The sequence below is a fragment of the Niabella pedocola genome, from assembly GCF_021044425.1.
Classification (GTDB): domain Bacteria; phylum Bacteroidota; class Bacteroidia; order Chitinophagales; family Chitinophagaceae; genus Niabella; species Niabella pedocola.
On record NZ_JAJNEC010000008.1, the window covers coordinates 1 to 230686 of the forward strand.

Sequence of the window (230686 nt, forward strand, 5' to 3'; positions counted from 1 at the left end):
CTAATGTTATTTGCTTTTTGACTTACCTTTTCGTTGTCACAATTTAATGTGACTGAATTGTGCTATTGCTTCCAAACTTTCAAAGATCTTTGCGTATTCATTACCCCTAAAAGGCAACTTCTACAACTTGCTAATACCACCGGATTTGAACCAGTATCGCGCCTTAATCGCTGTATCATCTTAAAAGAACTTTATCAACCAACCCGTTTCGTTATTTACACTCCGTTTCGGGGTTGCAAAGATATGTTTTCTTTTTCAAACCACCAAAAAATTTTAATTATTTTTTGATGTAACCAATTATGTGTGAAGAACTTACCCTTGAATTTAAAAGCTTATTTTTTGCTACCCTTTATTTTCAGGCGGACTGCAAAGATACAACTTTCATTTTGATTTTAGATACGATCAGTAAAATATTTTTTCAATTTTTTTCTAACCGTTCGGTAAGTATAAGCGGAATTTCCAGCAACAATTTACTGGTATTCATTATAGAGTAGATGCTTCTGAAACACAGACTGAATCAGTGTTTCAGCGTTTTGAATCTTTTATTTTTCTTCTCAGAGAACTCATCCGTTTCGCAAACGGAGTGCAAATATAGAACGTTTTTTTGAACCGCCAAATTTATTTGAAAAAAAACTGTCTTTTTTTTCAGTCCTCTGTCGAATGGCCTTGCTACGTTGTACCAGGCGCAGCATTTAGAACGTTACACAAACCAAGATCTTACCGCTTACAGGCGCCTATTCATCAGGCGAAGGAACAGGTAGCGGCTGCGCTGCGCCCGTGCTGCAAATCCGGTAATCTTATCCATCAGTGTCTGTCGTATTTACCACTACGCTGACGGATCCGTTAACCTTAAGCTGCCACACCCAAAGGAATTTTCAGTACACCGGTTTACAGATCATTGCGAAATATAAAACAAGTGCCTATGAGCCCCTCCTTTCGCATTTGTTTTATAAGCTGGGAATAGCTACCCTTTTTAGAAAACACCAGGGCCAGGGCAACCTGCCGCTGCTGTAAACGACTCGGCCGCTCCTCAAAGAAACAGCGGTATAGCACTATAAATAATAGATGAAAACGGGCTAACGTACCGGATAGGCTACCTGTGTAAGTGTAAGGCCATGCGCCGGCGCATCAAAATACGCAGATCCGCATACCGCTTTTTTTATGATCGCCTCGAAGGCCTCCATATCCAGAGTTCCGCGGCCTACCCGCAGCATGGTGGCTACCAGCGCACGCACCATCCCCCGCAAAAAACGGTTAGCGGTTACCTGGTATTGGTATACACCCGCTTCCAATACCCAACGGCTTTCCATCAGGTTACAATTGAATGTTTTTACCTGTGTGTTGGTCTTGGAAAAACTACCGAAATCCTTAAAGCTTTTGAGTAAGACGGCCGCTTCGTTCATTAACCCAAGGTTTAGGGGATAGGGATAAAAATATGCAGTGTCGGCAAGAAAGGCATTCTTGAACTGGTATACGGTATACCGGTAGCTACGGCTCAGCGCATCAAACCGGCAATGGGCGTCATCCGCCACCAGCCTTACCTCTTTAATTACAATATCTCCGGGAAGGATCGCATTCAGGTTATAAATCCATTTTGCATTAAAATCGCGATCCCAGTCGAAATGAAAAAAGTTCTGAAAGGCATGCACGCCACTGTCGGTACGGGAAGACCCGGTAAAAAGCGGGGCCTCCTTAAAAAAAACCATAAACGCTTTTTCGATCTCTCCCTGGATGGTGGCACCTGTATGCTGGATCTGAAAACCACTATATCGGGTACCCTTGTAGGAAACTTCTAAAAAATAACGCATCGTAACCGGGCGGCTAAGGCTGACAGCTTTTAGCCGCCAGTTTTCAGCACTTAACTATTTAATAAGACTGTTGAACTTTTCTTTGTAGTAGGTATCCTTGAGCTCGGATTGAAGCGTGCTGAAATTCTCGGGATCAGAAATATGTGTACGGGACGCTTCAAAGAAGTTATATTTTCCGGCATTGGATAAAAACATGCTGCTGATATACTTTACCTGTGCCGCCGTATAACATTTACTTTTAAAGGCCCGACGGGCTTCTTCAATCATCAGATCGTCGTTGTCCTTACCGGCCATATCCCTGCGCAGCTTAAGAAAATCACTTTCTGTAGCTACCGATTTACAGTTGCCTGATGCAGCTTTAGGCTCCTCCTTTACTTCTTTTTTATGAACAGCGGCTTTCTCCTGGGGAACGGCTGGTTTTTCCTGCACCGCAAATTGCTGATCGTTTTTTGCTGCAGGAACTGGTTTTTCTGCTGTTTCCTTTGGTGATTCCGGTGTTTTTTCCTCGGTGGTTTCAGCGGCAGGTATGGTAATTTCGATCTGCTCTGCGGCTCCATTGCTGCGGTCTTCATATACAACCACTGTTCCGGTTCCGGAAGAATGCTGCGACAACTTCACTACGGCATTTTTCCCGGTTTTAGGTGCATTGTTTGGTGCAGGCTGGGGCGTTTCTGCGGCCACCTGCTCCCGGGGTGCTTCCTCCTTTACCACGGGCTTTTCTTCAGGCTTGGGCTTCTCGAGCAATGAAGGATCGTTGGCGGCCTTCGAAAGTATTTTTGTAAAATCGCTCACATTGGCGTTCTCCGCCACAGGTTGCTGTTGTGCAGGCGGCGGGGTTTGTACAGCAGCTGTGGCTACCGGTTCCTGCTTGGGCGCTTCTTCCTTTACCACCGGTTTTTCTTCCGGTTTCGGCTGTGGTTTGGGTGCTTCGCGACGCGGTTGCGGCTTGGGCGCCTCCGCCTTTGCCAGTGCAGCGGCTTCCTCTGCGGTGAGCGGCTTCTGTACATCCATCGATTGAAGATCGAACAGGGACCAGCCCTCTGTCCCAAAATTTTTGATCAGATACCCTTTATCCTTTGAGTCGATCTTGAAACGGAAGGTCATTTCAGGGCTTTTATTATCCTGAAACCCCACCACCAGCCGGTAATCGCCATCCTTTAATTGCGGCAGAATAAGGTACCCCGACGAATTGGCTTCAATACGCTGGCCGTTGATTTTTATGTAAAAAGGTTGTGCAGGTTCGGTTTGCAGGTAAACAAAATATTTGGATTGAACCGAGTATTGAGCGAAAGAAACAAAGCCAGTCAGCAGAAAGACGATCGCCAGTAATAAACGCTTATTCATGTTGTATATATTGTTCTAAAATGATCCTATCTAAATGATTCTTTCAAACAAAAATAAACGAATAATGCGAGGTGGGAAAGTTTCTGGTTTAATGTTTCTTCAAAGAAATCCCTTGAACGGGTTTTAAGCGCTCAAGTTTAACGTTTACTATTGAAATCCGTTTGGTCGGCAGCGATCCGTCTTCAGCTTTCAGTTTTCAGCCGTTAACTATCCGTTATTAACCGGGAACGACAGTACAAATTACAAACCGGCACAGGGTGTACGACGCAATCGAACCGGGAACTTTAACCAGGCTCCTGAACAATTCTTCTTACCAACTGCCTCCGGCACCCCCGCCGCCAAAACCACCACCGCCGAAGCCACCAAAGCCGCCGCCACCTCCTCCGGACCAACCGCCACCACCACCGCCGCCTGACCAGCCTCCGGGTATGATCCAGCCGCCATTGCCGCGGTATCCCCGGCGCGAAACATAACCCCCACCTCCACTGCCGCCGCCGCTCATAAAGGCCACAAATACAATAACAACGATTACGATCAGGAGAATCGTTCCAAAGCCTATGCCTTTGCCCCGTTCATGGTATCCATCCGGCGCCTTAAACCGGCCGGCAGCTGCCTGTATCAGCGCATCGGTTCCTTCGTCCAGTCCGCGGTAATTGTCGCCCCGTTTAAAATCGGGGATCATGATCTGCTGTACGATCTGGTCTGCCACCAGGTCGGTAATGGCGCCTTCCAGCCCATACCCTGTTGCAATAAACATCCCGCGATCCCGGGTACCTGCATTCACCAGCACCACCACACCGTTGCTAAACTGTTTTTGTCCGCCCACGCCCCATTTTCTGCCCAATGCAATGGCATAATCATCCTTCGAGTATCCTTTCAAATCGTCTACGATCACTACCGCGATCTGATTGGAGGTGCTGTCGTCGTAGGCTACCAGCTTGCGTTCCAGCGTTTGTACCTGCTCGGCTGTTAAGAACCGCCCGGTAAAGTCGTTCACCAGCCGCGGCGGGTTGGGCGGATTCGGGATCACGGATTCGATCTGGGCAAAAGCCCCCACCGTAATCAGCAGAAAATATAGTAAAAAGAATTTCTTCATTGGGATCATTAACTTCCAAAAACGATATCGTCGGGGAGTTCGTTCTGGTCGGTAGCCCTGTCAAAAGGGAAATACTGATGCAGTCCTTCACCGATCTGGTGGATGTATTCGCTGATGCCGGTGGCAAAATGCTGCTGGTTAAAATGTTCCAGGATCTTTTTTACCAACCCGTTCCAGTACATGCTCCCGGTTCGCTGGTAAATACCTTCATCTCCAAAGATCGCCAGCTGCCGGTCTTTTACAGCTACGTACAGCAACACCGCGTTCCGGTCTGCCGTATGTTCCATCTTCAGCTTAAAGAATACTTCTGCCGCCCGATCAACAGGGTCTACATATTTATTATGACTTTCGATGTATACCCGTATCTCGCCACTGGTACGGCTTTCCGCCTGGCGGATGGCTTCCACGATCTGCTCTTTTTCAGTGCTGGTGAGCACTTCCTGGGGATGTCGGTTAAATAAGGAAAAAGCCACGTTATCTGAATTTAATTGCTACATTTTGATCAGCACCGGCTACTGCCTGAAATCCCTCCCGGGGTTTAAAGCCCAGGACCCCCGCAGCAATATTGCCGGGAAAACTTCTTACAGCGCTGTTATATACCGCCACTGCTGCGTTAAAATCATTCCGTGCTACCTTAATGCGGCGTTCATTACCCTCTAACTGGGTCTGCAATCCGCGGTAGGCTTCCGTTCCCTTCAGCGTTGGGTACCGTTCTATCACAGCAATGATCCGGTTGGAGGCAGCTGCCAGAGAATCCTGCAAATCCGACTGCCGGTTATAATTTTCCGGCGTCGGTTCCCCGCCCAACCCCTGTTGTGCACGGCCGCGGGCCTCCGCAATGGCTACCAGGGTCGATTGCTCAAACCCGGCAATCCCTTTAACGGTGCTCACCAGGTTGGGCGTAAGATCGAGACGGCGCTGATAGGTGTTTTGTACCTCACTCCATTGCTGCCGTACTTTCTCGTCCTTTTTTACAAACGAGTTATACGACACCAGGAAATAGATGCCAATAACCGCCAGCACCGCAACAAGGATCAGACCGGATCGCTTCATCTGTTACGGGATTAGAATTTTACATTTGGCGCTTTTTCAGCACCAGGATCTGCCTTAAAGCCTTCTTTGGCATGGAATCCGAAGATACCACCTAGGATATTCATCGGGAAAGAACGCACTTTTACATTATAGCTGTTAACAGCGGTATTGAACGTTTGCCGGGATGCACGGATATCATTTTCGATACCTTCCAGCTGCCCCTGCAACTGCAAAAAGTTCTGATTGGCTTTTAATTCCGGATAGGCCTCCACGGTAACCAGCAGTCGGCCCAGTGCGCTGGTCATCTGGCCCTGTGCAGCCTGAAATTCAGCCAGTTTTTCAGGTGTAAGATTTTCCGGGTTTACCTGAACCGATGTTGCCTTTGCACGGGCATTGATCACATCGGTGAGGGTTGATTTTTCAAAATTTGCAGCACCCTTTACGGTTTCCACCAGGTTGCCTACCAGGTCATTTCGCTTTTGATACTCACTCTGTACATTATTCCAGGCTTTATTTACATTTTCCTGCTCCTTTACGAGGCCGTTGTAGCCATTGCACCCCATAAAGCCGAGGATGACCAGCAGAACAACAATGATTAACGTAACTCCTTTCATGTGATTGTGTTTTTGGATTTGATGAAACAAATTTAAACGAAATAATACACCAAGTTATCAAATTATATTCCATATTCCTCATTTTCAAACGGTCAGATCGGCAAACCGGCCATAAATACCGGTCAAAGGGACGTAAAATGCGTCATATTGGATTCGAAATGTAAGCCCTGAAAGCTGTGTGACCGGGTTATGGAACCTTCTTATGGCAAATGAGTAAGCCAAATATTCAAGCGGTATTGCAAATGCAGCTAGGTTTTATATGCCGGGCTACCGGTCCTGAACAAATAACGGCCCTGGCATTGACAATTTTTTGATAGCCTCTTTATTAACACCCGAACAGATTAATGGCTCCTGCAAGCATTGAACAGCTCACAGAAGCCATCTCTTTTTTATTCAAATTCTGAATACTGCAATTTTCCCGGCTACACCATCTCCTGCATATCGACCAGTTTTTTATAGATGCCGCCCTGGATCTGCATCAGCTGCGTATGTGATCCACGCTCGGCAATTTCACCCTTATTCAATACAATGATCTCATCCGCATGCCGAACCGTGCTCAGGCGATGGGCGATGACCAGCGAGGTGCGGTTTTTCATCATATTGTTAATGGCATCCTGTACCAGCCGTTCACTTTCCGTATCCAGCGAAGAAGTGGCTTCATCCAGGATCAGGATGGGAGGATTTTTTAAAACAGCCCGGGCAATTGTAAGCCGTTGTTTTTCGCCACCGCTCAATTTAGCGCCCCGGTCGCCGATATTGGTATCAAACTGTTCGGGTTTATTTTCAATAAACCGGTATGCATTGGCCACTTTGGCGGCACTTTCCACTTCACTCATAGGAGCGTCTGGGTCAGAAAGCGTAATGTTATTGCGTATGGAGTCGTTAAAAAGGATGGGCTCCTGGCTTACGATACCAATTTGTTTTCGTATCGACTGCAGACTGTAGTCTTTAATATTGACCCCATCGAAAAGGATTTCGCCTGAAGTTACATCATGAAACCGGGGTACCAGGTCCGCCAGGGTGCTTTTTCCGGCGCCGCTGCTGCCCACCAGTGCTACCGTTTTCCCTTTGGGAATAAACAGGCTTACATTTTTAAGGATGGGGGTATCATTATAGGCAAAAGAAACATTCCGAAATTCGATCCCCTCGTTGAAGACTTCCAGCTTTTGGGTACCGGTATCTTCCACATTATCGGGCGTGGTCAGTATCGCTTCAATACGTTCGATAGCGGCAGCGCCCTCCTGAACCCTGAAGAACGATGCGGCCAGGGTTTTGGCAGGGTTGATCATCATTGCAAATATGGCAATAAACGCGATCAGATCACCAGGGCCCAGGGTATTTCCATTGAGGATGAGATTGGCCCCGAAATAAATGATCACGCAGAGAACCACAACGCCCAGTAATTCCGTTAGCGGGGAGGCCAGATCCCGGCGGGCCGATATCTTTTTGTTGATGCCCAGTAAGGTATTGTTGAGTGTTACAAACCGGTTGTTCAGTATTTTTTCAGCAGTAAAGGCCTTAATAATACGAATGCCCGTTAGTGTTTCATCCAGTATGGACAGGGTATCACCCACCCGGAGCGATGCTGCGTTGCTCTGCTTTTTAAGCGTACGGCTGATACGGCCAATGATAAAGGCCGTTGCCGGCAGGAGGATCAATAAGAAAACCGAAAGACCAGGACTGATGACAACCATTGAAACCAAATAGCTAACCACCATTACCGGGTCTTTGATCAGCCCTTCCATGGTATTTACAATGGAGCTTTCCACGAGGTTGGCATCATTGGTCATACGACTCATGATATCTCCCTTTTTTTGCTCGGAAAAATAGCCCACCGGCAGGCTTAGCACTTTAGCGTACAGGTCGTTTTTCAGGTGAATGGTGATGGAGCTTCTTACCGGTACCGAAATCAGCGAGGATATATACAGCAGCAGGTTTTTCAGAAAAACTGAAATGATCACCATTATACAACAGAGCAGTACGGCATGCATTTGCTGCCCGCTGTTAACCAGCTTTGTCAGTTCCTCGCCTATATAGTGCCCCCCCGGAATCTTGTTCAGGATACTTTGTCCTCCAATGCCATCCACCTTAAAAATAAGCGACATCAGCGGGGCCAGCATCCCGAGAGAAACCACAGATAAGGAGGATGCTATAATCGTAATAGAGATATAAAGGATGATCTTCCACTTGTAATAGCCAATATACTTAAATAACCGGCTGAATTTTTTTGACCCCATTTGCGTTCATTCATTAAAACGCGCAAAGTTACGAGAAAATACGGCATTTGCTGTTTTTACGGCGGAGCTGGTAAGATTTTGGCGGAAGTTTTGCTGCCACATCTACGGTAATCAGTAACTATAACCGCTAATCGATTGGCCTTTTTGTATTCGCGCCAGCCCCCAGGAGAGCGTTCACCCGTAGCAATCCGATACCCCGAAGCCGTTTAGTCAAATGCGTAGGCCGCAGAAACCAGAATAAAAATTCTGCAAGAAAATCACCGTTCGTTCGCCCTATCAATAAAATAGACGATTGGGATCATTGTATCTATTTTGCAATAACCGCTGATCCCCAGGGGTCACAAATGGGCACAAAGGGAATCCCCTCATTATGACAATAATCCGTAACCGCCTTTTTTACACCTTTATATTCATCATTATTATAATCATGAATTAAAATAAATCCTCCTTTAGATAACCTTGGATAAAAATATTTCAGGCCTTCAAAAATAGGTTGATATAAATCCGCATCAAGGGATACAAAAGCAAAATCATCTTCAAGTCCTTCCAGTGAATCCGGGAAATAGCCTTTTTTAATGATACAGTTATCAGGCTTGCTCATTTTATCCAATACCAATGCCACGTTGGTATCCGAAAAATCCTGGGTACCGGGGCTGTAATCATGTGCCTTTTCCACGAGTACATCCTTTTCTGAAAAACCACTAAACGTATCAAAGAGGTAAAGCGTTTTTTCCGGAAAAGCTTCATTGATATACTTGGCAAAATCACCACGATACACACCCAATTCTGCTACAGATCCCTCCACATTATTTTTCCGGATCTCCTCCGCTATAAGTTCAAGTGTACTGATCCGCACATATCCCAAATGAACCGGAACATAAAATAGCCGCTCCCTGCCCAATGCCTGCATGGACTCTTCAAGAACAAACTTATGCGCCTCTAAATAATCTTGTACCAGTTGTCTTTCCATTGTTTCACTTTTAACTGTTGTTTTTTTTTATACCTGGCCACCATACGCAAACGCACGTGTTACAACCAGGCGTTTTCAGCCAGTACCCTATTGCATATCTCCTGCCTATGGCGAAGACACCCAACTCACAAGGATAATCATCAAAAGAAGGATGCTCTATGGGCAACCTCTTTCAGATGAATCAAATTAATTTTCGCAATTATCTAAATGCGCCTGCTTGTTTCAAAACGCAGGGGAAAAACTACTTGTGTAAATTTCATTTTTCCATTAACTCGCTACAAAATAGTATTCTTCATTACTATCAAATAGCTGTCTTAGTTCGTTAATCGTTAAGGGCTTATTTTTATCCAGCCAGTTAGTTAAAGTATAAACTTCCAGTCCGCAATCGTTTAGCAATGCATAAAGTTTTTCTGGTGTTGTTCCATAAAACTCTGATGAACCCAAACCATGCTCGAAAACAATTACGGGTTTCCATTTTTTTATTGTATTGATTGCTCCCCGCATTACAGGCAGCTCGCCTCCCTCCACATCTATTTTTATTAAATGTACAGGATGATTTTTAGGCAACACATCATCCAGCAGATCCGTTTTTACCTGAATAAGGGTATCTTCTTCCTCTTCCCTGTCGTACCTTCTTTTTATAAGGCCACTATATGCCGGATTAGAAATGACATAGTTAAACGAGGACACGCCTTTTGTATCACTCAATGCCAGTTCAAATATTTTACAGGTTGTGTCTTTATACGCTGATGCGAGATTTTCGTATAGATCGGGTATTGGTTCAAATACGTAATGGGTACCATCGGGAGCATATTTTGAAATAATATTTAAAACATCTCCAACATTTGCTCCGATGTCAATACAGTTGCTGCTTTTTTTACAAACGCGCTTTATGATTCTTTCGGTTTGTACATCGTAAAGTTCACCTTTGGAAAGCGGGATCTCCACCTCTTCCTTCTGCTTCTTTCCGGAAAATATTCTCTCAAAAAAACGGGGCATGCTCATAGCGTTTGCAGCAATATATTTAAAGTAGTATAATATCCACAGCAGGATTCAAATAACGTAGTCTATTACAAAGCTTCTAAAGCTCTGCGCTCAACTCCGTTTTCGAACGTTGATAATGTCCGAACCCTGTTTTCTTTACGTAAGGATATATTAAATACTTTATCCAGGTCTTTGTAACATTTGTTTATTTCAAAGAACGTATTAAATGTTTCCTTTGCCTTTTCACTGATTTTGCTCCGGTATTTGTCATCGGTAAGCAATGATTGAATCCCATGTGCAAATTCCTCCGGACTATCGGCTCTCAAACACCCGTTACCATCTTTTATAGGTAGTCCATCCAATCCTCGTAAATTACAAACAATGGGCAACCCGTATGACATTGCCTCTACCACCTTTACCTTCACTCCCGTTCCATTCAACATCGGGCAAATAGCAAGCTTTGCCTTGTGATAGTATTCGCTCAAATCATACACAAACAAGTGCTTTTCCACATTAGGAAAGGAAGGAAAATAGTCACAAATTTTTCCTATAACGCAAATCCGTATATCCTTTGGCAGCAACGGATATACTGTATTAAAAAACCAGTTAATTGACTGTTGGTTATTGTCATTTTCGCTTCCAACATATATCAGATCATATTCCTGGCTCTCAACCAAGCTCGCACCCAAACTATTGTCTTTGTACATAATGGGCACAAACCGATGTTTGACGGGCAAAAACTGACTAAACAGATATTGCTCATCGGCAGATTGAGACCAGGTTTCATTGTATATGGACAATAATTTCATTTCCCGCTCAAACGTTTTCCCAAGCTGAAAACCGGCTCTACCTTTAAACTGAGCCGTCATAAAATCATGCGTATCGATAATCAATTTAACACCTTCCACATTAGGGTTATTTTCCAGCAATGTTGACCAGGTTACATAACTCATAATAATGCAATCGTATTTCTTCTTTTGCAGCAGCTCATTAAAGTTTTGATGAAGATGTACGGTAGTATAGTCGTCAATAACAGCGTTCCCGTTTCGTTTGGCTCTCTTTTTCCGCAGTTGATTGGGAAGCTTCGATTTAAAATAGTATCTAAAAATATTATCCTTGGGCATCCGCAGCTTAATCGTATGTAAATTACAGTGAGGGAAAAGTCTATTAAACTCTTCGTAGTCTGTATTATTCCAGTCGCCCCATTCTTTTACTCCCACATAATCCAATTCAACATATTCATGACGACTGTTGAAGTATTCCAACATTTGAAGCACATGCGTTCTATTACCAGCATCCCTTCTCGTAATAGGATCAGCCATAAAGTAAAGAATCTTTGTCTTATTGATCATACTATAATGTTTGATAGCTGGCGTTCAGCGGATCCATCTTACCTGAACACCCCCTGATAAATAATGTGGTTTTTCATTGCAAAGAACGCAGCTTCCTAATAAATCGCAACAGCTAGTTGCATATTATTTGTTAAAACTTCGCAAAACACTCCTTTATCAGCAGTTTAGCGCGTTCCCGATAATGGTATATAGGTTTTCTTTTTTATGATTTTTCTGAAAAAATGTCCCGGCTTGCAAACGCATTTCATTGTAAAAGTCGGGAGTTTGCAGGAGCTTTTGAATGGCTGCTGCAAAATCCGGGGCAGACGCCGCTACCACACACCCGTTCTCTGTTTTATTCAGCAAGCCATCCACCCCCCGCGGACTGCATACCACCGGCAGTGCATAAGACAATGCCTCAACAACCTTTACTTTTACACCGGTGCCACTCAACATAGGGCAAATAGCCAGTTTTGCCCGGGGATAATAATCCTCTAAATCTGCCGCATAAGGCACTTTATAAATATTTTCCCGGTCCGGAACATACCGGTGGATACTCCCAACCACACAATACCGCACAGATGCATCTAAAAGCGGATAAACTTCCTTAAAAAACCAGTCAGCAGCCTTGATATTATGCACATTATCTCCGCCCACATAAATAATATCATAGTTTTTCGCTACTGCTTCCATCATCGTGTGATCCTGCGCACAAAAAGGTACCAAAACCACTTTCTTATCTACAAATTGCTGAAAAAGATAACGTTCATCCGCAGATACCGTCCACACGGCATCAAACAGGCTTAATCGTTTTATTTCTTTATTAAAGGCACGTCCTACATTAAACTTTTTCCACACCCGCTCCTGCGCCGTCATAAAATCGTGCGTATCAATAATCAGTTTTGCATTCCCTGTATAACGGTTCTCCCGCACCAGGTTAGCCCAGTGTGCATAGCTTATTATGATATAGTCATACCGGTGCTTTTTGAGCATTTCATTGAACAGGTACTGATTGTATGTTGTAACAAAACTAGGCAGCGAACGTCCGGAGGATACATCACGCCCCAGCCGCTGAATCCTGTAAGCCAGCCAATGCCGCAGGCTCCGGATATTTTCAGGTTTCCTGTTCAGGTGATAGATATTACGAACAAGACCTGTCTGCTTTAAATCATCCACCTCCGTATCACTCATCGGTCCGCCCCAGGTATCATTACTGTGCACATAATCAACGTCCATATCCAGGTGATGAAATGCCTCAAGATAATTCCATGCCGTACGTATAGCTCCGGCATTGTTTTTCATAATATTGAACGGAATAAAATACAACAGTGACTTCTTGCTCATTTCAAAAACTGGATCATTAAAGTTTAATTTACCGGTTATAGCAGCCATTGATCCCTGGATCATTGCTCTTCTGCATACTCCAATGTGCTCCGTACTCCCGAATTACACGCTGCGCTGTATACAATAACAAAATAATTAACTGATAATTAAAATATTATGAGCCAATCGCTGATAGCGTTCACCGGGCTTCGTAGCAGTACCGGGCGGTAAAAGCCGACACCGTACCATGCATTATTACAAAAATACAGCCCAATAACGAAAATACGTTTACTGTTCCTTCAAAATCGTGAGCAGTAAACGTACCCTATGTACTAATGATTTTAATAAATCCGGCTAATTTAAAGGCACAGGCGTACAAAAAGATAACGCCCGCATTCACCAAAACAGACATCCTGCTGTACATACCCGGGGCTGCGGAGGCATCCCGATCCGGTCTGCTCTTTACGATTTATATAGCGGTAAAACAGGTTTGGGCCGGCCGGAACTTAGGCTTCCATATATCCATTAGCCCGGTAGCTGTATTTGAACTGCACTGTTTCGCGGTAGATGCTTTCATTGGTTCCCAGGTTAGCCCGGGAATTAAATGTATGAAAGATATGATAACCTACAGCTGCCAGTTTTACTTTCTTCTTTTTAACACCCAGGTTGATCAGGCGTTCTCCCAATTCAGAATCTTCCCTGCCCCAGCCCTCAAACCCGCTGTAGTATCCGTTTACCTTTACATAATCATCTTTCCAGAATGCCAGGTTACATCCTTTTACATTGTGCGATTTACGGGGATTTACAAAAAAACAGCCGGAGAACAGCGGAACCCGCAGGGCATTAAAACGGTTGTTGAGGCCCGCCATAAAAGAATGCAATCCTCCAATATTTTTAGTACGCAACAGTTCATGGCTTCTTCGCTCGTTGATCAGCGTACGGCTGCCCTGTACAAAATAACCCTCGCGCGCCGCTTTTACATGATCCGCAATGAACTCGCGGTGCATTACAATATCGCCATCAATCTCAATAATGTAATCCGATTCGATCTCTTTTATCGCTTTATTTACGATCAGACTTTTACGAAACCCCCGGTCTTCATGATACACATGCTTTACAGGTATCCCATGAATTTTTACAAAATCACTGATACACCATGCCGTGCGTGTGTCATCACCATCCTCCGCAATAATGATCTCATCGGGCCTCCGGCTCTGGTACAAAACGCTTTGCAATACCAGCTGCAGGGCTTCCGGCCATTTATAGGTTGAAATCAATAATGCTACCTTAAAAGGAGTTTTTTTCATATTTTTCTGTCTTTCTGCTTTTTTGGTTTAGACCGGCTTACTGAAACGATCATTTCCCCTCAAAACAACGTAAAAAACCGCTGTACCGCAACACCTTTTGCCAGTTTGATTTATTCTGGATCTCAAATTTATCAATTCTTTTACATCTTAAGGTTTCCTCCGGCACCGAGAAGACGGGCGATAAAACCTCTTTAAGCCTGCAACGTTTCCCTCTGTAGTTTCTGTTTAGCCCGCAAAGATAGTTTTTTTACCATATACGAGGTCCAGAAATCCCTTTTCGGGCAGCCGGATGCCCCCTTTATTTATCAAACTATCATTAAATTTGCCTTTTTATTATCTTGTTTTATGCAATTAACAGCCTTAGATAAATTCGATCAGCTTAGTCCGGAAGATTTTAAAAAGAACTATTATCAGCATAATAAACCGGTGGTGATCCGGGACCTGGCCCGCCAATGGCCTGCTTTTGACCGGTGGAACTGGGATTACTTTATTGATATTGTGGGCGATAAGGAAGTAGGTGTTTATAACAATGTGAAAAGCGACTCCTATACGCCGATTAACACGGCAGACGCCTATATGAAATTTGGCGAATACCTGGAGATGGTGAAAAAAGGCCCTGTTGAACTGCGGATCTTTTTATTTAACATTTTTCAGCATGCCCCCCAGATCGTTTCCGATTTTACCTGGCCCGATACCTACATGAAAGGTTTTGTAAAAAAGTTTCCCATGTTATTTGTAGGGGGACAGGGATCGGTTACGCATATGCACTTCGACATCGATCTCAGCCACATCCTCCACACTCAATTTCTCGGAAGAAAAAGGGTGTTGCTCTTTCCATTTGAAGAACAGCACAAATTGTACCGGAAACCCTGGGAAGTATTAAGCCTGGCGAATTTTGCGCAGTATTATGAAAAATTCGATTATGAAAAATTTCCGGCAGCCAAAAATGCCCGGGGATATGAAGTGATCCTGGAACATGGAGATACCCTGTTTATGCCGGCCGGATACTGGCATCATATGGAGTACATCGACGCGGGATTTGCGATGAGCTTACGGGCGTTGCAAAGCAGTGTGTCCGGCAAGCTAAAAGGCGTGTGGAACCTGTTTGGCATGCGTAATATCGACACACTCATGAAAAAAACAGCACCCAAATGGTGGTATGACCGTAAAGTGAGACAATTGTATACAGACGCAAAAAGAACGCTGGGGTGATTTGCCAAAGGATTTTTATCTCAAAAACCGGCGTCGCTTATCGTCAGATTTTCAAGATCATTACTTTACAGGCGTTAGCAGTATTTTGGCAGTATAGAGAATGAAAAACTCAGCATCAAACCGGGTTCCGACCTTGGGACCTTAGCTGTTCCAGATATTCCAGCTCAGTTCAGCCTGACCCACCAGCATATCATAGCCATTTTTTATAAGCGCCCCTCTTTGCTGGCCTTCTTTTAAAAACGCCGTCAGCGGCGGATTGTAAACCAGGTCATATAAATAATGCCGGGGAGTAATCAGCTCATAGGGCAATTCCGGTTTTCCTTCTGTTTTTGGATAGCTACCCAATGGGGTGGTATTGATAATTAATGGATATGCTTCCATAGTAGCCGCGTCCAGGTTATCATAACCTAATTCATCCTCGCCCGGAGTACGGGAAACATAGCGATAAGCGATCCCCAGTTTTTCCAGTGTATAACGCACCGCTCGTGCGGCGCCACCCGTGCCCAGGATCAATGCCTGCGTATGATGCGGCTGCAGCTGTTGCAACAAGGTGGTTTCAAAAGCCGCCGCATCCGTATTATATCCTTTTAATTTTCCGCCACTGATCCGGATACAATTGCAGGCCCCTATGGACGCCGCTTCTCCATCCAGCTCCTGCAAAAAGGCCATTACCTCCTGCTTGTACGGAATGGTTACATTAAATCCGGCCAGCTCCGGATGTTGCTGCAGCAACGCCGGCAGGTGTTGAATGGACGGCAGCTCAAATGCCTCATACCGGCAGTCTTCTACCCCTTCTTTTTCAAACTTCTCTGTAAAATATCGCTTGGAAAAAGACTGACTCAGCGGAAATCCTATCAGACCAAACAGTCGCATTAAAACGCGGTTTTATTATCCAGGTACAAATCAAATGAATCACCCCGCAAGCCGATGCGCATCGCCTCCAGCGCAATTACCTCGTTGGGAGGTATATTCCCCAGGTTTACATTGCACCCGATCAATTCCAGGAAATACAGCTGCTGGGCTTTCTGCGGTGCCTCCCAAATGATCTTTTCCGAAGGAATCTGAGTAAGGATCTCCTGTACCAGCCCTTCCCGCACTTCACCGGAGCCCCGGTAAATCCCTACATTCCCTGCTTCGCGGGCTTCCGCGATCACATAGGAGGACCCGGCTTCCAGTTCGGCTTTCATCAACTCGATCCATTTATAGGGGGGAATAATATGGGTGGCATCCTTACTGCCCACTTCACTTAACACCGTTCCGTGCTGTGTAAGTTTTTCGATGTAACCGCATTTTTCTGCATGCGGAATACTGATGGAGCCATCACTGACTTCCATATAATCGATGCCGAAGTGTTTACAGATAGCAATATAGTCTTCCACCTGGTTGCGTACAAGATAGGCTTCAAACAATGTACCCCCAAAATAAACAGGAATATCATAGGAGCGGTAAACCTCTATCTTCTTTTCCAGGTTTGGAGTTACCACCGCGGTACCAAATCCCAATTTCAAAACATCTACATGGGGATAAGAAACACTCATAAAACTCTTTGCCTCATCGATACTCAACCCCTTATCCATTACCATTGTGATGCCGTTTGTACGTGGACGAACGTACCGTTCCGGCATCTGCGTCAAATTAAACTTCATTCGGTATCAATTATTAATCGTCGCAAAAGTAACCATTTTGCGGAAGTTTGAGCCACCCATAAAATGCAGACTTCAGAAAAAGCATTGAAAATGAGTTATCAATTGATAAAACCGCCTTAAATTATCCCCGGAATTTCCGTTTATAGAAAGGCATTTACTTATTTTTGGTACCAGATTTAATTATACACACTTTATCATTGATATATGAAGAAATCCGTTCGTATTTTCTGGAGAATTTTTTTCATTTTATTCGGAGCGGGTATTTTAACCGTGTTATTGGCCAACTGGGGCGTATTTGGTAAAATGCCCTCGCTGGCAGAACTGGAAAACCCGGCCATTACGCAGGCTTCCGAGGTGCTTGCGGCAGATGGCACATTGATGGGAAAATACTACCTGCCAAACGGTAACCGTTCGCTGGTAAAATACCGCGATATTTCTCCCAACGTGGTGAATGCCCTTATTGCAACAGAAGACAAACGCTTTTACGATCACGCCGGTATTGATCTGAAAGGAACCTTGCGGGCGATATTTTTGCTGGGAAAAGAGGGCGGCGGCAGTACCATTACCCAACAGCTGGCATTAGCCTTATTTAATCAACGGGCGAGCAATAAAGCATTACGGGTGATCCAGAAACTAAAAGAATGGATCATTTCCGTTAAACTGGAACGCAATTTTACCAAGGAAGAAATCGTTGCTTTATACCTTAATGCCGTTCCGTTCAGCGATAACGTATACGGTATCCGCAATGCCGCCCGTACCTGGTTTCAAAAAGAGCCGGACCGGTTGAGTGTGGATGAAGCAGCCCTCCTGGTGGGTATGATCAACGGCCCCGGGATCTATAATCCACGGAGAAACCCCAAATTGGCTATTGACCGCAGAAACCTGGTTATAGCCCGTATGGTGGAAAATGGCAACCTGTCTTCCGCAGAAGGCGAGCGGCTTTCGGCCACCCCGATGAAGCTCAACTATAAAAAAATGGATGAGAACACCGGTTATGCCCCCTACTTCCGGGATGTATTGCGCGATGAATTAAAGACGATCCTGAAGGATCCGGGACTAAAAAAACCGGATGGCTCTTCTTACAGTCTTTATGAAGACGGGTTAAAGATCTATACGACGATCAACCCGCAGATGCAGCAGTATGCAGAAGAAGCGGTTTATATGCAGGTGCCCAACCTGCAGCGCGCACTGGTACGCCAGTCATTTATAAAAAGCGGGGCGGTATGGAAAGGAAGAGATAATATCCTGCTGCGGGCTATGAAGGAAAGCGACCGCTGGAGAAATATGGCAGATGATGGATTTTCTGATAAAGAGATCAAGGCCAGTTTTTATAAGAAAGTGCCCATGCGCATTTTTGCCTGGAACGCCAGCAAAGGGCGCGATACGGTAATGACACCGTACGATTCCATCAAATACCACCGTACCATGGTACAATCTGCCTTTATGGTAATGGACCCGGTAACGGGAGAGGTAAAGGCCTGGGTAGGCGGTATTGATTTTAAAACGTACAAATACGATCACGTAAACCTGAGAACCAAGCGCCAGGTAGGATCTACCATTAAACCGCTCCTGTATGCCGAAGCGATCGAAGAGCAGAATATGACTCCCGAATCGACGGTAGAAGATGTACAACAGAACTTCGGCAATGGCCAGCTGGTTCCGGCCACCGGAAGAACCTGTACCGGGCGCTCCATGACCATGGCCTCTGCACTGGCCTGGTCTCGCAACTGTGCTACAGCCTATATTATGAAGATCGTAGGCCCTGCCCAGTTCGTTAATTTTTTACAGCGCATCAATATCCCTACAAAAGTACCCGCCTTCCCTTCCATTGCATTGGGCGCCTGTGAGCTTTCGCTTTTTGAAATGCTTTGGGGCTACTCTATTTTCGGAGGCAGGGGCTTTTCTACCAAACCCTATTTCATCAGCCGTATTGAAGACCGGAACGGCAACGTGATCAAACGTTTTGACTACAGCGTGAACCGCAAAGAAGCCATCAGCGAATCCACCGCTTATACCATGAGCCGCATGATGCAGGGCATTGTAGATAAAGGAACCGCAGCAGGATTGCGCGCCCGCCTGGGTGCTGCTGAAATGGCCGGAAAAACCGGTACAACCAACGACAACAGTGATGCCTGGTTTATGGGCTTTACCCCTCAGTTGCTGGGCGGTGTTTGGGTTGGCTGCGACGACCGTTTTATCCGCAATGAAGGCCGGGGTGGTTTTGGTGGTGAAGCCGCACGTCCCATATGGGAAGCCTTCTTTAAAAAAGTATATGCCGACAAATCCTTAGGTATTAATAAAGATGAAAAATTTGCAGAGCCGGCCACTATGGAAAACGAAATACTCAGTGCCGATCCCTCGCAATATGTAACTTCCGAAAACCCGGAACCAACGGCTGAGGGAGCCGATGCCGGATTAGGCTCGGAACAGGATTACATGCAAAACAACAATGAGTACATCGGACCGGAATCCAAACCGGTTACCGATGAAAAAGGACCGGTTAAGGATACTACTAAAAAGGAACCTTCCAAAGCCGTACAGGGAAAACCTATCGGCTCTTCTGACGAACCTAAAAAGAAAAAAGGGTTCCTGGGCGGCCTCTTTAAGAAAAAAGATAAAACTAAAAATCAGGAGCAGGAAAAATAGCGCCAGATATCAGCTGTCAGCTGTCCGTTTTCAGCATTTTATTATTAGTCATCAGCCCGGGAACTTAGATACGGATTGCAGGAACCTAAGGTCTGGCAGCCAGTATCAGGCAACCGGCCGCACCCATACCTATTACCGGTTTTCCGGGGCCGTTTTCGGGCGACGGGAATACAGAAGACCGTTGTTTGGTCAAATCCGCTTTTATACCTAACGAATGGTCCCGGATGAGAAAGTTCAATGCCCTACACTCAAACCTGGTGGCTGATCGCTAACACCTGGTAGCGGTCTGACGCATGAACTATCGTATATTTGCGCATTATTTTATTTAAAATCGAATCATTATATGGCAGACATTTTTGAGCGGCTATTGAAAAATTACGGGCCCATTGGTCAACACCGGGAAAGAGCCCATGGTTATTTTGCGTTTCCTAAACTGGAGGGTGAGATCGGCAGTGTTATGAAATTCCGGGGTAACGATGTAATCGTTTGGAGCCTTAATAACTACCTGGGACTGGCCAATCATCCTGAGATAAGAAAGGCTGATGCCGAAGGTGCCGCTCAATATGGACTTGCATTACCCATGGGTGCCCGTATGATGAGCGGTAACTCTAACCTGCACGAACAGCTGGAAGCAGAACTGGCCGCTTTTGTAAGCAAAGAAGACGCCGTTTTACTGAATTTTGGATACCAGGGCATGGTAAGCATCATTGATGTACTGTGCAGCCGTCATGATGTGATCGTTTACGATGCAGAAAGCCATGCCTGCATCATCGACGGTTTGCGACTGCATCCGGGCCATCGCTTTGTATTTAAACACAACAATATTGAAGATTTTGAAAAGCAGATGGACCGGGCCACAGCGCTGGTTGAAAAACAAAAAGCCGGCGGCATCCTGGTGATCACCGAAGGCGTTTTTGGCATGGCCGGTGACCAGGGCAAACTGAAAGAAATTACCGCATTAAAAAGTAAATATGATTTTCGCCTGCTGGTGGATGATGCGCACGGGTTTGGTACATTGGGTAAAACCGGTGCCGGTGCCGGCGAAGAGCAGGGCGTACAGGACCAGATCGATATTTATTTTTCTACGTTTGCAAAATCAATGGCATCCATCGGTGCGTTTGTTGCCGGCGACCGTACGATCATTGATTATATCCGTTACAATATCCGCAGCCAGATCTTTGCAAAGAGCCTGCCCATGCCGCTGGTTGTAGGCAATCTGAAGCGACTGGAATTGTTACGTACCCGCCCTGAGCTGAAAGCCAAGCTGTGGGAAAATGCCTTAAAGCTGCAAAACGGTTTAAAAGAACGCGGCTTTGATATCGGCACCACCGACTCCGTAGTAACGCCTATTTATATGAAAGGTGGTGTGGAAGAAGCCACAGCGATGGTAATGGATCTGCGGGAACACTACCGCATCTTCTGCTCTATTGTAGTATATCCTGTAATTCCAAAAGGACATATCATTTACCGCCTGATTCCTACGGCCAGCCATACCGATGCAGACATTGAAGCTACGCTGGAAGCATTTTCCGCAGTAAAAGAAAAACTGGATATCGGCGCATACAAAACAAACGCCATTCCGGATATGGCAGAACGCTCCTAAATAAGGCACATAAAACATACAAAAGAGCGGTATCCCTTTTAAGGATACCGCTCTTTTTTTGCCGGCCTTGTTGCACTACGCAAAAAAAAGAGCTGCCTTTGCAGACAGCCCTTCCCGTTTTACAACGATTATTTACTGATTATTTTTTTACTTCGTCGATCACAACAATTTCAACCGTCTTTGAAGATTTGCTAAAGTTATATACTTTAACAGTGTTGTTTTTTACATCGCTTACTTCAAAAGTCAGCTTTACATCTGCCGGTAATTGGCTATCGAACCGGTAGTTACGTACGATCTTAGCACCAGAAACAGTTTCATTATATAACAGTTCACCGGTTTCGTCTTTGATCGCCACGGCGTAGGTACCTTTGCTCAGGTTGTTTAAACGCAGCTGGTAGATCGGCGACTCCATAGCAGCATTGTTGATGTATTTTAATTCAACAGGTGCTTCAACATTGTCGTTTGCAATAACATTGGTTGCAGAAATAGTAGTGGCCAGCGCTGCAGCTAAAACGATTGATAATACTTTAAATTTCATGGTAATTGTTTTATGATTTTTAATTAAGGTTCTGTTTATAAATACATCTATTTAATATAGATGTTCTTTGTGGTAATGGTATTGGAAAACAAGAGTCCCAATTGATAGGCTACATTTGCAGCTTTTGTTAATAAAGTTTTCATTTTACGTCTCCTTTTATTTATTCTTTACAATAATTTCTTCAATGGTCAATATCGCCGGGCGGCAAACAAAAACGAGACAAGCGAATCCTGGTTGCTGAGCTCAATGTGTAGTGCGGTGTAATGCACTTTTTTTAAATTGATAACACAAAGCTACGGTCTGCAAAACGCTGAATAAAACCAATATTTGGTCTTTTATAGGGTGGTTAGCAATACAAAAACAATCACAATAAACTAATAATCAATTAATTAAAAAAAAGCCTGCCATGATATCCAACCCAAAATAAAAGACAGGAAACTACGGTTCCTAACCCGCAAAAAGTTGCATCTTCCTGCTTATACGGGCCGCCGCCATTGTATTCAACCAATATTCCATATACAGAAAAATTGATCGCAGGTTTGCTAAAAACTGCAGTTGGCGCCCATTTCAAAAATGGATTCCTGTACCAGCCGCATCGGCCGCAAATCATCCGGCCCGCTCATAGATTGTTTTTTTATCATGCAACAGATTTCCCGTATCTTACGGCGCCGAAACGTATTCAGCCATGCTCAAACATAAAACCTCCGTATTGTTTGTTAATAACTCCGGTAAGGAAAAAAAAGCAATCCAGGTTCCAACGGCCCTGCTGTTATCATGGCGGAAATATTTAATTGGCGGCACCCTGCTCATCCTTCTTCTGTGTGCATCGCTTTGCTTCCTGATCTTCAAAAAAACAAGCAGTTTTTATACCCTTGCCTATAAAAACCGGCTGGAACATGTGAATCGTATAAAGGACGAGATCAATGTAGAAAAAGTAAAGGCCTCATTTAAATCGATCGATCAGCGTGTGCAACAGATCAATCAGCTGCTTACAGAAAGAGGATTATCGAAACTGGTGCTCAAAAATGCAGGTGGTCCGGAAACACTGGATCTGGCAGACATCGACGAAGCAGCCGCATTTTATGATACCGAACTGGTAAAGGCAGAAAATGTGCTCCGGCATACGCCCATAGGAAGACCTCATTTTGGTGAGCAGACCTCCGGATTCGGACACCGTTACAATCCGTTTGGAAGCGGGTCCGTAGAAAGTCACAGCGGCCTCGACTTCAGGGGCGAGATCGGGGAAACCGTAAAAACAACGGCAGATGGCACTGTTGTATTTGCCGGGGTAAAAGGCGGATATGGAAACTGCGTTATGGTTCAGCATCAAAATGGCTTTCAGACCTTATACGGGCATTTATCCAAAATCAATGTAAAAGAACGCCAACAGATCCGTTCCGGCGACAAGATTGGAGAAGTAGGCAGCACGGGCAGAAGTACCGGTCCGCATTTACATTACGAGGTCTTCATAAACGGAGTAAGAACCGATCCTTCTCGTTATACAAAACTGTAACGTTATGTTTCAAAAGAATACATCCAGGGAGAAAAAAACGAATTTAGACAACATCGCCATTAATACGGTGATTGATGAAGGCATGCTGATTAAAGGCGATATTTCGGGCGAAGGTGCCATCCGTATCGATGGAAAAATAGAAGGGAATATCGATCTGAAAGAAGGCATTATTCTCGGAGAAAAATCGGAGATCCGGGGAGCCGTTAAAAGCAGTATCGTTGTTGTACACGGAAAGCTGTACGGCAATATACAATGCCGGTACCTGTATATAAAAAGTACCGGCTTGATCGACGGTGATATCGAAGTAGAAGCGTTTGAAGTGGAGCTGGGTGGTCAATATAACGGTACACTAAAAATGACCAGCCCCGCACCGGTTATCAACGGTATTGCAAAATCGAAAAAAGCAGAAGCAGTGGCTTAATACCCGGCCACTTTTTTGCGACGATACGGCCTGGCAGCAACAGATGCGGGGATCGCATATGCCCTATTCATCTTCCCCGTACACAAAATAAAAACGATTTCAACGCAGGTACGTTATTAAATCGCCCTAATTTTATCATCCACGTTTATAAAACAACTTTATGCAGCACAAAACCCGGATTCTTTTTTCGGCAGCCTTTCTTCTCGCTTGCGGAACCGCAGCAGCAACAAACGATCTGCTTTTTTTGAATCCTCTTTTTGCAGATACATTACCGGCCGTAGAAAAGAAAGCGCCCAACAGCGATTACCGGCCCGCATTTGGCGGACAAACCCGGGTGAAGGGTGTAAAAACGATCAGCGGTTATAAGGCTGAAAAAATTGCGGAAAAGATTGGTGCACCTTTTGCCATTGTAGCAATGCCCGATGGCCGGCTGATGGTTACGGTAAAATCGGGCCGTATGGAAATACGCAACCAGAACGGAACACTGGCAAAGACGATCACCGGCTTTCCTGCCGTTGACCTGGTGGGCCAGGGTGGATTACTGGATGTGGCATTTGATCCTAATTACAGCCGCAATAAAATGATTTACTGGACCTACTCAGAAAAACAGGGAAAAGGCAACTTAACGGCTGTGGCCAAAGGAACCCTGAATGAAGCTGCGGGAAAAGTTGAACAGGTATCTGTGATCTTCCGTGCCACGCCGGCCTTAAACAGCAATCTGCATTTTGGCTCGCGGATTGTTTTTGATGCTTCAGGAAATCTTTTGGTTGCCGTGGGCGAACGGTCGATTTTAGAAGGCCGGGCACAGGCCCAGCAATTACAATCCGGGCTTGGAAAAATATTCAGGATCACTACCAGCGGCCGGCCGGCCAAAGGCAACCCGTTTGTGAATAAGCCGGGCGCCATGCCGGAAATTTATAGCTACGGGCACCGCAATCCCCAGGGACTGGATATAAACCCCGCAACAGGCGAGCCATGGGAAGCTGAGTTTGGCCCCCGGGGCGGCGACGAAATCAATATTATCCGCGCCGGAAGAAATTACGGCTGGCCGGTGATCACCTATGGCATCGAATACAACGGTTCCAAAGTAGGTGATGCCCTGCAAAAACACAAAGGCATGGAACAGCCGGTGTATTACTGGGATCCGGTTATTTCGCCCAGCGGTATCTGTTTTTACCGGGGCAATGCCATCCCGGAATGGAAAAACAATTTGTTTGTAGCTTCTCTAAGCGGGCAACATATTGACCGGCTGGTGATCAAAAACAATAAAGTAATTGGCGAAGAACGGCTGCTGGCCGACAAAGGCGAGCGTTTCCGGGATATTGCCTGTGTAAACGGCACGCTTTATACCATTACCGATAAAGGAAATATTTACAGGATCGGCAAGTAACCTTTTCCAGGTGTATTGGCGGGGAAAACCCGGGGAGTACAAAGATTCGCCGGGTAATGACAGTAATCGCTAACACCTGACGGCGGCAGTACCCAAAGACGATACAAAAACATTTTTTTATACCGGCAGCAGTAAAATACACCCTATACCGGCAGCAGCCGGATGCGGTGTTCGGCCAGGATTTGCCTCCGTCCTTGACTCCCGTTGAAAAAAGCGCTACTTTCGCAACCCTTGATGAAAGCAGAAGAAGCAATGAGCATACAAAAAGAAGCATCTCCTACAGGCAGCAACTGTATTGAAGTAGAATATTTTTTTGAAGAAGCCACCCATTTAATGGACGCCCTGATCCAGAATAAATGCGAGTATGAACTGCTGGCATTGATACGCGAGGTGGCTTCCCGGCTCAAACTCCGTGTAATTATCGAAACCGCACCGCAGCCGGAAAAGGGCTTCAAACGGCGCTTCAGGGTGGCGCTGAAAAAAGAAACCAAAACCGCAACCGCTGCCGTTACTATTGCCACGGCAGCACTGGTAGCCGTTGTAGCAGCGCCCCTGTCGGTTGCGGCGGGGGATAATGCCCGTAAGCTGATTGAGCAACTGATGGAGGCCCCGGAATTTATGCCTGCCGATAACGAACGGTTACGGCTGCAAACAGAAAAACTAAAGCTGCAACTGATGGCCAGCTGCGCAAACCTGGATACCAGTAATGTTATAAAGAAAAGACGGTCGAATTTCTTTGAACTGCTGACCCGGTACCCTAAAATCAATGGCGTTCGCTTTACAGCCCTGGAAGAGCATCAGGCCACTGCCACACAGGAACAACAATTATCACGCCCGCAATTTGGCACCTATATTCTTACTACAAATGTGCTGGAGCCCGAAGAAATCGATGATGTTGATATTGAAATCATTTCGCCGGTACTGAAAAAGAGCAGCTATAAATGGACCGGCATGTACCAGGGCCGCCCCCGCTCATTCAGCATGCAATCGAAGGAATTTAAAAAACTGGTCCAATCCGGAAAAGTGCAATTCAAAAACGGTACTTCTATCAATTGTCAGCTAACCATTCATAAAAAAATGAACAATGAAGGTACCGAGCGGATCACGGGTATTGACATTACCCGGGTGAATCATTATTTTGAAAATGACAAACCGGTTGAAACAGTGGAAGGGAAAAAACAGAAAAAACAACCCGAACCGGAAATTACACAGCTGGCGTTATTCATGTAACCCAGGTTGTTTCCAGCCTGTTCTTACCGTCAAACACATCGCACCGGTGGGCCTGCAGTCCGTTTAAGGAGCTATCATAACGGACTTTTGTGGCACCAGGGGATTCCCAAAAAGCAGTTAGCCTCGGCGAACCAACCGGGGTAAAGATACATACAGATACAGCGCGATGTGATCACTATTATTAGCGATGTCCCTGATAACAAAAATGCGTCTGCAATATTGCAAACGCATTTAAAATAAAAATATACAGGTATCCGCTCTTAACGCTGCTAAACTGGTTTTCATAGAGGGCTGTCTTTTCAGACAGCCCCTGTCATCCCGGTTTTTACTGCACCGTTAGCGAACTTTATTAGTTTTTAACCACGGCAACTACTTTAGAGTAGGTGCTGTGACCATCCGCATCTACCTGCGCAATGCGGATATAAGCTTTCTGGTTACCTTCTTCCGGAACGATTTCTGTGCTGTTCTTATTACAGGACACGGCCGCCATTCCAATGAGCACATAGCCCAATACAGCCGACATAAATACCTTCCGGTTCCTGCGGGCACCACCAAAAGCCAGGGCTACTACCGCCAGTGCAGAAAGACCCAGCAATACCGTGTTGCCACTTTTATCGATGCGTACCGCATAAGTAGTAGTGCCCGTAAATACCGCACCCGCGTGCTTGGATTTTACGGTAGCAATGGTTTCAAAATCGGTTCCATTCTCAGAAGCCTGAATATTAAAATGATCATTGTTGTTCTCACTCAGGGTGGTAAAATTCACCAGCAGGTCATTGCCACCTGTGGTAGCCGCAACCGATTCAAACGTTACCGGCAGCACCTGCAATATGGTCACTTCCACCCGGCCATTACCACCGGCCTGGCCTGCTCTGCTATTAGCTCCATTTACACGGTAACCGCCGCCGCCGCCACCACCGGGAACACCCCCCGCCGTAGCGTTTGTAGTGGTATTGGCCCCATCACCACCATTAGCGCCAATACCGGTGCCAGCGGCGCCGCCATTGGCACCGTTGCCGGTACCGTTGCCATTTGCGTTTCCATGGGTTCTGCCGGAGCCATCGTTTCCGTCGCCGCCCACACCTGCTGCCGCGCCGCCGCCGCCGCCATATACGGTGGCCGTCGTATTTCCATTTTCTCCGTCTCCACCGTCGTTAACCGTAATGCTTGTAGCCCCGCCCAACGCCCAGCCGAGTGTTACAAAGCCGTTTTGAGCGGCACCGCCGCCACCACCTGTGGCACTGAAACCACTTCCGGAACTACCCCCATTTGCAGTAATATTAAATCCGGGAGAAACTGTAAAAGACGAAGCATCACCGTTATTACCGGATGTACCAGCACCTCCTACATTGATCGTGTAATTACCGGGCTGTAATGTAATATTTACCTGGGAGTAAGCACCGCCACCACCGCCGCCGCCGGCATTGTTATTACCGGTAGTACGGGTACCACCGCCGCCACCGCCACCCCAAACCCGGATGGTTACCCGATTGGCCTGGCCGGTCGGCACCGTAAACGTTTGGGCCGCGCCTGTATAATTGTATGTTTGGGCTGATGCCGTAGCAAGCAGCAAGGATAAAGAGCCCACAAGAGTAGACCGGACACCCGTCCTGTTAAAAAACCATGATTTCATTTTGTGCAGTTTTAGAAATTATAAAAAAAGAATCAGTTACCAATGAATGACATCTGGTAAAGAGGGGCATTAAAAATTCAAAAAGATCCGGCACGCGTAAGGGCCTCAGAGATAGTTTTGAGTGGCAGTACCTGGATTTACTGCAGCAGCATTCATCAGGGCCATTTGCCTTGCGGAATGTAGCAGACCTGTATATCCATTGTTATGTTGGGGCTTTCAGAGGGAGCTCAGGATCCGCAGTGGATCGGCATCGGTTAGTTTGGAGGGTATATCTGTTAAGTCGTTTTCTAGAGTACCGATGCCGGCAAAAGTACAGCATCATGCAGCCCATGTCAATACCCCAAATAGGGTATTTTTAGAACCGCCGCATTTTTCATCACAAAAGTATACCCATAAAAAGAGGCTGCTTCTTTTTCAAGAAGCAGCCTCTTTGCGGCAACAGGTTTACATTTACCGCCAAGAAAACGTAGATTTATTTAAAGGATATCTGCGCCTGTAAAAAGCCGGGTAGGTTTCATAAAGGGCTGCCCTTTCAGACAGCCCCTGTCATCCCGGTTTTTACTGCACCTTAATCATTAACTACGGTTACAACCTTTGAATATTGTACCGTTCCGGATTTATCATATTGAGCGATCCGTACAAAAACGGTTTGATTACGGTTCACATCAACCGTTTGGCCATCTTTCAAACAAGAAGCGGCAGCTACTACTATTACAGCTATTGCCAGCACCTTTGCCCATCTGGACCGTACCAGCGTTAACAGGAACAGCCCTCCCAGTCCGATAGCAGCCAATGAGGCTGGTATGATTAATGCCAGGCTGTAATCGATCGGCAGATCCGAATTTCCGTCAACACCTTTTGAGTCCAGCTTACCGATCGCCGTCCAGTTCTTACCATCATTGGAAGCTTCCACTACAAATTCCTTACTGTTTTTTTCTGATAAGGTTCTCCAGTTCACTACCAGCCGGTCATTTGCTCTGCTTACAGTAATACCTTCAATGGCTGCAGAAAGTGGGCTGCAGGTATTTACGGCAGGAGTTACCAGTCCAAAATCTACATTCGTGGTAGTACCACCGTTGGTAATTTGAATACTGCGTACCACTACATAAAGATTTTTGATCCGGTCCGGGTTATTCGTGGAATAAGGTGCCGGATAAATGGCGGGCAGGTATATATGCGTTGCATCATTGGTTCCGCTTGCCGAGCTGAACGTTAGGGAACTGTTGGAAGCACCCTGTACAACGGTATACAATGTGGCACCGCCATCATAGATCTTGGTATCTGTAACGGAGTATCCTGCAATACCGTCGGTTTCCTGGTATACATCAAAAGCGAATTGGATGCTATTGCCGGTGCCATTAGCGGTAACGGTAAAGTTCAGGATATTCGGGCCGGGATTGCCACAACCGATCAGTGCTACCACAGAAGGATCTGCTGCAGAAAAAACAAAGCCGGGCAGTGCGCAGGCTACAATTTTACCATTATTATCCTGGGCAGACCATGAGTCACCTTTAAATAAAGGAGGTGCAGAGGAATTACAAGCCCCGGGCAGATCAATCACAATATTTTGAAATACAAAATGCGTAGCGGTTGAATTAGGAACAGGCGTTTTGGTAAACGTTACACCATCGGATGCATCCAGCACATTTACAGTGTTATCTGGCCCGTAGGTAGCCGACAAAACCGGATTCGGAGGTTGTTGAGAATAATCCAACGCCAGTGTAAACAGCGCGTTACCCAATATATTAGCACTGGTGGGCGCCTGGTTGCTGTACGTCCAGCTCTGGCCATTGTGATAACCGCCGGCAGTCCATACATGGATATACGTATACTTATTACCACCATTTACATCAATATCCACGGAAAGCGTAAGCGTCGTCCGGCAATACGGTTGCCCGTTAATGATTACGTTTGATGTGCCCTGTACTTGTATCAGTGGGCTTACAAAGGTACAGGGAGCAGCCACAGCGCTCTGTTGATTTAATAGAATCAGTGAAAAGAGTGTTGCAGTTAAAATTAAAAACCGAGTTTTCATCGTGTGCAGTTTTAGAATTAAAAAATAGGATCATGTTACCAAATGACATCTGGTAAAGAGGGAGGAATGATTCAAAAAATGTCGGATACCTACGGTGTATCGCAATAGTTTTGAGTGGGGTTACCGGCATATATCCGCCGCTACCACTACCGGGTCAGTAGCGGTTCAGGTACGGAAATAAAGCCCGTATAACCATACGGTTTGCTTTCAAGGTTCGCGGTCACATCCGCAACGGATGTTGTAAATTGGTTGGGAGGGTATAGGGTATGGACGAATTAAGCCATAGCAGCAGTTCTATACACAAAACTATTACATATACAGCACCCGGGAAATCCCCGAAAATAGGGATGCGCTTACGCAGATACGGAAAACGCTCGGGTCGGATTAATTATATGCGCTGGCATGCGCTGCTTCAGATCATCATCATATTGCAACCACCATTTTGTGGTTAACCGGTGCCCTCATCAAGAACGAAGCCTGCGCCCTGCCTGGCTGCTGCTAAACACAACACTTGTATACAAGCGCCATGCGATAGCTTTTCTATGCCAAATTTACTTATATACAAACCCCTTCTTATACAAATTCGACCAGTCCCCTGTTTTCATCGCCAGGTCGTTTACTCCGGAGGATAAAAACAGCATAAAAAAAAGGCTGTCTTTTCAGACAGCCCCTGCCGTTGCAACCGCTATGCTGCTTAATCATTAACCACTTTAATCACTTTTGAATACTGTACCCCTCCATCTTTATCATACTGTGCAACACGAATAAACCCTACCGCTCCGCTTTCTAGATCCACCGCTTTATCGTCCTTTAAACAAGCTCCGGCCGCAACAACAACCGCCGCCAGCGCCAGCACTCTTGCCCAGCGGGAACGTACCAGGGTAAGCAGGAACAAACCGCCCATACCCAATGCTGCAGCCGCAACAGGTAGCCCGATCACCAGGCTATAATCCAGGGGACCAGAGGAGGTTCCGTTAGCCGCTTTTGAATCCAGTTTTCCGATGGTTGTCCAGTTTACATTATCATCGGACCCTTCCACTACAAACCCCTTACAATTATTTTCAGAAGCAGTAGTCCAGTTTATCATGATCTGATGCTCCTTTTTTACAACAGTGATGCTTTCAAAGGCAACAGGCAGCGGATTGCCACCAATTACCACGGATGAATTACCACATTGCGCCGAACCGCAGGAACCGGTCCGCGGCACAAATACAGCTTTAAGCGTAGACAAACCGGTGCCGCAGCTGAGGCCGGTATATTGCATGGTACCATTGCCATTATGCTGAAAGCAGTCCTGCTTTATAAGCACGTTATTACAATAGATATTAACTTCAAGGGTTTTATTACCACTTGCTGTGAAGGCAATATCCAGCTGCCATGTTTGGCCATCATTGCTTGGATTTGAAAATGCAGCGCTGGTTACTTTTAAACAATTCTGCGCCGCGCTTAGTAATACCATAAAAACCCCGATAACAGAGAGTAAAAATCTGAATTTCATTTGTGCAGTTTTAAGAATTAAAAAATCAGTACCCGGAAAAACAGCTGGTAAAGGAGCTTAACGGAATTCAAAAATTCAGACACAAAAAGTATCATTACCATTTTTGAGTGGAGCATAGGTTCTTTACTTCTTAGTGCCCTAGTGTAGTGATTACAGCGGCACGGCATTACAGTACCTATTACAGATGTTTCATAGAAAGCAGTTACATTCGCAACGAATGTAGTCATTGATTTGGAGGGAATACAGCAATGAGCCATCAATTGTGCGATGCAGGTGCCCGCTGCCTTTTTTAAATGCGCACTAACGGTATTACCAATCTGTTTGTATGCAATAACAAGGCCCGCAGTACTGCTCTATATTGGCGTACCATCCGTCTTGTTTCGGGTCTGCCTGTTGTCCGGCGATCTGCCGGAACAACCATTCGCCTCATATCCGCTTTAATGTTCTGATTGCCTCTGACCCAAAAATAAACCTATATCGAGGTGGTAATTATTAAATTCGACGAGTACCGGCCGATATTCGTCGGAATCCCTGCAACCCGGGACAAAGCGGCTCCTAATAGAATGCTTCAAACAACACAAGCAGCAAAGCCCCTTCAACCCCGCACGGGTGCTGCTTTTTGTGTCCATACCCCCTGTTGCGGGTATTATGATGGCGTCCGCCTCCGGAAGAATATCCGGACATCCGCATTACCGGGTTTACGGGGATAAACGGGCCCTTCCCTTCCGGCATTATATTTTCATTAAACGGCAGAGCCGGAAAAAGCCATCACCGGATGATTATAATTGCTAGCATCGGATCGCAACCCGATGCATCAGCATCGATGGTTCCGCCCTTAATAGATAGATACTGAAGTAACACTCTCCGAACCGGAGGTATTTAAAACTCCTTAGTCTTTTTGAATGGTAATACCCACGGGTCCCTTCACTATCCCATCGGCCATATTGCTTCGCGCAATGATTAGTGTATAAACACCTTTCTTCAGGGTTTTATATTGCATGGTGCGGCCAAATGGTCCGTCGGTTTTTCCATCCGGCATTTCGATCTGGCTGATCCGCACATTCCGCTCACGTCCCTCCGGATTTAACTGCACTGCTAAATTCCGGGTGCCGGCTACCGGTACCTGTATATGTACCTGCTGATAATCTTTCTGTATATCTGCATGCAGCGTATCGCGGTTTCCCTTTGCCTCCAGTACAATAATAGAGTCGGCAGTTCCGGAGTTGTTAGCGGGCACGGAATCCTTTTCCGGAATACCGGATATGCTGTCTAATTGCGGCTTCTGTATAGCAGGAGCGCTATCGGCCGGTACCGGCTTCGGATCTCCGGTATGCCCACAGGCACACAGGCACCATGAAAAAGCGAGAACGTATCGGTGTATGCGTAGCATCATTTATAATTTTTGTAGGTTTACAAAAATATTGAATCTGCTATGAACAAGAAATTTATCCTTTCCACCACGGCTACCATCCATTTAAAAGGTGCTGAAATTGTAGAGTATTGCGGTATTGTATCGGGCGAAACAGTTATCGGGGCCAATATTGTACGGGACTTTTTTGCTGGTATCCGGGATATTGTTGGCGGCCGTTCTGGATCCTATGAAGAGGTATTGCGGGAAGCCAAAGACACGGCTATTAAAGAAATGCAGGAGCATGCGCTGCGCCTGGGCGCTAATGGTGTCATCGGCGTAGACCTGGATTATGAAACAGTAGGACAAAGCATGCTGATGGTGGCGGCCAGCGGCACCGCGGTGAAAATTGAAGGGATCTGATACCGGCCAGGCGCAGGATTCCCCGGTTGCAGCCGGAAACAGGTTTTAAGAAACAGGCAGCAGTACCGGCAAGCTGCGGCTTCAACCAGACGATTCGTGAACAAACAATCGTTCTTTTTTGATAAAAAATATTGATAACCAGACAACCAGGTTATCTGCACCTGCGTCTTATTTCCGATTGAATAATAAAGGTGGGACAAAAAAAATCCCCAACATTGTTACACGTTGGGGACCTTCATCAAAAACCATTAACCATTAAACCTTATCCTATGAAAATTCAATCTCAAATTTATAAACAATTTCCTATATTTCAAAAGTAATATTTTGAAGTGTGGGAAATTTTCACATTTTCTTATCAAATTATTTCCTGCCAAACCCCTAATAAGCTAAAAATCAATGAAAAGAAAAGTTGTAGTGGCCATTACCGGTGCAAGTGGCTCTATTTATCCTTTGCGGCTGTTATCCAAGTTTTTACAAATACAGGAGCAATGGGATGAAATTGGGGTGGTAGTAACCAACAACGCTAAAGAAGTATGGCAGGTAGAAACAGGCACTGCTTTTACACCGGAATCTTCCTTTTCCTACTATGCCACTACCGACTTTAATGCACCTTTTGCCTCGGGCAGCGGCCGGTTTGATACTATGATCGTTATTCCCTGCTCGATGGGTGTGCTGGGCCGGATTGCTACGGGTATTTCCAATGACCTCATCACCCGGGCGGCAGATGTTATACTAAAGGAACGGCGCAAGCTGATCTGTGTGGTGCGCGAAACACCTTACAGCCTGGTACATATCAGGAATATGGAATTCCTTACTCTTGCCGGCGGCATTGTTTGTCCCGCAACTCCCTCCTATTACAGCAATCCGTCAAGTATAGAAGCTGTGGCAGATACCGTAGTGGACCGGGTGCTGGACCTTGCGGGTTTTGACATTCCTTCCTATCGTTGGGGTAGCGCCGAACAGGATCTTTAAAAAATCCCCCCTTTTATTCCCCGGGCCTTCAAAGAATATACAGGGACCGAAAAATACCTGAATCGCTTTTTCGTTGCTCTGTTGACACCGGAAGCAACCGGGTAGCGCCGCTGTTCCCTTTCTTTGTGCAACTTCAGGATCCGGAAACCCTGGCGCAAGTATCTTCAAATAAAAAAAGCCATCTGTAACAGATGGCTTCCAATATTGTTAACTCCGTTTTTACCCAAGGGGAACGTTAAAAGGTACTTTCTTCGGCGGCAAACATTGCTTGTCATCGCAGGTCTGGTATTCCACCGTTCCGGAAAGTGCTGTTTTTGCTGCGGTCTTTAAAGTTACTTTCTGTACAAACGTCACGGTATTTGCATACTGATAGGCTGTGGAGTTGGTACTGGCATCATGGAATTTTTCCATTTTACCTACTTCCTTCACGTTACCCGCCCGCATGATCAGGGGATTATTGGTAAAACCTACTTTTGTAGGATATGCAATAGCATTCTTGGGCTGTGTTTGAGAATACAGGTGCCAGCCGCTTTTCAGCGTAGCTACCATTTGTACTTCATATACCTTGTCGCTGATTTTTTTTGCAGTAAACTTCCAGCTTGCAGGATCTACCTGTGCCCGGGCTGTAGCCAGGCTCAATACAGCCACCAGTGCCAATACGATACTTTTCATCTTTTCTGATTTTATTTTTTCAAACACAAAGGTACCTGCTCATTCGTTTATAAAAACCTAAAATGAGTATATAAAGGACGCAGGGCTTAAGAAACCAGTTGTCTGGCCATCAGCAGGGAGGTAAGGATTTTTTTACCATCTTCATTACCCAAAACAGCGCTGCAGGCCCGCTCCGGGTGCGGCATCATACCAAACACGTTCCGCCCTGCGTTGCTGATTCCGGCAATATTATCAATGGCTCCATTAGGATTGCTTTCAGGTGTTTCATTACCGGAAGCATCACAATACCTGAAAAGGATCTGGCCATTTGCTTTCAGCTCCTCAAGTGTTTGAGGATTGGCGTAAAACCGGCCTTCGCCATGGGCAATAGGAATTTTATATACTTCCTGAAAGCGCTCGGGATCATCCTTCAGTTGTTCTTTGTAAAACCCGTCGGGCTTAATGAAAAGATTTTTACAGATGTATTGCTGGCGTTCATTCCGCAGCAAAGCGCCCGGCAGTAAACCCGATTCGCAAAGAATCTGAAAGCCGTTGCACACACCATATACTTTACCTCCGTTATTGGCAAATTCGATCACCTGCTTCATAACCGGGCTGAAACGCGCAATAGCACCGCATCTCAGATAATCACCGTAGGAAAAACCACCGGGCAGAACTATGCAATCCTCTGTGGAAAAAGCACTGATATCTTCACTTTTATGCCAGAGCGGAACCACTTCCTGGTTCAGATCATATTGTAGAGCATCCAGCATGTCGCGGTCGCAATTAGACCCGGGAAATATAACTACTCCAAATTTCATTCGTATCTTGTTTAATCCAGATCGCAAAGATAACCTTATTTCCCTTGCGGGAATTTAGAATATCAAATGTAACCTATTAAATTTTAAAAGTGGTTCAGGGCCAGGTCTTCAACGTTAGTGGGAATTGAGAATCGAGAATTGAGAATCCAGAATTGAGAATTGAGAATTGAGAATTGAGAATCGAGAGCCCAGATTTCAGACGGCAAAGCGGGGCTGGTGGCGCTTTCAGTTATCAGCTTTCAGCTATCAGTTGTCAGATGTCTGTGTTCAGGTGATGCTGTAAAGGGGCCGGAGCCGCGCCGTTTACCGGAACCCCGCGATTTCTATCGCTATAATATATCCTACCGTTAACCAAAAGGCTATTACGGGGTATAGCCGCACTTCACTGTTCATATAGCCAAAGCCATGTACCGCCGCGCAGGGTACCAACACCAATACCCAATTGGTAAAACCGGGTCCCGGATTTACAAAGGCAATTCCCACTGCTGCAACAAAATACAGGAGAAAAAGAATCCACCCTTTCCGCACCTGGATCAGCATTTTTGAGGAAAGTGCATTGATGGCATAAATACCCGCCAGCAAGGGCAGTATCGTAAGGAACAGGGCGCCCGCAAACCAAAGTCGTTGCTTTCCAAGATGGATGCCTACCGAAAACGGCTCCAGCATGGTATAAACCAGGGGCCACTGGTTGGTCAAAAACAGGTAGATCAGGTAAAAATAATACGGGGTAAAAAAGCCCAGCAACAATAACAACCATTCGTTTATACGGAATGGTCTTAATATACCCAGCGCCAACAGTCCCCAGGCCAGGAAAAATACCGATGGCTGAAAAAACATCGTTGCCACGCCCAATACCATTCCGCAGTTAAAAATGAGGCCCTTTGCGTTGGGATGGTTATGTGCCTTGAAAATAAAAATAAACGACAACAAGAACAGGAAGGAAACAATAAGCGGAGCAGACAAATAATTGAATTCCGGTATAAAGGAAGATACCAGCATCAATGCCATGCCCGGCAAATAATTAGCCCGGCTTACAAGTCGCTGGTTATTGATAAAATTGGTAAGCAGGTAGGCCTGCCAAAATAAAAGCAGGAAGGCGGCCATTGCAAAAAAAGACGGGAATACCGCCACCACCGGCTCCAGAAAACGGAGCAGCTGGTCATAAAGAAACCCATCCTGCCGGCGGATGACCACGGCCTGTTTACTGTTTTGCGCAGCAGGCAGGAAGAACCAGGGCAATTTCAGCAATAGCCCCAGAATGAAAATCATAATAAGATTTCCCGGGTTCTTTTGTTTAAAAACTCCAATCACAGCAACAGTCAGTCATATTTAATTTTGAGCGTCCCTTATGGGTTAGAAGTCAACTTTTGCAAACGAAATATTCTTTTTGTATACATAAGGAATGATCATACTGCCGGGGCCAACCTGCTTACCATACCGGGGCATAAAGTCCACATATTTGTCTTTTGCCTCAATTGGCTCCGCTTCGGTTCTTTGTCCACCTTCGGTAATGATCACATCATCCAGATCTGAGATCTTGCCGGCGCGGTTCAAAATAAAGTGCATCCGGTCCCCGTCTACCAGCACCTGGTAAGAAATGGTGCCATCTGTTCCCACCTCCGACTGATTCTTGAAAATGACCTGGTCAGAAGTGCGGTTTCCGTCTTTATCGAAAGAGAATACACCTATATTTCCTGCATTGTACCGGGCATATCCGTCTCCGTATCCATAGCCGGCGCCCCACCAGTAACTCCGGTAAAAGAAAGGCGAATAATAATAGTACGGCGACCAGTATCCCCGGCCCCATGCACCCCAGCCGCCCCAGCCACCATAAAAACCGTAAGGACCGCCATAGAAACCATAGGGGCTACCCCAATAATTCCACCGGTCCCACATTCCACCGGCATTGGTGGTGTACAGTGCCTCCGCACCAATGGAAAAGCCACCGTTCTGATGAATGATAATATTGTTTATAAACAGGTCATTAAAGGCGGTTTTTCCACCACTCTTGCCACCCATTTTTTTCCTTAGGTCCTCGTTGAACGGGGTTACGGTTTCAAAGCGTTTTTCCCGGTCACCCAGCCCCAGGGCGTAATTATAGATACCGGCAATATTCCCTTTTTTCTGCTGCGCATAGAAGGAACTTAGTAAATAGCGGTTGTTTCCCTCATCGATCTTCAGTTTGATATCATCGAGGAACAGCTCATCCACTGCAAGCGGATATTCGTTATAAATATCGCTGTTTTCCGGTTTCACCATCAGCGCGGCCTCCTGGATATTACCGCTGTTAAGCCGGTTGTATTTCACAAAGGCAAAATCCCCGTTATTGGCCAGGCTGTAGCCACTCAGGAAATCGCCGCCTTTTACCATGGGTACCGTATAACGGCTTTCCTTGATCAGGTTGAGCTCACCGTCGTAAAGCCGGGTTTTGAACACATGATGTGCCGGGTCTTTTTTATTGATCTTGAACAGGAGGATCTTATTTCCATCGCTGCTTTTTACGGAACTGTTGATTTTGCGGTCTGCCGTATACGCGATAATGGTCGTGTCCAGCGTAACCGGTTCCTGGAGGATCTTCCCGTTCGCCTCTACCCGTACGGCATTACAGTAAACCACATTGCCCTTCTGAAACTGGTACAACAGGTAGGCGTAATTATGAAACGGGTAAAAGGTAAGATCCAGCAGGTCTTTTTTTTTGGGGAGTATGGTTATGGGCACCGATTCCAGCAGTTGCATACTTTCATTAAAAACATTGATCTGGTGGGCTCCTTTTACCTCTTTATAGATGAGATAGTTGTTGGCCAGCTTTCCTATGATTTCAAAATTCATCCGCTGCACGTCCGCCTTATTTACATCGGCGTACACAATACTTTGAGCACCTGCAACGTTTATAAGGCTGAAACTAAGTAGTAACAGACTAAAAATCAATTTTTTCATACACTTTCAATATTCAATTGCATAAAGTTACAGCTTTCTTTAATACCCAACCTGCTTTTAACAAAGCCTGTTATCAGGGGAAAAATATAATGAAAGGCGGTAATAAAATAAGTTTTTTGTTTATTAATCTTTATTTAAACTTTGCTGCTTTATCGCAGAAAAAAAGGACTCATAGCAAGTGAAAGCTTCTACAAACAAAATGACGGCCGCAGGCCTGCTAGTTGCATTGGGAATTATTTATGGTGACATCGGCACCTCCCCGCTTTACGTATTTAATGCAATTATCGGGAACCGCGAGGTGAACGAGTTGCTGGTGATCGGGTCCCTTTCATGCATCATCTGGACCCTTACCCTACAAACAACGATCAAATACGTAGTGCTTATTTTAAGGGCAGACAACCGGGGGGAGGGCGGTACCTTCGCCTTATTTGCCCTGGTCCGGCGGCGACGAAAATGGCTGGTCATTCCCGCGATGATTGGCGGTGCCGCCATGATCGCTGATGGAATTATTACCCCACCTATGACCATCACCTCGGCCATCGAAGGCCTGGCCATTCTCCCCTCGCTCAGACACCTATCTGCCAATACTATCGTTATTATCGTCCTTTGTATCCTGTGTGCGTTTTTTTTCCTGCAACAGTTCGGAACAGCTTCCATTGGTAAAATATTCGGGCCTATCATGTTCCTCTGGTTTACTATGCTGGCTGTTTTTGGACTTATTCACCTTTTTGACGATGTTTCGATATTCCGTGCGCTGAGCCCGCACTATGCCATCGACTTCCTGATCCGGTACCCGCACGGGTTCTGGCTGCTGGGTGCCGTTTTTCTCTGTACTACGGGGGCCGAAGCACTTTACAGCGACCTGGGGCATTGCGGAAGGGAAAACATCCGGGTGTCCTGGATGTATGTAAAACTCTGCCTGCTGCTGAACTATTTCGGACAGGGGGCGTACCTGTTATCCACTCACAACGGACTTACCATTACCGAATCGGTAAAGAAAACACTTGGCATCAACGCTTTCTTCAATTTAATGCCGGATTGGTTCATTGTACCCGGGGTCATTATTGCCACCACGGCGGCCATCATCGCCAGCCAGGCCATGATCTCCGGTGCGTTCACGCTTATCAGTGAGGCCATGCGGCTGAACCTCTGGCCCAAGGTAAAAATACGATACCCCTCGGAGGCCAAGGGACAGCTATTCATCCCGGCTATCAATACCCTGATGTTTGTAGGTTGTATCGGAGTGGTGCTTTATTTCCAGCAATCTTCCCGTATGGAGGCGGCCTATGGACTTGCGATTATTGTTACGATGCTAACCACCACGATCCTTTTTGCCAATTACCTGGTGTTGAAACGGGTCAAACCCATCTGGGTATATATTTTCATCATCGGCTATTCGGTTGTTGAAATAGCCTACCTGATCGCATTGCTGGCAAAATTTGTGCATGGCGGTTATATTACCATCATGATCGGCGGAGTTATGTTTATCGTGATGTACGTATGGTACCGCGCCCGCAAGATCAAAAACCGTTATGTGGAGTTTGTGCGCATGGAACACTATATTCCCAAAATGCAGGAATTGAGTGCCGACCGTTCCATTGCCAAATATGCCACGCACCTGATCTACCTCACCAGTGCCGATAATCCCCGGGAAATTGAGCATAAGATTATCTACTCCATTCTAAACAAGAAGCCGAAACGCGCCGATATCTATTGGTTTGTACATGTAGATACCCTGGATGATCCGTATACGGCCGAATATAAAGTAGAGCATATTATTCCCAACGATATTATCCGCATCGATTTCCGCCTGGGCTTTCGCATACAACCGCGGATCAATATCATGTTTAAGAAAGTAGTGGAGGACCTGGTGGTGAATAACGAGGTAAACATCATCAGCCGCTATGAAAGCCTGGCCAGCAGCAATACGGTAGGTGATTTCCAGTTTATGGTGATGGAAAAATACCTGAGCCCGGATAACGACCTGCCTTTTATGGAAAAGATCATTATGAAACTTCATTTCCTCATTAAGCAGATCAGCCTTTCTGAAGAAAAAGGCTTTGGGCTCGATCTTTCCAATGTAACGGTAGAAAAATTCCCGCTGATTGTGGCACCGGTTACCAGCGTTAAACTGAACAGGATCCAGGATCCGGAGTGATTTTTTGTTTCAGGTTTCATGTTTCAAGTTCCAGGTTAGATTTCGTTTTATATTCGATGATCTATTGCCTATTGCGCCTATTCACCATTCCCTTAATTTGGGACAGGGAGACCGGGAGGACCAGGATTTTTTCAGATACTTGCGATGGGGCAAATCCCCGATCCCTGCGCGTAATCGACTGAAGGAAGAAAGCCGTTTCAGGTTCAACGTTTCAGGCTCCATGTTAGATTTTTCATACCTGAAGATCTATTCACTATTGACTCATTTCCACATCTTCAAATTTTCAAATTACGCCCACCTTACCCGATGGGGATCACGTTCGGCGAGGGCTTTTTCTTTAGCTGCTCCGGTACGGCCGCCAGGATCTCTTCCCGGAGGGCCTTTACGAGTTTTTCCTTTAAAAAATCGCGGTGTACCGCCAGACTTACCTCCCGGACCGGTACGGGCTTTTTGAAATGCCGGATCAGCTGTTGCTGGCTCCTGGGCATTTGCAGGGTTACCAGTTCAGGCACAATCGTAACACCATCGCTGATCTCCACCATCCGCTTCAGGGTCTCCAGGCTCCCGGCTTCATATTCCAGGCCGGAATGTTCCCGGCTTTGTTGCTGCAGCTCGCAGATGGAAAGGATCTGCGACCGGAAGCAATGCCCTTCCTCCAATAGCCAGAGTTTGCTGGTGTCTATATCTTTGGGCAGAATGTATTGCTTTTCATAAGCCCGGTTCTTTTTGGAGGTAAACACCATCAGCTCCTCATAAAACAACACATGCTCCGTAATACCGGCTTCATTCAGTGGTGTTACCAGGATGCCTGCATCGATCTTTTCATCCTTCAGGTAGGAAACAATATGTTCCGTCATCAGTTCATGAATGATCAGCTTGATGTCCGGGTATTTTTTTATAAATGCCGGTACAAAGATGGGCAGCAGGTAAGGTGCCAGGGTGGGAATAATACCGATGCGCAATTGCCCGGATATTTTTCCCTTTTGGTCTTCAATAAAACGGTTCAGTTCATTGCGCGCATGCAACACGCGCCGGGCGTGCTCCAGTACCCCCTGCCCTATAGCGGTAGGTACTACCGGAAGCTTGCTGCGGTCAAAGATCTTTATACCCAGTTCATCCTCCAGCTTCTGTATCTGCATACTCAATGTGGGCTGGGTAATATAGCAGGAATCGGCGGCCTTTATAAAATTCCGGTGCGTATCCACCGCGAGGATATATTCCAGTTGCTGAAGCGTCATTACGTATCTATTTTATCGATAAAAATAAGCAATTCATTGATTTTAACTATCATGCCGCCGAGACTGCCAGTGGCGTTTTTACTTTAGGCCGCAAGCCCTATCCATACGGCGCCTCAAAGCAGCATTCTTGCAGCCGCTGGTACCGGAAGCATTCCGGGGTTGTAAAGAAGGAGCCGGTTTCTGGACTTTTATATAATTTAACGAAGTATAAATATACTACCCGGCCGCAGCTACCACACCAGGCCACAGCATAATAACGCAACGGTTAATATGCTCGCGTGATACGCATTACAAGCACGCATTCCCTGTCTCTGAAGCAACGACGTATTATAATTCTTCCAGCAGTACTTTTTTACCCACCGTAAGCCGGTAGTTTCCGCCCACTTTTAATGCATAGTTTTCGCTATCATGACTTACCGGAAAGTCAAAACAAACCGGGTAACCGTATTCTTTCACCTTATCCCAAAGCAGCTCCTGGAGCGATGTCCCAAAAGGCCGGGTAGTATCCTGCAGATCAGTAAACCCGCCAAAGATCATCCCCGCAAGGCGGCTTAACTTTCCGCTGCGCTTCATCTGGTATAACATGCGGTCGATATTGTATTTCTGTTCACCGATATCTTCAATAAACAAAATTGCGCCATTGGTCTGTATGTCGGACCGGGTGCCGATGGCGTTCACCAACAAGGACAAATTGCCGCCGATCAGGGGGCCGGTTGCGGTACCTGTACGGTTATAAACAGAACGGACCACACTGTACCGCGCCTTTTCCCCGGAAAGGGCCTGCCGCAGCGACCGTACATAGCGGTTTTTGTATCCGTTATCATTAAAAGCCGCTGCCATTGGTGCATGCAACCCTGCAATTCCAAAATTGCGGTAGATATGGTTGTGCAATATGGTAATATCACTGTAGCCAATAATCCATTTCGGATTTTTCCGGAACTTTTTAAAATTGACCTGGTCAATGATGCGCCCCGTTCCGTATCCCCCACGCCCGCAAAGCACCGCCTTTATATGGTCATCATCCAGCATTTGCTGCAGGTCCTGCAGGCGCTCCGCATCCGATCCTGAGAAATAGGTTTGCGATGATCCGCCCAGGGTAATACCGGCTTTCACCTGGTATCCCCATTTCGTTAGGGTTTTTATGCAGGTTTCAGCCTTGGCCGCATCCATATATCCTGCCGGGCATACGATCCCGATCGTATCGCCCTTTTTCAGGGCAGGGGGTAATATTACACTCATGCGTGAATCATTTATATACTGGTTAATGTGGCGCCACCTGTAACTACTGTAAGCTGGTGCTTTGTACCGCAGCGCAATGCATAGTTATTGACCTGGTGCCCTACCGGAAAATCAAAACAGACCGGATAACGATACTCCTTTGTTTTTTCCAGTACGATATCATAAATATTTTTCCCGAACTGTTCATCGAGCGGGTCCTGCTTGATCTTCATACCACCCACGATCAAACCCGCCAGGCGCGCCAGTTTGCCGGTGCGTTTCAGGTTCCAGAACATCCGGTCGATACTGTACAGGTATTCGCCCGTATCCTCCACAAACAGGATCTTTCCATCGGTATTCATATCGGAGGCTGATCCGGCAAGGGTTTCAAGGGTTTTAAGATTTCCGCCCACCAGGATGCCGGTAGCTGTTCCCGGCCGGTTGAGACTGTTAAACGCTTCCGCGGTATAGCTCATGCGTTCCCCGGTAAGTGCTTTCCGGATGGATTCGATCGTATCTTTTTGCAATGGGTCTGCGGTATCCCATACATCGGGAAAGCTGTTGCACATTTTTGAATGGATGGTTGCTATGCCAAAATTCCGCTGGATATGTGCATGCAGTACCGTGATATCACTAAACCCGATCACCCATTTCGGATGCGCCTTAAACCGGTCCCAGTTAAGGCCGTCTACGATCCGTACCGATCCATAGCCTCCGCGGGCACACATGATGGCCTTTACCTGCGGATCATCCAGCATCTTTTGAAGGTCATCCAACCGTTCCGCATCCGTTCCTCCGAATGTAAAGTCCCGTTTACCGATGGTGTAGCCCAACCGTATCTTGAATCCCCATTGCTGCATCAGCGTGGCAGCCGGAATGATCCCTTCCCGCAGTACAAACCCGGCCGGCGAAGTAATACCGATCATATCCCCCGGTTTCAGATAAGGCGGAATCATTTCTTTGCTATCTGCGGTTGATACATGAGCCCGCGCTATTGCCGGCATTCCTGCTGCAGCCAACAGGGTCATTGATGATTGAACAAAGGTTTTACGGTTCATGACTGCTAAGATAGGGTTGGGAGGCTACATTCTAAATACAAAATTTCAAATTCCGGATATCATTACGGGTTTCAGCCTTTAGTTATCAGCGGCCAGATTTGAGAATTGAGAATTGAGAATCGAGATTTGAGATTTGAGATTTGAGATTTTTAGGTCCGGACTTCCGGTGGCAAACCGGGGTTGATCTTGCTGTCAGCTATCAGCTGTCAGTTTTCAGCTATCCGCATTCAGATGATGCCGTAAAGGGATCGGGAATCTGACCTGAAACGTTAAACACAAAATCCGGAACTTTTTTTATAGGTCTTCAGAGGGCTGTTATCGACCGGTAGCATTGGGAATCGAAGATCCGGCACAGCGCCAGGAATCGTAATCAGCCTGAAACGTTGAACATGCAACCTCGAACGGTTTTCTGTCAGCTATCCGTTTTCAGATGATGCCGTAAAGGGATCGGAAATGTGACCTGAAACGTTAAACATGCAACCAGGAACGGTGCTTCTACGAGTCATCAGCCATTCGTTTTCAGATAAGATAGTGAAGTGATAAAGCATTCAACCTGAACCTTAAACCTGGAACTTCTCCCCCGTAATCCGCGTCACTACCATAGCTGCTACCGTATTTCCGGTTGCATTCAAAACAGTGGCCAGCGGATCTACGAGGGTACCAATAATCATCACGGCGGGTATCGCTTCTGTGGGCAGGTGATAGGCCGAAATCATCAGCAACTCGCCGATGTATCCGCCATTCGGGATGCCCCCTTCCACCATACTGCAAAGGATGGTAATGCCCAGGGCGAGCAAAAGGTTCTGCGGATCAAAAAAATTCCAGCCCAACATCTGGAATACCACATAAATTTTTACAATGGCCGAAATCGAAGAACCGTTCTTATGCAGGGTGGTACCCAGCGGAATTACCACATTGGCGATGGATGCGGGAATGCCGATACGATCGGCTGCAACCAGGTTGGCCGGCATCGTAGCCAGGCTGCTGCAGGTACTTACAGCAGTTAGTGATGGTATGATATTGTTTTTCCAAAACAGCCGTATTCCCTTGCGGCCATTGGCCATAAAGGCGTATAATGTAAAAAAGATAAAAAAGTACAGTACCCCGGTTCCATAGTACAAGGCCATCGGCTTTGCATAAAACCCGAATAACTGCGGCCCCAGATCGGCCGCCTGGTAAGCAATATAAGCCCCCAGCCCTACCGGTGCACCTTTCATGATCAGCAGCAACAGGTTCTTCATGACCTCATTTGCCGCTACCAGAAAATCGTAAAATGGCCTGGCTACGGTACCTGATTTACGAACCGCAGTGCCCAGCAACAACGCAAACACGAGCAATGCCAGCATGTTTTGCCTGGACAACAGTTGGTAAAACTCCCCTACAGTAAAAAAGGAAACGAGGCGCTCACCCCAGGTTTTATGATCGCCTTCGGCAACCGCGGTAACAGCCCCCTGCCCGGCAGGAGATATAGCCAGGGGAAACAGCCATGCCATCAATATGGTAAACAGTGCAGCCAGCACGACAAAGCCCAGGAAGGTAAGCGCCATGGCTCCTAACACACGCCCCAGCCGGCTCTTCTGCTCAATAGCGGCAACCGATATTGCAATGGCAAAAAAAACCAGGGGTACCACCGTTACAAAAAGCAGGTTCAGAAATACATCTCCCAGGGGTTTAAGGGCCACCACCGACCCGGGAAAGAAAATACCGATAAGCCCGCCGGCCAGCATACCTGCCAATAGCAGTATAATACCGGAATAGCTGGTCCATAACTGTTGCCTGGAAAATTTTGTCATAACACGGATCTGTATCTATAAAAATAGAAAAAATCGGGATCACTGCCCGGATCTTTCCGGAGAGATTCCTAAAATAGCCGGGCGCCGTTATACAGTCCTCCTCAATACCAGGTATCACTGCCGGGCCAAACCATTTCCCCTAGCGTGGTTCAGAACACGTCTTAAACCTGATCGTACAGGGTCGTAAAAAGAATTCTTCTGAGGAAGCAAAGTTCCGGCCGCTTACCTGTATTTCATATACTGTACGGATTTCAGATCCAACCGGAGAGTAAATACTGTATACGCCTGAGATTATTCATCCTATCGGCCTATCCCTGCGGGTTCTCTTGCCGCTGGTGCTTTTCGTAAAGCAACCATAAAGAACAATTGAATAAAATCCGTACCTTTGCCATTCACCAATTGTTTCTCAATAAGCACATGTAATCGATTCTTTCGTTTAAGATCATAAGAACGGGCCCTCCGCGGGAGCAGCCTCTTTATTCCATCCTTAAAGAAAGAAACATGTTGACGCTTCAAAACCTATCCTACGTCCATCCGGACAAAGAACCACTGTTCAGTAATATCCATCTCACCGTAAACCGGGGTGATAAAATCGCATTAACGGGCAACAATGGCGCGGGCAAATCGACCCTGCTACGGGTGATCGCCGGCCAGCTGCCTCCATCGGGCGGACAAATTTACGCCGAGGTTCCGCCCTACTATGTTCCACAGGCATTCGGACAGTATGATCATTTCACCATTGCACAGGCCCTGGGTATCGAAAAAAAATGGAATGCCCTGCGGGAGATCCTGGATGGAAAAGCTTCGGAAGAATATTTTACCGCGCTCGATGATGACTGGACAATTGAAGAACGGAGCCGCGAAGCCCTGCAGCACTGGCAACTGGAAGAACCCGATCTTTCACGGCGGCTGTGCACACTGAGCGGCGGTCAGAAGACCAAACTGTTCCTGGCGGGAATGACCATTCACCGTTCCGGCATCCTGCTGCTGGATGAACCGAGTAATCACCTCGACATCGCCGGCAGGCAGCAGTTATATCAATTTATTGAATCCGCCCCGGCAACCATCCTCCTTGTAAGTCACGACCGGAAGCTGCTGAACCGTTTACAAACCGTATGCGAACTGGATAAACGTGGCTTAACCGCGTATGGCGGCAATTACGACTTTTATATTACCCAGAAACAAGCCGAACAACAAGCCCTGAGCCAGGATATTCAAAGCAAGGAGAAAGCGCTCCGCAAGGCAAAAGAGAAGGAACGCGAAACCATGGAACGCCAGCAAAAACTGGATGCACGGGGGAAAGGCAAACAGGAAAAAGCCGGGGTGGCCCGCATTATGATGAATACGCTCCGGAACAATGCGGAGCACAGTACTGCCAGAACAAAACAGGTACACGCCGAAAAGATCGGTGGCATTTCGCAGGAACTGCAGGAGCTGCGTGCAGCCTTGCCCGATATTGATAAAATGAAATTTGGTTTTGAGCACTCCGCTTTACACAAGGGAAAGATCCTTTTTTCCGCATCGGGGATCAACTACAATTATGGCGCGCGCCCGCTGTGGAAGAAGCCGTTAACCCTTCAGATCAGCAGCGGAGAACGGATTGCGTTAAAAGGACAGAACGGATCCGGCAAAACCACGCTGATCCGGCTGATCACCGGGGTGCTTGCACCCCGTGCCGGCACCGTTCAAAGAACAGAAAGCTCATCTGTTTACATCGACCAAGATTATTCCCTTGTGAACAACGATCGCAGTGTTTATGAGCAGGCCCAACGGTTTAACACAGGCGCTCTGCAGGAGCACGAGATCAAGATCCGGCTCAGCAGGTTTTTGTTCACCTCCGAATACTGGAATAAATCCTGTAACCGGCTAAGCGGCGGGGAACGGATGCGGCTCCTGCTCTGCTGCCTTACCATCAGCAGTCAGGCACCCGATATCATTATCCTGGATGAGCCGACGAATAACCTGGATATACAAAACATCGGGATACTGACCGCCGCCGTGAATGCGTACGAGGGTACATTGATCGTGGTATCACATGATGAAGATTTCCTCGAACAGGTTCATATCGGAAGATCAATACTATTGGTCTCCTGAAGCGACTTCCTTTTCCCGGTAATCGGATGTAAGCATTCCTGAAAATCCCCAGTTGTCGGCCTCAATTTCCTGGATCACGATATGGATATGTTCCGGCTTTTTTCCTAAAACAAGGACCAGCGTTTTGGTAAACTGCTGTATGATCTGTTCCTTCTGATCCCGGGATATTGCCGGGGTTACCTGTAAATTAATATATGGCATAATAAAATTGATATCTTCTGCTGCAGTACTTAAAACGCACACAAAACTTCATGGAACCACGGCTGCAAGGTGCTAAATAATCTCCCAGTCTTCGATATCCCCCGGCACTACTTCAAACAGCCGGTTTACTTCGATATCCCCGCAGTGCTGAAGCTGTTTGAATTTTCCGGGATCCCTGATTTCTAATTTTTTCAGCAAATGCCGGAACTCGTAATGCAGTTGTCCTTCCTGTACTGTTATGCGAACCTTTGAAGACGCGCGGCCGATCTTTGTTTGATCGAACCGGTATCCCCTGCTTAACGCCTCTTCATATATAATCGTAAGGTATGCATTAATGGCCCCTACCGGTTGTTTCAGGCTTTTAAAGCGGTTGAGTTGCGGATGGTTTTTGTAGCCCACCGTACGCCCCTCCAATACGTGTTTAGCGAGAAGGGTTTCCCGCCACAATGCTACCATTCCTTTTGCATCCAGGTATTTAGGATGTAATGACCAGATCCGCATACTTTAATATTTAGGCCCGGACAGACCGGATTCCCCGCAAATATAAGTTACCCGCAGCCCCGATCGTGGTGGCGCCTCAATGCAACTATTTTTTTTAAATGCCCCCGCGATCCGGATAAAAAAAATATTCCCTTTCCTAATAAAAATTATTATTTATATATGAAAATTTTCGTACCTTTAGCCCAGTGTTTTTCATAGGTTAGCAACGGCCAGCTCTTTTTAGGGCAGGCCTTTTTTATATCTGATTGATTTTAATACATTTATAAAACGCATTGAGCATTTACTCAGCACCCGGCCCTTCAAACAACCTTGGTTTCCGGAAACAGTATAACTGTTCCTTATTTTTTCTTTTTTAAAATTTCGTTGTAGGCAGATAACAATGCTTCTGTTACCAGTTCAATGGCAACCCCGTTTAGCTCAAACGTAGTAGCGCCTTTTTCGCCCCATTTATTGGGAACCGGATAAATATGTTTTGCGTCCATCTGGCAAAAGAGGGCCTGCTCTTTCGTACTTAAAAAAATATTGGCCGTATTATCTTTATCAAGATACGTCGCGAACATCCGCTTACCCGTTACCTTAAAACCGGTACGGTCGAAATGTGGCCGGGCTTCTGTTCCCGGAAAGGAAAGCGCCAGTGCTGTAAATACTTTTTCAGTGATCATGGTATGCGTTTGACAGTTTACTTCATTGCTTAGGTAACGCGCAACACCGGGACACTGTTACAGTTACCCGGATTTATTTCAACAGTATCCCGCGAGGGATGCATTAGCTGTGATGCCGGGATTTGAAAATACAAAACTTTTCCAAGCTTTCTCGAAGATGTATGGCTATTGTTTCGCAGCAATAAGTGCTTATATTTATGCCCTCTTATTGATCCGTTCCTCAATTAAACGCATCCTCGTAACAATGAAAAAATATTCCAGCCTGCTGCTGGTTCTTGGTTTTTATATTCAGGCAACTGCACAACAGCTTACTGTTTCCGGTGTGGTAGCAGACAGTACCACACATGCGCCGCTGGAAGCGGCTTCTGTTATTGCTTACCACAACCGCCAGGCAGGCACGGCTGTTACTGCTGGAAAGGATGGCCGCTTTACGATCCGGATCTCGTCCGGTGAACAGGCTTCCCTCCGGGTTTCCCACAACGGTTACCGGACAAGGGAAATTCCGATACCTTCTTCAGTACCCCCGGCGATGGATACCATTTATCTGCAAAGCATGGTAACATCCCTGGAAGCGATCGTTGTACGGGGAAAGAAGCCCCCGGTATCTTTTAAGGTTGACCGCCAGGTATATCATGCAGGGCAATTTGGCAATGCCGCTTCCGGTACGGGCGTGGATGTGATCCGGAACCTGCCTTCCGTTTCGGTTAATGCGCTCGGAGAAATCAGCTTCAGGGGTTCCAGCAGTTTTTTAGTACTGATCAACGGCAAGCCCACCCAGGGAGATCCGGCTACCGTATTGAGCCAGCTGCCGGCAGCTGCCGTGGAAAATATTGAAGTGATCACCAGTCCTTCCGCAGCCTATGATGCCGATGGTAAAGCCGGCATCATTAACGTGGTTACCAAAACAGGTGTGGAGGATGGCTGGATGTTGCAATCCAGCGCCATGTATGGCATGCCTCCCGTAACCAATTTTGACAATGCCCATCAGCCGCAACGGTTCGGGGCGGATATCAGTGCCGGCTACCGGAAAAACAAATGGGATATCAGCGGCGGGTTGAACTACCTGCGCAACGATATAGCAGGATACCGCGAGGGCGACGTATATACCATCCGCGACGGTGTTAAAACCGCATTCCCGTCTAACGGGGAACGAAGTTTCAACCGTTACAATTACGGAGGAAGGTTCACCGCCAGTTACCAGGCCGATGCCCGTAATCTTATCAGTGCAGGATTTTATATGGGTAAAAAGTTCCAGTCGCGGGAAGCCGACCTCCTTTATAATAATTACCGGCAAAACGTACAAACCGGTGCGGTGTTTGCACCTTTTACCTATTACAATGCCAATACCCAGGAAAAAGAGGGATTGTTCAGCCTTGCAAACCTGGATTATACCCACCGCTTCGGCAAAACCTCCAGCATTGCCGTTTCTGTGCTTTATGAGCATGCCGGTTTATCGGGCAATACATACAACCGGAATCTTTATTATCCAAATACTTCGGACACAATACAGTTTACACATAATCCCAACAGCAATCCCCTGGATGCCTTTCGCATTAAAGCAGATTATACCCGGAAACTGGGCGAGCGGTATACATTACAGGGAGGTTACCAGTTCCGCTATGATCTGCAGGACGGAACCTTTACTTATTATACAAAAATCCTGGGCACACCGGATTATGCGATTGATCCCGAGTTCACCAGTCGTGTAAAGACGGCCAACCGCATTCATGCCGGGTATGTACAACTGAACGGGCAGGCCCGCAAACTGAATTATAACCTGGGCGCAAGACTGGAATATGCTGAGCGGGATCTGAACTTTTCAAAAGACGAAACGGCGCAACAGCTGGTGCTGAATAATTTCTTCCCCTCCGCACAGGCCCGGTATACCCTTACGGACCGTTCCTTACTTAAAGCCGGTTACAACCGCAGGATCAAACGCACCAACAATTATGAGCTCAACCCGTTTCCGGAGCGGGAGCATTCCGAAACACTAGAACAGGGCGATCCGCATTTATTGCCGGAGCTCACCGGTACTTATGAATTGGGATGGGAACAAAAGCTCGGCGGCGGTTCTTTTTTCCTCACCTTATATCACCAGCGGATCCTGAATCCCATACAACGGGTGAATAAAGTATATAATGATTCGATCCTTAACCGGGTATTTACCAATGCCGGCAAGGCTTTCCAAACCGGTTTGGAAACCAATCTCAGTATCGCCATCACTCCCTGGTGGCAATGCGTATTGGGCGGTAACATTTACAAATACAAAATTGACGGCAAAATCTTTAATGGCACCATACCCGTTTCCAACAGCAGCTGGGTGTATTCGGTCAATACCAGCCAGAGCGTTACGCTTCCGGCCAACTGGCTGCTGCAACTCAGTGTCAACTATCTTTCGGAACGCATAACGGCGCAGGGTGAGGACAGCCGATTTTTAACGCCTCATTTCACGGTAAAAAAAACAACAAAGGATAAACGCTGGTATTTCCAGCTGCAGTGGCTGAATATCGATGCGGGCATGAAGGAATCGAACCGTCAGCGCATCACAACGTATGGATCTAATTTTTATACCACCACCAACTATATTTACGAACCCGACCAGTTTCAGCTTTCGCTGGGATTCAATCTTTCCCGTCGCAACCGGAAGATCAACCTGCCCCAAAGCGAAATGGGCGAAAAAGAGTTTTAGCAGCAGCACACGGGGCTGGCTTAAAAATCTGCATATGCGATGCCGTTCCCGGGGCACCGCATATGCATCAGTATCTAATATGAGGGCTGCCTATCAACGGATACTGTACCCACCCACCACAGGAAGGTTCGGCCCGGCAATTACAAACAGACTTTGGGGTTGCTCGTATGGCCCGATAAAATAAACTAACTTGCACTTTATTTTTTTAAAACCCGTTTTATTTTGCATCCAAAGGACCTGAATATCGCAGATTTCACCTACGAACTCCCCGAAGAAAAGATCGCTTTTTTTCCATTAGCACAAAGGGATGCTTCGCGCCTGCTTGTGTATAAAGCAGGAACGATGACCACCGATACCTATCAGCATATTGATCAATATATCCCAGAACATGCGCTGGCTGTTTTCAATAACACAAAAGTGGTGGAGGCCCGGATCCTGTTTAAAAAGCCTACCGGCGGACAGATCGAAATATTTTGCCTGGAGCCCCATGAAGGTTACGCGGATATTACCACAGCGATGGCGCAGCAGGGAACAGTACAATGGCTTTGCCTCATCGGTGGCGCTTCTAAATGGAAAAGCGGACAGGTGCTTAGCCGCTCCATCCCCGGACCAGGCGGCGATACCCTTCTTGAAGCCCGCTTTCTGGAAAAAAGGAACGACAGCTTTTTGATCGAGTTAAGCTGGACGCCGGCCTCGCTGAGCTTTGCAGAGGTCCTGCATGTTACGGGCCAGATTCCCCTGCCGCCCTATATAAAAAGAGTAGCCGAAGCAGCAGATGAAGAACGGTATCAAACCGTATATGCCGCGCACGACGGTTCCGTAGCAGCTCCTACCGCCGGTTTGCATTTCACCCACGAAGTGTTGCAAAAACTGGATCAAAAAAAGATCCAAACGGATTTTGTGACGCTCCACGTAGGCGCGGGTACATTTAAACCGGTAAAAGCGGAAGTGATGAACGATCATGAGATGCACGCAGAATTTATTTCCGTATCGCCCCAATTGATCCGGAATATTGCCGGCAGGCGTGAGCACCCGCTCATAGCGGTGGGCACCACGTCACTAAGAACCCTTGAATCCCTGTACTGGCTGGGTGCAAAGCTGTTGCGGGATCGGCATTGCTTTGATAATGGCATCCCTTATATCAACCAATGGGAGGCTTACGAGGAAGCATTGCAACAATACCCGGCACATGCAGTGTTAGACGCACTGATTGCATATCTGTCCGAAAAACAATTAACCTCCCTGGTTGCCAAAACCCAGATCCTTATTGCACCGGGATATCGCTTTAAGATGGCGGATGCACTGGTTACCAATTTTCATCAGCCTTCTTCCACCCTGTTATTACTGGTGGCGGCCTTTATTGGTTCGGACTGGCGTAAGGTTTATGCGTACGCCCTGGAGCATGACTTTCGTTTTCTGAGTTATGGGGATGGAAGCCTTTTATGGCGTGCCCACTAGTACTCAAACTGTAGGTTCCTGCTGACTCAGGCAGTGAAAACTACCCAGTCCCCAAATGATCTCTGTAGAATCAATGCCCACTACCTTTCGGTCCGGAAAAGCCAATTCGATGGTACGGAGTGCTTTATCGTCGTAGTTACTGCGGAAGGTCGGAACGATCACGGCCTGATTGGCGATATAAAAATTAGCATAGGATGCCGGCAAACGCTGATCCTCCCATATTACGGCCTCCGGCATAGGAAGTTCAATAATGTTGAGTTGCTTGCCGTTTAAAAGCCGCATCGCTTTTAACTGCGTCAGATTTTGCTGCAATAGCAAATAATTTTCGTCGTTTTTATCTTCTTCCACTACAGCCAGTACGGTATCTTCATTTACAAATCGGATGGTATCATCAATATGCCCGTCGGTATCATCTCCCACAATGCCTTCTTCCACCCACAGCACCTGTTCAGCACCGTAATAATTGTACAAATAGGTTTCAATCTGTTCCTGACCCAGATGCGGGTTGCGGTTCTCATTCAGTAAACAGGCCGTAGATGTAAGAATGGTTCCGTTGCCATTAAATTCCACCGAACCGCCTTCCATTACAATGCCCGGGTAAAAAACCGGGATATTATAATGTGCGCCGATCTTTGTCGGGATCACATCATCCAGGTCAAACGGAGGATATTTACCGCCCCATGCATTATACCCCCAGTCTACAATTACTTTTTTTATGGCAGCTGCAGGATTGATCAGGAAAGCAGGACCGTGATCCCTGCACCAGGCATCATTGGTAGGATGATTATAAAACGCCACTTTTCCCATGTCGGTCCCTGCTGCTTCGAGATGATTTGTTGCGGCGGCTTTCATTGTATCATCAGCAACATTGATACAAACCCGTTCGCCTTTTGCCAGTTCTTTTACAAACTGGGCATAATAGGGATAGATGGTATGGATCTTATCCGGCCACGATGCTTCTTTATGCGGCCAACTCAGCCAGGTTGCGTCATGCGGATGCCATTCAGCAGGAAAGTAATAACCCAGCTCTTTGGGGGTTGCTTCAGCAGTTGTATTCAAGGAATTTGTTTTTAATGTAGTGAAAATTCGATCTTAAGCTTCATCATCAATATAACGCTTTGTGATTGGGGCATAGGAGTCGATGCGCCGGTCGCGTAAGAACGGCCAGTGCGTCCGGTAGGTATCGGTTTTGGAAAGGTCCAGCTCCTGTACATGCACTTCCTCACGATCGTGCGCAGCAAGATAATCCAGGGTACCAAAGGGATTGGAGATAAAGGATCCGCCCCAGAACTGCATAGCACCATTTTGTTCCAGGCCTACGCGGTTTACACTCACTACGTGCACACCGTTTGCCACGGCATGGCTGCGCTGGATTGTCTGCCAGGCATTGTATTGTTCTTTGTTTGTTGCCTCATCCTGCGTTGTGGCCCAGCCGATAGCGGTAGGATAAAAAAGGATCTCGGCGCCCATCAGGCTTGTGATTCGCGCGCCCTCGGGATACCACTGGTCCCAGCAAATCAGGACTCCAATGGTGGCAAATTTAGTTTTGAACACTTTATATCCCAGGTCGCCGGGAGTAAAGTAAAATTTTTCATAATAAGCCGGATCATCGGGTATGTGCATTTTCCGGTACTTCCCCAGGTAGGAGCCATCTGCATCCAGTACCGCGGTGGTATTATGGTACAGCCCTTCGGCCCGTTTTTCGAATAACGAGGCAATGATCACAACCCCCAGCTCTTTTGCCACCCGGCTCAATATATCCGTCGAGGGCCCGGGTACAGGCTCCGCCAGCCGGAAGTTTCCGTAATCTTCCACATCACAGAAATATAACGATGTGAACAATTCCTGAAGGCACACGATTTGTGCGCCTTTCGATGCTGCCTCTTTTATTTTTTCAACGGCCTTGTTCAGATTTTGCTGCTTGTCGGCATTGCAGCTCATCTGAACCAGACCGACTTTTACTTTTGCCATACAATTTATTTTGATGGGTTGATGGGTTGATGCTGTTAAAAAAAAAGGCGCCCTTACAGGCGCCTGAAAGTTATACGTTCTACCGCAACCGGTCCAGGTTCCGGATCAGCTTTTGGTCGCGGCGGATACCCTTTAAGGCAAAGAAGAATCCTACTACCACCAGTAAGCTTAGCAGGGCGGTAATAGCAATACCGCCGGTTTGAAATTCCTTCATATAGCTGAAGTATAATGCAATTAACCCTACGGCGGCTACCAGCCCCAGGAAGGTCAGCCGCAATTGCAGCTTCCGGTCCTTATAAAGGAAAATGGTGATCAATCCCAACGCTGCAATGAAGCCCGTAAGAAGGGTGAGCCAGATATTGCTTGCGGCATTCATAGTTGCACCCGCCAGTCCTTCGGTGCCGGTTACCGTTCCATTATAAAAAGGAAACTTAAACGTAAGCCCGGCGCAGATAACGGACAATAACAGCCACAATGTTTGTTTTCTTTGGATCATACGAAATGTTTAAAGCTTGAATGCTTAACGTTCAAGGTCTGCAACATTAGACTTGAACCTTAAACCTTTTAACTCAATTCCGGGTATAACGGAAACTGTTGCATAAATGCTTTTACCTCTTCTTTTACGGATGCGATCACGTTTTCGTCATCAATATTCATCAGCACTTTATCGATCAGTGCTGCCACCTGTGTTACATCCGCTTCCTTCATGCCTCTTGTGGTTACCGCGGGTACACCTACCCGGATACCGGAGGTTACAAACGGCGATTTATCATCAAACGGCACCGCATTCTTATTTAATGTAATATGCGCTTTGTCCAGTGTTTCCTGTGCTTTTTTACCGGTGAGGTTCTTATTGCGCAGGTCAATCAGCATCAGGTGGTTGTCGGTACCATCGCTGATCAGCTTATACCCCTTGTCTACAAAGGCCTTGGCCATTGCCTGGGCATTGGCGATGATCTGCTGACCATAGGTCTTCCAGTCATCGGAGAGGATCTCACCAAAGGAAACAGCTTTTGCCGCAATGATATGCTCCAGCGGTCCGCCCTGCATACCCGGGAAAACAGCCAGGTCCAGCAACTGGCTCATGGTACGCGTATTTCCTTTTGGATCCTTATGTCCCCAGGGATTTTCAAAATCATTCCGCAGCATAATAATTCCGCCACGGGGTCCGCGCAGGGTTTTATGCGTGGTGCTGGTTACAATATGACAATGCTCAAACGGATCATTCAGCAATCCCGCAGCAATCAGTCCGGCCGGATGTGCGATATCCGCCATTACCAATGCACCCACCTTATCAGCAACGGCGCGGATACGGGCATAATCCCAATCGCGGCTGTAGGCAGAAGCACCACAAATGATCATCTTTGGTTTTTCGGCCAGGGCCTTTGCCTCCAGGTCTTCATAATCCACCAGTCCGGTTTCTTTTACCACACCGTAAGAAATTACCTGGTAGTGCTTCCCGCTGAAGTTTACCGGGCTGCCATGTGTCAGGTGGCCACCCATGCTCAGGTTCAGTCCCATGATCTTATCGCCGGGATTCAGCGCGGCAAAGAATACCGCGGCATTGGCCTGCGCGCCGCTGTGCGGCTGCACATTGGCCCAACTCAGGTTAAAGATCTTTTTCAACCGGTCGATCGCCAGGGTTTCAATTTCATCTACGATCTCGCATCCCCCATAATAACGTTTGCCGGGATAGCCTTCCGCATACTTATTGGTAAGCACGGTTCCCATAGCCTTGATTACCGGCAGGGAAGCAAAATTTTCTGAAGCGATCAGTTCAATGCCATTTCGCTGGCGGTCTAATTCCTTATTGATAAGGTCAAATACTGTATTATCCTGTTGCATGGCGCAAAGTTAAGGGGGTACGGGGATGTTGAAAAGTTTATAGATTGAAAAGTTATGGGGTACGGCCTCAACACCGGCCCTCGCAACAATCATTCCGGATAAAATCAGGAATAAACCCGGGGACCCCAGCACTATCGTTCGTTAATGCAATGTATGTAATAGCACGGCCTGTGCTATTGCCGGAAGCGCTTGATCGTGGCTTTTTTTACCCTTACACCGATGCTGAACTCAGGAATAACCGTCAGTTTCCCCGCAGTTATATGGATGTCTGCGCTGTTCTTTTCGCAATAGGTGTTGGCGGGCAAACTGCTTTCATTGAGTGAAATGCGATAGGTGCCTTCTGGTAAGAAAAACATAAATTCACCATTGTCATCGGTGGCCCGCTGCTGGATCAGTTCACCATTCCGGGTTACGGTAAACGAAATTCCTCCAAGACGGGGATCAACGTCCAGTACGATTTTCGGGTCATAATTATAGGTTATCCGTCCGGAAACCGTACCGCTTTTATGTAAAGGAATCTGCAGCTTCGTCCGGAACTCGTTTACCTGATATACACCGCCGGCTGTAAACCAGCCTTTCTCTGTGGCCGGTTGTATTTTGTATTCCCCGAACGGAACCCTGCGGTAGTACAGCTTTCCTTCTGTATCCGTTCTGAAAGAGGTATTGTTCATCACGATCATATAATCACGGGCAACGGTATCGCCGGCATCATAAATATTATTATTATTGTTATCATAATACACCTGCGTCTGTACTTGTGCCTTACGGCCGGCCGACACGGCCTTTCTTGCCAGGTTTACAGTAATACCGGCTTCCAGATTTAATGTGCCCCTGCCCGTAATAAGCGGATAGGTTACACGGCCATTGTAACGGTACCAGGAACTGTTCAGGTAAAAAACAGTGCGCTGTCCTGCAGCGTATTTTCCGTTCAAAAAACAAGAGGGTGTTTTGCCAATCAACAGGTCCTCCGCATAAGAGCCGCCTGCGTTAAGGGATAGTTTTTCATGAAACAGCGCGCGCCCATATGACAAGGAAAACAACATCCGTTTATTTACCGGCTGCGCTCCCCCCTGCATTGCCGCCGCATACTCAGCCAGGAAATAACTACCGTATTGATAAGAAGCCATTGCCTGCAGCCCGCTAAAGCTATAGTTTGCGGTGCATTTAAACTGCGGCTGCATCTTTTTCTGAGCCGGGTATTGAACCAGTCCGTTTTCTGCATTGATGCCCACTGAGTGCCGGCTATCGCTGCCCGACCAGTTCATGCTCTCTGTAAGCCGGTATGCCTGCATTTGCTGATTGCCATTGGCACCGGAACCCGTAAGACTGCTATAGCTGTTTCCTTTTTCATACTGTTGCTGTGCCCCTATGCTCCAGCTTATCCGTTTATTCCCCGGGAACTGGATCCCAAGGTCCGTGCGTTCGTTATTCGTGATCAGATGTATGGGATAACTGTAGGATTTGGGAGCAAAATTGGCCATCATGAAGTTGGCATACAGCAGCCGCTCCCCTTTAAGCCGCGTCTGAATACTTTGCTGTACTTGCAGCACTCCTCTCCGGTTACCCGGGAAGTAGGCGCTGCTATAAAAGTAATTGCCATTCAGTAAGAGCGCTTTTATCCTTCCGTTGTATTGGGTTTCAGCAGCAAAAGAAGCTTGCTCTTTTTGCAGGGCGAGATACTCACTTTGTGCCCCGTACAACTTTAAATTTACATTCCAGCTGCTGCCGAAGGCTTGCTGAAGCGCCGCGCCCGCTATATGACTTCTTGTATCCTCAAAGGGATCTTCCTTAAACGTATAGGTTCCGGTAAGATTTTTTGACGGGTTAGAGGCACCCAATACACCTTTTGCATAAAACCCGTATCCATTCTTTAAAAACGCGTTGCCTTCAATCAGGTTGTAGTTCTGATCAATAAAACCCGCCTGGAACTGATTCCGGCCTGCCTTGTCAGACAATGACACCTGTACACCTCTTCCAAACAGAGAGGTCTCCAGTGATTGTGCGATATTTCCTATTGTAATTTCGTTATGATCCAGGTGATATGCAACGGACGTATTGTTCAATACCGGAAGCCCCTGGCGGTTCAGTTTATAGGCATTGGCTTTCATTGCAAGGTATCCTGCGGGAAGGTCAACATCCAGCCCGCCCATCAGCTGATAAATACCCGTTCCATCGCCCAATGTCCGGTAGCTGGCCGTAATACTGTTCTGCTGGTAAAAAGGATCGTTCATATTACCCGGAACATGATAATAGCGCTGGGTAGCCGATACATTCTGAACGGTTACGGCAGCATGCCCAAAAAGCTCTTTTGCAGCCCCCCGCATCCCTGATATTTCGATGGTAAATTGCGGGCGGCTTAGCAGTACTTTTGCAGGGAGCAGGCGGAATACAAATACGGAGTCCTGCTGAATATTAATAACACCGGTTTGTTCGAAAAAGTTATGCTGCCCGGTGAGTTCAGGCACTTTAAAAACAAGGGTTACGGGCTGGCTGCGGTTCCCCATATTGGTTACCAGTACTTTTACCGAAACGGAATCATTGGGATTGTTCACTGCTACAAACGGGCTTTCCACAGATAAATGCATATTGTTATTTTCTGCTACTGACTCCCCGATCGTTCTTGTAAGAAGCACCTTACGCTGGTTGGTAAGCAGCTGGAACCGGATCGTTGCCGCACCTGCTTTGGCCATCGACTGTTGCTGAATCTTCACCGGTATAAACCGTTTTTCGCCGGCCGGTATCTCCACCCCGATCATATATCCCGAAATGCTCCGGAAACCTTCGGGAGTTTCAACCTGTATCAATCCTGTAAAATATACGGCACCTGTATTCTGAAGAGCAATAACCATTGTGGTCAGGTTGGGGATTTGCGTGCCCGGTTCTTTTTGTACCTCCATCCGCAATGCGGCTGTGTCCTGGCCATATATATAGCAACCCGATAACAGTATACCGAACAGTAACCCTATTTTTTGTACCAGGAGAGCCCGCATCAATGTTTTTTATTGAGGGATGATTTCATATTGTAAGGTAGCGGCGTATTCGTCCATTTTTGCCTGTACCAGCAATGGGTCGTTCGGTTTGGTGGAGTACCGGAGGTCAAAATACACCGGCAGTCCGTTTGTTGCGGTACCTGCGGCTACCTTTTGTGGAGCCGTGCTCAGCGCAATGGGAAAGCTGGCGCCATTGTTACCCGATACAGGCGTAAGCGCAAGATGCACTACACTCAAAGGGAGCATATTGCCGCTGCCCGAAACAAACCCGGAGCCCAGCGCCTTTACCAGGATCTGGTAGCTGGTATTTGCCTTTATGCGAAGTCCGTTGTTATACACGGCAGTAGCGCCGTTGGCATAATCGGCCATGTCCTTTAACTCCAGCACGCCGTTAGCAGCACCGGCAGCCACCTGTAATGAAAACTCGGCGGTTACCGGAGGCGTACCGGACAATTCGCCCAGCTGCAGGGTATACGTATGTTCACGGATTCCCAATAATTTGTTGTGCTGATCATAAAACCGGAATTCCAGCACCATGCTGAAATTGGTCCAGGATGGAAAATTCCCCAGGTAGGCACCGCCTGCAACAGTAAGATTATAGTTCAGGTTAAGATCATAATAACCGTTGGGTTGCTGAGGATTATTGTATAAAGCGGCGTTGGAACGGGGCACCAGGAACAGCTCGCTTCCCTCCAGCAGCGTAATGTTCAATGGCATCGCGATCTGTGATACCGTAGGCACAGGTCCCGGAACGGCCTGCCCTGCAGTAGATACCGGCTGAAAGCTGATCTTATCTGCCGGAAAGGTATAAGCTCCGTTACTGGCGGTAATCGGTTTCTTTAACCGTACAGACAACTGCCAGCGTGGAACATCGATCATGCCGTTACCGCTGAAGTCGAACGTAAATGCATTGGCCGCTACATTTCCGTTATACGAATTCAGCTGCAGGTAGTTATTGCTCCAGGAATTAAATGTTACTTGTGCAGCTGACTGCTGCAGCAGCAACAGCAGGATACCGGTAAAAAATAGTTTATTCATGCGTGAAGGTTAACTCTGCTATCTCCAGCTGATCTTTATTGCCATAGTCGATGACCACCGAGGCCGTATAGGTTCCTGCCGGCAGTTCTTTAGGTAATGCCACTTCCATTTCACGCTGATCGCCGGGCATAGAATAAAAAACAATATGATCTACCGTGGTTTTTTTGCCGGTTTTTGTATTTACCAGGTCTGTATATAAAATACCGTCGGCCCATATAGCACCGGTGTTTTCAAAGCTCACCGTCAATGTTTTTCCGTTTTTATTAAAATGGAGATTGGTTATTTCAATTTTCTTTTTGACCGCCGCCCGCGTTTTTTGAAACAACTTGATCCCGGAACGAATGCTCACTTTAATATTTGCCCCCTTTTGATCTACGTCATCCACCGGGTTCATCTGGGTAACATACAGCATAGCCGTATGTGCAGAATCCTTTACTGTTTGCGGAACGGTGATGTTCACCTCAATTTCCTTTCGCTCTCCGGGTTTCAGCGAAAAGTAAGTATCCTCTTTTTTAAGGGTAACCCATCCGGCACAGGATGTGCGCAAACTGTCTGCGGGGTACATCATATTTTCACCGTACTTATTATAAGCCCAGTCGCCCAGGCTCGCTGCCAGATCCAGTGTGTGCTTGACACTTACATTTGTAACCACTACCCGTTCGGTACTGCTTTGGCCCGCATCTGTTTCAAAATATACGCGAGGAGGAGATACTGAAATACCAGTTTGAGCGGCCGCTCCCAAAAAAGAAAGGGAGCAAAGAAGCAAGAAGGCATAGTAAGGTTTCATAATATAGAGGGGGTTTGCCATGCTGGATAAAAGTGCCGCACCTGTTGCAACACTTTTTCCAGTGAAGCAATTTACTGAGAAATAATGGTATAAGTAACCTGGGTAGTATATACGGTGGGAGTTTGACCGGCAACATAATAGTTCAGGTATGCGTTTGCTCCGGCGCCTTTGTAGGTTACATTGATCTTTCCATTAACGGTGCCTGTTGTGGATTTTACGATCTCCTGCTCTGTAGCCTGTAAGGTTTGTGTTGAATACTGGGCTCCGGCAATCGGATCATTAGAACCTGCAGCCGGTGTAATGGTAACGCTATTGGTTTGCAGATCACCTTTAGGACCGTTAAAATTGGCCGCTGCACTCTTTACTTTTACTACAAACCCACCGGTACTGTATACCGCTAAATGATTTTGTTTGGTTTCAGATTTACCATTCTGATAGTCGCCGGTTGTTTCATAAACCAGGTCTACCGTCTTTTGATCAGCAGCGTTATTTACCACAAGCGTTTGAATGGGTTTTAGTTTAATATTCAGCGTAACATTGTCTGTGTTGGTAGGCGCTTGTGCATGAATGGCAGCACCGATAAATAAAGACAGTCCGGCAAGAATTACATTTTTAGTCATTTTCTTTTTTTTTGTTTTTGTTTTAAAATTATTGGTGGCAAAGAGGGAAACCATATCAGGAAAAATCTTCGACACATTCACCTCAATACTTGTTCCTAATTGCTGATGCAAAGCTACAACCCGCTGTGGTAGCGGATATTGTGAAAATGCGTGTATGATTTGTGTGTTTTTACAGCGCAATAAAACTTGATTAAAATCACGTCCTAGCCCTTCATCGACCGATCGCTGGCAACCGGCGAAAAAAGCATCCGCTTCACCGAAAGCGGCATATAAAAAAAGCCGGCAGTTGTAAAAAACTGCCGACTGAAGAAAAAAATTAATATGTTTTAGCGGGTAGTTACCGTATAAAGAATATGCTTACAGCTGGTGGAACGGGCATTCAAATTCCTGGAATAATAATCATTGTGCGCCTGGTTCTTTTTGTTGAATACCGGTATCGGTGTTTCCGGTTTACGGTAGTTATTATATAATACGCCTTCTTCAAATTCATTCGCGTTGCCAACCGGGTTGTCCGTTTTTACCGTTACCCGGTGCCCTGCCGTACTGAAAGCTGTTACGTTTCCGGTAACAGCAGGTTCCCTTCTCTTATCCGCATCCGGAAAAGCCGCTTCCTGTTTCGCCGTTTTATGAATCACCAATGTTTGAATGGGCCGCAAGCGGATGTTTAGCAACGCGCCGCCGGAGGATTGTGCGAACAAGGGTCCAACCGGTATCACCGGAATGATAAGGAGGAGCAACCTCATAAATACACGATCGTTTTGGTGCATATGTTGGTTAAGGGTCTGTTTATTTTAAAAGGCGCATCATGCGTCTGTATTTTCGGGCCATATAAAGATAACGCAATATGCCCATAGCCGGTCACACTTTTTGAGCCCGCATTTCCCGGGGATAGTTTCCTGTATGTTTTTTGATCAGGTTACTGAAGTTGCCTTCATCCGAAAATCCAAATTCATAAGCGATTTCCGCAATACTAAGCCCGGAACTCTTTAAAAGCACCACCACCTCTTTTATAACCTTGTCTGTAATGAGCTGTTTGGCGGTATTCCCCAGTATTTCTTCTGTGATACCGGAAAGCTTCCGGGGCGTTATATTGAGCATATTTGCATAAAAAGCCACACTCCTATGCTCCTTATAATGTTTATGCAGCAGGGCTTTAAACTGGCTGATGACGTGTAATTCAGCATGCCCCTGCGTTTGCTTTTTTGCTCTTTGCCTTAAATGCAGGCTGAACAACCCGTCCAGCAACAACGTTTCAATACAGTTATGTGCCACGGCGGCGTACAATTTGCTCCTTTTACTTTCATATAAAGCCATCTTATCAATAAACTGCTTCTGGAATTCTGCTTCGTTCCCCGGTGTTACCGCCACGTACACTTCGCTTACACTCCCAAAAAATAATTCCGAGTTCAGAATGTAGATATCGCTGGCAGAGCGTTCATAAAAAGCTGATGAAAAGATCATTATATATATAGATTCTGCGCCCTCCTGTTGCGGAAGTATGATCTTCTTATTGGGACCTATAAATACAATATTATCCGGGCCGAAGCGAAAATGCGTCTCATTGATGATCACCTTTGCCTCTTTGAAGGTCCTGATAACGGTAAAGTACTCAAATGTTTTTACCGAGGTCCGTCCCTGATAATCTTCTAAAACTCTTTCCAGGGTGTTGATACTAAAGCCGTCTTTTTCAAGTTCATTCCTGATCTGATCCGCCATTGCAACGAATTTAAAAATGGTTTATATGTATTGCTTTCCGGGGGCTGCCGGAAAAGCAGAGGGCCTGCATTCTTTATTGCAGGAGGGCAATATACAGAACTGTAATCTGTTCCATGCAAAAATTTAGCATTTTAATTAAAGACTCAAAAAAAGGGAAAACCTTCTGAGATTAAAATCAAACTTCTTGCCAATGATGAACAGCAGCCGGCAGCTCTTATGCCGTCGTTTTCCCCACCACCGGATGCTGTTACCGCAGCCTGCCGGAAGGAGGAACAGGGGCCGGGGATTTTAAAAAGTGATGGCAACCATTCACAATTAACCATTACCAACAACTATTGCTCTGCCGCCGCCTTCCCGGTTACGTTCTTAACGATTCCCGGCAACAGCAGGCCCTGGCCAAGAATGGTGATAATAACCACCACGGTAGCAATAAAGATAATATCATTACGCATAGGAAGCGGGCTTCCGTCTTTCAGATGTGTGGGCAGGCCGATGGCAATGGCAAGGGAAACGATCCCCCGCATGCCGGACCAGCTGATGATCACACTTTCCTGGAAGCTCAGCAATGCAGACTCGGTAATGGCGCGCCGCGAATGTTGCATTTTGGGATTCCGGAAGCCTTTCTCCAGCCGCCGGCGTTGGGCAAATACCCGCATCATCCGTATAAGAATGGTAACGATCGTGATCAGGAATGCATAGCCGATATAGGGCAGGAACCGCGACGGATCAACATTGCGGATGACCACAGGAAATTCGAGACCGATGAATATAAAAATGAGCCCGTTTAACAGGTAAACGATCACCTCCCATATTGTTTTTGACTGATGGCGGAGTGCCGGAGAAAACTGGCGCTCGCTCAGCATGGAAACACCAAAACCAAGGATCACTACAGCAATCACCCCGGAAACCTCCAGTTCCTCCGCGATGAGGTAGGTGGTGAACGGCGCCAGGAGGGTAAAAGCCAGCACCGCCATCGTGTTTTTTCTTACATAGCGCAAGATCACCGCCAGCAGTTTGCCCAATACCGTCCCCACCAGAAAACCACCGGCCATCAGCAGCACAAACGTGAGGGAAGCCTTCCACCATACAAAGCTGGTACCCATCACCGCAGCTACGGCAAAGCGGTACGCTACCAGTGCCGATGCATCGTTGATCAGGCTTTCTCCTTCCAGTATGGTAACCGTATGTTTGGGAAGGCCCAGGTTGCGGGTAATGCTGATGGCAGCCACGGCATCCGTTGCCGCCAGGATGGCACCCAATACGAAAGCCAGCGGCCAGGTCATGCCCGGTATCAGGTAATACGACAATATGGCCACGCCCGCGGTAGTCAGAAATACAAGTCCGATCGCCAGTGCACTGATCGTTCCCAGGTTTTCCCTAAAATCTTTAAAATGGATATTAAACGCAGCATCATAGAGCAGCGGTGGCAGAAATAATAGAAAAATAATCTCGGGGTCTATTTCCGGTACCGGCATATCGGGAATAAATCCTACCGCTATGCCTGCAACGATCAGCACGATCGGGGATGCGATCTTTACCCGGTCGGCCACCACATTCAGCAATACCATCAGCCCCAGCAATATCAGTATAATCGTATAGTTGGTCATGGTTCAACATTATTTTCCTGTTTGTATTCCTGAAAGATAAAATATAAAAGCATTCCTTGCTGCACTAAAGCACGGCTTTGCAAAAACAAAACAGGCTACCGGTTCAAAACCATTCAGATGCCTTTACCGGGCCTTCAGCCGGCACTGTTCTCCTGTACAAAAGAAAATGCGTACCTTCACCCATCAAATGAGCAGGGCGAGTTCCCGTTTTTGTACAGCTCATTTATAATTTAATTGATAACGACTATTTAAATACATGAAGGCGATCATTCCTGTAGCAGGAGCCGGAACAAAACTACGACCACAGAGCTATACTCAACCCAAGGCGTTGATTCCCCTGGCAGGTAAAACGGTATTAAGTTTTATCATTGATCAGCTGAAGGAAGCGGGTATTGAGGAGTTCATTTTTATTGTAGGTTTCCTGGGTGACAAGATTTCCGATTATGTAAAAGAGCATCATCCGGATATCCAGGCGTATTATGTGAGCCAGCAGGAACGCCGCGGTATCGGCCATGCCGTGAACCTGACCCGGAGCCTTGTTGATCATGACGAGGTATTTATTTCACTGGGTGATACGATTTGCGAATATGACGTGGCGTCCGTTTTAAGCAACGAACATTCCATGGTGGGGATCCGGAAGGTTGACAATCCCCGTGATTTTGGTGTGGCCGAAATCGATGCCAGCGGCTTTATTGAATCGGTGGTGGAAAAACCCCATATTCCAAAATCCAATATGGCAATGGTAGGCATTTACAAGATCCGCGAAAGCGAACTGCTGTTCGAATGCCTGGCCTCCAATATCCGTAAAGGGCTGCTGACCCATGGAGAGTTTAACATTACCGACGCGCTGCACTGCATGATCCAAAGCGGTGTAAAATTTGAAGCGTTTAAGGTTGATAACTGGTTTGATGCCGGCAACAAAGAAACCCTGCTGCGGTCCAACGCAACACTTTTGCGGAAATACAAAGCTACAGCAGATGCCTCCCTGTTTGAAAATACCGTTATCGTTCCTCCGGTAAGCATCGGTAACGGATGTGTGATCCGGAATTCAATCATCGGTCCTAATGTAACCCTTGGCGAAAACACATTTCTGGACCAGTCCATTATCCGCAACTCGATTGTAGGTGCTTTCTCCAATTTGTTCGATATTGTACTGGAGCACTCTGTGATCGGGTCAGACACCAGTGTGAAGGGAGAAACCCGCAGCCTGAACATCGGGGATAATACAAGTATTGACCTGGGGTGAGGCGATGTTTCAGGTTTAAACTTCCGGCTTCAACGTTTTAAACCTTAAGCATTGATCATCAAACATTAAACCAGTAAACCCCGAACCCCGAAACTTCCGTATCTTTGCCCTTCGCCTGAAAAAGGCTGTCAAAATGGCTTAAAAAGGATATAGCACTGTTTTTGAAGGATCACTGTTTTTAATAAAATATCGCGATAATTATATGTTTGGTTTTCTATCTAAAATGTTCGGTGGCAGCAAATCGGAAAAAGACGTCAAAAAGCTTGCACCTGTCATTGAACAAATCAACAAAAATTTTGCTCAGTACCAATCACTTAGCAACGATGAACTGCGTAACAAAACCCATGAATTCCGCCAGCGTATCCAGGACCGGCTGAGCGAAATTGACAGCCAGGTAACGGCCCTTAATGAACAGGCCGACCAGCTTCCCCACGAGGAATTGCTGCAAAAAGACGCTATTTACAAACAGGTAGACGATCTGAAGAAAGATCGGGATAAAGAAATTGAAAAAGTGCTGGAGGAAATTCTTCCCGAAGCATTTGCGGTGGTAAAAGAAACTGCCCGCCGTTTTACGGGCAATACGGAACTGGTTTCCAGCGCCACCGAACTGGACCGTCAACTGGCTCGGACCGCAGAATATATAACCATTGATGGCGATAATGCCATCTATAAAAACAGCTGGACGGCCGCCGGTGCCAAAATCACCTGGAATATGGTGCACTACGATGTGCAGCTGATCGGGGGGGCCGTGTTACATTCCGGTAAAATCGCTGAAATGGCCACGGGTGAGGGAAAGACCCTCGTGTCTACCCTGCCGGCTTATCTGAACGCATTAGCCGGTGAAGGTGTGCACGTGGTTACCGTAAACGACTACCTGGCACGTCGTGACCAGGAATGGAACGGGCCTGTATTTGAATGGCTGGGGCTACGGGTGGATTGCATCGATAAGCACCAACCCAATTCAGAAGCCCGCCGCAACGCTTACCTGGCCGACATTACCTATGGTACCAATAATGAATTTGGTTTCGACTACCTGCGGGACAACATGGTGCACAATGCCTCCGAAATGGTACAACGCAAGCACCACTACGCGATGGTGGATGAGGTGGACAGTGTATTGATCGACGATGCGCGTACGCCGTTAATCATAAGCGGACCCGTAGACCAGGGCGATGAACAACAATACCATATTCACAAACCGCGGGTAGAACAATTGTACCGCGAGCAGGAACGGATTGTTCGTACCAACCTGAATGAGGCCAAGCGTCTTTTTGAAAAAGGTGAAGATGATCCCAAAACCGGTGGTTTGTATTTATACCGTGCATTCCGCGGACTGCCGAAATATAGCCCGCTGATCAAGTTCTTAAGCGAGCCGGGTGTTAAGGTAAAGATGCAGAAAGCGGAAAATTATTATCTGCAGGAGCAAGAGCGGAATATGAAGATTGTGGATGCGGACCTGCTCTTCCGTATCGATGAAAAAACCAACTCCGTAGATCTTACGGAAAAGGGATTGGCGATGATCACCAAAGTGGGAGAAGACGCCGACTTCTTTGTATTACCGGATATTGGTGTAAGCCTCGCAGAAGTAGAAAAAAGTGATGCCCCTGCTGAGGATAAGCTGAAACAGAAAGAAGTATTACTGAACGAGTATTCACAAAAAGCAGATCGCATTCACTCTGTACAGCAATTATTAAAAGCCTATGCGCTTTTTGAGAAAGATGATGAATACGTGGTAGTAGACGGGGCCATTAAGATCGTGGATGAGCAAACCGGACGTATCATGGAAGGCCGTCGTTATTCAGACGGGCTGCATCAGGCGCTGGAAGCAAAGGAAAATGTAAAAATTGAAGCGGCTACGCAAACCTATGCGACCATTACCCTGCAGAACTTCTTCCGTATGTATCATAAGCTGGCTGGTATGACCGGTACGGCAGAAACGGAAGCGGGTGAGCTGTGGAGCATCTATAAATTAGATGTGGTAACCATCCCCACCAACGTATCCATTATCCGGAAAGACCTTCAGGATATGGTGTACAAGACCAAGCGCGAAAAGTACAAGGCGGTGATCGATGAAATTGAAACGTTGCGTACAGCCGGCCGGCCGGTATTGGTGGGTACCACCTCGGTAGAGATCAGTGAGTTGCTCAGCCGTATGCTGCAGCAGAAAAAGATACCGCACAATGTACTGAACGCCAAACAGCACGCACGCGAAGCAGAGATCGTTGCGGAAGCGGGCTTACCCGGAGCTGTAACCATCGCCACCAACATGGCGGGCCGCGGTACCGATATCAAGCTGGGGCCTGGTGTAAAAGATGCAGGCGGTTTGGCCATTATTGGTACGGAGCGCCACGAAAGCCGCCGTGTAGACCGCCAGTTAAGAGGTCGTGCCGGTCGTCAGGGTGATCCCGGAAGTTCCTTATTCTATGTATCCCTGGAAGATGACCTGATGCGGATGTTTGGTAGCGACCGTATCGCCAGCATGATGGATAAAATGGGCTATAAGGAAGGCGATGTGATCCAGCACAGTATGATCAGCAACAGCATCCAACGCGCTCAGAAAAAAGTAGAAGAAAACAACTTCGGTATCCGTAAGCGCTTACTGGAATATGATGATGTAATGAACAAGCAGCGGAATGCCGTGTATGAAAAGAGGAATCACGCGCTGTTTGGTGATCGCCTTTCACTGGATATTGATAATGCCTTCTCCATTGTAGCAGAAAGCCTGTGTACTTCTTTTAAAGAACAGGAAGACTTTGAAGGTTTCAAACTGGCCAGCATCGTAAACTTCGGCATGGACACCTCCATTAACGAGGAAACCTTCCATAATACAGATGCTTCCAAACTGGCCGATCAGTTATATGCAGAAGCGCTGAACCGTTATACGGAGCATAAGCAACTCATCCAAAAGCAGGCCGTGCCGGTGTTCCAGAATATCCGCGAAACACAGGGACCGCACATCGAAAGCGTAGTGGTGCCTTTCATGGATGGCCGCAAAGCCATCAACGTACTGGCTCCTTTGGATAAAACCATAACCACGGAAGGCCGTGAGCTGGTTTCCAGCATGGAAAAATCCATTACGCTTGCAGTGATCGACGATGCATGGAAAGAGCACCTGCGTGCCATGGATGATCTCAAACAAAGCGTGCAAACCGCTTACCTGGAGCAAAAAGATCCGCTGGTGATCTACAAGGTAGAAGCGTTCCAGCTGTTCAATAATATGACCACCAGCCTGAACAAGGATATCATCGCCTTCCTTACACAGGCCAACCTGCCGGCACAGGAAGAAGCGCCCAATTTCAAAGAAGGACATGAAGAACGGACGGACCTGAGCAAAATGCGGGTGAATAAAGATGAAATCGACGCCGTTGGTGATGACTATGGTGCTAATGAAAGAGATTATTTTGATCCCTCTCAGCCCCCTGTAAAACAGGAACCAATCCGCGTGGCGCCAAAAGTTGGCCGCAACGATCTTTGTCCCTGCGGCAGCGGTAAAAAATATAAGAACTGCCACGGCAGAAACGAATAACCCCCCAATCCCCGCCCCGGCGGGGATTTTTTATTTCCAGCTAAACGCCGGCATCGCACACATCCGGCCTGAAAGAACAGACAGCACCGCCCCTGTGTGATACCCGTTGCCGGTAACAGGCATTTGAAACCGCCCCTGTATTAAAACCGCATCTCCCGGTCGCATCCTTTGTAAACTAGAAAAACAACCTTATTTTCAGTTTTTTATTAACGTCAACTACATATGAAACGGTCGCTGCAGCTCCAACTATCCGCCATGATGTTCCTGGAATTTTTTATGAAGGGCTCCTGGTTTGTTACCCTTGGTACTTATTTAAAAAACAACCTGGGCGCTGCTCCCCTGGAAGTTTCCAATATTTTTTCCACGCAGTCATTAGGTGCCGTGGCAGCGCCGTTCTTTATCGGCTTTATTGCCGACCGTTTTTTCAATGCCGAGCGGGTGATGGGCGTATTGCACCTGATTGGAGCCGGCTTACTGCTGATGATGTACCGGGCCGGCAATGCGGCCAGTATGTATCCCTATGTGTTACTGTATTTCATTTCCTATATGTCAACCCTGGCCCTTACCAGCTCCGTTTCCTTCCGGAACCTCAGCGATCCCAAAAAACAATACCCGTTCATACGCCTGTTCGGAACCCTGGGATGGATGGTGGCCGGCTTTTCCATCAGCTATCTGTTTCACTGGGACTCAAAGGAAGCAGTGGCATCCGGAGCGTTGCAAAATACGTTTCTGCTGGGCGCTGCCTGCTCGCTGGCGCTTGGCCTGCTTTGCTTCCTGCTTCCGGCTACACCTCCATTAAAGAAAAATCAAAAATTTTATTGGGGCGATGCCCTGGGACTGCAGGCCCTGACGCTGCTAAAACAAAAAAATTTCCTGATATTCTTTATCACCGCCATTATTATTTGTATCCCTATTTCATTTTACTATCAGAATGCAAACCCCTTCCTGGTAGCTACCGGTTTGCCCAACCCCACGGGCAAAATGGCGCTGGGACAGTTCTCGGAACTGCTGTGCCTGCTGCTGGTTCCCTTCTTTTTTGTAAGGCTCGGATACAAGAAAATGATGCTGATCGGCATTAGTGCCTGGGCCCTGCGCTACCTGCTCTTTGCTTTTGGCAATGGACAGGATCTTGCTTTTATGCTGATCCTGGGCATACTCCTGCATGGCGTTTGTTATGATTTTATGTTTGTAGTTGGGCAGATCTATACCGATGCCATTGCAGGCAAACAATACCGGTCTTCCGCCCAGGGACTGGTAACAGTGGCCATGTACGGCATCGGGATGCTGATCGGTTTCTGGGTAGCCGGCTTTATTTCCGAAGCGCTTAAAGCCTATGAAGGCGCTACCTACTGGCGTTACATATGGCTTTCACCGGCGGCCATGGCAATCGTATGTATGCTCATCTTTTTATGGTTGTTTAAAGAACAACAGCCGCAACAACCGGAATCATCTGAAGCGGTTTAAGTGGTGGTTACAATACCCCCCTTCCGGGGATACAGCAAGTCTGCCTGTGTTTGCAGCAGGCGCTGCTTCAGTATAAAATAGCCCCGTCCGATCAGGAATCCATAGTAATTCAAACTATCGATCAGCAGTTTTAGTACCGCATCGTCATAATGATCCAGTACATAGTATGGCTGCTCATTTCCGAGGTATTTCCCTAAGGTGTCGTTTATTTCACTGGTGCGTGCTGCTTCAAAAAGCGGGTCTTCCAGCACCTTGCTTAATTGAGCTTTAAATTCCTGTTCAATGGGCTTTAATTGCTCAAAGTTCGATTGGATCACACTGTGCGGTGTTGCCTCATAAATAAAGGCAAGCCGGTTCCAGATATTGCGACAGGTTTCCAGCCGGGTATCCAGGGATTGATCATACACAAAAAGACAACGATAGTCCGCTTTTACATCCGCACTCCTGCCCTGTTGCGCCGCAACAAAAAGCAGCTGGCGGTAAATATTGTGGTCATTTTCCTCAATATTCCGGTTGATGGTATCCAGCTCTTTTTTTAACTGCTCCTGTAATGTCTCCGCGTCGGCTTTCTTATACTTAACGCCATCATAGTCGAATGTTTTTAGGTTCAGCTGCCGGCTGGAGATCTGCGTTAATACATCCATGTCGTTCTTTAATGCTGCTGCTGTATACACCCAATCTATTTTTTCATCCTCAAAGAAACCGGTATCTGCCTGCTGTGCTGCCTCAATGATTTCCGTATCAAAAACTTCGATATTCTTATGATCATAATATGACCGGAATACCGGATCGAACGTATTTGCCAGGTAGTCGCTGTTATAATCCGCTTCAAATGCCTGCAGCGGATACTGTGAAACCGGAGCAGTATATGCTACCTCCCGGAATACCTGGTCCGTAAAATATTCCTGGTAGTATTCCAGTCGCTTTATCATTTCATTTGCCGGCGTATGATCATAGTGTGTATTACCGGGCTGCACCGCATTCATACGTGCTACCCGTTCTTCGGTGGTGGGATGTGAAGCCCATTGATTGTTCAGCTTTAACCGGGATTTATTGAATTTTGTCCGATGCACAGCTGTAACCATCGGCAGGCCGTTTTCAAAAACAATACCATCTGCACGGGCCTGGAACCGGCTGATATAATCCTGTTCCCGGTAGATATTAGCGCTCCTGGTATTTTCGGTGATCTTTTGTTCATAAAACCGCAACACAGCAGTAAAGGCATAATCCGAAAGATCCATACGCCATAGTGCATTTTGCAGAGGAGCGGGCCCCGTAACCGTTGCCGCTATTGCATCCGCATGATATTCCATCTCCCGTGAAAGCCCGAGATGGCTCAGATTCACCACCGCATACATTTTCCCCAATACCCATTGGACGCCTCCCACGATCTTAACCCCTATGGCCACAAAGATGGCAAAATAACCGCTTGCATTGCTCCACTTCTGCATCAGGCTGTTGTACGAATTATTTTCATAAAGCATGTTAAAAATGATCTGGTTTACATTATACACATAACTCCCCACCTTCATGGTGCGCTGTGAAAAATGACCGAATTCATGCGCAAGAATGGCTTTTAATTCATCCTTTGATACGGTGTTGATCAACCCCAGGCCAATTTGCAGATTCTTCTGTACCGGCAAAAACATGCTCCAGAAACTGGAATCATAGAACACCGCTGCATTTACTTCAGAAGAGAGGTACACCTTCTTCGGAGGCTGTGTGGCCACACCGGCAACAATGGCATCGATCATTTCAAACAGCTCCGGCTCTTCGTTGCGATCGATTTTCAGCAGATGCGAGCGCTCTGCTTTTTTTGCACTGAAAATAAATTTAAAAAGGAACATCAGTACAAATACACCCAGCGCCGCCAGTCCAATCCCCAGCATTACTGTTAGAAACCGTGGAATATGTACTACCAGTTCTATCGCAAAATATACGCAGGCTACGGCAAATCCCAGGCCCAAGACCACCAGTAAAAAGTACACCAGGATAAAAGCGATAATGGCCCCAATAGCCTGCCGGGTACGGCGACGGAAGTCATCTGTTAATTGAATATTCTTCATTGCAGTTATAAATTTGAAATGCGCCAAAGCGCTTGTTACAAAGATTGACATCTTTTTTGTAGATACAAAAATATTTTATCTCCGTTCTCAGCTCCCCCGGCATTATCCTACTTTTACAGTTCATCAACGCTTAGCAAATGAACAAACAATTGCAGGAAGATCTTTCCTCGCTTGAAAAAATAATGCAACTGGTGAGCCGGCAGGGATTGGATTATTTAAAACAGATCGATGAGCGGTATACCGTTGCAAACGGAGCAGCCGCGCCCCTAGGAAGCCTGCCCGAAAAGGGACTGGGGACCATTGAAACGCTGCAACAGTTCAACAACCGGTGGGAACCATTGATGGTGGCGTCTTCCGGGCCGCGCTACTGGGGTTTTGTAACCGGTGGTACCACACCCGCTGCCATCGCCGGAGACTGGCTTACCCCGATCTATGATCAAAATACCCAGGCCATAAAAGGTGATGGCGATATCTCTGCCGCCATTGAACTGGAAACAGTACACCTCCTGCAGGAATTGCTGGAACTACCGGACGATTTCCTCGGTGGCTTTGTAACCGGCGCCACCATGTCAAACTTTACCTGTCTGGCCGTAGCCCGGCAATGGCTGGGGCAGCAGCTGGGATCCGATATTGCAAAAGAGGGCATCACAAAACCGCTGCCGGTACTTACGGCAACGCCCCATTCCTCTTCGGTAAAATCGCTGGCGTTACTCGGCTTCGGCAGCAACAATATCACGGCGGTAAAAACCATTGAGGGAAACCGCGAAGCAATGGATATGGCCGCTCTTGAAGCACAGATCCGGCAACTGAACGGCCAGCCTTTTATCCTGATCTCCAGTGCCGGAACGGTGAACACGGTTGACTTTGATGATTTTAACGCCATCGCTGCATTAAAAAAGCAATACCCGTTCTGGTGGCATATTGACGCTGCATTCGGCGGCTTTGCCATCCTGTCTGAAACCCACAAACACCTGCTGCAAGGCTGGGAACAGGCCGACAGTATTACGGTAGATGGTCATAAATGGCTGAACGTTCCTTATGAGAATGCCGTATACTTTATCAAACGCGCACACCGGCTGTTGCAGGTAAGTACTTTTCAAAACTCGAACGCACCTTACCTGGGTGATCCGCTGGAACAATTCAATTACCTGAACCTCCTTCCGGAAAATTCCAGGCGGTTGAAGGCACTTCCTGCCTGGTTTACCCTGAACGCATATGGCCGTGAAGGCTACCGTTATATTATTGAAAACAGCATAAAGCTCGCCCGGGACTTCGGAGCTTTTATCGAATCCTGCCCGCAGTTGCAATTGCTGGCACCGGTGCGTTTGAACACGGTTTGTTTCTCCCTGTCAGGTGCTGCCGGTGATGCGAAAAAAGTGGCGGCATTTCTTTCTGCCTTAAATAAAACCGGCGAGGTATTTATGACCCAGACCCAATACAAAGAACAGGCCGGCATCCGTGCAGCATTTGTCAATTTCAGAACAACGGAAAAAGACATCGAACGGGTAAAGACATCTATCCTCCGGTTATTAACCGCCGGCACACACTGATATCAGCGAACCGTTACTTTATGAAAAAACAAATCCTGATCACCCGTATCTGTCTTACGGCTACCATTCTTTTCTCCTGTGCCGTTAAAGAAGCAAACCACCCCGCAGCACCGTCACACAGCCTTCCCCCTGCTCCTGCCCCGGCAAAAGCGCTCCCCACATTCCCGGTTGAAGGCACCGATTTTTTTGCGGTGTATACCCTATCGCCTAAAACGACCGGGCTTGTTATGGAGATTGTTGACAACCCGGTACCCACCAGGGCCGATTCGATCTTCTCCGCAATTGCAAAGAAAGAGCAGCTCCATCCGTCTGCAGCAACGCCCTGTACTTCCTGTACTATTGCAGACAGCTCCGGTCCTTTTCTTTTAATGAAGAACCAAACGCTTGAAAAGGCCATCCGGCAACAATGGCCCGGGGTCTTTTACCTGTACGGCACAACAGGCATGCGAAAGATCCGCTACCAGGAAGTTTTCTACGCCCTGGACGAATGCATTACCAACCTCATCATTTGCACCATCCGTCCGGAAGACACTACCGGCATCGGACAACCGCTGCTTGCAGCGTCCCGGCCATTGCCGTTATCATATAACCATTCCTATACATCCATTGACCACAGGATCCGGCAGCAGCAAGCCCTGCAGCCCGGTGATTACTCATATATGGATACTGTAGCAACCCGCACCTTTGCCAGCCTGGATTCCTTTTATTTTACCTATACCGATAATTTTACCATCCCCGATCTGCAAAATGCCCAACGGTTCCGGTTTCCGGCGCGGGCGGTCTTCAAAAGGTATTTGCCCGATTCACTCCACCGCTACTGGAGCAACAGCCTCGACCTTTTTGGCATCCCCTGTGACTAGTAATGTTGTACTACCACTCCCCGATCTAACGCTGCAGGCCGCATGCTAACCCCGGCAAAGTAATAGTCATGAACCCATAAAAATATTATTGAATTTTCAATATTTATTGAAAATTCAATAAACATCATTATCTTTGTACCTGAAACGTATATCAAATGAGTTTAGAAGCATCCAGACAAAAATTTATCGACACCTGGGGAGCCCTGGGCACTGAATGGGGCATTAACAAATCCGTAGCGCAGGTACAGGCCCTGCTGCTGGTTTCGGAGCAGCCCCTTTCCACAGATGAAATCATGGAAGCATTGACCATCTCCCGTGGTAATGCCAACATGAGTCTCCGGCAACTCCTGGATTATGGAATCATTTATAAAAAGGTGATCGCCGGCGACCGGAAAGAATACTTTGTTGCAGAAAAAGATATCTGGAAATGGGCCCTCAAAATAGCCCTGATGCGCAAGCAAAAAGAAATTGATCCGGTATTAAACGTACTGACCGAGTTGGAAGCCGCAACAAAAAAGGACAAAACCGCCGAAGGAAAGGCCCTGCATCAGACGGTGCACGAAATCCAGGCGTTCACTGAACAACTAAGTACCCTTGTGGAACGTGTGGCCAGTTCTACCCGCGGAGAGTTACTGCTGAAATTATTGAAACTGGTTATGTAAACGGCACTGGTTACAACTGCTGCCGGAATTAAAAAAACCTGATCGTAACATTTTTCAATTCTTATGTTATGAACAAATCCAGACTAAAAAAAGCATTGCTCGTAGCAGGCATTCCCACACTTTACGCCGTTGTTTTAAGACTGTTTTTCGGAATCAAACAGGTTGAGAAACAGCGATCAGAACATCCCTAAAACAAAGCGGTCATGAACTATAATATCCTTGCCTATATCATTTACGCGGTTATTACCATGTATGTTATTTACTGGGTAGGGCGGTTGTTTCATAGGAACGGAAGGGTGTTTATCCTGCAGCTGTTTCACCATCACGAAGCACAAACAGATGCCACCAATAATATTATCCTTATCGCCTACTACCTGTTCAATACCGGCTATGCCATCGTACAATTCAGCAACTGGCAACCCGTTCTTACCATACCAACGCTCATCGCTTCCATCGCCGGTAAAACAGGACTACTGGTAAGTATCCTTGCAGTAACGCATTATTTCAATATGGCGCTCATCTATATACTTTCCAAACGTATACTTCATTATTCATCATAAAACAAATCATCATGAAAAACTTAATCGTAATAGCGTACCTGGTATATGTACCGGTAATAGTCCTGCTTACCTTTTATGTAGCCCACAGCCTGTTCCGCAACAGCCTGGTATATATGAAGGACATCTTCAATGGACGCGATGAAATAGCCGTTGCAACCAACACCCTTTTCAAGATCGGCTTCTATCTCCTCAACCTCGGCTTCGGGCTTTATATCCTGGAGATCACCCGGCATCTTGATACACCACAAGTGGCCATTGAGGCGCTGAGTGTAAAGATCGGAGGCTTTAGCATTTACCTGGGCGTTATGCTGTTCCTGAACCTGTACCTGTTTTTCAGAGGGAAACGGATCGCAAAACAAAAAAGGCTCGCTGCACAATTTATCGCGCAGCCCAATATACCCAATATCCCCCAGGTATAAGCAGGTAGTGACCTATCGCACAAAACAAGGTGGTGTCAATGGTCGTACATCCTTCAGGATGAAGCAAGATGATTGATACCACCTTTAAAAAACTGAACTATGAAATCAAAAATAGTGATTGCCGGTGGCAGCGGGTTTATTGGCCAGTACCTGGTGAAGCGGTTCCGCGAAGAAGGTTACGAGGTGTTGCTGATCTCCCGCGGTGCGTCCTATATCACCTGGTCCGATACCGATAAAATACGGACGGCGCTGGAAGGCGCCGAAGCCCTGATCAACCTCGCGGGAAAGTCTGTGGACTGCCGTTATACCAATGCCAATAAACAGGCCATCCTGGAATCACGGGTAACCAGTACCGAACAACTTCAGAGGGCCGTTGATCAATGCATCCGCCCGCCCAAACTATGGATCAACTCCAGCACCGCCACCATTTACCGGCATGCAACAGACCGTGCCATGGATGAGCGCAGCGGTGAGATCGGAACCGGGTTTTCGGTGCATGTGGCCAGGGCATGGGAGCAGGCTTTTTTTAAAACACCCACGCCCCATACCCGTAAAATAGCGTTGCGGACAGCCATTGTACTGGGGATGGGCGGCGGGGTAATGCAGCCCTACAGCAATCTCGTTCGTTTTGGGCTGGGAGGTGTGCAAGGGACCGGGCAGCAGGTATTCAGCTGGATCCATATCGAAGATGTATATCGCGTTATACGCTTCATGATGGAACATCCCTTGCCTGAAGGCGTTTACAATACCGCAGCCCCATTCCCGGTGCTCAATAAACAGTTCATGCAGGCATTAAGAGAACGGATAAAACCCTTCGTTTATTTTTCAACACCCGAATGGTTATTAAAACTCGGGGCAACACTCATTGGTACCGAAACCGAACTGGTATTGAAAAGCAGATGGGTGGTGCCCCATAAATTACAGGAGGCCGGCTTTTTATTTAAATATCCAACAATCACTGAGGCGTTGGATGCTATCTTTATTCAGGAATGAACATTATACCTTCAAACAGGTGCTCCGGTGCCGCAGGCAGGCAGCGTATAGGGATTGATCATTGCAGATTGAACGAGCAGGATCCAATTTCTGAATGCTGAATGCCGGACTAATCCACCAGCAGACTATTGGCGAATTTTTCGGAAACCGTGAGCTTATCCTTTTCCACGAGCAGCGTCATGGAACCATCAAAAGAGATCTTCTCCAGTACTTTGATCTTCGTACCAATACCAATAGACAATTGTTCCAGGTACTGGAGAAATACCGGGGAAGTATCTTTTACGGCCGCTACCGTACAGGACTGCTGAACCGCCACCGACGACAGCAATGTGGTGGCCCGGGGCGGCATCTTTCCATTCGACTTGGGAATGGGATCTCCATGGGGATCATAATCCGGGTAATTCAAAAATTTATCCAGGCGTTCGGTAAGCTTGTCGGACTGGATATGCTCCAGCTGTTCCGCCACCTCATGTACCTCATCCCAGCTAAATTCCAGCACCTCGCAGAGAAAGGTTTCCCATAACCGGTGCTTGCGCATCACAAACATGGCAATGTCCTTACCAGACCGGGTAAGCGAGATCTTTCCATACTTTTTGTAACTTACATATTCTTTCTCCTTCAACCGTTTCAGCATGTCGTTTACGGTTGCCGGCTTCAATCCCAGGTGCGTTGCAAGATCATTGGTTCCGGCCTCTTTTTTGCCGGCATCCTCGGCCGTGAGGTAAAGCAAGGCCTTGAGATAATTTTCTTCGGTATTGGACAACATCCGTCAAAACTACCAAAAAAACCGATACTAAAGTTAGATCATCCTAACATCCATCCAGCACCACCAAACAGTGCCAATAGTACTTTTTCTTGTTGTTCTGCCCGAAAAATGAGCGCCAGCCATTAAATTGCAACCTATTCTATGCGTTTACTTTTCTTATCCTTTTTGCTGCTGACCGGAATCTGCACCCGGGGCCAGACTGGTTTTCAACAACCATTTGACGCCTGCGCCGTAACAGGCAGCACCACGATATTTGATCTTAACAACCAGCGCTGGCTGATCACGGATCGTGCTGATGCCATCAGCGGCACACAACCGGCCTCTACATTTAAGATCATTAACCTGCTGATTGCCCTGGAAACCGGTGTGATCCGGGATGAGCAGGAGATCATAAAATGGCCGGGACATACAGATACCACGCTTTATGGATACCGGCCCGATATTTACAGAGACATGAGCGTAAAAGAAGCTTTTGAAGTTTCTGCCGGTTGGGTGTTTATAGAGCTGGCTAAACGTATCGGCCGGAAAAAATATCAATACTACCTGAACCGGTGTCACTACGGGAACGGGAACCTGACAGAAAAGGGAACCGATTTCTGGAACTTCGGGGCCTTTGCCATCAGCCCCCGGAACCAGGTAACCTTTCTTGTAAACGTGTACAAAGAACAGGTGCCCTTTTCCAAACGAAACCTCGCCATCCTGAAAAACGTAATGATCACCGAAACCAATGATCATTATACCATCCGCTCAAAAACGGGATGGACCCGGATTGCAGGAAAAAATATCGGCTGGTGGACCGGGTATGTTACAACCGGTGGCAATGTATACTTTTTTGCCACACGTATTTTGAACAACCAGGCGGAGCACAACCCCAACTTTGGCAATTGCCGCAAAACGATAACCCGCCACTTTTTGCACCAGCTGGGTGCCTTGCCGGAATAACCGGGATCCATTCAGGTAGAGCCGGCTTACAAAAAAGTCCTATACTTGTATTCGAAAAACAGTAATTCAATGACACCCACCTCCTTTGTCTGCACTACCTGCGGAACCGCTTATATCCCGGCCATGCAGCCGCCTGCCGCTTGCCCGGTTTGTACAGATGAGCGCCAATATATAAATCCGCAGGGGCAAAGCTGGACAACGCTTAAACAGGTCAACCGGACGCATAAAAACATCATCGACAACATTGGTGAAGGTCTGTATGCGCTTTACACCACGCCCTCGTTTGCCATCGGGCAGCGGGCACACCTGCTGAAAACCCCGCATGGGAATATTCTTTGGGATTGCCTTGCCAACCTCGATGCTACTACGATTGAGCTCATCAACCAATTGGGCGGTATACAAAAAATAGCCATCTCCCATCCGCATTATTATACCACCATGGCCGACTGGAGTCATGCCTTCGGTGCGCCGGTATATATTCATCAGCGGGACGCAGACTGGATCCCCCGCAGGGATTTTGATCTGCAACTTTGGGATGGATTAAAAAATGAGCTGCTCCCCGGCGCCACACTGATCAATAGTGCCGGGCATTTTGACGGTGGCACCGTTTTGCATTATGACCGGGTTTTATTATCAGGAGATGTTATACAGGTAGCGCCTAATCTTAAAACTGTAAGCTTTATGTACAGCTATCCCAATTACATTCCGCTCAATAAAAAGAGCATCCTGCATATACAGGCTTCGCTGGAAGGCCTTGCATTTGATGCCATATATGGCGCTTTCGGACACTATATCACCCAACAGGCCAGGAAGGCCTTTGATGATTCAATAGCACGCTACCTGAAGATCTTTGAATAAACACGTATTTTTATAAAAAAGCTATGGAAACAACCGCACAAAATTTTGCAAAAGCAGCAATGCTGATCCGCAAACCCGTTGCAACGGTTTTTGAAGCCTTTATTGATCCGGAGATCACTACGAAGATCTGGTTCACCAAAAGCTCCGGGAAACTGGAAACCGGAAAAACAATTGAATGGGCATGGGAAATGTACAATCATACGGTTCCTGTGAATGTGACCGATATTGAAACCAACAGGAAGATCGAAATTCAATGGGGCAACTATGAAGCAAAAACAACAGTAAGCTGGACCTTTACCGCCGTTAGCGAAAACAGCACCTTTGTAAGCATTGTAAACAGCGGTTTTAAAGGAGATACCGATCAGCTTATGGCACAGGTGCGGGATTCAACAGAAGGGTTTGCCCTTGTACTCGCCAACCTGAAAGCCCTGCTGGAACATGGCATACAGCTAAACCTGGTGGGCGACCGTTTTCCAAAAGAAATGGTATAAACCCGGCACAACAATAGATCCTTTCGAGTACGCCTGCCGAGCAAAAGATTGCATAGGAACTATTACGCCTTTCATTATTGAACTACGAAAAGCTTATACGAAACGTTGCCTTAGATCCTGAAGCCTTATCATACAAGCGCAGCATTTTGAATGGCCTCACTACCGGCACTCGGATAGCTTTTATTTTTTTATCGTATATTTCCCTTTTACACAAAACAATAAATATGCAGGAAGAGCCCACCATTAACTGGTCGGATTTCACAAAGATTGAAATGCGTGTGGGAACCATTACCCATGCGGAGGTTTTTAAAGAAGCACATAAACCGGCCTATAAACTCACGATTGACTTTGGCGCCTACGGGCTGTACAAATCTTCGGCACAAATTACCAAGCTGTATGATGCAGCATCATTGCCGGGCAAACAAGTGATCGCCGTGCTGAATTTTCCACCCAAGCAGATCGCAAATTTTTACAGCGAATGCCTGGTACTGGGTACGGTTGGGGACGCCAATACCATCACGCTGCTTTCGCCGGAGCAGCCGGTACCCAACGGACTAAGAGTGGGATGATCAACCCGTTTATAAACAAATGTAAATGATCGAAGTCATCACCGGGGACATTACAAAGGTAGCAGCGGACGCCATCGTAAACGCCGCTAACACATCGCTACTGGGTGGTGGTGGTGTGGATGGAGCCATTCACCGTGCGGGAGGGCCGGAGATTCTTGCCGAATGCAGAAAGATCATTGCCCGCCAGGGCAGCTGTAAAACCGGCGATGCCGTTGTTACTACTGCCGGCCGGCTTCCGGCGAAATATGTGATCCATACCGTTGGTCCTGTATGGAACGGTGGTCAAAAACAGGAGGCTGCCAAACTGCATGCCTGCTATATCCATTCGCTGGAGCAGGCCGTATCGTACCAGTGTCGGAGCATTGCCTTTCCCGGTATCAGCACCGGCATTTACGGTTACCCAAAGAAAGAGGCTGCTGCCATCGCTGTAGCTGCTGTAATGCTGTTCCTGCAGCAGCCTTCAACGATTGAAAAATTGAGCTTTGTTTGTTTTGACGCGGAGTATGAGCAATATATCCGGCAGGAATGCAGCCGGTAACACCTTTTGTATAAACCGTTACTGTAAGGGCTCATAATCCAGGGGAAGCATGTTGCCCACACTGTTGCTCCATCCCCAATAGCCGGAGGAGGTGAGATCGCCCGGCGGTGCCCAATTGCCCCGTTGGTCAATGCCCACCGGTCCTTTCAACTGCAACAGGGAACGCTGGTGCAAGGCGGGGCGATTAGGTGCTCCAAGGTATTGGAGGTACTCCCGGTCTTCCGTAGCGCCAAGATAAGTAACCGCCAGGAACTGGTTCCAGTACACCATCTTGTAACCACCAATGGTACCGGTAAGTACGCTATCGGTGCGCAATAATGCCGGTGCGTAATAATTGGTATAATCGCTCCGGCCCATCACCTGTTTGTAATATGCCGCCGAATCCTGCGATTGTGCTTCCATCAATCCGGTTTTAGCCAGCTGAAGCGCCCGCTGCGCTGCAATTTTCCGTACCCGTTCTTTTTCTATATCCGGTACACGGATCATGCGCCTTACTTCAAAATCTTCCTCCGCAAGCCGGTTCTGATACAGCGCTCTTATAAAATGCATGGCGGAGCCATAATAGGCCTTTTTCCGGTTCCGGGCAGCACCTCTTTTTGATGTAGCGTTCCGCTCCAAAAACAAAGCAAAGCCGGAATAGTAGGATTGAGATGTACTAAAGCTGATCTTAAAATCCTGCAGATCGTACCGGATGATATAATCCAGCTGGGGGTTCACAATAACCAGGGGTACATCCGCAACGGCTTCCAGGACCTGTTCTTTTTTATAGTACCGGAACCGGATGGCCTCCTTGTTCTGGAGGATACATTTACGGGCCATCGGTGTTCTGCCGATAAAGGTTTCCAGGAAGATGTTGCCCCATTTTTCCCAGGATTCGGTAACATAACCGCCAATGGTTATATTGTCCAGTTCCTTCACTTTGGGTTTCAGCTCAAAACGAAGGTTCAGCGGCGCTTCCCCGGGTTTTACCGTATATACAATTGACTCAAAGCTCACCCCGGAAACAATCAGATCCCCTGCCGGCACATTCGTTAACCGGAAACTTCCGTCAGATGCGGTACTGGTCCCCACGACGCTATTATTGATAAAAACACTGATGCCCGCAATGGGCTGGCCGGTACCTTCGGCCACTACCCGCCCGGCAACCGTCCGTTGTGTTGATGCCGGCAATACACAACAGCAAAAGAATGCAATTAGTCCGTATCGCATATACTAAATATAGTTACAATCATAAACAGGAAGATATCCCTTCCTGTTAAAATTTTCTATTTTTCGCGGATGCATCTGGCCTGCAGTTTCCTGTATAATATGTTAACTTGCTGTATGAATAAACGGATCCTCTTTTTTCTTGGTGCCGGGCTGTTGGCATCGCTGGTGATTTGCGGGCAGGAGAAGGCCGCTGCTATCAGCAAACAGGCTGAAGCGCTGCAGGCAAAACTTTCGGAGTGGCGCCGGCACATCCATCAAAATCCTGAGCTCAGTAACCGGGAGTTTAAAACCCAGCAGTACGTACTGGCTCATTTAAAAAAGCTGGGAATCGAAACACAGCTACTTGCCAAAACCGGTGTGGTAGGCATCTTAAAGGGCGGGAAACCGGGGCCTGTAATTGCGTTGCGGGCCGATATGGATGCGCTGCCGGTTTTAGAGCGCAACCAACTTCCGTTCAGGTCGACGGCCAAAGGCGAATACCTGGGAAAGGAAGTACCGGTAATGCATGCCTGCGGACATGACGCGCATGTGGCCATGCTGATGGGTGCGGCCGAAGTACTTGCAGGTATGAAAGCGGATATGCCCGGAACGGTTAAGTTTATCTTTCAACCCGCGGAAGAAGGTGCGCCGGGTGACGAGGAAGGTGGCGCGGAATTGATGGTAAAAGAGGGAGTGCTTGAACATCCGAAGGTGGCGGCCGTTTTTGGAATGCATATAGAAAGCTGGATCGAGGAAGGAAAAGTGTTTTATAAACCGGGGCCCTTTATGGCAGCCAGTGATTGGTTTACCATTAAGATAAAAGGAAGCCAGTCGCACGGTGCACAACCCTGGAAAGGCGTGGATCCTATTGCCATCAGCGCGCAGGTCATTAATGCGCTGCAACAGATTGTGAGCCGCCAGGAAGATCTTACCCGGGCGCCTGTGGTGCTTACCGTTGGCAAGATCAATGCCGGTGTACGCAATAACATTATCCCGGAGGAACTGGAAATGGCCGGCACCATCCGCACGTTTGATACGGCCATGCAGCGCGATGTGCACCGGCGGATCCGCCAGATTACCGAAGGCATTGCAGCTGCCAACGGAGCTTCCGCCGACATCATAATCAAAAACAACACACCTGTTACCTACAATAACCCGGAGCTGACGCAAAAAATCGTTCCGGTTCTGGAGAAAGCAGTGGGCAGCCAAAATGTGCAGGAAACCAGCTGGGTAACCGGCGCTGAAGATTTTGCCTTTTATGGCAAAAACACGCCCGCAGTATTTCTTTACTATGGCGGTATGCCTAAGGGTAATGAAGCTGCCAAGGCTCCGCCGCACCACACGCCCGATTTTATGATATCGGACCGCATGCTCTATAACGGGGTAAAAATATTCTGTAACCTGGTGTTTGATTATGCCACACTTCCGTAAAAGAAAAAACCGCTTCCCAACAGGGTACGCGGTTTTCATTATCTTACGCCGGTAGGCGGCGATTACGAGCGGGCACTTTTTAAAAACAGGGCTGCTTATTTTTTATCGAGTAAAGCCGCCAGCTTCTGATCCAGATCTTCACCACGGAGGTCTTTAGCCAGGATCTTTCCATCGGGGCCTACCAGCAGATTCCGCGGGATAGCCGTGATCCGGTATTTCTGGGCCACTTCATTCTCCCAACCTTTCAGGTCACTCACCTGCGTCCAGGTAAGCTCATCTTTTTTTATGGCCGCCAGCCAGCGGTCTGCTTCTTCGTCGAGCGAAACACCCAGCACCGTAAAGTTTTTGTCTTTGTATTTTTTAAAGGTCTTTACCAGGTTTACATTCTCCCTCCGGCAGGGTCCGCACCAGCTTGCCCAAAAATCAACCAGCACATATTTACCGCGGAACTGGGCCAGCGATACCTCCCTGCCGCTGGTATCTTTCTGCGAAAAATCAGTTGCAATACTTCCTACGGCATTAAACCGGGCATCTACGAGCGCCTTCTTCAATTGCCCGCCAATGGCCGAACTCATAGCCTCTCCGGTAAGTACTTTCGCTCTTTTCTCCAGCACTGAAACATCTTCCGTAAAACCGATGGTAGACAGGATCACCATGGCACTTACGGGTGAAGACGGATGTTTGCTTATAAACTTATCTACACTATTCTGAATATCATCTATCTGCGCCTTCATTGCGTTATTCAATCCCGGATTCGCCGTATTCGACTGCAATTGCATTCCCAGCTGATCGATCTTTTCAAACTTTGGAATAAACTGGTCCTGAAATTCGGTAAATGCGTCCTGCGTTTTTGACCCGGTAAATTTCCAGTCGTCTATTTTTGTTTTTACAGATCCCGATACCTTTACATTTTCATTTCCCAGGAATACCGCCGTTTTCATTGTATCCGCTACCATCAATCCCAGGAGGGTGGCTGCTTCCAGTTTGGTGCTCAGCACAAAATTTCCGGCTTTCGATCTGGTTTCACCCAGGGGTGATGATCCGTTTTCCAGGTCAATCAGGACAACCGGTGTATTGTCCGGCAACCCTTCCACCGACCCCGTCAGCGTTAATTTTTGAGCCATAGTGCATAAAGGCAATACCAATGCAAGAAGAAGACTGATTTTATTCATTTAGATCGAATTTTTATAATACGATGCGCTTAAGCACACGCTCCCAGTAAAACAAGATTACGCTTTTTTTGTTGCGCTGTTGATAACGAAGATGGCATCAACGTCCGGTTCTTTTTTTGAACCTACCCTGCCATACCGATAATATATTGATTACCTGACGTCCGTGGGAGCGGATTTGTACCGGAAGCGCTTATGATTTAGCAAAATATTAATACCTGCAGCCAACCCCGGAAGATCCTGATGAACGGATCAGCCCAGCACATTTTTAATAAAATGGCGGGTTGTAGCTGCCAGATCCGTTTGGCCGTCCAGTGCTTTTATGTAAGCAGAACCGATGATGGCCCCGTTTGCATACTTGCAGGCCCGAGAAAACGTATCCTGGTCTTTGATACCAAAACCCACGAGGACAGGGTTGTTCAACCCGTAATGCTGTAACCGTTCCAGGTATTGTTCCACTGCAGCAAAATCTTTTTCATTGCCGGTGGTTGACGAAGAAGACACGGCATACAGAAAGCCACTGCTCAATGCATCCAGCTTCCGCACCCTTGTTTCGGAGGTTTCCGGCGTTACCAGAAAAATAAAGCTAAGCCCGTACCGGTCTACGATTGCTTTATAGGTTGTTTCAAATTCAAAGGGTGGCAGGTCCGGAAGAATCAGTCCGTCTACACCTGCAGCAGCGGCATCTGCACAAAACTTTTCAAAGCCGTACTGCAACACCGGGTTCATATAACCCATCAGCACCACCGGTATATGAATTTGGTTGCGCATCGGCTTCAATTGCTCAAACAATAACGAGAGGGTCATTCCGCCCTGCAGCGCAATAGTGCTGCTGTTCTGGATCACCTCCCCGTCGGCCAGCGGATCGCTGTAAGGCATTCCCAATTCGATAATATCGGCTCCGCTATCCTGCAGCGCCTGCATTACCGGAAGGGTACTGTTTACCTGCGGAAAGCCAGCAGTACAATATACATTCAATACATTCTTTCCCTTTTTTGCAAATACATCTTTTAACCGGCTCATCAATGTTCTTTTATTAATCTTCTCTTTTTTTAAATTAAAACAGCAGTTATTTCATTTTTAAAACGGCATACCTGGGATGTTCCGGATGCCCCAATATATTCAGACACATGCGCCGCACTTCTTCACCAATCAGATGCCTCCGGGAATTTTTTCGAAATCAACAGCATTGATCAGCGCTATATCTGCATATACCCGTCTCATGGCTTAATCTTTATTATAAAATTACACCTTCGTTCCCATGGCCTTCATATAGGTTTCCATATCCTTATCACCCCGGCCGCTCAGGCAAACCACTATATGGTCATCCTTTGCAAAAGAAACCTTGTTGAGTGCCGCCAGCGCATGCGCGCTTTCCAATGCCGGAATAATGCCTTCCAGTTTTGCCAGTTCAAATGCCGCATCCAGAGCCTCCTGGTCGGTTGCGTTCAAAAAGGTTCCCCTTCCTGTTACAAACAGGTTTGCGTGCATGGGCCCGATGCCGGGATAATCCAGTCCCGCGGAAATACTGTATGGCTCTTCTACCTGGCCATCCGCCGTTTGCATCAGGAAGCTTTTACTTCCATGCAGGATCCCGGGTTTTCCCAATTGGGTGGCAGCCGCGCTCATGTGGGTATCAATACCGCAACCTGCAGCTTCCACGGCATAAATGCCTACAGATGGTTCATCCAGGAAATGGTAAAATGTTCCGGCAGCATTGCTGCCACCGCCCACACAGGCAATGACTGCATGTGGCAGTTCCGTTCCGATTTTCTCCGCCAGTTGCGCTCGTATTTCCTTACTAATCACACTTTGAAAACGGGCCACCATATCCGGGTATGGATGCGGACCTACCACGCTGCCAATAATATAAAACGTGTCATTGGGATTGTTAATCCAGTCGCGGATGGCTTCATTGGTGGCATCCTTTAATGTTTTGCTGCCGCTTTTGGCAGGAATTACCGTAGCACCCAGCATTTTCATCCGGGCCACATTGGGCGCCTGGCGTTCAATATCTTTTTCGCCCATGTACACGATACATTCCAGTCCTTTCAATGCACATACGGTAGCCGTGGCTACCCCGTGCTGGCCGGCACCGGTTTCCGCGATGATGCGTTTCTTGCCCAAACGTTCTGCCACCAGTATCTGGCCGATGGTATTGTTTACTTTATGTGCGCCCGTATGACAGAGATCTTCCCGCTTCAGATACACGTTGGTTCCGTACTTTTCACTGAGTCTTGCTGCATAATACAGGGGCGTTGCGCGCCCTGCATAATCGGTAAGCAACAACTGATATTCTTTCTGAAAAGCCGGGTCTGCAATGATCTCCAGGTAATTTTCCCGCAGTTCTTCTACATTCCGGTACAACATTTCGGGGATATATGCCCCTCCGAATTCCCCGTAATACCCCTGCTCATCCGGTTGTTTATATGATACCTGCATATGTATTGATTCGAAATATTTTTTGTTGAGGCGTAAAGATACATGAAATGTATTTTATTACCGGTTTGTACGTTTGGAATGGGCTGTACTAAAGCTGCGGTTGGCTTTACTGCGAAGGCGCAGAGGCCCTAAGGTTTCGCGGAAGACCAAAATAAGCACTGCAATTTCAGCGCGCTGCGGCCGGTGTTGCTGTAACCCGATGAAATTGAGTTCAGTAGTACTATGTGCAAAGAAAAATTTTGTTTCACCCCTTTTGCAGGTGTATATTTATAAAGCCCTATTACAACGGGGTTCCATGAGCGTTATTTTAGACGATAACATCACACAGCCTGAAAGGGATGCCCATCAACCGGCTTTTTTGAGCAATATCCGTTTTACAGCAGACGCCATTGTTCATCTGGCGGAGAGAACAAACCGCCTTAATATTTCAGAATGGATATGGCATATTGAAATTATCGACGGCAGGGAATGGTACATTGTAACGGATAAAAAAGCCTGAAACAGCAGCCTTTCGCAAACAGAGCTGTAAGGTCTGAAGGTATTGTATGCCTACCCGTTTTTTATTGCATCAGATCATATTTGGAGCGTGGCCGTTCCGCCTCGCGCCAACGGAAATCCTTCAAACGCATCTCATCCGGCGACTTGTCCTTTATGGGGTAAAGGGTTCCGGTGGCCTGACTTCGAAGTACCACCTTTTTGAGTTCCTTGTCCCAGAAATAAGCATCGAGTATATCGGATGTGGTTTGATTTACGCCGATATAAGAGCTGTCCGCATCCTGTACATAATAAATACATTCTGCAGATCCTTTTGCCCGTACAGAATCCATATTACCGTTTGTAAAATAGCCATCGAGCCGGGTAGCTTTTACCTGGTTATAGGCCTGATCTTCTATATGATTGATCATAAAGCCTCTTTTGTAGGCTTCAAACCGGTTGATCTGTTTATTTTTGGTATGCAGCATAATGGTGTCGCCGGTTATCTGGCTGGCCTTTCCCCAAACTACCGGATCCTGGTACAGCCGGAAGATAGAATCTTTAAAAGAATAAAATAAACTGTCGCAAACCGCCTGCAGCGAGTCACTGTAGATTTTCACATGATGAAATGCTTCAAAATACCGGTTGGTACTGTCGTTGGCCGCCTGATTTTTCGAAGCCGGTGCTGCCTTGCCCGGTGTTTTAGGAATTGCAGCAGGATTGTTTATGGTTTTTTCCAGCGCTTCCGGTACATCTGTAATGGCCTTGCCCGGTATACTGTCCCGCACAGCCGCTTTATGCTCCGGATCTACCGATGAGGGCAGCGGAATTGCCTTGATATTTTTCGCAACAAGGGGCGGTGCTTTCGCCCCTTTCCCCGGCTTTGCCTCTTGCTTTACAGGTTTCTCCGCTACATTTTTATTGGCGGCTATAGCAACCGGCTTCACTGTTGCCGAATCCTTAGCCACTATTTCCGTATTGTTACCGGGAGCTACAGCAACGGCGTTGGTACCGAGCGAATCCGGCGGTGCCTGGTTCAGTGTATCCGGCTTTACCCGGATACTGTCGCCGCCCAGTGCCGGAGAAACCACGTACAGATCGGTGAGCTTGGCACTGAAAAGGGTATCTGCAGTGATAAAGATGGAGTCCTCTCCTTGCTTGATGATCATTAGCGGCTTCAATGTAGCCAGCACGGCTTCCGTAACCCGGTTCTGGTAAATCAGGTTCCCGATAATGGTTGTTTTGCGTATCGTGTCAATCACAACCGCATTGCCCTCCGCCTTTGCAAACCCCTTATCCAGCGATACCTTGTCTGCTTCCACCGTAACCCCTTTTCCATCATTGATCAGCGGACGCTGGCCAAACTGGGCATCCCCGTTCTTCAGGTTGTAATACCCATCCCGGGTATCCATGGTAGCATTGGTACTGTCTTTTATATGCGTTAACGCAATAAAACGTGCGATCCGGTTTTCCGTATTGTACAACAACGAATCGGTGGTGATTTTATACCCGGGGTCGTTTACAAAAACATTCTTTTTAAAATAAACATCCTTGATATCGGTGTAGTAAAACGCCTCCTTACTGGTAATAACGGTTTTATCATTCACCACCTTTCCACCATTTTTATACGTAGCGATATTAGTGGTCATATTATATTCCATATCTGGTGTGGTCAATGTAGCATGTCCATCGGTCAGCTTTACATTTTTATCCAGATAGGCGATCTGTTTATCGGTAAGATATCTTAAATGCCCCGAATAGATATTGGTGGTATCGGAATCGTTGATGTGCACATTTCCCCAGGCCTCAAAGGTGCGGGTACGGTCGTTCCGTACACAGCGGTCACATTTAAAAGTAGTGGCACCCTGCTTCATCACCACGTTGCCAACGAGAATGGTGAGCGTGGTACTATCATCTGCTTTTTTTATCGAAAGGCTGTCAGCATGTATAATATCGATGGGTGCAGATCCCCCCGGTGGAGCCGGCGCTGGTTGCTGTGCACTGATCACTCCCGCCCATACCAGCAACAGGAACAGGAAACTGTATCTTCTAAAAAGGGATGTATGCATGTTATTTGGGAACGGTATCCTTTATAGCAGGCGCAGTAAGCTCACCTGCCTTATTTTTTTTGCCAAAAACGGAGATATTCACATAACGTTTCGGATGTACGCGAATATCATCCAACAGGATCTCTGCACTCAGCGCCACCTCGTTGAGCCGGTTATACAATTGCCGGTCGCTCATCAAAGCTCCAATACTGCCTTCAGGACTGGAGATCCGCGTTACCGCATCGCGCAGGGCGGATACTGTCGTTGTTAAGGTATCCATTGTTTGCTGCAGTTGCAGCCGGGAAAGGTTTCCGGTTAGGGTGGTCACATTTCCGAGAATCTGGTCTACCTGGCCATTATTCCGCTTTAAAGATTCGGTAAATACGCTCATATTATCTAAAGATGCCGCCAGGGGTTTTTGTACACTGGTCAGCAACAGATTCAGCGAAGCGACGGTATTCCTTAAATGCGCGATGGCCTCCTGCAAATTACGCTGGGTAGGTGCATCCAGCGTATTATTAAAGTTCGATAATAATAACGTCAGTGAATCGGCAACGGTCCTTACTTTTCCCATCAGCGGTTTGGCTTCCGAAGAAAGATTGCCCAGCAACCCCTCTTCTACCTTGGTCTTGATCTGATCTTCATCTCCCAGGTATTGGGAAGCCGTTCCTTTTTCAATTACCACTTCGGATGCACCCAGCAGGCTTCCCGAAATATAGGCTACAGAGTTGGCGGGTATGTTTACATCCTCTGTGATGCTCAGCGTTACCTTAATAGAATCTACATTAGCGTTCGATGGTTCAATTTTATAAACCGCCCCGATTGCTAACCCATTGATTTTTACAAAATTGGATTTTTCGAGTCCTCCAACGGACTTAAAAATGGCGTAAATCTTGGGGTTATGATTAAAAATATCCTTCCCTTTCAAAAACCTGAACCCGAATATTAAGGCGGTAATAGCCAACACAGCCAAGGCGCCTACTTTAAGTTCATTTGATATTTTCATGAAACATGGTTTAAATTCTCTCTGATGTCAATTAACTCAAATTATTCTGCAAATAACGTCCGAAAAAATTAAAAACCAGCGTATTTATACTAAAAACTCATTATCGGAATCGTTAATTCTTTGTATAATCACCGATCTGTAACCCCTTATTCTGCCCTGTTTGCAACCGCCAGAGATCCCGGCGCAGCAGTGCTGTATTTTTCAATATATGTTTTAACAGCGGCGAGTATGCTGTTCACAATTTCTTCCTGTCCTTCGGAGCTCATGAGGTATGCTTCATCTTCTTTGTTGCTGATAAAGCCCATTTCAACCAGGATGCTGGGCATTCCGGTAGCCTGCAGCACCCAGATGCCTTTGTGATTCCGCTGCTGTACACCGCGGCTAAGCCGTCCGCCGGCAATAAAATTCTTTTCAACCAGTGCAGCCAGCGAATAGCTTTTCCGGAAATAGTTCTGTGCATAGATCAGCATCCGCACCCGCTCGGCGGGATCATTCACATCCGGAAGCGGGGGCGCATCCGCACCGTCGCCCGTTTCCTCATTATAATAATCCTTATCCTCATCATCAATATTCTTCATCGAATTCACCTTCTGCTCGTTCTTCCCCACGGCCCAGATATAAGTTTCGGTGCCTCTTGCCTTATTTTCTACCCATACATCCTCGTATTTATTGACATAATAGGTTTTTTTAACTTTCTTTTTCTTTTTCCCCTTCCCTACGGTCACCGTTTTTGTATGTGCTTCCCGGCCGATCACTTTTTTTATATACCAGCCTCCGGGTCTTCGGCCCGCCGCATTGCAATGCAGCGAAATAAACAGGTCACCGTTGTTCCGGTTGGCAAAATCTGCCCGGTAACGGTTGGCGGCTACAGAATTGGTTAACCCGCCCGGCAGTGCGGATGTGGTCCTTGTTTCTAGGATATTGATGCCTTTTAGCTGGTTTCGCAGGGCGGTGGCCAGTTTTCGCGCTACCTGCAGGGTGATGGAGGCCTCATTGGTTTGCAAGCCTTCCGCGCCCACATCGCTTCCCCCATGTCCTGCATCCACGATGATTGTTTTTACGGCTCCCGATTTTGCCCCCGATGCTCCCTGTTGGGCCGAAATACCGGAAAAACAACCTACTGCAACTATGAATAGAATAAACTGAATAATACTTTTCTTCATATTTTTTTCAGGCTTGGATGTAATATCTGATTTTAGTTTCAAGCTTCACAAAATCTTTACTATGTTATTTATACATTTGCGCGTACTTTGGCTCAAACCTAATGCGCAAATTTAAAAGAATTTATTTTGTTGTTCCTTTTCTAACAGCTATGATATCGATGGCTGGTAAAAAAGATGTGGCCGCTTTTGTTCTTCCGGAGCTTTCGGATGCAAGAGGCGGTATTTTTCAAAAAGACACCATTCCACAAAAATCCATAAAAGACACCGTTCCTTTAAAAGAGGGCCTAAAGATAACCGATTCTGCCAAACTGGCAACAGATACGGGGAAGCGTGCAAAAACGGATACGTTCCGGCTGAAGATCTCCAAAGACACGCTGTCCGGACCAGTAACATATTCCGGCCAGGATTCCATTGTAGGATTTCTTGATTCGAAAAAGATCAACCTTTACGGGAAGGCGAAGGCCGAATACCAGGATATGACCCTGACGGCCCCGGAAATCGCCATTGATCAAACCAATCATATTGTAACCGCCAAGGCCGGCAGGGACAGTACGGGTGAAATATCGGATTATGCGGAAATGAAACAGGGGGAGGAGAACTACAAAAGTGAGGGCATGGAGTACAATATAAAAACACAGCAGGGTATCACCAAAGGTACTATTACCCAGCAGGGCGAAATGTATGTGCACTCCGAAATTGCCAAAAAAATAGATGCCCGCACCATGTACGGACAGGGTACTTTTTTTACCACCTGTAACCTGGATCACCCGCACTTTGGCTTCCGGGCCCGCCGCGCCAAAATCGTTAACAAAAAATTAGCGATTACCGGGGCTGTGCGGCCGGAGTTTGACTCCGTTCCGGTACCCATTTACCTCCCCTTTGGTATCTATCCCCTGTCACAGGGGCGCCATTCGGGCTTTATGTCGCCCTCTTTTGAACGCAACGACCAGATGGGACTGGGACTTTCCCGCCTAGGCTATTACCAGGTAATTGATGACCACTGGGATGTACAGGTTTATGGAAACGTTTATTCTTACGGAAGCTGGATGGTGAACCTGCTGCCCTCCTACCGGAAGATTTACAAATACCAGGGTTCTTTTAACTTTGGCTTACAGCGCACACGGCGCAATTTCAGAGGCGACCCGGATTTTTCCAAGGTAAGTACCTATACGCTTAACTGGGCACATTCATCCGATTCGCGTTCACGTCCGGGTGTTAACTTTTCGGCCAACGTAAACATGAGCTCTACCCGGTACAATGAAAATATTCCAAACAGTAACCTGCTGAACCTGGCCAACAATACCGCCGGTTCATCCATTACCTATGCTAAAACCTGGCAGGATAAGCCGTTTAATTTTACAGCGAGCTTTAACCACAACCAGAACAACGCACAGCGCCTGGTAACCTTCAACTTCCCGAACATGGCGTTTACGGTGAATACCATCTACCCGTTCCAGAAGAAGAATGCCGCCGGTTCAAAAAAATGGTACGAGCAGCTGGGTATCGGCTTCCAGACAGGATTCCAGAACTCCATGTCGTACTATGAATACTCCGACCGGCAAAAGGATTCGCTTAAGGAGTTGAGTCAATATCGGAATGCCTTTGCACGGATGTGGGATACGGCGCAATGGAATGCCAACCAAAGCATCCCGATCTCCCTTTCCCTGCCGCCCATCCTGGGTGGGGCATTGATGATTTCTCCGTCTATCTCCTATTCGCAAAACGTTGTAAGCCGGGTTGCCACTTACAATGTAGAACAGCGGACCATAGTGAATCCAGCGGGGCAAACCATAACCTATGATACCGTCATCGCCAATATGCGGAAAGGGATCGGACTGAACAAGCAAATGAGCATGGGTATCAGCTTTAATACGGCCCTTTACGGTACCTACCAGTTTAAAAACAGGCAGGTGCAGGCGATCCGGCACGTTATACGCCCGACCCTGTCCTTAAACTATACGCCCGACCTTAATAAAGATAACTTCCAGGAAGTCCGGATACGCGGCAAGGGAGACGCCTCCGAAGTATACTCTACCGTGTTTTATGACCGGCTGGCCGGTTTGGGGGCACAATCGGTACCCCGGTATGTGCCGCGGCGGTTTGGAGGTATCAATTTTGGCATAGACAATAACCTGGAAATGAAGGTAAAGGCCCGGAAAAAAAAGAAAGAAGATTCCGACAGTACCAGTACGGATTCAGACAGCAAGGTTGACGAGAACGGGTTTAAAAAAATACGCCTGATCGAAGGATTTGGTTTTACTTCGGGGTACAATATGTTTGCTGATACTAACTCTTACAAGCTGGCACCCTTTAATCTTTATTTCCGTACCAACCTGTTTGAAAAGATCAACCTGAGTGCCAATGGTACGCTGATGCCTTATAAGCTGGATGCTAACGGATACCCTATCTGGTCGAAGTATGCCTGGGAAGACGGAAGGTTCAATGTAGGTACGCTCACCAATGCCAGCGTTACCATGAGTACCAGCTTCCAGAGCAAACCCAAGGATCCCCAAAAAGCGAAACAGCGGGAGGAAGCCCTCAACAAACAGCTAAACGACCCGATGTTACAGTCGCAGCAACAACGCCTGCTGGAATACATGCGTCAAAATCCTGCGGAATTTGTAGATTTTAACACCCAGTGGTCCATTAATATTTCGTATTCGCTTACCTACTCCCGGCCTACCACTACCTCCGGAGGTTATGCCGGTAACGGAATTAACTCCAGTACCAATTTCAACGGAAGTTTTAATCTTACACCCAAGTGGAACTTTAACGTAAATGGTGCGTATGATTTTAAAACCAAACAGATCCAAACCGTCGGATTTACCATTTCGCGGGATCTGCATTGCTGGCAGTTTTCAGCCAGTGTTTCCCCGGTGGGTATTTACAAATATTACAACTTTACCATCAGCCCCAAATCGGGTATGCTGCAGGACCTGAAGATCAACCGGAACCGGTCTTTCTTTAACGGCGGGCCGCGGTATTAGGAGTTGCACGTTTAAGGTTTAAGGTTCCAGGTTAGCTTTCGGTTTATACTTGATGATCTATTCCCAATCGACCGTTAACTATTCACTACTCCAAACCGAACGCTAAGGATTAAAGCTTGTTTCAAGTTTAAGGTTAGATCCGTTTTATACTTGATGAGCAGACAAATCCGTGATCCGGATCCAATCAGCTGAAGACTGAAAACTGTTTTAAGTTTGAGGCTGCAGATCAGGTCCGTTTCATACTTGTAACCTGTTCCCTCATTTTTCCACCTCTGTATGCGCGCTCAGATACGATTCCATCACACCAAACACTTCTTCTTTCAGCGCTGCCGTATTCCTTCCGTTTACTTCAACCGGTTTTAAAAAATGGATCTCGAGGGTACGGGGCAAAAAGAAGAACGGCTTATGCAGGGGAACCGCCTGCTTGGTGCCCAGGATCACGGCCGGAATAATCGGATGCCCCGTATCTTCAGCCAGCTTAAAAGCCCCATTATAAAAAGGCTTCAGCAATGCCTCCGTACGGTTCCGCGTTCCCTCCGGGTAAATGCACATATGCATGCCCTGCCGGAGTACCGCTTTCATTTTTTCGATGCTGCGCTTCCGGCTGGTTTCACTTTTACGGTCGACCAGTACAGAACCTTTTGTATAATACCAGCCAAAAATGGGGATTTTTGCAAAACTGCTTTTGGCAATGGTTTTATTGGGACCGGGGATAAATGCAGACGACAGGGGGATATCCAGCAAAGAATTGTGGTTGCAGGTAACCACATAACCGATACCCTTTTTAAAGTTGCCCGTGCCTCGTATACGGATACGGCAGCCGATAAGAAAGAACCATACATGCATCCATACCTTGGATACACGGATGAAGTAGGCGGTTGAGGCCGGTTCAGAAAACAGGTAAGAAATAAGTGCAAAAGGTAACACCAACAGGAAGGTGATCATAAAGGTAACCAGTGCCCAAGCCGCACAAACCCTGCCCGCTATTTCTTTAAATACCTGCATACTCAGCAATTATACAATCAAAAATAGCAGTTTTTGGTTCAGGAGCTTTGAATCTTTTGCGTAAAACCGGTCCTTTCTGAAGCCCCGCAAGCAAAAAGGCGCCGATTGTTCTATCAGCGCCTTATCCTTCTGTGCAGATTGATCTACCTACTTCCTTTACCACCGGTTTGACTGCAGATATTTTCAATAATTGCAATCAGCTCTTTTGAAATATTATTGAAGTTATCAAATTCATAGGCCTTTCCTCCGGTATTGTTGGTAATCAAATGTAGCTTATAATTGGCCGGGTAGGTTGGGTTTCCCTTAAAGGTGGTCAACAGGATGCATTGAACCCCCATACTGTTGGCTGTGGCGGCCAGGGCATCCAGGTAGGTATCATCTGCTGCGGTAGCATTATCATCATCACCGCTGGCCGGAGCATCAGTAATGATTACCGCCAGTTTTGTAATATTGCCGCTGCGCCAGGTTCCGGCAAACTGGTTACTGAGGATCTCATGCAACAGCAGGTCCCCAGGCTCCGGTCCCCCGATTCCGGCACCCAGTTTCATTGCCGAAGCATTGTTGATCTTTGCCAGCTGGGTACTAAACGTGGTTTTATTTGCCGGTGCAAATTTTTCCATCATCGTGAGGTACTGGTTGGTGGTGGGCCCGGAGGTTATGATCTTTTTCTGGCCGGCCGGCAACGCTACATAATCCGCAGCATTCAGGTACATGGGCAACGGGAAGCCGCCGCCTTCCTTTGTATATTCATCAAACAACGATAACGACAGGCGGTAATCGCCTCCGGATTCTGTTACAATGGTATTGGCGATATTATTTACCTCCTTTTTTACAGAGTCGATCGCAGGTCCCATGCTGCCGGTATAATCCAACAGAAAGGCTACATCCATACCGGCATTGCAGCCCTGTGCTACCGGCTCGGATGTTGTATAGGTACAAGCATCCGTTTTACTGCAGGATGCCAGCAGGTACAGGGCCATTCCGGCAAAACAGCTCATAACAACCGCCGGAACCGGATGCTTGATAAACGTGTATATTGTTGCTTTTTTCATTTTTCAGATTTTTAATGATCAGGAAATCAAATAAGGTTTTTGTCTTAAAAAATACCGTTGATGTATTAGTGCGTGTCAAACGGTTTCTCCGTACGCTTAATGCAGGATAAAGGCAGGTCCCGGCCGTTTTTAAATACCGGCCAGGCCCGCCGCTTTTTATCTGGGACAGATGACTTTCATTTCGGTACGCCGGTTGAACTGGTGTTCTGCCTCGGAACAGTTTACCCCATCGGCGCAACGGTTCAACAGCCGGGTTTCTCCATAGCCCTTCGCCACAATCCGGTCTCCGGCAATCCCCTTGGAGATCAGGTATGCCTTGGCTGCATCGGCTCTGTTTTGTGAAAGCGTTTGATTATAGGCATGTGAGGCCCTGGAATCGGTATGAGAAGAAAGCTCTACACGCACACCCGGGTTGTCATTCATAAATTGCACCAGCCGGTTTAGCTCGGGTTTAGCATCTTCACGGATAAAATATTTGTCGAGGTCATAATGAATATTTTCCAGACGGATCGCTTTATCACAATCTGCTACTTCCATACACATTTCCAGTTTTACAAATAAGGTGGTGTTGCGGTTATAGTCGGACGCGGCGATGTTCACCATTTGCGAAAAATATTTTTCCTTGCGACCAAACACGATTATTTCCGATTTCTGTTTCAGATGAAATAAAAAGGCTCCGCTGTTATCGGTTTGTGTATTTTTCTCAACGGAGCTGTTCCGGTCTCTAAGCACTACCGTAACGCCCGGCAAGGCTGTTGCGGTATTACATACCACTGCGTTCCCCTGCAGGATAAAGTTTTCATCTGTGTACAACAGTTCTTTTTGCAAAGTGCCGTTGGGAATAAACTCCGTTTCATTCGCCTTCGCGGGAGTTAAATCTACGGCATACAGCTTTCCGTTGATGGTATAAGCGCCGGGGGTCATATTCTGGAACACAACCACTCCAAAGGCATTGGTTATACCAGACCGGATCACATTGCCGCCGGCATCCTTTACCGCCACGTCCGTGTGCGGCAATATTTCCTTTGTATATTGATCGCGTGCCGTAACAGCCAATGCGTATACCTGGCAGGAATTGCAGGTGGCTACCGGTGGTACCACAGGCGCTGGCGTCTTTGTTTTTTTACGGGAAGGCAGGCGAAGGCTGATGCCGGCATAGGCCCCGATGGACGCGATATCGCAGTTGCAGGATTGATCGATCCTCCGCAGGTCCTTTTCTGTAAAAGAACGGACGCCTTTTTCATCCGGCTCAAAAGCCCGGTAGGCCGCCGAATAACCGGCCGGCCCAACCGCATCTCTCGTTTTGAAATGGCGCAGGTAATAAGCGCCGATATGCATGCCTATCACATCGTTAAAGAAGTAACGGGCGGTTAATGCCCCCTTTACGCTGAATACGTTGTTAAGGTTATACCCGCCATGATAATTCAATACCTGCGCTATCGAGCCACTTTTACCGGTAAGTGCCAGTCCGCCGCCCTTGATGGAAGCAACCCCGGCCCTTCCGTTCAGTTCCACAGCAAACCTGCCCTGGCGATCGGTATAATGCACACCAGGACCAACGCCATAAAAAACACGGGTGATGTCCTGTTTTGTTAAGGCAAAATCAGTGATCAGTACATTGTTGACCGGATCAAAAACCGAATCCGTGGGGTATTTGTTCTGCGGACTGTTTTTGATATAATCTACATCGGCGCCTACACTGAGCCATTTCCAGTAGTAACCGGCCGTAACGCCCGCGCTCAGACCGCCCTTATAACGGATATAAGGCGTATTGTTTTTGTAATCCGGAAACAGGTCGTAGCCACCGTTCAATCCAAAGCGGAACCCTTTGGACGGCAACCGGTCTTCCTGTTGCACGGGATGGGTTTGCGCAACGTTTACCAGGCTTATCAGCAGTAAGGATACTGCAAAAACAAGATAAAGGATCGATTGAGAAGCGAGCGGCCGGTGCCAGCAGACCGGGGTTAGAATTTTCGTTTGCATAGTATAAAATTTTAAATGATGGTTGTTGTTTTATACTATATCCGCCGATCTTCTTTTTTGTTACCCCTGTAATAAAAAAAATGGAGGTCCGGGAATGTTACCCTGTACAGATAGCACTTGCGGGGCTTTGCACTCATTGCGGTAAAAACAAACCGCAGAGAACAGGAGAACGGAGGGATCCGCGAAGAACGCAGGGATCCGCTGAACAGTGATCCGGCAGGATCCGACCCGGGAGCTTTTCGCAAATTGAGATTCAGGAATGAAATGCAAAGCACGCTACAAAACGCTGCTGGCTTGTGGCAAACGCAAAAACTTCGAGCGCTTAAAAGACATTGCAATTATGAACACTCCGGGGGCCATAACGACCCCTGTGGATTTCCTTGCGCCCATTGCGGTAAAAACAAACCGCAAAGAACAGGAGAAACGCAGGGATCCGCTGAGCAGTCATCCGGCATAGGAGCCCATCCCGGAGCTTTTCGCAACTTGCGATTCAGGGATGAAACGCAAAGCACGCTATAAGAAGCTATATGTCGGGATCGGATTGCTTATAAAGAAAAACAAGGGTTAGCTGATCATTAACCGGTTGTTCCCGGAAAGCACGGTAACCCAGCTTTTGATAAAGCAACAGGTTTTTAACGCTCTTACTTCCTGTAAATAGTTCATAGCGTGTAACAGGGGCCAGCGCCGTCTCCATTTGATACATCAGTTGCTTCCCGATGCCCTGGTTCTGGTATTCCGGCGCCACGATCAGTTTATGGATATACCCCGTAGCATCTTTCACATATCCCCTTACCGAACCGATGATTGTTTGCTCCTGCCAGGCAACCAGGCAAACCGAACCCTGCTCCAATTCGGTGCACAGCTCCTCCAGTGTTTGCCGCAATGGCTGAATCGCGTAATCATTGTAAATAGCAGCCTCCGATACATAACAACGCTTTTGCAAACGCAGCAATTCAGGCAGCTCCATCTTTGTTACAGGTCTGATGTATAGCATGAATACATGTTTTTCACGATTCTGTAGCAGCATACATTCTCTGGCCATGCCGGAATATACCAGCAGTGTGAATCATACCCCGTTGCGTGCAACCGGCTTGAGGGTACTATACGGTAGCCAGTTTGCTTAAAAAGGCAGCCAGCAATTCCATATCCTTTATACCCGGTGCTGTTTCAAACTTACTGTTTACATCCAGGGCATATACACGATTATTCTTTAGAAATGAATGCAGCTCTGCAATGTCATCCGGGCCGATGCCGCCGCTTAAAAAATACGGACGTTCCAGTTTTGCTTTTTGTAAACCCGACCAGTCGAATTTTTTGCCGGTGCCACCATAGGCCACCGCCTTTGTATCAAACAAAAACGCATCTGCAACCGGTACATAAGGCTTTGTGATCAACGCAAGATCTTCTTCCCCCGTAACCCTGAATACCTTTACAAGCTTCACCATGCCCTGCAGCCGGCTGCAATACTCCGGTGATTCTTCGCCATGCAGCTGTACCATATCCAGCCCGTAAGTGGCTATTTTCTCCAGTACTTCTTCCACCGGTGCATTTACAAATACCCCGGCTTTTTTTATGCCGGTTAGCAGCTTCAGTGCTTCCGGATCGATCTTCGTACCCACATACCGGGGAGATGGTGCATAAAAGATAAACCCGGCATAATCCACTCCCAGCTTCACCAGTTCCGCTACCTGCTGCAGCTGCGTCATTCCGCAAACCTTTACCAGCGGCCGGCTCATGCTTTTTCTTTTAAACGGTTTACAAATGCTTCAAATGCCAGCGGCGGATGTTCCTGGCGCATGAAATACTCGCCGATTAAGAAGCCCTTAAACCCGTTTTCCCGAAACAGCAGGATGTCTTCAATTTTATCAATACCGCTTTCGGCTATTTTTATTTTATCCTCAGGGATCTTTGCAGCCATTCTCAGGCTGCGCTCAATGTCTACTGAAAATGTTTTTAAATCCCGGTTATTGATGCCCACAATTTTCGTGGCCGCACAAACATGCTCCAGCTCCTCCTCCGCATGCAGCTCCAGTATGGTTTCCAGTCCCAGCGAGCTGGCGAATACCGCCAGCCGTTCTACTTCCGCCGGCGTAAGGCAGGCCGCGATCAAAAGAATGATATCGGCGCCCATCGATTTTGCCTCCACGATCTGGTATTCATCCACAATAAAGTCTTTCCGCAAAACAGGAATGGCATTTTTCCGCGCTTCGATAAGATCCGCAGATGAACCGCCAAAAAAGGCTTCATCTGTAAGTACCGACAATGCTGCCGCACCAAATTTTGTATACGCGCCGGTAATGGTGGCTACATCGGCATCCTTATTGATAAATCCCTTCGAAGGCGATTTCCGTTTAAACTCGGCAATGATCCCCGTGCTATCCGGAGCCTGCAAGGAGGCAGCCAGCGAACGCACCGGCGCACCAAACGCATCCGTTTGTTCCAGCTGCGCCACAGAAGTATGCACCTTTCTTTCTGCTACTTCTTTTCTTTTATATTCGATGATCGTATCCAGGATATTCATACTATTGTTTCAGGTTTAAGGTTTAACGTTCCAGGTTAGATTTCGTTTTATACTCGATGTGAGCACCCGGTTCCGGATGCCCGGGCTCATTGCTAAAAGCGAAAGGCGCACCACAGCTACTGCAACGCAATCAACCGCTGCAGGCACTGATAGGCCCTGCCCGACCGCAGGCTTTCTGTTGCTGCTTCAAAGGCGTCAGCATAGTTGGGATAAATACCCGTTACCTGCAGCGCCACCGCAGCATTTGCCAGTACCACGGCTTCCTGCTCCGGTGTTCCGCTTCCCTGTATGATATCGGAGAAGATCCTGGCAGCGGCCTCTATGGTATCGCCCCCCTTAATCGACTCCGGTTTTACTTCCATACCCCCCAATTCTGTTGCAGATAAGATCTGCTCGCCTTTTGCCGTAATGAGTTTAGTATCGCCCGTCAGGGAAATTTCATCATACCCATCCAATCCATGTACAATGGCAAAATCTTTGGACTGCTGTTGCATGAGGTAATTGTACAGGCGTGCCATTTCCAGGTTATATACACCGATAATGCTGAACGCCGGAAATGCCGGGTTTACCAGCGGGCCCAGCATATTAAAGAACGTACGTATACCCAGGTTCTTTCGTATCGGGCCTACATTTTTCAGCGCCGGGTGAAACTGCGGTGCATGTAAAAAACAAATATGGGCTTCTTCCAGTTCCCGGCGAAGCGCGGCATTGTCGTTCTTAAATTTATACCCCATCGATTCCACCACATTGGAAGAACCGCTGATGGTAGACGCTCCGTAATTGCCATGTTTGGTTACCTTTTGCCCGGTACCCGCTACAATAAAGCAAGACAGCGTGGAGATATTGAATGTATTCTTTCCGTCACCTCCGGTACCCACAATATCAACCGTATCCATTCCGTCAAATTCCATCGGCAGGCAAAGCTCCAGCAAGGCATCCTGGAAGCCCTGCAATTCCTGCAGGGTAATGCTGCGCATCAGGTATACCGTCATAAAAGACGTTACCTCATGTTCATTATACACACCTTTGCCGATGTTTACCAGCACATCCTTGGCGGTGGCCCGGTCAAGGGTTTTATGTTCAAATAACAGGGATAATATTTTTTTCATTTTATAAATATGACGCCCTTACAGGACTTTATAGGTTCGCTGCTACCGGGCAGCTTTGCTTTAGGTTCATTTTCAAATCATCAGATTACTGTTCCAGCCAGTTGCGAATGATCGTTTCGCCCATCGGAGTCAGCACACTTTCCGGATGGAACTGCACCCCCTGTACATCGTAGGTTTTGTGTCGCAGGGCCATGATCATGTCCTGATCGTCGACCGCTGTAATTTCCAGTTCCTCCGGAAAATTATCACGCGATACCACCCAGGAATGATAGCGGCCGATCTCAAACCGGTCCGGCATATTATGGAACAGGTTGCCGCTGCGCTTGATGATGGTACAACCCGTAGCTACTCCATGGTACACCTGGGGCAGGTTATACAACGTGCCGCCAAATGTTTCACCGATGGCCTGCTGGCCCAAACACACGCCCAATATCGATTTGGAGGGTGCATACTCTTTTATCAACGGCAGCAGTAAGCCGGATTCTACCGGGATGCCCGGCCCCGGCGACAGGATAATTTTGTCATACTGCTTTACTTCCTCCAGCGGGATCTGGTCGTTCCGGAACACATCCACTTTTTGATGCAGGATCTTTTCCACCATGTGCACCAGGTTATACGTAAACGAATCGTAATTATCAAAAACGAGTAATTTCATATCGGAATTTCTGATTTCTTAATTTTTTATTTAACGAAAGCCCACTTCACTATCGACCATTCACTGCTCAGGCTGCCATAAGCACCACCGTTCAAGGGTGCGACGCAACGGGGATGCCCTGTGTGCTGCAGCCGGGTTCATAAACTGCTTACAGGATCTTCTCCGCCTCCACAATGGCCTTCTTCAATGCCCCCAGTTTATTCGTTACTTCCTGCAGCTCGCCCTCGGGATTGCTGGCCGCCACAATACCACCCCCGGCCTGGCAGGTAAGGGTATTGTTCCGGCTTAGGAACGTGCGGATCATGATGGCCTGGTTACAGCTGCCGTCGAAGCCCATAAACCCGATGGCACCGCCGTAAAAACTACGTGCCGTAGGCTCCAGCTGGCTGATCAGTTCCATGGCCTTTATTTTTGGTGCGCCGCTCAATGTGCCGGCAGGAAAGGTTTTTCCAAAAAGATCGAAGGGATGCGTTTGCGGGTATACCGTTCCGTTTACTTCACTCACCAGGTGAATCACGTGCGAATAATAATGCGGTTCCTTAAAATGGCTTACGTGTACCTCTCCGCAGCCGCGGCTGAGATCATTACGGGCCAGGTCTACCAGCATTACATGTTCCGCATTTTCTTTCGGATCCGCCTGCAGCGTCTTTGTTTGCTCCGCATCGGTTTTATCATCACCGGTACGCCGGATGGTACCTGCAATGGGATGGATGGTGGCTTTACCGTTGTTGATGATCAGCTGCGATTCGGGCGAGGAACCCATTAATTTATAGTCGCCATAATCAAAAAAGAACAGGTAGGGCGAAGGGTTGATATTGCGCAGGCTGCGGTATACATTGAATTCATCACCCGTAAATTTTTGTGTAAAGCGGCGGCTTAGCACGATCTGGAATACATCCCCCCGGTGGCAGTGTGCGATACCGGAACGTACCATTGCGCGGTGGTCTTCATCCGACATATTCGATGCTTCCGCTCCTTCTTTGCGAAAGGGGAACACCGGAACATCCCGGCCCATGATCAGGGACTGCAATGCCGCCCGTTCGCTCTCCACGCCCGCTATTTTGTTTTCAAGGATCAGCATTTCATCCCTGAAATGGTTGATGGCGATCACGTATTGATATAACCGGTAGCGCATCAGCGGGATATCGCTGCTGCTGTTTTTAAACCGGCTGCCGGGTATGGTTTCAAAAAACTGGATGGCATCGTACGTGGTATAGCCATAGAGGCCCTGTGCATAACGGGCTTCCCTGCGCTCGCCGGGCGCAGCCTCAAACCGGCTCATAAAGTCGGCCAGCACGTCTGTTATCTTTTGACTGCCGGAGAGCCGGATCTTTTCCGCCGTATGGCCCGGCAATTTCAGGTCGATAGTATCACCCGAGATCATTTCAATGCCGGCGATGGCGTTTACCCCGATAAATGACCAGCTGTTATTGGTGGCATTGTTATCGGCACTTTCCAGGAGGATGGTATCCCGGAAACGGTCGCGCAGGCGCAAATAAATACCCACCGGCGTAAAAATATCCGCCAGCAGCGATTGTACTTCTGTTTGGATCTTTATTTTTTGCATAATTTATTTTCGTTCGATCAAAGAAAAACCCCGGTGAGTACCGGGGTTCAACTATATTGTTACAACATGGACAATAGCATTAACGCCCCTTGAAAGAGTTATTATGCCACCACCAATTGTTATTTTTAAAATTATTCATTTGAAGCAAATATAAATTTGAAAAACAATACCAGCAAATTTTTTCCGGTTTTGACGGCAATGTTTTTTAAAAACAGGTAAATTTAATCTATATTTGCGCCCATTCTTTGATCTTCTGAAGAAAGGTCCGCTGTCTTCTAAGTAGTAGATCATAAAAGAGCAAAGATCTGGTCCGGTAGCTCAGCTGGATAGAGCAACTGCCTTCTAAGCAGTAGGTCATTGGTTCGAATCCAATCCGGATCACATAGGTGCATTACAAAATGCACCTTTTTTTGTGCAAAATGCAGTCCCAACAAGCGTTTTGACAAAAAATGCATTTTAAACTACATTAAAACACTTCAAAGGAAAAAGGGGGCCTTCCGGGGGCCTAAAAGGAGACCTATCTTCGTAGGCCCCTCCATACAAATGCATACTGAGGGGGAATGTCAGCGTAATTTTTTAACGTTAAAATCCTTTTATATGATTTCGAAGAATCAAACATTAAGCATCTTATTTTACCTGAAAGGTAAAAAAGCCACTAAAGACGGCAAAATCCCCCATCTATATCCGGATAACTACTGACGGTAAAGTCTTTTGAGACTCCTGGGACAACATCACAAGCAAGCGTTAGCCTCTGCTCCAAATCACAGGCAAATAAATAAAAAGCTTCTAAATAGAAGTCAATCTGCAATGCCATTTTGACCTTATTCAGGCCAAGAAAGGTATAGCAACACCTGAACAGTAATAGATTTCCAATAAGCTAAAACGCAGCCAAAATGTCCCCTGTTCGCCAAAAACGAGAATAACCACGGTATTTTCTCCTTCTGAAGAGCCTGCCTGTACACATAATCAAAATATGATGCTCCAAAACTTTTAGTCAAGCGATGGTATGTCTCTGAACGCACTCCCATTTTATAAAAAGACGCGACGCGTAATAAATAAAAACGCTATAATCCCAAAATAACAGCATTGCACAGGCCGGCTATCACTCCAGGCTTGAATGCAGACTACGTTAGTAGTACGACCCAATTTCGATTATATCCATTTAACTAAATGGAAAAAATCGCTCAGGTCCTTTTGAAATCTAGTCAAGTCCAGCTGCTTTATTTTTTTACAATCTAAAATATCCTTAACGGAATTAATTATATCATTTGCCAAGTGAGGTTTAATATTCTCAGTTGTTAAATACTTCTGATAGTCTAGTCTCAGCTCATACTCGTAGGTTTTAGCCTCCTTTACAAGCTGAACACCCTTATAAATATATTCCTTCCTTTCCGGAGTATACTTAGGTTTTCTTTTTTTAAAAAAGGATCCAAAATCAGGGCCCATACAAAAAAGACATATATATAAAGTTTCCAGATCCGCACTATAAGAACGATCTTTTATAAACAAATTCAATTCTTCTTCAATAACATGAGCTATCGTTATTTTGTCCCCGATATCCCAGGAGTTCTCAAATGTAAAGTATATAGTCATAAAAGTCTATCTAAAAATTTTATTTCCAGGAGGCAACTTACCATTTTGGAAAAAATAGCCATAAATTAAAAACTTTTCCATTGCCTTAATTTGTATAATATTTCCACCACGAATAGGCACCATATTTACATTTTCGGCTTTTAAATATGCCGGATCATATCTTTCAGACGGGTTTGTCGTCTCGCCAAACTTCCACACATCGCCTTTCTTTAATGAAACCCTACCCGTTGGCATGGATGATCCTGAAGAATAGACATTATAATCACCATCGTATAGGGCAACCAAAGCATACGTAACCCCTTGACCGTGCATAACTTTTTTATACAAATTCGTAAGTTCATCAAACATTTTTTTAGCAAGTACTGGATCTACAGGAGCGGCTACAGGCTTGGCTTTGTCATTCATATAATTTTCAAACTGCCGACCTCCTAAATTTTCATAGATCCAACCAACCATATCCTCCACCTGATCTGCATTATTTTTGCCGTACTCCCAGCCAATTGCAAAGCCCAATGCAGGCAACACGGCACCTCCTGATCCAATACCAAGTCCCCCGGTTCCTGCTGATCCTAATCCTCTAGCTGTTATAGCCCAAGGTATCGCAGATGCAGTTGAAGCCCGTTTGCTATTCTTCTTCTTTTTTTCATCATCATCGCTTTCTTCTCTTTCGCTTGCTTGATCCATCGCCGACCTCATTCTTGCCCATGATATAAGCTCTGCAGCTCCTGGAATGGGTGCCATCCCATCCGGATCGATAAACCGTATTGGATTGTCAAAGGCGTAATTATACGGTGAAAACCGGCGCATCTGGTCTGCCAGCGGGTCTGGCACATGCCATCGCCCTATCTGCGCATCATAGAACCGCGCGCCATAGTCATGCTGATCCAGTCCCAGGTCCACCTGCAGTTCTTTTCCGTTATATCCGTACTTATTTTGTAATCCCGGTGTTGCATTTTGTAAGGAAATACCCTTCATCGCCAACCCGAACGGATAGTAATGCGTTTCCTCCAGCAGGGTTCCGTCCTCGTTCACCATCGAACGCACATTCCCCAGGTGGTCCTTCAGGAAATAATCAGCCGTAAAGGAGCCGCCATCCGGGCGCATACGGCCTTCCTCTGTTGCCACATACTTCAGCACATGATTTTCAAAGATCAATCCCCCCAGATAGGTGGTTACTTTTGTCGGCTGCCCGTTTTCCTCAACCGTTTTGCTCAGCTTGTTGCCGGCGGCATCATATTTGTAGGAAATTGTGCCCTTATTGGCTACAGCAATTTCCTGTGGCAAATTTAGGATATTATAACTGATCCCCGTGATGCCCTTGTTCAGGTCACTGGTAAGATTGCCATTGTCATCATAGGTATAATCGTCTCCCGTGTTGGCACCATTATTAAAATCACCCAGCTGATAACTCCGGGTATCAGCGGCCATTTCGTCTACCCGTTTCAGCTTATTGCTTAATCCGTTCTTCATGTAGCTGTAATGCAGCTCGTCGGTTTTTACCGACAGATTCTGGTTGCTTACAAAACCATATTGGGTCATCTGCCGGATATTGCCGTTAAAATCATAGGCGGTGGCCGGGTCAACTCCATTGCCCAACTGCATATCGTATTTTACACTGCCGGTCACCCCTGCGGCTCCAGCGATGAAACTACCGCTGCTGTACTGCCCGAAGTCGGCTTTCATCAGCCGGTTGGCCCGGTCATAGCTGAACTGGTACCGGCGGATCGCCCCGGTGTTGTTGCTCCCCCTTCCCCTCCAGGTCATTCCGGCTATATTCCCGTTGTAGGATGCACCGGTATAATTATTAATGGCGGCATTGCTCTGACTGGTCTTATTATTATTGGGTTTATCATACGCCAGATCAAAGCCCCAAAAACCACTTGTTGCCGAAGTTCCGCTATTCACGTAATCCCTGTTCATACCCAATAGCCAGCCCTGTATATTATAATCAAACAACTGGGTTTCAAGGGCGCTACCGCCATTTACCCCCAGCTTTTTGGCCTCCAGCTGGCCCAACTCATTATAATAGTTCCGGGCAATGATCTTATCCTCACTGGCAATGCCCGTGAGGTTATTCACTATATTTTTTGTTATTTGCACTACCCTGCCCAGCGCATCAAAGGTATTCCGGGTTATCGTGGTCAGCGAAATGGCCGTACCAGTTAATTTGGTCTGTTCATTTACAACCACCAGCGGCTGCCCGGTCCAGCTGTACTGGGTGGTTACCATGTCAGTACCGCCGGTATGATTCCTGCTTTTTACCTGTATGGGGCGATCCCTTTCATCATAAATAGTAATGGAGGTAGCAGATTGATATCCTGGTTCGTTTATTGACACAACCCTGTTGCCGGTTTGCAATCCCATTGTCCGCGTATCCTGTGTATTTGGTTGGGCATATGGGAATTGACCAGTAGAGGGCAGCAAGTAACTGTCATGCCCCGTACTGTACGTGCCGTTTAATCCGTAAAGATCCGGATAATTTGCAATCCAATCATAGTTATCATAAAACGTTTCCGTAAGCGGGGTGGCATACTCTAGCATTAAAATAGTAGGGTATTGTATGTTGCTGTTGTCCCCAGACAGTCCCATGGCAGCAGTCCAATGCGTAGCAGGATTATTATCCTGAAGAAACACCAGCCCCGTTTGTACCACGCGGTTCAGGTGATCATATTTTGTGTAATTCCAGGCAGCATTCACCTTTAAGTTTGCATCCTGTGTCAGTACCAGGCGGTCCCGCGCATCATACACCATTACCACGCGCTCCGCACCGGGCAGCTTTTTAACGATCATTCGCTTATAATCGTCATATTCATACCGGAAGCACTGCTCATTGAGCAGGTCTGGAGTCAGATACCAGCCGGAGCTGTTCATTGCATTCACGCCTTCCGGCTGTACCACGCAACGCAGGTTGCCGGGCCGGTCATAGATATAATAGGTACAGAGCCAGCCGCTGTGACCCTTTCCGGGGCCATCATCGGCAGCGGCTAATAGCTGCACTTTTTTTAATACCACCTGTCCCTCCTTGTTTTTAAACTCCACTACCTGGCTTCCGTGCTCATCGGTAGTGATCAGCTTGTATAAGGTGCCGGGGGCATACATGTACGCTGTTGTATTGTTATAACTGCCAAAGTCGCCCATTGCAGTAGCATCTGTTACATCCCAAACGCGTACGGAATCCTGCACCGTATTAAACAGGAGTTTACTTGCGATGCCGCGACCGGCGCCGCCCCAGCTGCTACCGGGGGCAAACTGCTGTGTAACCCGGCCCACGGGTGACGTTTCAAATTCCGTGCGGCTGAAGAACTGTGTTTCGTTCTGACGGGAATAGGGATTGCCGTTGCCACTGTAATATTCCTGCTGCTGCACCGTTGCCTGGTCCTTATACCATCCTCCGCCAACCGCACTAACATAGGGCAAATAGGTTTTTGTTTGCCGGCCATATGCGTCATATGCTTCAGGTATAACCATATCCCTGTAGATGCCGGTGGCCGTGGTAAGCGCGCCTTGTTTGATCACGGTCTGCTCCGACCTGCCCAGGCCATCCAAATACTTCGCCGTATGGCTGACATCTTGTACCTCTCGGTCTGCCAGCATCCCCGGATTGGTTTCCGGGTACTTGGGCACCCATTCTTTGATAAAATTCCGGTACTCCGTTGTTGCCGGAGGAAGCGCCGAAGCCTGTATGCTTACAGCTACAGACAGGTTAATGGTCCCGGTTTTTGAACCAGATCCCTCCGCTACAATATAATAGGTACCGGCCGCAAGGCCCGTCAGCTGGATGGCCGCCTGGAAGCTGTTGCACAACGGCCCATTATGATCATTTGACTGGATAAGGGTGCCGCTGCTGTTCAATACATGCAGATAGGTGTCGAAGCCGGAGCCGCAGGTAGAAACAGTAAGATCGGCGGCGCTGCCCAGTGTTACCTTGTAATAAATATCATCACTGGCCTGGCCATAGTCATTCCCATACCCATTGCTTACATCATTGCTGCGCTTATCCGAATAGGTATAGATACCGGGATTGGTATAACTGCCCACCACAATGGCATTGCTCATATTTACACCTTCCGAAGCAGGGGTGGTTGACTGCGATTGCACCACTGTTGTTATTGATAAGTTGATCGTGCCGCTACCCGTACCAGCACCCTCAGCTACGACATAATAAGTACCCGCCGCAAGCCCCGTCAACTGGAGCGATGCCTGAGCCCCGCTGCATGAGGGCCCGTTATCATCATTGGATTGAACCAGCCCCCCGCTGCTGTTCAATACATGCAGGTAGGTATTAAAACCGGAGCCACATGTAGATACGGACAAGTTGGCCGTATTGCCGACCGTTATTTTATAGTAGATATCATCACTGGCCTGGCCATAGTCGTTCCCATACCCGTTGGCTCCGTCGTTGCTGCGATTGTCCGTATACGTATAGGTACCCGGAGATGTATAATTCCCCGCAACGATGGCATTGCCCATATTGGCTCCCGCAGGAGCAGTGCCGCCTTGTACCGTTGTTGAAACTACCAGGTTGATGGTACCGCTGCTGGTGCCGTTGCCCTCTGCCACGATATAATAGGTTCCTGCAGGAAGGCCCGATAACTGCAGTGATGCTTCGGTACCGCTGCACCAGGGGCCATTGTCATCGTTATACTGTACAAGCCCACCGCTGCTGTTCAATACATGCAGGTAGGTATTGAATAAGGATCCACAGGTAGACACAGCCAGGTTGGAGGTATTGTTCACCGTTACCTTGTAGTAGATATCATCACTGGTCTGGCCATAGTCGTTCCCATATCCGTTGCTGGTCTGGTTATTGCGATTATCCATATACGTATAGGTACCCGGGCTGGTATAATTACCGATCACGATCGCATTACTCATATTTACCCCTTCGGAGGGCGCAGTGGGGCCATGTACCGTGGTTGTTACCGCCAGGTTAATGGTACCGCTGAACACATGAAATCCTTCCGCCACGATATAGTAGGTTCCGGGAACAAGATTGGTCAATTGTATGGAGGCGTTGCTTCCCACACAGAGCGGCCCATCGTCATTATTATACTGGATCAGGCCACCGTTGACGTTTAACACGTGCAGAAAGGTATTAAAATCAGAGCCGCAGGTATTTACCGAAAGATCGGCGGTATCGCTCACAGTTATTTTATAGAAAATATCGTCACTGTACTGCCCATAGTCGTCTTCGTATCCATAACTGATATCATTGCTGCGTACATCGGTATAGGTATAGGTGCCGGGGGCTGTATAATTGCCGATCACGATCGCGTTGCCCATATTCACCCCCTGAGAAGCTGAAAGGGATAGCACCGTTGTTGTTACGGACAAATTAATCGTACCCGTGTTAGTAGTATATCCCTCAGCCACGATATAATACGTACCTGCCGGAAGATTCGACAACTGAAGATAAGATTGGCTTCCATTACATATTGAATGATCATCGTTGGACTGTACTAGTCCTCCGCTACTATTTAAGACATGTAAATACGTATCAAAATTGGAACCGCATGTTGACACGGTAAGATCCGTTGGACCGCTGACCGTTATTTTGTAAAAAATGTCGTCGCTGGGCTGGCCATAGTCGTTTCCATACCCATTGGCAGGATCGTTACTTCTACTGTCGGTGTATGTAAATGTGCCCGGCACCGTATAATTACCAATTTGTATGGCATTCCCCATCGTATCACCACCTAAGGTAACCGTAAGTCCCACACTTATATTATATGTTCCGTAGGAAGAACCATATCCCTCTACAACAATATAATATACTCCAGCAGGAATATTGGTTTGCAGGGATGATGACCTGCCCGAACAAAATGGACCGTTATCATCATTTGAGGCCACCACATTACCATTTGCATCCAGCAAATAGAGGTAGGTATCTAGCTGTGCCTGACACAATGATATGCTCAGGTCGGTTCTTCCGGCTACTTCAAACCGATAAAACACATCGTCGCTTGCCTCGCCGTAATCATTGCCATAACCTGAAGCAGGGATATTGTCTCTCGCATCAGCATAATTATGGGATCCAATGGAATAATTACCCATACTGACCGGATTCGTCATATTGCTTCCCGTTGGCTGACTCAGAACATATAAATGACAGCACAAAGTAAAAAGCAGCAGTAAGAATCCCGGCAATATGGTATTTTTCATTGACCTCTGTATTCGTTGCATTTGATCCGTTTTAGTGATTTATTTAACAAACTCCTTTTTAATGGCCTGGTATTGATCGTATTGGGCGGTGGTCATTACGGTTCTGTAATAGGCATCCCGTTTTTTTTCGATGCGTACGGATTCCCTTGCCCGGCCCACACTGTCTTCCTGCTTAAATTGGGTTCTCATTTTAGCAAGCTCTTTTTCCCTCTGCTGCTCCATCCAGTATACCTTATACCGCTTCACACTGTCTAACCCCAGAGAGGTGCTCATCCGGTCAACCCTGGAAAGGAGCGTAGTTTGCTGCTGCGCCCGGGTTTTGACGGTCATAAATAAAGGAACCATTAAAAGAAGAAGACTTTTCATATTGAATTGCTTTATATTTATTAGAAGTTGCAATAGGGAGCACAGGCTATTGCTGCCCTCCGGCGATCACTCGCTGGTATTTATTGCATAGTCATTGGTTTTTACATCCCGGCATTAATACATTAATGTTCCGATGCTGATTTCATAGGGCTGGCCTGCTACAAGCACAACCTCGTCCCCGCTTTTGAAACTGCCATATGAACCGGGACTGTTCATATCCAGTACGGAATACACCAAACAGCCGTTTTGATAATTCACGCCCGCACTGATCCGGATACTCACTTTATAGGTACCGGCCGGGATGCGCGCCGTATGCTCCGCCGGTGTTGAAGAATAGGGTTTAAACTTATAGGTTGCTACCACGGCATCATTCCGGATAAAATCTACACACAACATGGATGGCGCGGCCACCTGGGTTGCAATCGAATAACGCAGCTTAACATCCGCCATAATATTTGATCCCGGGTTGTCGGGAACCGTTGTACCAGATCCGTTCTCAGCGTATGCAATGGCATTTTGGTCGGCCGATTGCTGGTCAATTCCCATCATTGTACCGCCTTCCACAATTTTATTATAAAAAAGCCAAATCCCTAAATCCTGAACATTTTGAGAGCGCATGACAGGCACGTTCAGATACAATGGACTGGCTCCAGCACTGCTGAAATTGCGCATTTTATAAGCGTACTGTCCCAGTATACGACCATTATGATCTTTTTTCGCGATCAGTCGGCCTACGGGGTCGTATTCAAAATAGGCCGGTTTTGTATTGGGACCGGTATGGCTGCTTACACCTACTAGCGGCCGGTAGGTATAAATATCCGCAACTATACCGGGCTGGTTAAGTCCCGACAGCAGTGCCCGGAGGTCTGCATCACTCGTTGGATTGATAATCTGGGCGTTTGATTTGTAGGATGCCGGAATGGCCGCATAGGTCTGCCCTTTCAGTTCGGCAACGGGATGCAAGAACCGGTATCCCCACAGGTATGAAACCGGCAAACCATCCCGCCCCTTCATTTCCAATACATTTCCATACTGGTCATATTCCTGGATATGCTGATCCTCTCTAAGTGGTTTTCCATTATTTGAACTGCTAAGGGCAACGGGCGCTATCACTCCTAACCCAACCGGGAATTGGCTATACTCCGTTTTCTGCCGCGCAACTTCCTTTCCCAGGGTAACATTGGTTTCAATTTCTTCGATACGCGCATTTACCATATTCCGGTTCACCATTAAATCATAAACAGGGGTTCCCGTAAAATTATAGGCATATCTGAGTTGCTTTTCTATTTCTGCCCCCTTGCTGTCGCTGGTTTTAATTTTTGAGGGATTCAGGTACGGCAGGTTATTATATTCATATTGCGTTACGGTTTTCAGGCTATCTGTATCGGTATACGAGGTTTCGGTTATTTTATCCGGCAGCAGCCGGCCGGACGGAATTCCATACTCGCCGTATATGAACTCCTGACCCGGATAATGTCCTGTTGATGAAAAGTTTTCAGCAGGGTTATAGAACGTCCAGGAATTAACCGGGGTGCTACCAGAAATGACGGAGTACATTACCCGCAAAAAGGCAAAATTAACCCGGATCTGTTCCGGTTTTAAATAGGCTGTGTAGGTGAAATCTTTTTTATAGATCAGCCGGTACAGGTCATTTAATTCATGCGACAAAGCACTCGTATTATACAAATACTTCTTAACCGACTTTTGAGCCCCCATAAGCCCATCTGTTTTTAACCGGCTTATATTCGTTCCCTCAATACGGTTCTCTGCATACAGATAGGCGTTATTATTATTGTAATACTGCTCGGGGGAATAGTATTCATATACTGTCTTCCCGGTCTTTTTTCCCAGATCCTGGTTATACTCGGTCACTTTCTCATAATAAATGGGAGCACCGTTACTATAGGTATAATCCAGGGCCGATGCCGGCTGATAGGTCGTTTTTGTTTCCATGGTGTAAATACTGAAGCAGCTTTTCGTATCGCAGGATGTTCCCGGGTTTAAGGCCTTCAAATAGGCGATCTTTTGTTCGTACCCCACTGTTCCGTAATGAAACTGGCCGCTTTCCTTTGCACGTGCCGGGCGATTGACCAATACACCCGTTCCATCTTCCAGTTTTCCATAACGATAGTATTTTTGTCCAGCAAATGTGCCATCCTCCTTATACGTATTAATAGCCCTGATCCGCAAACCGCCGCAAAGCTGCGGCAGGGAGTTCTGTGCTCCCAGCCAGTTGAATTGTTCTGTATAGCTGTTGGCTTCAAAATCAAAATCCGCATATCCTCCGGTAGGATAAACGATCCGTTTCAGGATGCCTCTTTTCATAGCTTCTTCACCCGGGGCCTCCGCCCAGTTATTACCGGTAACCATAATGGGAATGTTTGAGGCAAAGTTTCCGCATCCACCCTGGATATCCCTGTAAAAACGGTCCTGGTTCCGTTTAATGGTTGGCAGCGACATTACATTCATGGAGGTATTATTTGCATACGCGATCTCCACCGTGTTATCATTGGGATACCCCCAGGCATCGTGCCCCTTCAAATGATTGCCGAAACAGTATTTCGACTGGTATCCCAGTGCATAGCGTTCATAGGTATCCGCGCCATTCCGGATATGTAATGAGTCAAGGTACATGGTTCCCTGAAAATTCGGCCCGTTGTAACTTTTTGCCTCCTGCACATATACAGGCGCCGTATAAGACTGGAAAAAATAGGCTGTTTTCAACTCTTCGCCGGATGGACCGAGTACCCGGATATTATTCAACTTATCAGCTCCATTAAACTGTACCTTTCCTCCGCGAAAACTGATCTCAGAAACGGAAAGTCCATGTATGTTTTGCGCAGAACTATTCGTTACACCTGTTCGTTCATAAACGGCGTCCACAACATTATTCGTACTGTTCAGGCGAGGCACATGAAAATAAGATTTGGCGCTATTGCCATAAACTACCATGTATTTCGGCGATGATATTTCATAAAAAGGAGGTAAGTAATTGTAATCCGTAGTTTGAGTCATTTCCGTTCTATCCGATGTATAGTAATTAATCATGCCGCAGGGGTTTTCATTATTGTAATACTCTACATAATCATTATAACTCCTGTATGTCACCATAGCCTTGGGCGCATAACTAAAGGATAATTCTTCAATGCCCTGGGCGCTTACAATACGTTTACATTTCCAGGCAGAAACTACGCATCCGAAACAGGTACCGTCTGTACCCGCGCCCGTAACTTCCATTCCCTTGCTCAGCAACAAATTAACATCCCCGGCACCCGGTTCTCCAAAATAATATTTCGTTCCGTCCACATCTGTGATGACAAACTGATTGTAGTTAAATTCTATTTTGATATTATCAAAAGGAACCGGCACGATGCTGTATCCCGATCCCGAGGTGTTTTTTTGAAAATAAAAAGACCCAGATTTATTGAGTAATTTATACGTAAACTTGTCGGGACTTGCATCCTTTTCCCCTGTTGCCAGGTAGTAGTTCTCCTGGTAGGAAGTAGGGTAGGTACATCCGGAACAGCTCGAAGGATTTGGATAATAGGTCTTCACCAGGCTGTTATTGATATACCCCGCTGAAAGGAAATCGTCCTTACCGTTTACCGTGCGTGTAATCTGGAGATCATTGCTTAAGGACCAGCCCAACCCGGCCCTGGTTGCCTGCTCGTTGATCCGGAAGCCGCCGGCATGGTATACCAGATCAACCGGCAATTTTAATCCACCCACATTGATCTCATAAAATGGTATTCGTATATCCGGCACACCCGTATTATAATCAACCGGGTAATTGACCATTTTGGTCAATGCTGCCGCCTCCGGTGTTACCGGGGTCAATTTATTTGTTTGGCCCAAAACCATGGTGTAACAACCCATTAGCAAAAAAAAACTCAAAGCAGCTATTCTAGTCCTGATCTTCATCGTTTATGATTTTCCTTATTTAATATTTCCGTATGCTTTCAATAAGCGCAAAAATTTCCAAGACTTGAGGCTGCTCCAACTGTTACAACCCTGGGATACGATGCACAATAAAGTTTCCTGTTTATTTTCTGGCATGAATATTACAGCCAGACACGTTCCTCTTTTTCAGCCCTATGCAACGCTATCATTCTTCTCATAAAGTCAACTCTCCCCCGCCGGTTGAGGCGGGGAACAACATCATTTACCCAAAAAGTCTATAACAGATCCGCAACAACCCCAAGAGGTTTGCTAAAAACACACCTTCAATTCCTCACAATAATACTTGTAAGCAACAGAATATTGATTATTTCAAATGAGGGGTTCTAAAGATATCGCTCCACAGATCCAGGTTTATACGGCTTCTCTCATAGGGGTTGCCAGGTTTATCAATTTTTACTTTCTCATTTCAGTTATATTACCGCGCAAAAATACCGAACTTCACATATTATTTCCAAATATATTTTATTTTTTTTTACTACTTAAAATATATTCTTGAAATCATCATCTTTCTTTTTTCCAATGTCAAACAACTTCAGCATAGATATACCACTAGAAAATTTAGACAGAATCTATTTGAATCAGGGATTCGGTATAGAATGGAAGCTTCCTGCACGGCATTTCTCTGTCTCGCTGAAAACGATCATTCAAATATCAAGCCCGTGGCAAGAATAAAAACCGTCGCCACCGGATGGTGGGTGTTATACTGATTGTCACGTACCTGACCTTGTTTAATATAATTGATACGATACAGTAGTTAATCCTATAGATGCTTCACGCAGGTTAACAATTCCAATAATCTTCCTTGTTGTCATCCATTGTAATGAAAGAAGGAATATACCGCAGACAAATGGTCAGCACGGGTTCAAATTAAGATCTTTCACTACTAAGTGGAGAATCTTCTACAAATCAATTCACTTCTGTATTCTCATTCTCTGTGACGAAATTTTCATGCACCTCCGTCTTTTAAATTACGCAACATCTGTACCCCATAACACTGTCTTAATCTTCCGGTAGCAAGGTGTATATCAACCTCTCGGCTAATAATATGAAGGGCCCACCTGGACAGCAGCCACGCATGCTGTAAAGTGGCATTGGGCACTCGTATATTTTTCAATAGCCTCTGTGCTTTAGCTGCATATAACTGAGCCAATGTAATTTTGTCTCTAATCAGGATTTACTGGGGTTTGTGATAAGAAGTGGTAAGTGTACAAAAGTATTCGGAGGAACAAAATTAAAAATAGATTAAAAGCGACAATTTGTTTACTCCTTTCCCTCTATTGTCGTTAGTAGTTTTACTGATGGGTCAATTCGTCTGTCTAATCCGGTGGGCCCAAATCCGAAAAATCTCTTAAAATCATTGACCAGGTGCATCTGGTCAGCAAAGCCAAACTCATAGGCGATCCGGGACCAAGGTATGTTGGAGCGGGTTTCTTTATATATAATGAAGCATTTGCAAACCGGATAATACGGCCGAATAATTTGAGAGATACATCAAGACTACTCAGCGCTCTCCGTTCAAATTGCCGGGTACTCATACACGCGAGGCTCGCAACCTGTCTTACGCTTAAATTACCACTATGGACACCAACTCTGCAATAGCATGATCAAAGCTGGACATAGGATTAATATTGGAGATTTTTTTCATCAAAAAACCTTCAAGTTGCGGCAAGGTTTGTGGGAGCAGTTTTAACTTCCCTTATTCAACGATAAAAGCGCAGCTCTGTATCGGTAATAATCTTGTCTCTAACGTCTTCATAGTCCTTGCGAGATTCCTCAATGCTGATATTTTCCACGGCCGCTTTGAACTTTTCCATTTCGTCCATATGCATTGCTTGTACAGCCTCCATTATATACAAACGCATTTTTAGAAATTCGATCTCTTGTTCCATATTCATTAAAAGAATGAATTCCGCAATGATCCTGCCCTCAAAAAAAAGTCCGCCCCTGAACGGCAGACATTTTAAGATGAACAGTTCGTAATTTAATAAGCATCATTGAGTGCAAACACCTCCTCTTGTGCCTTAAGCTATGAATCGTTTTCTTTTCCTCAGCGTCCCCTCCGGCAGACGCCGATAGGAAGCTCGCACAAAAAAATGCTTAATCTATCTCGGTAAACGATTGCAATGCTACTCCCTAGCGCCGTTGCATGCATGGAATGAAAAGGAAGTCCCTATCTCAGTCGTCTTCGTACGTTAAGCCCCGAATTTTTAAGAAAATCTTCTGTTTTCATTTGTTCATATTATGTTTAGTTAAAAAATCGAATCCGTTATGACTCGATTTCAACTTACACACTTTATGAAACAGTGTCGATTGAAGAAATTTTTAACGGCAACACTGGCTCGCCAAATTACTACAAGGATTCTGTGATCGCCGCCTTCATTATCAACCAGGATGCAAAAATGAGTAATTTAACTGTATCGGGAAATAATGCATCTTTTAAAAAGATCGTGCAAAAGTATGTACAACAATCGGCCTGCGGCTGGAGCACAGCCGAGCATAATGGGAAAACGGTCGCCTGCCTGGTTCGAATGAAATTCCTTTTAAAAATTGACAATCTTACTGATGCGGTCAAATCTACTTCTTCAATCAATTGGTCCTACATTGAAAAACAGCCTTGATAAAGCGGCGCATTCACCGGCCAGAAACATTAATGTGCCACCCGTTCTTTGACTAATTAGGATACACAATGTTCCTCAAACGGATCAACAATCGTTTACGTCGATCACAAAGCCATGAAGCTGCGACAAATGCCGCTTACGGCGCATCAGGGTAGGCTACTTTAAAGGTAGCCGACAGCTCCTTGGAGTCGGTAAAACTGCAACGGTTATCCGTAAAGAATACGGTTCCGGTTACGCTTCCTTCAATAAAATCGTCGGTAACCGTTGTGAAGGTCAGCTTGCCGCTGAATTGCTCTCCCCCGGAACAGGAATTATAGAAACTGAAGAACATGATGCGCGGCACTCCTTTGCTATAGGTCATATAAAATTCTCCGCTCCCTCTGCCGCCATTGTACACGTTTTGCTTTAAACCATTGCAATAGATGTTAATACCGGTACCGGCTTTTGAATCCCCGCCATCTATCTGCAGACTGCCTCCCCGAACCCGTGCTCCTATTACATCAAAATCAAAAGGCTGCCCGCCAACGGTTCCTTTAAAATAAGCATCCGGAGAGAGTTTGATGGAAGTTAAAAAAATCATCTTTCCAATGGGACGTCTTCCGCCCGGATACCCGGGATCGGGCAAGGTGCCTTTGGAAGTCGCTTCTACCTGTATGGTTACGGTTTTACTTTCAGAGATCACGGCAGGGGCCGTGTAAATAGCCTTTGCCATAACACCTTTCGTGTTTTTCCGCACCTCCAGCTTTCCGGGTCCTTCCACAATCTTCCACTGCAGGGAAGTGTATTTTTTGGGACCCAGATCCTGAAAAAGCGATAAGGGCAGCGCATCTGCATCATCACTTCCCGGGGACGCCAGCGGCGCCAACAAACTCGTTTCCAATAAATCCAGCTCTACCTTGTCATTATTTTCTACCAGTTCCCGGTCCTTTCGAAGCGAAAGATTTTCAAAGAACATCCAGTCGCTGAAATGGCTGGTTGTAACAGATACCGTTTGGCTTTCTGTGTCCACAGATGTAGGTTTGGCACACCAGGCGCCATCTCCCCGTTGATAAGCAATCATCAACACATTTTCAGCGCCCTCAGTCGCCATCCGGCCCGCATAGTTGAACGTCAATGTCGCCGGCTTTAGCAATTTCCGTCCCTGAGCTTCGATCCGGTAGGCATTTCTTCCGGTTCCTTCCTCAAGGGTATTGGAGATCGGCTGGATGCTGATCTCTGTAGCTTCCGCAAAACTGCCGGGTGGTATAGATACCTGCAAATGTGCATCCCCGCTGGCAATGGATCCGCCATCCGGTCCCATCACTTTCTTTACCGCCGTTCCTACCGGTTCTCCTTTTGGTTGAAACGACGGAATACCCCGCTCCCATTCATCGGGATCAGGCTGATCGTCCTGCGGAGACTTTTTACAACCGGGCATTAAAACCAAGACGGCGGCAATCATCCAGACAAAAAAAACAGTTCTTTTCATGTGGGTATTTTAAATTTGACTTTAGCATTTATGTATCACCAGCACTTGCTTCGGCTCCTTTTTCTCAACGTTTATTATTACGAATAATATGATGCGATAGCAGTTCGGAAAGGTGCACCGGTATACCAATCGACTACATTGATGGATATCGGGTTCCGGTACAAACAGCATGGCGATGCATGCTATTCCCTGATGCATGATGCGAAGGTAGCTGCGCCGGCAATTGCGTACGCAATGATTCGTCGAACAACGGATTGAACCGTCAAACGGAAAAAACAGCGGTCGGGCAGCAGGATCGCCAACCGGCAATGCGATGCGTTGTATTACCCCGGCTGGTTTGTGAGGAGATGGTTACGAAGCTGGTATTTCTGGCTGAGTTCGTTCATTTTTTGTGCGAACGCTTTCCGGTAATAGGCGGGCATCTGCGTACCGGAGCCAAAAAACCGCTGGTATCTTTCCAGTAAATGCGGGTAGTGCTTCTCCACTGCACGCAGCACCAGGGTCTTACTATCGGAGGCTTCAGCGCCAAACAATGTAAGTGTGGATGGCAGCAGGTAGTTTACCCCTGCCGCTTTAAACGTTTGAAACAACTGCTCCAGTTGCGCCGCCGTATCCGTTATAAACGGTAGCAAAGGCATCAGGCTCACCCCGCTAAAGAGCCCTTTTTCAAGTGCCCGCTCTAACGTGTTCAAACGCGCCGAAGGAGGTGTGGCCCCTGGCTCAAAAATACGGGCGACATGATCTTCAATAGTAGAAAAGGAAAACGTGACCAGGGCTTTACGGCTTATTCTGCCGTGCAAATCATCCGGGAGGATGCTTTCCCGGTCAATGGCCTCAAGCAGATCGAAGTCTCGGCTAACCAGATCCGACTTGGTAATCACATGAACAGGAAAGCGGTAATGCAGGATCACTTCCAGGAGCCGCCGGGTAAGCAGCTGTGTTTTTTCAATCTGCAGATACGGATCGGTAGCGGACGACAATACGATAAACCCATACTGCTTTTTCCGGGCCCGTGCCGCCAGCTGCCGCTCCAGCAGTTCAACCGCATTGCCTTTGACACTCAGCTTTTCCTCCATATTAACCCCGTACTTACTGCCCCGGATATAACAATACAGGCAGTTAAAGGAGCATCCGCTATAGGGATTAACGGTATAATCATCCAGGAACCAGGGATTCCTGCGTTTTGTTTTATTCAATATCGATTGGGCGATGATGGTGCGTGTCATTTTCCTTGGGATACCTGCGCATGCCTTTCATGTTCGATCCTGAAACACGAGTGCCGGTATATTCCTATAAAGGTATATGCTTTCTATTTGAATGCATATACAAATATCTTTTGGGCTTTACCTTTGTTCCTTTTAAAGAAACCGACACAAAACAGGATTGCATCCCGGTTCGCTAATAAAATAAATCGGTACCTTCACCGCTGCGCAATCAAAATGAATCCTAGACAGCTTTTTTACTTCATCTTTTTTTACCTGTTCTTATCTATTAAGGGTTTTGCACTCAATGTGGACAGCTGCCTGGCCCCGCTTTCATCTTTTGAGCGGATCCGGTATATCAGCGGATATATCGAAACCTATAATATCATTAATACGCCCGCATTTGGGCCGTTCCTTAACCAACTCAGCGCGTTTGCAAAAAAACACAAAGATCAGCTGCTCCAGGCAGAGGTGGAATATTTAATCAGGGAAAAACCCGCATTTGAAGAGCCGGATCTTCAAAAAAAAATAGCCTTGCTCAAGCAGTTACAGGAAACATACCAGAAAAAAAACGATCCGCTGCATGTGGGCGCCAGTATGGTTGCGATCGGTCAACTTCAGTTCACCAATGAGCAATATGCTGCGGCCTTTGAAAACCTGCTGGGGGCCAATGAAATTTTTAAAACCCTGGGATATGGGCGTATTCCGGCCATAGGAAAATTCCTGCATGACTTTGCGCTGGATTACTTTTTCTTTCAAAACTATGAACAGGCGATCCTGTATATGAGGGAATCGATAAAGCTTCCTAAGTACAATAGTAATTTAGACATACAACGCTATAACACCCTGGGTATGTCGTACCTGAACCTAAACAGGCTGGATAGTGCTTACAGGTATCTTCAAATGGCGTATCAAAGAGCCAGCGTATACAGGGACAGCACGTGGATGGGTTTAAGCGCCGGCAATATCGGTGAGGTTTTATACCAGCAGGGCGCCTATCAAAAAGCGCTCAATTATTTCCTGGAGGATTACCGGATGAATATTGGTGGCGATTTCCCCGATATGCAACAGAAGATCTGTGTAAACCTGTGTAAAGTTTATCTTCAGCTGGGTTACCTTGACAGCGCCCATTCCTACTTGTTGCGTACCCGGCATTTCTTTCCCAAACCCGGGAACGGTACTTTTGGCAACCAACAGTTACTGGAACAGGCAAAATTGAATTATTATGCTGTTAGCTATCAGTACCACCTCAAACTAAAAGAATACCGGCTGGCCCTGTTATATGCCGATAGTTTACACCGGTCTGAAAAGATCCGGGATCAGAAATACAATACGCTGCAGGTGGAAATGGCTGCCGGCCAACGGGAATTGCTGCAGTCAAAAATGATGGTTCAAAAGAACAAACTGATATACGAAAAGCAACGGTTGGCAAAGAATATGGTGATCCTTTCTTTAGCCGTTATCTTTATAGCCGCCGCGTTACTGGGCCTGTCTGTTTATCGGAACAAGCAACGGCGTAATAAGCAAAAGCAGCTGCAACTGAGTGCCGCACTTGAACGAACAACACATCATCTGAAATTATCCGAACTAAAATTGAACGAATTTGCGTTAAGAGTCCAGGAAAAATCGCAACTGGTAGATGACCTTACCCAAAAACTGGAAAAGGATCCCGGCACCGATCATCACCTGCTGCTGCAATTGCGGCAATCCACCATCCTGACGGAAAGCGACTGGATGCGTTTCAGGGTGCTTTTTGAGCAGGTGCATTCCGGCTTCCTGCACCGGCTGAAAGAAAAACATCCGGAAGTATCACCAGCCGAAATCCGTTATCTCACGCTTGCGAAACTTCATTTTTCAACTAAGGAAATGGCCGCAGCGCTGGGTGTATCGCCCCAAAGCATCCGTACCAACTGGTACCGGATCCGCAAAAAGCTCGAACTACCGGAATCGCTTACAGCGGAGGCATTGGTAGCGGCTATCTGACAAACGGCTTCTTATTGGTGGAGCGGCCGCATGATGCATGATCACCGCAACCATACCGGCCATCCTTCGCGGCATTCAATCATACCAGTACGTTGAGCAGCAACACGCCGATAAGCCCGGCAATGCCGATGATGGACTCCATCACCGTCCAGGTTTTAAACGTATCTCCAATACTCAGTCCCAGGTATTCTTTGAACATCCAGAAACCCGTATCATTTACATGCGAACACATCAGGCTGCCGGCTCCGATAGCCAATACCATCAACTCGGGTTTTACATGCATAGAAGCGATCAGTGGCTGCACAATGCCCGCTGCGGTAAGTGCGGCTACCGTAGCCGATCCAACAGCAATGCGGATAAGGGTGGCTACCAGCCATCCTAAAAATAATGGCGCCAGGGAGGTTTTCAGAAAAAAGAGCGTAATGGCATCCGCCGTCTTACTTTGTATAAGTACTTCCTTTAACGCCCCACCCGCAGCAATTACCAGCACAATGGTGGCAATAGCATTTAGTGATCCGCTGGTACGGTCCATCAGCAATTTGATGGAAACGCCCCGAAACACCCCTAAAAAGAACAGCGCGCAAATCACCGCAATCAGCATGGCCATACCCGGATCGCCCATAAATTGCAGTACCCGGAAAAACGCACCGGTCTGCTGTTTTTCCAATGCTGCGGATACTGCGGAGGCGGCCATTAGTAATACCGGTATCAACGCTGTAAATAAACTGATCCCAAAACCGGGCAATGAGGAGGCCACCATTTCTTCACTGCCAAAGATGCCGGGTGGCGGAGCGGCCGTTATTTTCCGGATACGTTCGGGGAAAAATATGCCGGCCAGCAACAGGGTTGGCAACGCAATACACAACCCATACAGGAGGGTCTTCCCCATATCGGCCTTAAACAAAATGGCAATAGCCGTTGGCCCCGGATGGGGCGGCAGGAAGCCGTGGGTAATGGAAAGCGGGGCCGCCATCGCAATGGCAAGATATGCCAGTGGCAAACCCGTTTGCCGGGCTACCACAAAAACAAGGGGAATCAGCACAATAAAACCAGCATTATAAAATAATGCCAGTCCCACTGCAAAACCGGTAACAGCAAGTGCCACCTTTGCCCGTGCCGGGCCAAATACCCGGATCAATCCATTACAAATACGTTGTGTTGCACCGGTTTCAGTGAGCAAGGCTCCCAGCAATACGCCCATGCCTAAAACAAGGATAAGGGAGCCAAGCGTGTCGCCGATTCCTTTACTGATGGCCGTAATCACCTGCGGCGGGGCCATACCATTTCCCAACGCAATAAAAAGGGTCACCACCGTTAATGCGATAAATGCATTGAGCTTTACAACGGTGATCAGCAGCAACAGCAATACAATTCCAAGCGTCAGGATCAACAGGGCCATGGCAAGTATTTCTCCCGAAAATACAGTTATTGTACGAATACGCCATGGATCAGTAAAATCCGCGCTGCCCTAATAAAACACGGATCTGTTCCAATTCCTCCGGAAGACTGGTTATCGCTACTGTAACGCAGTCGGCCTCAGCTTCCGTTGGTTCCTCCAGCGTTTCGAACTGGCTTTGCAATAATCCCGGCGGCATAAAATGTCCTTTCCGTTTTTCCAGTAAGGCATCCACCTGGTCAAAATTCCCTTTCAGGAACAGGAATAAAATGGGCACGCCGTTCTGCCGCAATACTTCCCGGTATTTTTCCTTGAGTGCCGAGCAGGCCACTATTACCGAAACGCCTGCAGCATTCAGCGTTTGCATTTCCTGGTTGATACGCCGGAGCCATCCCCAGCGATCGGCATCCGTTAACGGTATCCCGGCATGCATTTTTGATATATTGGCAGGAGGGTGCAGATCATCCCCGTCTGTAAAGCGCCAACCCAGTTCCCCGGCCAAAGCCTTACCAACAGTGGTTTTGCCACTGCCGGATACCCCCATAACGATGATGCTCCTGCCCGTTGTATGAAACATAGCCCAATTTACGGTCAATAAAATTATATCCGGTTTTTTTCTTCTTCGGCGCTTTGTTCTACCTTTTTATCCTTGATCTTTTTACCCGCGTTCAGCAGGTAATTAACAGAAATACCGATCGTCCGGGTCGGGCGCTTCTGGTAGAAGTCGATCTTTACACCGTCATAGGTAGTGAGGGTTTTTTCTCTGAATGTATTGAACACATCGGTAAGGTTTAATCGCAGCCGCAACTTATTATCAAAAAACTTTTTTCCAAATGACACATCGGTAATAAACATCGTGGCATGACGGGTATTGCCCACTACATAGGGCGAATTGTAAACGGTGAAGAGGGTAGCATCAAAATTCTTTTTCAATGTAAAGGTTTGATAGGTATTCAGGTTGAAGGCCGTTTGGGCAAACTGAAAATTATTGATAACATAGGCTGTATAAAAAAGCCCGGTGTAAACATTGGCGGACCACCACTTTGTGATCTTAACCGGTGCATATGCCGAAGCACCATAAGAAGTGCGGTATTTAAAATTCCGTGTCTGGTACTCGATTACCCCATCGGGCTGAGGATTGGCAAACTCTGCGATGATGTTATTGGTCCGTTGGTATAGCAGGTTCAGCCCATAACCTTTCCAGAAATTATACCCCATCCTGTAATTATCCGAATACTCGGGCAACAGATCGGGATTACCCACCATAACAGAATAATCACCGATGCGTAGCCGGAAAGGATTCAGATCCCCGAACTGCGGCCGGCGGATCCTCCGGCTATAACTAAACGACAGGGTGGCCGGAACGGCTTTATCATTGAGCTGTTGCAATAAAAACACAGATGGAAACAGATTCAGGTACCTCCGCGTAAATTCCTGTGCGGAGGTCACATTATTTCCCTTCATAGATGTTTCTTCCGCGCGCAGCCCCAGTTTAACACTGGTTCGTTTTACGGAAGTCTCCATTGCCGCATAGCCCATCAGCAGGTTTTCATCATATATAAACTGGTTACTGGCATCTTTGTTGATGACCCAGGCTTCATTCATCATCTGCTCGGTAGTAATGGTGTTATCCCGTTGAGTGGCCACATATTTTAATCCCGCCTGCAGTTTGGTTACCCCGGTAAAGTAATGCAGATAATCTGCCTGGCCACTGTAAATAGCTGTGTTGCTGGGATAGCTGTTGCGGTAAAGTGTATCCTTCAGTGGGTCTGTATATACAGATGCCACCTGCATCTCTTCCGTTTTTCGTCCCTTTACATAATCCGCCAGGATCTTAAATACCGAACCCAGGGTATCTAGTTTATAACTGTAGTTAAGCGTACCTGTCAACAGGCGGGGGGTGCGGCGCCAGTCGGTAACCGAGTTGCCGGTAACCATTGTGCCGGCAGCATCCTTTAGCGTGATGCCTGTTTTAAACTTGCGTAAAAGATCCGTTCCGGTGGTACCCCCCTGGAAACTCAGGGATTGCTTGCCGGAGATATCATACACCACGCCGCCCTGGAAAGCAGATTGGCGGTTGTTGTTGACCCTGTCGGTGATTCCGTCGTAGGTGCTGTTATCTTTATAGCTATTGATGGTACGTGCATAATACACCTGTTCCTCCTTGGATAGGGAGCCGTTGCCAAAGAAGTAAAAACGCTTTATCTTATACTGTGCCGAAACGCCGGCAGACAAATAAGGTTTTCCTTTTTGTTGCTTATATTGCCCGGTAAGCTGTCCCGTAAATCCTTCATCTCTTGCCTTTTTCAAAATGATATGTATCATTCCCCCGGTACCGGAGGCCTCATACTCGGCGGGAGGATTGGCGATGACTTCGATCTTCTTGATATTTTCCGACCGGATGGTGCGAAGGTACTCGGCCAGATCAGAACCAGACATCCGTTGTACCACATCATTGATCATCACCGTTACCGACCCGTTTCCCTGGATTTTGATCGTGCCGTCCGGATCTACCCAAATACCCGGTGCCTTTTGCAATACTTCCAGCGCATTATTTCCATCGGCCAGCGGCGTTCCTTCTACATTTACAATAAACCGATCGGCTCTTCTTTCCACCAGCGGTCTGGAGGCGGCAACGGTTACCACATTCATGGTCCCTTTCTCTTTTTCAAGAACCAGCGGTACCAGCTTTAATGTATCGGAAAACACCATCATAAAGCTCGCGGCCTTATAGCCAACGGAAGACACTTGCAGGCGATACGTTTTCCCCGGTTCAAACCCATACAGGATCCGGAACCGACCATCGTTTTCCCCTGCGGTGCCCCCTAATGTGTGTCCCTCATCCATCAAGGTAACCGATGCATAGGGTACGGGCTTTTGATCCGTTCCGATCACCCTTCCCTCCAGTTCCTGTACCGGTTGCTGACTCACCGCCGCCTGATCCCGAAGTGCTTTACTTCCTATTACAATCAGGTGCTCTGTACGGCTTGTATAAAATAAACCCAGGGGCGGCAATATCCGGTTTAAGATGCCTGAGACCGGCTCCCGCTGAACGTTTACAGAAGTGGTCATGGAGTCCAGCACGATTTCATCACTATAAATGATCGTATAACCGCTTAACCGCTGCAGCTGGTCCAGCACTGTTTTGATTGGTTGATGCAAAGCATTAACAGAAACCTTCCGGTTCTGTGCGGGTACATATGTTGCCCATACAATCATTAAAAAAATAAATACCCCCCTCCTTGCCCGGTTCATAACGTTTGCTTCTACAGTATACGCCCGTTTTAAAAAATTGTTACAGCCGGCAGTCCTTACCGGATCGTGACCTTTTTATCCTCAATTTTATATTGGAACGGATAAGCCATCTTTAGCGCCTCCAGCCCTTCTGCCAGGCTTTCATTAACAAACATTCCGCTGAACCGTTTTTCTTTCAGCGCCGCTGTTTTGATTTCAATGGTTACGCCGTATTTTTTTTCAAGTTTTAAAGCAATATGCTGTAACTGTTCTTTTCTAAACACCAGGGAGTCTTCTGCCCAATGCAAATGCGCTGCCATTTGCACATCAACCGAATCAATGCGAAACTGCATTGCCCCCGCTGCCGTGTTGGGCGCCAGTAACCATTGATTGGGCCTAAGTAATACCTTATCCGTGCGGTCACCGCGCCGTGACACTTCCACCGATCCACGCAGCAATACTACTTGCACTTCCGCATTATATTTATAGGCATTTACATTGAAGGCAGTTCCTTTTACTTCTACGACAAGCGGACCTGCCAATACCTGCAGGGGAATGTTCTTATTTTCAGTTACATCAAAAAACGCCTCCCCCTGCAGCACGATCTTGCGCTTTTCTTCCCCAAACTCCGTATTGTATTCCAGGGTCGAATGGTTGTTCAGCGTTACCTGCGTACCATCCGGGAGTGTTGTGTATAATTTTTCGTCCGTTGTCTGAAGTACCAGCATCCGTTCTTCTTTTGTTGATTTATTATAAGCGCGCATCCATACAATTGCGCCCGCAATCAATAATAATACAGCTGCTATTTTTAACAGCGCCGCCCACCGTAATACAGGCCTCTTTATCTGCGCCGGCATCGCGTCATCATCCGCCGCTATGCGCTCCCAGATCGCTGAAAGCCGTGCCTCCAAACCGGGCAGGGATGCCATTGTTTGACCTGTGCCCGTTCCGATCGCTTCATCGAGTTGCCTGTACTCCTTGTTTTCAGCCACACACCGGTCAAACACTTCCTGTTCCCCCGGTGAAAGTTCATTTCTCATCTTCTTTGACAACAAGGCTAAAAATTTTTCCCTGTTCATATTATTTATGCTGCTTTTATAAAGACAAAAAAAACATCCGGCATACTCACCCTGCTCAAAAAAATAATAACAGTGTTTTTCCGGTTACCCGCTGTTCCTTCGGATGATAACCCAGGTAATCGCTGATGGCATCAGCCAGGCTTTTTACAGCCTTGTACAGCTGGTTTTCAACAGTTCTTACAGAAACCGAAAGAATTGCCGCCACTTCCCTTGCTTTTAGCCCCTCCTCCCTGATCAATTTAAAAATCAGCTGCCGCTGTGCCGGCAAACGCTCCACGGCTGCATGCACAATCGTTTCCAGTTCCCTGTATTCCGTGTCTGCAGTACTACCGATGCGTTCACCGGGCAACTCCGGCACATGAAAGGAGGTACGCAATTTTGCAGACTGCCGCAGGTAATTGAGAGAAGCGTTTTTTACAGATACAAAAAGATAGACCTCCGGCGCGCGGACCTCATTAAGCCGGGAGCGTTTTTGCCAGATGTTAACAAAGACAGAAGATACCAGCTCCTCCGCAGGCTCGGGTTGTTTTACATATTGCAGAGCAAACCGCACCATCTGCTCATAATAGCGGTAGAACAGCTGGTTAAAGGCATTTTTTTGCCCTTCGCCGATCTGCCGGAACAGTAAATGGATGGATGTTGCTTGCATGCCTGTATACAGACACTAAAAATAATGCATATACTTACGCAGCCGTTCATTTTATTTTACGGTATTCACCTTAAATGGCAGCAGGGGTGCGGAAGCTGCACATAGGGCTACAGGCGCGGTCGGGTTTCCTCTTTATAGTCAACCGTTTTCGGATTCAGCAACACCATTTGCAAGATCAGGGCCAGCAAAACAATAACAGACAGCATGGCAAAATCCCGGCGCAAATGGCCTGCATCCACAGATCTTCCTAATACATCGGTAATCCATGCGCCTAACAGAACGCTGGTCATATTCATAAGCCCATAAGCAGTGGCCCGGTATTTTGGTGCCACCAGCTGGCAGAGGATGGGCATATTATTGGCATCAAACATACCAAAACCCAAACCAAAGCAAAATGCAGCGCCGGTAAGCGGCAATAAGGTACGCCCATACCCCAGCAGCAACAGTGCCGGAATGGTAAGCAGTATACCCAGGGCGCTGGTATACACACGCCCCTTTAGGTTCTTCTGTACCCACCGGTCCGATAGCAGTCCGCCCGCCACAACACCCACCAGTGATGAAACCGCAATAGTAACGGTAGCAAGCGGGCCGGCGGTACCCATTTCCATTCCCAGATGGCCGGAAAAAAGAGTAGGCAGCCAGTTCTTTACAGCCCAGCCGGGGATACTGGGCACCGTAAAATATAACAGGAGGATCCAAAAAGAAAGATTTGAAAACAGTGTTTTAAAGGTTTGGGATACCGGCGGACCCGCTTTTTTGTTCGGCGATACCTGCAGTTCGGCCGACCGGTGTTCCTTTAAAAACAGGATCAGTACCACCGCATAAATAATTCCGGCAATACCAAAAGCATGAAAGGTTGCCTGCCAGGAATAGGCCTGCGCCACAGTGGCGCCAAATCCTCCAAAGGCCTGCCCTGCATACAACCCGATCATATGTATGCCTACGGCCAGCGATCTTGTCTTTGAAGAATGGTAGTCTGCGATCAACGACAGGGCCGCCGGTATATACAAGGCTTCACTGATGCCCATTACTGCGCGCAAACCGTATAGCTGGTTAAAGGAAGTGGCAACCCCCATGAGCAAGGTAACCGCAGACCATACAAACAAGCTTCCGGCAATCAGCCATTTCCGGTTTAACCGGTCGGCAATGATGCCGGATACCGGCGACATCAAACCATAAATCCAGAGGAAACCCGCCATCAGGTGTCCGAAATTGGCAGCACTCTGCAACTCTGCAATATCGATCTGCATGGAAGGCCGCATCGTGGAAAGCATCTGCCTGTCGAGATAATTGAGCAGGGCCACCACCCATAACAAGGCTACCACGATCCACTTATAATATTTTTTCTCCTTTAACAGCATGATGAACGATTGTTCCTGATGATTACTTTTTTAACACGGTCAGCACTTCCGGTGTACGGATGCCTGGTTTTATCTCCCCTCCCGGAAGCACCCAATGATCTCCCCACAAAACGGCGGTAGTGGTTACAGGAATGAATGGCATATCTGCGCTGATATCAGGAAGGATCGACCAGGTATTTTTCCGGAAATCGTATACCAGCATTTTTTTGCCAAACCCCGGATGTGCTTCGCGCAGATCCTTACCGGCATTGCTGCCGTCGTCACCGCCTAAAAGATAGAGGTGCTGCCGGTCATGCATCAGTGGTGAAGCAGCCGCCACCGCCGGATATGGAAGGGCTGCAATTTTCGTCCATCCCGTTCCTTCCGAAAAACGGTATGCATCTCTAAGATACTCCCGTTTTCCGTTTACCAGGCGGGCACCGCTAAACAGATAAAAATCATCTCCAACTGCAGCCGCTACGGCCAACATACGCGACGGGCCGGGCCAGGAGGCCAATGCCTTCCATTGAGCGCTTCTTAAACCATCCGAAAGATCCAGTTCATAAAAAGCGGCAGTGGTTGTGCCTGCATCCGGTGCTGCAATACCGCCCGCCACATAGATCTTGTTTCCCACCTTTACGCCGCAGGTATTGGCCAGCGGCTGCGGCAACGGTTGCAGCGTATCTGTTTTCAGCACCCCTTCCTTGATCTGCAGGAGTAATACCTCCGCACGGTGCCCGGCCGCATTACTTCCGCCGATACAAAGCAACCCTTCGGGTAATGAAACGGATACCCCATACCCAAGCGGCCGGGGCAGGTGGCCGATCTTTTTCCATGCAGCCGTCTTTTTCTCCAACAGGAATACCTCGCTGTACCATACTTTTTTTGAGCCCAGCCAGGGCGCGCCGCCACCTGGAAAATTGCTGCCGCCGGCCACTACCAGCCGGTTGTTGACAAGTCCTGCAAAAGAACCCGCAAAACCCGTTGTATCCGGCAATGCGCTCCAATATTCGATTTCAAACTGCTGTGCAGCTATCGGATTCAACAACATATATGTGGCTATGAATAATATGAACCAGCGTTTATTTTTCATTTTTTATCGATTCATCTTCCTGCTGAATCCGGTCCAGGTTTTCAAAGAAATGAACGGCCGCTAGCCGTTGCTGCACGTGTTGCCGTTGATCGGCTGTCAATGCCGTTAAGGGTAACCGGCAGGGACCTAACTCCAGTCCTCTTAAACGTACAATTGCTTTTTGCGTGGGTATCGGACCAAATTCCGGCAAACAGGAAATCATTTGCACGGCCTGCCATTGCAGGGCCCTGGCCCTTTCCAGGTTGCCCTGTTCAAATGCCCGGATGACGGCATTGTACAGCGGGGCCGCAAATGTATAAGTACTGCCGATGGCCCCTTTTGCGCCTACAGCAAGCGCCGGTAATAACAACTCATCATATCCAAAAAGGATATCGTACTTGCCGTCTTTATAATTCAAACAGCTTTGATACTCCTGCAATGTGGCTGCAGTGTATTTAATGCCGGCGAAGCTGGGTATCTGCGCTTCGGCCAGTTCCAGAAAACGGATCATATCTACAGCAATGCCGGTAATGGCCGGGATATGATAGTAGTAGAACGGAATATCCGGTGCCGCTTCGGCAATAGCGGCCATACAATCGACCAGGTTGTTAACGGATGCGGGTTTAAAATAAAACCCGGCTACAGAAGATATGGCGTCGGCACCAATAGAACGGGCATGTTTTGCGAGGCGGCGCGATATGGCGATAGCGCTATGCCCTACGTGCACAAATACCAGCATGCGCCTGTTTACTGCTTTCACATATGCTTCGGCTACCTGCATCCGTTCTTCCTCGGTAAGATTGGGCCCCTCCCCGTTTGTACCACAAATAAATATGCCCTGCACTCCATCGGTGATCAGTTGCTCCACCAGTAATGGAATCATATCAACATTTACAGAGCCATCTGCGTGCAGCGTACTAAATGTTGCTGCAATTAATCCTTTTATTTTCATTCGTATAATTTCTGCTTTTATGCTGCTTAATACTCCCCTGCATTTTTTAACCGGGCTATTTTTTCTGAAACCATTTTGCCGGCAACTTCTTTAACACCAGCCGGTAATTAAAATCACGGTCTTTTGATGCCGACTCATACAGGCAATAGACCGTTCCTTTTTCATCTACGGCCAAATCGCTGTAACCCGAAGGGCCTGCATCAATCACTTTATTAAAACTCCAGGTAGCGCCCTCATCAAATGACAGTTTTGCAGAAAGATTTCTGCGCGGATGTTTTTCGATATCCCTGCTGTCTGGATTTACAAACAATAATGCCGGCTGCTTCCCTAATTTGGGTAATGCAAGAATGGGCGCCATACAGGTAGGATCAAATAACGCCTCCGCAAATGTTATTTCTGTCCAGTTATCAGCGCCGGTGCTACTTTTACTAAACGCCCTCCGTTGTCGTTTCGATGGATTGCGGATACTCATCAGCACCGATCCATCCGGCAGCTGTACCGGCATGCTTTCATTGGGATTCGAAATGGCAGCAGTGCTGTCGGCAATAATCGCACCCCGGTTCCAGGTCTTGCCATGGTCGTCGCTATAGATAGTAGCAACACAGGATGGAGCATGACTTCTCCGCGGTGTTAACCGGCCGGAGTTGGCCAGCCATACGGCACTGAGCAATCGACCGTTCTTGAGTTGAATGCCGTGTCCGGGCCCGGGTGCTAATACTTTCCAGTTATATGCTCCTTTAAAGGCATTATAGGTAGCTGTTATATTCACCGGTTTCGACCAGGATTTACCATCATCTTTTGAACAGGTATAAAATCCTTCTGCATAATCCCGCTGGTATAACAGGTGCACGGTACCGTTTGCATCAACAATGGGTGTTGGATTACCAACCGGGCCGCCTTTCATCGAATCGATGATCAGGATCGGTTCCCAGCTGTTTCCCCCATCGGTGCTGCGGCGCATGATCAGGTTCATATCTGCCCAGTCGCTTGCCGTGCCGATACGGCCTTCGCAAAAGGCCAGCAGCGAGCCGCGCTTTGTATATACCAGCGCCGGTATACGGGTTGATTTATATACAGCATCCGGCTCAAAAACAGTTACAGGCTGCATTGCCGGTGATTGCAGGCGTGCGCCGCAGGCACTTATCAACAGTATTACGGTAATCACCCCGGCCCACCTCCACCACCGGTTGCGGCCCTGGTTGTTTTTACCGGATATCATCATACTTTCCATCATTAATATTTAAACAGATTGGCAATTTCGTTATCATTTAACGCGCGCTTGTACACCATCAGTTCATCCAGCTTTCCAATAAAATAATTACTAAAACTTCTTGCTCCTTCCTGCATACCGATCTTGAAGTCTGCGGCATTGGAAACCTCTTTTATCCCCGTGGTTGAGCTGCGCTCCGTCATTTTCTGACCGTTAATATAAATCTTTGTTACCAATCCCGAACGTACGGCAACAACATGGTACCATTTTCCATCCGCAATATTCCCCGGATCCGCCAGCGCCAGGAATGAACCACCGGCCGCATCCTCCGTATTAAAGGCCGTATATTGTGTAACGGAGCTGTTCAGGCGCAACCAGGCCTGGTTATCTTTTGAACCGTTCTTACCGCTTTCCTGCCATACCATCATCCGTACAGTGCTGGAGGATTGTATCCAAACGGAAACCGTAAAGTCCCCCGCCCCCATATTAAAACCAGGATTATCGGCCACCATAAGCCCTCCGCTGCCATCAAAGCTGCCTACACCGGTTGTCGTTCCATTTCTTCCGGCCTGCTCGACACCTACCTGTCCCTTCTTTGTAACAGAAAGCTTTAACGGACCTTCATCGTTAATGGAATGATTAAATGGAAAATAACCAACCAATCCGTCTACCGGAATTACTCTTATAAACCGTTCCACTGTTTTTGAATGCGCGGTCACCTCATTTTTGATACTTAATGTTACTGTATAAAGACCGGCCTTTTCAAACAGAAAGGAAGGATGTTGTTCCGCAGACCGGAAGGTTTCGGCATCCCCTTTTATTTCCCAGGCCCATTCCGTGGCAATACCCAGGGACTGATCGGTAAATCGTACACGTTGCCCCTCGTAAATGGATTGCACATCGGCGTCAAAAGCCGCCACCAGGGTATAGGGATCAATGATGTGCAATGCTTTTTCTTTTACAATGGTATCGCTGTAGTCGGGGTTTGATGCGATCAGCCGGATATCATAAAAACCGGTATCGGCAAAATTCATCTGCGGATGCTGCTTATCCGAGCGAATAATCGCGCCGGTTGCCAGCGCCGTAAATTCCCATTTCCATGAAGCGGGCAACCCCTTGCTGATATCAGTAAACTGCAGCTTTTCATTTTGAAGCGCCACTGTCTTTTGCTGGGTGAAGGCTGCTTCAACCCGACTATAGCCTACCGCGATCATCTTTTCTTTGGTAAGCGTTACTTCACCGGCTGCATTTCTCAACGTTAACGTTACGGAGTAATTTCCGGGTACTTTATAGGTTACGGTTGGGCCGGAGAGATTGGATGTAGCAGGCTCCCCTCCTTCAAATTCCCAATGCCAATTTGAAACGGTGCCCTGCGCCAGCTCTTTAAAGCTAACGCTATCACCCGCAGTAAGTGCCACTTTATCAACAGTGAAATCGACGGTAATGACAGTGCTGACCTTATCCTTTCTGCACCCTGCCAACATCAGCCCGATAGCTAAAGTGATCCCCGATAAATAATTTATGATCTTCATACGGCCGTTATTGAAGGTTAGATAATGGAATGCGTTTAAAATAGATCCGGTCATAGGGGCTCTTATCGCCGTTCTCAAAAATCAACCCGATGTGCCGGTCATCCAGCAACGCCATATCGGAATAAGCGGCGGCTCCGTAGAAAACGGTGTAGGCCTTGTTCCAGGTTTTTCCGTCATCCCCAGACATTTTCACGGTCATATTCGTACGCGTTTGTGCCGCAGCGTTGGATTGCAGTAATACCCAACTTCCATTCTGTTTAAAACTGATCATACTTCCCTGGCATTTAGGATCTACAAGATCCGGCTGCAACTGGTTGTTACCCCAGGTTAAGCCACCATCGGTACTTGCGGTAAACACCCGCGCATTGGATACAGAGGAGCGCATATTGAGCAACAGGCCGGTATTGGTTTCCGCCACGGTACACTCACCAACATCTCCCTGTTTTGTCAAAGCACCTTTCTTCCAGGTAGCGCCATGGTCATCTGAGTAAACAGAAAAAGAATAACTCTTATTTCCCAAATTGCTTGCGCTCGTATAAGTAGGTGCAATCATCCGGCCTTTATAAGCGCCTTCCTTTATCTGGATGCCGTGCACCGGCCCGGTTGCATACCAGGTCCAGCCCACCTCTTTTACGCCGGCGGTAATCTCCTCCGGTGTTGACCAGGTGAGCCCTTCATCGGTTGACCGGGTTACAAATGCCCGGGTGTTATTCCAGCTCATTAACAAATGAATGGTTCCGGTTTCTTCATCCACAATAGGTACGGGGTTTCCACAAGTGTTTCCCCCGTCATCCCAGATCACCATTAAATCGCTCCAGGTGTTACCACCATCCGTGCTTCTTTTCAGTACCATATTAATATCACCGGCATCACCGCAGGAGCCGCACATCCTTCCTTCTGCAATGGCCAGCAGCGTACCGGATTTTGCACGCACTATTGCCGGAATGCGAAACAACGCATATCCTTTATATCCGCGCTCAAAAAGTTTCACATACTTATTCGAATCTGCCAGTCCCGGTGCATTTGGATTTACCGGTTCAAACCCAACCAGGCCTTGTTTTTTACATCCGGTGGCTATCAATACCAGGCCGCTAAACCATATTGAAAAAAGCGTTTTTGTAAGCATCGTTTTAAAATTTAATATCCTTCTGTCTGAATTAAGTTAGGATTCACATCTATCTGTGCTTTCGGAATGGGGAAGAAAAGCGGCACAGGCCCGTTCATATTAGCTACTTCCGCCCGTACATCAATCACACCTTCAAAATGAAAGCGCAACAGGTCCGGCCAGCGCTTCAGCTCCAGGTACAGTTCCCTGAAACGTTCGTTGAGTATCTCCCGTTCTACAGACAGCTTATCGGTTGCCCCCTTGTAGTTTCCGATACCCGCGCGTACCCGTATCTTATCCAATTCGGCGATCGCTTCTGTGGTACGTCCCATAGCTGCCAGCGCCTCTGCTTTAAAAAGGATCAATTCTCCCAGGCGGTATATAATAATGTCGTTGTCGTAATACCGGTTATCCGGATAAACGGTTCCGCGCATTTTATTATCAAATACACCAATCACCGCATTGTTAGCACCGGTAGCAACAATAAACGAAGCATTTGCTCTTTTATCATTTGCATTCGCCTTGAAGGCTTGTTGCAGTTTATCAGACGGCGCATACTGGCTCCGGGCGCCGCTTACAGCATAGGGTATATCATTTTTATTCAATGCCGACTGAACAAAAATGTCACGTGGTTTGAGTTGCTTACTATACTGATCCGATTTCTCATCCTTTGCAAAATGTAATGCAAACAGTACTTCCTTGCCTTTCCGGTTATCCGTGCTGAATATTTTTGAAAACTCGTCTTCCAGGCTTAAACCGGCTGCTGCCTTATCGGCTGCCGCAACCACCTCTGTAAGATCGGTTGTTCCGCCGTTCAATACTTTTGCACGCCAAAGCAAAACATCTGCCTTTAACGCATAGGCCGCCTGTTTTGAAGCCAGGTCCTTGTCTTTAATATTATCTTCAGGGAAAGCGCTGATGGCCGCATCAATATCGTTCAGTACAAACGTAATAACCTCCGCAGCCTTTGTTCTTGCGGGAAGCGGCATATCTGCACTTTCGGTTGGTTCGGTAACCACCGGCACATTGCCCCAGCAGCGTAACAGCGTAAAGTAAATATGCGCCCGGATAAATTTCACCTGGGCCAGTATCCGCATTTTATTTGCTTCCTGGGTAAACGCAATACCAGGCGCATATTTTAGTACCAGGTTACAATGGTGTATCACATTGTAAAAATCCAGCCAGTTGGGCGCATTCTGAGGAGTCAGGTTCTGCAGCCAGGCAGAAGACATTCCTGATTCCAGGCCCGGGCTAAACGCATCGCCCCTGTCTTCCAGGTAATAGGTATTGTTCATTACATCCCGGTACTTTGTGTAGATACCGGTAAGGTATCCGGTTACATCCCCCTCCGCATTCCAGTAGTTTTCTGCAGTGATGGCAGAGTCCGGCTTTATATCGATCAGCTTTTCACAGGCGGGCAGCAAGAACAACCCCGCGAGTAAAAAAATAAGTACGCAATAATTTTTCATTTCAATATGATTTAAAAGGTTGCATTTACTCCAAAGATTACCTGTCTTGGCCGGGGGTATAAACCCGGGTCGGATCCCGTATATACTTCAGGCATCAGCCCGTTGTAATGGGTAAGGTATCCCAGGTTATATACCGAGCCAAATACTTCCAGGTTTTGCAGAAAGATCCGGCCGATGAGCTTCTGTGGGAAACGGTAGCTCAATGTAACTTCACGGAACGCCAGGAAATCGCCTTTTGAGTAATACAATGAATTATTGGATCCATCCGAATTGCCGATTCCATTATCCCAGCGAAGATGATTCCTGAAATTATAATCGTAATCGCTTTGCACGGTATACTTCGGAACTGTTGCCCGGTCACCCGGTTGTTTCCATACATCCGGCCCCATTACATCCGGCAGGGCAGCGTTATTATTGCGGGCACTTCCCATAACATCAGCCTTGAACTTATTATCGATCACATGACCGGTAGCCCAATCGCCAACAAAGCGTAATGAGAGGTTTTTATACATCACCGTATTGACAAAGCCGCCTGTTTTGTCCGGACGTATATATCCCATAAAGATCATATCGTTGTTATCAATAATGCCATTCCCGTCGAGGTCATCCCAAATTGCATCCCCACCCAGTTTTACACGGCCGCTGGCATTGAGATCTCTTGGTGCATTCGCCGCATCTTCGTCCGTTGCATACGCTCCCAGCAGATGATAGGCCCAGCGCTGTCCAAAACGCTCCCCTTCCGCCAACCCGCCCACTTTCCTATAGGTTCCCGAAGCGGGATCATAGATATAATTGCCCCCCACGCGGTTTTTATCTTCCTGGTTTGCGGGCAGTTTTACCACCACGCCTTTGTTGTAAGAAAACGTGGCATTAACTTTCCAGGAAAAATCCCGGGTTTGTACCGGCAGCGCTTCCACCTCAATTTCAAAACCACTGTTGCGGATAGAACCATAATTGCTCTTGATAGAAGCAAAACCGGTGGTCGCATCCAGTGGTTTATCAAAAAGCCGGTTGGATGTTAATTTATTATAATAATCCAGGATCAGCGTTACCCGGTTGTTGAGAAAACCGATATCCGCCCCCGCGTCAAATGAAGCCGTTTTTTCCCAAACCAGGATATCATTTTTAAGCGTAGTATTCAGGATGCCCACCTGGCCGGCATAATTATAGCCCGTTGCATACTGGCCATATGCATCATAGGCCCCGATATTATTATTTCCTACCATACCGAAGCTGGAGCGCAATTTCAGCGAACTGATCGTTTTTAACATCGGATCCCAAAATGCCTCCTTATGCACATTCCATCCGGCAGATAAACCGGGAAAGAACGCCTGCCGCCTTTTCTCTGCAAAACGCGAAGAACCGTCCATCCGCAGGCCGGCCGAGAGCATATACCGCGATTTATAATCATAGTCGGCCCGGCCGAAATAACTCATCATTGCCTCGGAAGATTTGGTGGAAGAAATACGCTGTGTTTCGGCTACTGTGGCATTCAGGGTTGTAATATAATCCGTGGGAGCGCCGCGCCCGCTGCCATTTAGCCGATACGCATAATTATTGATATAGCTGGTTCCCACCACTGTATTCAGGCGATGCCCCTGTCCGATTTGTTTATTATAGGATAAGATACCGTCCAGCTGGGTTTGCCGGTCGAAATTATGATTGGCCGATGCATTCCGGTTCTTATACACCGTACTGAAGGCCTCATACCTGTTTTCGATCCCCTCCGTTGTAAAATAATAGAAGGTAGGCGTAAATTTCAATCCCGGCAAAATATCCCAGTTCGCCCCAATCTTGGATGTATAACGGTATACTTTTACATCGGTATATTTTTCCTTATAATATACTTCATAAAGCCGCGGTACAAAGGAAGATATCCCCTCACCCGGAGCAGGTGTGCCATCTTCAAAAAGGAGGCGGTAGGTAGGCGGTGTTTTAAGAGAGCGGTTTACCACATTGGTATAGTTATTAGGGGCATTGGCATTCCGCAGCTGGAAACTGAAGCTGGTATTCATACTCCATTTATTACTCAGCTTCATGGTACCGTTAAACAAGCCATTATAGCCCTTGTAGTAGGTGCCGTATACAATGCCCTGCTGGTTATTATGACCCAGCCCCAGGTAATAGGTATACTTGTCGGAGCCGCCGCTTACACTGGCGTCCACATCAAAGCGGTTGGCATGCTGATAGGTTACATTTTCAAAATCCGTATTCTTAAAGATAAGTTTCCTTCCGGTAGCCGGATCTTCCATGGTTTCCCAGCCCTGGTTATTAATAAGGTCCGCCACGTACGCCTCACCATAATCTTTTATATACACATCCAGGAATTCAAGTGTATTTTTTGAGTTGCGCGGGTTACCGGTAGACATTCCATAAGTGCCGCCGCTTAAGTACAATTGCGGATTGGTGGTATTATATGCAGCGATGTTTTTACGGGTTACATAAATATAATCGCGGGCGTTTAAAAAATCATACTTTTTCGCCTGCTGATCCTGGCCCGTTGAAAACTTGATATTGATCTTGGGCTTTCCGGCAGCACCTTTTTTGGTAGTAACAATAATAACGCCGTTTGCAGCCCGGGCCCCGTATAAAGCGGTAGAAGCCGCATCCTTTAAGATCTCCATCGATTCGATGTCATCCGGGTTCAGATCGCTGATGTTCCGCATCTGGCCAACAATTCCATCCACAATCAATAAAGGCGCGTCGCTTTCAGGAGATGTGGAGCTTCCGCCCCGGATAAATATCTGTGGATTGGCACCGGGCTGGCCATCTGATAACTGGATAGATACCCCAGCCACCTTGCCCTGTAACTGCACCAGCGGATTTATCCCCGGCGCATTCTTAAATTCCTGGCTGCCCACTTTTGATACCGACGTGGTTAACGTTGTACGGGATTGCTTACCGTAAGCGATGACCACCACCTCATTTAAGGGGTCCGACCGGGAATCCAGCGTTACCGTAATATGCGATTCCTTCCCGGGTATAATTTCCCTTTCTTTATACCCTACCGCACTAACCACCAGGATAGCGGAACCTTGCGCTAAGGAAAGGCTAAAAAACCCGGCCGTATCCGTTGTGGTACCTGCCGTGGTGCCCTTTACCAACACACTGGCGCCGGGTATGGGCTGCAGCTCCTCGCTCACCACCGTACCGGTGATTCCCTTTGACGTTTGCGCATTCAGGAGCATCGGCCCCATAAAACAGCAACAAAAAAAACAGCATAATGCAATCGACTTCATGGCAATGATTTGTATGACCTTAAACATTTTTTACTCCGGATGATTTTCCAGGACCCGGGTTATTTTTTCACCGACAATCATTTAGTAGTTATGTTCTACATAACAAATATAGAACATAATATCATTCTACAAAAAAAATTAACCAAAGGTTATATCCATGAAAAAGGGGAACGATTGCTTACCGGCATCAAACGCTGCCGGCGTATATTATCAGCGGCTGGATTTGAGCCGGTCGTAATGCGGTTGCAGGTGCGCCAGCATTCCTTTCTTGAAGGCTTCCTTATCGCCCTTGCGCAGCAGTTTTACCAGGTCCTTATGTGAAACTTTTCCGGACACCTGTTTTTCTTTTTCCAGTTTTACTACATAACCGAAGATGGGCAGCAATAGTTTTTGAAAGTTCTTCAGGGTTTCGTTTCCGGTCATTTCATACAGCTTGCCATGAAAGGCAATTTCATTGTTGATCCGGAAGAAGTCGCCTTTGGTTTCATTTGCAGCAATGGCGTCCAGTTCATCGATATCCGCGGCCGTTTTGCGGATAAACAGCAGGTCGGCGATCCCAACCTCCAGGGCCAGGCGCAGTTCAAACAGGTCCTGCAGTGTGGCGGTATCCATAATTGCAGGGTTCAGCACTTTTTCAAAAGTGCCCACGATATCCGGGTTGGAAATGATCATCCCCACCTTTTTCTTCGATTCAATAATGCCCAGCATTTTAAAACGGCTCAGGGCCTCCCGTACCACATTCCGGCTTACGCCCAGCGAAGCTGCGAGCTCCAGTTCGGTAGGTAATGCGTCACCCGGCTTAAAGGATTGCTTTGTAAAATATTCGCGCAGACTCAGTTCTACCTGTTCTGCCATCGATTTGGCACCGATCGGTTTAATGCCTTCAACCATAGAGTGGAATTTTTTTTGTACTACAATTGAACAAAATTATGCATTCATCCGAAATCGCCGCATTTAATCTTTCGCTATGCCGATGTATACCGGAGCAGTTAGCCCTTTACCCGCTATCACACCGTATGCGCCCGACAAAACAGAACGCCATAACGTTGCCTTCATCATACGCTATGATGTACACCAACCCTCTTGCTTGTACCTGCTATTTTAAGCGGCAGCTAAACGTATAAGTGCCTGAAGCAACTTTGTAAACCTGGTACCCCTGCGCTTCTTTTAAAAAAACAACCGTTCCCGGGGCCCCGGCTTTTTTTCCATCCAGCAAAACAGATCCCGGTGCGGCAGGTATCCATACTTCCGCCATGGTATTTACCGGTATTTCCACATGCAGCAAAAAGTTATCCGCGTGTTGTTCCCAGCTGCTACCGATCGTTCCGTAAGGTGAGCGATACCAGCCTTTTGCAAAACTGAGTCCGGCAGTACGTGGCTGTATCCTAAAGGTCTTAAAACCGGGAGCCGTTGCATTGATCCCCAGCAACGAACGGTAAAACCATTCGCTCACGGATCCGAACATCGGATGATTTTGCGAATAGGTATTGTCTGAATATTTCCAGGTTTCCCATAAGGTGGTAGCCCCCTGCGCTACCATATGGCCCCAGCCGGGAAAATCTTTTTGATTCACTATGGTATAGGCCAGTGTATCCAGGTTATGTACCCGCAATACATCAAACAGCATTTTCGTTGCAAAAATGCCGGTGGACACATGGTTATTTTTAGCCGCGAACGCCTGTACCAGTTGCCGGAGCACCGCTTGCTTTTCTTTTTCCTCCGCGATGTCATACCACAGCGCGAACAATTGTGCCGCCTGTGTTTGATTATCAAAAATGCCTGCACCTTTGTAAAACCGTTTCCGGATCGCCGCCCGGATCTTTGCTTCCAATGCAGCATAACGGTCCGCCTCCGCCTTCTTATTCAAAAGCTCCGAAAACTCACGCATCAGCTGCACATGATGAAAGAAGAATAGTGAAGCCGTTAGTGCAACCGGTTTGGGATCAAGCGACTCATGATCGCTGATGTCCTCTTCGTATAAAAATCCCTTTGCACGATCTTCTAGAAAACGGATTTGTTTTGTAAGGGAAGGATAATACGTTTCGATCACCCGTTTATCTCCATAAAACTCATATAACTTTTTTACCAGGTAGGGATACCCGAGTTGCCAGCCCAGCGGACCGGATGCATCTCCTGGTCCCTTATCATGTAACCCCACATAGGGCGCCGTTTCTGTAATGCCGCCCAAGGGGCGCTGATCATCTTCAAAATCCTGCAGTGATTTCCGGTAGAAATTATACATATCAAAATTGTAGCTGAACGATTCCAGCGTACAAAACAGATCGCCTCCATAGCCAAATTTCTCCCGTCCGGCGCAGTCTGACTGCACACTGAAAATATTACTTTTAAATGTGCGCAGGGTTAACTCCTGTATTTTATTGAACAGCCGATTCGAACATTCAAATACACCGGCATCGGGCACATCCGCGTGCATTTGTAATCCTTCAATATCATCCACCGTTGGTTTTCCGGGCCAGCCGGTGAGCTCCACATACCGGAACACATGAAAGGTAAACCGGGGATTCCATGTTTCCATGCCTCCGCCCCCGGCAATAAAGTGGTCTTCCTGCCAGGCCACCGGCGGCGCTTCCGGTCCGCCGTTTCCATTCTTGATCTGCCCCGCTACAGCCGTCATGCCATTTACGTTTCCATCCTTGTATACGTCTTCGCCATAGCGCAACGAGATGCGCGTTCCCTGCGGAGCCTTTACCCGGATGCGGGCTACGCCGGCAAAGTTCACGCCCATATCTGCTACAAACTTTCCGGGCGCCACTTCCGTAACGGCAACCGGTTTTATAACCGCTGCCACCCGTACCGGGGGTTGCAGATCCGCCTGAAGCTTACCCTTGGGTCCATTTGCTATGGCAGCCGGCAAATCTCCACTTTCAGGCACCTGCTGCAACCAGGCCTTCGTATCGGCCCGGCCATCAAAAGTTTCTCCCAGATAAACGCTGTTCCGGATTACCGGACCCGCTTTCCATTTCCAGCTATTATCCGTATTGATCGTTTCCGTTGTGCCGTCGGTATAGGTAACCCGGAGCTGGGCTTTTACAACCGGCCTTCCGGTAGCCAGCGCATTCCGGAGATTGTAAACGCCCCAGAACCTCATGGGCAGCGGATTATACCATCCGTTCCCCAGCATCAACCCCGCAATATTCCGGCCCTTCCGGAGGTTTGCCGTAATATCATATACCCGGTACAGGATCCTTTTATCAAAATTCGTCCAGCCGGGACTCAGCCAATCCTTTCCTATTTTTTCACCATTCAGGTATGCCTCAAAATAACCGGCCCCGGCAATATACAGGCGTGCCGTCTTTACAGGCTTTGTAACCGCCACGGCCTGTTTAAACACCGGCATCGGATCGTCTTTATAAAAACCGGCATCGGTCCCCGGCAATGACTGGCCATCACTGATCCATTGGGCCTTCCAGTCGGCTGCTGACAGCATGGCGGTTTCAAACCAGGCCACCGGGCTCCATTCCGAAGCCTTTCCATTGCGGTCATATACCCTTACCTTCCAGAAATAACGGGTAAAGGACCGCAGCTGCTTTCCCTCAAAAAGGATGATGCTATTTTCAGCGGAGTTCCGCTTACCCGTTTGCCAAACATTGCCCGTTCCGGCCAATACCTGCTCCGCGCGGTCGCCCACGATCATTTCGAAAGCCGTTTGAAACTGACCGCGTTCCGCCGAACGGAGCTGCCAGCCGAAAGCCGGCCGGGCCAGGTCTATTCCCAGGGGATTTACCGTTTGTTCACAGGTTAACTGCGTTGCAGTAATACCACCGGCCTGAACCCGGCATACGAAGAACAGAAAAAACAAGATCGTGGCAAAGAATCGCATTGCTGATTGAATTTGGGTGCAGGCCAAAAATACTAAAACCATGAAAATCACTATCCTGCACTGTTATGCACGGTCATTTACACCGTCCTAGTTCTAATTTAACAAGCACGATGTCCGTTAAATGATAATGGCCGACCGGCGCTGCTGCACGCTCCGGGTGTACCCTTCAAAATAACCGGGAACAGGATCGCCGGCGCCGTTTTGCAGCCGGCTGCGTACCTGGCTAAAGGCGAGCATGCCGGTTTCGAAATGTGGCTGGCCAGTGATGAAAATGGGTTCATCCAGTTTTTGATACCAGTAGTAGCTACCACCGGTATGCCTGCGGGCCACCTCAAAAATATAGGCCCCGGCGCCCTTCACAATTTTTTGTTGCTGCTCAAACGTCATCTCCTTATAAAACCCGCTGGCATCCTCAAGCAGGGTTTCAAGTATTTCAAGACTGGGAACCGAAAAATCAAGCCCCGGATATGTTGCCGCATACTTTTGAAGAAAGCCGGCGGCCAGCAGTTCGAGCTCTTTATCAAGCTGTAATGCCGGAGCGGTTCCGGGTTTTTCATCACCGGAATCTTTTTTATTTTTGCCATTAAAAAAAGTAAAAAAACGCATAGGTTTAAGTTTAGACCGGTGGAACAATCAGCCGGATAAAAATACCCCATTCGTCGCAGAAACCGGCATTAAATCCGTGTGCCGGCGTGGCCTTCTGAAAGATCCCGCAGTATTTTGGCAATAGCTATAAATCACTTTTAATCTGGCGGTTTTTTTATTGAAAAAATTCAACAAAAAACACACTTTGTTTATAAAATTTCAATTTTTTCACCGATTCAAATGGCTATTGTCTAAATAAGCAGATTTTTTATTAATTTACACAGCTCGATTGCCCACTCTGTATTGAAAAGCCAAACTTATTTATTTAAAATCGTTATTTAAAAAAATGACAGAAAAAAAAGGATTATACGACCCTTCGTTTGAACGTGATGCGTGTGGGATTGGTTTCGTTGCCAATATAAAGGGCAATAAAAACCACCAGACGATTTCAGATGCCCTTACGGTTTTGGAAAACATGGATCACAGGGGTGCCTGTGGTTACGAGCCCAATACGGGCGACGGCGCCGGCATTATGATTCAGATTCCGCATGAGCTTTTTTATGACGAATGTCTACAGATGGGTATTTCCCTCCCGGCAGTAGAAGAGTATGCTGTTGGTATGATCTTTTTCCCGAAGGAAGTAAAGGCCCGGGAAGAGTGCCGCGACATTTTCACCCGTGCTGCCGAAAAGATGCACATGAAGGTGATCCGGTGGCGCAATGTACCGGTAAGCACTGAAGGCATTGGTTCTTCTGCCCTTTCGGTAGAACCGGATATTGAGCAGGTTTTTCTTCAAAAGCCGGATAATATCAAGACCTCCGAAGAGTTTGAGCGCAAGCTTTTTGTATTGCGCAAATACGCTACGCATCTCACCACCAATGCGGTAAAAAAAGATCCGATCGGTTTTTACATCAGCTCGCTGTCATGCAGAACCGTTATTTATAAAGGACAATTCACCAGCTTCCAGGTACGTACTTATTACAAGGATCTTACGGATCATAGAACCGTAAGTGCCTTTGGACTGGTGCATTCCCGCTTTGCCACCAATACCTTTCCCTCCTGGCGCCTGGCGCAGCCGTTCCGTTTTATTGCACACAATGGTGAGATCAATACATTGCAGGGCAACCTGAACTGGTTGCGTTCCAGCGAGAACAGCTTTGAATCGCCGCTGTTTACACAGGAAGAGATGGACATGCTGGTGCCGATCGTAAGCAATGACCAGAGTGATTCTGCGTGCCTGGATAATATGATCGAATTGCTGGCACTTACCGGCCGTTCCCTGCCGCATGTAATGATGATGCTGATTCCCGAAGCCTGGGACGGCAATGAAGATATGGACCCCGTTAAGAAGGCATTTTATGAATTCCATGCCTGCCTGATGGAACCCTGGGACGGACCTGCCTCTATTTCTTTTACTGACGGAAAGATCATTGGTGCCACACTGGACCGCAACGGTCTGCGTCCCTCCCGCTATTGTGTAACCAGCGATGGACGGGTGATCATGGCCTCTGAAACCGGCGCATTACCGGTAGACCAAAGCCTGGTAATTGAAAAAGGCCGGTTGCAGCCGGGAAAAATGTTTGTGGTAGATATGGAGCAGGGCCGCATCATCAGCGATGAGGAACTGAAAAAAGAAATCTGCTCACAAAAGCCTTACGGCGACTGGCTCAACAAACATAAGATCCGTTTGAATGAACTCCCCGAACCCCGGGTGATGTTTACCAACCTGAGTGAAGACCAGATCTTCCGCTACCAGAAATCGTTTGGGTACACTTCGGAAGACGTTGAAAATATCATCTCCCCGATGGCCATCACCGGTAAAGAACCGATCGGAGCTATGGGCGTGGATACCCCGCTGGCGGTATTGAGCGATCAGCCCCAGCATCTGAGCTCGTACTTTAAACAATTATTTGCACAGGTAACCAATCCTCCCATCGATCCGATCCGGGAGCGCATGGTAATGTCGCTGGCCACTTTTGTAGGTGATAACGGAAGCCTGTTGATTGAAGATGAAATGGATTGCCACGTGGTAGCCCTAAAGCAACCCGTGCTCACCAATTTTGAACTGGAAACCCTGCGGAGTATTGACACGGGCACCTTCCAGGCCAAAACCCTGCAGTGTTATTTCAGGGCCGACGGCAAACCCGGCTCCCTTGAAAAAGGACTGGACCGAATCTGCGCGTATGCAGAAGATGCGGTGAATGATGGTTTTGAAGTATTGGTATTGCAGGACCGTGCCATCGACAGTCAACACGCACCCATTCCTTCGCTGCTGGCCGTATCTGCAGTGCATCATCACCTGATCCGGAAAGGTCTGCGTGGTAAAGTAGGCATTGTAGTGGAAGCCGGTGATGTTTGGGAAGTGCACCATTTCGCCTGCCTGCTGGGCTTTGGCGCTACGGCCATTAATCCCTACCTGGCTTTCTCCACTATTCACAACCTGAAAGAGTCCGGAAAAATAAAGACCACGCTTTCTACGGAAGAGCTTTATAAGAACTACATCAAAGCCGTAAGCGACGGTCTGCTGAAAGTGTTCTCCAAAATGGGCATCTCTACCCTGCAATCTTACCAGGGTGCACAGATCTTTGAGATCATCGGTCTCAACCAGGCCGTGGTGCGGAAGTACTTTACCGGCACCACTTCCCGTATTGAAGGCATGGGGCTGGATGAAATTGCGCGCGAGGCATTGACCAAACATCATTTTGGATTCAGCCAGAAACCCAACCCGGTAGATCAGCTTCCTACAGGAGGTTTTTACCAGTGGAAACGAAAAGGGGAAGCCCACCTGTTTAACCCGCAAACCATTCATCTGTTGCAGTATTCAACAAAAATGAATGACTACAACATCTTCAAAAAATATACAAAACTCGTAAATGATCAAACCTCCAAGGCGATCACATTAAGAGGTTTGCTGGATTTTAAACGTACCCGGAAACCTATCTCCATTGATGAGGTAGAGCCGGCTGAAAAAATTTACAAACGATTTGCGACGGGCGCGATGAGTTTTGGCTCTATCAGCTGGGAAGCACATACCACACTGGCCGTTGCCATGAACCGCCTGGGCGGTAAAAGCAATACCGGTGAAGGCGGCGAAGATGAAGCCCGTTATACACCGCTGGAAAACGGCGATAGCATGCGCAGTGCCATCAAGCAGGTGGCCAGCGCCCGCTTTGGCGTAACCAGCCTGTATTTAACAGAGGCCGATGAATTGCAGATCAAAATGGCGCAGGGTGCCAAGCCCGGTGAAGGCGGACAGCTTCCCGGCGACAAGGTAGATGACTGGATTGGTAAAACCCGGCATGCGACACCCGGAGTAGGATTGATTTCTCCGCCTCCGCACCACGATATTTATTCGATTGAGGACCTGGCACAATTGATCTTTGACCTGAAAAATGCCAACCGTCATGCGCGCATCAACGTAAAACTGGTGAGCAAGGCCGGCGTGGGTACCATCGCGGCAGGTGTTACAAAAGCAAAGGCAGATGTGGTATTGATTGCAGGTCATGACGGTGGAACCGGGGCCTCCCCGATCAGCTCCATCCGTCATGCAGGATTACCCTGGGAACTGGGCGTGGCTGAAGCACAACAAACCCTGGTTAAAAATAAACTAAGAAGCCGGGTGGTATTGCAGACCGACGGGCAGATGCGTACCGGCCGCGATATTGTTATTGCCGCTATGCTGGGCGCCGAAGAATGGGGCGTGGCCACTGCTGCATTGATCGTGGAAGGCTGTATCATGATGCGCAAATGCCATCTGAATACCTGTCCGGTTGGTGTGGCTACACAGGATCCGGAACTGCGGAAACGCTTTACCGGTAACCCCGATCACGTAGTAAATTTCTTCAAATTCCTGACAGAAGATATGCGGGAAGTAATGGCGGAACTGGGATACCGGACCGTAGAGGAAATGATCGGCCAGTCGAACGATCTTAAAGTAAGAGAGGGCATCACCCACTGGAAATACAAGAACCTGGATCTATCCCCGATCCTTTACCGCCAACAGGAAGAAGACGGTATCGGTCTTTATAATGCGGAAGAGCAGGATCACGGTATCAAATCCGTGCTGGACTGGAAGTTTGTAGAAGCTGCCAGGCCTGCTATCGAAAACGGAACGGCTGTAAAAGCAGCATTTGATATCGTAAATACCGACCGGGCGGCAGGAACCATCCTTTCGCACGAGATCACTAAGAAATACCGTTCGGAAGGATTGCCGGAAGATACCGTGCACCTGAAACTGAAAGGAACGGCCGGACAAAGCTTTGGTGCATTCTGTAATAAAGGGATTACACTGGAACTGGAAGGAGATGCCAACGACTACTTTGGTAAAGGATTAAGCGGTGCCAAGCTTATCACCTATCCCGATGCCAAGGCTGGTTTTGTAGCGGAAGAGAACAGCATCATCGGTAACGTAGCATTTTATGGAGCTACCAGCGGTGAAGGCTTTATCCGCGGAAAAGCGGGTGAGCGTTTTGCCGTGCGTAATTCCGGCGCCACCGTTGTGGTAGAAGGCGTTGGTGATCATGGCTGCGAATATATGACCGGAGGAAAGGCGATTATCCTGGGCAATACCGGACGGAACTTTGCGGCCGGTATGAGTGGCGGTATCGCTTATGTGTATGATGCCAGTCAGAAATTTGCAGACAATTGCAATAAGGAAATGGTGGAACTGGATCCGGTTAATGATGGGGATGCACAATTCCTGAACCAGTATATTTCTAAACATTACCAGTATACCAACAGCCCGGTAGCCAAGTTCATCCTCGATGATTTTGAAAACCAGCTGAAGAACTTTGTAAAAGTATTCCCCTCCGAATACAAGAAAGTATTACTGGCAAAAGAAGAGCAAAAGCAATTGGCATAATCGTAGAAATTTAAAATCTCAAATCTCAAATTGAATGGGTAAACCAACAGGATTTTTAGAGTTTTCCAGAGAAACTCCCCAAAAGAAAACAGTAACAGAACGTGTTCAGCATTATAAAGAATTCGTAACATTATTTCCGGAAGAGCAACTGAATAACCAGGCCGCAAGATGTATGGATTGCGGAGTACCTTTTTGTCACAGCGGCTGCCCCCTGGGAAATGTGATCCCGGAGTTTAATGATGCTGTTTATCGCAAAGAATATAAGGAAGCATATGATATTCTGAGTTCCACTAACAATTTCCCGGAGTTTACGGGAAGAATTTGTCCTGCACCTTGCGAGTCTGCCTGTGTGCTGGGCATCAACCAGCCTCCTATCGCAATTGAAGAGATCGAAAAGCATATTATTGAAATCGCCTTTGAAAAAGGATTCGTTTCCAAAAAAGGGCCTAATATCCGTACGGGTAAAAAAGTAGCCGTTGTTGGCAGCGGTCCTTCCGGCCTTGCTGCTGCAGCGCAGCTCAACTATGCGGGTCATTCGGTAACGGTTTTCGAGCGGGACGAAAAACCAGGTGGATTGCTCCGCTATGGCATCCCCGACTTCAAGCTGGAAAAATGGGTGATAGACCGTCGTATCGAAGTGATGCAGGAAGAAGGAGTGGAATTCCGTTGCCATGCGAACGTAGGCAAGAACATCAGTATCCATGACCTGCTGCGCAACTATGATGCAGTAGTACTTTGCGGAGGCAGCACCGTTCCCCGTAACCTGCCCATCCCGGGTCGGGAACTAAACGGTGTTCACTTTGCGATGGATTTCCTGAAACAGAATAATAAACGCGTTGATGGCAAGGATTTCCTGGCACACCAGGATATCGAAAGCAATATCTTAACAGAAGAAGTACTGGCCACCGGTAAAAACGTGGTGGTGATTGGCGGTGGTGATACCGGAAGCGACTGCGTAGGTACCAGCAACCGGCATAAAGCCGCTTCTGTAACTCAGTTTGAATTATTACCGATGCCTCCGAAAGAGCGTACAGAAGCCATGCCCTGGCCTTCCTACCCCATGCTGCTGAAAACAACCACCAGTCATGAAGAAGGCGCCAACCGGCACTGGTCTATTGCCACCAAAGCATTTAAAGGCGACGAGAACGGCAACCTGAAATCCCTTGTGGTAGTAGACCTGGAATGGAAGACACCCGAGCCCGGAAAGCCGGCCCAGTTTACCGAAGTACCCGGTTCGGAACGTGACATGCCCTGCGAACTGGCTTTGCTGGCGATGGGCTTTGTACATCCTCAATACCAGGGGCTTCTTGAAGCGCTGGATGTTGAACTCGACAACCGGGGTAATGTAAAAGCATCAGAGCAGGAATATAAAACCAATATCCCGAAAGTATTCACCGCCGGTGATATGCGCCGGGGCCAGAGCCTGGTGGTATGGGCCATCAGTGAGGGCCGCGAATGCGCGCGGAAAGTGGATGAGTTCCTGATGGGACATTCCATACTGGAAGCCAAGGAACAATCGGTGCTGATGTCTTTCGAATAAAGGCCGGAATTACAAGCAAGAAAAATAATTTAATTTATGAAAGCTGTCTCATTCAATTGAGGCAGCTTTTTTTAGGGCCCTACCGGCCACTGAGATTCTGAGCCACTGAAAAATTGTAATGCCGGTTACAAAACGGAGATACAGAACAGCAGGGTAACCGGATGAAGCATCAGGGGCACGGGGCATTTACGCCTTCACATGTCCGGGGCAATGGTCATTCATGTTGGTTTAAAAGGCTTTTGCGCCTCTGTGGCTACTACATATACGCAATAAAAAAACCCTTCCCAAACGGGAAGGGTTTATATCTGTTATAGCAAAAAGTTACTATTTTTTGCGAAGATTTGGATGCGGAGGAGCAACAGTGTTCGGTCCGTCTTCACCCGGTGCAGCTGCACGGATATCTACGGAATTGCAATCTCCACCTTCCTGACCAGAAGAGAAGATGAAACGATCTCCACTGATACCTTCTTTTTCCTGCAAGTGAGTGATCACTTTATTTACGTGATCCCAGCTTAATTGCTGTTGTTTTTTAGTAGCAGCGCAATAGCCAACTACAACCACTTTACAGTTTGGATTAGCTCTCAGTTTAGAAGCTACAGTAGCTAAAGAAGCAGCAGCATCAGCAGAAAGCGTGTTAGAGTTTGCTTTGAAGGTTACGCTTGGTAAAGCACCCAGTAAAGTAGCGCAATCATCAGCGGGTTTAACACCACAACCTTCTGGACAAGGACATTTACCAACTCCATCAGCATCTACCGGCTGGCAGTAAGTAGGAGTGATCAGTTCTTTGTCTTTACAATCAGGAACACCATCACCATCAGTATCGCGGCTTACACCATGTGTATCAACCGGGCAACCAGCAGGTGTTTGCTCTTGGTCAAATTGGTCAGTAACACCATCGCCATCTGCATCAGGCAGTACGATTTCAGGTACACGACGCAGTTCGCCGTAAGCATAGTTCAACGGGTTCAACCAGTACAGAGGCTCTACTCTTCTGGATTTGTTACCCAGGTTAAAGTTCAGACCTACAGTCAGGTAGTTAAAGAAATCTTTATCGGGGCTCAGAGAAGGCTGCTCTGCCCAACGCTGACCGTCTAACAGATCAGAAGCGTGCATGTTGTAGATCACGCGATCTTCAATAGCCAGGTTAACACGGGGAGACAGTCTGAAAGCGATACCAGCACCTGCAGTAGCAGAAGGAGTGATATAACCTGCAAACATTTTGCTCCATTTAACGCTAGGATCTCTTTCAGCAGCAGACTCATAAGAATCATCTAACATGTCTTTAGCTGCTTTCAATGCATCTTTCCGGTTTACGTTGTCCTGGGTTCCAGGATCAGGAAAGCTGTACTTGCTGGAGCCGTTCATAGCATTAACTGTTGTGCGGAAGGTGTTTACACCAACACCCGCCAAAGCATAGATGGTAGCACCAGTCTGCGCTTTATAGAAACGGATGTTTCCTAAATTGAATAATGCCTGTAAAGACAGATCCTGAGCAACTGTTTTGTAGTTGTAATCTACCGGAGCACCTGCATAACCAGCAGCGATCCAGGGATTGTCAGAAGGAGCTTTTGAATACCCTGTAGAAGGTCTCCAGTTCAGCCCTTTAGCAACGCCATAAACATACTCAAGTCTTAACGACATTACGTGACCTAAGGATTTGCGGATATGTCCGCCAAATCCAAAAGAGTTACCCATACGGGCACTAACATCACCATTTACTAAGAAAGATCCACCTTTGATACCGAGTTCCCACATGTCTTTAGGTTTAGCGGGATAATCGCTTGTACCAACCATAAAGTCATTATGCTGCTGCAGTCTTTTACCAGAATAGTAATTGGAGTCTGTAACAGAATAAGTACCGTACAACGGGTGAGGCGCGGTGTACGGATGCGAAGGGCTTACCTGAGAAAACCCTGTAGACGCAATAAGGCAGCCTAGGCCTGCCAATAATGTGTACTTTTTGCTTGTCATAACTAAGGATTAAGATTTAAAAACGATTTCCTAAAATGAATAGCAAATTTAAAGCCATTTCTTATATAAACAAATTTTTAACCAAAAAAAATAATAAAAAAATCGACCTTTCTTGTTTATTTTCAATTAAAAATGAGTAAATTAAATCACCCTCATTTGACGGATTTACTCTTATTTTGCCGTAATATTATGCATTGACAATGAAGCTTCCCACTTCCCTCATAAAAGTTGAATTAGAGAACTTCGAACAGCGGTTTAATGCCGCCGTAAAGAGCAATACGCCCCTTTTGGACCGGATTATGCGGTATATCGTCAAAAGGAAGGGTAAACAATTACGGCCCATGTTTGTTTTCCTGTCCGCCAAAATGTTCAGTCCCACCACTGAAGCCACTTACCGAGCGGCCTCCCTGGTGGAGATCCTCCATACGGGCTCCCTGGTGCACGATGATGTGGTAGACGACTCTTATGAACGCAGAGGCTTCTTTTCTACCTATGCACTCTGGAAAAACAAGGCCTCCGTTCTGGTAGGAGACTATCTTTTTGCCACCGGGCTCCTTCTTTCACTGGAGCACGGCGACCACCGGATGCTCCGGATCATGTCCGACGCTATCCAGAAAATGGCCGAAGGTGAGCTGCTGCAGCTCGAAAAAGCACGGTCGTTAAACCTTAAAGAAGCCATTTACTACGAAATTATTAAAAATAAAACCGCCTCCCTCCTCGCATCCGCCTGCAGCGCGGGCGCCTGGTCGGTGACCGAAAACGAGGAGGCCACGGAAAAAGCCCGTCTTTTTGGTGAAAAAACCGGAATTGCCTTCCAGATCAAAGACGATCTTTTCGATTATGCCAGCGAGGACGTGGGCAAACCAACCGGCAACGACATTAAGGAAAAGAAAATGACCCTGCCGCTGATTTATACCCTCAATAACACAGATAAGGCTACAAAGCAAAAAATCATTAATATTGTAAAGAACAATAACAACGACCGTCAAAAAGTACAATGGGTGCTCCAGATGGTTAAGGATACCGGTGGTATCCGGTACGCTGCTGAAAAAATGAATGCGTATAAGAACGAAGCGCTGGAAATTTTAGCTACCTGTCCGGACAATGAATACCGCCGGGGCCTGGAAGACCTTGTTCATTATGTAACCGAAAGAAAATACTAAAAGATCGCCTGCGATCAACCGACCTGCCCCGCAATGGAGAAACGATGGAACATACTGCAGCCTGATCCTGATGCCGTAACTGCTTTACAAAACACATTAAAGATCAATCGTGTTCTTTGTAAGATCCTGGTGCAGCGCGGAATCCGGACCTTTGAAGAAGCAAAGCTTTTTTTTCGGCCTCAGATCCAGCAATTGCATAGCCCCTGGCTGATGAAGGATATGGATAAAGCAGTGGAACGGATACTGGCAGCCTTCCGGAACAATGAAAAGATCCTGGTATTTGGGGATTATGATGTGGATGGAACTACATCCGTTGCAGCCATGTACCGCTTTTTGAAGACACAGCATCACCCTGTGGATTTCTATATCCCGCACCGGTACCGGGAAGGATATGGTATAAGTAAAGCGGGTATTGACTTTGCAAAAGCAAACGGTTTTTCCCTGATCGTTGCGCTGGACTGCGGCATCAAATCTGTTGACCTGGTACAGTATGCCCGTACCCTCCAGATCGATTTTGTGATCTGCGACCACCATTTGCCCGATACTATTTTACCGGATGCGGCGGCCATCCTGAACCCGAAACAACCGGACTGTGCCTATCCTTATAAAGAGCTTTGCGGCTGTGGTGTGGGGTATAAGCTCATTACTGCCCTTTGTGAGAAGCTGGCATTACCGGAGGCATTCCCCTACCAGTACCTGGACCTGGTGGCCACCGCTATTGCAGCGGATATTGTTCCCATCACCGGCGAAAACAGGATCCTGGCGTACTACGGATTGCAGCAGGTAAACAAGGAACCCAATGCCGGCATCCGGGCGCTTGCATATTTGAGCGGAACCCGTTTGCCCCTTTACATACACAACCTCGTGTTTATGATTGCCCCCAGGGTAAACGCAGCAGGAAGGATGGACGATGCCCGGAAGGCCGTTCAGCTTTTTGTAGCCGCTTCTTACAAGGAAGCCCTGGAATATGCCGAATTATTGCACAGTGATAACAGCGAACGTAAAGAAGCCGACTCCAGCATCACTGAAGAGGCCCTGGAAATTATCGTACAAAACACCACCTGGAGCACCCGAAAATCGACGGTAGTATATCAGCCACACTGGCATAAAGGCGTGGTAGGCATTGTGGCCTCCCGGCTGATCGAACATCACTACCGCCCAACAGTGGTGTTAACGGAAAGCGGCGATTATGCCGCCGGAAGCGCCCGGAGTGTTCCCGGATTTAACCTGTACGAAGCCATTCATGCATGCCGGGAATACCTGATCGGCTATGGCGGCCACTTTGCAGCTGCGGGGCTTACCCTTAGCAAGGAAAACATCGATCTGTTCCGGGAAAAATTTGAAGCGGTGGTTGCTGCAAGTATTTCAGAAGAACTGCTGACACCGGAGATCATCATCGATGCAGAAATTTCGTTTGCCGATATTTCCCCCGCTTTTTTTAATATCCTCCGCCAAATGGAACCTTTTGGTCCCGGAAATATGAGTCCCCTGTTTTTGGCCCGGGGAGTACGCGACACGGGCTTTAGCCGCATTGTAAAGGAACAGCATCTCCGGTTTGTGGTGCAGCAGCAAGGAGTGCAATTAACGGGTATCGGGTTTAATATGGCAGCAAAATTCCCCATTTTGTCCGCTGGCGGGCCCTTTGACCTGGTATTCAAAATAGATGAAAATGAATGGCAGGGCAAGAAAAGCCTGCAATTAAGGGTGGAAGATATCAGAGTTGCGGGCTAATATTCTTCAAGACTTGGAGTATCGAAGAACAGAATACAGATCTAAAATATTCATATTCAATGCCGAAGGGCTGCCCTGCAAAGCCGGAAACCCTTTGCTGCAGCCGGAAAATAAGGGCAGCGCAAAGATTGCAGGCGGGCAGGGAACCGGGGCCCATAGCATTCCTGCAGTCCACAGCCCCTAAAAAATCCACCCGGCTAGCGGCCGGCAGCCGTAAGCAATCAGAAAATCCTTATCTTTGCAGCCCCTTAGGATATCCTGAGGCTTATTTATTTATTTTTTTAAAAACAATTTGGGTAATGAACAATTATGAATTGATGGTGATTTTTACCCCGGTTTTAAGCGAAGACGAGTTTAAAGCTGCTCAGAAGAAATTTGCCGGTATGGTAACTGAAGCAGGTGGCTCTATCGTACATGAAAACCCATGGGGACTGAAATCACTGGCGTATCCGATCCAGAAAAAAACCACAGGCTTGTACTGGGTTCTGGAATACAGCGCGCCATCCGACTTCAATGAGAAGCTGAAAATCCAGCTTCTGCGTGACGAGGCCGTTCTTCGTCACCTCTGCACTAAACTCGATAAATTCGCCGTTGAGTATAATGCAAAAAAGAACAGTGGCGTTAAAACAGGAACCGAAAAAGCAGTGGAGGCTTAATTTATGGCAAAGAATGAAATCAAATATCTGACGGCCATTAAAACCGACAAACGTGTTAAAAAGTTTTGTCGTTTTAAAAAGTATGGCATCCGCTACGTTGACTACAAAGACGTGGAATTCCTGAAAAAATTCCTGAACGAGCAGGGTAAATTGTTACCACGCCGCTTAACCGGAAACAGCCTGAAATTTCAGCGCCGGGTTTCTGATGCGGTGAAAAAAGCCCGTCAAATGGCGTTGTTACCTTACGTAACCGATCTTTTAAAATAGACCCATCGTGAACAGACAATCGTCAATTGGCCGTTGTCTGTTCACGATTCATTGTAATTAGTAACCATCCCTAATGGCGCCGGCGGCGCCAGACAGTCACAATCATCGATTGGGCTCCGGGAACTAAAACCCGCCTGCGGTGGCAGGCAACAAATACCATGGAAGTAATTCTGATCCAGGATGTGGATAATTTAGGCGCTGCCAACGAGGTAGTAAGTGTTAAAAACGGGTATGCCCGTAACTACCTGATCCCCCGCAAAATGGCTGTTGAAAACAGCAACAGCAATAAAAAACAGCTGGAGGAGCGTTTGAAACAGGCACGCAAAAAAGAAGAAGCTATGCTGGCTGAAATTAACAGCGTTATTGCAAAACTGAGTGCGGGTCCATTAAAACTGGGCGCCAAAACAGGAACCAGCGGCAAAATCTTCGGAAGCGTAACCAACCTGCAGCTGAGCCGGGCAATCCGCGAGCAAAAAGGTTACGAAATTGACCGTAAAAAGATCCATATCACGGAAGATATTAAGGAACTGGGATCTTATAAAGCAAGCATCGATTTCGGCGGCGGTCACAGCACCGAGGTTGAATTCGAAGTGGTTGCAGAGTAATCCCTGTTGCTGATTTTTTTTAGAAAACACGCCTTTCCGGTGTGTTTTTTTTGTTATTTCTATTAAAAAAAAATTGGGCTGCCAAAAAATTAGTCTATATTTGATATAGATTACATAGTGTTCTTTCAGTAAAAAGCTTCAGAATATTTTTAATGTTCATTGAATTTGGTACTGTTTTAGCACTCTATTATTTTTTTAAATTCAAATAAAATGAACATTTACGTAGGAAACCTAAGCTGGAACCTGAAAGACCAGGACTTACAGAATTTATTCGCTCCTTATGGGGAAGTAACCTCTGCCAAAATCGTATCTGACAAATTCACAAACCGCAGCAAAGGCTTTGGTTTCGTAGAAATGGCCAGCGATGATGAAGCAAAAGCAGCTATCGAAGCTTTAAACGGCACTGAAGTAGACGGCCGTAACATCGTTGTAAACGAAAGCCGTCCGAAAGAAGGCGGTTCCGGCGGCGGCGGTGGCTATAAGAAAAGAAGCTTTGGCCAAAGCGGCGGCGGATACAACAAAGGTGGCGGCGGATACCGCGATCGTTATTAATGCTATCTTGCAATAGATATAAAAGCTCCCTTTACGGGAGCTTTTTTTATTGTGCCTGTTCTGCGATATTTAAAGTATTGAAGAGCGGGCATCATAAACGCATAAAAAAACGGCGACCTTACCGGTCGCCGTTTGCTATTACAAGGTTAATGGAATCTTAGAACCAACTGCCGATATAGGCCTCGTTTACGGTATCCTTCCGGTTAGCCAGGCGGTTTCTCCGGCGGGCCACTTTTCTTCTTTGCCGGAACATGGTGTAGAACATCAGCGGAATAAACAAAAAGATTGCCGGGGGAATTCCCAGGAAGGAAATCCACTTACCGCCGAAACTATTCCGCATAGGCCGTTTAAGCCGCTCTGCGATCAGGTACATACTCGGTACCATTACCAGGGTCATAAAGAATGCAAAAGCCAACCCGAAGATAATCGTCCAGGAAAGCGGCTTCCAGAACATCACATTGTCGCCTCCAAAGAAGATCTTCGGATTGAGTTCGGAGAACATGGTCACAAAGTTGATGTTAAACCCTACCGCCAGCGGTATCAGCGCCATAATAGCGGCCAGGGCGGTTAACAACACGGGAATGATCCGCGTTTTACCGGCCTGTATCACGGCATCACGGGTTTTAAGACCACGTGCCCGGAGCTCGTCGGCAAACTCAATTACAAGGATCCCGTTCTTGATTACGATACCGGCCAATCCAAGAATACCAACTCCGGTCATTACCACCGACACCGCCATACCGGTTAAGGTGAAGCCCAGCAACACCCCGATGATACTAAACACGATTTCAGTGAGGATGATCACCGATTTGCTCATCGAGTTAAACTGCCATACCAATATCAGCAGGATCAGCCCCAGGGCGATCATCAGCGCTCGTCCCAGGAAGGCACCAGTTTCTGCCTGTTGCTCCCCTTCTCCCGTTTGTTTAATGGTTACATCATCGCCGGTTGCATGAAAGTTATCGATCGCCGATTTGATCTGCGCATTTACCGCAGTGGGCGTATATCCTTCAGCTTCCAGTACATTGCTGCGAAGGGTGATCATCCGCTTCTGGTTCTTGCGTTGTACGCTTCCCAGGGTATTGGTATAATCCACATCTACCACCGAACTGATCGGTACGCTTTTTACCTTGCCGGTAGCCATATCGCGGAATACAACGTTCATGTTCAACAGATCCGTAAGGTTCTTGCGTTGCAGCTCTGTATTCCGTACATAGATTTTGTATTCATCTTTCCCGTTCTTGATCTTGCTGGCTTCATTACCAAATAAAGCGGTACGGATCTGCATTCCGATCTGACCTGAAGACACGCCTTCACTCAATGCCCGTTCGCGGTTCACTTTCAGGGTCACTTCGGGGCTACTCAGGTCCACGTCCATTTTCAGCTCTTCCACGCCCGGGATCTGAAGACTGTCCAGGTAATTCTTCAGGCTTACCGCCGTTGGGATCAGGTTGTCAAATTCTTCACTGGCCACTTCAATATTGATCGGAGGATCGGTAGGCGGACCATTTTTTTCCTGCTCCACAGAAATTTCCGCACCGGGTATGTTCTTGATCGCCTGGCGCACCTTGGTGAGATACGGCGCGGTACTTACCCCATGCCGTTTTTCAAACTCTACGAAGGAAACCTGGATCCGTCCCAGGTTGCTGCGGGTACTTCTGTCACCACTGTTAGGATCCGCCGCACCCACCGCTACGTTGGCGATCACGCTTTCCACCACGGGGTTTTTCTTTCCCTTGGCCTGATCTATATCCAGTGCCTGGTTTACCTTGGCCTCCAGGCTGCGGGTTATAGAGTCGGTATATTTTACATCCGTGCCGCTGGGCATCTTCAGGTATACATAAATAAAGTTGGGATCCGAAGACGGGAAGAAAACGATCTTGGTGCGACCGGCTCCGGCTGAGGCACCAAACATCATAAAGGATACCACCAGCAAGCCAAAGGCGCCTACCAGCAGCCATACCGGCCTCCAGCCCTTTAATGCCCAATTCAAAAGGTCTTCATAATGGCCCATGATCCAGGGCAGGGCTTTGTTCTGAAATTTATGGATCCAGTCATCGAAGAAATAGGTATGCAGCACCGTCAATAATGCCATGAACAGGGACAGGTTCCCGATAAAGAAGGCGAGGCTGCCTTTTCCCATGGGTATGCCGATCAGGTCGAATAAGACGCCGATGATGATCATAACCACGAAAGGCCGGGAGCGGAATACATCCGATTTCTTTTTATGCTCAGGGTTCTCCGGATGGTTCATAAAGTCTACCGCAAAAACCGGGTTCATCAGGAACGCCACAAATAAGGAGGCGGCCAATGTAAAGATCAGCATCAGGGGCAGATAGATCATAAACTTACCAATGATCCCCGGCCAGAACAAGAGCGGCACAAAGGGCGCCAGTGTGGTCAGCGTTCCGGCCAGTACCGGTACAAACACCTCCCCGGCGGCCATCATGGAGGCCCGTTGCGGACTTATTTTACCCTTGGCTTCCGTAAAGATCCGATGCGTATTTTCAATTACCACGATGGCATCATCCACAATAATTCCCAACCCAAACAACAGCGCAAAAAGCACCATGAAGTTGAGCGTGATATTGGTGCCGATGAAGGCCTCTCCAACCGGTATGAACATGAACGCCACAAACATACTCAGCGGCACGCTCAGAGCCACAAAGAAGGCATTGGTAAGCCCCATAAAGAACATCAGGATGATCAATACCAGTATGAACCCGATCACGATGGAGTTCACCAGGTCGTTAAACGAGGTCCTTGTAGAAATGCTCTGATCTCCGGTAATGGTCACATTCAGGTTTTTCGGGAATACCGATTCTTTCATTTCCTCACCAATGGCCTTTACGGCATCGCTGGTTTCAATGAGGTTTTCCCCGCTGCGTTTTACAATATTTAAGGTCAATACCGTTTTTCCGTCCAAACGGGCATAGCTGTCCGTTTCCTTGATGGTATCCTTAATCGTAGCGATATTTTTCAGGTAGATCGGGTTGCCGGTATTGTTCCGCACAATTACTTCTTCAATATCCCTTGCGGTTTTAAACTGTCCTTTCAACTGCAGGTTCCGGCGCATATTGCCTACTTCCAGCAAGCCGCCGGAAATGTCCATGTTTTCATACTTCACTGCGTTGGCAATATCATCGAAGGTAATACCGGCCGCCTGCATTTTTGCATTGTCCACATTGATCTGGAACTCACGTTCCGGCGCGCCCACCAGGTCTACCCGGGTGATCTGCGGCAATTCTTCAATGCGATCCTTCATTTTATCCGCATATTCTTTTAACCGTACGCGGTCAATATCACCGCTCAGGTTCACGTACATGATGGGCATTTCAGACATGCTCACTTCCAGTGCGGTGGGCTCCTGGGTAAGATCGGTTGGCAGGTCCTGCCGGGCCTTATCGATGGCATCTTTTACTTTCTGCAAGGCCACTTCCACCTTTTCATCCGAGCCAAACTCGATCATAATGGCGGAATAATCCTGGAACGAGCTGCTGGTGATCTTTGTTACCTTTACACCCGTCATTCCCTTCAGCTGTTTTTCAATAGGCTGTGTTACCAGGTTCTCAATGTCCCTGGGAGAGTTTCCCACATAGATGGTAGATACGTATACATTGGGGATGACCACGTCCGGGAAGCTTTCCTTTGGAGTAGCTACAAATTTGTATACACCAAACAGCGAAACCATTAATATCAGTAAGTACACCGTGGTGCGGTTCTTTACCGCCCAGCTGGTAAGGAAAAACTCCTTGAACTTTCCCGTAAAATTTTCTAAAGCACTCATAAACTTAAATTATTTGTAACAATGCCGGATGCATTCCTTACTGAATATTATTTTGAAGCCTGGGCCTGGGTGGTTACTACCTGCCCGTCGTATAAACTCTGGAACCCTTCGGTGATCAGCTGATCCCCATCGGCCAGTCCGGATTTGATCTCCAGTTTATCGCGGTACAGTTCACCCACTACTACTCTTTTTTTACGGGCCACCAGGTTATTACCTTCTTTTACCGCTACCAGTACAAATTTTCCTTCTTCATCGCTTTGCAGGGTATTTACCGGTACGGTAATGGCATCATTTGAGCTGTAATCCTGGATCTGTACTTTTGCCAGCTGATTGGCCCGGATGGACGGATCCTGCGGTACTGCTGCCTCTACATAAAAAGAGCGCGTTGTAGGATCGATCAGTTTGCTAACCACACTTGCCTTGGCTGCAATTTCTTTGTTACCGGCATCGGGCAAGGTAATCTTCAGCGGACTGCCCACCTTGATGCGATCAATATAGGTTTCTGGTACATTTACAACCAACCGTAACACCGATGTATTTACAATCGAGATCTGCGGAACGGCTCCTGCCATACCTACAAAGGCCTCGCCTACTTTTACATTTACCTGGTCAATTACCCCGCTGATATCTGCCTTTACATTGGTATAGCTCAGCTGTTCACGGGCCTGTTGTATCTGTGCCTCGGCCGCACGCAGCTGGCTGGTTAATGCATCCACGTTTGTTTTGGCCTGGATCACCTGGATCTCCGCGCCGATATTGTTTGCCCACAGGTTTTGCTGACGCTCATACGTGGTTTGCGCCAGCTTCAGCTGTGCCTTGATCTGGCCGGTTTGCTGTTCTGCCGCAATCACCTGCTGGCGTTGTACAGCATCATCCAGTTTGGCCAGTGTTTGCCCTTTGCCTACACGGTCGCCCTGCTTCACATAAATGGCCCGCACAACGCCCCCCATTCCTTTAGGTGCTACATAGGCGCTGTTCTTGGCATCGATCTTACCCTGTAAATCTATATAATGATCAAAAGCATTGCTGCCAACAGGCTGTATGCTTACAAATTTCGCCTTAACAGTATTGGGTTCCAGCTTTCCCAGCTCTGCCTCTAATTTTGCCAGTTCATCATTGTTCTTTTTCTGCTCGGCTTTTAATTTCTCAATTTTGGCTTTCAGATCGCCAGCCTTTCCCTTCTCCTTTCCGCCTCCGCAAGAGTAAAGCACCAGTGCAAAAGCAGTGATCGTTAATGTGGTTTTTAAAACGCTGTGCATAAAATATAGTATTAAATAGTTTGGATGTTAAAATTTACCAATGGCCTTCAGGAAGTCCACTTTTGCCACAACGGCATTGTACAGGGCATTGTAGTAATTGGTTTGGGCCGATTGTAACTGTACCCTTGCGTTATCAATTTCGATCTGACTGCCGGTACCCATTTCATATTTCTTCTTGGTTTGCTGGTATACGTTTTCGGCCAGTTTCATATTCTGCTTCTGGTAGTCCATATCTGCAATGGCAGATTTGAAAGAGTTTACCGAAGATTTCCGCTCCTGGTCAATCGTTAACTTAAGCGCCTCGATCTGATTTTCTGTTTGCTGCAATTTAATTTTAGCCTGTGCGATACGGGCATTTGTTGCAAAACCATTAAAAATAGGTATGCTCAGGTTAAGCGATATGGAACTCACCGGGTACCATTCTGCCGTGCCATTAAACATTTTAGAGAATCTGTTCGTTTGGGTCATATAATCCAAGGAGCCGCCAACCGAAACAGTGGGTATCTTACTGTATTTGTACCGCTGCACTTCCAGTTCACCCAGTCTTTTACCCAATAACGCCGTCTGGAAATCTTTTCGCTGGCCATAATCAAATTCTGCAACGGCCTCCACGATTCCTTCCTTCAGCTGTTCGTCCGTCAACTCATCAGTCAGTACCAATTCTTCCTGCATGGGCATTCCCATTAATACCTTTAAACCCAGGTATCCGTTACTAACCGAATTCAGCACCTGGTTTTTTTGCGATTTCAGATTGGCCAGCTGCACATCCAGTTTATCGATGTCCAGCTTTTCGGCAAATCCGTTATCATACATGATTTTGGTGTCATTCCTGTTTTTCTGCACCAGGGCCAGGTTGGAATCAATCAGCGCAACCTGTGTTTTGCTTACCACCAGTTGATAATAAACCTTGGCGATGTTCTGACGTATCTGATCAACGGTTACTTCCGAGGTCTTCGCTTTATAATCAATCAGCGTTTTCCGTGCCTGCAGGCCGGTAAACACCTGCCCGTCAAAAAGAAGCTGCGATAAAGAAACGCCGGCCATGCTGCTCCATGGTGCGGAAAAAAGCGATGCCGAAACATACGTATCCTGCTTTAAAGGAGTGGAATCGCCCGATAAAAAGTTAGGGACGCCTGCAGGAAGAAATATTTTGGAGATCTTTACGTTATCAGTAATGCCTGCCCGTCCACTGATCTGCGGATACGCATTACCCGTAACCTCCCGGTTCACCTGCTGTTGCAAACTAATATCCAGTAGGGCATTTTTCACCTGCACATTGTGCTTTTGTCCATATTCCAATGCCTGCTGCAATGTAAAATAATGGGTGCTGTCCTGCGCAATGCCAGAGCCCGCTATCATCAGCCCCATGATGGCCATTACCATCAGCCTAATCTTTTGCATCTGAATTATTTTTTGGTTTATGTTTTTTATACTTTTCGATTAATTTCAATCCCTTGGGGGTTGCCATTCCGTGCAGGAAAAAATAAAACACCTCCTGCTGTATCAGGAACATGCCCTCCTTTACCTTACTATAAAACTCCGGCATAAAGAGGATATCAATGCTTCCAACCCGGAACTGGGCAATGATATCGATATCAAAATCATCCCGGTACAGCCCTTCCTCAATCCCCCATTTTATATTGGCAACGATCACATCGTAAATGAATTCGTTCTTATAATCCAGGAACTTCCGGTAAGCCCGGGGATGATACTTCTTAAGATCGTTTATCAATACCGGGTTCATATTCCTGAACAGTTCAGAGGTTTGCTCAATGGCCAGGAATCCTTCGTGCACTGCATTGTCGGCGATCTGGTGATAGGTTTTACACTGGAGGCAATTATCAGACAGCGCCTTTTCAATTGCATCGCCTACGAGTTGATCCTTATCCGTATAATACTGGTAGATCGTCTTTTTGCTGCTTCCAACCGCGGATGCAATATCATCCATGCTTACGCTCCGGGCACCATACCGCATAAATAATTGCAATGCCTGGTTCCGGATATGCACCTTATGTTCGTTTTCGTCTTCCATGTTGCGGTGCGAAACTATGGAAACTTTTTCAACTTTTAAAGTTTCCATAGTTTTTTTCAAAAAACTTAACCGAAGTTATCATTCCGGTTATTCCGGTTACTGTGCATACCGGTGAACGGCATTTTTTTGCCGGTAAACCGCCTAAAAGCACAACTCAACCGGACTTACTGTTAAAAACTTTTATTTTTGCCGGATATCATGGCTACAGCGAAGTATAAAAAAGAAGACCGCCTGGTGAGGAAATTATTCCGCTATTTTCTCCAGGGCCTGATCATACTGGCCCCCATCACCATTACGATCTATATCCTGTACCAGCTTTTTAACTGGGTAGATAACCTGCTGCGCCCGGTAATGGTGATACCCGGATTGGGTTTTTTGACCATCATCCTGTTTATCCTGTTCATCGGCTGGATCAGCAGTTCGCTGATCATGGAAGCGGTGATCAGCTTTTTTGATCACTGGCTGGAACGCACGCCCGGCATTAAACTGCTGTATACCTCCATAAAGGATTTTTTTCGCGCCTTTGCCGGTGATAAAAAAAAGTTCACCAAACCCGTGCTGGCAAATATCTTCGACCGGGATATCTGGATCGTGGGCTTTATCACCGATGAAGAAATGACCAAATTCAATATGGGCGCCGATATGGTGGGCGTTTATGTACCCCAGGCCTATAATTTTGCCGGGCAGCTGTACATCCTGCCCCGGAACCGGGTACAACTCATTGATGCGATCACTCCCGGAGATGCCATGAAGTATACCGTAACCGGCGGTGTGGTGGAAATGGAACAGCATCCTCCTGCCCGCAGCGCGCCGGATAACACAGAATCATAAACCAGCGATAACGATTATGTCAATCATCAAACCCTTTGCCGCCCTAAGACCCCAAAAAGCCCTGGCTTCCAGGGTTGCCTCCCGCCCCTATGATGTACTGAGCAGTGAAGAAGCCCGGGAAGCTGTGCGGGATAATCCTTATTCATTTCTGCATATTACAAAAGCAGAAGTGGATCTGCCGCCGGATGTGGACCTGCACAGCCCGGCAGTTTATGAAAAAGCAAAAGCAAACCTGTCTGCCTTTCAACAACAGGGCATCCTGTTCCGCGAGGCTACCGCCTGTTATTATATTTACCAGCTGGTAATGGATGGCCGCAGTCAAACCGGACTGGTGGCTGCATCCGCCGTATCGGATTATGAAAACGGCCGCATCAAAAAGCACGAGTTCACCCGCCCGGAAAAGGAACAGGACCGCATCGATCATATGAAGTTCATCAACGCCCAAACAGGCAAAGTATTTCTTGCCTATGCCAACGTAACGGAGCTGGATGTACTGATCAGCAACTGGAAAAACGAGCACCAGCCGGAATATGATTTTGTAGCAGCCGATGGTATCCGCCATACGGTGTGGGTGGTAAACGCCGCACCGGTAATAGAACAGATCACAACACTGTTCCGGGAACAGGTTCCCGCTACCTATATCGCCGACGGGCACCACCGCGCCGCTTCTGCCGCAAAAGTGCACCAGGCCCTGCCGGCAAGCAGCGAGGCCGCATATTTTCTTACCGTTATTTTTCCTGCGGCGGAACTGACCATCCTGGATTATAACCGGGTGGTAACAGACCTCAACGGGCACACAACCGGGGAGTTTATTGCTGCCCTGCATGAAGATTTTGAGATCACCGCTTCTGAAACTGCGGTAAAACCAGCTCAGCTGCATGAATTCGGAATGTACCTGGAAGGCAAATGGTACCTGCTGCGAAGCCGGCCCGGCTCCTATACAGAAGATCCGATCGGCATCCTGGACGTATCGATCCTGGCCGAAAACATCCTGGATAAGCTGCTTGATATAAAGGATCAGCGTACCGACCGGCGTATCGATTTTGTAGGCGGGATCCGGGGAATCGGGGAACTTGAAAAACGAGTGAACAGCGGGGAAATGAAAGTAGCCTTCAGCCTCTACCCCGTTACCATCCAGCAATTATTTGAAATTGCTGATAGCGGGAACGTAATGCCACCCAAAAGTACCTGGTTCGAACCCAAGCTGAGGGATGGATTGATGACGCATTTGTTGTAATCGTTTCAGGGTTGACGTTTAAGGTGCAGATCCAGCTGAGCCGGTATGCAACAGCACCATCCGGAATAACCGTTCGAACAGATCAACATGTACAGAAGGCTCACACACCATCCGGAAGTTTACGTATTTTTAATACCCCTGGGAATTGAACGCGAACTAAACACTTTATTGAAACAAACTGCAAAATGGAACAGATCACAGACAAGCAACCTATGCTAAAACCCAGGAACACTTCTATTGCTTTTTTCCTTTCCCTGTTGTTTCCCGGGCTCGGGCAGATTTATAACGGGCAACCCAAAAAAGGATTTTTTTTCTTTGGCCTGCAGCTGCTTATTCCCTTCCTGTTTGGCATTACCGGGTGGCCGCTTTTTTTTTATGGGCTCCTGCTTTTGGTGGTCATTGTCCTGGGATTAAGAATCTATATTATTCTTGATAGTGTAAAGCACGCCCGGCGCCAGAAAGCGTACATGCTGAAACCATATAATACCTGGTATTGCTATCTGGCATTTATAGCTGCCGCCTCTATCACATTCCATTTTTATGACATCAGCGCCGTTATTGGGATACAGAGTTTTAAAATCCCCTCCGATCCCAATGAACCGACCGTCCGGCGGGGAGATTTTATTGTAGTGGATGCAAACGCATACAAAAATAGGCCTCCGGATTATGGGGATATCATCGTTTTTACACATGCAGATGGTCAGAAGTATACATACCGCATTGTTGGATTACCCAATGACAAGCTAACGTTAAAAGGAAATATTGTAACCGTAAATGGAAGGTCCGGCAAAACAGCTTATATGAAAGATGCCTGGTTTAACGGCATACCGGTTATTGAAACAGAAGAAACACTTCCTAACGGCCATAAACATCAGCTTTACTTGCTTAAAGAGCCGTCGGATACCGGCATGCCAGATATCGCCAATATCACCGTTCCTCCCGACAGTTATTATGTTTTAGGCGATAACCGCGACTATGCGGCAGACAGCAGATACAAAGGATTTGTAAAACGAACGAGTATTAAGGGACGGATCATTTACAGTTACTGGGGAAAAGATGCAACAAGAATCAATCTGGACTTTAGAAAAATATAATGCCTGTGTATACGCTCATGAAACCGCACCTGTTCCTGTTACTATTATTTACCTGCAGCTGTCTGGCACAACAAAAGAGAAAAGCGATTAAGCCCAATCATTCCCCGAAAATGGTGAATCATATACCGAATAGCACGCTACCAGATGTTGAAATAGTGGAAACATTTACAGACAGTATAAACGTCGGAGAAAAGGGCCGTAACAGCATTCGCATTATTAAATACCGTGTTTTTGACGATACGTACCTGATCATCAAATTTTATATAAAACAGGCAGGACAATGGCTGCTTCAAAACACGTATCAATATGAAACAAATGCATCAATGGGATTGCAGCCAGACATCCGCGATTTTAATAATGATCAGCTGAATGACATCACCATTATTGCTGCTACCGCTGCCAGGGGGGCTAACGAAGTCAGGAGGCTCTTTATTTATGATGCGCAGGCAAAACAATTGGTGTCCATAGTCAACGCTGAAGACTATCCCAATATGCGCTATAATCCTGAACTTGATTGTATCGATGCTTTCCTGGTACACGGCGGATCGTCAACCATATTTGCAAAAATCAAAGGCGATAGTCTGAAAACATTTGCAAGTGTTCATAATGACCTTTACAGAACGGTATATAAAATCGATGCGGATGGCAATGAACAGTTGATCAGAAAAGACACCATAATAACCCCTGATGATATCTACATCCGGTATAAAAACTTCGATCCTTTAAGAGAATATTAAAAAATAAAAGCAGGCTACTACCACCCTTTACGCTATTTTTACGTCCTGTAAGAGCGCTTTCGGCTTATTTTTTGCTAAATAAGCCAGAAAGCAATAAAATACACTGTTTATCAGTTACTTAAAATATCGAAAATGAAGCAAATCTTTACCGCGGGCCTTTTTTTAATGGGAACCGTTATGGCATTCGGGCAGGATCAGATTGCGAGCATGCGCGAAAATGCACGGAAATTTATGATGGCTGGCGATATGGAAAACGCCCTCCTGGTGTTGAATAAAGCAGCACAGACAGACAAGAACAATATTGAAGTTCAAAAAGACCTGGCACTGGCCTATTATTACAAAAAGGACTATGCCAAAGGGCTGGAAATCATCAAACCCCTGGTGGTTTCCGAAAGCGCTGATGTAGCTACCTACCAGCTTGCCGGTACTCTTTACCGCGGAACAGATAACGGAAAAGAAGCGGAGAAGATCTACAAAACAGCCATCGAAAAATATCCCAAACAGGGGCCCCTTTACAGCGAGTACGGAGAAGTGCTGGAAGTGATGAAAAATGGCGGCGCTGCCATCAATATGTGGGAAAAGGGAATGGAAATGGCGCCCTCCTACAGCGGTAACTACTACAATGCTGCCGTGTATTATTATAAACTACCGGAAGGAAAGATCTGGTCCATCCTGTACGGAGAGATCTATGCCAATATGGAAAGCCTGAATCCTAAATCCGCCAATATCAAAAAAATGGTGCTGGACGCCTATAAGGACCTGTTCTCGGGCAATCTTTCCCAAACAGCTGCTACTACAAAAAATCCTTTTGCCAAGGCGGTTCTGGAAACATTTGGCCGCCAATCCGGCATTACAGCCCAGGGACTCACTCCCGAAACCCTGGCCATGATCCGCACCCGTTTTGTGCTGGACTGGATCAACAACTACAATAAAAAGTTCCCCTATCGCTTGTTTGAATACCATCAGCAACTGATGCGGGACGGTATTTTTGATGCCTACAACCAGTGGATGTTTGGCCCTGCAAACAATCAGTCTGCCTTTGAAACATGGGCGAACGCCAACAAGGCCGTATACGACAAGTTTACCGAGTTTCATAAATCAAGGATCTTCAAAATGCCGGCGGGGCAGGTTTACTCAAACCGGAAATAATCCTTTCCTATAATCGTATGTACAACCACTTCCTCATCGGAGTGGTTTTTTATTTGGTAGTTTTTTCTTAATTTGTATATCAGAATTTAAATAACAGCTCATGACTTTTCCCGCTTATAGGTTGTTTGATGCGATTGCCCACCAGTTGAAGCATTTTCCCAAACCCGACATGCTAACTGCCAAAATCAATGGCAGCTGGAGATCATTTTCTACTGAAGAGGTTAGCAATACCGTTAACCAGTTGTCGCTTGGTCTTATTGCAAAGGGCGTGCACGGAAAGGATCAATCAGCAGAAGAAAGCGACAAGATCGCCATTATCAGCCAGAACCGGCCGGAATGGGTATTTACCGATCTTGCCGTACAGCAAACGGGCGCTATCCTGATTCCGATTTACCCTACCACCAATCCGCATGAGCTTGAATATATCTTAAACGAGTCCCAGGCTAAGTTTATTTTTGTCAGCAACCGCGAGTTGCTGGAAAAGGTACAATCCGTTAAAAGCAATTTTCTCCAGGGCATTTACACCTTCGACCCTATTGAAGGCGCAACACATTATTCCGAACTTTTAACACCGGTAACGGAAACTTCAGAAAAGGAACTTTCAGCGATCCGGAACCAGTACAGTCCCAAACATACGGCCACCATTATTTATACCTCCGGTACCACCGGAACGCCCAAAGGGGTGATGCTGAGTCATGAAAATATCGTTAGCAACGTTTATTTTTCAAAGGCCAGTTTTCCGTTTGAAGATCAGCCCCAGACCAAGACCTTAAGCTTTTTGCCGCTCAATCATATTTTTGAAAAAACAATCACGTATATCTATCTTTTCAGTGGCATTGGTATTTACTATGCCGAAAGCATGGAAACCATTGCCGATAATTTAAGAGAGATCAAACCCGATGGGTTTACAACGGTTCCGCGCCTGCTGGAAAAAGTGTATGAAAAGATCATGCTTAAAGGCAAGGAACTTCGGGGAATTAAAAAGGCACTCTTTTACTGGAGCGTTAACCTGGGCACACAGTATGATAACCGGATTAATAAGGGTGCTTTTTATAACTGGAAACTCGGCATTGCCAGGAAGCTGGTATTCAGCAAATGGCGGGAGGCCCTGGGAGGCCGTATTAAATTTATCATTACCGGCGGGGCGGCAGCACCGGAAAAACTGCTACGTATTTTTAATGCCGCCGGCATCCCTGTTTTTGAAGGATACGGCCCCACCGAACATAGCCCCGTGATCTGTGTGAACCGCAAAGAAGACAACTACATCGGAACGGTTGGCCCGGCCATCGAGGGTGTACAGGTAAAACTTGCAGATGACGGGGAAATATTGGCCAAAAGCCTTTGTGTAATGCAGGGTTATTATAAGCACCCCGAATTAACCGCCGATGTAATTAAAGATGGATGGCTTTGTACCGGCGATATCGGGGAATGGATCGACAGCCGCTATCTCAAAATTACCGATCGAAAAAAAGAACTGTTCAAAACCAGCGGAGGAAAATACGTGGCTCCGCAGCCGATCGAGAACAAAATGAAGGAAAGCAAGTTCATCGAGCAGATCATGGTAGTGGGTAATGATAAAAAATTTGTGAGCGCACTCATCGTACCATCTTTCTATGCCGTTAAGGATTGGATGCAGGAGCAGAAAATAGAAGCCGGCAGCAACGAGGCCATTGTCAGCCACCCGAAGGTTCATGAATTGTTCCGCTCGGTGATCGATCATCACAATGTCAATTTCAACCATATTGAACAGATCAAGAAATTTGCGCTGCTTCCCCGGGAATGGAGTGTGGATACGGGGGAAATGACTCCCAAACTGAGTCTGAAACGGAAAGCGATCCTGGAAAAATTCAAAAAAGAGATCGACGATATTTATAGCTAACCCCATCCCTATCATCTAATCATATGCTGCGTTTACTTCCCGCTACGCAGGGTTGATGGCTTCGTTTACACAAACAATGATATCACGTTCCGGTAACCAACCTTGATTCCTGTCGTTCGTCGTTAATTGCTGCCCTTTAGCAAAAAAAAGTGCCCGGTATTCTTTTTTTTGGCAACTTTGCCTGGACCCAAAACAATAATGATACAACAACTTTTGAAAAAGCCCATGCTATTGCTGATGGGCATTTGGCTGCTTTTAACTGCAATCAATATTAACAAGGCTTTTCACGTGGATGATACGTTTCACCTGGAAGCTGCGCAGCATATCCTTAAAGATCCGCTGAGACCCATGTCTGGTATGATCCGGTGGGATAAACCGGAAGCAACGCCCATACATACGGGCAACCAACCCCCGCTGTTGTTTTATATGATTGCCGGTATGTCGCTGATTTTCGGTTTTAATGAGATCGGCCTGCACCTGCTGACAGCGCTATTTTGTTTTTTAGCACTTTACTGGTTCTACAAAGCCGCAACATTATTATATGGCTCGGACAAACCTGTTTTCCTGCTGGCGCTACTGGGGCTTTGCCCGGCCTTTGTGGTCAATCAGAATTTAATGACCGATGTGCCCGTGCTGGCATTGCTTTTAGGCGTAATCTACTATATTTCACTGGCCGGCAGAACGAATCAGACCCGGCACTACATCATTGCCATGTGCCTGCTGGCTGCAGGCTGTTTCATCAAATACACGTTCCTACCAGTATTGGCATCTATTTTTCTCCTTTTCATACTGAGAAAACAATACCGGAACCTGCGGTTTCTTTTAATACCGGCAGGTTTGCTTGTTTTGTGGTCGTTGTGGAATTACTGGGAATTCGGAGGCATTCATATCCTGGAAAGACGCACGGTACCAACATTTAGCCGCTGGGATCTGTTATGGTCTTTTTTTACCAGCCTTGGATGCATCGCTCCATTCGGATTCCTCTTATTCGATTATCTTATTAAAGGGCGGCTCAGCAACTACCTGGTATATATTATCCTGTTCCTGTTTATACAAGTCGTTTTTTTCTCGTACTATGGAACTGGGTCCGATGAGGAACAGCTGAATTTGTTTTTAGAGATCGCTTTTTTTACAAACGGACTAATCATTATTGCAGCCATTTTACGGATCGGGTACCGTTCCTTTAAACAAAAAAAATTCGCGGGCTTTGTTGCTTCAGATGATGGGTTATTGTTCCTCCTGATTCTAACCATCTCCGTGTTCATTGTATTATTGGCACCCTTTATGGCACCCCGGCACGTATTGCTGATTGTGCCGTTGATCCTATTGTTATCCGCACCTAAAATCTCCCGTTGTAAAACAGGGTTACGCGCAGTAGCGGTGTCCGTATCCCTGGTACTGAGTATCCTGCTGGGCGTTTCAGACTGGATATTTGCCGATTACTATCGCACCACCTCAGCAGGCATTATGAAAGGCATGCCGCCCAATAGTAAGGTATGGACAACCGGTGCCGGGGGATGGCAGTGGTATTCGAAAAAGGATGGAATGGTGGAATACAGCCTGGAAAATCCCCAGGCACGCCCCGGAGATTATATTGTAATTGCCACGAATACATCAAATCACCGGATCCATGCCGATCTTCCCGTGCGGCTGTTGGCAAAAATCTGGGGCGACGAAGTAACGCCCCTCACCTATTTTTCGGTGAACAAGGGATTTAGCATGTATTATACCAGTTTTGGCCGGCCTTCATGGCGGCTATCAAAAAAACCGGCCGATACGATATTCGTTTTGCAATGCATCGACCCTTCGAAAAAATAAGCAGCCCAACAGCTGCATTGTAATTCCTGAACCCTGTCTTACAGGAAGCTCCTGTAATTCCCACGCACCGGTTTATGCGGTATGACAGCGATCAATTCAACAGGGCTTATAACGAAACGTCATTGCCAAGACAGCCTCCTCGTTTTAACGGATGGTAACCTGTTGTTCCTTTAAATTCCAGCCGGCCACGGATATCGCTATATTCGAAGCTCCTTTGGGATAGGTAATCTGTATTTCTTTCCGTGCCCCGGGAAGTACGGTTATATAGTTATCGCTATAAAATGAAGGCAGCAACCGTTTGCCTGTTTGAGTATCGATCACAGAAAGACGGTTGAAAAATGCCAATGGTGCACCTTCCGGGTTTTCAAGCAGTACATCCATCCGGCCATCTGCTATCTTTTTACCCTGAATATTTACCCGGGCCGCAGGCATTTTATTCAGCCCGGTATAGTTCCCGTTTTGATCAGCTAGCCAATAAGTGTTTTCATCAATCAGTGTTTTATGCACATCCAGTAACTGTATCGTCAAAAACAGTCCTTCAGCGGCACCCATTTTTTTCAAGACCTCTTTTACAGACATGATCCGTTTTGCATTTTGTGGGATGGCTTCGCAAAAAACCTGTGTAACCAGGTGTTCTTTTCCCTCCATATCAAAGGTCTTTACCACCAGCATCAGATTATCCTTTTTATCCCAGGTGTTATTGGCGATATAAACAGCACTGTCCCCAAAACTGAACATACCATGCACTGGCTGGTTGCCGGTATGCAGCCCGTACAGGCAGGCATTGGGGTCGAGGTAATAATCATACATCTGCCCGCGCAGTGCAGTCCAGGGGTTCTGGGTTTTCCAGATGATAACGCCTGAGTACCAATCCCACTGATGACCGATGAATCCTTCCATCAGAGTGCGGTACTGATCGTAATTGACCAGCTGCGCTTTATTGGCAAAATCTTCCAGGCTTTTTGGCGTTCCATAGGCATCTATGGATTTGCCGTAACCAATGTATTTATGATAGGTCCATACCGAATCGCTCACCGCCTCCGTCCGCGTTTTTTCTGCAGGTATCACCAGGTTTTCCCCGGGAATAAACCGCCGCAATGAAGTAATATCACCCATACCCACCGATCCTATTTCCGAATTGAATGGCCAGGTGCGGTAGTTCCAGAAATAAGGCAGGGGTTGAATTCCGTAAGGCCCGTCGCCATTATTTCCCAGCGCATTGTACGACATGCTGTCGGAATTGGAGTAATCAATAAACCACCGCGTACCATCCAGTAGGGGCATTAAAGAATCTTTAAGTGCATGAAAAAGATCAGGCGCCAGCACGATCTCATTACCTCCGCACCATACTGCCAGCGAGGGATGATTGCGGATCATTTTGATCATATCGGCGGCCGACTCAATAAACAGCGGATGATCATCCGGGTAACTGCGCCGGGTCCATTGGTCATCCAACTTCTTGGGATCCATCCAGCGGCCATTGCAATCACCCGATCCCCAGAAATCCTGCATGACCAGTAGGCCATATTCGTCACAAGCTTTGTAAAATTCGGGACGCTCGGTTAATGCACCACCCCATACCCGGATCAGGTTAAGGCCCATATCCCGGTGAAAGCGTACTTCTGCATCATAGCGTTCGTTGCTGAAGCGCAGCATTTCATCCGAAACGATCCAATTGCCGCCTCTTATAAAAACCGGTTGCCCGTTTACCCGCAGCTCCATGCTCCGGGTACGGTCATTCCATTGGTTCTTTACTTCGCGGATCCCTACTTCTATATCGCGCCAGTCAGAGAGCGCATGATTGTTTTTTATAAATGAAAAAGCAGATGGGTACCGGTTTTGAGGCCCGTAGGTATTGGGCCACCAAAGCTTCGGATCCTTTATTGCCACCACCGGCAGCTGTACTTCTTTTTTTTCAAAAGGCTTTAAGGTCACCGGCAACTGCACGGTTTGATGATTGATCTCATATTTCAGGATGCCCGAAACGCTTGCAGCGCCGGCATTTTCAAGTGTGGCACGGGTATGTATGAAGGCAGGTGCCTGCGGGCCCGCAGGCTTCCGCATACCGGGTACGATCGTTTTTACAAAAGGATCCGTAATGATCACGGCCCTTGTTTTTTCGATGGTCACTTTGTCCCATATCCCCGTGTTCCGGTCACGAACCGGTTGAATCCAGTCCCAGCCTGCTACATACTGATGGGCCACATTTTTTGCAATGGTGCCATCACCGCCCTGGCCGCCATTGGGGTTACCCACGGCATCCGGCGGATACACGATCACGGCCAACCGGTTCTTTCCTGACTTGTTAAGATAGGTCGTAATATTGTAGCGCTGCCGCAGGAACATTCCTTTGAATAGCTTCTTATTTACCTTTTTCCCGTTCAGGTAAATATCGCAGCTATAATTCACACCCCGGAAATTCAGCCACACCTGGCCATCACCGGCCGGAAGGGTTTCATTAAAATCTTTGCAAAACCAGTATGTATAATACGCTTTCCCCACCTGGTAGATATCCGGAATTTTGTTATTATTCATTCCGTAGAAAGGATCAGGTACTTTTTTATTTTCCAGCAGGGTTGTTAAAACTGTTCCGGGTACGGTGGCCGGCATCCACGCGTTTACAGGATAACTGCTTTGCGATAATTGCTCCGGGGTTACCGAGAGTTCACTGGCCTTATAACACTTCCATCCGCTATTGAGCTCATACCTGTTATCCGGCCCATCCTGTGCCAGGCAACTGATATGTATTAAAAATACGAGGAGGCCCCCAACAAAGTTCTTTCCCATTGCTGAAAATTACATTAAAAGTTGATGCGAAGGGCTGCATAATTGCGCATTACACGTCGAGGGCGTCGGCGATACGATCAGCACCAAACGTCCGCTGCAGAGGTATTTAATTATTATTAATAAGGAACCGGTATTGAGCTGTTTCCCATGCTGAAATGATCAGCATGCTCACCCTCCCAGGCATACCCCCTATAATTGAAGCATCCCGCCAGCTGGCAGGATGCTTCAAACTTACGTTGATTAAACTACTCTATGAAATTTATTGACTGCTTACAGATCTGTAATCGGTTTGTACTTGGGTACCAGTGATTTCATGATAACCCAGGACAATACATAGGCGATTGCGCAAAATGTAAAAATGATCGAATAGCCGGTTTCAATATGCCCCAGGGTTTTATAATGGTCAAATAATTTGCCGCTTACCAGCGAAACAACAACACCACCGATCCCCCCGGCCATACCGCCAATACCGGTTACAGAGGCTACTGTTTTCTTGGGAAACATATCGGAAACGGTCGTAAAGATATTTGCACTCCAGGCCTGGTGCGCAGAAGCGCCTACCCCAATCAGCAATACCGGCACCCAGTAACTGATATGGCCCAATGGCTGTGCCAGCAATACCAGTAGCGGGAACAGAGCGATCAGGATCATTGCCCGCATCCGCCCGTCGTAAGCATGATATCCTTTTTTGATAAAGTACATAGGGAACCAGCCGCCGCCGATGCTGCCCACCATTGTCATGCTGTACAACACAAACAACGGAAACGCCAGGTCGGTTCCTTCCAGCCCGTACTGTGCCGCCAGGTATTTGGGCAGCCAGAACAGATAAAACCACCATACGCCATCCGTTAAAAATTTACCGATGGCAAAGGACCAGGTCTGTTTATATCCCAGCAGTTTTACCCAGCGTACTTTTGCTCCCGGAGCCGCCGTTTGATTTACGTTTGCCTCCACATCGCTTTGGATATAGGCCAGCTCTTCCTGCGATAGCCGCTTTTGCTTTTCGGGAATATCATAATAATAAAACCAGAACAGCAGCCAGAGAAAGCCAATGGCACCGATAATGATAAAGGTAGACTCCCAGCCCCAGTGCCCGGCAATCCAGGGAACGGTTAAGGGTGCAAGGATCGCGCCCAGGTTGGTTCCGGAATTAAAGATCCCCGTGGCAAAGGAGCGTTCTTTTTTGGGAAAGTATTCTGCCGTTGCTTTAATGGCAGCAGGAAAGTTACCGGCTTCTCCAAATCCCAGCACTGCACGGGCAATCATAAACCCGATGATGGAAACCGGCACCGCAGCAATGCCAAACCACCCCAGTACCGTATTGGAGGCATGCCCGATATTTACCGCTTCGGCATGCATAATGGCTCCTATCGACCAAATGATCAGGGCCCAGGCATACCCCCATTTGGTACCCAACCGGTCTACAATACGACCGGCAAATAACATGGACAATGCGTATACGAACTGGAACACTGCGGTTATATTCCCGTAATCGGTATTCGTCCATCCAAACTCCCGGGTTAATTCAGGTGCCAGTAAACTCAGCACCTGCCGGTCGAGATAATTTACGGTTGTGGCAAAGAATAATAATCCGCAGATCGTCCACCTGTATTTTCCTATGGCTTTTTGCATTACTACTTACTTTTTATTGATTGGATCGTATTTAAAACAGCGGTTGTTGATGCGGCAATAGTGGTATAGTCCTTATCCGCCATTAATTGTTTGCTCACCAGCTTGCTTCCCATACCCACTGCGCATACACCCGCCTTAAACCAGCTCTCGATACTCTCGTGCGTTGTGTCTACACCGCCGGTTGGCATAAACAGCAGCTTCGGGAAAATATCCCGGATCGTACTGAGGTATTTGGGTCCCAGCATATCGCCCGGAAAGAGTTTGATAAATTTAACACCCGCATTCTCTGCTGCTATGATCTCAGTGGGTGTCATACAACCCGGAGCATAGAACACTTCCTTTTCTGCGGCAAAAGCCGCTATTTCCGGAACAAAGCCGGGGCTTACAAAAAAGTCGGCGCCGGCTTCCAGGTAGCTTTGCGCATCCTGCAGATTCTTTACGGTACCAATTCCCAGCAGCAAGCCCGGCATTTCCGCATTGCGAACGGCCACCAGTTTCTTAAAATTGTCAAAAGCGGCTTCACCCCGGTTGGTATATTCTACAGCGCGCACACCAGCCCCATGTAATGCCCGCAGTACTTCGATACTCACGGTTTCATCTGCGTTAAAGTACAAAGGCAGCATGCCCTGCGCTATAATAATGTCGATTGTTTGTTGCACTGCCATTCTTATATTTTTATTTTCATTACTAATTTTTTAATCATGCCGTCACCGATCATCGGGGCATGCACATCGTCCGGGAAAAAGATCACAAATTGGCCGGGATGCAGCGTAAAGAACATATCCGGCGCATCTCCGTAAAACTGTACATCCTTTTCGGCGTTATAATCTCCATTGGGTACAATGCAGTCCTGCCGGGGCCTCCAGCCCATTTGCTCTACGCCGCTGATCACATACTGGATATCGATAAACCGGTTATGGCACTCGAATTTCTCCAGCGCAACCTCCGCCTTTTTACCAGCGGCTTCGGATACGATCGCTTTCACGGCATCCTCTTCCACGATATAGGTACCTGCAGGTGTATTTAAAAGGTCTGTTCGTTTTATGTAATCCAATGCTTTTTTGAACAGCGGATGTAAAGCCGCGTAATGCAATCCGTTATTTATCGTATCTATGATCATAAAATCTTTATTTAATCATTTCCCTCCACGGTCATAAAATGGTTTACCGGGATTTCAGGTATATTGTCGTTCCACTTTTTGCAGCCCTGCGTGCGGCATCCAGGATCTCCACCACGGTTACATTCACCGGCAGTTCGTACAGATCATTAACCTCCTGTTTCAGCGTTCCCTTTATTACACCCGCAAACACGGCGAACGGATCTTCAAAAGGCTCCGGCCTTGGCTCCAGGGTTTCTGTGGTTTCGGGAAGGGTTGCATCCAACCGGGTTCTTACCTTTGTACGATCTACAGCAATCGCATACCCTTTGGCACCATATACTTCCATGTCTTTACGGCTGAAAGTCCAGCTCCATGAAGCCTGGATCACGCATTGGGTTTCCGGGTACTGCAGGATGATCGTTGCTTCATCTTCTACTTTCGGATAGCGATCCGGGCGGTTTTGATGCGTGACGGCCGTAACCGATACAGGCCGCTGCCCATCCATTAACCAGGTCATCAAGTTGGCCCCGTAACAGCCAAAGTCCGTAAGGGCACCGCCACCATTCTTTACCGGGTCCGTAAGCCAGGAAACAAAATGCCGGTTCATCGCCCAAGGGCCTTCATGCCCGTCGTTTACCAGTACTTTCCGTAACCGGCCCAGTTTTCCCTCCTTGTAACAGTTTCGTACATACTGGTTGCTGGCATACCAGGAGGTTTCAAAATTGGTCAGCACTTTTATTCCATGCTGCTTTGCCAGTGCCGCTATTTCCAGTGCGTCCTTATAGCTGGTGGCCAATGGTTTTTCTACCATTACATGCATCCTGCGTGGCGCTGCCGCCCGCACTACTTCAATGTGCTCGTTCACCGGCCCAAAAGCCATTACACCAGCAGGTTTTACCTGGTCCAGCATCTGTTTCAGATCCGTATAAAAAAGAGCCGCCGGCAGCCGGTACCGCTCCCGGAATTCCCGGATACGGTCGGCATTCGTTTCATAGATGCCAACGATTTCAATATCTCCTTTCAGTTTCCGGTTATAGATCCAGTCGCTGTGTCCGTGCGTGATGCCTGCGATGGCAAGGCGTACGGGTTGCTGTGCTGCTGTTCCTCCTGCATATGAAATGCAAAGGATCAAAAGCAGGAACAACCGTTGTATCGTTTTTATTTCCTTCATGGTTCAGGTGCCTGCCGGACCGGACCGCAATGATTACCGCTGTACCCGTCCGCTGGCATCGCCCTTCATCAGCGTTTTTACGTCGCTTAATGTGGCATGGTTCAGGTCTCCGGGGATCGTATGTTTTAATGCAGAAGCCGCCACACCAAATTCTGCCGCATCGGCCATGCTCATACCGGTAACCAGTCCGTAAATCAGGCCGCTGGCAAAACTATCGCCGCTTCCTACACGGTCTACAATGCGCACATCGTATTTACGAGTATGATAAAACTCTGTGCCATCACTTACCAGCGCGCTCCAGCCGTTATCACTGGCGCTGTAGCTCTCGCGCAAAGAGGAAGCGATATATTTAAAATTGAACTTTTCTTTCATCTGACGGATCACATCCTTGTAGCCGTCCAGGTTCAGTTCTCCTTTTGTAATATCCGTGTCCGCAGCTTTAAAGCCCAAGGTGGTTTCTGCATCTTCTTCATTGCCGATGCAAACGTCCACATATTTGCAAAGCTCGGTCATTACTTCCCGGGCTTTTTCCTTACTCCACAATTTTTTACGGTAATTCAGGTCAATGCTGGTAGTAATCCCCTTTGCCTTTGCGGCCTTCAGCGCTGCTTCGGTTAAAGCCGCCGCTTTATCGCTTAGCGCCGGTGTAATACCGGTTGTATGAAACCAATCGGCCCCGTCGAGGATCTTGTCAAAATCAAACTCACTGGCATCTACTTCTGCAATAGCCGCACCAGCGCGATCGTAGATCACCTGCGATGCCCGCATGGATGCACCTGTTTCGAGGAAGTAAATACCCAGCCGGTCGCCACCTCTTGCCACAAAATCGGTATTCACCCCGTAACGGCGTAAATGATTGATAGCAGACTGGCCAATGGCATTGTCCGGAACCTTTGATACAAAATAACCGTCAAGCCCGTAATTGGAAAGGGCCACAGCTACGTTGGCTTCACCGCCCCCATAGGTAACATCAAAAGAATCCGCCTGAACAAAACGCTCAAAACCCGGAGTGGACAAGCGTAACATGATTTCGCCCAGTGTAACAACTTTCTTTGACATAATAATATTCTCTATTTTTTGTTTGTTAGAATGAAAAGATCGATCAGGCGTATCGCCATCAAAAAAAACTGAATGCCCAATATGGCTACCATTGCAAAAGGTACGTACTTCTGCCGGTATCTCGATTTGTTGTAGGGCAATAAACTCACCGGTAAACTGATCAAAAAGCCCAAAACCGGAATGCCCAACGCAAGAAACAGGAACAGGTCCTTTCTGATTCCGCTGTCACCAACCGCCCCGTCATAAAGATCTGCGAGTTGTTCATCCATTGTTGCAAGGGTAATAAAATACAAAAGGATGGTTAATAAAACAACGATCCCCAGCATTCCCAAAACGGTTGCCCGCCTGAGAAAAAAGGGACGCTCCGGCTGCGCTTCCGGAAACAGGTTTTCTGTTATATTTTGGTTGACGATCACAATACTTCTATAATAACGTAGCAATCGGTGCCGGGTCCATGTCTGTATACTGTTTGTTTTCGCCGGCCATACCCCAGATGAATCCGTAGTTGGAAGTACCGCAGCCAAAGTGCATGCTCCAGGGCGGAGAGATCACCGCTTCCTGGTTCTGCATAATGATGTGACGGGTTTGCTGCGGCTGTCCCATCATATGAAACAGGCGCTGTTCTTCCGGCAGGTCGAAATAGAAATAGATCTCGGTTCTGCGGGTATGTGTATGCGGAGGAACAGAGTTCCATACGCTGCCTGTTTCCAGCACCGTGAGCCCCATTACCAGCTGACAGCTTTGAACACCCTCTTCATGAATATATTTGTAAATGGTTCTTTTATTAGAAGTGGTAATATCGCCCAATGTTACCGGTGCTGCCTGCTCCTTGGTGTACTTGGTAGTGGGATAGTCGTGATGTGCCGGCGCCGACAAAATATAAAACACCGCGGGATCTTTTTTCCCGTTGCTGCTGAAGCTTACTTTTTTAGATCCACGGCCGATATACAGGCAATCCAGTTTATCCAGCGCAAATTTCTGACCGTCTACAGTGATCGTGCCTTTGCCTCCTACATTGATGACACCCATTTCCCGGCGTTGCAGAAAAAACTCGGATTTTAATTCTTCCTCATTTTTCAGCGATACCGCTTTCGCCACGGGCTTTACACCACCTACAATCAACCGATCGTAGAAGCTGTAAACCAGGGTTAGCTTGTCGGTCTTCATCAGATCTTCAACAAGAAAGCTTTCCCGCAATTGCTCTGTGGTCATTCCTTTTGTTTCCTGCGGACTGTGTTCGTATCTTATTTCCATTTCTAGTTTCTGATTTTTGATTTCTTATTTTTAATTGAACTCACCGGCCCATCCAGCCGCCATCTACGGTAAGAATGGTGCCATGTACATAGCTTCCTGCTTCGGAGGCTAAAAAAACTGCGGGCCCGGCAAAATCTTCGGGTGTACCCCAGCGACCCGCCGGAATCCGGTCCAGGATCGATTTACTGCGCTCCGCATCTTCCCGTAATGCCTGCGTATTGTCGGTTGCAATATAACCCGGTGCAATACCGTTTACATTTACACCTTTGGAAGCCCACTCGTTGGCCAGGGCTTTTACCAAACTGCTCAAGGCACCTTTACTGGCTGCATATCCCGGTACATTGATGCCACCCTGGAAGCTCAGCAGCGAACAGGTAAAAATAATTTTACCGGAACCTTTCTCAATCATGTGCTTTCCAAATTCACGCGCCAGTATAAAAGGGGTATCCAGGTTGATGGAAAGTACCTGATCCCAATATTCATCCGGATGTTCTGCCGCGGGTTTACGCATAATGGTTCCGGCATTATTTACCAGGATATCGATGCGTTCATTTTCATCCAGCACCTCCTTTACAAATGTATATACACTACTCCGGTCGGCTGCATCCAGTTTGTAGTGTTTGAAATTACGTCCTAATTTTCTCACTTCCGTTTCCACTTCCGACCCTGCTTCCACAGAACGCGCAGCCACAATAATATCGGCACCGGCTTTTGCCAATCCAATGGCCATGCCTTTCCCGATTCCCTTGTTGCCGCCTGTGATCAAGGCCGTTTTACCTGACAGATCAAACATGTTTAAGTTTATTGTTTTTTTGATTATGTATCGTTTATGAGTCGGGCTCCGTTGCCTGTTAAGCACTCATTATTCCCTACCTGGCTCCGAATCCAAAATATTCATTTGCATTATTAAAACAAATATCCTGTACAAGCTTACCTACCCAGCTGATATCCGCGGGAAGTTCGCCATTTTCAATATCGTTTCCAAACAAATTGCAGAGTATTCTACGGAAGTACTCGTGTCTTGGAAAGGAAAGAAAACTCCTGGAATCCGTTAACATTCCTACAAAGCGGCTGATCAGTCCCATGTTGGAAAGGGTGTTCATCTGATCGATCATACCGTCTTTCTGGTCGAGAAACCACCAACCGGAACCCCACTGTACTTTCCCGGTTACCGTGCCGTCGTTAAAATTACCGGTCATGGTGGCAAACAGTTCATTATCGGACGGATTGAGATTATACAGGATAGTTTTTGCCAGCCGGTCGTTCTTATCCAGTCCGTTCAGGAATTTGGAAAGCACCCTTCCCTGGGAAAAGTCACCAATGGAGTCCCAGCCCGTATCGGGGCCCAATTGATGAAGCAGGCGGGCGTTGTTGTTACGTAATGCACCCAGGTGGTATTGCTGTACCCATCCTTTTTCATGATCCCATTCCGCAAACCAAACCAGCATGGCCGAACGGAATTGTTCCTGCTCTTCTGCAGACAGGTGCCTGCCGGCCCGGATCTTATCGAAAGCAGCGCTGACGCCGGCCTCTGTATAATCGGCAGCATGAATATGCTCCAGCCCGTGGTCCGATACGGAGCAACCCATTTCTGCAAAGAAATCGTGCCGGCTTTTCAATGCCTGCAGGTAGGTATCCAGGTTTTTTACTTCCATACCGGAAGCGGCTTCCAGCTTTGCCACATACGCGGCAAAGGTTTCCGGACTCGAAACATTCATGGCATTATCGGGCCGGAAAGCGGGATAAACCGGTATTTCAAACCCATCGGCCTTTATTTGCTGATGAAATTCCAACGTGTCTACCGGGTCATCCGTGGTACAAACCACCTTCACATTCATTTTGCGCAGCAGGTTCTTTACACTGTAAGGGCTGCTGCCCATCATGGCAGAGGCCCCATCATAAATGCGTTTACCGCTGCCGGCATCCAGGATTTCATGGATATCAAAGTAGCGTTGCAGTTCCAGGTGCGTCCAGTGGTACAGCGGGTTGCGCATAGCGTAGGGAACGGTTTCCGCCCACTTCAGGAACTTTTCCTCATCGGTGGCCGCCCCGGTAATGAAACGCTCATCTACCCCATTAGTACGCATAGCCCGCCATTTGTAATGATCGCCGTAAAGCCAGGCCTGGGTAATGTTTTGAAACTGGTGATCTTCCGCTATTTGCTGTGGCGGTAAATGACAATGGTAGTCGATGATAGGCATTTGCTTTGCATAATCATGGTACAAACGCTCTGCCGTTTTTGTTTCCAGTAAAAAATTATCGTCTAAAAACTGTTTCACTTAATTAATGGATTATTTATTCGTTCGTTATTCATTTGCTGTCCGCAGCTTATTGTTATGCTCCCGGCAAACGCTTCATTACAGGGAAACGCCTCTCTTCCAGGGAATAAAGTCATCCTGGTTCAGCAATACCGCCTTGGGTACCACTTCTCCGCTTGCGGCTTTGATACAATACTCCAGGATCTCTTCGCCCATTTGCTCTATAGTTTTTTCCCCGTCGATGATGCCCCCGGTATTGATATCGATGATATCTCCCATCCGGTTGGCCAGTATGGTGTTGGTGGCAATTTTTATAGTAGGGCAAACAGGGTTGCCGGTTGGGGTACCCAGCCCGGTGGTAAACAGGATCAGGGTGGCTCCCGAAGCGGCTTTACCGGTTGTAGCCTCCACATCATTACCCGGTGTACATACAAGACTTAAACCGGGCTTTGTTGCAGGCTCGGTATAGTCCAGTACATCCACTACCGGAGAGGTGCCACCTTTTTTTGCGGCCCCCGTACTTTTGATGGCATCTGTGATCAGGCCGTCTTTTATATTGCCGGGAGACGGGTTCATAAAAAACCCGGACCCCACACTAAGCGCCTGGTCGTTGTACGTAGTCATCAGGTGAATGAACTTACGTGCCGCAGCTTCCTCTATTGTACGATCGATCAACTGCTGTTCGGCACCACACAATTCGGGAAACTCTGCCAGCAGGATTTTTGCACCCAAGGCAGCCAGCAGATCGCTGGTATATCCCACGGCCGGGTTAGCGCTGATACCGCTGAAACCATCACTGCCACCGCATTTTACACCAACAGTTAAGGCGGTTAACGGTGCCGGGCTGCGTTCGATTTTATTGGCTTCAATCAATCCTTCAAATGTTTCCCGGATGGCATCGGCCACCAGTTGTTCTTCGCTTTTGGATTGCTGCTGTTCAAATACAAGTACGGGTTTATCAAAGGACGGGTTTCTTAATTTAATATCTTCCAGTAATTGTTTGGTCTGCAGGTTCTGACATCCCAGGCTCAGGATGGTGATGCCCGCTACATTGGGATGATCGGCATAAGCCGCCAGCAGTTTACTGAGCGTACCGGCATCCTGGCGGGTACCGCCGCATCCTCCCTGGTGATTTAAAAATTTAATGCCGTCTATATTTTTGAACAGGCGGTCGCCCTTCCGACCGGTTCCCTCAGGAAGCGCATTCAATGTGATATTGGAAAGATCTTCCTGGTTTTTAAACGCCTCCACAAGATGGTGCGCATACTTTTTGTATTTATCGGTAACCGCATATCCCAGCTCGTTGTGCAATGCTTCGCGGATCACATCCAGATTGCGGTTTTCACAAAATACCGTGGGCATAAATAACCAGTAGTTGGCCGTTCCTACCCGGCCGTCGCTGCGGTGATACCCGTTAAAGGTCCGGCCCTTAAACTTCGAAACATCCGGGGCGGTCCAGTGATACTGATACGGGCGGTATTCAAAAGGATCGGCGGCATGCTTGGTATTGGTGGTCGTCATCAACCCTCCCTGTGGGATGAACTCCTGCGCTTTGCCCACCAGAACGCCATACATGATGATTTCATCACCTGTTTGAAGGTCATGGGTAAAAAATTTATGCTTTGCACCGATGTCATTTTGTAACTCATATTCGGTTCCTCCGTAGCTGATGATCTGCCCCTTCTTTAAATCCTTTAACGCCACAATAACGTTATCCTTGGGATGGACTTTTAAAACGATTTCCGCCATTTTTATTCCTTTATAATATTTTGCAAAGCAGCGTTGGCACCGCTTTGTGTTAAAAATTGCAATTGTTGTGTTACCGCCCCTGCAAAGCCGGGGATCTGGTTCAGGTCCTCGTTCCACAACCCGGTATCTGCCAGCACGGCTGTAACAAGGGCTTCCGGGTTGGCAGCTGCTTTCCATTTCTGTGCAAGTACCGCCGCTTTATCATCGTTGATCACATATTGTTTGCCGTTGGCCGATCCCATATATACCGTTCCCTCCTGCTCCGATTTCATAAAAAGCAGGTATGCCGCAAAACCGAGGGCTATCGCAGCAGCAGCGCTGCCTTCCCCGCTTTCGTAATACTTCTTTATTAACGGTACATTCCGCATCAGCATCTTTGATGTATACGCAAAACTAATACTTAGCCATTTATGATCTAAGAACGGGTTCTTAAACCGCTCAATAACCGCATCTGCAAATTTACAGGCTTCCTCGTAGGAAATGCGCGCGCCCGCTACTGCCCTGGCCAGTTCCGCTTTGGAAAGTTGGGTAACAAACGTATCAAAGGTCTTATCGGCCATGGCTTCCTTTACGGTTTCAAATCCGCACAGGTACGCCAGCGCGCAAGAAAGGGTATGGGTTCCGTTGAGCAGGCGCAGCTTGAGTTCCCTGAACTTTTCAATATCGGGCGCAATCACCACCCCGGCATCTGTTTTGGCAAAGGATAATACCTCGGCCACACGCGGATCTGCCGCTTCAATGGCCCATAAACGGAATACTTCGCTCATGATCATCAGCTCATCGGTATAACCCAGTTGCTGCTGCGTTTGTTCCAGGTCTTCACCTGCCAGTTTACCCGGTACAATACGGTCTACCAGGGAGCTGCAAAAATGATTGGCCTCGTTGAGCCAGCTGATAAACGCCTGTTCCAGCTGGTTTTGCGCCGCCAGCTTCAGGATAATGTCTTTCAGCTGCCGGCCGTTATCAATGATCAACTCTGTAGGAATGATCACCAGACCGCTTTCCCTGCTCCCGTTAAAAGCTTTAAAGCGCTCATACAGTACTGCCAGCAGTTTACCGGGAAAAGAAGCAGGTGGCTGATCGGTGATCTTATCATCGCTCATAACAATACCCAGTTCGGTAGTATTGGAAATCACTACTTCCAGCTGCGGACTTTGCGCCACTTCGAGGATCTGCTGCCATTGGCTTTTGGCAGATAACACACGACTGATGGCACTGTTTACAATATATTCGTTTACTTGTTTGCCATCTTCCAGCCCTCTTACGCAAATGGTATATAAGCCATTCTGTGTTTCAAAAGCATCGGCACCGCCGGTATCCGTGGACTTTACCACTACTACCCGCCCGTTAAAGATCTGCTGTTTATTGGCCTTGTCGATAAAATAATCGGGTAACCCTCTCAACAACACCCCGGTTCCAAACTGCAACACTTTTTCAGGAAGCTCCAGTTGCGCCGCAGAAGGCACCGACAACGCCGGGTCTTCTTTGATGGATGCTATTACTGTTTTAGATAACTGCATTTATATTTTTATTTTTTTGGTTTACTAACGGACGTTTTTAACAGCCAGTTCACCCAATCTCCCGCTGCTTTAAAATTTTCATACTGCAATGGCAGTTTCTTGCCATCTACATATTCATTATAAATCCAGGGATCACCCAGGGCGAAAACCGTTCCTTTCCCGTGTTTTGCTACAGCCATTGCTGTTATGTTACCTGCTTTTAGTAGCGGTACGGCCGTTTTGTAAAGATTCAAAGAACTTATTTCTTTCAGATAAACATTTTTGGCATTTTTAAAAATTATATTACCCGGTTGAATGTTTACCCGTCCCATTTCATAATCATTGTTCTTTACCATGAGCTGGTTGTCTTCGTTAAACCGGATGCCAAAGCGCGCTGCCAGGATATTGAAATGTTGCAGATCGCAGTTACCGGCATCGTTTGCCAACAGCACCAGTACGCCGCCCCTCTTTACCCATTCTTCGATCTGTGCGGCTGATTGTTCGTTCATATAATTGGGATGTGCCGTTTCTTTTTCAGTATCCGGATCCACAATTATATAAACAGATGCACCGGCCAGGTTGCCGGCAGTGGGCGCTTCCGTAAGTGACCGGATGCTGGCACCCTGTTGTTCAAACAGGCTTCCTAAAAAGGCATATCCGCCGTTCGACCAGTCGTTCCAGGTATAATGCCAGCGTTCCTGCTGCCCGCCCGCACCTTTCCGCCATTCATTATTAAAAAAGTTATCCAGCAGGATCGTTTTTCCCCTTCCGGCCGCCAGGCCCGGTATTAACTCAATTTCATTAGCGGCCAGGATAAACGCGCCCATTCCCTTGGGATCATTCCGTACTACCTTTTCCCGCATATAATAGTCGAAACTGCCGTCCCGGTAGGGCTTCCCGCCCAATCCCGATACCGACACCGTGCCTTCCAGGCTGACAAACCCATCGGTTTGCGTTAGTTTGTATTTTACAAGCCCGTTAAATGCTTTGACAGCGTTTGCCTGGTAGCCTGTTGAAATATATCCTTTGCGTGCTCCCTTTGCCAGCGTATAGGCCAGCATAGCGGTGGCCGATGATTCTGTATAATTCGGCTTTCTGCCGGGAAGATCTACGATGTCGAACCACATTCCGGTGGCCGGGTCCTGTACCTTAACGACCGCTGCCGTCAGCCGGTTGAGGATGGCAACCAGTTCTTTTCTCCCGGGATGATCCTCCGGAAAATAATCCAGCGCATCTACCAGCGCCATTCCATACCAACCCAATGCACGTCCCCAAAAATGCGGCGATACACCGGTTTTGGGGTTCGCCCATTGTTCTTTGCGTGCTTCATCATAGCCATGATAAAGCAGGCCAGTTTTAGGATCGCGGGCATTTTTTTCCATCAGCACAAACTGGCGGGTTACATCATTGAAGATGCTGTCCTCTCCAAAAACCTGGGCGTATTCGGCATAGAAAGGCTGGGCCATATAAAGGCCATCCAACCACATCTGGTAAGGGTACACCTTCTTATGCCAAAACCCACCCCCATTGGTGCGGGGGTGAGTGCGTAATTGTTCCCTTAATTGAAATACAGCTTTTTTATATTTCTCTTTTCCGGTTACACGAAAAAGGGTCAACAGTAATTTTCCGTTATTTACATGATCGATATTGTAGGTATCCGGCTCATAATCTTTAATGCGCCCGTCTTCCCCCACAAAATAATCCATGCTGTGCTGTATGTAGTTAAACCAGCGGGGATCGCCGGTAGCCAGCCAGATGCCCTCAATTCCTTTAAGTATCACCCCCTGGTCGTAGCTCCATCGCGCGGGCCGCCCCGGAACCACTGAAAAGGAATCCGGCCAGAGATGCATGGCGGTACGCGCCATTTGCTGCGCATAGGACTGGGCCTGCGCTGCAAACTGCAGTGAGCAAAAAGCCACCAAAAGCAGGATATATTTTCGCATAAATACCAACACTGGTTTTAAAGATTATTGAAAAGAAACTGCGGCCACGGTTGCCCCCGCTGCGGTTTCCAGTTTTTTAGTGGTTTTATGATAAGGGGTATTTGTAAACCGGAGCGCCTTGCTGCCGCTGCCGCTTACCCGTATTAACAATGGTACCTGCTCGTTGTAAAGCAGCCCGTCAAACCGGATATCCTGCGCATTTACCACATCCACCACCGGGCCGGTATTCCGGTTAAAGATCTTTACATTTTTGAACCCGATGCCTGCTGCGTCCTGGATACTAACCCCGTTATCCGATTGGAATACGGCGTTATGAATGCGGATATCCTTTACCGGCATTTCCGGCAATCCCCTCAGCAAAACGGCACGCTGGGCCCCGTTTACATACACATTGCGGATATCAATATTCCGGAACTGCGGCGTGGTTTCGTTTACCGGCAACTGCTCTACTTTGGGAAGCGCTGCTTTTTCCCCTTCCAGGGGTACCGGGTCCTTTGCCATGTAATACATATCAAACAGGATGGCGTCTCCCGGGATATCCTTCATATAAATATCGCGGATAAAAATATTTTCCACTATTCCCCCGCGCCCCCGGGTAGTTTTAAAACGCAGGCCGATATCTGTACCAATGAAGGTACAATTGCTGACATATACATTATTTACACCACCGCTCATTTCACTGCCTACCACAAAACCGCCGTGAGCGGCATATACGGTGCATCCGCTGATGACCACGTCCTTCGTGGGCATGGCACGCTGGCGTCCGTCTGCATCACGCCCGCTTTTCATGCAAAGTGCATCATCGCCCACATCGAATACACTGTTCTCTATGCGTACATTGCTGCAGCTTTCCAGGTCGATGCCGTCACCATTCTGGGCATACCAGGGATTTTTTACAACCACATTCCGCATGGTAATGTTCCGGCTCATCAACGGGTGAAGGCACCAGGCGGGAGAATTCTGAAAGGTCACCCCTTCCAGCAATACACCGTCACAGGAGGTAAGCACCAGCAGGTTGGGACGGAAAAAATCCTTTACGGATGCATAAAATGCCCCGGTCTTGTCCGCGGTGATCCGCCCCGGGTCTTTTAACGCATCCCCGCGGGCATAGCTTTCGGAAGGCATCCATATGCGGCCGTCCTCACTGAGCACGCCGCCGGAGGCTACCCGTTTTTTCCACTGTGATTCTGTTAATTTCTCTTTTTTAACGGCCCGCCAGGCATCGCCGTTGCCATCGATGATCCCGCTTCCTGTAATGGCAATATTCCGGGCATTTTCTGCGGATATGGGCGACTGGTTGCGCATTTGCGGGAATCCTTCCCAATTGGCTTTTACCAGCGGGTACTGCGATTTGTCTGGGGTGAACAGCAGGGTTGCACCTGCTGCCAGGTTCAGGTTTACGCCCGATTTCAATACAATGGGACCGGTAAGCCACAAACCGGAAGGCACCTGTACCATTCCGCCTCCTTTTTGCGAACAGGCATCAATAGCCTCCTGGATGCTTTTGGTGTTCAGTATGTAACCATCCGGAACAGCTCCATAGCTGGTGATCCGGTAAACAGCCTTTCCAAAATGTGGTTCCTGCACGGTTGGCAATTTCCATCCTGGCTGAGCCTGCAGTTGCACCCCGATCAACAACAAAAAGAAATATAAACTGTTTTTTAACATCCGGCAATCCTATTTTCTACTGAAACAAGCTACGCTGCGGCGCCAAGTTAAGCCGAATTCATTGGGCACAAAAGGGATTCCGGCTTTTTATTTACGCAAACGTTATCATGATCCGCAGGCGGAAAATACCCCGGAATGCCATGGTGTAATGCGGGATCAGTCCGTAAAAAAAAGCGGGTGTTCCAGTAATCTGAAACACCCGCGATCTATACAAATTATATAAACGGTTACCAGTCTTGTTTCGCCAAACCAGCTTTAATAGCAGCCAATGCTTTTTCTTCTCCCAGGAGAGAAGTCAGTTTATTTCCTTTGCCATCGTGCCCTTTCGCAATGTATCCGCCCTTTGCTGTACGAGAGATCACAGCATCCTGGATCGGTACATTCTTTTCTTTTGTTTTCACATTGTAAGCGGTAAGAGTTGCATCTGCCATAATGATTAATTTTTGATTTGAAAAGTTGAAATTAAGGGTTTTTATCTAAACAAGCTCCTAAATATCTGCGCGAAGCCAACTTTTATAACTAACAATTTAGTTATATTTACAAAAACATCGTTCATCTCAATACTGCAATATGTCTAAAAAACTCATTATCATACTGCTAAGCCTGGGGCCCCTGCTGGCCGGGGCACAGGAAGGATACGATCCGCTGAAAGTACTTAGCTTTTACAAAAACCAGGATTATGAACAGGCCCTGCGCTATCTCACTGTAACACCGGCACCGGAGAACGAGCAATACCTGTTTGACCTGGGTTATGTGCATTACATGAACGACCATGCGGCCGACGCTACAGCTGCGTTCCTCAAACTTTATCAAAAGAATCCCAACCTGCAGCCGCCCCAGCTTTACCTCGCCATGCTTTACGACCGTGCCGGTGATGAATATTCCGCGTTGCATCATTATAAAAATCTGATTGCACTGGATTCCGGCAATTATAAATACTGGCATTATGCTGCCGGAGAATGGTCAAAACTCAAGCAACCCGATTCGGCCATTGCCTATATCCGTAAAAGCTATACGTTAAACCCAACTGCCGGCAGGGTGGTTTATGACCTTTGTACGTATCTTGACAATGCCCGGCAAAAGAAGGAAGCCGAGCAGCTGGTGGATCGCTTTCTGCGTTCAGACAGCAGCTATTTTCCCCTGATCGGTAAAAAGGTAGATCTTTGTTTCAGTGCCGGCCGTTACACCGAAGCCATTGCCTGGGGCGAGCGCCTGCGCACCCGCAATGCCTCCCCCATCAATCTTTCGGCAGCTTATATACACCTGCTCTACAGCTACCTGAATTTAAAACAGCCGGACAGCGTATTAAGCATTTACAACTGGCTGCTGCTGCAGGGTGTGGGCGGAGAGTCTGCAACCTATGGCGCAGCACTGGCACATGCGATCAAAAAGAACTATGCCATGAGCGATTCCCTACTTACCGAATGTATCAACTATAATATCCAGGAAATGGCCGCCACCTACTTAAGGGCCAAAGCCAATAATGCTGTTGCGGTTAAAAACTACAGCCAGGCCATGGCGCTGTACGATACTTCGTATTATATTTTCAAAGACCCTGTTGACCTGTTTCAGGCAGGCCGTATATCCGACAATTACCTAAAAAACAGGATGCAGGCAACCGGCTATTACAAAAAATTCCTCCGCTACCGGCCAACGCCAAAAACGAATGACGAAGTAACCATTACCCGTTATATCAAAGAATTTTTAAACCCTCAAAAAAATTAACGCAAGCCAAAAGCCGTTATCTTTATTTAAATTTTAAACTATGAGAAAATTCTTTTTTTTCCTGATGAGCACCCTGGTATTCATTTCATGCGGCAGCAACCAGCAGCAGGCCGTTGAATACAATAACCAGCTGGTGAAGATTCAACAGGAGGTTGCCCAGGAAGCCCAGAAATTTGGTCAGCTTACCCAAACCAGCGACAGCGCGCAGGCATACCGCACGCTGGCCGATCTTACAACCTATGTAAATGATGAAACAAACAAAGCAACAGCTGTTCAGTTCAAGGGGGATGATTTTGGAATGAAAGCCGCTTTGCTGGATGGTTTCCGGTTCTTTAAAAAAGTGTTGAACGAAGATTTTAAAAAATTACTGGAGTTGCGGTTTACCCATACCCCTCCGGCCGATGCAACACAACAACTACAGCAGATCCTGACCAATATTCAGAAAGAAGGCCAGGACATTGATAAAAAATTTATCGACGCGCAACAACAGTTCGCTAAAAAATATAAGATCCAGTTGCGGCAGCTATAAAATCAACTTTCTTTTAAAAAAAGGCTGTTCGATTCTTTGAACGGCCTTTTATTTTTTCAATCCTTAAGTATTTCCTGTTTTAAAAATCAACAAATGCGTGTTGCCATTGTCCTTCCTGTTCTTTTGATCTTATTGATCACCAGCCGTTGCAGCCGCGATCAGCAAAATCCCTATCATTACTTTGCGAGCCTTCAGCAATTCCGGTTAAACGCTATGAGTGCAACCGCAAACTATACTGCCCGCCGAAAGGCCAAGCGGAATACCCCTGAAGAAGAACACTTGAAAAAAGAAATGATCGCATTACTGCTGCAAACCGAGGACTCGGTACGCAATTGTGCTTTTACGAAAGACGATTTCGGATTAAAAAACGCCATCCTGCACGAATTTGCCTATTCCCGAAAGCTGCTTACAGATACCCAATTTTGGGCCAGGAGCCGCGACACGGCCCTTTCCATTGAAGAACGGGTGAAAGTATTGGACACCATTTCCGTTGAACTGGACCGGAACACAAGGCAGATCAACCAGCAGATCCTTAAAAGCCAGCTGGCCTTTGCCCGCTTTTACCGCATTCCGGTAACCACCCCGTAATATATACCGCAGGCTCCATTCTGATCGTTCAACACCGATCGCCTATCCTCCGGAAACAACAACGAAAAAAATATGCTATTACAATTACGTAAATCTACGATATATTCGTATAATTGCGATAAATTAATATAGTATGATTTCTAACACGTTCGTTTGCCGCTGCCTTTATATACTTTTGTTTATGGGTATCCAGGTATCCTCCACCGCCCAGATAACCTTGCGCACTGCCAACTCAAATGCCGTCAAAAACCCGCAACCGGTTACCGGAAGAATCCTGTATGATTTTCGTTATGTAAAAGATACCAGCCGGCGGGACTATATATATACAGAGACACTGGAGCTGGATTATACAAAAACAAGCAGCTACTTTACCAGCTATACCGCCAAACAAAATGATACGCTTATGCAGCAGCAGCTTGCCGCCGCTTTCAAAAATGCGCCCGATCCCGATCGTGTAGAAATTACCCTTACCGGGGGTGCCGCAGCATCGTCCGACAAATTCTATACAGAAAGCCATCCGCAGCCCCGGGTTTATGCCATCAGAAGACTGGCCGGCACTGCTTTTATCATTCCGGCTTCACAGGTATCGATCAACTGGAAAATCATTGATTCTACCAAAACCATCCAGGGCTTTGTGTGCCAGAAAGCAAGAGGCAGCAGTTATGGGCGGCAATACACGGCATGGTTCTGTACCGATCTGCCCTACCGCTTTGGCCCCCGGAGGTTACACGGATTACCCGGGCTTATCCTGGAAGCCTATGATGATGCAATGGAAGTGGTGTACCATTTGAACCGTGTAGAAGATTTTAATACGGGGCTGGCGCCGATCGGGCTGCCCGGCGATGCAGAAACCACTACATCTGCAGCGTTTGCCCAGGCGGAGGAAGCTTTTAAGCGAAACCCGCAGGCATTTATCGATGCCAACCGCGGCAAGCGGACCACCGGGCGCACCGCGGGTATTACAGACGGTTTTGACCCCTCCAAGATTAAAAGTATCAACGTGCGGAAAAGCAGCACTGAGCCTGCGGGCATCAAAGCGAATAACCCCATCGACCTGGTAAAAGATCCCTCTTAACCGGTATATCCCAATGAGAAGGATGCTTTTGTTGCTGTTATGCTGGTGGCCGGCCTTTGTGGCCGGGCAAACAGTTGCGCCCCGGTTGTCTGGCCGCATCAGCGACACCCTGGGCAATGCCATACCCGGAGCTACTGTAACGCTGATCCGGTTAAAAGACCAGGCCGGCCTGCTGTTTACAACAGCCGATACAGCGGGCCGTTATGTGTTTCAGCTTTTGCCCGGATACCTGAAGGAACCGCTCGCCGTAAAGGTAACAGCCGTCGGCTTTTTAAAGTGCCAGCAACCGGTTGATGCGCACACTACCGACATTCACTTCACGATGCAGGTTGCGGCAACCAGCCTGCTTGCCAATGTAACGGTAAGGAGCCAGGCGCCCATTGTTCAAAAAGGAGACACACTCAATTATGATGCAGCCCGTTTTACAGAAAAATCGGATCGTCGGCTGGGCGACATCATTAAAAAGCTGCCGGGTGTGGAGGTAGACGAAAGCGGCGTGATCAAATACAAGGGAAAGGCCATCAACAAGTTTTATATTGAGGGCGACAACCTGCTGGATGACCGGTATTCCATCGCAACGGATAATATCAACGTAGCGGATGTAGAAAAGGTACAGGTCATTGAACATAACCAGGATGTTAAAATGCTCAATGGTATCGTGCCATCCGACCGCGCAGGGATGAACATCATTCTTAAAAGCCGGAGCAAGCTCAAATTCATTAACAATGCCGAACTTACCGGCGCCCTGCCCCGGGCTTATGCCGTCGAAGGAAAGAACATGGCATTTAAGCCGGCATTTAAAGCCATCAACGAAGTAAAGCTGAATGATATGGGCCTCACTTATACAAGGGCCTCCGGCATTTCGGGCTTGCAGCCCCCGGCAGGCGTTGATGCGGCTAGAACGCTTTTTAACAACAGCAAGATGGTGAACCTGAATGACCTGTATAAACTGAATCCGCATACCGGTATCAGGCTGAACGGGTTTTATTTAAGAGACGATCAACAAACCGACAATATCTTCCGCACACGCTACTACCTGCCAGGTGCAGACAGCGTTGCATATACCGAGCAAAATCATAACCAGCTGCAAACCGAGGCGCTGTCCCTGGGATTGAATTACAATGTAAACAGTCCCAAAACATACGTTAACGTTGTCAGTTCCCTGAATCATAACCGGAATACGGGCCATACCACTACCGCGGCGCAAAACAGCATTGCAGCAACCAACCAGTATACCAGCACCGATTTTAATAACGCCGTAAACGGGTACCTGATCTTTGGAAAAAAGCACCTGCTGAACTACAGTAATGTGTTCCATTATGCCGAAAACCCGCAGCAAACCATATTTGAACCGGGTGCGCTCCAGGACCTGCTCAATGACCGGCTTCCTTATCTGCAAACCCATCAATACCAGCGTCAGCAGTCTTTCAGCAACGGAACCACCTTCGGTTACCGCAAGGTTTTAGCAAACTGGACGATGGGTTTTAATGCCGGCCTTAACCTGCAGCAACAGTTCCTGGATTCACACGTTGAACTATTACAACCAGACCGTTCGTATACCATTCCAAAAGGTTTTGGCAATGCGCTTCACTGGAAAAAAAGCGAGTTGTTTTCCGGTGCTTCGCTTACCTATAATGGAAACAGGACCCGGCTCACCCTCAGCGCGCCTGTCAAATGGCAGTATTACCGGTACGCTAACGATTCACTGGCCATTAATAAAGACAGGGGCACCCGTTTTACCAATGAGCCTTCCGTTAACTGGGAATACCGGGTTGGCAGGGAGCACAGCCTGTTTCTTGATTACCGCTTAGATTACAGAACTGCCGGCATTGAACAGGTATATGGAGGAGCGATCATTTCCAGCTACCGTAATGTGGCCTCTTATGAAACTCCATTCCTGATGAGCCGCAACCATAGCATACGCGCCGGCTTCAGCTATAAAAAAGTGATACAGGTGCTGTTCGCAGATTTCGACGTACAGTATGCCGCAACAAAAAACTTTTTTATGTACAGCACGCTGATACGGGATAACCTGACGGTGGTACAGGCATTGCCCATCCTTAATAACAGTAAAACCGCGGGCACATCGATGCGAGTGGGCAAATATATTTTTCCGCTGAACACCACCATTGTCCTGAGCGGCGGCCTGAATACCTCCTCGTCGCAACAATTACAGAATGAGCAGCTGTTCGATACCCGTTCCGTTACAAAAAGTGCGGGAATTTCGGTTACCCCTACGGTTTTAAAATGGCTCAAGCTGGATATCTCCTCCACTTATCTCCAATTCAATTCCCGGTCGGCGCAGGCAGCTTTCCGGGTGCAGCACCTGCAACAGTGGAAACAACAGTCCGGGGTTACCGTTTATCCGTTAAAAGGTTGGAGCCTTAATTTCAGTAACCAGTATTATCATTTTGCTCAAAAGGGCAATCCCGTTACCTCCAGTTTGTTTATGGATGCCTACGCTCAATACAACTTTGACAAAACCAAACTGCTGCTCCGTTTAAGCTGTACCAATATTGCCGGTACTGCTTCTTTTGAAACCATCCGTCTCAGCGATAATATGACCAGTACCGCTTCTTATATGCTCCGGCCACGCATGCTTCGCTTATGGATGGCTTTTGATTTTTAACAGCGGCGCCCTGTATCTGGGAAACCATTTTTCCGCACTGATAGGCAGCCCTGCCATTTACCCCATCAATAAAGGAACATAAAAAAAGCGGCGGTCTCCCGACCGCCGCTTCCATTATTTTATTTAAATAACTAAATATCCAGTTTTGCATATTTAGCATTGCTTTCAATAAACTCCCGGCGCGGCGCCACTTCATCGCCCATCAGCATGCTAAAGACACGGTCTGCTTCCGCAGCACTTTCAATGGTTACCTGTTTCAGCGTTCTGCGATCCGGATCCATGGTTGTTTCCCAAAGCTGCTCAGCGTTCATCTCACCCAAACCTTTATATCGCTGGATATTTACCGAATCTTCGCGACCGGCACCCAGGCGTTCTACCAATGCTTTCCGCTGGTCTTCATTGTAGGCGTAGGCCGATTCTTTTCCTTTCTTCACCAGGTACAACGGCGGTTGTGCCAGGTATACATATCCCTGCTCCACCAGCTCTTTCATATACCGGTATACAAAGGTGAGAATAAGCGTAGCAATGTGGCTTCCGTCCACATCGGCATCCGTCATGATGATCAGTTTGTGATACCGGAGTTTTGCAAGGTTCAGCGCCTTTGGATCGTCCGGTGTACCCACCGTTACACCCAGTGCTGTATAAATATTCCGGATCTCCTCGTTCTCATAGATCTTATGCTCCATGGCTTTTTCCACGTTCAGGATCTTACCCCTTAACGGCAATATGGCCTGGAAGCTCCGGTCGCGGCCCTGTTTGGCGGTACCACCCGCTGAATCTCCCTCCACCAGGTACAGTTCGCAGCGTTCGGCATCCCTGTCTGAGCAATCCGCCAGTTTACCCGGCAAACCGCCACCGCTCAGTACCGATTTCCGCTGTACCAGCTCTCTTGCTTTCCTGGCCGCCGCCCGCGCCTGTGCCGCCAGGATCACTTTATTAATGATGTTCTTGGCGTCCTTCGGATTTTCTTCCAGGAATGCATCCAGTACCCGGGCCACGGTGGTATCTACTACCCCCATTACTTCCGAGTTGCCCAGCTTTGTTTTTGTTTGTCCTTCAAATTGCGGCTCCGGTACTTTCACCGAAATAATGGCACTCAGTCCTTCACGGAAATCATCTCCCTCTACCTTCACTTTTGCTTTCTCGTACAAGCCGCTCTTCTCACCATAGACATTAAACACGCGGGTAAGGGCCCGGCGGAAGCCGGATACATGCGTACCGCCTTCAATGGTGTTGATATTATTTACATAGGAGTAAATATGTTCGTTGTAGGTATCGTTGTAGGTAAGCGCCACTTCAACCGTTACACTGGAATTGGCATCAAACCCTTCCACATACAGGATATTGGGCAGCAATGAGGTACGGCCGGCACTTTTATCCAGCATCTCTACAAACTCAACAATCCCACCTTCGCTGTAAAACACTTTCTTTACATCATCCCCGTTGTCGTCTTTTTCACGTTTATCCGTAAGTGTAATGGAAATGCCCTTGTTCAGGTAGGACAGCTCACGCAAACGCCCTTCCAGTATTTCGCGTTTGTATTCGGTGCTGGTAAAAATGGAACTATCGGGCCAAAAATGCTGAATGGTACCATGCCGGTCCGTAGTACCGATCTCCCGTACCGGGTAATCCGGCACACCGATATGATACTCCTGCTCAAAGATCTTTCCCTCCCGGTGTACGATGGTATGCATATGGGTACTTAATGCGTTTACGCAGCTAACCCCCACCCCGTGCAAACCACCGGATACTTTATAGGTATTTTTATCAAATTTACCACCCGCATGCAGGATGGTCATGGCCACCTGTAAAGCGCTTACTCCCTGTTTTTGATTAATGCCCGTAGGAATACCCCGGCCGTCGTCTTCCACAGAAATGGAATTGTCTTCATGGATGGTTACAATAATATTTTTACAGTATCCCGCCAGTGCCTCATCAATGGAGTTGTCTACCACCTCATAAACCAGGTGGTGCAATCCTTTTACACCGATATCTCCGATATACATGGCCGGACGTTTCCGAACCGCTTCCAACCCCTCTAAAACCTGGATACTATCTGCTCCGTACGCGGGGGGAGAAGCCGCTTCGACATCCTTTAATTCTTCACTCATACAATATGAAAATTTTTAATGCGTGTTCAATTGAGTAGTCTACAAATTTACGAAAAAATACCCGTTTTTTGGGTATAATTTACCCCAAATGTGGATAACCGTGAAGCTCACGGAAACCAATATTTACACCTGAATATCAGCACATTATATACAAATTCAAAATAAGAGCAGGAATCGGGCACCATATGTATGCCTTAAACGGCAGCGGCCGGGCCTCAAAAGAGGTCCGGCCGCTGCAACATGTGGTTAAAAATTGCAGCACTGATCGAATCAGTTCGCTTCGGTATAGCGTTTAAAGTTATCCAGGATCGCCTGCCATCCGGCCTGCTGCATATCAACGGGGTTCGTATTTTCCGCATCAAAAGTTTCCGTAACAGCCGTATGGTTTCCTTCGCCGGAGAAAACAATATTTACCTTGCGATCGTCACCCATGGTATAATCAATCTGTTCATGCGTTTTTACTTCGTCGTATACGCCGCCAAAGTCAAACCCCATGCTGCCGTCCCGGGCTTCCATCCGTGAGGAGAACCGGCCTCCGGTGCGCAGGTCATTTTCTGCATGAGGCGTATGCCAGTCTTCAGAAGCACTGTTCCATTTTTTAATATGCTCGGGCTCCGTCCAGTATGCCCATACTTTTTCTACCGGTGCATTGATGGTTGTTGCGACTGTAATTTTTGTAGCCATTATTTGTAGTTTTTGATTTTTTTTAAAGATCGGTTTTATTCAGATTATCCCAAACTGTATTGCAAAGAAGCGTTCGGACTACGCTTTGTTTCCTGCCGGCGCAGTTTGTGATAATAATGATAAGAAGCCGCCAGGATCAACAGGGCAACCAATGGGAATAGGGTTTGTCCGCCAAAGCCGTCTACTACGGTATGAGAAACCGCTGCACTGATAAAATTAAAGGTAAAACCGGCATAGGCCCATTCTTTGATGCGTCCCTTGAAAAAAGGCAGGGCCAGCAGCAGTGCGCCTGTAACTTTAAACACGGTCAGCAATACGCGGAAATAATCAGGATACCCCAGGTGGCTGATGCCTTGCTTGGCCAGTTCCGTATGTGAGGTTAGTGCCGGCATAACTCCATCCATTAATACGATGAGCCCGGTAAATGTCCAGTAAAGAATTTTTGTCTTTTTCATTTTTTATCGTTTTTAATTGTTTTAAGATCTGTTGCAATCACAATGCAAACATACTATCGTATTTGAACGGATCTGCTGTGTAAAAACGACAATTGAAAAGGCAGTTTGCGGCAAGGGATTTGAAAATTTGAAGATGTGGAAATGTGAAAATTACGATTCGCTGGCAGTTCATGGGTCTCCCACAATCGGCATTATTTTTTGATGTCTTGAAACGTGAAAGTCCCAGGTAATGGTTCATCGAGCGTGAAGGATCCCTTCGAGAAAACCGGGCAACTTCAATCATCTCCCTGGGAATTTGATGCCCTCAATGTAATACATCAATGCAGAAAGATATAGTTATAGTTAGGGGTTGGCCCAAAGGAACACCACTGCCGCTACATGCTACCTGGTTATTCAAAATATTTCAATGTCGTGCCCTTAAGCCTCAGATCTGGCACCGATTGTAATAACACTCAGAGATATCTCAGTGAAGGCGCCGCGGGCGTAATCAGCGTATCTGCGGCAATTACAAAATCCGCTTAAAGAATCAGCATTCGATATTTTACGTTTACAGAAGTCCTGCAGGAAATTTAAAACAATAAATATAAAATTTAGCTGCAGAAATCATAGCGACTGAACGAATGAAGGGCAGTCAGATCGCTGAGTACAAACCGGATTCAACATAAAACCTGAAACACCGCAGGCCTCTACCGTTTTACGATCTGTGCCACCAGGTCGGCTTCTGTAGCTACCTTACCGCCTACGTATACGGTACCGCGCATTTCGCAGATACCCCGGCGGATGGGAGCCGTAAGTTCCATTTTCAGGATCATGGTATCACCCGGGCGCACCATCTGCTTGAATTTGCAGTTGTCTATTTTGAGGAAATAAGTATCGTACTGGCCTTCCCCGGCAAGATTGATGGCCAGGATGCCTCCGCATTGTGCCAGCGCTTCAATTTGTAATACGCCGGGCATTACCGGGTTCTGGGGAAAATGCCCCTGGAAGTACCATTCGTTAAAGGTTACATTCTTTACGCCTACAATCCGCTCATCGGTCAGCTCGATGATCTTATCCACCAGCAAAAAGGGGAAACGGTGCGGCAGTGTTTTTTCTATATACTGCAGGTCATACACCGGGGGGGTATTGGCATCGTAATGCGGTACGCCCTTCAGGTGCTTATTGGCCTTGATATGTTTTTTGATCAAACGGGCAAACTCCACGTTGGAACTGTGGCCCGGCCGGTTGGCGATCACCCTGCCCTTTACCGGGTAGCCGATCAGTGCCAGATCGCCCACGATATCCAGCAGCTTATGACGCGCTGGCTCATTGGGAAAGCGCAGTTCCAGGTTATTGAGATAACCTTCGCTTTTCACTTCAATGTCGTCCTTGTTGAATATTTTTTTCAGGCGGTTCAATTCCTCTTCGCCGATGGGCTTATCTACCACCACGATGGCGTTGTTTACATCACCACCTTTGATCAGGTTGTGCTGAAGCAGCATTTCCAGCTCGTGCAAAAAGCAGAACGTACGGGAAGTGGAGATCTTCTCCTTAAAATTGCGCATGGTCTTTAATTCTGCATGCTGGGTACCCAGTACCGGCGAATTAAAATCGATCAGGGTGGTGATCTGGTATTCGCGTGCCGGCATAATCACCATTTCCACGCGTTTATCCTCATCCGTAAGGTATAAATTTTCATCAATCGAATACCACAATTTGGTGGCGTCCTGCTCCTCGATCCCCGCATCTTCAATGATCTCAATAAAGGGCATGGCACTGCCATCCTTGATCGGGATTTCAGGACCGTTGATTTCGATGAGCACATTGTCTACCCCCATACCTACCAGTGCGGCCAGCAGATGCTCCACCGTACTAACTTTTGCGCCGTTCGATTCCAGGGTGGTACCCCGGCTGGTATCTGTTACAAGGTCACAGTCAGCCTTGATAATGGGTTTATTCGGCAAGTCAACCCTTTGAAACTGAATACCAAAGCCGGCGTTCGCAGGCTTCAGGGTAAGGTCTGCCAGCACGCCGGTATGCAAGCCGGTTCCGCTGATGCTAACAGATTGTTTCAGTGTATGTTGTTTGTCTGGGTTGAAATGATTATCCATGTATCTGATTTGTGGGCGCAAATATATTTATAAAATCAATGGGCCGCATGAATGAACGGTTGTAATCCCTTAAAAGGGCGTTGCCGGGGCGGCTATCCTTCTTTTCTTAACCGGCCCAGTTCTTCTTCCAGTTCTTTCATCCGTTTTTCAAGATCCGGAAGTTTCCGGTTCAGCGCCTGGCTCCTCAGTGCAGAGGTATAATCATAGGCAGGCGATCCGGTTACCGCCTTGCCGGGTTCAATGTTTTTGCTTACGCCGCTTTGTGCGTTTATTTTCGCTCCATCGCCAATATGCAGGTGCCCTACAATACCTACCTGGCCGCCGATCATAACCCCTTTCCCTACCTTGGTGCTGCCGCTGATACCTGCCTGCGCCGCTACTACGGTGCTGTTACCGATCTCCACATTATGTGCGATCTGTATCAGGTTATCCAGCTTGGCACCGGAGCGGATAATGGTAGAACCGATGGTGGCCCGGTCGATGGTCGCATTGGCCCCGATTTCCACATGATCCTCGATCACCACATTTCCGATCTGCGGTACTTTGGCAAACGTACCGTCTGCCTGGGGCGCAAACCCGAAGCCGTCACTGCCGATCACCGTTCCGGCATGTACGGTTACATGGTTACCGATCACAGAACTATGCAACACTTTTACCCCGGCATGAATAACGGTATGATCCCCGATGGAAACATTATTTCCGATGTATGCATTGGGATGAATCTTTGTATAGTCGCCTATTTTTACATTTTCACCGAGGTACGCGAAAGCGCCTATAAAGACATCGGCTCCATACCGGGCGGTTTTTGAAATATAAGATGGTTCCTGGATCCCCTTTAATTGCTGCTGCATGATTTCCTGGTATTTACCCAGCAGTGTGGCAAAAGCAGAATACGCATCTTTTACACGGATAAGGGTGGCCGTTACCGGTTTCTTTAATTCAAGTGCTTCATTTACAATTATCACACTGGCCCCGGTTTCATACAGGTACTCTTCATATTTGGGATTGGCCAGAAAACTCAGCTGGCCTTCTGTAGCTTCTTCTATTTTTCCAAAGTTTCCAACAGCAGCTTCGGCGTTGCCTTCAATACGGCCGTTGATCATTGCAGCAATCTGCGATGCAGTAAATGTCATATTGCAAATAAATAATTTTAATGACTCCTAAAGGAACAAATGTAATATTTTTTAACAGGGATGGTGGTTTTTACATTAATCAATGCATGGTCTACTTCCGAAATATCCTTTAACTGCCCGTCCTTATAAAGGATGGTAATGGTTTCGTTCTTGGGGTTGTACAGGCTATTGCTGGCCTCACCCCAAAAAACGAAGTAAGCCGCTTCTTTTTCGCTGATCCCCATTGCTGCGGCCATCTCACTACGGGTTTGCAACAGGTACGCTTCGTCGAAAGGATGGGCCTGCAACCGGATCTTCATGATCCGCCGCTCCACCAGGGCCTGGCAAAGGTACGACAGCACCCGGTCTTCATGCCGGCACCAGTTCTTGATCGTAGCCGCCATATCGTTGTCGTCCATACTGCAAAAATCCATTAATAACCGGCTGCGGTCTTCTGTTTTAGCAGCGCCATGCAATAAAAAATATTCCAGTGCATCCGTGGCCGCTGTTACGCGCACGCCCTGTGCAATCAGCTCTTTTGCCCGGCGGATGATCATAACCAGCATTTTTTCTGCGGCCACCACTGTTTTGTGCAGGTATACCTGCCAGTACATCAGCCGCCTGCTCAGCAGGAATTTTTCGATGGAATAAATCGCTTTTTCCTCCACCACCAGATTGTCCTGGTGTACGGCCAGCATTTTAAGAATGCGGTCATACCCGATAACGCCCTCGGCCACGCCGGTAAAAAAACTATCGCGGTTCAGGTAGTCCATCCGGTCTACATCCAGCTGACCGGATACGAGCTGGTGCAGGAACTTTTTGGGATGCTGATTGGTAAAAATAGCCAATGCCGTTTCTAACTGATTGTTAAATTGCTGGTTGAGCTCCTGCATAATGGCCAAAGAAAGCTTTTCGTGGTGCACGCCCGGTATCAGTTCATGCTCCAGGGCATGGGAAAAAGGGCCGTGCCCGATATCATGCAGTAATATGGCAATTTTTGCACCCAACTCCTCTTCTTCTGTAATGATTACGCCTTTTCCCTTCAGCTCCTGAAGTGCGGTACACATGAGGTGATAGGCGCCAAGGGAATGCAGCAGCCGGGTGTGCACGGCGCCGGGATACACCAGGTGGGCAAAAGCCATCTGGTGAATACTTCGTAAACGCTGATAATAAGGATGGGAAATGATGGCCAGTAGCAGCGGGTGATCAATCGTAATAAACCCATAAACCGGGTCGTTGATAATTTTGCGAACGTTTGCCATTTTTTAAGTTGCGCCAAAGTTAGGAAAAGGTTTCAGGTTTAGCGTTCTCAAATGGGGAATTGCGGCCGGGGAATTTGAGATTTAAGATTTCAGAAAGGTTATCTTTGTTGTTATTCATAAGCAGATATGATCAAGTACACACAAAATTCCCTGAATAAACTGGAGACGATCCCGGAACAATGCGGCTATGTGCTGCGCTACGAACGGGGTACCTTTCAAAGCGGGTACTGCATCCTGGACAACAAGAAAGTAGTGGTGCTCAATAAATTTTTGCAGACGGAAGGCCGGATCAATGCACTTCTTGAGATCATTCCGCAGCTGGATATTGATCCGGCATTACTGGATGAAAGCGCCAAAAAATTATATGCGGAAGTAGTGGAGAACGCGGCATCGGACGAGGAAGAAGCGGCTGAAGACTAAAGGCTGAACGCCTAACGCTTAATGCTTAATGCTTAACGCTTAACGCTGAAGGCTGAAGGCTATTTCTGAATTGTTAACCTTAAAATACGCAATTATGAGAAATTACAGGAATTATGATGTTTGGGAAAAAGCCCACAACCTTGTATTATTTGTATACCGTGAAATACTTATTTGTTTTCCGGCCACCGAACAACGCGCCTTGATGTCACAGATGAAACGGGCCGCATATTCTATTCCGCTGAATTTTGTAGAAGGTTGTGGCCGCAATACCGACAAAGACTTCGCGCATTTTCTGGATAACTCATTCGGATCGCTGCAGGAATTGGAGTATACAGGCTTATTGGCGCATGACCTGGAATATATCGGTAACGAAAAACATCAACGCCTTGGATTGATCATCAACGAAGTAAAAGCCAAATTAATTAACTTAATAAAAGCCATCCGCAAGCAATAAAGCACAAACGTTATGCATTAAGCGTTCAGCGCTTAGCATTCAGCACCTACCATGTCTTACCCACCCATCCATATCACCTTCCTTGGTACCGGAACCAGTTCCGGGGTGCCGATGATTGCCTGTGATTGTGTGGTTTGCAGATCAGCCGACCCAAAAGACCAACGGTTGCGCTCAAGCATTCTTGTGCAATCGCCCGAAACCACCCTGGTAGTGGATACCGGCCCCGACTTCCGTTGCCAGATGTTGCGCCAATCGGTAAAACAGCTGGATGCCGTGCTGCTGACCCACTCCCATAAAGATCATATTGCCGGTTTGGACGAAGTACGGGCTTACAACTTTTTTCAACAAAAACCGATGGAAGTGTTTGCCACCGAAGCCACCATCGACCGTGTGAAAATGGAATTCGATTACGCATTCAGCGAACACCGCATGGTTGGCGTTCCATCGATCAACCTGAACTATATTAACGAGCACATCCCTTTTACCACCGGCGATCTCCGGGTAGATCCCATCCCCGTATGGCATATGCGCATGCCGGTACTGGGCTTCCGCTTTGGCAGGTTTACCTATATCACCGACGCTAACCGCATCGATAAAGCCAGCAAAGATAAAATAAGCGGATCCGAAGTATTGGTGCTGAATGCCTTGCGCCATGAGCCGCATATCTCGCATTTTACATTAAAAGAAGCCATTGCGTTGGCAGATGAACTGGAAATTCCCCAGGTGTATTTTACCCATATCTCCCACCAGATGGGATTGCACCAGGATATTGAAGCCTCGCTGCCGCCGGGCCGGAACCTGGCATTCGATAACCTGAGCATTATCCTGTAAATTTCTCCTTTTACGTATCCCCGCAGGCCGGACGGCTTGAGCAGGCTATCCATGAATTCAAGGCCTGAGCAGCCATATTTATTCATTTTATAAAAAATTAATTCAATTTTATTAAAATAAATTTTAACTTTATTAAATGAAACTTCCAATTTATTGCCCCAGTTGCGAAAACCCGCTAAAGGTAAGCCAGCTCAAATGCGATGCCTGCAATACCCAGGTCAATGGCAATTATGAGTTGCCGCTTTACCTGAAACTGAGCCGGGATGAGCAGGATTTTATTATGGAATTTTTCCTTGCCAGCGGCAGTATTAAAGAAATGTCGAAGCAAGCCGGGATCAGCTACCCCACCATGCGCAATAAAATGGATGATATGATTGAGAAAATAAAAAAAATGACCTCCAATGACTAAAAACTGGAAAACGGTCTTTAACCCTTTTGAGCGTTATGCGGAAAAGGATCTGGCAATTGCCGGAGTCATCAGCCTGCTGCTTTCGGTATTACTGTTCTGGTGGGCCGGGCAAACCAACGATGGTGTATATCATGTATCGCCAAAAGCCGGGCTGTCCCTGACAGGCGCAGTATCTGAGGCGGTAGTATGCACCTTACTCCTATGCGGGCTCTTATCGGCCCTGGGTAAGACCATCAATCCCAGAACAAGGATCATCGATGTGTTGAATGCCACGTTGATCCACCGGATTCCTTTAACTTTCGGTATCCTGATTTTGCAGCTTCCGTTTATCAAATCCGTTATGGATCAGATCCTGCAGGCTGTTAAAAATAACCGCCTTGAAACATTATCCGGTTCCGCGTTGTGGATCTCAACCGCGGTAGGATTACTCATGATGGCCTTTCTTGTATACGCTATTGTATTACTGGTAAACGGATTCAGAACTGCCGTACATGCCCGGAAGGCCATCCATTACCTGGGCTTTGCTGCTGCGCTGATTGTAGCAGAGCTCATTTACCGCCTGCTGTTTTATCCCCAGCTGCTAAAACTTTAAACATGCTTTTATGAAGTACCTGCTCAGCTTTTTGATCTGTCTTGGTTCAGCGGCGCTATCCGCCCAATCCGTTGCGGGAAGCTGGCTGGGCAACCTGAACCTCACGAATGGAGTTACCTTACCATTGGTCATCCATATAGAGCAATCGGCCGACAGCCTCCGGTCCAAAATGGATAGTCCGGCCCAAAGTGTAAAGGGCCTTACGGTTACCCGCACCAGTTTTGCCAACGGTACGTTGCAGTTCGAACTCCAATCCTTGCATATACAGTATACCGGTAACCTGCAGGGCGACAGCATTGCCGGAACCTTTACACAGGCAGGACAGCAATTTCCACTGGTTTTAAAAAAGAACCCCAATGGGAACCAGCCCTTCTACAACCGCCCGCAGGAGCCCAAACCGCCATTTGCTTATCATAGCGAAGACCTGTACTTCAAAAACGAACAACAGGGCAACCGGCTGGCCGGAACCCTCACAACACCGGAAAACAAAAAAGATTACCCGGTTGTAGTACTTATCACCGGCAGTGGCCCACAGGACCGGAACGAAGAACTATTTGGCCACAAGCCGTTCCTGGTCATTGCCGACTATTTCGCACGGCATGGTATCGGCACCCTGCGATTGGACGACCGTGGAGTGGGCGGATCCGACAAAGGAAAGGACGGAGCCACTTCCGCCGACTTTGCAACCGATATCAGCAGCGCCGTTGATTATCTTGCAGCCAGAGGGTATCAGCGGATCGGGTTGGTGGGCCATAGCGAAGGCGGCATGATTGCCCCCATCACCGCTGCGGCAAATAAAAAAGTAACCTTTATTGTTTCGATGGCCGGCCCGGGCATTGCCATCGATTCATTAATGATCCGGCAGCTGAAAGCAACATCCAACACCCAAAACACTCCCGAAGCCGATCTTAACACCCATGTGCAGGTAGCCCGGAAAGCCTATGCGTTTGCAAAAGCATATACGGGCGATAGCCTGGGAACCGACCTGGCGGACACCTTACTGCAGCAGTTTCCGCAGGTTCCGGATATGGACAGGGCAATGGCGCAAACCATCAGCATGCCCTGGTTCACTTATTTTATACGGTTCAACCCGCAAGACTATATCCGGCAATTAAAGATCCCGGTTCTGGCCATCAACGGCAGTTTGGACGTGCAGGTTGATGCCGGCGAAAACCTGGCAGGATGGAAAGCCGGTCTTAAAAAAGCCGGTAATACATCCGTTGAAGTAAAAGCGCTGGACGGGTTGAATCATTTGTTTCAGCGGGCCACCACGGGTGCGGTTACCGAATATGTGCAGATTGAACAAACCATCGCACCGGAGGTGCTGGAGCTGATGACGAACTGGATCCTGAAAAATACCGGAATAAACCATTAAATTGTTACATCAAAAACAGGAACAATGGACTTCAGTGCCTCATACGATAAAACAACCAAAATAATCACCGCGCTTGTTGGGATACTGATGCTCGTTGTGCTGGCATCTATGTGGATTTCGCTGAAAGCAGCCGGCACCGGGCTTCCGCTCGTGTTTATGGCTGTTGTAAGTTTTATATCGGTGATCCTGCCCTATGGATTTTCTGTAACAAAGTACCAGCTGAATAATGAGGAACTCATCATCTTCCGTCCTTTTGGCAATAAAAAGATCCTGCTGACTTCAATAGCATCGGCTGCAATCATTGATCCAAAGCTGTTGCGCTGGTCCTGGCGCATCTTTGGCAGCGGAGGAATGTTTGGCTATTATGGTACGTTTGGCAATAAGCAGCTGGGCACTATGAAATGGTATTTGACCCGGAAGGACCGCATCGTTCTTATTACTACGGTTAACAATAAAAAGCTGTTATTAAGTCCGGATGATGTGGATGCTTTTATAAAAGCATATGAGCAGACTCGAAACCGGTACTGAGCGCCGTTTCAGTACCGGCTGTCATTTCCTTCCGCCACCTTTTCCAGTGCCGGTACATCCGTTAAAAAAAGTTCCTTACCCGCCGTACGGATCCATCCCTGTTCCGAAAACTCCTGTAACATTTTATACACTGTTTCATAGGTAGCACCGATATACGCCGACAGATCCTGGCGGCTGATTACCACCACCGGGCCGGCTGCTGTTGCGCCCCCGATCTTTCGCTGTATTTGCAGGATCGCTTTTGCCACCCGCCTCCTTACCGGAAAATGCACCAGTTCCTGCATGCGTTGCTCCGACAACTGTAGTTCATCTGCAAAAAACAGCATAAATGCATACAGCAGCTGCGGATTCACCATCAGGGTTTTCCTGAAAAAGGACATATCGGCAAAACACAATATACAGGGAGCAAGCGCCGTGGCACTTACCGGGTACACTGCAGCATGGGTGGAAAGGCCCCGGTGCCCGAGAATATCATCGGGGCCGGCAAAACGGATGATCAGCTCCTTACCCTGCTCCCAGGGCTTGTGCACTTTAAGCAATCCTTCTACAACAAAATAAATACCCTTTACCGGTGCCCCTGCCTCAAAAATGACGGCGCCCTTTTTATACTTTATGATGTGACAATGTGCATCCAGCGCAGGCCACCATTCCGGCATGCACATGCGGTATAAAAACTGTTCCCTAACCGCAGTGGTTCCGTTCTCTTTTTTCATTGAAAGTATTTCATGTAACTACGTTCACACATTATGAATGATACAGCCGTTTTAATGCTTGCAGCAATCAACCCTGATCGGGTTCCGGATGCGTTTTGCGGTCGCTGTGCCCCAGGTTTTTATCCGGGCATACCCGGTCCCGCACCAGTTGTTTCAGTTCTTTTATTTCCGGAAACCCGCCATACCGTTTCCGGTCGAACATACATTCCCCGTTCAAAACGATCTGGAAGCGCCCGCTAACGGCACTCGGCCGCAGGCTCACTCCTTTCAGTTCTTCTTCAAAGGTGGTGAGGAGTTCCTGTGCAATATATGCTGCACGCAGCAGCCATTTGCATTTTGGACAATACTCAATAATCACTTCGGGTTTCATGCAATAAAGTTAAATAAAATGTTTGCCCCGGCAACAGCCTTTGTTTTGCAACTCAGGAATATAGACGCTAACCCAGCAGGTTTGCCAGGCGGATAGCCGGCCCTAAAAAACTGTAACGGGCGTACCGGTTATATTACCGGCGGCCATCCGCTTTACCTGATCCCGGTTCAGCTGTACCACGGCTCCTATAATAATCACTGCCGGGTTACCCAATCCCTCATGCTGTGCACGAAAGGCGATATCCTTTACGCTGCCCGTAACCATTCTGGCGTCGGCCCTGGTACCGTTTTGAATAATGGCCGCAGCCGTTTCGCCCTTACCCGCCGCTATAAAAAGATCTGCTATCGCCTCCAGCCTGCTCATCGCCATCAGAATGACCACCGTAGCAGAAGATCGGGCTGCCAGGTAAAGATCGTTGGACAGTTCTCCGGTTTGTGTAGTACCGGTAACTACCCAAAAGCTCTCATTGATGCCGCGGCTGGTAAGCGGTATCATTGCTGATGCCGGTACTGCCAATGCACTGGAAATACCCGGCACCACCTCCACCTCCATTCCAGCTGCACGGGCGGCGTCGATCTCCTCCTGCGCCCGGCCAAACACAAACGGGTCTCCGCCCTTTAGCCGTAAAATCGTATTATATTGTTGTCCGTATGCAACAATAAGATGATTGATCTCCTGCTGACTCAACGCATGACACCCAAAACGCTTGCCGACAAATTGCCGAATGGCGGTATGTTGGGTATATACCAGCAGCTCCTCACTTGCCAATGCATCATATAATATTACATCGGCGTTCTCAAGCGACCGGATCGCTTTCAGGGTAATCAGCTCCGGGTCACCGGGTCCTGCTCCTACAAGAATTAGTTTTGCCATGCTTTTATATTAAAATAAATTCTATATAATATATTTTGACATAAAAATAATATTTTTTAAATTAATTCATTATTTAAAATATATTTTCAGTAAGTTTGAATTGTAATTATTGTTATAAATTATAAAATAATTAATATTTATATTTTTATAATATTAAATAATTGCTGCCATTCTTGCTAAAAAATAATATAATATGAAAATTATTGTTATCGGCAATGGTATGGTAGGCCAAAAATTCTGCGAGAAACTGGTCGCTCAAAAAATTGCAGGTCTCGAATTGACAGTATTCGGGGAGGAAACCCTTCCAGCCTACGACCGCGTACACCTGAGCGAATATTTTGCCGGCAAAACGGTACAGGATCTGTGTATGAAACCAATGAGCTGGTATGCGGAAAACGGCGTCGACCTGCGCCTTGGAGACCCCGTCACCCACGTAGAGCGTGCTCAAAAAACCGTTACTTCCTTTGAGGGAACACAGTTTGCCTACGATTACCTGGTATTTGCCACAGGCTCGGCCGCCTTCGTACCACAGATCTCGGGTGTTGACAAACATGGTGTATTCGTATACCGTACGATCGAGGACCTGAACCTGATCTGGCGGCATGCAAAGATTGCAAAGTCTGCTGTGGTCATCGGCGGCGGACTTTTAGGCCTGGAAGCAGCAAAGGCAATGCTGGACCTTGGCATTACTCAAACCCATGTGGTGGAATTTGCCCCCCGACTCATGCCACGCCAGATCGACGATGGCGGCTCCCATGTGCTCACAGAAAAACTAAAGGCACTGGGTATTACCACGCATATCCAAAAGAATACCGCCGTGATCCTGGGTAATGAAACGATCACCGGGCTGATGTTTACGGATGGCAGCATCCTGAGCACCGATATGCTGGTGATTTCGGCCGGCATCAAGCCCCGTGATGAGCTGGCAAAAAAGGCCGGGCTCCCCATCGGTCACCGAGGCGGTATTATTGTTAACGACCGGATGCAGACCAGCGACCCTTCTGTTTTTGCTATTGGAGAATGTGCGGTACATGAAGGTGCCGTTTACGGACTGGTAGCCCCGGGCTATGAGATGGCTGAAGTGGTGGTACATCAACTCAGCGGGGGCGCCAAACAATTCAGCGGGTTTGATATGAGCACCAAACTGAAACTGATCGGCATCGACGTGGCCAGTTTTGGAGATCCCTTTATTACCGATGAAGAAACCCGCTCCATTGTGTACCACGATAACCATAAAGGCATTTATAAACGCATCAATGTTTCCAGCGACGGTTCCAAACTGTTAGGCGGCATCCTGGTGGGTGATGCGGAGGCTTATAATAAATTACAGCAGATCTGTGTTAACCAATTAACTATCCCGCATGCTCCGTCGGACCTGATCGTAACACCGGGCAATGCTTCAAACGATGCCGGCAATTTTGAACTTCCTGCCGGCGCATTGATCTGCAGCTGCGAGGGTGTAAAAAAGCAGGCCATCGAAGACGCGGTTGTTCAAAACGGCTGCGAATCGTTTGATGCGGTAAAAAAATGTACCGGTGCCGGCTCCGGCTGCGGCGGATGCACACCTATGGTAAAAGACATCATCAATGCCACCCTGAAAAAACAGGGCAAGGTAGTACGCAATGTTATTTGCGAGCACTTTGCATACTCGCGTCAGGAACTTTTTGATATTATAAAAATCAAAAACCTCCACACTTTTGATGCCGTGCTGGATGCCCTGGGCACCGGTGATGGCTGCGAGATATGCCGGCCGGCCATAAGCTCCATACTGGCCAGTCTTTGGAATGACCTGGTCATCAAAAAAGAAAGTGCCACCTCACAGGATACCAACGACCGTTTTCTGGCCAATATTCAAAAGGGCGGCACTTACTCTGTGGTACCGCGTATTCCCGGTGGAGAGATCACCCCGGATAAACTGATTGTAATTGGTACCGTAGCAAAGAAATACAACCTGTACACCAAAATAACGGGTGGACAACGGATTGATCTTTTTGGAGCCCATTTAAATGACCTGCCCCTGATCTGGGAAGAGTTGATCGCTGCAGGCTTTGAAAGCGGCCACGCATATGGAAAAGCTTTGCGCACCGTGAAAAGCTGCGTGGGCTCTACCTGGTGCCGTTTTGGACTGCACGACAGTGTAAGCTTTGCAGTACGCGTTGAAAACCGCTATAAAGGATTGCGGGCACCACACAAGATCAAATCCGCTGTTTCCGGATGTATCCGTGAATGTGCAGAAGCCCAGTCCAAAGACTTTGGCATCATTGCCACGGAAAAAGGCTGGAATCTTTATGTGTGCGGCAACGGCGGCTCCAAACCCCAGCACGCATTATTACTGGCCGCCGATATCGATTCTGAAACCTGCATCCGGTATATCGACCGGTTCCTGATGTTCTACATCAAAACAGCCGACCCGCTTACGCGCACGGCAACCTGGCTCAACAAAATGGAAGGTGGCATCGACTACCTGAGAAATGTGGTCGTGCATGACAGCCTGGGCATGGCTGCCGAGCTGGAAGCACAGATGCAAACGCTCGTAGATCATTATGAGTGCGAATGGAAGAAGGCGGTGGAAACGCCGGAGCTGCGGAAACGCTTCACGCATTTTATCAATGCACCTGAAGTCAGGGACCCTACCATCGTATTTGAACCGCTGCGCGCGCAAAAAAAAGCCGCAGAGTGGTAATTGCTTTTCAAACATTTTTTTATGGATAAAAACAACTGGATCTATGCCTGTAAGGCTACAGACATGCCGCACAACGGAGGTGTGTGCGTGCAGTACGGAACCGAGCAGATCGCTCTTTACTATTTTACCCACCGCAATGAATGGTATGCCACCCAAAATCTTTGTCCCCATAAAAAGCAGATGGCATTAAGCCGGGGCATGCTGGGCTCGCTGCAAGGAGAACCCAAAGTTGCCTGCCCGTTTCACAAAAAAACCTTTTCGCTTAAAAACGGGCAGTGTTTGAATGATGAAACCTGCAGCTCCATCAAAACCTATCCCGTTAAAGTACAGGAAGGAAATATTTTTATCAATATCGAAACCCTTCTTACGCCTCATTCATCAACCCCCATCGAATATGAACCACAATAAAAACAAACTATGCACACTGGCAGCCATCCTGCTGCTGACAAAAACCACTACAGCCCAAACAACGGGCACCAAAACCAGCGCTTCCCTTTGGGATGGCATGGCCGTTGCCGGCTATGTTGACAAGGGCGCTTTTATAAACTTCGGAGGGCCGGCCGTTAAATGGACACACAAGCCCTTCTGCATCAGCCTGGGCATGCTGCCATCGCTGCGCATTAAAGAAGACAAAGCCCCTACTTCGAAAAATGCAACCATAACCCCCTCCCTGGGTTGCGGTCTCAGCGCCTCCTACAAACATCTGGCCCTGCAGGTACCCCTGTATTATAATGCCAAAACAGCAGCAACCGATGGTAAATGGAATGTTGGCCTTGGCGTGGGCTACAAATTTTAATACCCTTATTTATAAACAGCACTTATAACTGAACTAAAACTTCAATCATGGATTACAAAAAACCCGCAGAAGTCATTGCCCTGATGATCCAGTCCGGAACCGATAAAGGCCGGCTAAACACCACCGATCTTTTTATAAGGGGTTCCCTCTCCGGTATGTTGCTGGGTATGGGCACCACGCTTGCCGTTACCGGCAGCGTACAAACCGGCATTCCCCTTGTTGGCGCCCTGCTGTTTCCCATTTGTTTTGTGGTCGTTGTGTTAATGGGGCTGGAACTCGTTACAGGAAGCTTTGCCCTGCTGCCGGCAGCGTATTTTCATAAAACCTTGCCGATGCCGGTACTGCTGCGCAACCTGGCGATCGTTTACGGCGCCAATTTGTTTGGAGCGCTGGTATATGCATTCCTGTTCTGGGCTTCGGTGACCAGCTTTGGACAAACCTATGCTTCTCCTTTGATACCCGCTATAATAAAGATTGCAGCAGCAAAAACCACCGGCTACGGGCAACTAGGGGGCGCGGGCATCGCTACGGCATTTACCAAAGGTATTTTATGCAACTGGATGGTAACGATGGGCGTGGTACTGGCCCTTACCTCCTCCTCTGTCATCGGTAAAATCCTGGCCGCCTGGATTCCCGTATTTATGTTCTTTGCACAGGGCTTTGAACATGCCGTGGTAAATATGTTTGTAATACCGGAGGGGATGCTGCTGGGCGCTCCGGTGAATATTGCAGACTGGTGGTTGTATAACCAGATACCGGTAACACTGGGTAATATTGCTGGCGCTTTGTTGTTTACAGCCATTGCATTGTATATTACCTATGGCCGAAAAAAACAACCGGCAGCATTGACTGTTGCGGATACCAAGGCTTCGGAAACGGTAGGCGCGGAGCCGCATTTGGCTTAGTCGTTACAGATGATAAAGCAACCCGCAGCAAGGCAGAACGGGATGCATATAATACGTTTATATGGCCCCTCCCGCCCTGTTGTCCGGGAGCATATGCAAGGAAATTTTTTACCGCTCAAAATACGCTGCAACCATTGTCCTGGCTTCGTCCTGCGTAAGTACGGCAAAATCTTTATAGCGATCGTGTACGTCTATGATCTCCTCCAGTGCACCCGCTACCACTTCCGGGTTCTTCCAGGTTTTCAGGTGGGCCAGCACAATGGCCAGGCATCCCTTTTTATAAGCGATCTGTCCCAGCACATGCACCAGCGTATTGCGCACCCGGGCCGTTTTATCAAACTCCAGTTCCTTTAACATCGGCAAAATATCCAGGGGATGCTTCCGTCCGCGCAGCTCAATACCATGACAGATCTCACGGCGGATCTCTTTATCTTCGTGATGCAGGTATTGTTTTGCCCATTGCAATACCGGCTCCGGGTTTACCTCACCCATTTTTTTTACGGAACCGATCACTGCGTTCCTTACCGCATGGTGCGCATCAAATAATCCGTTATCAAAAAAAGATTGCACCACTTCAAAATCATTTTTCCCGATCTCGCCTGCAGCGTTCACCACCGTTTGCCGTACATAGAAGCTGTTGTGCGGTAACAATTGTTCCAGTGTTTTCAAAACAGCCGCCTGCAGTTCCGGCTTTGCGATGTAAAGACGGCCAACAGCGAGGTAGGCCGTTTTACGGATATAGGTGTCGGGATCGTTAAAGTACCGCAGGCAGTTTTTATACCTGCCGCCTGTAACGGCTTTTTCCAGGTAACCGTTAATTTTTGCAACCAGCGTAATCCGGTCTGCTTTTGAAAGATCGTAAAAGGCCATATGTACCCGATTATGCCAACTTTAAGTATATCATTACAGCCGGCCACAAACGCATTTCTGCGTTCATTTCCGATAGCCGCCTGCAGATACCCCTCATGCCTGTACCCGTACTGTTACTTTAAGTATTGCGCTAAGAATCCAAGCATCGTTTTATAAAACCCGATGCGGTTCTCTTCCCGCTGAAATCCATGTCCTTCATTGTATTTCACCATATACGGCACATTAAAACCCTTTGCACGCAGGGCTTTTACAATCTGGTCCGACTCATGAATATTCACCCTCGGATCATTTGCCCCCTGCACAACCAGTAAGGGCTTTTTAATTTTGTCCAGCTGATAAAACGGAGAAACTGCTTTAGCGATCGTTGCCTCCTCCGGATTATCCAGGTCATACCAGATCTGTTTTACCATTTCCTTATACGGCTTCCAGTATTCCGGAAAGGAAGCAAAAAAGGTTTCTATATTCGATACGCCTACATAATCTACCCCGCAGGTATAGAGGTCTGGGGTTTTCACCAATCCCATCAACGTTGCATAACCGCCATGACTTCCCCCGTAAATAGCTTTTTTATCAGCATCTGCCCATCCCTTTGCAATTACATATTGTACTCCGTCTTCGATATCGTCCATCAGTTTGCGACCGATCTGTTTAAAACCGGCTCTTAAAAAATCCTTACCATAGCCACCGCTGATCCTGAAATTGACCTGCAACGTGGCATAACCCCGGCTGGCAAACAATTGTGTTTCCGGGTTAAAGCCCCAGCTGTCCCGCACGCCCTGCGGACCACCATGGGGGTTCACCACCAACGGAACTTTTTTACCTTGAAGGGCCGCCTCCGGCAGTGTGATATATCCATGGATCGTTTTTCCATCCCGGCTTTTAAACGATATGGGCTGCATTACGGCCATATCCGCCTCTTTTAGCTGCGGCATTAAATCATATAAAAAAGTGGTTTTGCCGGAAGCCACATCGTATATATAGTATTTACCTACCAGCCGGTCGCTGGTTACATACACCAGGTATTTGCTTTCATCATCCGTTTTACCGGTGATCACAAACTGGTAGGCCTTGAATTCCTTTTTCAGGTTGGCGCTCATTTTTTTAAACAGTTCGCTTACGGGAATCACTTCCTCTTTTTCGCCTTCATAGGAATAATAGTCGATCTCATAATTGCGTTTGCGGGAAAGCCCCAGGCTGCCGGCATCATAATCTTTGTTTGCAAACAGTTCTTTAACCTTTGCCTTCTTTTTAAAATCGTATAAGATGATCCGCGCTTTGTCTGAATCAAGATTGGTTAAAACATAGGCCTCATCAGCATTTGCCGGATTATAACTAAAAGAGAGAATATTAAAGTTATCATCCCAGTTATTTGTAAAGTACAATTCATAGTCTTTAGCACCGGACGGCTTATAAAAGTACTGCGATTTTATACCCTGGAACATTTTTGTAAATCCCCGGAGATGACCATCCTTATCAAAATCATAACCGGCAATGGGATTGCTCACGTCTTTGTTTTCATAGAGCTTCTCCAGCTGGCCGGTAACAACGTTTACCTTGTAGGGTTCAAAGATCTGCTTATTATCTTTATTCATGGAAATGATCATGTAGTTCTTCTGATCTTTCAGGATCCGCTCAATGCTTGCCTGCACGCCCTCAAAGGGAGTCAGGTCCAATGCATTACTCCCATCCACATTGGCGGCATAAATATGATAATTTTCATTGCCGCCTTTGTCCATCGCATACACCAGCCGCTCATCATTGATCCAGCCGTATCCTTTTATCAACTCTTCTTTTTCTTCAATGGCCCGGTTTACCTTACCCGTTGTAATTTCCTTTACATATACATGCCGTTTCCCGGCATCATCCTTCTCCATATAAGAAAGGTATTTTCCTCCGGGTGAAAGTTGGAACTGGGATGATTTTGGCCGGGCGAAATAGTCTTCCACTTTGTATTTGTATTGGCCCTTGTCCTGCGCCATAATTTCCTGTAATGCGGCTTCCGAGGACGGCAGCGTGGTATCACCGGGTTTTGTAATCACCGTTTTTGTAAGGACCAATGGAATGGTCATCCCCGCCTGTTTAAAATCACCGGCAATGGTATTGCCATTCAGTACACCACTATAGCTGATGCCGGCCGCTTTCATAGCAAGGCTCAGCTTGTTATCTGCAAAACCCGTACTGTCAACCGGAATACCACTGGCACCCTGGTCCGGACTATCCATCGTGGTTACCAGCTTATCGTTTTCATTTTTTATATGGAAGACCAGGGCCATTTTTGCTCCCTGAACGTCCAGGGCTCCTTTCCAGGAACCGGTAATGGATTGTGCATTCATCATATTTACAGTAAATAGTACAGCCGTTAAGGCAAACAGGATTTTTCTCATAAATCGCTTTTTTGCAAAGTACGCAAATTGTAACATAAAAAAGACAACACATCCAGTGAACCGGATGTGTTGTCTTTTTTATGATTCCTCCCTCAGGAGGAACTTATTTTATGGCCTGGCTTACCAGGGCCCCAATCGCATCAATATGGATCCGCTCCTGCTCCATGCTATCCCGGTGACGGATGGTAACGGTATTGTCTTCCTTGGTCTGATGATCTACGGTTACGCAGAACGGCACACCCAGTGCATCCATGCGGCGGTACCGTTTACCAATGGTATCTTTTTCTTCATAGAAACATTTGAAATCGGTCCGGTATTTCGCCATGATATCTGCGGCGATTTCCGGCAGCCCGTCTTTTTTGGTCAACGGGAATACCGCCAGTTTGATCGGCGCCAGTTTGGCCGGCAACTTTAATACCACCCGGCTATCCGGCTTCTCGGCGGTGCTGAGGTCTTCCTCTGTATAAGCAGCGCAGATCATGGAAAGGAACATCCGGTCTAAACCGATAGACGTTTCAATTACATATGGAATATAATTCCCGACCGGCTTACCGGTTTCGGGATCGATATCATTATCAAAATACTGCATTTTCTTTTTGCTGTATTCCTGGTGGTTTCTCAGGTCAAAATCGGTACGGCTGTGAATACCTTCCAGCTCCTTAAAGCCCATGGGGAAATTGTATTCGATATCGCAGGCCGCATCGGCATAGTGCGCCAGCTTCACATGATCATGAAAGCGGTATTCTGTTTCCGGAACACCCAGTTCCAGGTGCCATTTTAAACGCGCCGTCTTCCAGTACTCATACCATTCTTTCTGGGTGCCGGGCTTAATAAAAAACTGCATTTCCATCTGCTCAAATTCCCGCATGCGGAAAATAAACTGACGGGCAACGATCTCGTTCCGGAATGCCTTACCGATCTGTGCGATACCAAAAGGAATCTTCATCCTTCCGGTCTTCTGCACGTTCAAAAAGTTAACAAAAATCCCCTGGGCCGTTTCCGGACGCAGGTATACTTTATTGTTCTCGTCTTCTGAAGACACGGTAGATCCGAATTCGGTAGAAAACATCAGGTTAAACTGCCGGATATCCGTCCAGTTGGCTGTGCCGCTGACCGCACATTTGATCTTGTTGTCGTCAATGATCTTTTTCAGGGCTACCAGGTCACCCGCCGCATCCGCCTTCTCCATCTCGCTGATAATGGCCGCCGCTTCGGCTTCCTTTCCATCAGCCTTTAACTGGTCTGTATGCGCTTCGATCAGGTGATCGACCCGGTAACGCTTTTTACTATCCTTGTTGTCGATCATTGGGTCATTAAACCCATCCACGTGCCCGCTGGCCTTCCAGGTGGTAGGGTGCATGAAGATCGCAGCATCAATACCCACGATATTATCCTGCAGCTGCGTCATGGACTTCCACCAGTAATCCTTGATATTCTTTTTTAACTCAGCGCCCCATTGACCATAGTCATACACAGCCTGTAATCCGTCATAGATCTCACTGCTGGGGAAAATAAACCCGTATTCCTTACAATGCGATATAATCGCCTGAAATTTATTGCTATCCGTTGCCATAGGCCGCAAAAATAAGTTTTAACCCTGATATGTTTGAAAGATTACGGATAGAAATCAACTACCAGGCGTTAGCTATTGAAGCAGGGAAGCGGGATTTGAGATTCGAGATCTGAGATCTGAGATTTGAGAATTGAGAAGCGGGGATGGAACAATCAGATTTGAAGTTCGGGAGGGTCAGCATGGCATATAAAGACGGTTCGTCTGGAATCTGGAATCTCAAATCTCAATTCCCGATTCTGATTGCCGAAGGCTGAAGGCTGATGGCTGACCGCTGAAAGCAGACCGCTAATAATCCTACCTTTGTACCTTAAACGGTTTGTAACATGGGCATCTGGGACCAGATTTCACAATATTTATTTTTAAAGAAGAAGGATCCGAATACTCCAAAAAGTAAATGGGTGGGCTATATGCACGGGATTAACCGGCTGAGTATCTTATTGTTTTTGATCGCGATCATCTTTATCATTATCCGGCTGCTGACGCGCTGAAGGCCGTGATAATAGCGGCGGCTTTCCGGGAGGCATCGCCCTCCGATGCCAGGATCCGGTGCAATTCCGCATAATCCTTTTTCAACGCTGCTTTCCGCTGTTCATCAAATAACAGGGCCTTTAGTTCAGCAATGATATTGGTGGTATTCATTTCCCCCTGGATCAATTCTTTAACCACGGGTTTATCCATGATCAGGTTCACCAGCGAAATGTATTTAATACTGATCACCCGCTTTGCGATCTGATAACTGATTTCCGAGCCCTTGTAACAAACCACTTCCGGTACTCCAAACAGGGCCGTTTCCAGCGTGGCCGTTCCGGATGTAACCAACGCCGCAGTGGCTTGCAGCAATACATCATAGGTGCGGTTGTTCACGATGCTTACATTAGGATATTGTACCGTAAACTGCTGATAAAAGCTGTCCTCCACCGCCGGGGCCTGCGCCACCACAAATTGATAATCGGGGAATGTCCGGCTTACTTCCAGCATGACCGGCAGTTTTTTTTCAATTTCCTGTTTACGGCTGCCCGGCAGCAATGCAATAACCGGTTTGGTAACCGGCGCACCGGCTGCATCCTGAATTACCAGGTTGGAACCGGCTTTCTTCTTCCGGTCAATCTCTTCAATAAGCGGATGCCCAACATAATCTACCGCCCAGTTCCATTTGTTTTGGTAATACGCTTTTTCAAAAGGCAGGATCACCAGCATTTTATCAATGCAGCGTTTCATCATCTTCACCCTTCCCTCCTTCCACGCCCACACCTGTGGTGAAATATAATATACCACCTTCATACCTTGTTCCCGTGCCCATTTGGCGATGCGCAGGTTAAAACCGGGATAATCCACCAATACCAATACATCCGGTTTAAAAGCCAGAATATCTTCCTTGCAAAAGCGCAGGTTGTTCATAATGGTCTTCAGGTTCATGACCACTTCTACAAAACCCATAAAGGCCAGCTCGCGGTAATGCTTTATCAGCTCCATACCTGCAGCCTGCATTTTATCGCCGCCCCAGCCACGGATCTGGCTCTCCGGCTGCAATTGTTTGATGGCTGCCACCAGGTTGCCCCCATGCAGATCACCTGAAGCTTCCCCCGCAATGATATAATATTTGCGCATATAACTACTTTAATTTGGCTATCGATGCTGAACGCTTCATGCGCAACGCTTAACGCTTAATACGGATGCAATGTTAGACAACAGCCATTAGCAATGAACCATTTCCACATTTCCATGCTCAAATTTTCAAATTGATTCTCCCCAGTCTTTTTCCAGTTTCTGTTTCAGTCCATAATCGGTAAGATCAAACTCCACAGGAACCACGCTTACATAATTATTGGCCAGTGCCCATACATCGGTATCTTTTGACTTATCAAAATTTACAAATTCACCGGTGAGCCAGTAATACTTCCGTCCGTGCGGATCTTTCCGCTCAATAAATTTTTCCTGGTATTTGGCATAAGCCTGTTTACAGATCTTATAACCGTTCAGTTGCTCGGGCGGTGCCTTGGGAATATTTACATTCAGCAGGAAATGCTGGGGCAGTTTTTTTTTCAGCATCTTTTCAACAATCAGCCGTGCATACTGCCGGGAAGCAGCAAAATCCGGTTCCGCACCATAATCCAGCAGGGAAAATCCTACGGCAGGAATGCTTTCAATAGCGGCTTCCATAGCAGCCGACATGGTTCCGGAGTAAATAACATTGATGCTGTGATTGGCGCCGTGATTGATGCCGCTTACACAAATATCGGGTTTGCGGTGCAGGATCTTGTCTACTGCCAGCTTTACGCAATCTACAGGCGTGCCGGAACAGGAAAAGGCGCGTACACCCTCAAACAGCTCTACTTCATACAAACGCAGCGGATGCCCGATGGTGATGGCATGTCCCATCCCCGACTGTGGTTTATCCGGTGCCACCACCACAATTTTACCAAGCCCCCTTACCGCTTCCACCAGGTTGCGGATACCGGCCGCAGCAACCCCGTCATCATTGGTCACCAGGATGATGGGCTCTTCTTTTTTTGCCTTTTGCTTTTTGTTCGTCATAGATTGCAAAAATAGCTGATTCCGCCTAACCATCCGGTAAAGCTGCCAATGGCCGGCAATAGCTTACCACACCTTCCACCGGAAGCCCAGGTTGCCTGTGAACTTCTGATCCAGGTAAGGATTTTCAAACATCCAGCCCCGGGTCTTATACGACAATGATCCCATCAGGCCGAAACGCCTGGTGAGCGCATAATATGGCTGCACGCTCAAGCCCATGCCCAAAACGCTCTGCCGTGAAAAAAAGAGCTGGTCTTTGGGTTGCAGCCATGCCGCCAGGTGTACATCCGTATGAAATCGTTTGGATGCTCTTTTTTGCAGTCCATATGCACGCATTTCCAGCGCAGGCAGCGTTAGCGCATCATTCCTGTTCACCCCAAGGCTTACCAGGAACTGGCGGTTATACAGATCCAGGAAAAAGTCGCCCCCGGCATAATAACCAAAAGACGTGGGCACACTGCGCAAGGCAAAATTAAACAACACCCCCGGGCGCAGTTGTATACGGTTGATACCGATCATAAACGGGCTTACCAGGTTGAGGTATTGCATACGGCCGGTTTCCTTCAGAAAGTGCTTCATTCCGGGGCTGAGCTGCGATGCACTTACAGGCCGCCGGATCCCCACTCCATCCGGCCAGCTACCGCGTGTCTCATACGGCTCCTCCGGCGTAAATAAATCATATACCCAGGCAGAGAAGTCATACCCGGTAAAATCCCGGGCCAGGATATCGTTTTTATCCTGCGCCAGGATGCTGTCCGTAATGCGGTTAAACCGGCCCGAAAGCGGCAGCTTTACATAATTGATGGCATGAAAGGTTCCCAACAAGGATAACCCCACAAATGGATACCCGCTTTTCCGGAAAAAATTATCCTGCTGCATACGCCGGAAGTAGGCGTACTCGCCTTCCACACCTGCAGCCGCCAGCCGCACCTGGTCTGCAGGAAAACGCTTCTTCAGGTATACCAGGTCGGCGTCTTTTACCCGGGTAACGGCAATATCGAGTCCTTTGCCAAAATCCCAAACAGCATCATAGCTGTACACATGTCTTGCCGTCATTACGGCCCGGTGAAACTCTTCATGCTGAAAGGCATAACCATAGGGTAATTTAATGGCCAGGTAATCGGTTCCCAGCGCAGTCGCATTTGCCAGCAGCCGGTTCAGCACATAGCCTGCGGTAGTCCGGGGCTTTTTCAACCGCTTCCATAGTGCATTATGTGCATAGTAAAGACTTCCATGCAGGTTATGCGCCATATCAGTA

The 230686-nt window shown here is 47.4% G+C and carries 183 protein-coding genes and 1 tRNA gene (1 of these 184 cut by a window edge); 67 read left to right on the forward strand and 117 right to left on the reverse strand.

Annotation, left to right across the window (positions count from 1 at the left end; translation table 11 throughout):
• The first annotated feature begins 807 nt into the window (after window positions 1-807).
• Entirely contained in the window at window positions 808-1014 is a 207-nt protein-coding gene (locus LQ567_RS24520; protein WP_231008562.1) for a hypothetical protein, read from the forward strand.
• A gap of 62 nt (window positions 1015-1076) precedes the next feature.
• Here the strand turns inward: LQ567_RS24520 and truA are convergent, their stop codons facing one another.
• From truA to LQ567_RS24580, 12 genes are all read right to left on the reverse strand, one after another.
• The gene (gene truA, locus LQ567_RS24525) at window positions 1077-1808 is read right to left on the reverse strand and encodes a tRNA pseudouridine(38-40) synthase TruA (protein ID WP_231008563.1); all 732 of its coding nucleotides are present in this window, start codon (window positions 1806-1808) and stop codon (window positions 1077-1079) included.
• Window positions 1809-1862: 54 nt separating this feature from the next.
• Window positions 1863-3152, reverse strand: a complete 1290-nt coding sequence (locus LQ567_RS24530) for a DUF4476 domain-containing protein (protein WP_231008564.1) — start codon at window positions 3150-3152, stop codon at window positions 1863-1865.
• A gap of 310 nt (window positions 3153-3462) precedes the next feature.
• Complete coding sequence (locus LQ567_RS24535) at window positions 3463-4248, reverse strand: TPM domain-containing protein (RefSeq protein ID WP_231008565.1); 786 nt, start codon at window positions 4246-4248, stop codon at window positions 3463-3465.
• Window positions 4249-4256: 8 nt separating this feature from the next.
• The gene (locus tag LQ567_RS24540) at window positions 4257-4721 is read right to left on the reverse strand and encodes a TPM domain-containing protein (protein WP_231008566.1); all 465 of its coding nucleotides are present in this window, start codon (window positions 4719-4721) and stop codon (window positions 4257-4259) included.
• 1 nt (window position 4722) lies between these two features.
• The gene (locus LQ567_RS24545; RefSeq protein WP_231008567.1) at window positions 4723-5301 is read right to left on the reverse strand and encodes a LemA family protein; all 579 of its coding nucleotides are present in this window, start codon (window positions 5299-5301) and stop codon (window positions 4723-4725) included.
• 11 nt (window positions 5302-5312) lie between these two features.
• A complete protein-coding gene (locus LQ567_RS24550) occupies window positions 5313-5894 on the reverse strand; it encodes a LemA family protein (RefSeq protein WP_231008568.1) in 582 nt (193 codons plus the stop codon).
• Window positions 5895-6316: 422 nt separating this feature from the next.
• The gene (locus LQ567_RS24555) at window positions 6317-8131 is read right to left on the reverse strand and encodes an ABC transporter ATP-binding protein (RefSeq protein WP_231008569.1); all 1815 of its coding nucleotides are present in this window, start codon (window positions 8129-8131) and stop codon (window positions 6317-6319) included.
• Window positions 8132-8438: 307 nt separating this feature from the next.
• Window positions 8439-9101, reverse strand: coding sequence for a TylF/MycF/NovP-related O-methyltransferase (locus LQ567_RS24560; protein WP_231008570.1), 663 nt, complete (start codon window positions 9099-9101; stop codon window positions 8439-8441).
• A gap of 267 nt (window positions 9102-9368) precedes the next feature.
• Window positions 9369-10100, reverse strand: a complete 732-nt coding sequence (locus LQ567_RS24565; RefSeq protein WP_231008571.1) for an FkbM family methyltransferase — start codon at window positions 10098-10100, stop codon at window positions 9369-9371.
• A 71-nt stretch (window positions 10101-10171) separates the two neighbouring features.
• Complete coding sequence (locus tag LQ567_RS24570) at window positions 10172-11437, reverse strand: glycosyltransferase (protein WP_231008572.1); 1266 nt, start codon at window positions 11435-11437, stop codon at window positions 10172-10174.
• A gap of 156 nt (window positions 11438-11593) precedes the next feature.
• On the reverse strand, window positions 11594-12760 hold the full coding sequence (locus LQ567_RS24575; protein WP_231008573.1) for a glycosyltransferase: 1167 nt from the start codon (window positions 12758-12760) through the stop codon (window positions 11594-11596).
• A 485-nt stretch (window positions 12761-13245) separates the two neighbouring features.
• Window positions 13246-14046, reverse strand: a complete 801-nt coding sequence (locus tag LQ567_RS24580; protein WP_231008574.1) for a glycosyltransferase family 2 protein — start codon at window positions 14044-14046, stop codon at window positions 13246-13248.
• 345 nt (window positions 14047-14391) lie between these two features.
• Here LQ567_RS24580 and LQ567_RS24585 point away from each other — a divergent pair, with 345 nt between their 5' ends.
• Window positions 14392-15258, forward strand: a complete 867-nt coding sequence (locus LQ567_RS24585) for a cupin-like domain-containing protein (RefSeq protein WP_231008575.1) — start codon at window positions 14392-14394, stop codon at window positions 15256-15258.
• A 141-nt stretch (window positions 15259-15399) separates the two neighbouring features.
• Here the strand turns inward: LQ567_RS24585 and LQ567_RS24590 are convergent, their stop codons facing one another.
• Window positions 15400-16131: a shikimate dehydrogenase family protein gene (locus LQ567_RS24590; protein WP_231008576.1), complete on the reverse strand. Its 732-nt coding sequence runs from the start codon at window positions 16129-16131 to the stop codon at window positions 15400-15402.
• Entirely contained in the window at window positions 16131-16904 is a 774-nt protein-coding gene (locus LQ567_RS24595; RefSeq protein ID WP_231008577.1) for a phosphosulfolactate synthase, read from the reverse strand. Before LQ567_RS24595 ends, LQ567_RS24590 begins: the two co-directional genes overlap by 1 nt.
• 204 nt (window positions 16905-17108) lie before the next feature.
• Between LQ567_RS24595 and LQ567_RS24600 the strand changes: the two genes are divergently transcribed.
• The gene (locus LQ567_RS24600) at window positions 17109-19550 is read left to right on the forward strand and encodes a penicillin-binding protein 1A (RefSeq protein WP_231008578.1); all 2442 of its coding nucleotides are present in this window, start codon (window positions 17109-17111) and stop codon (window positions 19548-19550) included.
• 343 nt (window positions 19551-19893) lie between these two features.
• Window positions 19894-21153 (forward strand): aminotransferase class I/II-fold pyridoxal phosphate-dependent enzyme, encoded by a 1260-nt coding sequence (locus LQ567_RS24605; RefSeq protein WP_231008579.1) that lies wholly within the window; start codon window positions 19894-19896, stop codon window positions 21151-21153.
• A gap of 139 nt (window positions 21154-21292) precedes the next feature.
• Here the strand turns inward: LQ567_RS24605 and LQ567_RS24610 are convergent, their stop codons facing one another.
• Window positions 21293-21691, reverse strand: coding sequence for a hypothetical protein (locus LQ567_RS24610; protein ID WP_231008580.1), 399 nt, complete (start codon window positions 21689-21691; stop codon window positions 21293-21295).
• Between the two features lie 685 nt (window positions 21692-22376).
• Here LQ567_RS24610 and LQ567_RS24615 point away from each other — a divergent pair.
• The 4 genes from LQ567_RS24615 (at window position 22377) to LQ567_RS24630 (ending at window position 26245) form a co-directional block, all read left to right on the forward strand.
• A complete protein-coding gene (locus LQ567_RS24615; RefSeq protein WP_231008581.1) occupies window positions 22377-23204 on the forward strand; it encodes a M23 family metallopeptidase in 828 nt (275 codons plus the stop codon).
• A 4-nt stretch (window positions 23205-23208) separates the two neighbouring features.
• Entirely contained in the window at window positions 23209-23625 is a 417-nt protein-coding gene (locus LQ567_RS24620) for a bactofilin family protein (protein WP_231008582.1), read from the forward strand.
• A 160-nt stretch (window positions 23626-23785) separates the two neighbouring features.
• The gene (locus tag LQ567_RS24625) at window positions 23786-25015 is read left to right on the forward strand and encodes a PQQ-dependent sugar dehydrogenase (protein ID WP_231008583.1); all 1230 of its coding nucleotides are present in this window, start codon (window positions 23786-23788) and stop codon (window positions 25013-25015) included.
• A 252-nt stretch (window positions 25016-25267) separates the two neighbouring features.
• Window positions 25268-26245 (forward strand): hypothetical protein, encoded by a 978-nt coding sequence (locus LQ567_RS24630; RefSeq protein ID WP_231008584.1) that lies wholly within the window; start codon window positions 25268-25270, stop codon window positions 26243-26245.
• A gap of 349 nt (window positions 26246-26594) precedes the next feature.
• Here LQ567_RS24630 and LQ567_RS24635 read toward each other — a convergent pair whose 3' ends face one another.
• The 4 genes from LQ567_RS24635 to LQ567_RS24650 form a co-directional block, all read right to left on the reverse strand.
• Complete coding sequence (locus LQ567_RS24635) at window positions 26595-27878, reverse strand: glycine-rich domain-containing protein (protein ID WP_231008585.1); 1284 nt, start codon at window positions 27876-27878, stop codon at window positions 26595-26597.
• Between the two features lie 568 nt (window positions 27879-28446).
• Window positions 28447-29913 carry a hypothetical protein gene (locus LQ567_RS24640; protein WP_231008586.1) on the reverse strand — a complete coding sequence of 489 codons (1467 nt, stop codon included), beginning with the start codon at window positions 29911-29913 and terminating at the stop codon, window positions 28447-28449.
• A gap of 694 nt (window positions 29914-30607) precedes the next feature.
• The gene (locus tag LQ567_RS24645; protein WP_231008587.1) at window positions 30608-31411 is read right to left on the reverse strand and encodes a hypothetical protein; all 804 of its coding nucleotides are present in this window, start codon (window positions 31409-31411) and stop codon (window positions 30608-30610) included.
• Between the two features lie 889 nt (window positions 31412-32300).
• Window positions 32301-32804: a hypothetical protein gene (locus tag LQ567_RS24650; RefSeq protein ID WP_231008588.1), complete on the reverse strand. Its 504-nt coding sequence runs from the start codon at window positions 32802-32804 to the stop codon at window positions 32301-32303.
• Window positions 32805-32843: 39 nt separating this feature from the next.
• On the opposite strand from LQ567_RS24650, the gene LQ567_RS24655 reads away from it, so the two are divergent.
• Window positions 32844-33182 (forward strand): YbjQ family protein, encoded by a 339-nt coding sequence (locus tag LQ567_RS24655; protein ID WP_231008589.1) that lies wholly within the window; start codon window positions 32844-32846, stop codon window positions 33180-33182.
• Between the two features lie 396 nt (window positions 33183-33578).
• A complete protein-coding gene (locus LQ567_RS24660; RefSeq protein ID WP_231008590.1) occupies window positions 33579-34154 on the forward strand; it encodes a UbiX family flavin prenyltransferase in 576 nt (191 codons plus the stop codon).
• 219 nt (window positions 34155-34373) lie between these two features.
• Here LQ567_RS24660 and LQ567_RS24665 read toward each other — a convergent pair whose 3' ends face one another.
• The 4 genes from LQ567_RS24665 to LQ567_RS24680 all read right to left on the reverse strand — a co-directional run bounded on the left by LQ567_RS24665 (window position 34374) and on the right by LQ567_RS24680 (window position 38563).
• Window positions 34374-34826: a protein-disulfide reductase DsbD domain-containing protein gene (locus LQ567_RS24665; protein WP_231008591.1), complete on the reverse strand. Its 453-nt coding sequence runs from the start codon at window positions 34824-34826 to the stop codon at window positions 34374-34376.
• 86 nt (window positions 34827-34912) lie between these two features.
• Window positions 34913-35626, reverse strand: coding sequence for a phosphoribosylformylglycinamidine synthase subunit PurQ (gene purQ, locus LQ567_RS24670; RefSeq protein WP_231008592.1), 714 nt, complete (start codon window positions 35624-35626; stop codon window positions 34913-34915).
• A 303-nt stretch (window positions 35627-35929) separates the two neighbouring features.
• Window positions 35930-36895, reverse strand: coding sequence for a hypothetical protein (locus tag LQ567_RS24675; RefSeq protein ID WP_231008593.1), 966 nt, complete (start codon window positions 36893-36895; stop codon window positions 35930-35932).
• An 84-nt stretch (window positions 36896-36979) separates the two neighbouring features.
• Window positions 36980-38563, reverse strand: a complete 1584-nt coding sequence (locus LQ567_RS24680) for a hypothetical protein (protein ID WP_231008594.1) — start codon at window positions 38561-38563, stop codon at window positions 36980-36982.
• Window positions 38564-38741: 178 nt separating this feature from the next.
• Here LQ567_RS24680 and LQ567_RS24685 point away from each other — a divergent pair, with 178 nt between their 5' ends.
• A complete protein-coding gene (locus LQ567_RS24685; RefSeq protein WP_449586259.1) occupies window positions 38742-40721 on the forward strand; it encodes a KUP/HAK/KT family potassium transporter in 1980 nt (659 codons plus the stop codon).
• 299 nt (window positions 40722-41020) lie between these two features.
• Here the strand turns inward: LQ567_RS24685 and LQ567_RS24690 are convergent, their stop codons facing one another.
• The 4 genes from LQ567_RS24690 to LQ567_RS24705 all read right to left on the reverse strand — a co-directional run bounded on the left by LQ567_RS24690 (window position 41021) and on the right by LQ567_RS24705 (window position 46028).
• A complete protein-coding gene (locus LQ567_RS24690) occupies window positions 41021-41959 on the reverse strand; it encodes a hydrogen peroxide-inducible genes activator (protein ID WP_231008595.1) in 939 nt (312 codons plus the stop codon).
• Between the two features lie 327 nt (window positions 41960-42286).
• Window positions 42287-43198, reverse strand: coding sequence for a S66 peptidase family protein (locus LQ567_RS24695; protein WP_231008596.1), 912 nt, complete (start codon window positions 43196-43198; stop codon window positions 42287-42289).
• A gap of 11 nt (window positions 43199-43209) precedes the next feature.
• The gene (locus LQ567_RS24700) at window positions 43210-44235 is read right to left on the reverse strand and encodes a S66 peptidase family protein (protein WP_231008597.1); all 1026 of its coding nucleotides are present in this window, start codon (window positions 44233-44235) and stop codon (window positions 43210-43212) included.
• A 560-nt stretch (window positions 44236-44795) separates the two neighbouring features.
• Window positions 44796-46028: a dicarboxylate/amino acid:cation symporter gene (locus tag LQ567_RS24705; RefSeq protein ID WP_231008598.1), complete on the reverse strand. Its 1233-nt coding sequence runs from the start codon at window positions 46026-46028 to the stop codon at window positions 44796-44798.
• Window positions 46029-46529: 501 nt separating this feature from the next.
• Between LQ567_RS24705 and LQ567_RS24710 the strand changes: the two genes are divergently transcribed.
• Window positions 46530-48122: an ABC-F family ATP-binding cassette domain-containing protein gene (locus LQ567_RS24710; RefSeq protein WP_231008599.1), complete on the forward strand. Its 1593-nt coding sequence runs from the start codon at window positions 46530-46532 to the stop codon at window positions 48120-48122.
• Here LQ567_RS24710 and LQ567_RS24715 read toward each other — a convergent pair.
• From LQ567_RS24715 to LQ567_RS24725, 3 genes are all read right to left on the reverse strand, one after another.
• Complete coding sequence (locus tag LQ567_RS24715) at window positions 48108-48323, reverse strand: tautomerase family protein (RefSeq protein ID WP_231008600.1); 216 nt, start codon at window positions 48321-48323, stop codon at window positions 48108-48110. The genes LQ567_RS24710 and LQ567_RS24715 overlap by 15 nt on opposite strands.
• Before the next feature lie 72 nt (window positions 48324-48395).
• Window positions 48396-48824: a pyrimidine dimer DNA glycosylase/endonuclease V gene (locus LQ567_RS24720; RefSeq protein WP_231008601.1), complete on the reverse strand. Its 429-nt coding sequence runs from the start codon at window positions 48822-48824 to the stop codon at window positions 48396-48398.
• Between the two features lie 338 nt (window positions 48825-49162).
• Window positions 49163-49486 carry an MmcQ/YjbR family DNA-binding protein gene (locus LQ567_RS24725; protein ID WP_231008602.1) on the reverse strand — a complete coding sequence of 108 codons (324 nt, stop codon included), beginning with the start codon at window positions 49484-49486 and terminating at the stop codon, window positions 49163-49165.
• A gap of 244 nt (window positions 49487-49730) precedes the next feature.
• Here LQ567_RS24725 and LQ567_RS24730 point away from each other — a divergent pair, with 244 nt between their 5' ends.
• Complete coding sequence (locus LQ567_RS24730) at window positions 49731-52175, forward strand: outer membrane beta-barrel family protein (RefSeq protein WP_231008603.1); 2445 nt, start codon at window positions 49731-49733, stop codon at window positions 52173-52175.
• Window positions 52176-52397: 222 nt separating this feature from the next.
• Complete coding sequence (locus tag LQ567_RS24735) at window positions 52398-53633, forward strand: S-adenosylmethionine:tRNA ribosyltransferase-isomerase (RefSeq protein ID WP_231008604.1); 1236 nt, start codon at window positions 52398-52400, stop codon at window positions 53631-53633.
• A gap of 3 nt (window positions 53634-53636) precedes the next feature.
• Here LQ567_RS24735 and LQ567_RS24740 read toward each other — a convergent pair whose 3' ends face one another.
• The 11 genes from LQ567_RS24740 to LQ567_RS24790 form a co-directional block, all read right to left on the reverse strand.
• Window positions 53637-54692, reverse strand: coding sequence for an agmatine deiminase family protein (locus tag LQ567_RS24740; protein WP_231008605.1), 1056 nt, complete (start codon window positions 54690-54692; stop codon window positions 53637-53639).
• 33 nt (window positions 54693-54725) lie between these two features.
• Window positions 54726-55604: a carbon-nitrogen hydrolase gene (locus tag LQ567_RS24745; RefSeq protein WP_231008606.1), complete on the reverse strand. Its 879-nt coding sequence runs from the start codon at window positions 55602-55604 to the stop codon at window positions 54726-54728.
• A 79-nt stretch (window positions 55605-55683) separates the two neighbouring features.
• Window positions 55684-56100, reverse strand: a complete 417-nt coding sequence (locus tag LQ567_RS24750; RefSeq protein ID WP_231008607.1) for a DUF4293 domain-containing protein — start codon at window positions 56098-56100, stop codon at window positions 55684-55686.
• A 68-nt stretch (window positions 56101-56168) separates the two neighbouring features.
• Window positions 56169-57449: a serine hydroxymethyltransferase gene (locus LQ567_RS24755; RefSeq protein WP_231008608.1), complete on the reverse strand. Its 1281-nt coding sequence runs from the start codon at window positions 57447-57449 to the stop codon at window positions 56169-56171.
• Between the two features lie 173 nt (window positions 57450-57622).
• Window positions 57623-60439, reverse strand: coding sequence for a hypothetical protein (locus LQ567_RS24760; RefSeq protein WP_231008609.1), 2817 nt, complete (start codon window positions 60437-60439; stop codon window positions 57623-57625).
• A gap of 9 nt (window positions 60440-60448) precedes the next feature.
• Window positions 60449-61477 carry a hypothetical protein gene (locus tag LQ567_RS24765; protein ID WP_231008610.1) on the reverse strand — a complete coding sequence of 343 codons (1029 nt, stop codon included), beginning with the start codon at window positions 61475-61477 and terminating at the stop codon, window positions 60449-60451.
• Window positions 61470-62264, reverse strand: coding sequence for a fimbrial biogenesis chaperone (locus tag LQ567_RS24770; protein WP_231008611.1), 795 nt, complete (start codon window positions 62262-62264; stop codon window positions 61470-61472). The genes LQ567_RS24765 and LQ567_RS24770 overlap by 8 nt, the downstream gene beginning before the upstream one ends.
• 71 nt (window positions 62265-62335) lie before the next feature.
• Window positions 62336-62884 (reverse strand): hypothetical protein, encoded by a 549-nt coding sequence (locus tag LQ567_RS24775; RefSeq protein ID WP_231008612.1) that lies wholly within the window; start codon window positions 62882-62884, stop codon window positions 62336-62338.
• 326 nt (window positions 62885-63210) lie between these two features.
• The gene (locus tag LQ567_RS24780) at window positions 63211-63627 is read right to left on the reverse strand and encodes a hypothetical protein (RefSeq protein ID WP_231008613.1); all 417 of its coding nucleotides are present in this window, start codon (window positions 63625-63627) and stop codon (window positions 63211-63213) included.
• A 115-nt stretch (window positions 63628-63742) separates the two neighbouring features.
• Window positions 63743-64600 (reverse strand): helix-turn-helix domain-containing protein, encoded by an 858-nt coding sequence (locus tag LQ567_RS24785; RefSeq protein ID WP_231008614.1) that lies wholly within the window; start codon window positions 64598-64600, stop codon window positions 63743-63745.
• A gap of 332 nt (window positions 64601-64932) precedes the next feature.
• A complete protein-coding gene (locus tag LQ567_RS24790) occupies window positions 64933-66207 on the reverse strand; it encodes a Na+/H+ antiporter (protein ID WP_231008615.1) in 1275 nt (424 codons plus the stop codon).
• Between the two features lie 256 nt (window positions 66208-66463).
• On the opposite strand from LQ567_RS24790, the gene LQ567_RS24795 reads away from it, so the two are divergent.
• From LQ567_RS24795 to LQ567_RS24805, 3 genes are all read left to right on the forward strand, one after another.
• On the forward strand, window positions 66464-67453 hold the full coding sequence (locus LQ567_RS24795) for a sugar phosphate nucleotidyltransferase (protein ID WP_231008616.1): 990 nt from the start codon (window positions 66464-66466) through the stop codon (window positions 67451-67453).
• Window positions 67454-67655: 202 nt separating this feature from the next.
• A complete protein-coding gene (gene secA, locus LQ567_RS24800) occupies window positions 67656-70979 on the forward strand; it encodes a preprotein translocase subunit SecA (protein WP_231008617.1) in 3324 nt (1107 codons plus the stop codon).
• Between the two features lie 222 nt (window positions 70980-71201).
• Entirely contained in the window at window positions 71202-72443 is a 1242-nt protein-coding gene (locus LQ567_RS24805) for an MFS transporter (protein WP_231008618.1), read from the forward strand.
• Here the strand turns inward: LQ567_RS24805 and LQ567_RS24810 are convergent.
• Complete coding sequence (locus tag LQ567_RS24810; protein WP_231008619.1) at window positions 72440-74509, reverse strand: M48 family metallopeptidase; 2070 nt, start codon at window positions 74507-74509, stop codon at window positions 72440-72442. The genes LQ567_RS24805 and LQ567_RS24810 overlap by 4 nt on opposite strands.
• Before the next feature lie 137 nt (window positions 74510-74646).
• Here LQ567_RS24810 and LQ567_RS24815 point away from each other — a divergent pair, with 137 nt between their 5' ends.
• The 6 genes from LQ567_RS24815 to LQ567_RS24840 all read left to right on the forward strand — a co-directional run bounded on the left by LQ567_RS24815 (window position 74647) and on the right by LQ567_RS24840 (window position 79553).
• Window positions 74647-76059, forward strand: coding sequence for a pyridoxal phosphate-dependent decarboxylase family protein (locus LQ567_RS24815; protein WP_231008620.1), 1413 nt, complete (start codon window positions 74647-74649; stop codon window positions 76057-76059).
• Between the two features lie 20 nt (window positions 76060-76079).
• Window positions 76080-76919, forward strand: coding sequence for a hypothetical protein (locus LQ567_RS24820; protein WP_231008621.1), 840 nt, complete (start codon window positions 76080-76082; stop codon window positions 76917-76919).
• A 155-nt stretch (window positions 76920-77074) separates the two neighbouring features.
• The gene (locus LQ567_RS24825; protein WP_231008622.1) at window positions 77075-77581 is read left to right on the forward strand and encodes a GbsR/MarR family transcriptional regulator; all 507 of its coding nucleotides are present in this window, start codon (window positions 77075-77077) and stop codon (window positions 77579-77581) included.
• 203 nt (window positions 77582-77784) lie between these two features.
• Entirely contained in the window at window positions 77785-78141 is a 357-nt protein-coding gene (locus LQ567_RS24830) for a hypothetical protein (RefSeq protein WP_231008623.1), read from the forward strand.
• Window positions 78142-78152: 11 nt separating this feature from the next.
• Complete coding sequence (locus LQ567_RS24835) at window positions 78153-78560, forward strand: hypothetical protein (protein ID WP_231008624.1); 408 nt, start codon at window positions 78153-78155, stop codon at window positions 78558-78560.
• Between the two features lie 99 nt (window positions 78561-78659).
• Window positions 78660-79553: a TIGR01777 family oxidoreductase gene (locus tag LQ567_RS24840; protein WP_231008625.1), complete on the forward strand. Its 894-nt coding sequence runs from the start codon at window positions 78660-78662 to the stop codon at window positions 79551-79553.
• Window positions 79554-79662: 109 nt separating this feature from the next.
• Here the strand turns inward: LQ567_RS24840 and LQ567_RS24845 are convergent, their stop codons facing one another.
• Window positions 79663-80319, reverse strand: coding sequence for a metal-dependent transcriptional regulator (locus LQ567_RS24845; protein ID WP_231008626.1), 657 nt, complete (start codon window positions 80317-80319; stop codon window positions 79663-79665).
• A 141-nt stretch (window positions 80320-80460) separates the two neighbouring features.
• Between LQ567_RS24845 and LQ567_RS24850 the strand changes: the two genes are divergently transcribed.
• From LQ567_RS24850 to LQ567_RS24870, 5 genes are all read left to right on the forward strand, one after another.
• The gene (locus LQ567_RS24850) at window positions 80461-81261 is read left to right on the forward strand and encodes a penicillin-binding transpeptidase domain-containing protein (protein ID WP_231008627.1); all 801 of its coding nucleotides are present in this window, start codon (window positions 80461-80463) and stop codon (window positions 81259-81261) included.
• A gap of 69 nt (window positions 81262-81330) precedes the next feature.
• A complete protein-coding gene (locus tag LQ567_RS24855; RefSeq protein ID WP_231008628.1) occupies window positions 81331-82119 on the forward strand; it encodes an MBL fold metallo-hydrolase in 789 nt (262 codons plus the stop codon).
• Window positions 82120-82142: 23 nt separating this feature from the next.
• The gene (locus tag LQ567_RS24860) at window positions 82143-82610 is read left to right on the forward strand and encodes an SRPBCC family protein (RefSeq protein ID WP_231008629.1); all 468 of its coding nucleotides are present in this window, start codon (window positions 82143-82145) and stop codon (window positions 82608-82610) included.
• Between the two features lie 224 nt (window positions 82611-82834).
• A complete protein-coding gene (locus LQ567_RS24865) occupies window positions 82835-83179 on the forward strand; it encodes a tRNA-binding protein (protein ID WP_231008630.1) in 345 nt (114 codons plus the stop codon).
• Window positions 83180-83204: 25 nt separating this feature from the next.
• Window positions 83205-83717 carry an O-acetyl-ADP-ribose deacetylase gene (locus tag LQ567_RS24870; RefSeq protein ID WP_231008631.1) on the forward strand — a complete coding sequence of 171 codons (513 nt, stop codon included), beginning with the start codon at window positions 83205-83207 and terminating at the stop codon, window positions 83715-83717.
• 18 nt (window positions 83718-83735) lie between these two features.
• Here the strand turns inward: LQ567_RS24870 and LQ567_RS24875 are convergent, their stop codons facing one another.
• Window positions 83736-84926, reverse strand: coding sequence for a carboxypeptidase-like regulatory domain-containing protein (locus LQ567_RS24875; protein WP_231008632.1), 1191 nt, complete (start codon window positions 84924-84926; stop codon window positions 83736-83738).
• 114 nt (window positions 84927-85040) lie between these two features.
• On the opposite strand from LQ567_RS24875, the gene LQ567_RS24880 reads away from it, so the two are divergent.
• Window positions 85041-86336 carry an amidohydrolase gene (locus LQ567_RS24880; RefSeq protein ID WP_231008633.1) on the forward strand — a complete coding sequence of 432 codons (1296 nt, stop codon included), beginning with the start codon at window positions 85041-85043 and terminating at the stop codon, window positions 86334-86336.
• Between the two features lie 95 nt (window positions 86337-86431).
• Here the strand turns inward: LQ567_RS24880 and LQ567_RS24885 are convergent, their stop codons facing one another.
• The 3 genes from LQ567_RS24885 to trpB all read right to left on the reverse strand — a co-directional run bounded on the left by LQ567_RS24885 (window position 86432) and on the right by trpB (window position 89947).
• Entirely contained in the window at window positions 86432-87508 is a 1077-nt protein-coding gene (locus tag LQ567_RS24885; RefSeq protein ID WP_231008634.1) for an AhpC/TSA family protein, read from the reverse strand.
• 249 nt (window positions 87509-87757) lie between these two features.
• Window positions 87758-88528, reverse strand: coding sequence for a tryptophan synthase subunit alpha (gene trpA / locus LQ567_RS24890; RefSeq protein ID WP_231008635.1), 771 nt, complete (start codon window positions 88526-88528; stop codon window positions 87758-87760).
• 222 nt (window positions 88529-88750) lie between these two features.
• A complete protein-coding gene (trpB, locus tag LQ567_RS24895; RefSeq protein ID WP_231008636.1) occupies window positions 88751-89947 on the reverse strand; it encodes a tryptophan synthase subunit beta in 1197 nt (398 codons plus the stop codon).
• 295 nt (window positions 89948-90242) lie between these two features.
• Between trpB and LQ567_RS24900 the strand changes: the two genes are divergently transcribed.
• The gene (locus LQ567_RS24900) at window positions 90243-90446 is read left to right on the forward strand and encodes a hypothetical protein (protein ID WP_231008637.1); all 204 of its coding nucleotides are present in this window, start codon (window positions 90243-90245) and stop codon (window positions 90444-90446) included.
• A gap of 61 nt (window positions 90447-90507) precedes the next feature.
• Here the strand turns inward: LQ567_RS24900 and LQ567_RS24905 are convergent, their stop codons facing one another.
• The 3 genes from LQ567_RS24905 to LQ567_RS24915 form a co-directional block, all read right to left on the reverse strand.
• A complete protein-coding gene (locus tag LQ567_RS24905; RefSeq protein WP_231008638.1) occupies window positions 90508-92490 on the reverse strand; it encodes an OstA-like protein in 1983 nt (660 codons plus the stop codon).
• Window position 92491: 1 nt separating this feature from the next.
• Window positions 92492-93475, reverse strand: a complete 984-nt coding sequence (locus LQ567_RS24910) for an MlaD family protein (protein WP_231008639.1) — start codon at window positions 93473-93475, stop codon at window positions 92492-92494.
• 146 nt (window positions 93476-93621) lie between these two features.
• A complete protein-coding gene (locus tag LQ567_RS24915; RefSeq protein ID WP_231008640.1) occupies window positions 93622-94638 on the reverse strand; it encodes an N-acetylmuramoyl-L-alanine amidase family protein in 1017 nt (338 codons plus the stop codon).
• Between the two features lie 158 nt (window positions 94639-94796).
• On the opposite strand from LQ567_RS24915, the gene LQ567_RS24920 reads away from it, so the two are divergent.
• Window positions 94797-97625 (forward strand): putative LPS assembly protein LptD, encoded by a 2829-nt coding sequence (locus tag LQ567_RS24920; protein WP_231008641.1) that lies wholly within the window; start codon window positions 94797-94799, stop codon window positions 97623-97625.
• A 258-nt stretch (window positions 97626-97883) separates the two neighbouring features.
• On the opposite strand, the gene LQ567_RS24925 is transcribed toward LQ567_RS24920, so the two are convergent.
• The 3 genes from LQ567_RS24925 to LQ567_RS24935 form a co-directional block, all read right to left on the reverse strand.
• Window positions 97884-98630, reverse strand: coding sequence for a lysophospholipid acyltransferase family protein (locus tag LQ567_RS24925; RefSeq protein ID WP_231008642.1), 747 nt, complete (start codon window positions 98628-98630; stop codon window positions 97884-97886).
• Between the two features lie 143 nt (window positions 98631-98773).
• The gene (locus LQ567_RS24930; RefSeq protein WP_231008643.1) at window positions 98774-99682 is read right to left on the reverse strand and encodes a vWA domain-containing protein; all 909 of its coding nucleotides are present in this window, start codon (window positions 99680-99682) and stop codon (window positions 98774-98776) included.
• A gap of 156 nt (window positions 99683-99838) precedes the next feature.
• The gene (locus LQ567_RS24935) at window positions 99839-101665 is read right to left on the reverse strand and encodes an OmpA family protein (protein ID WP_231008644.1); all 1827 of its coding nucleotides are present in this window, start codon (window positions 101663-101665) and stop codon (window positions 99839-99841) included.
• 259 nt (window positions 101666-101924) lie between these two features.
• On the opposite strand from LQ567_RS24935, the gene LQ567_RS24940 reads away from it, so the two are divergent.
• A complete protein-coding gene (locus tag LQ567_RS24940) occupies window positions 101925-102122 on the forward strand; it encodes a hypothetical protein (protein WP_231008645.1) in 198 nt (65 codons plus the stop codon).
• A 66-nt stretch (window positions 102123-102188) separates the two neighbouring features.
• Here LQ567_RS24940 and LQ567_RS24945 read toward each other — a convergent pair whose 3' ends face one another.
• From LQ567_RS24945 to LQ567_RS24970, 6 genes are all read right to left on the reverse strand, one after another.
• Window positions 102189-102659 (reverse strand): GNAT family N-acetyltransferase, encoded by a 471-nt coding sequence (locus tag LQ567_RS24945; RefSeq protein ID WP_231008646.1) that lies wholly within the window; start codon window positions 102657-102659, stop codon window positions 102189-102191.
• A 106-nt stretch (window positions 102660-102765) separates the two neighbouring features.
• Window positions 102766-103401 (reverse strand): phosphoribosylanthranilate isomerase, encoded by a 636-nt coding sequence (locus tag LQ567_RS24950; protein WP_231008647.1) that lies wholly within the window; start codon window positions 103399-103401, stop codon window positions 102766-102768.
• Entirely contained in the window at window positions 103398-104186 is a 789-nt protein-coding gene (gene trpC / locus LQ567_RS24955) for an indole-3-glycerol phosphate synthase TrpC (RefSeq protein ID WP_231008648.1), read from the reverse strand. The genes LQ567_RS24950 and trpC overlap by 4 nt, the downstream gene beginning before the upstream one ends.
• 116 nt (window positions 104187-104302) lie before the next feature.
• Window positions 104303-105295 carry an anthranilate phosphoribosyltransferase gene (gene trpD / locus LQ567_RS24960; RefSeq protein ID WP_231008649.1) on the reverse strand — a complete coding sequence of 331 codons (993 nt, stop codon included), beginning with the start codon at window positions 105293-105295 and terminating at the stop codon, window positions 104303-104305.
• An 85-nt stretch (window positions 105296-105380) separates the two neighbouring features.
• The gene (locus tag LQ567_RS24965) at window positions 105381-105950 is read right to left on the reverse strand and encodes an anthranilate synthase component II (RefSeq protein ID WP_231008650.1); all 570 of its coding nucleotides are present in this window, start codon (window positions 105948-105950) and stop codon (window positions 105381-105383) included.
• Window positions 105951-106098: 148 nt separating this feature from the next.
• On the reverse strand, window positions 106099-107517 hold the full coding sequence (locus LQ567_RS24970; RefSeq protein WP_231008651.1) for an anthranilate synthase component I family protein: 1419 nt from the start codon (window positions 107515-107517) through the stop codon (window positions 106099-106101).
• 307 nt (window positions 107518-107824) lie between these two features.
• On the opposite strand from LQ567_RS24970, the gene LQ567_RS24975 reads away from it, so the two are divergent.
• Window positions 107825-107898: transfer RNA gene (locus LQ567_RS24975), tRNA-Arg, on the forward strand.
• A gap of 771 nt (window positions 107899-108669) precedes the next feature.
• Here the strand turns inward: LQ567_RS24975 and LQ567_RS24980 are convergent.
• The 5 genes from LQ567_RS24980 to LQ567_RS25000 form a co-directional block, all read right to left on the reverse strand.
• Window positions 108670-109110 carry a hypothetical protein gene (locus LQ567_RS24980; protein WP_231008652.1) on the reverse strand — a complete coding sequence of 147 codons (441 nt, stop codon included), beginning with the start codon at window positions 109108-109110 and terminating at the stop codon, window positions 108670-108672.
• Between the two features lie 6 nt (window positions 109111-109116).
• A complete protein-coding gene (locus LQ567_RS24985; protein ID WP_231008653.1) occupies window positions 109117-115272 on the reverse strand; it encodes a DUF6443 domain-containing protein in 6156 nt (2051 codons plus the stop codon).
• Between the two features lie 39 nt (window positions 115273-115311).
• Window positions 115312-115638, reverse strand: a complete 327-nt coding sequence (locus LQ567_RS24990) for a hypothetical protein (RefSeq protein WP_231008654.1) — start codon at window positions 115636-115638, stop codon at window positions 115312-115314.
• Between the two features lie 114 nt (window positions 115639-115752).
• Complete coding sequence (locus tag LQ567_RS24995) at window positions 115753-119475, reverse strand: hypothetical protein (RefSeq protein WP_231008655.1); 3723 nt, start codon at window positions 119473-119475, stop codon at window positions 115753-115755.
• 1823 nt (window positions 119476-121298) lie between these two features.
• Window positions 121299-121487, reverse strand: coding sequence for a hypothetical protein (locus tag LQ567_RS25000; RefSeq protein WP_231008656.1), 189 nt, complete (start codon window positions 121485-121487; stop codon window positions 121299-121301).
• A 414-nt stretch (window positions 121488-121901) separates the two neighbouring features.
• On the opposite strand from LQ567_RS25000, the gene LQ567_RS25005 reads away from it, so the two are divergent.
• Complete coding sequence (locus LQ567_RS25005; protein ID WP_231008657.1) at window positions 121902-122216, forward strand: hypothetical protein; 315 nt, start codon at window positions 121902-121904, stop codon at window positions 122214-122216.
• A gap of 136 nt (window positions 122217-122352) precedes the next feature.
• Here the strand turns inward: LQ567_RS25005 and LQ567_RS25010 are convergent, their stop codons facing one another.
• Both LQ567_RS25010 and LQ567_RS25015 read right to left on the reverse strand, forming a co-directional pair.
• On the reverse strand, window positions 122353-123684 hold the full coding sequence (locus LQ567_RS25010) for a hypothetical protein (RefSeq protein ID WP_231008658.1): 1332 nt from the start codon (window positions 123682-123684) through the stop codon (window positions 122353-122355).
• A 323-nt stretch (window positions 123685-124007) separates the two neighbouring features.
• Window positions 124008-124910, reverse strand: a complete 903-nt coding sequence (locus tag LQ567_RS25015) for an SPL family radical SAM protein (protein WP_231008659.1) — start codon at window positions 124908-124910, stop codon at window positions 124008-124010.
• Between the two features lie 213 nt (window positions 124911-125123).
• Here LQ567_RS25015 and LQ567_RS25020 point away from each other — a divergent pair, with 213 nt between their 5' ends.
• A complete protein-coding gene (locus LQ567_RS25020; protein ID WP_231008660.1) occupies window positions 125124-126869 on the forward strand; it encodes a tetratricopeptide repeat protein in 1746 nt (581 codons plus the stop codon).
• 79 nt (window positions 126870-126948) lie between these two features.
• Here LQ567_RS25020 and LQ567_RS25025 read toward each other — a convergent pair whose 3' ends face one another.
• The 16 genes from LQ567_RS25025 to LQ567_RS25100 form a co-directional block, all read right to left on the reverse strand.
• Entirely contained in the window at window positions 126949-128268 is a 1320-nt protein-coding gene (locus LQ567_RS25025; protein WP_231008661.1) for a gluconate:H+ symporter, read from the reverse strand.
• A 49-nt stretch (window positions 128269-128317) separates the two neighbouring features.
• Window positions 128318-128842: a gluconokinase gene (locus tag LQ567_RS25030; protein WP_231008662.1), complete on the reverse strand. Its 525-nt coding sequence runs from the start codon at window positions 128840-128842 to the stop codon at window positions 128318-128320.
• A 23-nt stretch (window positions 128843-128865) separates the two neighbouring features.
• Window positions 128866-131520 (reverse strand): outer membrane beta-barrel family protein, encoded by a 2655-nt coding sequence (locus LQ567_RS25035; protein WP_231008663.1) that lies wholly within the window; start codon window positions 131518-131520, stop codon window positions 128866-128868.
• 56 nt (window positions 131521-131576) lie between these two features.
• Window positions 131577-132578 carry a FecR family protein gene (locus LQ567_RS25040; protein ID WP_231008664.1) on the reverse strand — a complete coding sequence of 334 codons (1002 nt, stop codon included), beginning with the start codon at window positions 132576-132578 and terminating at the stop codon, window positions 131577-131579.
• Window positions 132579-132633: 55 nt separating this feature from the next.
• On the reverse strand, window positions 132634-133227 hold the full coding sequence (locus LQ567_RS25045; RefSeq protein ID WP_231008665.1) for an RNA polymerase sigma-70 factor: 594 nt from the start codon (window positions 133225-133227) through the stop codon (window positions 132634-132636).
• Between the two features lie 107 nt (window positions 133228-133334).
• Window positions 133335-134588 (reverse strand): MFS transporter, encoded by a 1254-nt coding sequence (locus LQ567_RS25050; protein WP_231008666.1) that lies wholly within the window; start codon window positions 134586-134588, stop codon window positions 133335-133337.
• Between the two features lie 22 nt (window positions 134589-134610).
• A complete protein-coding gene (locus LQ567_RS25055) occupies window positions 134611-135660 on the reverse strand; it encodes a galactose oxidase (RefSeq protein ID WP_231008667.1) in 1050 nt (349 codons plus the stop codon).
• Window positions 135650-136591, reverse strand: coding sequence for a dihydrodipicolinate synthase family protein (locus LQ567_RS25060; RefSeq protein ID WP_231008668.1), 942 nt, complete (start codon window positions 136589-136591; stop codon window positions 135650-135652). The genes LQ567_RS25055 and LQ567_RS25060 overlap by 11 nt, the downstream gene beginning before the upstream one ends.
• A 55-nt stretch (window positions 136592-136646) precedes the next feature.
• Window positions 136647-137813, reverse strand: a complete 1167-nt coding sequence (locus tag LQ567_RS25065; protein WP_231008669.1) for a sialidase family protein — start codon at window positions 137811-137813, stop codon at window positions 136647-136649.
• 11 nt (window positions 137814-137824) lie between these two features.
• Window positions 137825-139333, reverse strand: coding sequence for a PKD domain-containing protein (locus LQ567_RS25070; RefSeq protein ID WP_231008670.1), 1509 nt, complete (start codon window positions 139331-139333; stop codon window positions 137825-137827).
• A gap of 7 nt (window positions 139334-139340) precedes the next feature.
• Window positions 139341-140459 carry a sialidase family protein gene (locus LQ567_RS25075; RefSeq protein WP_231008671.1) on the reverse strand — a complete coding sequence of 373 codons (1119 nt, stop codon included), beginning with the start codon at window positions 140457-140459 and terminating at the stop codon, window positions 139341-139343.
• An 11-nt stretch (window positions 140460-140470) separates the two neighbouring features.
• Window positions 140471-141907, reverse strand: coding sequence for a RagB/SusD family nutrient uptake outer membrane protein (locus LQ567_RS25080; RefSeq protein WP_231008672.1), 1437 nt, complete (start codon window positions 141905-141907; stop codon window positions 140471-140473).
• 11 nt (window positions 141908-141918) lie between these two features.
• A complete protein-coding gene (locus LQ567_RS25085; protein WP_231008673.1) occupies window positions 141919-145146 on the reverse strand; it encodes a SusC/RagA family TonB-linked outer membrane protein in 3228 nt (1075 codons plus the stop codon).
• A gap of 210 nt (window positions 145147-145356) precedes the next feature.
• Complete coding sequence (locus LQ567_RS25090) at window positions 145357-146037, reverse strand: FadR/GntR family transcriptional regulator (RefSeq protein WP_231008674.1); 681 nt, start codon at window positions 146035-146037, stop codon at window positions 145357-145359.
• A gap of 205 nt (window positions 146038-146242) precedes the next feature.
• On the reverse strand, window positions 146243-148987 hold the full coding sequence (locus tag LQ567_RS25095) for an alpha-L-rhamnosidase (protein WP_231008675.1): 2745 nt from the start codon (window positions 148985-148987) through the stop codon (window positions 146243-146245).
• A 117-nt stretch (window positions 148988-149104) separates the two neighbouring features.
• Complete coding sequence (locus LQ567_RS25100; protein ID WP_231008676.1) at window positions 149105-149593, reverse strand: hypothetical protein; 489 nt, start codon at window positions 149591-149593, stop codon at window positions 149105-149107.
• 325 nt (window positions 149594-149918) lie between these two features.
• Between LQ567_RS25100 and gltB the strand changes: the two genes are divergently transcribed.
• Both gltB and LQ567_RS25110 read left to right on the forward strand, forming a co-directional pair.
• Window positions 149919-154433, forward strand: coding sequence for a glutamate synthase large subunit (gene gltB, locus LQ567_RS25105; protein WP_231008677.1), 4515 nt, complete (start codon window positions 149919-149921; stop codon window positions 154431-154433).
• A 34-nt stretch (window positions 154434-154467) separates the two neighbouring features.
• The gene (locus tag LQ567_RS25110; protein WP_231008678.1) at window positions 154468-155973 is read left to right on the forward strand and encodes a glutamate synthase subunit beta; all 1506 of its coding nucleotides are present in this window, start codon (window positions 154468-154470) and stop codon (window positions 155971-155973) included.
• A gap of 324 nt (window positions 155974-156297) precedes the next feature.
• On the opposite strand, the gene LQ567_RS25115 is transcribed toward LQ567_RS25110, so the two are convergent.
• Entirely contained in the window at window positions 156298-157944 is a 1647-nt protein-coding gene (locus LQ567_RS25115) for an OmpA family protein (protein WP_231008679.1), read from the reverse strand.
• A 200-nt stretch (window positions 157945-158144) separates the two neighbouring features.
• On the opposite strand from LQ567_RS25115, the gene LQ567_RS25120 reads away from it, so the two are divergent.
• From LQ567_RS25120 to LQ567_RS25145, 6 genes are all read left to right on the forward strand, one after another.
• Complete coding sequence (locus LQ567_RS25120) at window positions 158145-159107, forward strand: polyprenyl synthetase family protein (protein WP_231008836.1); 963 nt, start codon at window positions 158145-158147, stop codon at window positions 159105-159107.
• Window positions 159108-159140: 33 nt separating this feature from the next.
• Window positions 159141-160838, forward strand: coding sequence for a single-stranded-DNA-specific exonuclease RecJ (gene recJ / locus LQ567_RS25125; protein WP_231008680.1), 1698 nt, complete (start codon window positions 159141-159143; stop codon window positions 160836-160838).
• On the forward strand, window positions 160781-161494 hold the full coding sequence (rpsF, locus tag LQ567_RS25130) for a 30S ribosomal protein S6 (RefSeq protein WP_231008681.1): 714 nt from the start codon (window positions 160781-160783) through the stop codon (window positions 161492-161494). Before recJ ends, rpsF begins: the two co-directional genes overlap by 58 nt.
• A gap of 3 nt (window positions 161495-161497) precedes the next feature.
• Window positions 161498-161761: a 30S ribosomal protein S18 gene (rpsR, locus tag LQ567_RS25135; RefSeq protein WP_018629905.1), complete on the forward strand. Its 264-nt coding sequence runs from the start codon at window positions 161498-161500 to the stop codon at window positions 161759-161761.
• 158 nt (window positions 161762-161919) lie between these two features.
• Entirely contained in the window at window positions 161920-162366 is a 447-nt protein-coding gene (gene rplI, locus LQ567_RS25140) for a 50S ribosomal protein L9 (RefSeq protein ID WP_231008682.1), read from the forward strand.
• 210 nt (window positions 162367-162576) lie between these two features.
• Window positions 162577-162918, forward strand: a complete 342-nt coding sequence (locus LQ567_RS25145) for an RNA recognition motif domain-containing protein (protein WP_231008683.1) — start codon at window positions 162577-162579, stop codon at window positions 162916-162918.
• Window positions 162919-163075: 157 nt separating this feature from the next.
• On the opposite strand, the gene LQ567_RS25150 is transcribed toward LQ567_RS25145, so the two are convergent.
• Genes LQ567_RS25150 through LQ567_RS25165 form a run of 4 tightly spaced genes read right to left on the reverse strand, consistent with a single transcriptional unit; the run spans window position 163076 to window position 170044 of the window.
• Window positions 163076-166705 carry an efflux RND transporter permease subunit gene (locus tag LQ567_RS25150; protein WP_231008684.1) on the reverse strand — a complete coding sequence of 1210 codons (3630 nt, stop codon included), beginning with the start codon at window positions 166703-166705 and terminating at the stop codon, window positions 163076-163078.
• A 47-nt stretch (window positions 166706-166752) separates the two neighbouring features.
• Complete coding sequence (locus LQ567_RS25155) at window positions 166753-167964, reverse strand: efflux RND transporter periplasmic adaptor subunit (RefSeq protein ID WP_231008685.1); 1212 nt, start codon at window positions 167962-167964, stop codon at window positions 166753-166755.
• 27 nt (window positions 167965-167991) lie between these two features.
• Window positions 167992-169365 carry a TolC family protein gene (locus LQ567_RS25160; RefSeq protein ID WP_231008686.1) on the reverse strand — a complete coding sequence of 458 codons (1374 nt, stop codon included), beginning with the start codon at window positions 169363-169365 and terminating at the stop codon, window positions 167992-167994.
• The gene (locus LQ567_RS25165; RefSeq protein WP_231008687.1) at window positions 169352-170044 is read right to left on the reverse strand and encodes a TetR/AcrR family transcriptional regulator; all 693 of its coding nucleotides are present in this window, start codon (window positions 170042-170044) and stop codon (window positions 169352-169354) included. The genes LQ567_RS25160 and LQ567_RS25165 overlap by 14 nt, the downstream gene beginning before the upstream one ends.
• 150 nt (window positions 170045-170194) lie before the next feature.
• Here LQ567_RS25165 and LQ567_RS25170 point away from each other — a divergent pair, with 150 nt between their 5' ends.
• From LQ567_RS25170 to LQ567_RS25200, 7 genes are all read left to right on the forward strand, one after another.
• Entirely contained in the window at window positions 170195-170827 is a 633-nt protein-coding gene (locus LQ567_RS25170; protein ID WP_231008688.1) for a DUF502 domain-containing protein, read from the forward strand.
• 16 nt (window positions 170828-170843) lie between these two features.
• On the forward strand, window positions 170844-172064 hold the full coding sequence (locus LQ567_RS25175; protein ID WP_231008689.1) for a DUF1015 domain-containing protein: 1221 nt from the start codon (window positions 170844-170846) through the stop codon (window positions 172062-172064).
• Window positions 172065-172249: 185 nt separating this feature from the next.
• Complete coding sequence (gene lepB / locus LQ567_RS25180) at window positions 172250-173158, forward strand: signal peptidase I (protein WP_231008690.1); 909 nt, start codon at window positions 172250-172252, stop codon at window positions 173156-173158.
• A gap of 110 nt (window positions 173159-173268) precedes the next feature.
• A complete protein-coding gene (locus LQ567_RS25185; RefSeq protein WP_231008691.1) occupies window positions 173269-173895 on the forward strand; it encodes a hypothetical protein in 627 nt (208 codons plus the stop codon).
• A gap of 132 nt (window positions 173896-174027) precedes the next feature.
• Window positions 174028-175044, forward strand: coding sequence for a tetratricopeptide repeat protein (locus LQ567_RS25190; protein ID WP_231008692.1), 1017 nt, complete (start codon window positions 174028-174030; stop codon window positions 175042-175044).
• A gap of 100 nt (window positions 175045-175144) precedes the next feature.
• The gene (locus LQ567_RS25195; RefSeq protein ID WP_231008693.1) at window positions 175145-176923 is read left to right on the forward strand and encodes an AMP-dependent synthetase/ligase; all 1779 of its coding nucleotides are present in this window, start codon (window positions 175145-175147) and stop codon (window positions 176921-176923) included.
• Between the two features lie 198 nt (window positions 176924-177121).
• Entirely contained in the window at window positions 177122-178741 is a 1620-nt protein-coding gene (locus LQ567_RS25200; RefSeq protein WP_231008694.1) for an ArnT family glycosyltransferase, read from the forward strand.
• Between the two features lie 144 nt (window positions 178742-178885).
• Here the strand turns inward: LQ567_RS25200 and LQ567_RS25205 are convergent, their stop codons facing one another.
• The 15 genes from LQ567_RS25205 to LQ567_RS25275 all read right to left on the reverse strand — a co-directional run bounded on the left by LQ567_RS25205 (window position 178886) and on the right by LQ567_RS25275 (window position 197291).
• On the reverse strand, window positions 178886-181528 hold the full coding sequence (locus LQ567_RS25205; protein ID WP_231008695.1) for a glycoside hydrolase family 2 protein: 2643 nt from the start codon (window positions 181526-181528) through the stop codon (window positions 178886-178888).
• 270 nt (window positions 181529-181798) lie between these two features.
• On the reverse strand, window positions 181799-183160 hold the full coding sequence (locus LQ567_RS25210; protein WP_231008696.1) for an MFS transporter: 1362 nt from the start codon (window positions 183158-183160) through the stop codon (window positions 181799-181801).
• A gap of 2 nt (window positions 183161-183162) precedes the next feature.
• Window positions 183163-183825 carry a bifunctional 4-hydroxy-2-oxoglutarate aldolase/2-dehydro-3-deoxy-phosphogluconate aldolase gene (locus LQ567_RS25215; RefSeq protein WP_231008697.1) on the reverse strand — a complete coding sequence of 221 codons (663 nt, stop codon included), beginning with the start codon at window positions 183823-183825 and terminating at the stop codon, window positions 183163-183165.
• A 2-nt stretch (window positions 183826-183827) separates the two neighbouring features.
• Window positions 183828-184280, reverse strand: coding sequence for a YhcH/YjgK/YiaL family protein (locus LQ567_RS25220; protein ID WP_231008698.1), 453 nt, complete (start codon window positions 184278-184280; stop codon window positions 183828-183830).
• A 43-nt stretch (window positions 184281-184323) separates the two neighbouring features.
• The gene (locus tag LQ567_RS25225) at window positions 184324-185430 is read right to left on the reverse strand and encodes a Gfo/Idh/MocA family protein (RefSeq protein ID WP_231008699.1); all 1107 of its coding nucleotides are present in this window, start codon (window positions 185428-185430) and stop codon (window positions 184324-184326) included.
• 33 nt (window positions 185431-185463) lie between these two features.
• On the reverse strand, window positions 185464-186489 hold the full coding sequence (locus LQ567_RS25230; RefSeq protein WP_231008700.1) for a sugar kinase: 1026 nt from the start codon (window positions 186487-186489) through the stop codon (window positions 185464-185466).
• Between the two features lie 11 nt (window positions 186490-186500).
• Complete coding sequence (locus tag LQ567_RS25235; RefSeq protein ID WP_231008701.1) at window positions 186501-186905, reverse strand: hypothetical protein; 405 nt, start codon at window positions 186903-186905, stop codon at window positions 186501-186503.
• Between the two features lie 7 nt (window positions 186906-186912).
• On the reverse strand, window positions 186913-187743 hold the full coding sequence (gene kduI / locus LQ567_RS25240; protein ID WP_231008702.1) for a 5-dehydro-4-deoxy-D-glucuronate isomerase: 831 nt from the start codon (window positions 187741-187743) through the stop codon (window positions 186913-186915).
• Between the two features lie 40 nt (window positions 187744-187783).
• Window positions 187784-188536 (reverse strand): SDR family oxidoreductase, encoded by a 753-nt coding sequence (locus LQ567_RS25245; RefSeq protein ID WP_231008703.1) that lies wholly within the window; start codon window positions 188534-188536, stop codon window positions 187784-187786.
• 76 nt (window positions 188537-188612) lie between these two features.
• Complete coding sequence (gene uxaC / locus LQ567_RS25250; protein WP_231008704.1) at window positions 188613-190022, reverse strand: glucuronate isomerase; 1410 nt, start codon at window positions 190020-190022, stop codon at window positions 188613-188615.
• A 78-nt stretch (window positions 190023-190100) separates the two neighbouring features.
• Window positions 190101-191750 carry a UxaA family hydrolase gene (locus tag LQ567_RS25255; RefSeq protein ID WP_231008705.1) on the reverse strand — a complete coding sequence of 550 codons (1650 nt, stop codon included), beginning with the start codon at window positions 191748-191750 and terminating at the stop codon, window positions 190101-190103.
• A gap of 2 nt (window positions 191751-191752) precedes the next feature.
• Window positions 191753-193270 carry a tagaturonate reductase gene (locus LQ567_RS25260; RefSeq protein WP_231008706.1) on the reverse strand — a complete coding sequence of 506 codons (1518 nt, stop codon included), beginning with the start codon at window positions 193268-193270 and terminating at the stop codon, window positions 191753-191755.
• A gap of 8 nt (window positions 193271-193278) precedes the next feature.
• Window positions 193279-195192 carry a glycoside hydrolase family 88 protein gene (locus LQ567_RS25265; RefSeq protein ID WP_231008707.1) on the reverse strand — a complete coding sequence of 638 codons (1914 nt, stop codon included), beginning with the start codon at window positions 195190-195192 and terminating at the stop codon, window positions 193279-193281.
• Between the two features lie 24 nt (window positions 195193-195216).
• Window positions 195217-196860 (reverse strand): glycoside hydrolase family 28 protein, encoded by a 1644-nt coding sequence (locus LQ567_RS25270; RefSeq protein ID WP_231008708.1) that lies wholly within the window; start codon window positions 196858-196860, stop codon window positions 195217-195219.
• A 227-nt stretch (window positions 196861-197087) separates the two neighbouring features.
• The gene (locus LQ567_RS25275) at window positions 197088-197291 is read right to left on the reverse strand and encodes a hypothetical protein (RefSeq protein ID WP_231008709.1); all 204 of its coding nucleotides are present in this window, start codon (window positions 197289-197291) and stop codon (window positions 197088-197090) included.
• Window positions 197292-197430: 139 nt separating this feature from the next.
• Between LQ567_RS25275 and LQ567_RS25280 the strand changes: the two genes are divergently transcribed.
• The 5 genes from LQ567_RS25280 to LQ567_RS25300 all read left to right on the forward strand — a co-directional run bounded on the left by LQ567_RS25280 (window position 197431) and on the right by LQ567_RS25300 (window position 203406).
• Entirely contained in the window at window positions 197431-198585 is a 1155-nt protein-coding gene (locus tag LQ567_RS25280) for a tetratricopeptide repeat protein (RefSeq protein ID WP_231008710.1), read from the forward strand.
• A gap of 40 nt (window positions 198586-198625) precedes the next feature.
• Window positions 198626-199114: an LIC11966 family surface protein gene (locus LQ567_RS25285; RefSeq protein ID WP_231008711.1), complete on the forward strand. Its 489-nt coding sequence runs from the start codon at window positions 198626-198628 to the stop codon at window positions 199112-199114.
• A gap of 93 nt (window positions 199115-199207) precedes the next feature.
• Entirely contained in the window at window positions 199208-199702 is a 495-nt protein-coding gene (locus LQ567_RS25290) for a hypothetical protein (protein ID WP_231008712.1), read from the forward strand.
• A 133-nt stretch (window positions 199703-199835) separates the two neighbouring features.
• The gene (locus LQ567_RS25295; RefSeq protein ID WP_262909713.1) at window positions 199836-200777 is read left to right on the forward strand and encodes a GLPGLI family protein; all 942 of its coding nucleotides are present in this window, start codon (window positions 199836-199838) and stop codon (window positions 200775-200777) included.
• Window positions 200778-200790: 13 nt separating this feature from the next.
• Window positions 200791-203406, forward strand: coding sequence for a carboxypeptidase-like regulatory domain-containing protein (locus LQ567_RS25300; RefSeq protein ID WP_231008714.1), 2616 nt, complete (start codon window positions 200791-200793; stop codon window positions 203404-203406).
• 131 nt (window positions 203407-203537) lie between these two features.
• On the opposite strand, the gene gyrB is transcribed toward LQ567_RS25300, so the two are convergent.
• The 6 genes from gyrB to LQ567_RS25330 all read right to left on the reverse strand — a co-directional run bounded on the left by gyrB (window position 203538) and on the right by LQ567_RS25330 (window position 211120).
• Entirely contained in the window at window positions 203538-205517 is a 1980-nt protein-coding gene (gyrB, locus tag LQ567_RS25305) for a DNA topoisomerase (ATP-hydrolyzing) subunit B (RefSeq protein WP_231008715.1), read from the reverse strand.
• A gap of 270 nt (window positions 205518-205787) precedes the next feature.
• Window positions 205788-206201, reverse strand: coding sequence for an SRPBCC family protein (locus LQ567_RS25310; RefSeq protein ID WP_231008716.1), 414 nt, complete (start codon window positions 206199-206201; stop codon window positions 205788-205790).
• Window positions 206202-206245: 44 nt separating this feature from the next.
• Window positions 206246-206656 (reverse strand): DoxX family protein, encoded by a 411-nt coding sequence (locus LQ567_RS25315; RefSeq protein WP_231008717.1) that lies wholly within the window; start codon window positions 206654-206656, stop codon window positions 206246-206248.
• A 686-nt stretch (window positions 206657-207342) separates the two neighbouring features.
• The gene (locus tag LQ567_RS25320) at window positions 207343-208746 is read right to left on the reverse strand and encodes a bifunctional UDP-3-O-[3-hydroxymyristoyl] N-acetylglucosamine deacetylase/3-hydroxyacyl-ACP dehydratase (protein ID WP_231008718.1); all 1404 of its coding nucleotides are present in this window, start codon (window positions 208744-208746) and stop codon (window positions 207343-207345) included.
• Between the two features lie 92 nt (window positions 208747-208838).
• Window positions 208839-209879 carry a UDP-3-O-(3-hydroxymyristoyl)glucosamine N-acyltransferase gene (gene lpxD / locus LQ567_RS25325; protein WP_231008719.1) on the reverse strand — a complete coding sequence of 347 codons (1041 nt, stop codon included), beginning with the start codon at window positions 209877-209879 and terminating at the stop codon, window positions 208839-208841.
• A gap of 17 nt (window positions 209880-209896) precedes the next feature.
• Window positions 209897-211120, reverse strand: coding sequence for an HD domain-containing protein (locus LQ567_RS25330; protein ID WP_231008720.1), 1224 nt, complete (start codon window positions 211118-211120; stop codon window positions 209897-209899).
• Between the two features lie 126 nt (window positions 211121-211246).
• On the opposite strand from LQ567_RS25330, the gene LQ567_RS25335 reads away from it, so the two are divergent.
• From LQ567_RS25335 to LQ567_RS25365, 7 genes are all read left to right on the forward strand, one after another.
• Entirely contained in the window at window positions 211247-211540 is a 294-nt protein-coding gene (locus LQ567_RS25335; RefSeq protein ID WP_231008721.1) for a hypothetical protein, read from the forward strand.
• 94 nt (window positions 211541-211634) lie between these two features.
• Window positions 211635-211994 carry a four helix bundle protein gene (locus LQ567_RS25340; RefSeq protein WP_231008722.1) on the forward strand — a complete coding sequence of 120 codons (360 nt, stop codon included), beginning with the start codon at window positions 211635-211637 and terminating at the stop codon, window positions 211992-211994.
• 51 nt (window positions 211995-212045) lie between these two features.
• Entirely contained in the window at window positions 212046-212825 is a 780-nt protein-coding gene (locus tag LQ567_RS25345) for an MBL fold metallo-hydrolase (RefSeq protein ID WP_231008723.1), read from the forward strand.
• 136 nt (window positions 212826-212961) lie between these two features.
• Complete coding sequence (locus LQ567_RS25350) at window positions 212962-213234, forward strand: DUF2089 family protein (RefSeq protein WP_231008724.1); 273 nt, start codon at window positions 212962-212964, stop codon at window positions 213232-213234.
• Window positions 213227-213826, forward strand: coding sequence for a YIP1 family protein (locus LQ567_RS25355; RefSeq protein ID WP_231008725.1), 600 nt, complete (start codon window positions 213227-213229; stop codon window positions 213824-213826). Before LQ567_RS25350 ends, LQ567_RS25355 begins: the two co-directional genes overlap by 8 nt.
• Before the next feature lie 10 nt (window positions 213827-213836).
• On the forward strand, window positions 213837-215201 hold the full coding sequence (locus LQ567_RS25360; protein ID WP_231008726.1) for an alpha/beta hydrolase family protein: 1365 nt from the start codon (window positions 213837-213839) through the stop codon (window positions 215199-215201).
• Between the two features lie 24 nt (window positions 215202-215225).
• Complete coding sequence (locus LQ567_RS25365) at window positions 215226-215729, forward strand: PH domain-containing protein (protein WP_231008727.1); 504 nt, start codon at window positions 215226-215228, stop codon at window positions 215727-215729.
• A gap of 8 nt (window positions 215730-215737) precedes the next feature.
• Here LQ567_RS25365 and LQ567_RS25370 read toward each other — a convergent pair whose 3' ends face one another.
• The 3 genes from LQ567_RS25370 to cobA form a co-directional block, all read right to left on the reverse strand.
• Window positions 215738-216442, reverse strand: coding sequence for a Crp/Fnr family transcriptional regulator (locus LQ567_RS25370; RefSeq protein ID WP_231008728.1), 705 nt, complete (start codon window positions 216440-216442; stop codon window positions 215738-215740).
• Window positions 216443-216509: 67 nt separating this feature from the next.
• Window positions 216510-216812: a SelT/SelW/SelH family protein gene (locus LQ567_RS25375; RefSeq protein ID WP_231008729.1), complete on the reverse strand. Its 303-nt coding sequence runs from the start codon at window positions 216810-216812 to the stop codon at window positions 216510-216512.
• Between the two features lie 102 nt (window positions 216813-216914).
• Window positions 216915-217685 carry a uroporphyrinogen-III C-methyltransferase gene (gene cobA, locus LQ567_RS25380; protein ID WP_231008730.1) on the reverse strand — a complete coding sequence of 257 codons (771 nt, stop codon included), beginning with the start codon at window positions 217683-217685 and terminating at the stop codon, window positions 216915-216917.
• Window positions 217686-217878: 193 nt separating this feature from the next.
• Between cobA and nirB the strand changes: the two genes are divergently transcribed.
• The 4 genes from nirB to LQ567_RS25400 are packed head-to-tail and all read left to right on the forward strand — an operon-like array spanning window position 217879 to window position 222069.
• Window positions 217879-220368 carry a nitrite reductase large subunit NirB gene (nirB, locus tag LQ567_RS25385; RefSeq protein WP_231008731.1) on the forward strand — a complete coding sequence of 830 codons (2490 nt, stop codon included), beginning with the start codon at window positions 217879-217881 and terminating at the stop codon, window positions 220366-220368.
• 21 nt (window positions 220369-220389) lie between these two features.
• Window positions 220390-220776 carry a nitrite reductase small subunit NirD gene (nirD, locus tag LQ567_RS25390; RefSeq protein WP_231008732.1) on the forward strand — a complete coding sequence of 129 codons (387 nt, stop codon included), beginning with the start codon at window positions 220390-220392 and terminating at the stop codon, window positions 220774-220776.
• Window positions 220763-221164 carry a hypothetical protein gene (locus LQ567_RS25395; protein ID WP_231008733.1) on the forward strand — a complete coding sequence of 134 codons (402 nt, stop codon included), beginning with the start codon at window positions 220763-220765 and terminating at the stop codon, window positions 221162-221164. The genes nirD and LQ567_RS25395 overlap by 14 nt, the downstream gene beginning before the upstream one ends.
• Window positions 221165-221211: 47 nt before the next feature.
• Complete coding sequence (locus LQ567_RS25400; RefSeq protein WP_231008734.1) at window positions 221212-222069, forward strand: formate/nitrite transporter family protein; 858 nt, start codon at window positions 221212-221214, stop codon at window positions 222067-222069.
• A gap of 108 nt (window positions 222070-222177) precedes the next feature.
• Here LQ567_RS25400 and LQ567_RS25405 read toward each other — a convergent pair whose 3' ends face one another.
• The 3 genes from LQ567_RS25405 to LQ567_RS25415 all read right to left on the reverse strand — a co-directional run bounded on the left by LQ567_RS25405 (window position 222178) and on the right by LQ567_RS25415 (window position 226896).
• Window positions 222178-222939 (reverse strand): HEAT repeat domain-containing protein, encoded by a 762-nt coding sequence (locus LQ567_RS25405; RefSeq protein ID WP_231008735.1) that lies wholly within the window; start codon window positions 222937-222939, stop codon window positions 222178-222180.
• Between the two features lie 113 nt (window positions 222940-223052).
• Window positions 223053-225323, reverse strand: coding sequence for an alpha/beta hydrolase family protein (locus LQ567_RS25410; protein WP_231008736.1), 2271 nt, complete (start codon window positions 225321-225323; stop codon window positions 223053-223055).
• Window positions 225324-225426: 103 nt separating this feature from the next.
• Window positions 225427-226896 carry a glycine--tRNA ligase gene (locus LQ567_RS25415; RefSeq protein WP_231008737.1) on the reverse strand — a complete coding sequence of 490 codons (1470 nt, stop codon included), beginning with the start codon at window positions 226894-226896 and terminating at the stop codon, window positions 225427-225429.
• Between the two features lie 323 nt (window positions 226897-227219).
• On the opposite strand from LQ567_RS25415, the gene LQ567_RS26235 reads away from it, so the two are divergent.
• Complete coding sequence (locus LQ567_RS26235) at window positions 227220-227384, forward strand: DUF6728 family protein (RefSeq protein ID WP_317206851.1); 165 nt, start codon at window positions 227220-227222, stop codon at window positions 227382-227384.
• Here the strand turns inward: LQ567_RS26235 and lpxB are convergent.
• The 3 genes from lpxB to LQ567_RS25430 all read right to left on the reverse strand — a co-directional run.
• Window positions 227362-228504 (reverse strand): lipid-A-disaccharide synthase, encoded by a 1143-nt coding sequence (lpxB, locus tag LQ567_RS25420; RefSeq protein ID WP_231008738.1) that lies wholly within the window; start codon window positions 228502-228504, stop codon window positions 227362-227364. The two genes, LQ567_RS26235 and lpxB, sit on opposite strands and share 23 nt — an antisense overlap.
• Window positions 228505-228630: 126 nt before the next feature.
• Window positions 228631-229431, reverse strand: a complete 801-nt coding sequence (gene surE / locus LQ567_RS25425) for a 5'/3'-nucleotidase SurE (RefSeq protein WP_231008739.1) — start codon at window positions 229429-229431, stop codon at window positions 228631-228633.
• A gap of 63 nt (window positions 229432-229494) precedes the next feature.
• Window positions 229495-230686: the 3' portion of a hypothetical protein gene (locus LQ567_RS25430; protein WP_231008740.1), read on the reverse strand. 245 nt of this gene lie beyond the right edge of the window; 1192 of the gene's 1437 nt are visible here — the last part of the coding sequence; the start codon falls outside the window, past its right edge — the gene reads right to left on this strand; the stop codon is at window positions 229495-229497.

Excerpts from the sequence above, each read along its gene's own strand:
- LQ567_RS25230 (WP_231008700.1), bottom strand. The coding sequence starts at position 186,489 with ATGTCAAAGAAAGTTGTTACACTGGGCGAAATCATGTTACGCTTGTCC.
- LQ567_RS24630 (WP_231008584.1), top strand. The coding sequence starts at position 25,268 with ATGAGCATACAAAAAGAAGCATCTCCTACAGGCAGCAACTGTATTGAA.
- LQ567_RS25285 (WP_231008711.1), top strand. The coding sequence starts at position 198,626 with ATGAGAAAATTCTTTTTTTTCCTGATGAGCACCCTGGTATTCATTTCA.
- LQ567_RS24705 (WP_231008598.1), bottom strand. The coding sequence starts at position 46,028 with ATGACAAAATTTTCCAGGCAACAGTTATGGACCAGCTATTCCGGTATT.
- LQ567_RS24655 (WP_231008589.1), top strand. The coding sequence starts at position 32,844 with ATGAACAAGAAATTTATCCTTTCCACCACGGCTACCATCCATTTAAAA.
- LQ567_RS24585 (WP_231008575.1), top strand. The coding sequence starts at position 14,392 with ATGCAATTAACAGCCTTAGATAAATTCGATCAGCTTAGTCCGGAAGAT.
- LQ567_RS24825 (WP_231008622.1), top strand. The coding sequence starts at position 77,075 with ATGAGTTTAGAAGCATCCAGACAAAAATTTATCGACACCTGGGGAGCC.
- LQ567_RS25415 (WP_231008737.1), bottom strand. The coding sequence starts at position 226,896 with ATGGCAACGGATAGCAATAAATTTCAGGCGATTATATCGCATTGTAAG.
- rpsF (WP_231008681.1), top strand. The coding sequence starts at position 160,781 with ATGGCAGGGCAAGAAAAGCCTGCAATTAAGGGTGGAAGATATCAGAGT.
- LQ567_RS25060 (WP_231008668.1), bottom strand. The coding sequence starts at position 136,591 with ATGAAAATAAAAGGATTAATTGCAGCAACATTTAGTACGCTGCACGCA.
- LQ567_RS24935 (WP_231008644.1), bottom strand. The coding sequence starts at position 101,665 with ATGCAAACGAAAATTCTAACCCCGGTCTGCTGGCACCGGCCGCTCGCT.
- LQ567_RS25160 (WP_231008686.1), bottom strand. The coding sequence starts at position 169,365 with ATGCAAAAGATTAGGCTGATGGTAATGGCCATCATGGGGCTGATGATA.
- LQ567_RS25155 (WP_231008685.1), bottom strand. The coding sequence starts at position 167,964 with ATGCACAGCGTTTTAAAAACCACATTAACGATCACTGCTTTTGCACTG.
- LQ567_RS24930 (WP_231008643.1), bottom strand. The coding sequence starts at position 99,682 with ATGAAAAAAGCAACAATATACACGTTTATCAAGCATCCGGTTCCGGCG.
- LQ567_RS24880 (WP_231008633.1), top strand. The coding sequence starts at position 85,041 with ATGAATAAACGGATCCTCTTTTTTCTTGGTGCCGGGCTGTTGGCATCG.
- LQ567_RS24730 (WP_231008603.1), top strand. The coding sequence starts at position 49,731 with ATGAAAAAATATTCCAGCCTGCTGCTGGTTCTTGGTTTTTATATTCAG.
- LQ567_RS25375 (WP_231008729.1), bottom strand. The coding sequence starts at position 216,812 with ATGAAACCCGAAGTGATTATTGAGTATTGTCCAAAATGCAAATGGCTG.
- purQ (WP_231008592.1), bottom strand. The coding sequence starts at position 35,626 with ATGAAATTTGGAGTAGTTATATTTCCCGGGTCTAATTGCGACCGCGAC.
- LQ567_RS24870 (WP_231008631.1), top strand. The coding sequence starts at position 83,205 with ATGATCGAAGTCATCACCGGGGACATTACAAAGGTAGCAGCGGACGCC.
- LQ567_RS24715 (WP_231008600.1), bottom strand. The coding sequence starts at position 48,323 with ATGCCATATATTAATTTACAGGTAACCCCGGCAATATCCCGGGATCAG.
- LQ567_RS24795 (WP_231008616.1), top strand. The coding sequence starts at position 66,464 with ATGAAGGCGATCATTCCTGTAGCAGGAGCCGGAACAAAACTACGACCA.
- LQ567_RS25275 (WP_231008709.1), bottom strand. The coding sequence starts at position 197,291 with ATGGCAGATGCAACTCTTACCGCTTACAATGTGAAAACAAAAGAAAAG.
- LQ567_RS24645 (WP_231008587.1), bottom strand. The coding sequence starts at position 31,411 with ATGAAATTCAGATTTTTACTCTCTGTTATCGGGGTTTTTATGGTATTA.
- LQ567_RS24830 (WP_231008623.1), top strand. The coding sequence starts at position 77,785 with ATGAACTATAATATCCTTGCCTATATCATTTACGCGGTTATTACCATG.
- gltB (WP_231008677.1), top strand. The coding sequence starts at position 149,919 with ATGACAGAAAAAAAAGGATTATACGACCCTTCGTTTGAACGTGATGCG.
- lpxD (WP_231008719.1), bottom strand. The coding sequence starts at position 209,879 with ATGACATTTACTGCATCGCAGATTGCTGCAATGATCAACGGCCGTATT.
- LQ567_RS24985 (WP_231008653.1), bottom strand. The coding sequence starts at position 115,272 with ATGAAAAATACCATATTGCCGGGATTCTTACTGCTGCTTTTTACTTTG.
- LQ567_RS26235 (WP_317206851.1), top strand. The coding sequence starts at position 227,220 with ATGGGCATCTGGGACCAGATTTCACAATATTTATTTTTAAAGAAGAAG.
- lpxB (WP_231008738.1), bottom strand. The coding sequence starts at position 228,504 with ATGCGCAAATATTATATCATTGCGGGGGAAGCTTCAGGTGATCTGCAT.
- LQ567_RS24580 (WP_231008574.1), bottom strand. The coding sequence starts at position 14,046 with ATGAAAAAAACTCCTTTTAAGGTAGCATTATTGATTTCAACCTATAAA.
- LQ567_RS25300 (WP_231008714.1), top strand. The coding sequence starts at position 200,791 with ATGAGAAGGATGCTTTTGTTGCTGTTATGCTGGTGGCCGGCCTTTGTG.
- trpA (WP_231008635.1), bottom strand. The coding sequence starts at position 88,528 with ATGAGCCGGTTAAAAGATGTATTTGCAAAAAAGGGAAAGAATGTATTG.
- LQ567_RS24820 (WP_231008621.1), top strand. The coding sequence starts at position 76,080 with ATGAAAAAACAAATCCTGATCACCCGTATCTGTCTTACGGCTACCATT.
- LQ567_RS24845 (WP_231008626.1), bottom strand. The coding sequence starts at position 80,319 with ATGTTGTCCAATACCGAAGAAAATTATCTCAAGGCCTTGCTTTACCTC.
- LQ567_RS24790 (WP_231008615.1), bottom strand. The coding sequence starts at position 66,207 with ATGACCAACTATACGATTATACTGATATTGCTGGGGCTGATGGTATTG.
- LQ567_RS24565 (WP_231008571.1), bottom strand. The coding sequence starts at position 10,100 with ATGCCCCGTTTTTTTGAGAGAATATTTTCCGGAAAGAAGCAGAAGGAA.
- LQ567_RS25115 (WP_231008679.1), bottom strand. The coding sequence starts at position 157,944 with ATGACAAGCAAAAAGTACACATTATTGGCAGGCCTAGGCTGCCTTATT.
- LQ567_RS24970 (WP_231008651.1), bottom strand. The coding sequence starts at position 107,517 with ATGCAAAAAATAAAGATCCAAACAGAAGTACAATCGCTGCTGGCGGAT.
- LQ567_RS24530 (WP_231008564.1), bottom strand. The coding sequence starts at position 3,152 with ATGAATAAGCGTTTATTACTGGCGATCGTCTTTCTGCTGACTGGCTTT.
- LQ567_RS25165 (WP_231008687.1), bottom strand. The coding sequence starts at position 170,044 with ATGGAAACTTTAAAAGTTGAAAAAGTTTCCATAGTTTCGCACCGCAAC.
- kduI (WP_231008702.1), bottom strand. The coding sequence starts at position 187,743 with ATGGAAATAAGATACGAACACAGTCCGCAGGAAACAAAAGGAATGACC.
- LQ567_RS25355 (WP_231008725.1), top strand. The coding sequence starts at position 213,227 with ATGACTAAAAACTGGAAAACGGTCTTTAACCCTTTTGAGCGTTATGCG.
- LQ567_RS24660 (WP_231008590.1), top strand. The coding sequence starts at position 33,579 with ATGAAAAGAAAAGTTGTAGTGGCCATTACCGGTGCAAGTGGCTCTATT.
- LQ567_RS25290 (WP_231008712.1), top strand. The coding sequence starts at position 199,208 with ATGCGTGTTGCCATTGTCCTTCCTGTTCTTTTGATCTTATTGATCACC.
- LQ567_RS25265 (WP_231008707.1), bottom strand. The coding sequence starts at position 195,192 with ATGCGAAAATATATCCTGCTTTTGGTGGCTTTTTGCTCACTGCAGTTT.
- LQ567_RS24980 (WP_231008652.1), bottom strand. The coding sequence starts at position 109,110 with ATGACTATATACTTTACATTTGAGAACTCCTGGGATATCGGGGACAAA.
- LQ567_RS24595 (WP_231008577.1), bottom strand. The coding sequence starts at position 16,904 with ATGAAGTTTAATTTGACGCAGATGCCGGAACGGTACGTTCGTCCACGT.
- LQ567_RS24610 (WP_231008580.1), bottom strand. The coding sequence starts at position 21,691 with ATGAAATTTAAAGTATTATCAATCGTTTTAGCTGCAGCGCTGGCCACT.
- LQ567_RS25045 (WP_231008665.1), bottom strand. The coding sequence starts at position 133,227 with ATGCAAGCAACATCCATCCATTTACTGTTCCGGCAGATCGGCGAAGGG.
- LQ567_RS24700 (WP_231008597.1), bottom strand. The coding sequence starts at position 44,235 with ATGAACCGTAAAACCTTTGTTCAATCATCAATGACCCTGTTGGCTGCA.
- LQ567_RS24915 (WP_231008640.1), bottom strand. The coding sequence starts at position 94,638 with ATGAAGAAAAGTATTATTCAGTTTATTCTATTCATAGTTGCAGTAGGT.
- LQ567_RS25270 (WP_231008708.1), bottom strand. The coding sequence starts at position 196,860 with ATGTTAAAAAACAGTTTATATTTCTTTTTGTTGTTGATCGGGGTGCAA.
- LQ567_RS24570 (WP_231008572.1), bottom strand. The coding sequence starts at position 11,437 with ATGATCAATAAGACAAAGATTCTTTACTTTATGGCTGATCCTATTACG.
- LQ567_RS25070 (WP_231008670.1), bottom strand. The coding sequence starts at position 139,333 with ATGAAGATCATAAATTATTTATCGGGGATCACTTTAGCTATCGGGCTG.
- LQ567_RS25405 (WP_231008735.1), bottom strand. The coding sequence starts at position 222,939 with ATGGCCTTTTACGATCTTTCAAAAGCAGACCGGATTACGCTGGTTGCA.
- LQ567_RS25295 (WP_262909713.1), top strand. The coding sequence starts at position 199,836 with ATGATTTCTAACACGTTCGTTTGCCGCTGCCTTTATATACTTTTGTTT.
- LQ567_RS24950 (WP_231008647.1), bottom strand. The coding sequence starts at position 103,401 with ATGAGCCGGCCGCTGGTAAAGGTTTGCGGAATGACGCAGCTGCAGCAG.
- trpB (WP_231008636.1), bottom strand. The coding sequence starts at position 89,947 with ATGCAGGTATCATATAAACAACCGGATGAGCAGGGGTATTACGGGGAA.
- LQ567_RS25040 (WP_231008664.1), bottom strand. The coding sequence starts at position 132,578 with ATGAACAGGGAAAAATTTTTAGCCTTGTTGTCAAAGAAGATGAGAAAT.
- LQ567_RS24810 (WP_231008619.1), bottom strand. The coding sequence starts at position 74,509 with ATGAAGAATATTCAATTAACAGATGACTTCCGTCGCCGTACCCGGCAG.
- LQ567_RS24920 (WP_231008641.1), top strand. The coding sequence starts at position 94,797 with ATGGCTGGTAAAAAAGATGTGGCCGCTTTTGTTCTTCCGGAGCTTTCG.
- LQ567_RS25065 (WP_231008669.1), bottom strand. The coding sequence starts at position 137,813 with ATGATGATATCCGGTAAAAACAACCAGGGCCGCAACCGGTGGTGGAGG.
- trpC (WP_231008648.1), bottom strand. The coding sequence starts at position 104,186 with ATGAATATCCTGGATACGATCATCGAATATAAAAGAAAAGAAGTAGCA.
- LQ567_RS24765 (WP_231008610.1), bottom strand. The coding sequence starts at position 61,477 with ATGAATAAACTATTTTTTACCGGTATCCTGCTGTTGCTGCTGCAGCAG.
- LQ567_RS24775 (WP_231008612.1), bottom strand. The coding sequence starts at position 62,884 with ATGACTAAAAATGTAATTCTTGCCGGACTGTCTTTATTTATCGGTGCT.
- LQ567_RS25075 (WP_231008671.1), bottom strand. The coding sequence starts at position 140,459 with ATGCTTACAAAAACGCTTTTTTCAATATGGTTTAGCGGCCTGGTATTG.
- LQ567_RS25360 (WP_231008726.1), top strand. The coding sequence starts at position 213,837 with ATGAAGTACCTGCTCAGCTTTTTGATCTGTCTTGGTTCAGCGGCGCTA.
- LQ567_RS25245 (WP_231008703.1), bottom strand. The coding sequence starts at position 188,536 with ATGTTTGATCTGTCAGGTAAAACGGCCTTGATCACAGGCGGCAACAAG.
- LQ567_RS24555 (WP_231008569.1), bottom strand. The coding sequence starts at position 8,131 with ATGGGGTCAAAAAAATTCAGCCGGTTATTTAAGTATATTGGCTATTAC.
- LQ567_RS25330 (WP_231008720.1), bottom strand. The coding sequence starts at position 211,120 with ATGGCAAACGTTCGCAAAATTATCAACGACCCGGTTTATGGGTTTATT.
- gyrB (WP_231008715.1), bottom strand. The coding sequence starts at position 205,517 with ATGAGTGAAGAATTAAAGGATGTCGAAGCGGCTTCTCCCCCCGCGTAC.
- LQ567_RS24640 (WP_231008586.1), bottom strand. The coding sequence starts at position 29,913 with ATGAAAACTCGGTTTTTAATTTTAACTGCAACACTCTTTTCACTGATT.
- LQ567_RS24600 (WP_231008578.1), top strand. The coding sequence starts at position 17,109 with ATGAAGAAATCCGTTCGTATTTTCTGGAGAATTTTTTTCATTTTATTC.
- rpsR (WP_018629905.1), top strand. The coding sequence starts at position 161,498 with ATGGCAAAGAATGAAATCAAATATCTGACGGCCATTAAAACCGACAAA.
- cobA (WP_231008730.1), bottom strand. The coding sequence starts at position 217,685 with ATGGCAAAACTAATTCTTGTAGGAGCAGGACCCGGTGACCCGGAGCTG.
- LQ567_RS25345 (WP_231008723.1), top strand. The coding sequence starts at position 212,046 with ATGTCTTACCCACCCATCCATATCACCTTCCTTGGTACCGGAACCAGT.
- LQ567_RS24575 (WP_231008573.1), bottom strand. The coding sequence starts at position 12,760 with ATGAGCAAGAAGTCACTGTTGTATTTTATTCCGTTCAATATTATGAAA.
- LQ567_RS24910 (WP_231008639.1), bottom strand. The coding sequence starts at position 93,475 with ATGAAAATATCAAATGAACTTAAAGTAGGCGCCTTGGCTGTGTTGGCT.
- LQ567_RS25190 (WP_231008692.1), top strand. The coding sequence starts at position 174,028 with ATGAAGCAAATCTTTACCGCGGGCCTTTTTTTAATGGGAACCGTTATG.
- LQ567_RS24535 (WP_231008565.1), bottom strand. The coding sequence starts at position 4,248 with ATGAAGAAATTCTTTTTACTATATTTTCTGCTGATTACGGTGGGGGCT.
- LQ567_RS25315 (WP_231008717.1), bottom strand. The coding sequence starts at position 206,656 with ATGAAAAAGACAAAAATTCTTTACTGGACATTTACCGGGCTCATCGTA.
- LQ567_RS24725 (WP_231008602.1), bottom strand. The coding sequence starts at position 49,486 with ATGATCACTGAAAAAGTATTTACAGCACTGGCGCTTTCCTTTCCGGGA.
- LQ567_RS25395 (WP_231008733.1), top strand. The coding sequence starts at position 220,763 with ATGAACCACAATAAAAACAAACTATGCACACTGGCAGCCATCCTGCTG.
- LQ567_RS24945 (WP_231008646.1), bottom strand. The coding sequence starts at position 102,659 with ATGCTATACATCAGACCTGTAACAAAGATGGAGCTGCCTGAATTGCTG.
- LQ567_RS24770 (WP_231008611.1), bottom strand. The coding sequence starts at position 62,264 with ATGAAACCTTACTATGCCTTCTTGCTTCTTTGCTCCCTTTCTTTTTTG.
- LQ567_RS24615 (WP_231008581.1), top strand. The coding sequence starts at position 22,377 with ATGCTCAAACATAAAACCTCCGTATTGTTTGTTAATAACTCCGGTAAG.
- LQ567_RS25200 (WP_231008694.1), top strand. The coding sequence starts at position 177,122 with ATGATACAACAACTTTTGAAAAAGCCCATGCTATTGCTGATGGGCATT.
- LQ567_RS25225 (WP_231008699.1), bottom strand. The coding sequence starts at position 185,430 with ATGAAGGAAATAAAAACGATACAACGGTTGTTCCTGCTTTTGATCCTT.
- LQ567_RS25095 (WP_231008675.1), bottom strand. The coding sequence starts at position 148,987 with ATGCGATTCTTTGCCACGATCTTGTTTTTTCTGTTCTTCGTATGCCGG.
- LQ567_RS24605 (WP_231008579.1), top strand. The coding sequence starts at position 19,894 with ATGGCAGACATTTTTGAGCGGCTATTGAAAAATTACGGGCCCATTGGT.
- LQ567_RS24590 (WP_231008576.1), bottom strand. The coding sequence starts at position 16,131 with ATGCGACTGTTTGGTCTGATAGGATTTCCGCTGAGTCAGTCTTTTTCC.
- LQ567_RS24560 (WP_231008570.1), bottom strand. The coding sequence starts at position 9,101 with ATGGAAAGACAACTGGTACAAGATTATTTAGAGGCGCATAAGTTTGTT.
- LQ567_RS25150 (WP_231008684.1), bottom strand. The coding sequence starts at position 166,705 with ATGAGTGCTTTAGAAAATTTTACGGGAAAGTTCAAGGAGTTTTTCCTT.
- LQ567_RS24840 (WP_231008625.1), top strand. The coding sequence starts at position 78,660 with ATGAAATCAAAAATAGTGATTGCCGGTGGCAGCGGGTTTATTGGCCAG.
- LQ567_RS25220 (WP_231008698.1), bottom strand. The coding sequence starts at position 184,280 with ATGATCATAGATACGATAAATAACGGATTGCATTACGCGGCTTTACAT.
- LQ567_RS25365 (WP_231008727.1), top strand. The coding sequence starts at position 215,226 with ATGGACTTCAGTGCCTCATACGATAAAACAACCAAAATAATCACCGCG.
- nirD (WP_231008732.1), top strand. The coding sequence starts at position 220,390 with ATGGATAAAAACAACTGGATCTATGCCTGTAAGGCTACAGACATGCCG.
- trpD (WP_231008649.1), bottom strand. The coding sequence starts at position 105,295 with ATGAAAAAAATATTATCCCTGTTATTTGAACATAAAACCCTTGACCGG.
- LQ567_RS25400 (WP_231008734.1), top strand. The coding sequence starts at position 221,212 with ATGGATTACAAAAAACCCGCAGAAGTCATTGCCCTGATGATCCAGTCC.
- LQ567_RS24675 (WP_231008593.1), bottom strand. The coding sequence starts at position 36,895 with ATGATTTTCATTCTGGGGCTATTGCTGAAATTGCCCTGGTTCTTCCTG.
- LQ567_RS24620 (WP_231008582.1), top strand. The coding sequence starts at position 23,209 with ATGTTTCAAAAGAATACATCCAGGGAGAAAAAAACGAATTTAGACAAC.
- LQ567_RS25370 (WP_231008728.1), bottom strand. The coding sequence starts at position 216,442 with ATGAAAAAAGAGAACGGAACCACTGCGGTTAGGGAACAGTTTTTATAC.
- LQ567_RS25175 (WP_231008689.1), top strand. The coding sequence starts at position 170,844 with ATGTCAATCATCAAACCCTTTGCCGCCCTAAGACCCCAAAAAGCCCTG.
- LQ567_RS24900 (WP_231008637.1), top strand. The coding sequence starts at position 90,243 with ATGAGCGTTATTTTAGACGATAACATCACACAGCCTGAAAGGGATGCC.
- LQ567_RS24875 (WP_231008632.1), bottom strand. The coding sequence starts at position 84,926 with ATGCGATACGGACTAATTGCATTCTTTTGCTGTTGTGTATTGCCGGCA.
- LQ567_RS25210 (WP_231008696.1), bottom strand. The coding sequence starts at position 183,160 with ATGCAAAAAGCCATAGGAAAATACAGGTGGACGATCTGCGGATTATTA.
- LQ567_RS25310 (WP_231008716.1), bottom strand. The coding sequence starts at position 206,201 with ATGGCTACAAAAATTACAGTCGCAACAACCATCAATGCACCGGTAGAA.
- LQ567_RS24650 (WP_231008588.1), bottom strand. The coding sequence starts at position 32,804 with ATGATGCTACGCATACACCGATACGTTCTCGCTTTTTCATGGTGCCTG.
- nirB (WP_231008731.1), top strand. The coding sequence starts at position 217,879 with ATGAAAATTATTGTTATCGGCAATGGTATGGTAGGCCAAAAATTCTGC.
- LQ567_RS24905 (WP_231008638.1), bottom strand. The coding sequence starts at position 92,490 with ATGCATACATCCCTTTTTAGAAGATACAGTTTCCTGTTCCTGTTGCTG.
- LQ567_RS24780 (WP_231008613.1), bottom strand. The coding sequence starts at position 63,627 with ATGAGGTTGCTCCTCCTTATCATTCCGGTGATACCGGTTGGACCCTTG.
- LQ567_RS25090 (WP_231008674.1), bottom strand. The coding sequence starts at position 146,037 with ATGGTTGAAGGCATTAAACCGATCGGTGCCAAATCGATGGCAGAACAG.
- LQ567_RS24760 (WP_231008609.1), bottom strand. The coding sequence starts at position 60,439 with ATGCGGGCTCTCCTGGTACAAAAAATAGGGTTACTGTTCGGTATACTG.
- secA (WP_231008617.1), top strand. The coding sequence starts at position 67,656 with ATGTTTGGTTTTCTATCTAAAATGTTCGGTGGCAGCAAATCGGAAAAA.
- LQ567_RS24690 (WP_231008595.1), bottom strand. The coding sequence starts at position 41,959 with ATGACGCTTCAGCAACTGGAATATATCCTCGCGGTGGATACGCACCGG.
- LQ567_RS25410 (WP_231008736.1), bottom strand. The coding sequence starts at position 225,323 with ATGAGAAAAATCCTGTTTGCCTTAACGGCTGTACTATTTACTGTAAAT.
- LQ567_RS24965 (WP_231008650.1), bottom strand. The coding sequence starts at position 105,950 with ATGAAATTACTCGTTTTTGATAATTACGATTCGTTTACGTATAACCTG.
- LQ567_RS25185 (WP_231008691.1), top strand. The coding sequence starts at position 173,269 with ATGGTGAATCATATACCGAATAGCACGCTACCAGATGTTGAAATAGTG.
- LQ567_RS24545 (WP_231008567.1), bottom strand. The coding sequence starts at position 5,301 with ATGAAGCGATCCGGTCTGATCCTTGTTGCGGTGCTGGCGGTTATTGGC.
- LQ567_RS25050 (WP_231008666.1), bottom strand. The coding sequence starts at position 134,588 with ATGCTGTTAAAGGAGAAAAAATATTATAAGTGGATCGTGGTAGCCTTG.
- LQ567_RS24665 (WP_231008591.1), bottom strand. The coding sequence starts at position 34,826 with ATGAAAAGTATCGTATTGGCACTGGTGGCTGTATTGAGCCTGGCTACA.
- LQ567_RS25320 (WP_231008718.1), bottom strand. The coding sequence starts at position 208,746 with ATGGATAATCATTTCAACCCAGACAAACAACATACACTGAAACAATCT.
- LQ567_RS24625 (WP_231008583.1), top strand. The coding sequence starts at position 23,786 with ATGCAGCACAAAACCCGGATTCTTTTTTCGGCAGCCTTTCTTCTCGCT.
- LQ567_RS25030 (WP_231008662.1), bottom strand. The coding sequence starts at position 128,842 with ATGTTTCATACAACGGGCAGGAGCATCATCGTTATGGGGGTATCCGGC.
- truA (WP_231008563.1), bottom strand. The coding sequence starts at position 1,808 with ATGCGTTATTTTTTAGAAGTTTCCTACAAGGGTACCCGATATAGTGGT.
- LQ567_RS25000 (WP_231008656.1), bottom strand. The coding sequence starts at position 121,487 with ATGGAACAAGAGATCGAATTTCTAAAAATGCGTTTGTATATAATGGAG.
- LQ567_RS25205 (WP_231008695.1), bottom strand. The coding sequence starts at position 181,528 with ATGGGAAAGAACTTTGTTGGGGGCCTCCTCGTATTTTTAATACATATC.
- LQ567_RS24815 (WP_231008620.1), top strand. The coding sequence starts at position 74,647 with ATGAACAAACAATTGCAGGAAGATCTTTCCTCGCTTGAAAAAATAATG.
- LQ567_RS25110 (WP_231008678.1), top strand. The coding sequence starts at position 154,468 with ATGGGTAAACCAACAGGATTTTTAGAGTTTTCCAGAGAAACTCCCCAA.
- LQ567_RS24940 (WP_231008645.1), top strand. The coding sequence starts at position 101,925 with ATGAAATGCAAAGCACGCTACAAAACGCTGCTGGCTTGTGGCAAACGC.
- LQ567_RS25055 (WP_231008667.1), bottom strand. The coding sequence starts at position 135,660 with ATGAAAAATAAACGCTGGTTCATATTATTCATAGCCACATATATGTTG.
- LQ567_RS24550 (WP_231008568.1), bottom strand. The coding sequence starts at position 5,894 with ATGAAAGGAGTTACGTTAATCATTGTTGTTCTGCTGGTCATCCTCGGC.
- LQ567_RS24885 (WP_231008634.1), bottom strand. The coding sequence starts at position 87,508 with ATGAATAAAATCAGTCTTCTTCTTGCATTGGTATTGCCTTTATGCACT.
- rplI (WP_231008682.1), top strand. The coding sequence starts at position 161,920 with ATGGAAGTAATTCTGATCCAGGATGTGGATAATTTAGGCGCTGCCAAC.
- LQ567_RS25260 (WP_231008706.1), bottom strand. The coding sequence starts at position 193,270 with ATGCAGTTATCTAAAACAGTAATAGCATCCATCAAAGAAGACCCGGCG.
- LQ567_RS24990 (WP_231008654.1), bottom strand. The coding sequence starts at position 115,638 with ATGAAAAGTCTTCTTCTTTTAATGGTTCCTTTATTTATGACCGTCAAA.
- LQ567_RS24865 (WP_231008630.1), top strand. The coding sequence starts at position 82,835 with ATGCAGGAAGAGCCCACCATTAACTGGTCGGATTTCACAAAGATTGAA.
- LQ567_RS25335 (WP_231008721.1), top strand. The coding sequence starts at position 211,247 with ATGATCAAGTACACACAAAATTCCCTGAATAAACTGGAGACGATCCCG.
- LQ567_RS24720 (WP_231008601.1), bottom strand. The coding sequence starts at position 48,824 with ATGCGGATCTGGTCATTACATCCTAAATACCTGGATGCAAAAGGAATG.
- LQ567_RS24850 (WP_231008627.1), top strand. The coding sequence starts at position 80,461 with ATGCGTTTACTTTTCTTATCCTTTTTGCTGCTGACCGGAATCTGCACC.
- LQ567_RS25340 (WP_231008722.1), top strand. The coding sequence starts at position 211,635 with ATGAGAAATTACAGGAATTATGATGTTTGGGAAAAAGCCCACAACCTT.
- LQ567_RS24635 (WP_231008585.1), bottom strand. The coding sequence starts at position 27,878 with ATGAAATCATGGTTTTTTAACAGGACGGGTGTCCGGTCTACTCTTGTG.
- surE (WP_231008739.1), bottom strand. The coding sequence starts at position 229,431 with ATGACGAACAAAAAGCAAAAGGCAAAAAAAGAAGAGCCCATCATCCTG.
- LQ567_RS24925 (WP_231008642.1), bottom strand. The coding sequence starts at position 98,630 with ATGCAGGTATTTAAAGAAATAGCGGGCAGGGTTTGTGCGGCTTGGGCA.
- LQ567_RS25215 (WP_231008697.1), bottom strand. The coding sequence starts at position 183,825 with ATGGCAGTGCAACAAACAATCGACATTATTATAGCGCAGGGCATGCTG.
- lepB (WP_231008690.1), top strand. The coding sequence starts at position 172,250 with ATGGAACAGATCACAGACAAGCAACCTATGCTAAAACCCAGGAACACT.
- LQ567_RS24855 (WP_231008628.1), top strand. The coding sequence starts at position 81,331 with ATGACACCCACCTCCTTTGTCTGCACTACCTGCGGAACCGCTTATATC.
- LQ567_RS25085 (WP_231008673.1), bottom strand. The coding sequence starts at position 145,146 with ATGAAGTCGATTGCATTATGCTGTTTTTTTTGTTGCTGTTTTATGGGG.
- LQ567_RS25015 (WP_231008659.1), bottom strand. The coding sequence starts at position 124,910 with ATGACACGCACCATCATCGCCCAATCGATATTGAATAAAACAAAACGC.
- LQ567_RS25035 (WP_231008663.1), bottom strand. The coding sequence starts at position 131,520 with ATGAACCGGGCAAGGAGGGGGGTATTTATTTTTTTAATGATTGTATGG.
- LQ567_RS24745 (WP_231008606.1), bottom strand. The coding sequence starts at position 55,604 with ATGGCAAAAGTAAAAGTCGGTCTGGTTCAGATGAGCTGCAATGCCGAC.
- LQ567_RS24835 (WP_231008624.1), top strand. The coding sequence starts at position 78,153 with ATGAAAAACTTAATCGTAATAGCGTACCTGGTATATGTACCGGTAATA.
- LQ567_RS25100 (WP_231008676.1), bottom strand. The coding sequence starts at position 149,593 with ATGCGTTTTTTTACTTTTTTTAATGGCAAAAATAAAAAAGATTCCGGT.
- LQ567_RS24785 (WP_231008614.1), bottom strand. The coding sequence starts at position 64,600 with ATGGCGGATCAGATCAGGAATGAACTTGAAAAAGACGGCTTTAGTATC.
- LQ567_RS25170 (WP_231008688.1), top strand. The coding sequence starts at position 170,195 with ATGGCTACAGCGAAGTATAAAAAAGAAGACCGCCTGGTGAGGAAATTA.
- LQ567_RS24680 (WP_231008594.1), bottom strand. The coding sequence starts at position 38,563 with ATGAAAAAATTGATTTTTAGTCTGTTACTACTTAGTTTCAGCCTTATA.
- LQ567_RS25145 (WP_231008683.1), top strand. The coding sequence starts at position 162,577 with ATGAACATTTACGTAGGAAACCTAAGCTGGAACCTGAAAGACCAGGAC.
- LQ567_RS25020 (WP_231008660.1), top strand. The coding sequence starts at position 125,124 with ATGAATCCTAGACAGCTTTTTTACTTCATCTTTTTTTACCTGTTCTTA.
- LQ567_RS24860 (WP_231008629.1), top strand. The coding sequence starts at position 82,143 with ATGGAAACAACCGCACAAAATTTTGCAAAAGCAGCAATGCTGATCCGC.
- recJ (WP_231008680.1), top strand. The coding sequence starts at position 159,141 with ATGGAGAAACGATGGAACATACTGCAGCCTGATCCTGATGCCGTAACT.
- LQ567_RS25080 (WP_231008672.1), bottom strand. The coding sequence starts at position 141,907 with ATGAAAAATTATTGCGTACTTATTTTTTTACTCGCGGGGTTGTTCTTG.
- LQ567_RS25010 (WP_231008658.1), bottom strand. The coding sequence starts at position 123,684 with ATGAAAAGAACTGTTTTTTTTGTCTGGATGATTGCCGCCGTCTTGGTT.
- LQ567_RS25280 (WP_231008710.1), top strand. The coding sequence starts at position 197,431 with ATGTCTAAAAAACTCATTATCATACTGCTAAGCCTGGGGCCCCTGCTG.
- LQ567_RS24750 (WP_231008607.1), bottom strand. The coding sequence starts at position 56,100 with ATGATCCAAAGAAAACAAACATTGTGGCTGTTATTGTCCGTTATCTGC.
- LQ567_RS24805 (WP_231008618.1), top strand. The coding sequence starts at position 71,202 with ATGAAACGGTCGCTGCAGCTCCAACTATCCGCCATGATGTTCCTGGAA.
- LQ567_RS25195 (WP_231008693.1), top strand. The coding sequence starts at position 175,145 with ATGACTTTTCCCGCTTATAGGTTGTTTGATGCGATTGCCCACCAGTTG.
- LQ567_RS25025 (WP_231008661.1), bottom strand. The coding sequence starts at position 128,268 with ATGGCCCTGTTGATCCTGACGCTTGGAATTGTATTGCTGTTGCTGCTG.
- LQ567_RS24755 (WP_231008608.1), bottom strand. The coding sequence starts at position 57,449 with ATGCAACAGGATAATACAGTATTTGACCTTATCAATAAGGAATTAGAC.
- LQ567_RS24695 (WP_231008596.1), bottom strand. The coding sequence starts at position 43,198 with ATGAGTGTAATATTACCCCCTGCCCTGAAAAAGGGCGATACGATCGGG.
- LQ567_RS25120 (WP_231008836.1), top strand. The coding sequence starts at position 158,145 with ATGAAGCTTCCCACTTCCCTCATAAAAGTTGAATTAGAGAACTTCGAA.
- LQ567_RS25350 (WP_231008724.1), top strand. The coding sequence starts at position 212,962 with ATGAAACTTCCAATTTATTGCCCCAGTTGCGAAAACCCGCTAAAGGTA.
- LQ567_RS25255 (WP_231008705.1), bottom strand. The coding sequence starts at position 191,750 with ATGGCGGAAATCGTTTTAAAAGTCCATCCCAAGGATAACGTTATTGTG.
- LQ567_RS24710 (WP_231008599.1), top strand. The coding sequence starts at position 46,530 with ATGTTGACGCTTCAAAACCTATCCTACGTCCATCCGGACAAAGAACCA.